Below are 230,686 nucleotides of genomic sequence, written 5' to 3' on the forward strand. Positions count from 1 at the left end.
CGGTAATGAGCCCAGAATTTGAAGGTAAGGCCGATATGATGCGTAATCAATTTTTAGAATCTGGAGCCATTATAAATATGTCCACCTCTAGCAGTCCAGCGACCCAGGTCTGGTCCAATAGAAGTGGTTATACCTGGGAAGGTAAGCAGGAAGGTTTTCAGGAAGATTTGGCCTATACATCGGTGTCCTATGAATTCGTGGAGACCATGGATGTGGAACTCATAGCTGGTCGTGGATTTTCTAGAGAATTCGCAACAGATAGTACTGCTGTTATACTTAATGAAACCGCTGTGGAATATATGGGGTTAAAAGACCCCATAGGTATGCTAATTAGGGATTCTGATACTGAAGACCCTGCACCGCCTTTAAAGGTTGTAGGAGTCATTAAAGACATGATTGTACAATCGGCCTATGAACCTGTTAAGCAAGCGATGTATGTTTTTGATAGCTATGAAAATGCCAGCTACTATAATCTGCGATTAAATCCTGACAAAAGTGTCAACGAGAGTTTAAACCTTATTGAAATGACGTTTAAAAATAACTTTCCGGGAATTCCATTTGAGTATCAGTTCGTCGATGAAGAATATGGTAAGAAGTTTAGAGCAGAAGAACGTATTGCGAGCTTAGCCAGAGTATTTACGCTACTAGCTATATTTATAAGTTGTTTGGGTCTGTTTGGATTAGCCTCTTTTGTCGCAGAGCAACGCACTAAGGAAATTGGTATTAGAAAGGTCTTAGGGGCCTCCATTAGTCAACTATGGGTGTTACTTTCAAAGGATTTCATCACACTCGTTATTATTTCAATTTTAGTAGCATCCCCGTTGGCCTACTATATTATGGGTCAATGGTTACAAAAATTTAGCTATCGCACCTCAATTACTTGGGATGTATTTGCAATTGCCTGTTTTGGGGCATTGATTATCACGCTGATCACGGTTAGCTTTCAAGCCATTAAAGCGGCAACAGCAAATCCCGTAAAGTCGTTGAGTACAGAGTAACAATCAATCATCAATCAAAAAATGAATAATCATGTTTAAAAATTATTTCAAAATAGCCTTTAGAAATCTCCTTAAGAATAAGGTGTATTCATTTATTAATATTTCCGGTTTAGCTATAGGCATGGCGGCAACCATACTTATCGGTTTATGGATTTATGACGAATTGAATTACGATAGTCATTTTAAAGAAAAAGCAACGATTGCCCAAGTGTTTCAGCATGAATCTGCTAATGATGTTGTCGGTACAGGACCTGCCATACCAAGACCCTTGGAATTTGCAATGCGAGAGGAGTTCAGTGATAACTTCAAACATCTCATCATGTCTACATGGAACTTTACAAGATACATCAGCTATGGTGATAAGAACATAAACGTTTCGGGGAATTACATGCAGGAAGGTGCTGTAGAGTTGTTAGAGCTTAATATTATAAAAGGCGATAAGGAAAGTTTAAAAGGTACAAATTCTGTTTTGCTTTCTCAAGAGACGGCCAAAGCCTTATTCGGCTCCGAGGATCCCATTGGTAAGATGGTAAAAATTAACAATCAACATCCTGGAGAGGTCACGGCTATTTATGAAGATTTGCCAGAGAATAATTCGTTTAATGGTTTAAAGTATTTAATGCCATGGGAGTTTTATTTAGCCACTGAAGAATGGGTAAGAAACTCAAAGGATCACTGGGGAAATAATTCATTTCAGATGTACGCCCAAATCAATGACAACACGACAATGGAAGCTGTTACGGCTAAAATTCTCGATATCAAAAAGAGAAACTCGGCTGAAGAGGCAGAGTTTAATCCAGAAATCTTCTTGTTCCCTATGAAGGATTGGTATCTCCGTGGAGATTGGGACAATGGGGTACAAACAGGAGGACGCATTGAAAATGTATGGTTATTCGGTATTATAGGCGTATTTATTTTATTATTAGCATGTATCAACTTTATTAATTTAAGCACGGCACGCTCCGAAAAGCGGGCTACAGAAGTCGGTATACGTAAGTCTATTGGGTCACAAAGAGGCCAGTTGATTTTTCAATTTTTAACCGAATCTTTCCTTATAGTTGTACTGGCTTTTGTGTTAGCTGTTGGTATCGTTCTCATATCTCTCAACGGATTTAATAACTTGGCAAGTAAGACTATAGAATTTCCATGGGCTAATATAGCATTTTGGGCGGTGGCGCTTATCTTTATTTTCCTCACGGCTATTTTAGCCGGTAGTTATCCAGCCTTATACTTGTCATCCTTTAATCCAGTTTCCGTCTTAAAAGGCACATTTAAGGCCGGGCGTTATTCTTCATTACCTCGAAAAATTTTGGTTGTTGCCCAATTTACTATTTCAGTCGCTTTAATAATCGGGACTTTGGTGGTTATGGATCAAATTCAGTTTAGCAAAGATCGCCCCACGGGATATAACAATGAGGGATTGATTCAAATTCCTGTGATGAGTTCGGAGTTTTATGGAAAGCAGGATGTTATGCGTCAACAATTTGTTTCATCTGGTGGTGCTACCTATATGACCGCCATGAGCAGCCCGACAACCGAAGTTTGGTCTAATCGCAGTGGCTATGATTGGGAAGGAAAACCGGAAGGGTTTCAAGAGGATTTGGCGCATACTTCAGTACATTATGATTTTGTAGAAACCTTAGGACTAAACCTTATTGAAGGGCGAGGTTTTTCAAGAGAGTTTGCTACCGATTCTAATGCCGTTATATTAAATAAAACAGCGGTTAAATATATGGGATTACAAAACCCCATAGGGAAATACATTAGAGACTCTGATGAGGATAGTCCCTTTGAACCACTCAAGATTATCGGAGTCATCGATGATATGGTTGTGCAGTCGCCATATACACCAGTAAAGCAGGCTATGTATGTTTTTGAAAAGTACGGTAATATCAATTATTACAAGTTGCGATTGAATCCACAGAATAGTGTGCGGAAAAATTTGGAACTCATTGAGACCACCTTTAAGGCTAATTTTCCGAATATACCTTTTGCCTACCAATTTGTGGATGAAGAGTACGGGAAAAAATTCCGCTCAGAGGAACGTGTGGCGAGTTTAGCAAGAGTGTTTACGGCCTTGGCCATATTTATTAGCTGTTTAGGCTTATTCGGTTTGGCTTCATTTGTAGCCGAGCAACGTACTAAAGAGATCGGTGTGCGTAAAGTGTTAGGGGCTTCTATCAGCCAGTTATGGTTATTGCTTTCTAAGGATTTTATCACTTTAGTCGTAATAGCATTGGTTATAGCGACACCTTTAGCCTATTATATAATGAGCGGTTGGTTGCAGAAGTTTCCATATAGAACGGTATTGGGGTGGGATGTATTTGTCTTAGCCTGCATTGGCGCCTTAATCATTACACTTATCACGGTAAGCTTTCAAGCCATCAAGGCGGCCACTGCAAATCCGGTAAATTCATTGCGGTCAGAATAGAGTATCACCAGTCAAAAACAAGAAATTATGATTAAAAATTATTTCAAAATAGCATGGAGAAATCTAACAAAGCATAAGACATATACTTTAATCAATTTATCTGGTTTGACTTTAGGAATGACCTGTGTAGTTTTAATAGCTATTTATGTTCATTTTGAGTTTAGTTATGACAAGCATAATGAAAACATCGATAGGATTTTTAGAATCGTGGAACAAGAAGAGAATGATGAAAGTGGGGAGACTGAATTTTATCCCCTTTCACCTTTACCTCTTACGACGGCTCTTGTAAATGACATTCCTGAAATTGAGGCGATAACTAATTTAGATCTAAGAGAAACCTTATTAGTAAACGGGGAAAACTCTTATAGTGAAAATGGGCTATTCACGGATTCCAATATATTCGAAGTTTTTACAATAGATCTTTTACATGGTCAATATGACCAAGTACTCAATGATCCAACATCTATTATTTTAACGGAGTCTTTAGCACTAAAGATGTTTAATAAAACTGAAGTGGTTGGGGAAACTATTTTATTGGCGAATAAGGTCGCAATGACTATTAAGGGCATCGTGGCTGATCCTCCAAAAAATCAACATTTTCACTATGACTTCATTTGCCCAAGTAAAATTAGACCTCAATTTAAACAGGATCTTTTGGATTGGGCAAGTAACAATTATACCGCTTATATGTTGTTGCGAGAGGGCTATGATTATAAGGCCGTAGAAGATAAAATGGTCGCATATGAAGCGATTACTAAGGAGGTGTACCAAAATATGGATCTCCCCTTTTATCCTAAATTTTCACTACAACCCGTTAAAGATATTCATCTCTATTCTAATATGTATGATGAGCTTGAAGAGAATGGAAGTATTAACTACATCTACTTCTTCTTACTGTTAGCATTTATAATTCTTTTTTTAGCTTCTGTCAATTATATCAATTTGGCGACGGCCAAATCGCGATCGCGTTCTAAAGAGGTTGGGGTATTGAGAACAATGGGAGCCAACCGACAAAATATAGTTTTCCAATACCTGAGTGAGTCCATTGTTTTAAGTGTATTCGGCGCCTTAGTAGCTTTAGTCCTATCCTTTGTGTTGCTGCCTTATTTTTCGGAATTATTAAACAAGGAACTTCCTTTTGAATTATTCTTTAGTCCTTACTTTCTGTTTGGCACATTCTGTTTTGCCCTATTAATTGCATGCCTTTCGGGACTCTTCCCTTCCTTGTTATTATCGAGACTTTCACCAGTCAAGGCGCTTAAAGGCCATTTTGTAAAAGTCTCCAATGGTCAAATTAATTTTAGAAATGTACTTGTTGTTATTCAGTTTGTTTTTGCCATTGCTCTTGTTGCTGGTAGTATCATTATTTATCAGCAGATAGCATTTTTTCAAGATAAAGAACTGGGTTATAAAAAGGAAAATATGCTCCATGTTAACTACAGCAGTAGTGTAGTGGCCAAAAACGAGGAGATCATTAAAGAAGCCCTGTTGACGCATCCCAATATTAAGAACGTATCTATAAGCAGCCATTTACCAATGGAGATGAAGAGTAACGGTCTTGTTGATCATTGGGAAGGAAACACCAATAATGATCAAGTGAATTTATACAGAACTTTTGTTGATTACGATTTCATTGACTTGTTTGACATAGAAATTATTGAAGGGAGAGGGTTTTCTCGAGATTTTTATTCTGATTCACTTGGCGCATATGTTTTGAACGAATCGGCGGTTAAAAAACTAGGCTGGACAACTGCCGTTGGGAAACGTTTTAATAGGGGAGTTGTGGTTGGAGTTGCTAAGGATTTTCATGCACAACCATTACATATGCGGATTGAGCCCCTTTATATGAAATTGAGAACGAGCTTTCCCAATAAGCGAAGAGGAGAGATAGTTCTGAGTATCGAGAATATAGAGTTGCATGAAATTAAGGATTTTGTAATGCATACGCTAAAGTCAATTTCACCAATTGATATTTTTGAATTAAAGGTTTTGGAGAATACTTACGATGAGTTATACGGTCAAGAACGACGACTGGGGCAGGCATTTAATGTCTTTGCTTTTATCGCCATGTTTCTGGCAGGACTCGGTTTGTTTGGTTTAGTGTCTTTTCAAGTTTTTGAACGCACAAAAGAAATAGGTATTAGAAAAGTATTGGGCTCTTCGGTTTACAATGTGGTCATTCTTTTATCAAGAACATTTTTGAGCCTTCTTTTAGTCTCATTTTTAATAGCAACACCTTTAGGCTATTATCTCATGGACAAGTGGCTTCAGAACTATGCTTATCACATTAACCTTGACGGTTGGACATTTGTAATAGCAGGTATGTTTACGATTTTAATTGCGTTTTTAACCGTAAGTGTACAGGCTATTAAGGCAGCTACGGCGAATCCCGTAAAATCTTTAAGGGCAGAGTAGGCATGATTAATTAAAAAAACGAACTACCATGGTTAAAAATTATTTCAAAATCGCCTGGAGAAATCTATTGAAGCACAAGATGGTTTCATTATTGAATATTTTGGGACTTTCTACTGGGCTTGCCTGTGCCTTCTTGATTACGCTTTGGATAATGGATGAAACTCAGGTAAACGGTTTTCATCAAAACGATGAGCGCTTATTTCAAATCCTAAATAACATTCCGCTTGCCGATGAGATAGAGACAAGCGAGCATACTCCAGGAATGCTAGCGAATTCTTTGATGCAAGACATACCAGAAGTGGCATATGCAACTGCCGTTATACCTGCTTCTTGGTTCGATAGTGGCGATGGTATCATTTCTATAGATGACAAGCAATTTAAAGGTCAGGGACAATTTGTAGATGAAAACTATTTTAATGTGTTTTCTTGGAAAATTCTTGAAGGACAAAAGGATAAGCCAATTTCAGATAAGCAAAGTGTTATGATTTCAAGGGAGTTGGCCACCAAGCTTTTTGATACAAAAACATCTATCATTGGGGAAACCATTACTTGGTCACATGACTCATTCAGTGGTGTTTATACGATTTCGGGTGTTTTTGAAAAACCACCTAAGAATTCGACCATTCAATTCGATCTATTATTCAACTATGATCTATTCGAAACGAAATATCTAAAAAATCTTGAAAACTGGGGGAACGCTGACCCATACACTTATGTGCTACTCAAAGAAAATACCAATCCCAAAACATTTGACGCCCAAATCAAAAATTTAATAGCCAAAAAACTTGGGGCAACCACTAATATTAAAAAAGCTAATATTCCTACATTGTTTTCCCAAAAGGTTTCCGATAGGTACCTCTACAATCAATTTGAAAATGGAAAACAAGCTGGTGGTAGAATGTCTTATGTAAAACTATTTGGTCTTATCGGGCTATTCCTCATTATCATCGCTTCTATAAATTTCATGAACTTGTCAACAGCAATCTCTACGAAACGAGTTAAAGAGATCGGTGTTAAGAAAGTCGTTGGGGCAAACAGGTCGGATATTTTTTGGCAGTTTATGATAGAATCTATCTTAACGGCTTTAGTATCATTGGTTATAGCCTTGTTTGTGGTTATTTTGGTCATTCCAGAATTCAATGCAATAACGGGTAAGGCTATTGAGTTGCAGTGGTCTTTTAACCTGTTTTTTATAGTTCTTGCCATAACACTAGGAACCGGACTACTGGCTGGTAGTTACCCAGCACAATATTTATCTGGTTTTATGCCCATTAAAGTATTGAACAGTGTACTCAAGTCTTCAAAAAGTGAAATTGGGATTAGGAAAGGTTTGGTCGTTTTTCAATTTTCTCTATCTATAATTCTTATAGTGTCAGTAATAATTGTTTACAATCAGATTGAATTTTCACAGTCCAAAAATTTAGGTTATACCAAAGAGAATATCATTTCCTTTAAAAAAGAAGGTCGTTTAAACGAAGAACACCAGCCCTTGATCAACGAGCTTAAACAGATTCTTGGTGTTAGGGCCGTTTCTACTTTTGCACATGATTTTGTAGGTGATCATGGCGGTACAACAGGCGTACGCTGGGAGGGTAAGATACCTGGGCAAGAAATCAGATTTGAGAATTTTGAAGTGGATTACGGTCTCATTGAGCTCTTGGATATCAAATTATTAGAAGGGCGCTTATTTTCTGAAGAATTTAGTACTGACGAAGCAGATGATAACATCATTTTTAACAAGACCGCCATAGAACTTATGGGGCTAGAAAATCCAATTGGTAAAACCGTTAACCTATGGGGCAAAGAACGAAATATCGTAGGTGTTGTAGAAGACTTTCATTTTGAATCACTTTATGAAGAAATTGGTCCATGCATGATACGATATGATGGCTATGGACAGAACATTTTGGTAAAAGTTAATGGAGATAAAAGAACGCTTGATCAAATTAAAACCACCTACAAAAGCTATATGGGTGGTCTTGAACTCGACTTTACGTTTTTGGATGAAGATTACCAAAAATTGTATGATGCCGAAAAAAGGGTGTCCATTTTAGCCAAATACTTTTCTGGCTTGGCCATCTTAATTTCCTGTTTAGGCATATTTGGCTTGTCCGCCTTCACTGTTGAGCGTCGGAGAAAAGAAATTGGTATTCGCAAAGTATTAGGGCAAAAAACCACACAAGCCATCGTTATGCTATCTGGCGAGTTTTCGAAACTGGTTGTCATCGCTATACTTATTGGTCTGCCCTTAGCATATATATTGGTAAACAATTGGCTTTCTGACTTTGCCTATCGCATTCCTTTGAAGGTCTGGTATTTTGGGGGAGCTGGACTTTTAGCCTTATTAATCACACTGCTTACGGTGAGCTTCCATTCCGTAAAAGCAGCCACTGCGAACCCCGTTAAATCCTTAAGAATGGAGTAGTAATAGTTCATCCATAAAACGAATAGTCATGATTAAAAATTATTTCAAAATTGCCCTAAGGAACTTAAAAAAGAATAGGCTCTACACGACGATTAATATTTTTGGTTTGTCTATTGGTTTGGCGGCTTGTTTGTTAATATTACTCTATATATCTAGTGAGTTGACCTATGATTCGTTTCATAAAAAATCAAATCATATCGTCCGAGCTACTATGGAGTATAAACTCTCCAATGAGATAAATTATGCAGCGGTAACAGGCACTAAAGTTGGGCCAGAACTGACTAGGAGACTACCAAGTGTTGAAGATTATGTAAGAACTTATATCAGTAGCGGAACTATAAAATATGAGAACAAATCTTTTACAGAAAATCGTATCCTGTTTGCAGATCCATCACTTTTCAACATATTTTCCTTTGAGCTAGTCCAGGGGGACGCTGTTGATGTCTTGGATGCTTCAAACAAAATTGTTCTTACTGAATCAATGGCAAAGAAGTACTTTGGTTCAACAGACCCTATAAATCAAGTTATCAATGCTTTTGGTAGAGATTTGATAGTCTCTGGTATCTGCAAAAATCCTCCTAAGAATTCACAAATAAAATTTGATTTCGTCACTCAATTTTTAAACCTCAATAATAATGTTAAGCGCGAACAATGGTGGTCTGCCAATTGGATTACGTACTTATTGCTTAATGATTCTGCCGAAATCGTCAATGTAGAGCAGCAGATTAACGCATATATGTCTACAGACTTGGTAAAAAAAGAAGCGAGATTGGATGAAGGAGATTACCTAAAATATAATCTAGAGCCACTTTTAGATGTACACTTAAAGTCGGACTTGGCAGGTTTTGAGCCCAATGGGAGCTTGACATACATTTATGTATTTGTATTAATTACGATACTCATATTAATGATTGCCATTGCCAATTATACCAATTTGGCTACAGCACAATCAACGACACGAAGTGCTGAAATTGGTGTAAGAAAAGTGATGGGCGCTAGTAAAAAGCAGGTGTTTTTTCAGTTCATTAGCGAAGCGACTACTGTTACTGTAATTTCCACAATTATAGCTTTGGGCGTCAGTGTTTTATGCGTTCCCTATTTCAATGACATAACTGGGCAATCGTTCTCAAGAATGGAGCTCATTCAGCCGCTTCCGCTGTCTATGTTACTCATATTCAGTGTGGTGGTGAGTGCTCTAGCAGGTTTATATCCTGCCCTGATACTCTCTAATTCTAAAGTTATCTCAATTTTAAAACAAGGATTCAGATCAACAGGCGGAAACGGTTTGCTAAAAAAATCGTTAATCGTAGGCCAGTTTGCCATATCCGTGTTCCTTATCATTTTTACCTTAATCATAATTCAACAAATGAATTATGTACAGAGCAAAGATTTGGGTTATGATAAAGACCATGTTGTAGTAATGCCTATTCGAGGTCATATGCTAAATAATTTTGGTTCAATTAAGGAGGCTTTCGAACAAGTTAATGGCGTAAAATCTGTGACGGCGTCTTATGAAACGCCCGAATTTGTAGAATGGTCAGATGGTATTAATGCCGTGGATGAAAATGGAGAACACGACATTTCTGTGAGTGCCATGCCAGTAGATTTGGATTTTGTAAAGACCATGGGTATGGAATTGGTGGCTGGCCGTGATTTTATCACCTCGGATTTTGCTTTGATGGACACCATTAATACTGATAACAGAGATTACAGAGAACCTTATTTAATTAATGAGACTTTGGCAAAGCGTTTAGGGTGGTCGCCAGAGGAAGCCATAGGGCGAACAATTTCAAAACGTGTTGATGGCCCTATTTTAGGTGTGGTAAAAGATTTTCATTTTAGCAGCTTACACGATCCTATCGGACCATTACTTATGTTCTTGGGTCGCAACTATTCCAGAAATTATATGGTCAGAATCTCAGGTACGGATGTAAAAAACACTTTGGCAGGTCTTGAAAGTACCTGGTCAGCGCGCATTTCTGATCAACCGTTTGATTATCACTTTTTAGATCAAGATTATGACGCGCTATACGAATCAGAAGAACGGAGCTCCCTTCTTTTTAGTGTCGCGGCAGGGTTGTCAGTCTTGCTAGCTTGTTTAGGACTTTTTGGTCTAGTGGCATTTAGTATTGTGCAGCGTACTAAAGAAATTGGTATACGAAAGGTCTTAGGAGCTAATTTGGGTAATATTATGATGCTTGTGAGCAAGAATTTTTTAATTCTAGTGGCCATAGCAGTGGTAATCGCTTCTCCATTTGCGTATTGGGCTGCCAAAAATTGGCTTCAGGATTTTACCTATAGAATCGAACCACAACTGCAAATTTTTGTTATTGCAGGATTAGTTACGCTAGTAGTTACCATGATTACTATTAGCTACCATTCCTTAAAAGCAGCTACTGCAAACCCAGTAGAATCTTTGAGGACAGAATAATCATCAATAATCTGTACTGAACAAGTTTCGGTATCAAAAAACGAATAGTCATGATTAAAAATTATTTCAAAATAGCATGGAGAAATATCATGAATAACAAGGTATTTTCTCTAATCAATATAGTTAGCCTAACTATTGGGCTGAGTGCTTCATTAGTAATTGGTTTAATGATTTACTATAACTATACCTACGATAATTTTCATACGGATGGCGATAGAATCTATAGAATAGTTACAGAATCCAAACGACCCGATGGCAGACTTAGTTACAACTCAGGTGTTACCACGGCTTTAAAAGATGCCATTATTCAAAATTCGAATTTCGAAACGGTAAGCGACTTTCACATCTTTAATGCTGCTAAAATCGAAAATAGAGATGCTAATCTCGAGTTTAGAAATCCCGAATTTATAATATTTACTAATAGTCAGTATTTTGACTTGTTCGATTATGAATTTTTGGCAGGGAATGAGCAAGACATTTTATCAAATCCCAATGAGGTCATACTTTCAGAGGAAAGGGCTTCGCTTTACTTTCCGAATGCGAAACCATCCGAGATTATTGGGAAATCTTTGACCTATAACGATTCAATTAATACGGTAGTAACAGGTGTGGTTAAAGGTTTTAAATCACACTCAGATATCGTATTTCAAGAATTTGTGTCATTAGGTACGGCATTGCAAACTAATATGCGCAATAACTTAGTTTATAAGAGTTGGCATCTAACAAATTGGACGTCACAATTATTTGTTAAGCTTAATGGTTTGGCAGATGTAAAAGATGTTGAAAAATATATAGAGGATGTTGCATTTCAAAATCAAAATGAAGCGTCCGTAAAGAAAGGTTATAGCCGTACTTTTAGACTACAACCCTTAAATGATCTCCATTTCAATCCCAATTATGCTATTTATGATATAGAGAGCTCTCGAGCCAGCAAGTCAATGTTAAAGAATTTGGCACTTGTTGCTATTTTTCTGCTTATTCTGGGCTGCGCCAATTTTATCAATCTTAATACTGCTCATGCTTCAAATAGAGCTAAAGAAATTGGTATTAGAAAAACTTTGGGTGGTTCAAAACGTCAGTTGATAAAGCAGTTTATGGGAGAGACATTTTTGTTGACCTTATGTTCTACTTTGATTTCACTAGTTGCTGTCTATTGGTTAGTCCATGTGTTTTCGAATTTCATGCCCAAAGGATTAAGTTTTGGACTTCTTAAAGATCCAATTATTCTGTTGTCAATAGTAATTGGTATTGCTCTAGTTACATTTTTGTCCGGTTTTTATCCCGCAATAGTTTTATCTCGTTTTAATACGATCAAAGTGTTAAAGAACCAAGTTGAAGTGGATGATAAAAAGTTTCCTATGCGAAAATTTTTGACAGTTTTTCAGTTCACAATTGCTCAAGTATTTATTATCGGGACCTTGTTGTTAACCAAACAGATCAACTACTTGCTAAATAAAGATTTAGGCTTTCAAACAGAGGCCATCATTTCTTTTGGCTATCCGCAAGGTCAAGAATCTATTTCCAAGAGAATCACTTTAGGAGAACATTTACAGACACTTCCCGAAGTAAAAAAGGTAAGTTTAGGAGGTTCGCCACCAGCAGCTGTAGGCTTTAATAGTATGAGTATATTTCATATGAATGGCGCAGATGAAATTGATGTAGAAACGCAGTTCTTGTTTGGTGATACTGAGTTTTTTAAGCTTTATGAATTAGAACTTTTAGCCGGACGGGTCTATAGAAATGATACCATTAGGGAATTGGTCATCAACGATGTATTTAGGGAGCGCTTAGGTTATAAAACCCCTCAAGAAGCGATTGGGCAACATCTAAAAGTCAGTGATGAAAATGTACCCATAGTAGGTGTTATGAACAATTTTAACCAGCAATCCTTAAAATCTGATATAAAACCACTGGCATTAGTAGGTGATTGGAACCGATCTAGCTATACACAATTTTATCGAATGCATGTCGCATTGCAACGTAACGATGCCAATAACTGGATGACTACAATCGATAAAATTAAGAACATCTATCAGTCTACATACCCTGGAGCAGAGTTTAGCCCTAAGTTTTTCGATGAAACCATCAATACCTTTTACGAAAAAGAAATTCGAATGTCAAAACTTCTGAATTGGGCTACGGGATTATCGATACTCATCAGTTGTTTGGGACTATTGGGTCTCGTTACATATACCACTAATAGAAGAATAAAGGAGATCGGTGTTCGAAAGGTTTTAGGAGCTACGGTACTCCAAATTAATACACTTTTATGTAAGGAATTTGTCATTCTCGTAGGGATAGCCTTTTTAGTTGCCGTACCCATTGCGTATTATGGAGTTTATGAATGGCTTCAGGACTTTGCCTTTAGAACATCTATCAGTTTTTGGGTGTTTTTATTAGGCGGCTTAGCAATGATTGTTTTTGCATTGGCTGTGATAAGTGTTAAAACCGTAAGGGCGGCTACGGCAAATCCGGTAAATTCTTTAAGAACAGAATAATCAGTATCAAAAAATCGAATAGTCATGATTAAAAATTATTTCAAAATAGCTTTAAGAAATCTCTGGAAGAACAAAATCTTTACGTCGCTGAATGTTATCGGGCTTACCATTGCCTTTGGCGTTGCTATATTATTGGCTATGTACGCCGTATATGAACTTTCTTATGATCGCTTTCATGAACATGGTGATCATCTGTATATGGTATACTCAGAAGATAGTACGCCAAATGGTATAGAGGCCAATACTACGAAGTCCGAACCTTTTGCTGCGGCACTAAGGGATGAAACTACAGGAGTTGAAAAAATAACGCGCTACAGCGGCGGTGGTTTATTATTGAGCTATAAAGACAAGCAACTCCGCATGAGTAGTGCTTATGTGGACCCTGATTTCTTTGATATGTTCAGCTTTCCCATTATTGAAGGCGATGTAGAGAATCCCATTACTTCCGAATCGTCTATTGCTATAACAGAATTTGCGGCAAAGCGAATATTTGGCGATGACAATGCTATTGGGCAAACGGTTACCATTCTAAGAGACGAACAAGAAGTACCGTTTACAGTGAATGCCATAATAGAGGATTTTCCTGAAACAAGTTCCAAAGGTTTTGATATTGTACTAAACTTTAAAAGCCAAGGTTACCATGCTTATGAGCGAACCATAGGTCGTTGGGATGTCGAGAATCATGAAGTCTATATGCAACTTTCTAAAGGTATCACATCAGTTCAGTTCGAAAAAAGTACTACTGATTTCACAAAACTTCATTATCAAGAAGAAATTGATAACGCTAAGCGGGACGGTGCTCAACCTAATAAGGAAGGGGTCTATAGACAAATAAAGCTATTGCCATTTGCAGATTTGAAATTTGCTAATTTTAATCAAGGACCGGTAACTGTAAATCGCACTATGCCCTATTTAGTTTTAGGTATCGCGGCCTTAATTTTGTTTATCGCTTGTGTGAATTTTGTTAATATGAGCATTGCTAAAAGTGGTCAAAGACTGCGAGAAATTGGAATGCGTAAGACCTTAGGAGCAAATAAGAGACAATTGTTCTTTCAATTCTGGGGCGAAAGTATCTTAGTATTTGTAATGTCCACAGGTTTCGGAATTTTAGTAGCTAAGCTTTTGTTGCCACAATTTCAGCTATTATTTAAGACAAGAGCCACGTTCGAAGCGTTCCTAGATCCCGCTTTAATAAGTGTACTCATAGGCACTGTTATTGGTATTACGTTAATAGCGGGAGGCTATCCTGCCGTATTGATGAGTCGTCTCAAAACATTACAAAGTCTCAAGGGGAAACTCAATAATAGCGGAAAAAACCACTTGCGTAATGGTTTAATCGTACTGCAGTTTAGTATTGCCATACTGCTTATAAGTGGAACACTTGTACTGAGGGACCAAGTGGACTATATGCGTACCAAGGACTTGGGTTTCAATAAAGATCAGGTGATTGCTTTTCCACTTAATGGTAAACGCAACGATCAACAGGCTATGCAATTGCTTAGAGATGCTTTGGAAGATAAAACCAATATTTTGAGTGTGTCCGCTTCCAACAATATTTTGGGACTTGGTAAGGATGGTTCCCGTTCCACTAGTGTTCTGGGATTTGAACATCAAGGACGTGGTGTAGAAACTCATATGCTTGTTGTTGATGCAGATTATGTTGAAACCTTGGATTTAAAGCTTGTTAAAGGTCGGTCTTTTAGAAAACACTTGGCAAGTGACAGTTTATCGGTGATTATTAATGAGTCCATGGCTAGGCAACTGAATGAGGAGGACATATTGAATTCAAAGTTAAATATTGATGAAAAGGCATTTTCAATTGTAGGTGTGGTCAAGGATTTTAATTTTCAGGAACTAGACCGCCATGTTGCACCAATGTCACTTTTTGCCTTGCCTAACTGGAATTTGCGAAACGTTTATGTAAAAGTTGCACCTCAAGATTTGGAGCAATCTTACCTTAATGTTAAAGCGGCTTGGGCAGCAATTGAACCAAACGCAGAATTTCAAGGCTCATTTTTAAATGAAAATATAGAAAGAACATTACGCAACGAACGAAATATGATTACCATGATAGGAAGTGGTTCTATTTTGGCCATTGCCCTAAGCTGTATTGGTTTGTTTGCGATGTCATTACTTATTGTTGCCCAACGCCGAAAGGAAATAGGCATTCGTAAAATTGTTGGGGCAAGTGTTTCTGGCATTACTATTCTCTTAACTAAGGACTTTTTCAAACTAGTGGCTGTTGCTTTTTTTATAGCGACACCAATAGCTTGGATGATTATGAGCAAATGGTTACAAAATTATGCCTACCGCACAGATCTCAATATTTTAATTTTTCTCGCGGCTGGCGGCATTGCATTGGTCATAGCGGCGCTAACGATTGCAGGAAAAACAATTAAGGCCGCCACAGCGAATCCTGTAAAATCATTGCGAGCCGAATGATTAAAACCAATGAAAATGTCAACGTATAATTTAAAATAGCGATGAGAAGATTTAATAACAGTTCCAATAGAACGATAAGCAATGAAGTTATCACCCGATGTGATAGCCCATCGTGTTAGCTGAGGAAACAACCAGTGCGTTTGATGCTATGACAAATCCCATGAATACGCTTAAAACAGAATACATCAATTAAAAAACAAATAATTATGATTTTCACACATTTAAAAATAGGGTTTAGAAATATTCTAAAACATAGAGGGTTTTTAGCCTTAAATGCAGGAGGATTAGTTATAGGGCTAACGGCGGTATTACTCATAAGCTTATGGGTATATAGTGAGTTAAGTTTTAATAAATCATTTAAAAATTACGATAATATCGCCGCTGTAATGCAAAATATTACTGAAGGCGAAGCGATTAGAACCTATTCGGGGCAACCGATGCAATTAGCTCCTGTATTGAGAGATGCCTATGGAAATCATTTTAAATATGTTGCAACAAGTACAAGAGATAATACATTTGATATTGATTATAATGAGCAAGTACTATCCATTAGAGGAAGATTTGCCGAACCGGACTTGCCTCGGCTTCTGGACATGACTATGGTAGCGGGTGATAGAAATGCCCTAGAAGATATGTCATCGGTTTTAATATCTAAAAGTACAGCTGAAAATTTATTTGGCTCAGAAAACCCTATAGGAAAAGCGTTTGATTTTAGCCCTAAAATGAAGGTTAAAGTGGCTGGAGTTTATGAGGATTTATCTCATAACTCAAGTTTTGCTGACACAGGGTTTATGGCCTCTTTTGACTTATTGAAAACTACCCAAGGCTATGAAGAACGATTGGGATGGGGGAATTTTTGGTTTCTAGTGTATGCACAATTGCAAGATGGGCGTTCACTGCAGGAAGTAGCTTCACTTATCAAGGATGTTAGGAATGATAATTATGTTGAAAGCACAAGAGACGCTGCGCTATTTTTACATCCCATGTCTAAATGGCATTTGTATTCTGAATTTGAAAATGGAGTTAATGTCGGTGGAGATATTACTGGTGTTGCAGTTTTTGGTATTATCGGTTTATTTATACTCTTTTTGGCTTGTATTAATTTCATGAATTTAAGTACAGCAAATGCACTAAAAAGAGGTAAAGAGGTAGGCGTTAGAAAGACCTTAGGTTCTTCAAGAAAGCAATTAGTCTTTCAGTTTTTTACAGAGTCGTTTGTAATTATCTTCTTTTCATTTTGTATCGCTTTGGGATTGACCTACATCGTATTACCTCAATTTAACATCATAACGCTTAAAGCGCTCACAATTCCCTTTGATGATCTTTCATTCTGGGGCATTAGTGCATTGATAATAGTCGTTACGGCCATTTTGAGTAGCTTATATCCCTCAATATATATATCAGGATTTAAACCCGTTAAAGTTTTAAGAGGTTTAATAAGTGGTAATAAAAGTGCTGTGGCCGTAAGAAAAACACTTATAGTTACTCAATTTGTTATTTCTGGAGTCCTCATCATAGCTACATTAACGGTTATGGGTCAAATTAATCATGCCAAAAATAGACCTATTGGATTTAATAAAGATTTACTAGTAAGTGTTCCGATTAATACGAATAAAGTACGCCAAAGCTTTGATCTTATCAAAAGGGAACTCGAAGAATCACCACATATTAGTCAAGTGACAGCATCTGATGTCACCATAACTAGTACAACGACAACAAATGGTGGTTTTGAATGGAGAGGAAAAGATCCTAGCCTAGAAGAAGAATTTCATACGATTCGCGCAACTGATGGTTTCGGTGAAATGATAGAATGGGAAATTATACAAGGTAGAGATTTCTCAAGGCAATTCGCTAGTGATTCTTTAGCATTTATAGTTAATGAAACTGCTGTAAGCTATATGGGCCTTGAAAATCCTATAGGTGAATATGTCGATTGGGGAAATGACAAAACTTATGAAATTATTGGGGTAGTAAAAGATATGGTAGGTTTATCGCCTTTTGATGCTATTGTACCTACAATATACATATGGCATCAAGGTGATTTTTTAGCATATGTCAACATTAAGATAGCCTCCGGAGATAACGCGGTACAAGGTGCCCTTGCTAAAATGGAAACGGTGTTTCAAAAACATAACCCAGAGAATTTGTTCTACTACAGATTTATGGATGATGAATACCAACGCAATTTTGATGCCGAAAAACGCGTTGCAAAACTTATCGGGTTATTTGCATTGGTTGCTATTTTTATAAGTTGTTTGGGGGTATTAGGCTTATCTACTTATATGGCAATACAACGAAAAAAGGAAATCGGTATTCGAAAAGTCTTAGGTGCCTCGGTACAATCGATATGGCAATTGTTGTCTAAGCAGTTTATGGTATTGGTGGTTATTTCTTTAATCATTGCCATCCCTATAGGTTATTTGCTTTCATCATTATGGTTAGAAGAATATAGCTATCGCATCAATGTTAGTTTCGGAATTATAGCATCAGCAGGAGTTATTGTATTAGGTATTGCACTACTTACTGTAAGTTTTCAAGTCATTAAAGCCGCTATGGCAAATCCCGTAAATAGTTTGCGAACCGAATAATTAATAACAAATTTTAAATCAATTAATTATGAAAATATCATCCATCTTAATTCTATTAGTAATTCTTAATAGCCTTTCTATTCATTCTCAAGAATTTGATTATTCGTTCAAAGAAGCATTTAAAACATCGGAGCCAGTAAAACTGAACATTGCCTCTAGTGATAGTAACATTGAAGTTGTATCTCATGACAAGAATGTCGTTGAAGTATACTTTGTTGTAAAAAAAGGAAAAAAATTACTCGATATTAATAAATCGCAATTATATGACGCCATAAAGGGACAATCTCAACTAAATATTGAGAACTCAACCTCTCAATTAAACATTGAATTAAAGAACATTGCAAAGGGCTATCTCAATCATAAAAACGCTATACTTATAGATTTTATAGTTCGTGTTCCAAAGCAAACTAGCGCTCATCTTCAGTCTTCTGATGGAAGCATTTTATTGCAAGGATTAATAGCAAATCAGAGTTGTTTCACAAGTGATGGAGGTATTGAGTTGATTGACTTAAATGGAGATATTACGGCTAAAACTTCGGATGGACCCATTATAGCAACCAACATAATTGGAGATTTGACAGCTATAACTTCAGATGGCAATATAAAACTAAAAGATGTAGATGGCGGGGGAAAGGCTATCACTTCAGATGGGGATATTTATTTAAGTAATGTCAATGGAAACATTTATTGTAAAGCTAAAGAGGGTGAGGTTGTTAGAGTCAACGATTAGAATGAAAGATCTCCAATGACATTGAGGGCACACCAATCGTTTTTCGAGTGTGCGATTACGAACAACAAGTGTATCAAAACCGAACACTTTTGTTTTTGAATGTAAATAGTAAAGTGTTGGTTTCTAAGTGTTTGTATTTTTGGCATAATCTTACTATTACTAATAGTAAATACAATACGTGATGATTAAAAATTATTTCAAAATAGCATGGAGAAACATTATGAAGCACAAAGTGTTTTCTTTTATTAATGTTATTGGTTTGACTATTGGTTTAAGCGCTTCTTTTGTCATCGGTTTAATGATTTATTACGATTATACCTTTGATAATTTTCATAAAGACGGTGATCGTATTTACAGGGTAGTTACAGATTTCTCTAGCCCAGAAGGCCAATTTTATAATCCAGGAGTTACGACCGCATTAGAAGAAGCGATTAAAGGCAATGCAAATTTTGAAATCGTCAATGGGTTTTATATGGAGCGGCCTTTCAAAGTTGAAAACAGGGTCGATAATGTAGAACAAAAATGGCCAAGTTTTGTCATTTTTGCTAATCAGGATTACTTCGAGATGTTTCAATATAAGGTCTTAGCGGGAAACATTGATAAGGCCTTGTCAAATCCAAACGAAGTTGTACTCACAGAGAATAGGGCCAAGGACTACTTCCCTAATTTAGAACCTTCTCAGATTGTAGGCCGAACCTTGGTCTACAACGATTCATTAAATGTCAAGGTAACTGGAATAGTCGAAAACTTTAAAGACAGAACGGATTTTGTGTTTGAAGAGTTTGTATCACATCCAACATTACTTCAAACCCGCATGAGGAGCACTTTGCTAGAGAATAACTGGAATAGTACCAACTCAAGTTCACAGTTATATGTTAAGGTGAAGGAAAATGCGAACTTTGATCAGATTCGAAAGGATCTTGATGCTCTTGCAGAGGCCAATACGGATGAAGAAACCAAAAGATATGGACAGAAGAGACAATTCACGCTACAACCACTGAGGGATATACATTTTAATGATAAGTATGGGGTTTATGATTGGCAACGTGGAATGGCCAGCAAAGCGCTATTGAGAAATTTAGCTTTGGTAGCTATTTTTCTATTAATTCTGGGTTGCATTAATTTTATTAATCTTAACACGGCACAGGCGACACAGCGCGCTAAGGAAATAGGTATACGAAAAACCCTAGGAAGTTCTCGCAGACAACTTATTTGGCAATTTATGGGCGAAACTTTTATGCTCGTGCTACTTTCTGCCATACTTTCAATTGCACTTACGAATTGGCTTATTAAAGTGTTTTCGGATTTTGTACCTTCGGATTTAGAGTTCCAGCTTTTAGGTGCGCCAATGATTCTATTCGGAATTGCAATGTTGCTGGTATTGGTCACTTTTTTATCTGGGTTCTATCCCGCATTAGTCCTTTCAAAGTTTAATACGGTCTCAGTATTAAAAAATCACTTGGGAGCGGGTGATAAGAAGGTAGGGTTGAGAAAGTTCTTAACGGTCTTTCAGTTTACCATTGCGCAAATATTTATAATAGGAACCCTTTTGGTCGGTAAGCAAATCAACTATTTATTAAGTAAGGATATGGGCTTTAAAACGGAGGCCGTTGTTTCTGTTTTCAGTCCAAGATCGGAGAGTGAACTCTCAAAGAAGGAACTATACGCTCAGAAGTTAAAAGCCATTCCGAAAATTAAAAGTTTGAGCCTTGGGGGTATGCCTCCTGCATCGTTTAGTACAAATACATCAACGACGACAGTAAATAATGGTCAAAGTGAGGTACAGTCCGACTTACAATTCATTTTTGGTGATACGCAATATCTGGACCTTTTCGAGTTGGAATTGCTCGCCGGACGTTTGTTCAGAAATGATACTATCCAAGAGCTTGTCATAAATGAAGCGGCTCAAAAAGTCTATGGTTTTGAGACACCAGAAGAGGCCCTAAATGCCCTTGTGGATTTTGGAGACAGAAAAGTACCCATCGTCGGCGTTATGGCAGATTTTCATCAGCGTTCTTTAAAATCGGATATTAGACCTATGGCTTTGGTAGGGGATTGGTATAGGCCCAGTTTTAGTAGATTCCAAGCCGTGCATATTGCATTTCAAAATACCGATGCGGCAGACTTAAAAACAACGCTATCAAAAATAGAGGAGGCTTATAAAACAGTGTATACCGAAGTTGATGATTACCGTATTGAGTTTATGGACGAGACCATAGCCAAATTCTACAATCGCGAAAAGAAGATTTCAAAATTACTAAACTGGGCTACTGGACTATCTATTTTAATAAGCTGTTTAGGATTGTTAGGCTTGGTGATTTACACCACAAATAGACGCGTAAAAGAAATTGGAGTGCGTAAGGTATTAGGGGCCACATTATTGCAAATAAATACATTGTTATGCAAAGAGTTCTTAATACTCGTTGCGGTAGCATTTGTTATTGCTGCACCCATTGCATGGTATGGCATTAATACTTGGCTACAGGATTTTGCCTATAAAACGACTATGAGTTTTTGGGTCTTTTTGGTGGGTGGCTTAGCAATGATTGTTTTTGCGCTTGTTGTCATTAGCATTAAGACCTTAAAGGCAGCCAGTGTTAATCCGGTAAACTCCCTAAGATCAGAGTAGCATGCATTAAAATTAGTGAAGCACTATGCTAAAAAGTTATATAAAAATCGCTGTAAGAAGTCTAATGACAAATCGCTTGTTTTCAGCAGTTAATATTTTTGGACTGTCTGTTGGCTTAGCAACGACTTTGATACTTTTTTTGTTTATATTACATGAGCGTAGTTTTGATAGTATGTATGCCAATAAAGACCGGATTTACAGGGTGATATTGCATACAACCGAAGAAGGTTTGGAAACATGGGCGAATGTACCTTCAGCACTTAGTCCAGAACTTACGAATCATATTCCAGATATTGAAAAATCTGGCAGATTGTTTAGGCATGATTATGGAGAGAAGGCATTTATAAAAACAGATAATGCTGTCTTTTCTGAAGATAGGCTTTTTTGGGCAGAGGCTTCACTGATAGAAATGCTTAATATAGAAGCCATAAAGGGTATAGGCTCAGAGGCACTTAAGCATCCAAACAACATATTGCTTTCCGAGAGTACGGCCAAACGTTATTTTGGTGAAGAAAATCCATTAGGGAAGACCCTATCCGTAGACAATAGAAATACGTTTGAAGTTAAAGGTATCTTTAAAGATTTTCCAGAAAACAGTTCGTTTAACTTCAATGCTGTAGTCCCTTTTTTAATGCAGAGATGGGCACAACAACCCACATGGGGCAATGCCAGTTTTGAAACGTTTGTAAAGTTTAATACGGATAAGCCTAATATTACCAATGTTGAAAACCAAATCCAGGATATTTTAAATACTAATGTTAAGAAAGAAGACCAATGGTATCGCTTTTCACTTCAGCCTTTAGAACGCGTTCATTTGTATTCATCTTCTATTTCTAGTAGTTATATAGATAATAATGGTGATATTAATCAGATAAAGAATCTTACAGTATTAGCCGTTTTGATATTGATTATTGCTTGCATTAATTACATGAATTTAATGACGGCACGCTCACAAAAACGCGCAAAAGATGTCGGAGTCAATAAAACCTTAGGAGCCTCTAATAGACAACTTATTTTTAGGTTTTATATCGAAACAGGACTTATCACAGCTATTGCTATGGTCTTAGGTACTTTACTTGCTATTGTAGTGTTACCTATGTGTAATGATATTATTGATAGGGAGTTAAGTGTTACATCACTTTTCTCTTTTAATATTTTATTGTTTCTAGCAGTCATTTGGTTATTGACTACGATTATATCAGGCTCTTACCCTGCGTTATACTTATCACGTTTTTCTCCACAGGAGGCCATGAAGCCATCAGCAAATAAAAGGGCCACAGTTACGGGTATTCGTAAAAGTCTGGTCGTAGTCCAGTTTTCGGCATCAGTAGTCCTTATTATTGCTGTATTGGTTATTTATGAGCAGCTGCAATTCATGCAAAACAAAGATTTGGGCTTTAATCCCGAAAATGTTATTGCCATATCAACATCGGGTGTACCTAATGCAGGTACAAATAGTGCACTGGTCAATGCGTTTGAGAAGCTGCCCAATGTTTCTGCAGTTACCAGAGCCCAAGGTTATCCTAGCTTAGAGGTTAGTGTCAATAGTATCTTTAAACCTAACAGTGATGAGGGAATGAGTATTAGTACTAACATGTCAGAACATGATATTACAGATGCATTGCAATTAAAACTGTTGGCGGGTCGACCATTACCAAAAAATAAGCTAGTCGGTGATACCTTAATCGATGTTGTAATTAACAAAACAGCTATAGATTTTTTAGGGTTTTCGCCCGAAGAAGCTATAGGAAGGAAAATTAATGTTGAGGGATTTGGTAGAGAAGCTTATATCAGAGGTGTTGTAAGCGATTTTAATTTTACATCACTACATAAACCCATAGGAGCATATGCATTTTATACCGTATCTGGTACAAGGTCTTACAACTATTTATTAGTTAGATTTACGAATGAAAAGCTCAAAGGGACCCTTTCTACTTTTGAAAGTACGTTCAATACAATAGCACCCAATTCCGCATTTGAATACACATTCCTTGATAAAAAATTGGAGACCTTATACAAAAAGGAGCAACAAATGGCTAATGTCAGTTTATTATTTTCAGTCTTGGCCATTGTGGTTGCCTGTCTTGGATTGTTTGCTCTGGCCGCTTTTATGGCAGAGCAGCGCCAAAAGGAAATAGGTATTCGTAAAGTGTTTGGCGCAAGTGTTTCAAAAATAGTACGGTTATTATCCCATGATTTTCTGAAGTTGGTTCTTATTTCCTTTGTTATTAGTTTTCCATTGGCCTTATATGCCATGAACAATTGGCTACAGAATTTTGCTTACAGAATTCATGTGAGTTGGACCGTATTTTTAATTGCTGGTGTCTTGGCATTAGCTATAGCCCTATTTGCCGTGGGTTATCAGGCAATTAAGGCAGCTATTGCCACCCCAATAAGCGCATTACGATCGGAATAGAAAGTCATCAACCTGTGCTGAATTTCTGTCTGTCGGCAGATAGGAGTTTCAGTATCAAAAACCGACAATTATGATTAACAATCATTTAAAAATAGCTTGGAGGAACATCTTTAAAAACAAGCTAACGTCTTCAATAAATATTATAGGTCTGGCTATTGGATTAACCTCTTGTCTTATCATTCTATTGTTTGTTAAATACGAATTAAGCTTTGATAAAAATCATTCTAAATCAGAATTGACCTATAGAGTAGTACAACACAAAGCATTTCCTGAAGAAACATTCTACTTTAATACGACACCTTACCCTCTTGCTGAAGCCCTCAGAAATGATTTATCAGAGTTGAATGCCGTAACACAGGTTGTGGGTTTAACCACTAGAACATTTGGTGTTAAAAATAATCAAGGAGCAACCACTTTGTATGAAGAGCCAAATGTTCTTTTTGTCGATGCATTTTACACGCAAATTTTTGATAATATCGACTGGCTCGCAGGAGATAAATACGGTGCTTTTAGCGATGCAAATGCCGTTATTCTTACTGAAACGGTGGCCAAAAAATACTTTAAAATACAAGGTCAAGACTATAATGCTCTAATTGATAGGCAAGTTTTACTCAGTAACGATATACCCTTACTAGTTAAAGGTGTAGTCAAAGATCAGCCGGGAAATAGCAATTATAAATTTGAGGTATTACTTCCTTATGAGATTTTTAAAAGTAACAATGAACGTCATGCAAAAGACTGGTCAGGGAATCATCAAGGTACGACCTTCGTGGTTTTAAACAACAAAAGTCAGAAAAAGGATCTAGAATCGAAAATAGCACTTTGGAAGAAAAAATATTTGAGCCCTAAAGAAGATGCTTTGACGACCTATGTCTTACAGCCTGTTAGTGAAATTCATACCGATACAACATATGGCAGCAGTCCTGGCGGTTACATAATGCCGACTAAAGTGATTTCAGTAGCATCAATTGTCGCCATTTTTATTCTTCTCATAGCTATTATAAACTTTATAAACCTAGTTACGGCACAGTCTACACTAAGGTCGAAGGAAGTAGGTGTATTAAAAGTATTAGGGAGTAACAGGTTGGGTTTAATCTTTAGATTTATGGTTGAAAATAGTCTACTTATACTTTTAGCCCTCGGCTTTACTATTCTTGCGACCTACCTGTCTGTTGAAGAATTGAATAAAAGCCTGTCTATTATTAATTTGGATTTAAAGTTAGATTGGTCACATTTCTATTTAATTCTTGGGATCAGTATCGCCACTATTTTATTGGCAACCATTTATCCGGCCGTGGTGCTGTCATCATTTAATCCTGTGGAAGCTCTAAAGAATAAGATTACGGCAAGGAATTCCAAAGGATTAATGCTCCGAAAGGTACTTATAACGTTTCAATTTGTTATTGTTCAAGTTTTTGTTATTGCTGTGGTCGTGATAACACTTCAGATGCGTTTTTTTAAAACTAAAGATATAGGCTTTACAACAGATGCTGTGGTAATTACACCTGCGCCTGAATTTGATAAAACAGAGGTCTTTAAAAACGCACTGCTGAGTCGTAGCGATATTGTTGACGTATCTTTTGGTTCGGGCCCGCCAATGGGAATAGATGGTCTGTCTTTAGGCACCTCGTTTCGTTTACCGAATAAGGCGGCTCAAGAGGGCATCTATTCTGAAATAAAAGTGGGGGATGCCCATTATCTCGATTTTTATGACCTGGAATTACTAGCAGGGAAAAACTTTACGACAACTAAAGACAAATTTGACCAATTTATAGTTAACGAAACACTTTTAAAATCCTATAATTGGACACCTGAGGAAGCCATAGGAAAGCGATTAGCCATAAACGAGGGGGAAGCCACTATAGTTGGGGTCGTTAAAGATTACCACAATAATGCCTTGCAATATGATATTACACCCTGCATTATTGTGAACTGGAATATACTACAGAATAGTGCCTTCATAAAAATAAAGGAAACGGAAGCATCAACATTGAGCGGTATTGCCTCGATTTGGAAGCATAGTTTTACATCCTCAGTTTATGATTATAGTTTTCTAGATGATGCAATAGAACGTGAATACGTTGTAGAGCGACTCATTTATAATGGATTCTCTATCCTTGCCATTTTAGCTATAAGTATAGGATGCTTAGGGCTTTTTGGCTTAATGGCATTTATTTTATTAGCCAAATCCAAGGAAATGGCCATTCGTAAAGTTTTAGGTTCTAATGCGCTTCAAATTGCTACACTGTTATCTAAAGAATTTGTCGTATTAATTGTAATTGCGTTTCTTATTGCGGCGCCATTAACCTATTACGCACTTAATTTATGGTTGCAGGACTTTACCTATAGAATTGCCTTATCCATTGATATGTTCCTCCTAGGAGGAGTTTTAACCTTAATAATTGCTGTGATAACATGTAGCTATCAATCCATTAAAATGGCGATAACGAATCCCATTGCGGCTTTGCGGTCAGAATAGAGCATTACATTAATCAAAAACCGAATAATTATGATCAGAAATTATTTAAAGCAAGTGTATCGACAACTGCTAAAGTATCGGTTGAATTCGATAATTAATCTTTTTGGACTTTCGGTGGGAATCGCTTGCTGCTTTGTGATATTCCTATTTGTTGATAATGAATTTAAGTACGACAAGTATCATGCACATTCAGAAAACATTTACCGTATTACTACGACTGAGACTTCAGAGAATGCCGTTCGGAATTTTGCACATTCGTATCTGCCTTATGCACCGTTGATAGCGTCTCAAATTTCCGAAGTAGATAAGTCAGTGCGTATGTTACAACAAAGTGTTAGTGTAGCTAACAAATCTAAGGGTGTTATATTGCAGGAGGAACAGTTTTTTTATGTGGATTCTACTTTTTTTGATGTCTTTTCTATTCCCTTAAAATTCGGTAATAGCGCTACGGCACTTTCAGAACCAAGGAGCATTATAATTTCAGAAAAAATTGCGAAAAAGTACTTTGGAAGATCTGATGTACTGGGTGAAACCCTGACTCTAGAACAAAATGTCTTATTAACCATTTCTGGAGTTTTTTCAGAGTTACCTTCACAGTCTAGTATTCAATTTGAGATGATTGCACCTATGGGTGTTACAAAAGAAACTTTCGGTCCTTGGATAGCAGATCTTGGGAAAACATGGTACTATCCACAAGTCTATACCTTTGTAAAACTTTCCTCCGATACTGGATTGACAAACCTTAATAAAAGACTGGGCGATTTTGATAAAGAATTTCTGCCCGAACATATCCAAAAGACACGTTCACACGAACTCTTACCTCTAGAAAATGTGCATTTCTCAAAATTAGAAAATGAAATGCACTCAACTATTGATAAAAAAATTCTCTACACCTTTATTGCTGCCGGTATCGTCATATTGCTTATTGCAACATTTAATTTTATTAATCTTTTTTTAGCCAGAATCGTATTGCGATTAAAGGAAGTTGGTATAAAAAGAGTGTTAGGAGCATCGAGTTTGAGTATTTGGAAACAAACTTTAGTAGAGAGCTTGGTATATTTAGTGTTGTCGTTTATTCTGGCCTTAGGATGGGTCTTTATGTTTTTGCCATCATTTAATACTTTAATGGAGACCCAATTAGAATTATTCAATGCGGAGACCATTGTAGTTTGGTTAATTATTTTGACGCTACTCATCATTTTAAGCCTACTAATTTCTGTGGTACCCACTGTATTTATATCCCGTTTTAATGTCAATATGACACTCAATGGGCTGGGAAACAAACTTTTTAAAAAGAAAAGAACTTCAGTGTCATTACAATCTGTGCTGGTGACATTTCAATTTGCAATCGCTGTGATATTGATCGTCGCAACCATTGTTATGCAATCCCAGATGAGCTACATTAAGAATAAAAATTTAGGCTTGGGTAAAGAGCAGGTTGTGGTATTACCTGTGCGTGATGAAAATATTCAGAAAAATTTTAGTGTCTTAAAGAATAAATTAGAACAGGTGAGTTCGATCCAGAGTGTTTCTGCCATCTCAAATTTTCCATGGTCCAAGGGGTATTATGATTTTGAAACAGTTATAACCCATAGTGGCAGGGACATAAAAGCCAATGCTTATACCTTATTGGTCGATGAGGATTTTATTCCAACTATGGATATGGTTATGTCGAAAGGTCGTGGGTTTTCAAGAGGGTTTAGAACGGATTCTACAGCGTTTATAATGAATGAAACGGCAGCCAATCTGTATGGTATCAAGGATCAAACCGAGGTCGTCATTGAAATGTCTCAAATAGGTTCTAGACTACCCAAAAAGGGCAAACTTATTGGAATTGTCAAGGATTTTCACCTTCAGTCTTTACATAAAACGGTAGAACCTCTAATCTTAACTTTGGCAAGTGCCACATACTTTACGGATAATATTATTATCAAATTTACAGGAACGGATGTGGAACGAACGCTGCAGGCTACCGAATCGGAAGTTCAAAATATGTCACCAAACAGACCATTTGAATATTTTTTCTTAGATGATGCCTTTGAAAAACTGTATAAAAAAGAAGCACGGGTAAGTGCGTTATTCAATTACTTTTCAATTTTGTCAATTATAATTGCCTGTTTAGGGCTGATGGGCATCGTCGCCTTTACAACCTCGCAGCGGATTAAGGAGATAGGCATACGAAAGGTCCTAGGAGCTAGTGTAGCGAGTATCGTTAAGCTCATTACAACCAGTTTTTTAAAATTAGTCTTCATTGCCATTATCATTGCTATTCCTTTGGCCTATCTATTGATGTCTAATTGGTTGGAACGCTTTTCCTATAAAATCAATTTAGGCTGGTGGATTTTTACACTCGCAGGTTGTTGTGCCCTCACTATTGCTATACTTACCATCGGATATCAATCCATACGATCTGCAATTGCAAACCCTGTCAACTCCTTAAGGTCAGAATAAAGTAGTTACACATTGAGGTGTTCGGTTTTGAACAAAAGGTGTATCAAAACCGAACACTTTTATTTTGAGCTTTTATTTTAATTCGTTGATATTTAGTTAGTTGTGTTTTTGGCATTATCTTCACTATAGTTTAGTAGAGATAAATTAAATCGTCAACTAAACAAACGAACATGATTTTAAATTATATTAAAATAGCATTGCGAACATTATTGAAAAACAAAGGCTATAGCTTTCTCAATATTTTTGGATTAGCTATTGGTATGACTTGTGCAAGTCTCATTTTTCTTTGGGTGGAGGATGAGATGAGTTTTAATACCAATTTTAGCAAGCAAGATTTAGTTTATTATGTTCCAACTAATCAACAATACGAAGGCGAATGGCGAACGTTTTATTCTACACCGGGCCCCTTAGCTCAGGATATGAAGAATGAAATTCCTGGAATTGTAAGATCGACACGCTCTAGTCAACAAGAATGCTTGTTTACCGTCGGTGATAACGCCATAACCAAAAGAGGCCGTTATGCTGATGCTGACTTCCTCGAAATTTTCGATTTACATTTTATAGAGGGAAATAGGGCTGAAGCGTTCAATAATCCAGAAGCCATTGTCTTGACCCAAGACCTTGCAGAGCAACTTTTTGGCCAGGGAGAAAAGGCACTTGGAAAGGTGGTTAGGGTGAGTGATAAGGACAATTATTTAGTCACAGGGGTTATTGAGAATTTACCTAAAAATATAACCTTTAAGTTCGATTGGGTAGCACCTTTTGAGCGTTATGCAGAAGGGGAAGATTGGATGACCTATTACGGTAATAATTTTTCTGACACCTTTGTAGAATTGGCTCCAGGGGCAGACTTTGCTTCTGTAGATGCTAAAGTGCGCCAAATTATTCAACAAAAGGAAGAAGACAGTGATACCTATGCATTTTTGCATTCAGTTAAAGATTGGCATTTAAGATCAAAATTTGAAGGTGGTAAAATTGTAGGAGGTCGTATCACTTATGTGCGATTGTTTACAATTATAGCTTTCATAATTTTATTGATTGCCTGCATTAATTTTATGAATTTGTCTACAGCACGTAGCGAAAAAAGGGCCAATGAAGTCGGGGTGAGAAAGGCTATGGGGTCTAGTAGGTCTAGCTTAATGGCACAATTTATGTCAGAGGCTTTGGTCTTAGCTTTGGCTGCCACGTTTCTTAGTGTTTTATTTTTGGCGATTCTACTTCCGCAATTCAACCTAATTATAGATAAGAACCTGGTATTAGATTTTACAAACCCTATACATTCATTAGGCTTATTGAGTATAGCTATACTTTGTGGACTGTTAGCAGGGTTGTATCCAGCATTTTATTTATCGTCTTTTAAACCTGTCGAAGTTTTAAAGGGATTAAAGGTAACAGAGGGTTCTGCGACCATGATTAGAAAAGGATTAGTAGTCGGGCAATTTACGATTTCAATAGTTTTTATAATTGTCACTATTTTGGTATATCAACAGATTCAACATGCTAAGAATAGAGAACTTGGCCTAGACATGGATCAATTATTGTCTATGCGAATAGACGAAGATTTTATTCCAAGGTTTAACCTAGTACAACAAGAATTAATGAGAACGGGCTCGGTAAAAAATGCGACACTATGTAATTCCGAACTCTTATCCGGAGGAGATAATGGTTCTGGATTTCGCTGGAAAGGAGGCAGAGATACCGAAGATGTTTTATTATCCTTTAGAAATGTAACGCCGAGTTTTTTTGAAACTACTGGTATGGAAATCATAAAAGGACGAGGCTTTAGTAATAGTGTTGAGTTGGATAGTGCCAATGTGATGATTTCAGAGTCTTTGGCGAAATTGATGGGGGATATCGATCCTTTAGGGAATACGATTATTCGTGGTAATGAAGAAATGAAGGTTATTGGAGTGGTTAAGGATTACGTATATGGAAATATGTACGAATCAAGTGATCCCGTACTATTCCTGCATTATCCAGATTACGCAAGGCATATGTTTATCAAAACAAAAGCAGGAGTGCCTATCAACAAAGCCTTGGCTGATATTGAGGCTGTAATGAAGACACACAATCCAGCGTATCCGTTTGAATATACTTTTGTCGATGAAGCCTTTGACGCCAAGTTTAAAAGTGAGCAACTTATTGGTGAACTTTCCCGGATTTTCGCAATTCTTGCGATCTTAATTTCGTGCTTAGGTCTTTTTGGATTAGCGGCCTACACAGCAGAGCAGCGCAAAAAAGAGATCGGTGTTCGAAAAGTTCTCGGGGCCAATGTTTCTGGCATTGTGAAATTATTGTCGAAAGACTTTTTAAAACTCGTCATCATTTCTATAGTTATTGCTATTCCTACGGCATGGTATTTTATGCAAGATTGGCTTCAGGATTATGCCTATCGCATAGAAATTAGTGCACTAGTTTTTGTCGTTGCAGGGCTATCTGCAATACTTATAGCTATGGTCACCGTGAGTTTTCAGGCTATTAAGGCCGCCATTGCAAATCCGGTAGACGCATTACGATCAGAATAAACAATTATTAACCTGTGCTGAACAGATTTCAGTATCAAAAACATATACAATCATGAAAAATTTAAGAAACAGTATAATTCTAGGAATAATTTTGGTAAGTCAAATGACTTTTGCACAGACCAAAGAATTGGTAAAATCTTTTAATAAGGTTATCATTAGCCCCCATATAGAGACTACCTTTGTTCAAGGTAATGAAGATTCTGTTACTATTTTGGAGAATACTCTATCAGATGATGAAGTCAATATAGAAGTTAATGGCGGGACTTTACATGTCTATCTCGATGATGCCAAGACAACCACAAAACACAAAAAAGTCGTAAAGAATGGTATGAAAATGAAGGTGCCCGTTTACAAGGGTAAGGTGTTGACTATTCTAGTCACTTATAAGCACATTGACAAGTTATCTTTACGTGGGGAGGAAAATACCGTTTGTGAAAGTCGTATTGATGTTGAGCATTTTAAGCTGAAAATGTATGGTGACGGTGAAGTCACTTTTAATGAGGTGAATTTTCAGGAATTTGACGTTGATATTTTCGGAGAAGGCCTTTTAGTGATAAAGACAGGTAAAACAGGCCATCAGCATATCACATCTTACGGCGCAAGTGAAGTTAATCTTCTTGAGGTGAATAATAAAACCTCTAAGTTAAAAGCTTATGGAGAAGCCGAATTTAGGGTTAATGCCTCAGACCGTATCAAATTTACGGCTTATGGAGAAGCCGAATTGTACTATAAAGGAACCGCTGAAGTCAACCAAGGGTTAAGCTTTGGCGAAACACAAATTAATAGAATCGACTAAAAAATAAAGAGAAATGACACATACATTGTTAAGTCTAAACGAAGCCACTAGAACCGTTAATTCGGGTAGCAACAAGGTAACCTTACTAGATAATATTGATCTTCAAGTTAAAGAAGGCGAGTTTATTTCGCTTATGGGGCCATCAGGTTCAGGCAAGTCTACCTTGCTCAATTGCATAGGAATGCTCGATAGCTTTACAGGTGGTGGTTATACCTTTTTGGGAGAGCCAGTTCATGCCATGAAAGAAAAAAACAGGTCCAAACTGTATAAAGAATATATCGGCTTCGTATTCCAAGCCTATCATCTTATTGATGAGCTAACCGTCTGGGAAAATATTGAAACACCCTTATTGTATAAAAATATAAAATCGTCTGAGCGGAAAGGGTTGGTTGCGGACATGCTAGACCGCTTCAATATCGTAGGTAAGAAAGACCTCTTTCCTATTCAGTTAAGTGGCGGACAACAACAATTAGTTGGCATAGCAAGAGCACTCATTGGGGAACCCAAGCTTATTTTGGCAGACGAGCCAACGGGTAATCTTAATTCTAAACAAAGCACTGAGATTATGGAGCTGTTCTCTCAGTTGAATAAGGAAGGCGTTACGATTATTCAAGCCACACACTCTGAAAAGAACGCCTCATATGGTTCTAGGATTATTAATCTTTTGGACGGAAAAATAGTACCAGAATAACAACAAAATCATGAAACATCGTCACATTGTATTTGCCATCATTTTTTTGATGGGTCGGGCAGTGTATGCTCAAAATCAAACTCAAGAAAGTTATTCTTTGGAGGAATGTATTTCTATTGCCTTGGAGAATAATCTCGATTTAAAATCGGCCAATTTAAGAGCAAACTCTGCAAAAGTAAACCATCAACAATCCAAGGCAAATTTATTACCCAGCATCAATGGCAGTTTTAATTTGGGGGTCAATGATGGACGGAGTATCGATCCATTTACCAACGATTTTATCAATCAGGAATTAACCTTTTCCAATATGGGATTGAATGCCGATATGACGATTTTCAACGGATTTCGATTATTGAACGCCGCCAAGCAAAATCGTTTAAATAGAAAAGCTGCTGAGCTAGAGGTTGAGGCCGCCAAGCAAGATTTAGTGTTGAATGTAACATTGACCTATCTGCAAGTTCTCAATAACAAAGCGGTTTTGGATTTGACCAAACAGCGTTATGAGACCACCAAAAAACAGCTTAAAATTCAGGAGGATTTTTATAATAACGAATCTGGGAATCCTGCCGATTATGCTGATTTGTTGGGTCAAATTGCCAATGATGAAACCAGTATTTTAGTTTCAGAATCTAACCTTAATAATGCTCAGCAAAACCTTGTTAGACTATTGAATTTACCCGGTAATGTCACTATTAATCCAGAAGATCTAATGCTAGATATCGAGACTTATGGGCTTTCGGCGGAGGAGGTCTATACCGAAGCTTTAGAGAATTTGTTAACATTTCAAGCTAATGAAGCACGCATAGAAGCTGCCAAAAAAGGGGTTAGTGTCGCCAAATCTCAATTTACACCAGAAATATCAGTTTTTGCCGGTATTAATACCAACTACTCGAGTGCGGCAGAATTATTTACAGCCGCAGGTACTGAAATTGTCGATACTGGTGATTTTGTCACCGTTGATGGGCAGGATTTACCCGTACGTACCGAACAAACCAATTTTGATGCCAATAGTATTAGTTATGAAGACCAACTTGATAATAACCTAAATACTGTGATTGGCCTTTCGGTGAGCGTTCCATTGTTTAATGGTTTTAGGGCAAAGAATAATGTGGCTTTGCAGAAGATACAGGTAGAGGAATCTATTTTAGAGCTAGAACGTACCCATCTAGATATAAAAAACACCATAGCCCAAGTGCATTTTGATATGGACGCAGCCTACAACCGTTATCAAAGCCTATTAAAGCAAGTTGACGCCTATGAAGAATCCTACCGTATTAATGAAATTCGGTTTAACAATGGAGTGTCTAACTTCTTAAACTATGTCACGAGTAAAAACAATTTGGACAATGCCAGAGTTAATTTAGCAAATGCCAAGTTCGAGTACTTATTGCGTGTAAAGGTTCTGGATTATTATAGAGGTTTAAACTAAGTTAGAGGTTCAACTTTCAAACTTTAATAGATATTTATTTGAGGTCTTAGTTTTCGAGTTTATTTTTGTAATCTAAGATTTAAAATGAAAAGAGCCTTAGCACTGTTTTTCACAATACTTTATGTATTGGCGATGGTCAAACCAGCGGTTCCAGTCATTGAGTTTTACCTCAATCAAGATTTTATTGCGGAGTTTCTGTGCATAAATAAGGACAAGCCCAAGTTACAATGTAATGGTAAATGTCAATTATCTAAAATGATTGAAGACGCCAATACTGAAACAGACAAGGTTCCGACCATAGATCTTAGAGAATATCCCATAGCACTTATTGATAGAGGTAGGGCAGAAACTGTTACAAGAAAACAATTCTCAAAACGAGACCTGCCTTTATATGCTTCACACTACAAATATTTGTATAAATCTTCACTTCTAAAACCTCCAAGGGTTTAATGCACTTGCACTTGCCGTGCATTAATATTGATTTTTAAGTTAAGTCTTTGACATCACAGAGACTTCAATTTTTAACCTTAAATAGTATTAATATTTGGTACTGAATGCCTTGTTGGTTACTTGTAACATAATAAGCGTTCAGTGTCCATTTTAACTACACAATGAAAAACTATATACTTATTATAGTCTCATTTTGTGCGTCTTTTTGTGCTGCTCAAATAAAAGTACAAGGAACTGTTACCAACGACAAAGGAGACTACATAGGAGATGCTAATATTTCAGTGCTTAACTCAGAAATAGGAACATCGACGAATACAAAAGGAAACTATGCTTTAAATCTGGCAGAAGGACGATATACGCTGCGAATTTCTGCATTGGGATATGCAGTTCAATTACAGAATATTATAGTTTCCGAAACAGAAAACGACTTTGACTTTAAACTAAAGTCAAAAGATACGTCATTAGACGAAGTGGTACTAACGGCGAGTAAAAAAGAAGCTAATGCAATGGATGTGCCCATTTCGGTCAGTGCATTGTCTTCTCAAAAAATTGAGGATACCAGAACTTGGGATTTATCTGGACTTTCGGGATTGGTACCCAATTATTTATATCAGGAATCTGGAGTGAGTTTTCAGCAGATACAATCCATAAGGGGTATTCAGGTGTTTAGTGAAAATCCTGCTGTTGCTACCTATATCGATGGTGTTAATAATCTCGATATTATTTCGAACAATTTTGCGCTTACAGATATTGAACGCATAGAAGTATTGCGTGGTCCTCAAGGTACACTCTTTGGAAGAAATGCTATGGGAGGTGTGGTCAATATCATCACAAAACAACCCACCAACAAAACGGAAGGCTATATAGGGATGGGTTTTGGCAACCTAAACCTTCACCGTCATAGTCTCGGAATAAAAACACCTCTGGTCAAGGACAAACTGTTCTTTGGGTTCAATGGCTTATTCCAGAATAGAGATGGTTATTGGGAGAATGATTCGTCATTAGCGGCTATTCCAAATCCAGAAGTGGATGGGGAAACAGTTGGCGATCAAAGACAATTATATGGTAATTTGTTTTTAAAATGGTTGGTCAGCGATAGATTTTCGGCAACATTAAATGTAAAGGGACAAAAGGATTGGTCCGATGCTACAGGCTTTTTCGTGTCGCAACCAAATGAGACTATAGCGTTTGAGAATCCTGACAAGATTTACCTAAGTCGCATAGGTGAGCATGATCAAAGCGTGGTAAATACGGCACTTACGCTAAAATATGAAGCTTCGGATTATATTTTAACATCCATATCAACATATCAAAGTGTTGGCTTATCGTTCAGGGATATTGACTTCCCAGGCTTTTACCATTCATTTTATGATTCTGAAATTGGCGAAAAGTTACCGCCACAAGAGGTTTGGAGTCAAGAGCTTAGGGTCAATTCTAAGAGAGAGAACTCAAAATGGAACTACACTGCAGGTCTGTACGGTTTTACACAAGATGCCTTTGAGCCATCAACGAATTTAGCCTTTGAATTGGATGCATCGACTTATGCCATCTTTAAAAATAAAGGCAGAAATTCGGGTCTGGCTGCTTTTGGGGAATTGAGCTATGAAGCTACCAAAGAGCTAATCTTAACTGCTGGTTTGCGCTACGATTACGAAAAAAGAGAAGCCACATTTAATGGCTTTGGCGATTTAATATTTGATGGTCTTTCTCTTAACGAAAATGTTGCGCCCGTAACTGAAGAAGGCGAATATAATGCCTTGTCTCCAAAATTAGCCTTAAGCTATGCGCTTACAGAAGATTCAAACCTTTATGTCTCATACACGAGAGGATTCAGGGCAGGAGGTATTAATGCACAACGCTTACCAGATGGTGTTGATCAGACCTTTGATCCAGAATATTCCAATAATTATGAAATTGGCTATAAGTTGAATACCAAGACAAATCATTTAAGTGTTGGTGCCTCTATATTTTATATTGATTGGTCAGCCATTCAGTTTTTCAATTTAGTGGCGCCCTCTACTTTCGCTAGAGAAAATCTTGGAGATGCAGTTTCCAAAGGATTTGAGATTGAAAGTTCTTATTTACCTATCAAAGGATTACAGTTGGATGCTGCTGTTGGTTTTACCAGCACTGAGTACAAAGATTTTGATTTAGAGCGTGTAGATTTTGGTTCGGGAGAAGCAGTTATAGTTCCTATTTCAGGAAATAGTTTAGCTAATGCACCAAGTCATACCTTATTTTTTGGAGTGCAATACGGAACAAATATCTCAAAAGCCATTAAAGCAACACTGCGAGGTGAGTTTCGTAATATTGGTTCGTATTTTACAGATGTGCAAAACACATTGGAACAACCAAATTATACCTTGTTAAATGCAAGATTTGCTCTCGATTTTGGAAACTATAATTTATCATTTTGGGTGCAAAATTTAACAGATGAGACCTATTTAGCCTTTGGAAATCCCGATACGAGCTTCGGTAGCCGAAGTGTAAGAACAGCGGCTCCAAGAACTTTTGGGGGCGCATTGCGCATAAAATTTTAAGCAGATGAAATGAGCCATAATAACTAAAAAAAGTACTTGCTTATATGTTTAATGGCGAATGACATCGGATCTATGTAAATAAATAAATTTGAAAAGATGAAATATATACTTTTAATTTTTAGCATTATACTTTGTGTGTCTTGTAATAAGACCATAAAAGCAAACGACGGTTCTGAACAAACTTCAGATAAAACGATTCAGATCGATTCAGATACTCTGGCTATGAGTCATGATGAGATCATGAAATCGGTTAATATTCAATCCAATACCATAAAAACGATTGGTATATTGGTGTACGATGGGGTAAACAGTCTTGATGTATTTGGTCCAAAATATGTACTCAATCAAATCATGGGTGTGGACTTAAAACTCATTGCTGTAGACTCTGGTCATGTAAAAACGGTCATGGGATTAGAGTTTGTACCTAATACAACTATAGCACAAGTGGATAGTTTAGATATATTGGTTATCCCAGGAGGCTTTAGAGGGACCATTGAGGCGACCAAAAATGAAAATATCCTGAATTGGATAAAGTCTATCGATAAAACCACTACCTACACGGCAAGCGTCTGTACTGGGGGTTGGATTTTGGGAAGCACAGGTTTGTTAGAGGGTAAAAAGGCAACGACGAATTGGTTCAAGGCCGAGGAGATGTTGGCGTCTTTTGGAGCAGAATTTACGAATGAACGTTTTACAAGAGATGGTAAGTATTGGACATCTGCCGGCGTTACTGCAGGTATGGATATGGCCTTAGCGATGTTGGTGGAAATTGCTGGTGAAGATTATGCACAAGGCGTGATGTTAGATATGGAATATGATCCTTATCCACCGATTGAAGGCGGTAGTCCTGAAAAAACCAAGCCTGAAGTTCTGGAATTTATGACCAGCATGTATGAAGCTGGTTTTAATGACATTATGAGTGAATTATAAGCCTTATAAAAGGGTTGGTCATAATGACTAACCCTTTTTAAAAAGACTATAAATCTTCTCACCAAGCCAATAGCCAAAGCCTAATGTAAGAGGGTAGCCAATAAACAGCCATAAATAATCAATAATAGATAACTTGGAGAAGGCGTTAGAACCACTTTTACTCAACAGGGAAATAAAGTCATACCAGGAGATCATACCGAACTTCAGAATTAAGCCATTTGCTAAAATAGCAATGATGAGTATCGTTAAGCCGATGATATAAAGTCGCATCATAAGGAATCAATTCCACACTAAGTTACTTCTTTCGTTCCAATAGTCTTGGGGTGAAGTAGTAAATGATTTTAATTGAGATATGTCTGAGGTATTCAGTTCAAAATCCAAAACTTTTAAATTTTGTTTTAACTGCTGTATATTCGAAGCGCCGCTGAGGATGAGCTCAGGTTCTAAATCATCCATGATAAAACGCATGGCAATGGCATCAATGCCGACACCATATCTTGTTGAAAGGCTTTCAAAATAATTATAAGCGGTTTGGTAATTTTTAAAATCGGTATTTCCAAAAACACGACCATTAGCCAGTGCTTCCTTAATAATCACAGTTTTGTTATCAGCTATTAGTTCTTTTAAAATGGTATAGGTAGACTGTTCAAAAATAGTATAGGTCACTTGGTAGCTATCGAATAATCCAATACCGTCGAAGGTCACTTTTTGTGATTCCCTAATGATGTTTTCTTGCTGAGTTCCGCTAGAACTCAATCCAATTTTTAAGCCGTGTTCTTGCTTTATTTCATGTAATCTTGACAGAACTTTCATATTGGTCAGAACACCACTATCTAATGTCGCTGAATGGATTTGGTAAATATTAAGGTTGGGAAGGAACGCTTTAGAAATTTCCCACTGTTCATTCAATTTTGCCAGGGAATGTTCCTTAATTTCATGTTTGCCTTTAAAACCTACTTCCCAATTAGCCACATAGGTATAACCAAATTTTGTGGAAAGATGTACATCTTTATGTGCTCTGCTGTGCTGCCATTCCAGTAAAAATTGTTCACCCAAACCATAGGAGGGAGCCACATCAAAATCTCTAATACCTAAATGATAGGCCTCGTCTAATACTCTAAATGCGTTTGTTTTAAAAGCATTGACGGATTTATCAATTTTAGTAGTGGATCTAATGTTGATATAATCCGGCCTGCCTAATGCCGCTAAACCTAAACCAATTCTAGTTTGATGCATTTAGTGTGGTTTTACAGTTATATTGAAATGATAAAGTCCCTATTAACATGATTAGAATATTGATTAAGCAAAAGCTCCAATTTAGGGTTAATAAAGCGTTCGCAAAATGGTTTTTTAGGATTTTTTTGATAATAATTCTGAATGGCTTCTCGAGAGGCCTTAAATTCTGAAAATGTGTATACTTTGGTAATAAGTTGCCCTTCAAATTCATTTTGAAATACATCTAAAAGATGCTTTGCTTCAGCAAGTTGTTCTTCAGAATAGGTGTAGATCGCAGAACGATATTTAGCTCGCATGGTATGATCGGATGTACTGTTATGCGTATGTAAATGAATCTCTATCAAAGTGTTTAGCGAAATGACATCAGCATTAAAATGCACAATAACCGCCTCAGAAAATGTGTTATGCTCACCCGTTGAAGCCACATAACCCTGTTCGACCTTTTCAACACCAATTAAGGCCTGAAAAACCGCTTCCGTACACCAATGGCATCCGCCACCCAAAGCTATTTTAGTGTGTTGCGCCATGTTATACAACCTTCTTGTTTAAGTCAACCCAAAGCAGCTTTTAAACTACTTTGGGTTAATATGATTACGCACTCTTGAGTTTATCCGCATGAAGCTTGCGAAGTTTCATCAGTTTTGGTGTAATGACAAAACTACAATAGCCTTGTTGTTGATTGTTTCTATAATAATCCTGATGCTCCTGTTCAGCGTCATAAAAAGTCTGTGCTTCAGAGACTTCAGTAACTATAGGATTCTCAAAATACTTACTGAGTTCATTAATAACGGCTTCAGCAATTTTCTTTTGGATCTCGTTGTGATAGTAGATGACCGAACGGTATTGTGTGCCACGATCAGCGCCTTGCCTGTTTAGGGTCGTAGGGTCGTGGGTCGTCATAAAAATAACCAAGATATCTTCGTAACTAATGATGTTGGCGTCAAAAGTGATTTGGACCACTTCGGCATGACCTGTTAACCCTGAGCATACTTCTCGATATGTCGGTTTGCCCGGTACATTGCCGCCAGAATATCCAGAAACGACTTGTTCCACACCTTTTACTTCCTGAAAAACAGCTTCCGTACACCAAAAGCATCCACCACCAAGGGTAGCCATTTGTATATTTTTAGTCGTCATTAGGCCATCTCCTTTTCTAAAGTCATGGATTCAGAATTAATGCAGTATCGCAATCCGCTGGGTTCTGGCCCATCAGGAAACACGTGCCCTAAATGGGCATCGCAAGTATTACACATCACCTCGACGCGGACCATACCATATGAAGTATCTCTTTCATATTTAATAGCGTTAGTCTTAATTGGTTGCGTAAAACTTGGCCATCCTGTACCCGAACTGAATTTAATCGTCGAATCGAACAGCGGCGTACCACAACATACACAGCTGTACTTGCCTGCGTCATATATACTACAGAGTTCACCACTGTGTGGTCGTTCCGTCCCTTTTAGCCTTGTAATTCTAAATTGTTCTGGCGTTAATTGTGCATGCCATCCTGCTTCGGTTTTTTCAACGCGTCGATCCGGTGTTGGGTTTCCGTTAACGGAAAAATTAATAACATCTTTCCAAGTTAGCATAGCTTATGAGTCCTTTCTTTTCTAGTTAATAAATAAGCTTTTTAAGATGTAAAGATAGTCGAAGAATTTGAGATTTCCTTTCGGGCACATCACAGTTTATGGAGACATTTCATATATAGAAATTGAATAGCGTATATGTGGAAATTGAGCTGTTATGAATAAAATACATTTTTACTACATTTGAAAGAGACAGAAATAAGGGGCCAAATCGTGTTGACAGATTTTAGATATGACCCTTTACTCAAGTTATAACCCTTATTTAATGAAGCGAGTACTAGTAGTTTTATGCTGCCTTTTATTTTATCCATTCCATAGCTATGGGCAATTTTCACCAGGAATACATAATTATTCATTGGCAGAATACAATGCGGGTAACCAAAATTGGGATGTAACTCGTGCCGAAAACGGAAAGGTTTATGTTGCTAACAATAGCGGATTATTAGAGTATAATGGCATAGATTGGAAATTTCATCAGTTACCGAATAAAACGACCATTCGTTCTGTATTAGCGTATAAGGACCTCATATTCACGGGTTCTTTTGAGGAGTTTGGTTATTGGAAAAACAACGAGTATGGTCAACTCACATACGTTTCATTAAGCGATACCATTCTAGAAAAAATTTCTTCCAATGAGGAGATATGGCAAATCAATAGCTATAAAGACCAGATTGTTTTTAGGTCATTTCAAAATATCTATGTCTACGATTTTAATAATATTATACAAATCACACCGAGATCAACCATTATCTCAACGAATGTCGTTAATGGCCACTTGCTTTTAGCAACCCTAAATGATGGAATATTTTCATTAAAGGATGGTCAATTAGAACAATTTTATAGTGATGATTTGTTGGTGGGCACAAAAATATTGGCCATTAAACAATTCGATGGTCAGTTGTTACTAGCGACTGCTTTGAAGGGGTGCTTTTATCTAAATAACAATGATTTAATCCCTTCAAACTTTGATATAGATAAAAATCTAAAACAACATCAGCTCAACGAATTTTCGATATTAGATAATGGCGACATGGTTTTTGGAACCATAAAAAATGGTGTTTATCTTACAGACGCTAATGGAGAAATGAAATTTCACATTAGTAAAGAGAATGGGCTTATTAATAATACGGTACTGGGGCAATATGTCTCTGATGAAGGGAGCTTATGGTTAGGGCTAGATAACGGTATTTCGAAAGTCGATTTAAATAACCATAATTACTTCTTTAATGATCTTTCTGGAAAACTCGGAGCCGTCTATGATATCATTAAATATAAAGGTACCGTTTACATTGGTAGCAATACAGGACTATTTCGGTTAGATGAGGCAGACCAACCGGTCTTTATAGAAGGTTCACAAGGTCAAGTATGGAATCTAAAGGAGATTGGCGGAACGCTTTTTTGTGGCCATAATGAAGGCACCTTTTTAGTGGAGGGTGATAAGCTTAAGCAAATTTCAAGTTTTACGGGAGGCTGGACTATTAAGAAAGTGCCGGAGCGTTTAAATACTTACATACAAGGTACTTATTCTGGGCTTGTGAAGTTCGAAAATACAAATGGTAAATGGCAGGTATCGCATTTAGGCAAAACAACAATACCATCTCGGTTTTTAGTATTCGAAAATCAATATACGGCTTGGGTGGCCCATGCTTACAAGGGACTCTATAAGGTTAGATTTGATAAAAACTACGATTCTATAATAAGTATTAAAAATTATTTGGATCATACATTTAATGTTAGAGTCTATGATATAAAAAACAACATCAGCTTTAAGACAAATAAAGAGTGGTTAAAATACGAACCGTTGTTGGACTCTATAATACCTTATGATTTGTTAAATGAAAAGCTTGGTCCTGATAGTTACATCATTTCTGAGGAATATACCGACCGCATAGCGTTGCGGAACAGTGAGGGTATTATCAGCTTTCAGTCATTCTCTAATAATTATGAAGATTTTACATTAACCGATAATTTCTTTAAAGATAGATATATAGTGGGGTATGAAAACGTCTCCAAATTTAATGATTCCACCTACTCACTTAATTTAGACAATGGCTTTATGCTTATTAATACGAGTTATAATGCTAGTAGTCAATTATTCAAACCAAACATAGAATCTATTTCTCTAGATAACCATCATATCAATATCAATAATATTGTTGATAATCAGCTGAGCTTTAAGCACAATAAAAATGTGATTTTAGAAGTGGCCTCACCAAAATCTACGCATTACTTTTTAGAGTATAAGCTTTCTCATAGCGATGACAACTGGTATAGAATGGAGAATGGAAAGATAGAATTGTCAAATCTTAGGGATGGTAACTATGAACTGTCTTGCAGGGCTGCGGATAATTCAGGAAAGACCTCTCCAGTGATGGAACTAAATGTTATGGTTTTGCCACCTTGGTATAAAGACACCTTGGGATATTTACTCTATATATGTCTCGGTATATTAACAGTGGTCCTAATCAATATATTACAGCGAAAAAAGGTAGAAAGAGAACAAAGGCATCTGAGAATAAAGCTCCAGAAAGAACAACAAAAACTATTACGCGAGAAAACATTTGAGAATGAAAAGCGCATCGTACAGTTGAAAAACGAAAGTCTTGAGAACGAAATAAAGATCAAAAGCAAACAATTAGCTAACAATGCCATGGCCTTGGTAAAGAAGAACGAAACCCTTCTAGACATAAAGAAAGAACTGGCTTTAAATAGAGATGATTTCAAGAATTACTACGCTTACAAAAAACTTATAAAAAAGTTAGACCATTCCATAGAACATAAGGATGAGTGGAAAGTATTTGAAGAAAACTTTAATCAAGTACACGATGAGTTTTTTGAAAACCTCACGAGTCGCCATCCTAAACTTACCCCCAAGGACTTAAAGATTTGTGCCTATATCAAAATGAGTTTATCCAATAAGGAAATTGCACCACTGATGAACATATCCGTTAGAGGTGTGGAGACACATAGGTACAGATTAAAAAGGAAGTTAGATTTAGAAAATCATATTTCTTTGACGGATTATTTGTTAGATATTAAATAATCTCCCCTCTTAATTGTTAAAATAGCATTATTTCACTACGTCATTACTACGTCATGATGTTAAAATGCATCCATTTTACAACGTTTTCGTTTAATTTTAGACTACGTCAATTTCTTAGTTTTATTAGTTTTCTAGGCTTTATTGAATTATGGTGTAATTAAAGCGTAAAATCATGTTAGGCCTATCTAGAGCGAAGATTATATATTTAGACTTAAATCTAAAACTGAAATCAATCTAACTAATTATTAATCTATGAAAACTAAACTTATATTACTACTTCTATTTTTTAGCCTCGTGACTTGGGGTCAGCAAATAGAAGTGAATGGAGTTGTAACTACCGCAAGTGATGGTTTGCCATTGCCTGGAGTAAGTGTAATAGTAAAAGGGACATCTCGGGGCGAATCTACCGATTTGGACGGAAAGTATACTATAACTGTCAACCAGGGAGAGGAGTTGGTCTTTAGTTATCTCGGATTTAAGTCGCAATCTGTGATTATAACGAATCAAATCGTTGTTAATATCGCTCTAGAAGAGGACGCGGAATCATTAAATGAAGTCGTAGTTGTCGGTTATGGTACGCAGAAAAAGGAAGACCTCACGAGTGCTATTGCAACCATTAAACCTGAAACTTTGAAAAGAACACCTGCAGCACAGATTGGTCAGGCGTTCCAGGGTCAAGTGGCTGGTGTGCAGGTGAGTAGTCAAGGGTCTCCGGGTGAGACTCCCGATATTAGAATAAGGGGAACAAACTCTTTATCAGGGGATTCTAGACCCTTATTTGTTGTAGATGGCAATTTCTTCAGCGATATTGACTTTTTGAACCCCAGTGAAATAGAATCCGTATCTATTCTTAAAGATGCATCGGCTGCTGCCATTTATGGAGTTAGAGCAGCCAATGGTGTTGTTTTGATTACAACCAAGGGCGGACGCTTTAATAAAAAGCCAGAAATAACAATTACATCCTTTTATGGTGTTCAGCGCGCACAGGACATTCTTAAAATGGCCAATGCCGAGCAGTTTACGACCTTTGCATTAGAGTCAGGTTCTGAGTCTGAAATTGCCAGTATCGACCTGGCTTTGCAACGGTTTGGACGAAGTCGTGTTAACCCAAATATTCCAGACGTTAATACGGATTGGTATGATGAGGTATTGAGAGATGCTCCGATGGAGAATCACGATATCCAAATCAGCGGTGGTTCTGATGATATTTCCTATTCCCTTGGTGGAAATTTTTTCGCACAAGAAGGTATTTTGGATATGCGGAATAGTTATACACGTTACAACCTTAGAGCAAAAGTAGATGCCAAAGCCACAGAATGGCTTAAAGTGGGCGGTAATGTCCTTTATAGTAATGCCGTGCAATATGCGGATGAAGGATCAGCATGGCAGCTGACCTATTTTGCAGTTCCAATTTTACCTGTATTTGATAACAATTTTACAGAAGCAGACCCACTGCCTTATGCCGATGCGAGAGAGATAGGCTACAGAGGTTCCCAAAATCCATTTCCCCTAATGGATAATTCTGACTTACGCGGCGAAAGACGTCGTATTGTAACAAATTTTTATGCGGACGTTACTATTCTTCCTAAGAAGCTGAACTTTAGAAGTAGTCTATCCTACAATTATCTAGGGATCAATGAAAGGCTAGTTCGACTGCCTTATTTTGTGACTAATGATTTCCAAAGAACAGTAGAACAGTCTTCAATTACGCGTAATAACGCAGTTAATGAAACCTATATTTGGGATAATGTATTGACTTATAAAAATAATTTTGGCGATGATCATGATTTAACAGTTCTGGCAGGAACATCGTTTAGGGATGAATACGGTAGAAACTTTGGCGCTAGTGGAAATTTTGATCCCAATGGGTCATTCATAAGAAATAATGACAATACTTGGTACATTGAGAATACGGATGAAGCAAGCCGAATAGCTTATGATGGTGGATTTAGGGATTTTGGATTTGCATACTTTGGTCGGGCAGAATATAAGTTTCAGAATAAATACTTGGCCTATGCGACGTTCAGAGCGGAAGGCACCAACAAATACGATGAAACCTATGTATATCTTCCAGCATTCGGTTTAGGATGGGAGATTTCAAAGGAATCGTTTATGGAAAATATCGAATTCCTAAATTATTTAAAATTACGCGCTGGTTGGGGTAGATTGGCGAATGACGCTGTACCAAGAAGCAGGCCCTTAGCCGCAAATACCATTGCAACAGTTTTTGATGATACCTTTATTAATGGCTTAGAATTCGAAACAGTGTCGGACGATATTTCGTGGGAGTTTACAGAAGAGTTGAATATCGGTCTTTCGGCTTATATGTTTGATAATAGATTATCCTTAGAAGTAGATTATTTTACTAAGGATACCGATAATATGGTTTTTGCAGTTCCTCAATTTATTGGAACTGGATCGAGTCGTAGAAATGCTGGTGCGGTAAGGAACAGGGGAATTGAATTGGCAGCATCTTGGCGCGGTGAGATATCAGAGAATTGGAGCTATACCATCTCAGGAAATTTCAGTACTTTGGATAATGAGGTGACGAGTTTGTCAGGGCAACCCGCAATTGAGAGGGGTACAGCCGAAGCAAGACAACGCGTTGTTGTGGGGCAGCCTATCGATGTGTTTTACGGATGGGAGATTGATGGAGTCTATCAAAACGAAGCCGAGATTGCAGCAGATCCCGTTGCTCAAGCAGCCATCGCCGATGGTACAGATATTAGACCAGGTTACTTTAGATACAGGGATAATAATGGTGATGGCGTACTAGATGCCAATGATAGAGACTATTTGGGATCTCCAATACCTACATTTTATTATGGCGGTAATATTGGTGTCAACTATAAAGACTTCGATTTAAATGTCGCTTTTTATGGACAAGGAGGGAACGTTATTTTAAATACCAACCGACAAGAGGTGGTACGTACCCAAGGAAGAAATATCGATGCAGATTTGGCCATTAACAGATGGCGTGGTGATGGAACCACAAATTCATATCCGTCTTCAGAAGGCTATCGCCAAGTCTGGAACCAAAGGCTTTCCGAGTTCTTTTTACAAGATGGTGATTTCTTTAGAATCCAAAATATTCAGCTAGGCTACACCTTAAGACAGGAAAACTTTCCTGAAGTAAGGATATCTCTAACTGCGGATAGACCATTTTTATGGACTAAAAGTTTCAATGGTTTTAATCCAGAAGTTGGTTTTGATGGTAGGGATACCCAAACCTATCCTACACCATCGGTTTATTCATTGGGCGTATCGGTTAATTTTTAAAAATTTAGAGCTATGAAGTATATATTTAATTTTAAAATGGTGGTTTGCATCCTATCTGTTTTCCTATTCACTTGTGAAGGCAAATTGGACGAAGCCCCAGAAAACGAAACACTTACTGGTGATATTGATTACACCAGTGAAGAAGGAGCTTTTGGAACATTGATTGGAGCATACCAAAGCTTTCAAAGCGTCGGCTGGGAACAAATCCCTTTAATCTCAGTAAGAGGTGATGATGTCAACGCAGGAGGTCTCGGAGACCAGCAAGGTTTTGCAGACACGGACAATTACATCTATGATAACAACTATTGGATGTACAACGTTTTTTTCGAAAACTGGGCCGAGGATATTGTACAAGTAACGGCACAGATCCAAGCCTTAGAAAATTTTAGGGATGGAGGTGTAAATTCTACCTTAATAGACCAGTACATTGCCGAGTGTAAAGTATTGAGAGGATTCATAACCTTACAGTTGTCGCGCTTATTCGGGGACGTTTACAAGATTGATACCCTAGATTTTACGCAGATAAATGTTGCCACAAAAGACGAATTGATGGAGTGGATTTCTGAACAAATGGATGAGGCTACCCCATTTTTATTGGACGTTGCACCAAACCAAAGAGAGGACCTACCGGGAGGAATTACTCTGTATACGGCACTAAGTGTTAAAGCCATAGCAAATCTTGAACTTGAAAATTACCAAGAAGTGGCTGCTGCCACAGGAGAAATTATTAGTTCAGGAAGATTCCAATTATTCAATGATTATTACGAATTATTCAATATTCCTGGAAAATTAGCTAACGAGAATATTTGGGAAATACAGTATTCGGATTTCGGACAATCTTCTGGTGAAAACGTTCGTCATTTATGGAATTTCTATGCGCCCCAGAACTTTACAGCAGCGAATGATGTGGCGGCAACTAACGGTTGGGGATTCTATGAGCCAAGCTTAAAATACATCAAGTTTATGCTAGACAGAAATGAAACTGTTCGTTTAGAAACGAGTGTTTTATTTACAGATAGAGGTATTCAAGAAATTCAATCAGATCCCAATTATCAAAATCTACCAGCTTTTGTCTCCAATACAACGCGCGATGGTGATATCATCAACGATTATGCGCGAGCTATGTTTGCAAGCGGGAAACACTTCTTACCAACAAATCAATTAACAGAAGGTCGTTCCGATTTAGGTAGTAATAATAATTTCACGGTAATTCGTTATGCTGAAATTTTGTTAATGTATGCAGAGGCCTTAACAAGAGGAGCAACAGGTTCGGCCGGTAGTGCCGATGAAGCTGTAAATATGGTGAGAGTTAGAGCCGGAATGCCTACTATAAGTAATGTGACAAGTGATGACGTTATGGATGAGAAGTATGCTGAACTTGGTATGGAGTGGGGTATAAGACTCTATGATATGCTCAGATTGGGTCGTACAGACGAGTTGAGCTATGATGGTAGAACGTTTACTATAGACAAACGATTTTTACCCTATCCGCTCGAACAATTAGACTTAAGTTTCATTCTCCGTGAATATGCAAATAATAATAACTAATGATCATGAAAAAAATAATATACGTACTATGTCTAGCGCTCTTATTCATGGGGTGTGAAGAAGGTATTGATCCAATTACAGAAGTAGATCCTGGTCCAGATGCCGGAGCACCATTAGTGACCATAATAAAGCCAGTTGATGGTTTTGAAATTCAGGTGGCTGAGCCAGTAACATCAACGACAATTGAGTTCAGGGCAGAAGATGATATTGAGCTTGGGTCCGTTACTGTAGCCTTAGATGGACTACAGATTGCCTCTTTTGATACCTTTTTAGACTATAGAATATTCATTAACGAATTTGAATACGATAATATCACTACGGGTGACCATGTACTTGAAGTCACAGCAACAGATTTAGTAGGTAATGTTACAACGGCTGTGTCAAACTTCAGCAAGGAACCGCCCTATACGCCATTGTTTCCAGGTGAGACGTTTTATATGAACTTTGATGGGAGCTACAGTGAATTGGTGACGGTTACAGACGCCACCGAGGTGGGTAATCCAGGGTTTGCTCCAGAGGCAAGAGTAGGTTCAGGCGCTTATTCAGGAGCTCCGGATTCGTATCTTACATTTCCAACGGACGGCCTCTTAGCCAATGAGTTTAGTGCGTCATTTTGGTTAAAAGTTAATGCAACACCAGACCGAGCAGGCATTTTGGTCATAGGTCCTGAGGATACAGCAAACCCAGATTCGCAGAACCTTAGAACCAGCGGATTTAGGTTCTTTAGAGAAAATGCAGGTGGTATGCAACGCTTTAAGCTAAATGTTGGTAGAGGAGATGGCGAGTCTTGGTTTGATGGCGGTGCAGCTGCAGATGTAGACCCAAGTTTAGACGAATGGGTACACTTTGCATTTACGATATCTGGTACCGAATGTGTCGTCTACAAAAACGGTGAAGTTGTTAGTCAAAATTCGTTTACAGGAATTGACTGGACGGGATGTGATATTCTATCCATTATGTCTGGTGCACCGAGATTTACGGGTTGGAATCATAGATCGGATGAAAGTTTTATGGATGAACTGCGATTGTTCAACATGGCTTTAACGCAACAAGAAGTTATAGAGCTCATCGCGCAGGCTGACGAAATTTTTAAATTGAATTTTAATGGTAGTTTTACAGAGAGCTATAGTGATATCGACTGCACAGAGGTAGGTAGTCCAGGCTTCACTTCAGATGCCTCTGAGGGAAATAGTGCCTATGCCGGTGCTGTAGACTCTTACTTGACCTTCCCAACAGATGGTCTATTATCCAACGAATTTACCGCAGTATTTAACTATAAGGTTAATGCTGCTCCAGATAGAGCGGGAATTTTAGTCATAGGTCCTGAGGATACTGCGAATCCTGATTCACAAAACCTGAGGACAAATGGATTTAGGTTCTTTAGAGAAAATGCAGGAGGCATGCAACGTTTCAAATTAAATGTCGGTCGAGGAGACGGAGATTCATGGTTCGATGGCGGTGCAGCAGCAGATTTAGATCCTAGCAACCCACAATGGGTGCAGATGGCATTTACAATATCAGATACCGAATGTGTGGTTTATATAGATGGGCAAGTCGTTAGTCAAAACACATTTACGGGCGTCGACTGGACAGGTTGTGATATTATATCTATTATGTCCGGAGCACCAAGATTTACAGGATGGAATCATTTATCAGATGAAAGCTTTATGGATAATTTAAGAATCTATAAAAAAGCATTGTCACAAGCCGAAGTTCAGGCCGTGCAATAGTCTGATTTTTAGATGAGTTGTTATATTTTGAGTTAGTTAGTCTTCAAAAAGTTTTAGCTGCATTTATGATGATGTAAGTGCAGCTAAATTTTGTTTAATTTATTTCTATGATACAGTCAAAACACAATAAACGTTTCGTTTTGATCATCTTGTCTTTCCTTTTTATGGGTTGTAATGAGACAAAAAAACAGGGAAAGGCAGTAGGAGAGGCAGTAAATAAGACCTATGTATTAAACACTCAAGATTTACTGGATACTATCCAACGGCAGACCATTAATTATTTTTGGGACGGTGCGGAGCCAAATTCGGGTTTGGCACGAGAACGCCTTCATATGGATAATATATACCCTACGTCTCCTAAAAATACGGTGACTACAGGAGGGAGTGGCTTTGGACTTATGGCAATTCTTGTAGGCATAGAAAGAGGTTTTATTCCAAAGGAAGATGCTTTAGATCGGTACTTAAAGATTGTAGATTTTTTAGCTAAGGCGGATCGTTTTCATGGCGCTTGGCCACATTGGATAGATGGAGAAACAGGAAAAGTTTATCCATTTAGCAAAAAAGACAATGGGGGTGATTTAGTGGAAACGGCATTTTTGGTCCAAGGTCTATTAACGGTTTCGGAGTATTTTGATGGAGACAGCGAAAAAGAAAAACAATTAAGATCAAAAATCGATACGCTTTGGCGAGAGGTAGAGTGGAACTGGTACACCAAGAATGGAGAAGACGTATTGTATTGGCACTGGTCACCGCAATATGGTTGGGACATGAATTTCCCTGTTGGTGGCTATAATGAGTGCTTAATAATGTATGTATTGGCCGCGTCATCGCCAAGCTATCCAATCAATAAAGATGTTTACGAAAAAGGCTGGGCAAGAAGCGGTAAAATAGTCTCAGAAGAACGCTATTATGATGAGGCATTAGTATTGGATTATTACGAGCATGACGATGCCCCTATTGGACCACTATTTTGGGCTCATTATTCCTATTTAGGGATGAACCCTAAGGGACTTTCCGATCAGTATGCAGATTATTGGACATTAACGCAAAACCATGCAAAAATTCATTACAAATATGCCTTGGATAATCCGAAGAATTTTAAAGGCTATGGAGATAGTCTTTGGGGCTTAACTTCGAGCTATTCCATGAAGGGTTATGCGGGTCATAGACCGGGTCGCGATTTAGGGGTGGTAGCACCAACGGCGGCCTTGTCATCCTTTCCATATACTCCAGAGGAAAGTATGAAAGTCTTGGTCAATCTTTATAAAAATCACGATAGTTTAATTGGTAAATATGGGCCTTATGATGCCTTTAGTTTTGAGCATAACTGGTATAATCCGAGATATTTAGCTATAGATCAAGGGCCCATACCAGTAATGATAGAAAATTATAGAACAGGATTGTTATGGAACCTTTTTATGAAAAATGAGGACGTACAAAGTGGTCTAAAAAACTTAGGGTTTAGCTATGAATAATTATTTAAAAAGAACATATTGGATTATTGCTGTGTTATTGGCACTCATGGTATCCAATTGCGGTAATGACAATGGACCAGGGTATCAAGAACCATACAGCCCAAATGACGATGACGATCCTGTTGTGACGATTACTGATGATGAGTTAATGGATTTGGTACAGCGAGAAACCTTTAAATATTTTTGGGATTTTGCGGAGGCCAATTCTGGTGCTGCGAGGGAACGGTATCATCCCAATAATACAGCCGATAGTCAGAGTGTGGTTGCTACTGGAGGCAGTGGTTTTGGTCTAATGGCCATTATTGTAGGTATTGAGAGAAATTATATTACAAGAACTGAAGGCGTGGCAAGATTGGAACAAATCCTCAATTTTTTTGAAGGAGCCGACAGGTTCCATGGTGTTTGGCCACATTGGATAAATGGAGGTACAGGACGAGTCATCCCATTTAGTGCATTAGATAATGGAGGTGATATTGTAGAAACAGCCTTCTTGGTACAAGGGTTGATTTGTGTTAAAGAATACTTTAAAAACGGTTCAGTCGAAGAGCAAGCCTTGGCTGCGCAAGCCGATAATCTTTGGAAGGGTGTAGAATGGAATTGGTATACCCAAGGCCAGAATGCTTTGTATTGGCATTGGAGCCCGGATAATGGTTTCGCCATCAATTTAGAATTAAGGGGCTATAATGAAACATTAATAGCATTTATTCTAGGAGCCGCTTCACCAGATTATGCGATACCGGCCGAAGCTTACCATGAAGGTTGGGCCAATAATGGAGGCATTGTTTCATCCTCGAGCCAATATAATATTCCTTTGATCTTAGATCATGCAGGTGCTGGTAGTGGACCTCTATTTTGGGCACATTATTCGTATTTAGGCTTAGATCCACGTAACCTTTCAGATCAGTACGCCAACTATTGGACGCTTAATGTTAACCACACTGACATTAATTATGCACACTGTGTCAATAATCCAAATAACTACGCGGCCTATGGTGAAGATTGCTGGGGCCTAACGGCAAGTTATACCAGAAATTCGGATGGTTCTGTTGGTTATACAGCACACGATCCCGAAAATGACACAGGCGTCATATCACCAACAGCAGCCGTAAGTTCTATACCGTATACACCAGAAAAATCTTTAGCTGCTATGCATTACTTTTATGAAAGGGAAGATCTATTAGGTCCTGCGGGATTTTATGATGCGTTTAGTCCACATTATAACGATTGGGTAACGCAACGTTATTTAGCTATTGATCAAGGGCCGCAAATTATTATGATCGAAAACCATAGAACGCAGTTGTTTTGGAATTTGTTTATGCAAAATGAAGATGTTCAAAATGGTTTGAATGCTTTAGGGTTTAATTATTAATCGACACTTTAGACTATGAAAACTATTTTTTCGATAGCGATCCTGAGTTTTTATTTGGGAATGTCTTGCCCTGTATGGGCACAGCAAGCAGATGCTTCTAAAGATTTATTTTCTCACGAAAGTCATATCCTAGGTACTGATACCTTAAAATACAGGTTGCTTTTACCTAAGACTTTTCTGAAAATAAAAGCTACCCTCTCGTGTTGTTCTTGCATGGCGCTGGAGAGCGTGGAGATGACAATGAGAAACAGCTTGTTCATGGAAGTAATTTGTTCCTCAATGAAAAGCATCGCGATTCATTCCCTGCCATAATTATTTTTCCCCAATGTACTAAGGACGATTATTGGTCTAAATTAGAGGCAGATCGCTCAACGCGACCAATAAGCTTTAAATATAAGTACAATGAAGCGCCAACAAAAGCCATGGGCTTAGTCATGGATTTAATGGACCGTATGGTTAAAAAGCCCTTTGTAAAAACCGATCAGGTCTACGTTGTGGGGCTATCTATGGGCGGTATGGGAACGTTCGAAATTATCTACCGAAAACCGAGTATGTTTGCGGCAGCCATACCCATCTGTGGAGGAGGTGATCCTGAATCGGCGAGCGCATATGCAAAAGACATAGCCTTATGGATTTTTCATGGGGCTAAGGATGATGTGGTAGATCCATTATTATCTATAAATATGGCCTCGGCTATTTTAAAGGAGGGCGGATTTCCAGGTTTAACCATCTTTGACCATGCTAATCATAATAGTTGGGACCCAACATTTGCTGAACCCGAATTATTACCCTGGCTATTTTCCAAAACAAAATCAAAACAATGAACAGATCAATTTCGTTTAATATACTTTCATCAATTGTTTTAGCACTCCTTATAGCGAGTTGCAATTCTACCGGCAAATCAAAAGTAAATACACCTCATGAAAATCCTTTCGAAGAACAGGTAGATTCCATTTTGGCATTAATGACCATAGATGAAAAGTTGGGCCAACTCAATTTGCCGTCTTCAGGAGATATAACGACGGGTTCTTCAAAAAGCTCAAACGTTGCTAAAAAGATTGAAGAGGGAAAAGTTGGAGGGCTTTTCAACATCAAAGGTGTCGATAAAATTGAGGAAGTCCAAAGAATAGCCGTAGAAAAAAGTAGGCTGGGCATTCCTTTAATTTTTGGGATGGATGTTATCCATGGCTATAAAACGACCTTTCCTATTCCCTTAGGACTATCAACCTCATGGAATATGGAACTGATAAAAGAATCAGCACGTATGGCAGCACAAGAAGCCAGTGCAGATGGTATTAACTGGACATTTTCTCCTATGGTCGATATTTCGCGGGATCCTAGATGGGGAAGAGTATCAGAAGGTAATGGCGAAGATCCCTATTTGGCCAGTGAGATTGCTAAAGCTATGGTATATGGTTATCAGGATGAAGATTTAACGGCCAACAATACCTTAATGTCTTGTGTAAAACATTTTGCATTGTACGGTGCACCAGAAGCAGGAAGGGATTACAATACTGTGGATATGAGTCGCTTAAGAATGTACAATGAATATTTTCCACCATACAAGGCAGCGGTAGACGCTGGCGTGGGTTCTGTAATGTCTTCTTTCAATGAAGTTGATGGTATTCCGGCAACGGGAAATAAGTGGTTGTTAACCGATGTTTTAAGAGAAGAATGGGGATTCAATGGATTTTTAGTAACCGATTATACAGGTATTGAAGAAATGCAATATCATGGTGTAGGGAATTTTCAGGAAGTTTCAGCCCAAGCCTTAAAAGCAGGTACCGATATGGATATGGTCTCGGAAGGGTTTTTAACGACCTTGAAAAAGTCCTTAGAAGATGGTTTGGTCTCTATGAACGACATAGACACTGCCGTTAAACGTATTTTAACGGCTAAGTATAAACTGGGCTTGTTTGATGATCCATATAAGTATTGTGATAAAAACAGGGCAAAAACTGAGGTTTTCACATCAGAACATAGGGATTTTGCACGTAAGGTAGCGACAGAGTCTATGGTTTTGTTAAAAAATGACAATCAATTACTACCACTTAAAAAATCGGGGACTATAGCATTAATTGGCCCTTTGGCCCATACCGCTGTTAATATGGCAGGGACTTGGAGTGTGGCTACAGATCAGGATAAATCCATTTCGGTTTTAGATGGATTAAAATCGGAAGTGGGTGACAAGGTTAATATTCTTTATGCAAAGGGAAGTAATGTCGATTATGATTTAGAACTCGAGAAAAGAACGACCATGTTTGGTAAAACTATTCCGAGGGACGGACGCTCAGACCAACAATTATTGGACGAAGCCCTTGCTATTGCAAAACGATCGGATGTTATTGTTGCGACTATAGGCGAGTCATCCGAGTTCAGTGGTGAGTCTAGCAGTAGAACCGATATTGGTATTCCACAAGTTCAAAAAGATCTGTTAGATGCTTTGCTCAAAACCGGTAAACCCGTAGTACTTGTTCTATTTGCAGGTCGTCCGTTAACTTTGGTTAAAGAGCATGAGACCGTTCCAGCCATTCTAAATGTTTGGTTTCCAGGCAGTGAAGCAGGTTTAGCGATATCGGATGTGTTATTTGGGGATGCTAATCCATCGGGGAAATTAACGATGACATTCCCACGACATGTCGGACAAGTACCGATGCACTACAATCATAAAAATACAGGTCGGCCACTTGGTAATTCAGAAGGTAGATTTGAGAAGTTCAAAACCAATTACCTAGATATACGCAATGAGCCCTTATATCATTTTGGCTATGGCTTAAGCTATACCAGGTTTGCCTATTCCGATATAAAGCTGTCTTCAAATGAAATGACTACTTCTACATCCATTAAGGCCAGTGTAGTACTGTCTAATGAAGGCGATTATGACGGTTACGAGATTGTGCAACTTTATATCCGAGATAAGGTGGGAAGCATTACGAGACCCGTAAAAGAGCTCAAAGGATTTCAAAAAGTGTTTTTAAAAAAAGGAGAACGTAAAGACGTGTCTTTTACCATCACCATAGACGATTTAAAATTTTACAACTCTGAAAAGCAATATATAGCAGAGCTAGGTGCGTTTGAAATTGCTATAGCACCTAGCTCTGATTTTAAATTTAAACATTCATTTACCTTACACGATTAATAGCTAATCATGCCATACATAACTCGAAAATATAGCTTTAAGATAGTGGTGTTGTGTATGGCTTTCCCCTTTATTACAGGGGCGCAAAACAAGGTTATTAATTCGGGTTGGCAATTCTCTGAGGATAGAGTCGCTTGGACAGCTGTGAACGTTCCACATACTTGGAACACCGATGATGCCTTTGATGATGAACCGGGCTATAGACGTGGGTTGGGCTATTACAAAAAACAGGTATTTGTGCCCTCAGAAGAAAAGGATAAAATACACTACTTAAAGTTTAATGCCGTAAACCAAGAAGCTAAGATATTTGTTAATGGTAAAAACGTTGGCAGTCACAAAGGAGGCTATACGGCTTTCAATTTTAACGTCTCCCAGTTTCTTAATTATGATGCTTACAATTTAATTGAAGTCACGGTGGATAATGCGCACAATGCGGATATCCCTCCGCTCGATGCTGATTTCACCTTTTACGGAGGGATCTATCGCGATGTGGAATGGATCTCTAAGCAGAAACAGCACTTTAGTATAGCGGATTTTGCCTCAGAAGGGTTTTATGTGAATTATTACAAGGTTTCGGAGGAAAGCGCTGGTGTTGAAGTAAAGGTACTCGTAGATAATTTTGAAGATGTAAAGGCCAGAAATCAATTACGCCTCAAGATTTTGGATGCAGATGGTCATTTGGTAATGGCCGAAGACAAAACCTTGTCCCTAAATAAGAATTCTTCAGACAGTTTAACCATTAAGTTTCCGGAAATTAAGGCTCCAAAATTATGGTCGCCAGATTGTCCCTATCTCTACAAATTAGAGATGGCTTTATCAGATGAGAATGGAACGATTCTCGATTCAAAAGTGTCAAACCTTGGCTTTCGTTGGGTTTCCGTAGATGCCGAAAAAGGGTTTTTTCTAAATGGAAAACCGATAAAACTTATTGGTGTTAATAGGCACCAAGATTACGAAGGCTATGGCAATGCGGTGCCCTTGGCACTACAAAAAGAAGATATCTATCTTATTAAAAACATGGGGGCCAACGTTATTCGCTTTGCCCATTATCCCCATGCTCGAGCATTGTACGATTTGTGTGATAGGCTGGGTATTTTGGTTTGGACGGAAATCCCGGTTATTAATTTAGTAACCGATTCTGAGGCCTACTTTGAGACGAGCATGAATATGCAAAAGGCGCATATTAAGCAGTATTACAACCATCCATCAGTCGTCATGTTTGGGTATATGAATGAAATTTTTATTCGCTTGGCCTTTAATCGAAAACTGACTGACTCTGAAAAAGAAAACCTGAAAACAAAATCTGTTAGCTTGGCCACACAGCTCGAAGACTTAACCAGGGAGTTGGTACCAAATCACATTACGGTAATGGCTTGCCATCTTAACGAAGTGTATAATGAAACAGGTATTGCCGACCTGCCAATGCTCTTGGGTTGGAACCTGTATTTTGGCTGGTACGATGCACAAATTGAAAACTTAGGACCGTTTTTGGACGAACAACATCAGCGTTTCCCCAACCGCATTATGTTTTTGTCCGAATATGGTCCAGGTGCAGATATCCGTAATTTCACGAAACACCCAAAAAAATTCGATTTTACAACCAATTACCAAGCTCTGTTGCATCAATCCTATTACCAACAAATTATGGAACGACCATTTATGGCGGGTATGACGGCGTGGAATTTTGCTGATTTTGGCTCGGAGTTTAGAGGTGATGCCATACCACATGTGAATCAGAAAGGTCTGGTGCAATACGATAGGACACCCAAAGCCATTTATTATTGGTACAAGGCGATTTTAAATGACGCAGTACCTTTTGTTCATATGGCGACAGAGACTTTAAAGGGTTTAACCTTGTTTAATGAGGAGACCTATCCTATTCAGGTATTTTCAAATCAAGAGCAAGCTAGTGTCATCTTGAATGGTGAAACTTTCAAAACCGTTCAGTTTAAAAATGGTGTTGCCGTTATTGATATGCCCTTCAAAAATGGAACTAATACGATAAAACTAATTACTGACAAGGCCTCCGAAGAAAAATCAGTTGAAGTATTGAGAATAGAACAGTTGGATTTTAAAAGCTTTAACCGATTTGCAATTAATATCGGTTCACACTTCTATTTCAATGATACAGAAAGAAGCATCACCTTCGTTCCGGATCAGGCTTATAAAAAGGGCTGGTTTGGCTTTTTGGATGGCGAGGCTTTTGGGATGACCAAAGACAAAAACCAAGGTATACCGCATAATATTAAGAATTCAGACTCAGAGCCTTTGTTTCAAACCATGTTAGAAGGTTGTACACATTATAAGGTTGATATTCCTAAAGGAAGATATAAAGTAGACTTGTTTTTTGTGGAACCACAAATAAAGCCAACTGAGAATATCTACAATCTAACCGAGAGTAAGGAGAATCAACCAAAAAGACAACGCATTTTTGATGTATTTCTTAATAACATTTTAATCGAAAAACAATTGGATTTGGCCAAGAACTATCCCGAAAAATATGCGGTAACTGTAGCATCCGAGCTCACAGTAAATGACCAAGATGGCCTCAATATTTTACTCAAACCTATTAAAGGACAGCCTGTAATTAGTGGGGTTTTAATTGATAAAATAGATTAAAGAATGTTTTTTCAACCTTAATAAACTTGACATAAACCATAATAAATGAAACACATCATTAGAATTTTAATCATCACAGTCACGTTTAGTCTTACTGCCCAAGATATGGCGACATACACTTATGCCGTTAAGGCAGGTGATTCTTTAAAAATGGATGTTTTTACTCCAGAAAATATAAAAGAAACGGATACACTTCCGGTGTTGCTTTGGATGCATGGAGGTGGATTTCAAGGCAGTCATCGCGCCTATCCCGATGATAATAAATTGGTGAAATATGTAGCCAAAGAAAAAAATTATATCGGTATTTCTATCGATTACCGTTTGTTGAGAAAAGATACAGAAACGGGTTTTGGTTGTAATTGTACCAAGGATGAAAAACTAGAAACATTTAAGCAGGCTGTTATTGATTATTTGGATGCTGCAACATATATCATTGCGCATGCCGAAGTCCTTCAAATCGATACCACAAAAATTATCGCAGGCGGAAGCAGTGCTGGTGCGGAAGGAAGTTTAAACGCTGTTTTTATGCGTGATTATTTTGTAAGTGATAAAGACGCTTATAAAGACCTCGCTTTTGCAGGGGTATTTTCTTGTGCAGGTGCCGTGGTTGATGCCAGTTATATTACAAAGGAGAATGCGATTCCGTCCGTTTTGTATCATGGTACTGATGATAATTTAGTGCCATTTGGCAATGCACCACACCATTATTGCGATCCTCAAAACGCTGGATACATTATCCTTGATGGCTCGGAAGTTATAGCAAAGAAACTCGAAGACTATGATGCTGCTTACTATTTTAATATTGTAAGAGGGGCGAGGCATGAAATTGCTGCAATACCTTTTGAAGACCTCGATAAGATTTTTGGTTTTTTTGAGCAGACGGTTTTAAATGATGAAGTGATTCAGACCAAACATATAAAAACGAAACAGCCATGAGATTTGTCATTGTTCTACTCTTAGCAATAGCCTCTTTGAGTTCTTGCAAGCAGAATGAAAAATCAACTTCTGAAACTTCTGATGCTGTTGAGAAGAAACGGCGTCCAAACATTGTCTATATTATGGCAGATGACCATGCAGAACAAGCTATAAGCGCCTATGGACATCCTATTAGTCAATTGGCACCAACACCAAATATTGATCGTATTTCAAAAGAAGGGGCGCGTTTTGAAAATAACTTTTGTACCAATTCAATTTGTGGACCGAGCAGAGCGGTGGTGCTTACGGGTAAATTCAGCCATCAAAATGGTTTCAGAATGAATGGCGATCGTTTTGACGGCAGTCAGCAAACCTTTCCAAAGTTATTGCAAGAGGCAGGCTACAACACTGCCATGATAGGAAAGTGGCACCTCCACGGCTTACCTCAAGGATTTGATTACTGGAATATCTTAAAAGATCAAGGTAATTATTACAATCCGGATTTTATTTCTATTAATGAGCAGACCAAGCGCGTAGATACGCTTCAGGTCGAAGGCTATGCCACAGATTTAATCACTCAGGACGGTTTGGCTTACCTCGAATCTGTTAAGGATAGCGACCAACCGTTTATGCTGATGCTACAACACAAAGCGCCTCATCGAAACTGGATGCCAGCATTGCGCCATGCCAATTTATATGATGATGTAGAATTTCCATTACCAGATACCTATTTCACAAGTCATGAAGGCTCTTTAGGTTCAAAAGCGCAACAGCAGACCATTTACAAAGATATGTACGAAGGTCACGATTTAAAATTGACCAGAAAAAAAGGAAGTCCAGAACTGGCTTGGAATCCTTGGAAAACAGATTTTGAACGTATGACAACAAGGCAACGCGAAGCTTGGAATAAAGCTTACCAAGTTAAAAACGATGAGTTTCACGACGCAAACCTTTCGGGAAAAACCCTAGCCATTTACAAAGGACAGCGTTATTTGCAAGATTATTTGGCCACGATAGCATCTGTAGATGAAGGGGTTGGACAGATACTGGATTTTTTAGAAAAGCATGGACTAGCAGAACATACGATTGTTGTTTATACTACGGACCAAGGATTTTATTTAGGCGAAAAAGGCTGGTTCGATAAGCGCTACATGTATGAAGAATCCTTGGCAATGCCTTTTATGGTAAAATACCCTGGTGCCATAAAATCGGGCACTGTCATAGACGCCATGACTCAAAATCTTGATTTTGCCGAGACGTTTTTAGATTATGCACAGGTCGAAATTCCGAAGGATATGCAGGGCAAATCATTACGTCCTTTGTTGGAAAACAGCTTTGAAGGTGATGCATTTAGAGATGCTGTGTACTACCATTACTATGATTACCCGGCTTTCCATATGGTGAAAAAGCATTATGGTGTGCGCACTAAGCGCTATAAACTGATGCATTTTTATGATGATATAGATACATGGGAATTATACGATCTGGAAGAAGACCCAAAAGAGATCCAAAATCAAATTGATAATCCTAAATACGATGAGGTTAAGGCAAAACTCATCGCTAAACTTGCTGAACTTCAAACACAATATGAAGTGACACCGACAGATTTTGAACGGGCGTCGGAAGAAAGAGTGAAACGTGCCTACAAGCAATTTGAAAGGTTGCGAGGACAAACAGGTACATCGTATGACCCAATCACGGATAAGGATGTGATAACGGGTCATCCGAAAATTTCAAACCAATAAAAACAGATGAAAAAACTAACCGTCATTATAATCGCATTGTGCTTTTTTTCCTGTGAAACTGTTGAGAAGAAGGATATAGAAACTACAGATAAAGTTGATGTAAAAAGAGATTATAAAACCTATTGTAATCCAATTGATATTGACTATTCTTATATGTCCCATTACCGTGCAAAGAATAAGGTGTCCTATCGTTCAGGAGCAGATCCAGCACTCGTTAATTTCAAAGGGAAATATTACATGTTTGTGACGCGTTCTCATGGTTATTGGGTGAGTGATGACATGAGCAATTGGACGTTCATAAGACCACAAAGTTGGTATTTTAAAGGTAGTAATGCACCAGCTGCTGCCGTTCGTGATGGAAAGATAATAGTCTATGGTGACCCTTCCGGTAGAGGTCCTGTTATTGAGACGGACAACCCAGAACTGGGCGATTGGAAAACTAACTTCGCCGTTTTAAACCCACCAGGAGGTATCCAAGACCCGAATCTTTTTGTTGACGATGATGGTAAAGTGTATCTGTACGAAGAATCATCTAACAAGTGGCCCATTCGCGTTGTAGAGTTAGATCCGGACAATTATTATGTACCAAAAGGAAAGCAGAAAGATCTGTTCAATTTAGAACCGGAAAAACACGGCTGGGAGCGCTTTGGTCAAGATCATAAATCGGACTTAAAACCATATTTAGAAGGACCTTGGATGATGAAACACGGCGACACCTATTATCTGGAATATGGCGCACCAGGAACCCAATGGAATGTCTATGCAGATGGAGTTCGCACCAGCAAAAGTCCTTTTGGACCTTTTGAGTATGCGCCATACAATCCTATCTCATACAAACCTGGCGGATTTTTAAAAGGTTCTGGGCATGGAAGTACAGTAAAGGATAATAACGGTAATTACTGGCACTATGCCACTATGGCCATTTCTGTGAATTATAAGTTTGAACGAAGAATTGGCATGTATCCCGCTGGTTTTGAAGACAACGGGCAAATGTATGTCAACACAGCTTATGGGGACTATCCGCATTATTTGCCCGAAACTGAAGTAGAACGTCACAAAGAACGTTTTACAGGCTGGATGCTATTGTCTTATAAAAAGCCTGTAAAGACCAATTCTGGTTTGGTCACCAAAGACATTAACGTGGTCGATGAAAGTGACAGCGGTTACATGTTAGGACAGATTAGAGAGTTTGATATTGCAAAGATTAATGATGAGGAAATACGATCCTATTGGGTGTCTGAGGCCAACAACGATTCTATTTACGTAGAAATTGATTTGGAGAAAAAGCGAAATGTCAAGGCGATTCAGATTAACTTTCAAGATTTTAATAGTGATATCTATGGCCGACCAACAGACCTGAAACAACAGTTTGTTATTGAGGCATCCTCAGATGGAAAACACTGGGAGATTATTGCTGACTATTCAAAAAACATAAAAGACATGCCGCATGCTTATATTGAATTTAAAGAAGCAGTAGATGCGCGATATATTCGGTACAATCATGTGTATTGTACCAATAATTATTTGTCTATTTCAGAGTTTAGGGTTTTTGGTAAGGGTTATGAAGCTCAACCCGAAAAGCCATCAAACTTTAAAGTGCTTCGGCAGGATGATCGCCGAAATGCCGATTTAACCTGGGATAAAGTGGAAGGTGCTACAGGCTATGTGATTTATTGGGGAATTTCAAAGGACAAGCTAAATCTTTCTGCTTTAATGTACGATAAACCGAACTATGAGTTGCGTGCATTGACCACAGATCAAAGTTACTATTATCAGGTCGAGGCGTTTAATGAAAATGGTGTTTCAGAAAAGAGTGAAATTCTATATACGAATTAGTATGAAGCATATCGTTATAATGGTTCTTCTATGTTCTGGTATGGTCAATGCCCAGAGTTTTTCGGTAATGACCTATAACATTAAGCTCGATTATCCAAAGGAAGGGCAGAACAGTTGGGACAACCGCAAAGCCTTCTTAACTGATCAAATTAGATTTCAAGAGCCTGATGTATTGGGAGTACAAGAGGCCTTACCCAACCAAATGAAAGACATGGATAGTCTCTTGGTAGCCTATAGTTATATAGGGGTTGGCCGTGATGATGGCAAAGATGAAGGCGAATATTCGGCAATATTTTATAAAAAAGAGAGGTTTGAAGTTTTGAAATCTGGTACATTTTGGTTGTCCGAGACACCGGAAAAAGTCTCAATGGGTTGGGATGCCGTTTGTAATAGAATATGTACCTATGCCTTAATGGAAGATAAGGTGTCAAAGTCAAAATTTTGGACATTCAATACCCACTTTGATCATGTCGGTAAAGAAGCTAGAAAAAAAAGTACTGTATTGATTGTTGAGAAAATAAAAGAGCACAACCAAAATAATCGTGCTGTACTATTGATGGGCGATTTTAATATGGAACCCAACCACGAAAGCATAAGCTATATTAAAACAACACTAAAAGATTCTAAACAGGTTTCAGAGTTACAATTTGGACCACAAGGGACATTCAATGGTTTTCATTTTGATAGGCCGGTAACACGACGTATCGACTATATTTTTGTGAGTGAAAAGATTAAGGTTAATAAATATGCGGTTTTGAGCGATTCTTGGAATTTACAATACCCTTCAGATCATCTACCAGTATATATAGAACTTGAACTCACTAAATAATCAAAACTCAATAGTCACACACCAATATCTTCATTCCATAATTTGGGATTATTCTCTATAAAATCTTCCATCATAGCGATACATTCGTTATCATTTAAAACCTCCACTTCAACACCGTTGGCCCTTAGATGCGCTTCAGCTCCCATAAATGTTTTGTTTTCGCCTACGATGACTTTAGGTATGCCATATAATAAAATGGCACCACTGCACATAGGGCAAGGAGAAAGGGTCGTATAAATTACAGATTCTCTATACACGTTAGCGGGTTGTCTCCCCGCATTTTCGAAAGCATCCATTTCACCATGAAGTACAACACTTCCTTGTTGTATTCTCTTATTATGGCCTTTGCCCAAAATTTTTCCTTTGTGTACAATGACACTACCAATTGGTATTCCGCCTTCAGCTAGCCCTTTTTTAGCTTCAGCTATAGCTATTTCTAAAAATTTGTCTTTCATAAGATTGTACTAGTATATTATAGATGGCATAGCATGTGGTTTAATTTCTCAGCATTACCAACAATAAATTTATAGGGGATTTGTAGTCTGTTGTAAGCAGAACTGCAGTAGCAATTTAACCATTTTTGTTTATAAAGAACGTATTTTGCACATATAAAAAGAATAAACTTTAGAATAAGATATAAGCTTATTTTTCAATATCTTTCAACATGCATCATTTGTGTTATCAATTGCTTAATTTTTGGCATTTGTAATACTTTATAGCATTACATTTATTTTACTAACTATTCTAAAACAATCACAATCATGTCGAGACGCTCTTTTTTATTGTTAATTACTGCCATTTCAGCTTTAGGAGGCTTACTATTTGGTTATGATACAGGGGTGATTAATGGTGCTCAATTTTATCTAAGCAAATATTTTGAACTCGATGCTGCCTTGAAAGGCTGGGTGGTTGGCAGTGCATTACTGGGTTGTTTCGTAGGCGCTATTGTGGCTGGACCGTTGAGTATTAAGCTCGGAAGAAAAAATTCACTGATTATTTCGGCTGTTTTATTCACACTGTCGGCTTGGGGCTCAGGACTACCATCATTATTTGAGGAGTCCGTAAGTCTCCTTGTTGCATTTAGAATTATTGGTGGCCTGGGAATAGGTATTGCTTCTATGAATGCCCCGATGTATATAGCGGAAATTGCTCCGAGCGATATACGAGGTAAAATGGTCACCTATTATCAGTTAGCCATAGTTATTGGATTTTTCGTGGTGTTTTTGGCGACTTATTTTATTGGGAATAATTTAACCGAAGCACAGAATATTCAATTTGGATGGAGACGTATGTTTTGGTCCGAGCTTATTCCGAGTTGCTTATTCTTGATATTGTTGTTTTTTGTGCCTAAGAGTCCACGTTGGCTGGCCTTAAAAGGTAAGGAGGAGGTTGCACTTTCAGTCTTGAGTAAAGTTCATGGTTCAGAATATGCGCAAAAAGAAATTGAGGAGATTAAGGCATCACTTGAAGAAAATGAAAACAAAGTGAAGGTTAATTACTTTTCAAAGGCGATTTTAGTCATTATTGTTATTGGTACGGCACTTTCAATATTACAGCAATTTACAGGGATTAATGCCGTCTTATACTATGGCGCGGATATTTTTGAAAAAGCCTTAGGCTTTGGTAAAGAAGATGTATTGGCACAACAAATATTATTGGCTTTCGTGAACCTGGTATTTACGTTTGTAGCTATGTTTACCGTTGACAAATATGGTAGAAAACCACTATTGTATATTGGTTCTGTGGGAATGATTATTGGATTTTTATTATTGGGTGTATCGCTTCAACAAAATGCGGTTGGACTCATTTCCTTAATAGGCGTCCTTGTTTTTATAGGTTCTTTTGCCTTGTCTATGGGGCCAGTGGTGTGGGTCATTTTATCAGAGATGTTTCCGAATAAAATACGCAGTGTGGCCATGTCAGTGGCTGTTGCGGCACAATGGGCGGCTAATTATGTGGTATCCCAATCCTTTCCAATAGTTATGGAAAGTGAAACCAATAACAGCGCACCATGGAATGGCTCAATGCCTTACTTTATCTTTATCGTATTTATAGTAGTGATTATTTTTATAACCTATAAGTTCATTCCTGAAACCAAAGGGAAGTCACTTGAAGAGATTGAGGCCTTTTGGGAGTAAAATCATTGATTCCGATGAGATCAATTGAAGTAGCATATTGTAACAGTTCTTTCTAATTAGCAGTATACCCTATGAAAAGCGGATATAGACTTTTTTTTACACTTTTTGTCATAATAAGTTTGAGCTCTTGGTCGCAGAACAATGTTCCGACTTATGATTTTGCGAGCATAAAAGAAGGAATATCTAAGGTTGGTATTTATACCATTATTCAGGACGATTCTGGATTTATTTGGTTAGGGACTAATGGTGCTGGTTTATATCGCTATGATGGTATTAGTTATGAATCCTATAAAAACATCATTGACGATTCAACATCCATAAGTAGTAGTTTGGTTCTAAGTGCTTATTTAGACAGTAAAAAGCGCTTGTGGTTTGGTACTGAGGATGGATTGAACTTATACGATAGAGCGAATAATCGGTTTGTTCGTATTTCCAAAAGCGGTTTTGATGTCGAAAACGACGAGAATGTCTCAATTAGTAGTCTAAAAGAAGACAGTAACGGAAATCTTTTTATTGGAACTTATGATTTAGGCATTTATAAAATGAGCCTAGATGATTTTTCTATAGAAAGCATCATAAGTAACGAATCTTTAGAATCCATAACCTTAAATGGTAACGCCATTGATATTGATCACTTAGGGCATGCCTATGTCGCAACAGACAGAGGCATTAAGCTTTATGATAGCAAGTCTAATACCCTGCGTACAGCACTATTTAAAACTGAGAAAGGCGCAATAGATATTGATGTCCCGGTTGAGTCCTTATATATTGATTCTAAAAACAATATATGGTTAGGAACCGTGTCTGACGGTTTGATAAAAATCAGTAAGCCTGATCTCAATGAAAAAGAACAACGCCGTAAAATAGATTACTTTTTCTTTTCCAAAAACAAATTCTTATCAATTCTTGAACTCAATGATGGTACTTTACTATGTGGTACAGAAAATGATGGCCTATTTCATATCGATAAAAATGGGATAGTCTTAAATCGATATGATGCCAACGATAATACCAATGGTAATATTTTGTCTAATTCTATATGGTCCATGTTTTTAGATAAAGACGAAAGAATTTGGATAGGATATTACAATAAAGGAGTTTCGGTATACGACGAGTTATATGATAAATTTGGGGAGATAAGAAGTATGCCCAGAAATCCCAACTCTCTAACGCATCCATCAGTATCAGCAATAGTAGAAGATGAAAAAGGTAGGTTATGGATTGCGATGGATGGTGGTGGCATAGATATTTATGATAAAAAAACGCATGAAATTACGCATATCAATCCATCGCATTCTACACCGTATTCTGGATTGACCAGTAATTATATTGAAGCCATGCGCTTTGATCATAATGGAAATCTTTGGGTGGGGAGCTGGGACAATGGTTTGTACCTTTTAGAAAAAGGTTCTAAAACATTTATCAATTTTACCGAAAACAATGCCAAAGGGGAGTTAGTACCAGACAATATATTATCCCTAGATGAAGATTCGGAAGGAACTATTTGGATAGGAACCTATAATAGGGGACTCTTATCATTTAATCCCAAAACGAGCCTGTTTACCCATTATAATAGAGCGTCATTCGCAGATAATAGGTTAACAGAAGTAGAATTAAGAAGAGTTTTAGTCGATAATTATAATGATATATGGCTAGGCACAGAGGTTGGTCTTTATAAAGTAAAGAAACAGGTAGACGGTAATTATGTTGTGGTATCCATGCGAGATAAAATGCCTGAAAGATTCAATAATCATAATGGTTCTGATATGATTCTTTCTTTATATGAAGCCTCGGATAATTCCATATGGGTCGGCACCAGAGGTGCGGGTCTTTGTCAATACAGTAACGAAGCAGATATCTTTATTTGGTATAATAAGTCAAATGGCTTAGACGAGGAAAACGTCAATGGTATTGTTGAAGATAAAGACGGTGATATCTGGCTAGCGGGTAATTCAGGAATCACAAAGTTGGATGTGATTAATGGCACATTTATTAATTACACCAGCAATGACGGTCTCTTATCTAATGATTATAATATAAATTCTGGTTTTAGGGATAGTGAAGGCCTGTTGTATTTTGGTAACTTTCAAGGCGTCGATTATTTTAATCCTTCAGATATTAAGACCAATACAACGATTCCCTCTTTATACTTAACGTCTTTTAAACTGTTTAATGAGGATGTACATCCAAGCCAAGACGCATCTCCCTTAAAAAGAGTGATATCAAAAACAGATAGCCTCACATTAAATAGTAGGCAGTCGGTTTTTACCATTGAGTACTCAAGTATAAATTACACAAGACCCGAGGAAATTGAATATGCGTATTATCTTGAAGGTTATGAATCAGCTTGGAATTATGTAGGTAAAAAACGGAGCGCTACCTATACCAATCTAGATGCCGGTGATTATACCTTTAAATTAAAAGCGGCAAATAACGATGGTATCTGGAATGAAGATCCTTTATTGCTAAATATTACCATATTACCACCATGGTGGAAAACCAATTGGGCTATAGCCTCTTATATTCTATTAGTTTTATTGGGCGTTTATCTTCTAAATAAAATAACACAAACTAGGATTAGAGATAAGCAATTAGTAGCCAATGAACGCAATAACCGCATTCTTGAAAAAGATCTCAACGAAAAGAAATTACAATTCTTTACCAATATATCGCACGAATTTAGGACGCCACTTTCACTTATCATTGGCCCATTAGAAGATATTATTAAGAATTATAGTTCTGAATTACCGGATAGAATAAAAGAGAAGCACAATACCATTCATAAAAATACGAGTAGATTATACCGTTTAATCAATGAATTGCTAGATTTCAGAAAGCTAGAATTAGACAAAGTACGCATTAAAGTACAAAAGCTCAATTTGGTGTCATTTACTAAGAATGTCGCAGGCCATTTTAAGGAAGAAGCATTTATCAAGAATATTCATTTGAGCGTGGATACAGATATTCAGGATATTGAAGTTTGGGCAGATACAAGTATGCTAGAGAAGATTATCTTCAACGTACTTTCTAACGCCTTTAAAGTGACTTCTGAAGGAGGCGCAATAACCATAGATTTATCTGCAAAGGAAGATTTGGTCGACTTACCCTTGGCCAATGAAAACGAGAAAATACCAGCTGTCGAAATAGCAATTTCCGATACAGGGCCGGGACTTAGTCAAGATCAAATTGACAATATTTTTAAGCGATTTTATCAGGTCGATAACTTAAATAAGACATACTACGGTAGTACAGGTATTGGTTTAGAGGTCGTGCAGAATTTTGTTAAACTCCATAAAGGAAAAATTAAAGTAAATAGTGAAATTGGTAAAGGCACAACATTTACTATAGTATTGCCATCTGGTATAGACTATTTTAGTGAAGAAGAACGTTTAACGGAGAAGGTTGAAAATCAAGTCAGAACAGGAGAAAATTTCCTAGTTCCTTCTTCAAGCTCTGAAACAGAAGTATCCAAAAATGAAGAAGTTAATGTAGCATCACATACCTTATTGATTGTAGAAGATAATACAGAACTGCGGAATTATTTAAAGAATGAGCTCAAAACACAATATAAAATCTTATTGGCAAAAAATGGAAAAGAAGGCTTACAACTGGCAAAAGAATTCTTACCAGATATTATTATGACTGATGTTATAATGCCCGAAATGGACGGTTTTATGTTCTGCAAACATATTAAAAGTGATATTAAAACCAGTCATATCCCTTTGTTGATGTTAACAGCAAAAACTCAAATTGAAAATAGAATGGAGGGTATAGAAAAAGGTGCGGATGCTTACATGGTGAAACCTTTTGATGTCGGGTTGTTAAAATTGAGACTGTCGCAGTTAATTACTAGCAGACAACTAATATTTAATAAGTATTTCAGTGTCATAAGTGATGTTGATAATAAGTCGACAACCTCACTCGATAAGGAATTTATCGAAAAGGTGATGAGTTATATTAATGAGAGCATTGGTGATCCAAACCTAAATGTGGAGACATTAGCTTCACAACTTCATTTAAGCAGAAGTCAATTCTATCGAAAAATAAAAGCACTTACCAATCAGACGGCAAACGAGTTTATCCGAAATATTAGATTAATTAGAGCTAAGCAACTGATTGAATCCGGGAATAATAATATAAGCGAAGTGTGTTATAAAGTTGGTTTTTCTTCTCCATCCTATTTTACGAAGTGTTTTAAAAGTCACTTTGGTATACTGCCAAAAGAGATCGAAAACATGTCTTCTTAAGACCTTTTATCCTCCCTTAGATGAGGCTAAATCATCATATGTTTTTGGCACTGCATACCTTTTAGCCTTCAAGGAATAGTACCGTTTTAAGAAAATCTTATGACAATAATACAAATGTTGCATAAGCCCGTGCTCATAGGGCTACAACGTTGTAGTAGAGGCTAAACGCGTCAAAAGTTGCATCATATGCTACAATTTTCACAGTCCTTATTTAATAATTTTTTAACATTTGTTTCATGAAGTTAAAAGGTGTTAAATGGAAAGCAGTGAACGAATTGTTCTTAATCGTAGCAATCATTGCTTTATTGATTTTTATCGTCCTTTTTATTTTCTAGCTCAAATAACTAACTAACAAAAATTAACTTAAATCAATTTGTATGAAAATTAGCATGTTAAAGACAATATTTTTTGGCATAAGCATTTTACTTGGTGTAGGCGCGCAGGCTCAGACCGTCACAGGAAAAGTTACGGACGCCGATTTGCCTCTCCCTGGAGCAAGTATCATTGTAAAAGGTACAACGAATGGTACATCATCAGATTTTGATGGCAACTATACACTTAATGATGTACCATCAGATGCTATAATAGTTGTAAGTTATATCGGGTTTGTGACGCAGGAAATACCTGTAGAAGGCAGATCGGTAATTGATGTAGCTATGGTGGAGGACAAGAATTCTTTAGATGAAGTTGTTGTTGTGGGGTATGGGACTAAGAAAAAGAGTTTACTCACGGGAGCTATTTCTAGTGTCGATGAAAAACAAATTAAAAATACCTCCAATCAACGCGTAGAGCAAGTGCTACAGGGTAGAACTTCTGGGGTCTTTGTAACTACGTCTTCAGGATCGCCTGGCCAAGGTGCGCAAATACGTGTTCGTGGTGCTGGTTCAAGCGGAAATTCAGAGCCTCTATATATTGTAGATGGTATGAAATCGTCATCGATTGCGACATTAGCACCAAGTGATATTGAGAGTATTGAAGTTTTAAAAGACGCGGCTTCGGCGGCCATTTATGGAACGGAAGGTGCTAACGGCGTTATTTTAATTACAACGAAGCGCGGGCGCAGTGGTGATATTAAGGTAAACTTTAGTACACAGTTAGGGACGCAATTTGTCAATACCGATATGGAATTGATGAATGCCTCACAGTTCGTTCAATACATGAACGAAGCTGGTGTTACTTCAGTTGTCGATAATGGATATGACACCAATTGGATCGATGAAACATTCGAAAGTGCACCAATAACGCGTTATGATTTAAGTGTATCAGGCGGCATCGATAAAACCTCATTTTACGCATCTATGGGGCATGTAGAACAAGAGGGTATTGTCGGCGGTGATAACTCTTCGTTTACAAGAAAGACTTTTAGAATTAATATAAAGAGTGAGATAACCAATTGGTTGGAAGTGGGCTTTAACGGCACTTATACTTTGTCGGATCGATTTGGTATACAAGAAAATAATGACACCAGAGGTGTTATTCAGAATATGCTGATTATTGACCCACTAACACCTGTTATTTATCCAAGTTTTGCAGATGTTCCTCAAAGCGTTATAGATAATTCGGCAGCTAATGGCGTTCCTTTATTAACAGATGGTAATGGTAACGTCTATGGGTATCCTAGTTATTCTACGGGAGAAGTGATCAATCCAGTGGCTTATGCCAATGCCATTGACCGCACATTCACAGATGAAAGACAATCGCTCTATACAGCTTATTTGAAGTTAAAACCAATAGATGGCCTAGAGATTACGACCAGATATGGTAGGGAAAGTGGCGATATTGATATTATGCAGACTATTAACCCTTATTTTGTGTCATCCGAGGCTTCAAATACTGAGCTTACAACCATACAGAATGTTTTTGATAATCGACGATGGCTATGGGAAAACTTTGTGACCTATGGGAAGTCCATTGGAAAGCACAATGTTAAGGCTTTATTAGGGTATTCTGCCGAAGATCGGGATAATTTTACTCCGGTCTCTAGAAACGGAACACAATTCAATAATATAGCGCCATTCTTTGATAATATGACATCGGTCTTTGGAAGATTGTCATACGACTATGATGGGAAATACTTATTTGAGGCTTCATTGAGATCGGATACTTCAGACAAATTTCCAACAGATAATAAAACAGGAACTTTTCCAGCATTTTCTGCAGGTTGGGTTGTCTCGAATGAAGACTTTTGGAATGGAGATGGCTTCTTGGACTACCTTAAGGTTAGAGCGAGCTGGGGTGAAAATGGAAGTAGAGCTAACTTAAGCGGTAACTCAGATTTAACCTTTATCACAACCGTTTTAAATGGTTTAGATATTAATTATTTAGGTAATGTAGGTGCTCAGATTACGGGCTTTGCTAATCCTAACTTGGTTTGGGAAACCTCAGAACAATTAAACTTTGGAGTAGACCTAAGAGCGTTTAACAACAAGTTAAGCTTTACGACCGAATACTACAAAAAAACAACAAGAGACGCCATCGTTTCTGATGGTAGCCTCATTACACCAGGTTCAGCAGGTTTTGTCTCTAATGAGTTTAATGCGGGTACAATTGTAAATCAAGGTTTCGAATTCGAGCTGGGTTATACAGATACGACGGAAGGCGGTTTTAGATATAGCATAAATGCGAATCTATCGACATTAGATAATGAAGTGACTGAGATTCTTTTTGTGCCAGAAGGAACATCGCTGGTCGGCGCGAGTGCACCCCAAAATCCTGATGGTGTAACGCGATTTGCAGAGGGGCAGCCATCTTGGTTTTTCTTTGGATATCAAACTAATGGTATAGACCCTGCTACAGGAGATGTTATTAGAGTGGACACGAACAATGACGGTACTATAAATAATCTAGATAAGACCTTTATAGGTTCACCGCATCCCGATGTATTATTTGGTGGTAATGTGAATTTGGCTTACAAAGGATTTGATTTGAATGTACAATTTCAAGGGACTTTAGGTAACGATATTATGTCTACCTATCATCAGCCATCACGACCAATTACAAACAAGCCTATACATTTCTTTAATGATCGTTGGACAGGGCCAGGGGATAATGCAAGTTACCCAGGCGCAGGAAGTGTCATTCAATCCTATGATACAGATTTAGTTGTTGAAGATGGGTCGTATATGCGGATAAAGCAATTGCAGCTAGGATACACCTTACCAGTGTCTTTTGCCAATAAATTGAAATTAGAGAGTTTAAGAATTTATGTATCTTTAGATGATTACTTTACATTCACAAAATATAGAGGACTAGATCCTGAAATTGGAAACTTTAACTTCAATTCAATTGGAGTAGACAGAGGGTTTTACCCCACAGCAGCCAGAGCACTATTTGGATTATCATTAGATTTTTAACAAAAAAAAGTAGAAATTATGAAAAGAATATTTTTAACATTTTTAGGAGTGGCGCTTATAGGAGTGGTAGCCTGTGAAGATGAATTTACAGAAAATCCACCACCACCGGGCACACAAGACCTAGAGACCTTCTTTTTGGAGGAAGCCAATGTAGAAACTGCGGTCATCGGTGTTTATGATTTAATGCAACTTAACTACGGCAGGGATTGGCACAGTGCATTTTTAGTAAAATTATTACCTGGAGATGATGCCAATGCAGCAGGAGGTAATTCTGGGGATCAACAGCAATTACAGGATATTGATGACTATACGAATGTGGTGTCTTCTAATGCTTCAATTGCGAGTATTTGGGATATTTATTATAGAACAATAGCCTTATCTAATTTAATCATAGAGAATGTCCAAGACTCAAGCTTGAGTAATCGAGACCGCGTTTTGGCCGAAGTGAAGTTTATGAGAGCATGGTGCTACTTTGAGTTAACAACGATGTTTGGAGATATTCCATTGCGCCTATCAGTGCCTCAAGGAGCTGCAGATTTTGGTATCGTTAAGTCGCCGAGAGCAGATATTTATGCACAAATAGAGAGTGATCTTGCAGATGCTATTGCCGGATTACCTAATAGAGCTGGAACAGCAGATAACTTTAGGGTTTCTAAAGGTACCGCTGAAGCCTTAATGGGTAAAGTTTTGGTCTTCCAGGAAAAATATTCAGAGTCCTTACCGTTCTTTCAAAATGTTATTACAGGTTCTGACTATGATTTAGAGCCAAATCCAGAAGATGTATGGAGTGTGGATAAGGAATTTGGAATAGAGTCCTTATTTGAAATTGGCTACGTATCCACATCGGGCCGAGACTGGGGAAATATTGCCTGGGGCGGTAGAAATGAAAGTAACTTGCACATCCAATTGATGGGCCCACGTGGTGACGGTATCTTTGGTTTAGATGGAACAGGTTTAATCAATGGTTGGGGCTTTAATTTGCCCACCAGTAAATTATTGACAGCTTTTGAGGATGCCGGAGATGTAGTTAGAAAGGCAGCCACAGTAATGACTGAAGCAGAATTACTTGCAGCAGGTGGTTCAGTAGATCCATCAGCCGCAACTGGAGGTGTTATTTGGGATTATGAAGGAGGTATTCGAATTAAATACGCTACTAAAGAAGAAGATACGAGCCCTGATGGGGTTAGAGAACTTAATTACACCACTAACTTTAGGCTATTTCGCTACGCTGAGGTCTTACTATTAGCAGCAGAAGCCTATAATAAAACAGGGCAAGATGCCAATGCTAGGACGGAGTTAAACAAGGTTCGAAATAGAGCAGGACTGGCCGATATTGATGGTGCCTTATCAGGTGATAATTTATTTGAGGCTATAGTCGACGAAAAGTTCTTAGAATTAGCGCACGAAGGGCAACGTTTCTGGGATTTGGTAAGATGGGGTAGAGCAGCCACAGAATTATCAGGTACGGGCTATAGTGCTAAAAACGATCTATTCCCAATTCCTATCACTGAGATTGAGAAAAATACAGAAATGACAATGGATGATCAAAATCCAGGGTATTAATTTTAAATTTTAGTTAATTAATTTTTGAGATTGGTTTCAGTTAAAACAACGTAGTGTCAGCTGCGTTGTTTTTCGTTTATTTATAGTCTAATTAGAATGAAAACATGCAAAAGATAATTCTCTTATTTGCTATAACGTTTTTAACAGTAAGTTGTACAGAAGATACCTCAAGTGACTCCGAAAACGCTAAGGTGTTCAATGCTTTAACATCAGAGATAACAGGTATAGATTTTAAAAACACACTTACCGAAAATGAGACGATGAATTATTTTAATTATACGTCGATCTACATGGGAGGTGGTGTGTCTGTAGGTGATATCAATAATGATGGCCTTGTCGATGTTTTTTTTACGGGCAATCAGGTGAAGAATAAACTGTATTTAAATAAAGGAAATTTAAAATTCGAAGATATTACTGATAACGCTGGAGTCGCTGGGGATGCCAGGTGGTATACAGGTTCTGCAATGGCCGATGTTAATGGTGATGGCTATTTGGATATTTACTGTGCTGTTGCTGGTCTTTCTGATGAGCGGAGAAACGAGCTCTACATCAATAATCAAGACGGCACCTTCACTGAAATGGGTGCGGTGTTTGGTATAGATGATGCAGCAAATTCTACCCAAGGGACATTTTTTGATTATGATAATGACGGTGATTTAGACTTATATGTAGCCAATTACCCTATTGCCAATGTTAATACTCCAAATTATATTTATAAGAATAGAATGCAAAACCCATCTGATGCGGAGTCCGATAAGCTCTATAGAAATGATGGGGATAGATTTACCGATGTCTCTGAATTGTCGGGTGTTAAGAGCTATGGTTTTTCTCTAGGTGCCACCGCAGGTGATCTGAATAATGATGGCTTTCAGGATCTTTATGTGTCTTGCGATTATAGCATTCCGGATTATATCTATATGAATAATGGTGATGGGACATTTAGAAATGTGTTTAAAGAGGCGACCAGTCATACATCGTTTTATGGAATGGGTGTTGATATTGCGGATATTAATAATGATGGTTTGTTGGATATTTTTCAGGCGGATATGGACTCTAATAGCAGTAGACGACAAAAAGCGAATATGAGCAGTATGAATCCTCAAGTCTTTAATGAAATCGTATTCATGGGATTCCACTATCAATACATGCACAACTGTTTACAGCTCAATACAGGAGTGTTTCAGGATAATGTACCACAATTTTCGAATATATCTCGACTCACGGGGACTTCATCTACCGATTGGAGCTGGGGCCCTGTCTTTGCGGATTTTGATAATGATGGTCACAAGGACTTATTTGTAACCAATGGTGTACGTCGCGAAATCAATAATACCGACTTTTTTAATACCTATTCAAAAAATGACACGTCTAATTTATCGGATCTTGAAAAAAGCTTAAAAATCCCGTCGGAGAAGACCGATAATTTTATGTTTAAAAATAATGGGGCATTGGATTTTAAAAACGTGAATGAGGAATGGGGTACAGTATATGAAGGTTTTTCTAATGGGGTCGCTTATGCCGATTTGGATAATGATGGGGATTTAGAATTGATTACCAATAATGTAGACGACTATGCCTCCGTTTTTGAAAATAATAGCTCCGATCGAAGTAATTATTTAGCAATGACCTTTAAAGGTGCATCTAAAAACACCTTTGGACTAGGAGTTCGTGTTTATCTTACTACTGGAGAGGAAATACAAATGCAAGAATTAACACAGACCAGAGGTTTTCAGTCTTCTATAGCGCCTAGATTACATTTTGGATTGAGCAATTATAATACCATTGATGAACTAAAAGTGGTTTGGCCCAACGCTAAAGTTGAAATTTTGCAAAATGTAAAGGCCAATCAATTTTTGGAGTTTTCCTTTACCGATGCAAAGACTATTAACGAAGACCTTGAGGGTCGCTCAGCGTTATTTAGCACAGTAGATTCAGGAGATATATTAAATCATAAGCACGTGGAAAATGATTATGACGATTACCTAAAACAGGTACTATTACCTCATAAAATGTCAGCATTTGGACCTGCAATTGCCGTTGGGGATGTAAATGGTGATGATATGGAAGACCTTTTTGTGGGCGGTTCTCATGGAAATTCAGGAGTTATCTATATACAAACCTCACAGGGATTTTTAGAAATGACATCTCAAGATGTAAAGTTAGATCGTTTGAGTGAAGATGTCGGCGCTATGTTATTTGACGCCGATGGCGATGGCGATAATGATTTGTATGTGGTAAGTGGTGGCTATGAGTTAGCAAGAACATCACAGTTTTATCAAGATAGATTATATATCAATGATGGTCGAGGTCATTTTACCAAGTCCGATTTACCGGAAATCAATAGTAGTGGATCTAGAGTGTATCACGCCGATTTTAATAAGGATGGTAAAGAAGATATTTTAGCATTAGGTCGTCAAATTCCAGGGCATTATCCCTTACCTGCAAGTAGTCACCTGCTAATCAATCAAAGTACAGAGGGTCATATTGTATTTACCGATGCCACAGAGCAAATGGCAAGCGCTTTTACAAATTTGGGCATGGCAACAAGTGCTGTGATTGTTGATTATGATAATGACAGCTGGGAGGATATCATTATTGTTGGTGAATGGATGCCTATTCGCGTATTTAAAAACAAGCAGACCCACTTTGAAGAGGTCTCTTCAGCTTTGGGATTAACTGAGGATTCTACAGGTTGGTGGTGGAGTATAAAGTCGGGGGATTTTGATAATGATGGTGATCAGGATTTTATTGTTGGGAATAATGGACTAAACTATAAGTATAAGGCAACTGCAGACGAAACCTTTGATATTTATGTTAAAGATTTTGATAACAATAAAAGCGATGATATTGTACTAAGTTATTACAGTGAAGGACAACAAGTGCCTTTAAGAGGACGTTCGTGTTCCTCGCAACAAATTCCGGCCATAAAACAAAAATTCAAAGATTATAATAGCTTCTCTGAAGCGACTTTAATAGATGTCTACTCCAAGGAGCAATTGGATGAAGCTTTACACTATCAGGTAAAATCTTTTGCAAGTGTGTATCTCGAGAACAAGGGAAATAGTTTTATGATGCATCAACTTCCGGTTGAAGCGCAATTTTCTAGTATCAATCAAATTTTGGTAGACGATTATAATAAAGATAGTCATCTTGATATGGTCATAGCGGGCAATCTATACGTTTCAGAAGTTGAGACCCCTCGCAATGATGCCAGCTTCGGATATTTTTTAGAAGGTAAAGGTGATGGTGATTTTAAGGCTATTCCTCCAGCAGAAAGTGGTGTTTTTATTAAAGGCGACACCAAGGATTTAGCTGAGATTACTATCAATAATGAAGATTATATTATAGCGGCAAAGAACAATGATTATTTGCAGTTTATTAAGGTGAATTAGAAAATAAGAGAAAGTACGCTTACCGAAATAAAACCGACTAGTGCAAGAAGCGTTGTCATTAGAGTCCAACTTTTAAAAGTTTGTGTTTCGTTGAGTCCCAGATACTTGCTCACCAGCCAAAACCCGCTGTCATTGACATGGGAAGCAATTGACGCTCCAGAAGCTATACTAATGACTAATAATGATTTGTCAATAGCAGAAATATCTACAGATAGTAATGGGGCCGTAAGCCCTGCTGCAGTAATCATGGCCACTGTAGCCGAACCTTGCAATAAACGTACGAGTACAGCTGCTAAAAATGAGAATAGAAGTAGACTTACCCCTTTGTCGGCAAAATAATTAGCCAGCATTTCACCCGTACCGGTATTGACTAAAACTTGCTTAAAAACACCTCCGGCACCTGTCAATAATATAATGATACCCGCTGGTCCCATTGAGGCTGTAGTGATGTCTAAGAGTTTGTTTTTAGTGAAGTTTCGCTTAATGCCTAAGAGGTACCAAGCCACGAGATTAGCAATAATTAACGCCGTAAAAGGATGGCCAATCATAGCAAGCCAAGCTTTTAAACCTTCTGGAATAGTTTCCGCTTCAAAAAGTGCACTATTCAATAAGGTGTTACTAACAATTAATACAATCGGAATACCAATGATTGCTATAATCATCTTTACAGGAGGATGATTAATGGTGTGGACATTTTCTAGGCCTTGTTGCGGAGCTTCAACAAAGATTTTATTAGAAATGTATGCTCCAAATAGAGGACCACATACAATGGCCGTCGGGATTCCGACGATAAAGCCAAAGAGAATCACCCAGCCCAAATCTGCTTTTAAAATATCTGCAACCGCTACCGGTCCTGGTGTTGGAGGGATAAAAGCATGTGTTATTGCAAGTCCTGCCAGTAATGGAATGGCATATAGCAATAATGACTTTTTTGTTTTTCGCTGTAAAGAATAGAGTAGGGGTATCAGAATAATAAAAGCAACATCAAAAAAAACTGGAATAGCGATGAAAAAACCTGTAATCACCATGGCCCACGACGCATTTTTTTCACCAAAAGTTTTGAGCAAGTAGACGGCTAAGGCTTTCGCACCACCAGAATGTTCTAAGATAGCACCAAACATAGCTCCTAAACCGACGACTACGGCGACAAACCCTAGAGTGTTGCCCATGCCTTCCTTCATCGTGGAAATAATAGTAAGCGGCGGCATTCCGGATAATATCCCTACAATAATACTGGCAATTAAAAGCGCAATGAATGCTTGAATTTTAAAACGCAGGATGAGGACTAATAAGACCACAATACCTATAATTACAGCTGATATTAAAGAAAAATCGATCATGCTTATTGCCAATTTGTATGAAAAAACTCAGAACTATCCTTATCATTGCGTTGATACCTATGGGCACCAAAATAGTCACGCAAAGCCTGTATCATATTTGCAGATGAGTTCCCAGTTGTTGCGCCAACCCAGTAATTATAGGCTGAACTAAACGTGTCTAGTGCAACCCTATTGGACATACCGTGCCGTAATATTTTTGTAACATCGCTTTCAGAATTGTGAAGTCTTTCAAATACCGTCTTATTGTCAAAATAACTTGAATTACCTTTTAGAATAACGATAGAATCTTCCATCAATTTTGATCTAATGATGCAACCGTTTGTCCAAATGCGTGCTATTTCAGAAAGGTTTAAAGCCCAATTGTAGTGTTTTGATGCGTGTTGAATAAGCTCAAATCCTTGTTGATGATTAATAATTCTAGCAAAACCATAAGCATATTCTAGACTTTTATAATTAACGCGTTTTAAACTGTTTTTTTTCTTTATGGATTTAGAAAACCGAACACGTTGGTCCTTAAAGGTAGATATATACCTCGCAAAGACAGCGGACGAAATCATGGTGGCTGGTATACCCAACTCCAAAGCCGCCTTACTCGACCAGGAGCCGGTTCCTTTGCTTAAGGCTTTATCTAGTATGTGATCAATGATATAGGTGTCATCTTCTTTCTTTCGGAGAATAGCAATTGTAATTTCCAATAAATAACTGGCTTCATGACGCGTATGCCAATCACTTAAAATTTGCGCGATGTCTTCGTTGCTATGATTTACAATAAGTAGTGCGTAGATTTCAGCCAACAATTGCATTTCGGCATATTCTATCCCATTGTGTATCATTTTTACAAAATGACCGGAGCCATTAGGTCCTATATGGGTACAACAAGCTTGGTTGTTTTTATCTTTTGCTGCAATTTTTTCTAAAATCGGAGCAATATGTGCGTAGGCTTTTGCACTCCCTCCTGGCATTATAGAAGGGCCTTTTCTCGCGCCTTCCTCACCACCAGATATACCGCACCCTACGAAATAAATGTTTTTATAGGCTAAGCATTTAGACCGTCGAATAGTATCGGAATACAACGAGTTTCCACCGTCGATGATAATGTCGTTTTTATCAAGATGAGGCAATAATTTTTCAATGACAGAGCCAACGGCGTCTCCGGCCTTAACCATCAACATGATTTTACGAGGTCGCTCGATTGAAGCTACAAACTCGGAAAGACTGGTAAACCCTTGAATATTATGGTAGGTATTGTTCTTCTCAATAAAAGTTTTAACCACGTGTGCTTCACCATCTTCCGTTCGATTGTAGACAGAAATAGAAAAGCCGTTATCAGCAATATTTAGGCTGATACTCTTTCCCATGACTCCTAAACCTATTAGGCCAAAATCAGTCTTTTTCATTTAAACTAAGTTTTTCAATGATTTCAGAAATCGTGTTTTCATAACCTTGTTCAATATCAATATGAAATCCGTAAGATGGAATCTCGAGCGTGTCAAACTGGGATTGAAGTAAGGATGATTTCATAAAATGCTCTTGCCGCTGTTCTATACGTTCCATAATGGTTTTGAAACTTCCGGATAAGAAAATCCAATCGATAGCTTTTGTATAGGTAGCAAGTATTTCTCTATAAGACTCTTTTAATGCAGAACAAGCCAATACGGCACCATTAGAAGTCGACCATTCTTTAATTAAGATGGCCAAGGCATCTAACCAAGGTCTGCGATCGGTGTCGTCTAGGGCCATATTTTGTTTCATCTTTTCAATGTTTGTTTTAGGATGAAAATGATCTGCATCGAAAAAGGGGAGTTGCAAATGATTAGCGAGATGTTTGCCAATCGTAGTTTTTCCGCTTCCGCTAACCCCCATAATGATGATGATCCGAGCCATTATTGTTTTAGATAAAATGATGAACGCAAACCGGAGGAAGCGTTAGGGCCAATCCAAACATTGAATCTACCTTCTTCTGCAGCATCCACCATTTTAGAATTTACAAATTTTAAATCTTCTGATGAAATCGTAAAAGTTACGGTCTTGGTTTCTCCAGGTTTTAGTTCGACATGTTCAAAACCTTTCAATTCTCGTATGGGTCTTGTAATGCTTCCAACGACATCCTGTACGTACAATTGCACGAGTTCTGTTCCATATCGCTGTCCCGTATTGGTTATGCTTGCAGAAATTTTTACATGTTCGTCAAAACCAATGGTGTCCTTAGAAACACTTATGTTTTCGTAGTTAAAATACGTATATGTTAGACCATAACCAAACGGAAATTGAGGGGTATATCCAATGTCTAAATAATGGGAATCATTGCCCAAGGAGCTTTGCCAGGCGCCAATAGGAATACTATCCATTTGCACAAACTGATCGACTTCTGCAGGTCGCCCCGTATTTTTATGATTGTAGAAATAAGGTAATTGCCCTGCATTTTTAGGCCAAGATACCGGAAGTCGTCCTCCAGGTTCACTGAAACCAAAAATGATATCGTGTAAAGCTTCGCCTCCCATGGTTCCTGGATGCCAAGCCATTAAAACAGCATCGACATCATCAATAATATTCGTCATGGTGATTGGTCTTCCGGCCATAATCACTAAAACAATTGGTTTGCCGGTCTTTGCAAGTTCTTTTAGCAGTTCTTCTTGCGCTCCAGGTAAGTTGAGTTGAGATCTACTATGGGCTTCACCAGATAGGATGGCTTCCTCACCTCCAAAAAACAAAATGACATCAGCGCTTTTTGCAGCATTAATTGCCGCGTTGAAATTTTCTTTTGATTGATCCCTACTGTACGATAAACCTTCAACAAAATTGAACGTTATATTTGCTTTTTTAAAGGCGTCAATAGGAGTTATTGTATGCGCTTTTTCACCATCAAAGGTCCAAGTGCCAAGTTGCTCATGAGGTTGATGGGCTAATGGCCCCATAACCGCTACTTTTGTGGTGTTTGATAAAGGAAGGATATCATCATTCTTTAACAATACCGTACTTTTTATTGCTGCTCTTTTGGATTCAGCCAAGTGGGGTTCGGCATACAGATTTCCATTATGGTTTTCTGGGATATAGGGCTTCTCAAATAAATTCAATCTGAATTTAACTCGAAGAATATGTTTTACCATCTCATTTAGCTGTGATTCACTAACTTTTCCTTCCTTGATCAGATCTTTTAAATGCTGCTCATAGGCTTTACTATTCATTTCCATATCCAAACCAGCATTGGCGGCTAGCTCGGCCACATGTTTTTCATCTTTTGCAAAACCATGTGCTATCATCTCTACCGTCGAATCCCAGTCACTTACAGTGAATCCACTAAAGTCTAGTTCATCTCTTAATACATCTTTTAGTAAGAATGTATTACCGGTAACAGGTATACCATTGACCTCATTAAAAGAGGTCATTACGGTTGCAGCTCCACTATGAATAGCCGCCTGAAAGGGTGGTAAATATACATTTCTAAGTAAAGGCTCAGACATGTTCACCGTATTGTAATCGCGACCGCCAATGGCTGCACCATATCCAATAAAATGTTTAGCACAAGCTGCCATACGTGTTGGGCTACTCAAATCCTCACCTTGAAAGCCTTCAATATAAGCTTTCCCCAAAATAGATGCTAGATATGGGTCTTCACCAGGTGATTCTGCGATGCGCCCCCAGCGACTATCTCTTGAGATATCTAGCATAGGTGCAAATGTCCATCTTATACCTGCTGAGCTCGCTTCGAACGCTGCAATTTCAGATGATGTTTTTGCTATATTTTCATCAAAAGAAGCGGCGAGTCCTAGTGGAATAGGGAAGATGGTTTTAAACCCATGGATGACGTCACGTGCAAAGATTAATGGAATGCCATTTGGACTTTCTTCAACGGCAATTTTTTGAAGCTCCTTGACATAGTCGAGGTTCATGACATTGAGAAACGCCCCTATTTCTCCATTTCTAACCGCAGTTTTCAGTGTTTCAGGAAGGCTGCCCTTCACCCTACTAGATGTTCCTCTTAAATTGGTCTGTCCAATTTTTTCTTCAAGGGTCATCTTGGATAAGATGGAGTCAATTTTGAACTCCGTGTTCTGATCTTGAGTTGACGACACTTCAGTTGACCTTGTGTCTTTTTTACAAGCCAAGCAAAACAATAGGGTAAGGCTTATAAGACTATATGTAATAGAGTTTTTTATCATGATGGGTTTAGTATATAATTAATACGTTTTAAAAGCGTTACTTTTTACCCCTTTTACCCCAGGCTTTACTTTAAAAATTGAGCCTGCTAGAGGATATTTTTTTAATTCTTCATCGGTCATGTCCAATTTGGCTGTTGTGATATATAGGGTTTCTAAATGATCCCCGCCAAATGCACAAGAGGTCACATTATGGGCCGGTACATCTATTTTTTCTAATAATGCTCCTGTTTTTGGGTTAAATCTTATGACGGCATTACCATTCCACATGCCGACCCAAACCATATCTTCAGCATCAATGGTCATGCCATCTGGAAATCCCAAATCTTCTGATATTTCAACGGCTACACGTTCGTTGGATATATGACCCGTTTCGTCATTATAGTCATAAGCTTTTATTTGAGAGGTTGGTGTATCTATATAGTACATCGTTTTTTTATCCTTAGTCCAAACAATGCCGTTTGAAATGGTGACACTATCCATCTTAGTGGTGACTGTGCTATCATTTTGGATCATAAATAGCTTCGCTTTTCCTTTGTCTTGTTGCCAGTTCATGGAGCCTACCCATAGTCGCCCTTTAGGATCGCATTTCCCATCATTAAGCCTACTATTAACTAAGCTTTCACCCATATCAACAAATGGAGTGGTGTTTCCAGTTTTTAGGTTTAGTGTATAAATACCATCTACCAATGCTACTAGGACTTCATCGTTTTGCTTCGGGACAACAGTACCGATTTGTGTAGCTGTTGGGAACGATTGATTCTGATTGGCTTTTGGATCGAACACATTAAAGGTCTTCCCTTCAATATCTACCCAATACAATTGTTTGGTATCATCGTTCCAAATAGCACCTTCACCAAGAGCAGCTTCAGTTTTATAGGCTATGGTGACTTCCTTCGAAGAGGCTACACTAGTTTTGTCCTGTTGTTCTTCATTTGACTTGCAGCTGGTTACAATTAATGCTATTAAAATCGCAATAGATTTATTCATTTTGAATGTTTGTCTTTTAAATATTAGGGCAGAAGTCAACTATTTAATTACAGTCTTTATCTAAATTTTAATGGCAACCTCATTACCAGAAGTAATGAGGCCTGCCAAAGCTATTAATACAAAGATTTTTAGTGTTCTCGTTTTTTAGTCAAGAGCGCGGTTTAGTTAATTCGGATATTTAATTTTTTTGAAATGTTATTGGAGGCATTGCCTACATAAACCTCGTAATCGCCTTTTTCTAAGTTCCAATCCGAAATAGATTCATCATAAAATGCAAGATCTGCCTTATCTATAGTAATTGAAACGGATTGCTTCTCTCCTTTATTGACTTTAACTTTTGAGAACCCTTTGAGCTCCTTTAAAGCGCGTTGCACCTTAGAATCCGTTTTCCCGACATAGACTTGTACAACTTCTGCGCCATCCATATCTCCCGTGTTTGCGACTCCACAAGTCACGGTGAAGCTATCATCTTGATGATCTACACGGATGTCGCTCAGTTCAAAACTGGTATAAGATAAACCATAGCCAAATGCAAATTGTGGTTCAATATTTTTAGTGTCATGCCAACGGTAACCTACAAGAATCCCTTCTTTATATTCTTGTGTCGGACTTACAGGAGGATTGGATTCTAAATTAAGTGTTGCATTATCATTAATTCTTGTTAAATCAACACCGGGATAGGATTCAGGACCAAAGGATATAGCAGCGTTATCTTCTAGTTTTTTAGGAAATGAAAAGGGAAGTTTTCCTGAAGGATTTACATTACCGCTGATGACATCAGCAATGGCATGTCCGGCCATGGATCCCAAGTACCAGCTTTGCAGTAAACCCTCTACGGAGTCTAACCATGGCATTTCCACAGCATTTCCTGTGAGCATCACAAAACCTACATTTTTATTAACATTTTTAATGTCTCGAAGAAGTTCTTCTTGTCCAAAAGGTAATTGGTATTGTCTGCGGTCATCACCTTCACTGTCTTGCAAATGACTTTTTGTTAAACCACCCACAAATAGAATAATATCCGCTTGTTTTGCGACTTCAATGGCTTTTGTTCTTAGGGAGTCGGCATCATAGGGAGAAGGTAATACATTGTCGTAGACAGAGGCACCAGAAGCATAACCCATCGAATGGATTATTTTAGCATTCTTATAGCGCTCTTGTAGCCCTTGAAGCGGAGAAACTTCGAATTTTGGCTTTAGTTCCGAAGAACCACCACCTTTAGTCATAGAACGGGTCGCGTTTTCACCAATAACAGCAATGGTGATACCAGTTTCATCTTTAATAGGAAAGAAATTATTATCATTTTTAAGAAGTACAATACCTTCGGTAGCTACTTGCCGTGCCACGTCATGGTGCTCTTTGTTATTTGCTCGACCCAAACTACGATTATTACTCATATTGGTTCTATAACGTAATCTCAATACACGTCTTACTTTGTCATCGACTATGCTTTCCGGAATTTCCCCGTTTTTAAGTGCTTTTAGAAATGGATTGGCGAGAAAGTAATTGCTATAATGATTTGCTGTCGTGGTACCAAGACCATCCGTACCCGTCCCCATTTCAATATCTAGGCCGTTTAATGCAGCTTCCATGGTGTTGTGCGTCGAACTCCAATCACTAACGACTACGCCATCAAAACCCCAATCCCCTTTTAGAATTTGTTTAGTCAGCAGTTCATGATGTGTTGTGTACTGTCCGCGAAACTTATTATAGGCTCCCATAATAGACCAGACATTAGCTTCGGTGACAGCGGCTTTAAAAGCAGGTAAATAGATCTCATGAAGCGCTCGGTCACTGACCTCGACATTGACTTCATCTCTCCAACGTTCTTGATTGTTTAGCGCAAAGTGCTTTACACAGGCTGCAACACCATTACGCTGTACACCTTGTATATAGGGGACGACCATCTTTGATGCAAGGAAGGGATCTTCGCCCATATACTCAAAGTTACGACCATTCATAGGGGTTCTGTAAATATTAACTCCAGGCCCTAGAAGCACATCTTTTTTACGGTATTTGGCTTCTTCGCCTAAGGCCACTCCAAATTGTTCAGCCAGACTGGGGTTGAAGGTAGAGGCCAAACAAGTAAGTGCAGGAAATGCTGTGATAGAGTCATTGGTCCAGCCCGCATAGGCCCAATCATCCCAGCTGATCTCGGCTCTCACGCCATGCGGTCCGTCGGCCATCCATATTTCAGGAATACCTAGCCGCTCTACACCTTTGGTGCTGAATTTGGATTGTGCGTGGCATAAGGCCACTTTTTCTTCAAGCGTTAACAGTGAAATTATGGAATCAATTTTCGCCTCTACAATTTCTGAAGATGAAGTATTGGTATTTAAAGCTACTTCTTTGTCATTTTTACATCCAGTGATGGCTAAAATTGTGAGAACAAAGCAAAGGAATTTTGAGACTTTGATCATTATGATATGATTTGATTTAAATGATTTATTTAGTGAAGTAAAACTACCTTAAAAGACAAAATTTGAATAGTATTATTGACGCAAACATTAAAACATTTGTTGTATCATAAACTATCTAGTACCTGTAAACACTGGGTTTTTAACACTACATGTACAGGATAGGGCATTTCTCTAATAGAATAATTATCTTAGTGACATGACTAGGGACATTATAGATATCAATGATTTTACCATTTTGGTGGAAACAGCGAATTCAGATAAAACCATAGAAGATGCCTGCTGTTTTGATGAACCCGTCATTGCCGTGGCGTTTTACGGATCGGGCAATGTGGATTTGGAATTCGAATACCCTACAACATCAAAGTGTTATAATTATACCAAAGGCTTGGCCTTGTCCTTTTACTCAGATGAAAAGGTTTTATGTAAACATACCGTTTCCAAAGATTGTCCTTTAGAGTGCATCGTTATTGCTACGGCGACAAGAAACCTGCACAAATTACCTAACCAAGAAGGGGAGTTGTTCTCAGAACTTTTGGAACAATTGGTACATCCAAAAGATCATTATGTTGAAGGCCCTAGCTTTTTTATGACTCCCGAGATGCAGCGCATTGTCGATAGCATCTTTAATATTAAATACGAAGGTAAAGCCCGAATGATGTTTTTTAGAAGTCAGATTACGGCTTTATTATCCCATTTTTTTGGTCAACTGGCCATGCACAAAACCAAAACCTTTAAAACTCAGGATCGGAAACGTTTGGATGAAGTAAAAACCATTTTGGCAGGTAATCTAGACAATCCGCCTTCCTTATCAGAGCTTTCAAAAATTATTGGCTTAAACACCACGAAACTCAAAAAAGAATTTAAAGAAGTCTTTGGTGTTCCTGTATTTAAGTATTTACAAAACCAACGACTATCGACTGCCCATGAGATGATCAGTAATCAAAAAGCAACGGTTCAAGAAGCAGCATGGCATGTTGGTTACGATAGTTTAAGTTCCTTCTCAAATGCTTTTGCTAAGAAATTTGGTTATAGACCCAGTCAAATTCGGTAGTCGTCTTTCCAAATACATCAAAAACTGCCTCAGATGAGTGGGTGCTTTAAAGTACAGCCTCTTTGTATGTGGCTATATTTCTAATAACAATCTACCCAGTAGATTCTCTAATGATTAAATGCGTATCTATGACCACAGTTTTATTTAGTCTAGGATGCCCCTCTTTTTTATTGTTGATCTCTTCAAATAGTAAATTAATTGCGGCTTCACCAATTTTAGAGCCATCCTGATTTACAGTGGACAATTGAGGGGATATTACAGAAGACATAAACCAGTTACTAAATCCTATAACAGCGATGTCATTAGGTACGTTTATGTTGTTGTTCTTTAAATAGTGCATAGCTCCTATAGCAACCAGATCACTTACTGCAAAAATGGCATCAACGGAGTTACCGTGGTCATTTATGAGTTTTTCCGCATTGATTTGACCATCCTCAAAATCTTTATTATTGTCGCATATATAAACCAAGCTTTTGTCGAATAAAATATTGTGGTCTTCTAAAGCCATTTTATAACCAAGGTACCGGTCTATAGAGTTCTGTGGGGTCAATCCCGCTCTAAAATGAGCAATTCTTTTATGTCCTTTTTTTATGAGGTATTCGACGGCCTCATAAGCAGCCTTTCTGTCATCAATAATGACTTTCGAGCTTTCAACGATCTTGGAAATTTTATCCATTTGAACAAATGGAACGTCAAAATCACGTAATTTTTTCAAATGTGTATAAGTTCGGGTATGATTTGAAAGCGAAATTATTAGACCATCGATTCCTTTACTCAGGAGGAGATTAACCTGCTTTTCTTCCAGCTCGAAACTTTCATCGCTCTGCAAGAGTATGACCAAATAACCCCGTTCGTCTGCAATTTTTATAATCGCATCAATGACACTTGAAAAAAAGTAGTGAACTACCGCTGGTATGATGACACCGATAGTTTTTGTGTGTTGCTTTCTAAGATTTATGGCAGCCGTATTGGGGGAATAGTTTAAGGCTTTCGCTAATGCTTCGACTTTTTTTCGTGTCTTTGGGTTGACATCAGGATACCCCTTTAAAGCTTTAGAGACCGTGGCCACAGAAATTTCTAATTCTTTAGCTATTTCTTTTAAGGTAACAGGTCTCATAGATAGGTCTTGAATTTAAGTTGAATGTCTAAGATACTAAATCATTTTTTTGTATGCTCCAAAAGCGCTTCTAGTTATTTTGATCGTAAAATCGAAAAGTTTTTCAGTATTTAAGCCCTTTTTTCAATTGTAAATAATGCTGCTTAAACCTTATTTAAAATTTAAGTATTTAGGCTATAGGCCAATTCAAATTCGGTAGTCGTCTTTTCAAACAAATCAAAATTCTTTTCAAATAAGTCAATGCTCTAAGGCACGGATACCTTTGTCGTGTAATTAAAAATTATTAAGACATGAAAACAATTAGAGTAATTTTAATCGGTGTGGCCATCTGGATACTAGCAGTATCTGCCTACACCATCTCATTTTATCTGCCCATATTGGAAGATGTAGAACTACAAGCCAACTTGGTATTACTACTATCGGTGATTCCCCTGGTTTGGTATGGAAGTGCCATGTACTACAAGAAAGAAAAAGGAACTCATGGCTTTTTAGTAGGGCTTACGTTCTTATTGGTTAGTGCCATTTTAGATGCCCTAATTACAGTACCCGTATTTATGATGCCCAATGGCATAGATCATTATATGTTTTTTACCGCTCCAGGCTTCTGGTTAATCGCTTTGGTGTTTATCAGTATCGTGGTATTGTATTACTACTTCAGAGTCACTAATAGCACCGTAACCGTAAAAAAGTAAAGCCATGGAATTCTCATTACAACACATTGTTTTCTTGCTATTAGTCCTATGTACTGGGCTTAGTGCAGGCCTTTGTTTTACTTGGGGAAATGCTGTAACACCAGGTATTGGACGGCTAGACGATTTTGGATTCTTAATGGCTTTTCAACAAATGAATCGCGTCATTTTAAACCCGACATTTTTTGCAGTGTTTTTGGGGCCCTTCTTTTTAGGACTTGGTAATCTATTTCTATTCAAAAACGTGCCAACAACTATTTGGTGGATGCTTTTAGTAGCTGTGTTAGTGTATGTCTCAGGAGTAGTTTTAGTCACTGTTTTTGGAAATGTACCACTTAACGACATGATTGACAAGCACAATCTAGAAACTTTAAATCAGGTTGAATTAAAAGATTTACGCAAGACCTTTGAAACCAAATGGAATCGGTTTCATTTGGTGAGAACCATCACCGCAATAGGATCATTTATCACCTTAATTATCATAACCACACAAATCACAAAATAAAAATTTAATAATTATGACAACAGAACATTTTTTAATCACAGGAGGAACAGGAAAAACAGGTCGGCGAATAGTAGACCGTTTACAACAACTAGGCCATAAGGTACGTGTTGGCTCAAGATCGGCACAACCATCATTTGATTGGAATCAACCCAATAACTGGAACGCCGTTTTAGAAGGCATTGATAAGGTGTATATCACTTATCAACCAGATTTGGCCGTGCCTGGAGCCAAAGAAGCTATTACAGAATTAGTAAAACAAGCTAAAATAGCTGGAGTAAAGAAATTAGTCTTATTATCTGGTAAAGGGGAACGTGAAGCTGAGCTCTGTGAGGAGATCGTTATTAACTCTGGAATTGACTATACCATTGTAAGAGCCAGTTGGTTTAATCAGAATTTTAGTGAGAATTTCTTGCTAGAACCGGTATTAGAAGGTGTGGTCGCCTTACCACAAGCCCATGTCAAAATCCCATTTGTAGATGCCAATGACATTGCTGATGTGGCTGTTGAGGTATTCTTAAATGACGTCCATAATGGTAAGATTTATGAGCTTACAGGATCACAATTATTGACCTTTAAAGAGGCTATTGATACCATAGCAGCAGCTACAAAACGAGATATTGCATTCGTGCCATTAAGTTTGGAGGAGTATAGTAATGCCATGCGCGAGATGCAATTACCTGATGACTTCGTTTGGTTAATTGACTATCTATTTACTGTTGTACTCGGTAATCCAAATAATTCTATTGTAACGCAGGATATTGAAAAGCTATTGGGCAGAGCACCTGTTAGATTCGAGGACTTTACCAAAGAGGTCGCCAATACTGGTATTTGGAATAAAGCAGAAATTAAAGTTTAGCCAATCAGATTTTCATCAATCAAAACTAAAAACCCTTGCAGTTTTAGCAAGGGTTTTTTGGGTTGAATACAGGGAATAATTTCAAAAGTTGTCTTTTAAGATAATAGATTTAGCTTCAAAATAGCTTGCTATTAATGCTGTTAGAAGTGTAAGAATTAAAAAAAGGAACATGTTGTAATTAGTGCCTTTAAGAAAAGAGTATTTAAAAGAATCAGAAAAGAGCCATTCCAAGCCTTTTAAAGTTCCATAGCTTGCGGCTATAATATGACTTGAAAGTTGCCAAAATGTTATGGTTTTTAGGTGCTGATTATTTTTTGTTTGTCTAACGCTATAAACAAACAAACTGCCCATGACAATACCTTGACTAATTAAGACAATTGGTGTTATTAGAACAAAGGACATATAATAAAAAGCAATGGATTTTATCAAAATTAAAGGGAAAATACAAGTAATGGCTTTTAACAAAGATGATTCATTGATGGCTTTTCGCAACGGACTAAAAAAAGGAGAAGTATTTAATTGATCAAGCTTTTTAGTGTATATATGCTCTCCTAATTTAGCGATAAAAATGAATCGATGAGATAACCATTTCCCGAATCTAAGACTAGCATAAAAGATACCTAAGTATATAAGGACGACAAGAATCATGGAGACAATTTGTTCTAATACCTATGACGTTAGTTTTAAGGAAAGGTTCAAATTATGAGGTGGAATTTTATTTATAATTAAAAAAATAATTACGGTTAAGAATAAAAAAGCGCTCTTTCGCACAAGGCTTCAGAGAGCGCAGGTGGAGCCTGCCTGCCGTCAGGCAGGTCGGAGGGACTAATTGCGTTTTTCCCACCTTGCAAAATTATACCTTTAGTTTTTTAAATCAGTCTTTTGTTTCTAAAGGCGATTCCAGACCCTGTTTTTAGGTAGCGTTCAAAATCATAAGCTTTTAGTTTGTTTTCGAATTGAAATAGGTTAACCAATTTAACAGGTAATCTGCTTTTCGTATAGTGCACTTCTTTGTTTTGATGAGCTTTTAATCGTTTTTCAATATTCGTTGTAAAGCCTGTATAATAGGTTTGATCAGCACATTTTAAAATATAAACAGTGTAGAGTAATTTCATAATGTTGTATTTATCTAAAGTTATGAAATTTGTGGACGAGTCCACCGAAGCTCTTAAGATAGAGCTTAATAAAAAAATGATTACGATTAAAAATAAAAAAGCTCTCTGTCGCACAAGGCTTCAGAGAGCGTAGGTGGAGTCGGAGGGATTCGAACCCTCGTCCAAACAAGTAACCAAAGGGCTTTCTACACGTTTAGTTTTTATTTAATTTTAGACTGTAAACTGACTAAAAACGATCCATTTACAGCTTAGCTTCTAAATCTCGAAAGAGCATCAAAGCGCTACCCCATCTTGGTTAATTTTTACGATGCCTCTAAATAAAACGCCACTAACCAAGGCTTTTTGGAGACATTTAGCTTTCCCGCCTTGCGGGACGTGGCTTGAACTTACTATAATTCAGTTATTAAGCAGCTAAAGCGTAGTTATTTTCGCCGTTTAAAATTTGGTCTAGCCTTTTACGTGTTTCAAAACCATTACACGACGTGCTTACCATTTCATTAATCTCGCTGTCAAAACCAGTCGACCCCTTAATGAGATAACAAAACTTTGTTTTGTATTATCGAATTAACCCTGAACTTGTTTCAGGGTCTTATCAATAAATGACTCAATTTATGCGTTTATCCACTAGGTAAAAACTTTGTGGACTTGGGCTTTTCACCATATCTTTTAGACCTGTTCTCGATACATTTTGCTCATAACTTCGCAAAACACTCGAACTGACATATAACAAGGATAGCGTTGCAATCCCTAACGCGAGCGTGCAAACTTACAAAAAAAGTTGTGCAAGCTCTTAAATCCAGTTATTTTCGTGCAAAAATTATTCCATAGTCAGCAAACAGTACATAGTGGCAGTTTGCAGTAACAAATAAATGAATCATCAAACCAACATGAGTATAAAATTCGCCATCATCAAAGAACGCAAAAACCCACCAGACCGACGTGTCGTGTTTTCACCTGAAACTTTAGCGGAAGCTAGAAAACGATTTCCCGAAGCGGAATTTGTGGTTGAGTCCTCCGATATCAGGGTTTTTCCGGATGAGGCTTATACCAAATTGGGTTTTGAAGTAACCGAGGATGTCTCTGACGCCGACGTGATGATAGGCGTAAAAGAAGTACCTATAGATTACCTAATTCCCAATAAAAAGTACTTCTACTTTTCTCATACCATTAAAAAACAACCTTATAATAGAAAGTTGTTATTAGCCATGCTCGAGAAAAATATCGAGATGTACGATCATGAAACTATAGTAGATACTAATGGTTATAGACTCATCGGTTTTGGTCGCTATGCAGGCTTAGTTGGCGCCTATAATGGCTTTAGAGCTCTGGGATTACGAGATGGTCTTTTTAATTTACCAAAATGTGAGAGCTTAGCTGATTTATATGCCGTTAAATTGGAGTTGGATAAAATCACGATTCCAAATATTAAGATTTTGCTTTCTGGAACAGGAAAAGTGGCCAACGGTGCCGCAGAGATTTTAGACCATCTTGGTATTAAGGAAGTTAGTGATGCGCTCTATTTAACGTCTGAGTTTACAGAGCCCGTTTATTGTAGAATCGATGTTATGGAATATGCCAAACGTATCGATGGAAAAGTTGGGGATCGCTTAGAGTTCTATAAAGACCCAACGGGCTATGAAAGTAATTTTATGCCCTATGCAAAAGTATCTGATATGTTTATAGCAGGTCATTTTTATGGCAATAATGCCCCTTATCTGTTTACTCGAGAAGATGCCAAGCATCCTGATTTTAGAATCAATTTAGTAGCGGATATATCTTGTGATATCGATGGTCCGGTGGCGAGCACCATACGCCCCTCAACTATTGAGGAACCTTTTTATGGTTACAATCCACAGACCGAAAGGGAAGTTGCCTACGATGATAAGGACGCTATAACGGTTATGGCTGTAGATAATTTACCTTGCGAACTGCCAAAAGATGCCAGCGAAGGCTTTGGTGAAACCTTTGTTGAACATGTGATACCAGCCTTTTTTAATAGTGATCAAGAAGGCATCCTAGAGCGCGCACAAATCACAACCTCTGAAGGCAAGCTCACAGAACGGTTTTATTATCTTCAGGACTATGTGGATGGCCATGAATAAGTGATTATTGGGCCAATGTTTTTTGAAATTACAACAGTTTAATACCTTTTCTTTTTATTAGAATAAACATTCCGATTAAGATTAGTAAGATGAACAGACTTGGTTCGGACATACGCTGGGTATCTTCATTGAGATCAAATGATTTCTTGCCCGAAAGGACTTCTTTTTGTTTCTTTAGAAGGATGGCCTTTTGTGCCTCATTTTCTAAAGCAATATAAGAGGTAAGTGGTGTCATGATTTGAGACATAAAACTATACTTGACTTGTTGGTTCCATTCATCCTCGGCAATTTTAGGATACAGTGTATGTGATATCCATTTACCTTGAAGTAATAAACCCGAATTCCAATTTTTAGACTGTATGTCTTTTTCGATAATGTCGAATATTGGTGATTTTAGAACGATACTTGGCGCGTTATTGTCTGTTAAATAGGCTAAGGGTTCTTTTGTATTTGGCCATGCAAGTACTGCATGGTGAACATCAACAATGGCATGGCCATCAATGGCTCGTTTTGGTGTATGGGTTAAGCTATGCGAAGCGAGTTGGCCCGAAGTATTTAGGTGATAGAATATATCACTTTCCGGAAATGCCATTTTAAAGTCTTTAAAATCTTTTTCTATTATGGAATTTTGAATGTCGTCAGAGACTACGATGATTACAGGATAGCTGTTAGAAGGCTCTGTATGAGCATTGAATAAAATCTTTTTTACGGCGCGTTCTAAATAAAAGCCCCCTTCGAATGCCATGCCATTTAATGTGTTTTTCCATACATTATCAAGAGGGATGGTGTTAGTAAAACTATTTGTAAAACTGATTTTAGGTTGTGATGCTAATGGCTGTTTTTCTAGAAATTGAGTAATAAGGTCCTCATAATGAGATCTCAAACTATCTTTATCTTGAGACATGTCAATGACAAAATGATAGTAAGGGTTCCTTTTTGTATGCTCTAAACGTTCCTTGTCGGAGACCGAGACATAAGCGATATGGTCTGATTGTATAGTCTCCGATTCTATTTGCGAATTGGCATTTCCCAAAATGACTTCATGTGCATCTATATCTAGCGTTACGGGTTCTTTGTGTACCAACTGAATACCCGTTTTTCGAACTTCGTTCTTTGCAAAAGGAAATACCCTAAAGGACACTTTGTTACCTGTTAAATAGTGCAGTAATCCTGGGTCTCTTCTCACATTTCGTATTTGGCTAAACACCCACATTGCAGATTTTTTTTCAGCCAAAATGCCCATTTCTTTTCGGTCACCGATGTTGAGATAGTAATCACTGATCCAACAGCCTTCAGGTAAATCGATAGTTGTCGCATATTCGGATTGAAACCTATCACTATTGGCATTGGTAATTTCGATGTCTATCCAGCTTGTCCAATAATTTGCTTCTTTATTGTAAGTACTATTGGAGGATATATTTGAAATACCAACACCTTCATTGACAAGGTTTTCAGAGCGACGGATTCCAAAAGATGGCGTGTTAAAGAAAATACGTTCAATGGTATTGATTTTGGCATCCGACAAGGTGAGATTGTCTAAAACGATCCAATTGAAAAGCGGAGATAGATAAGGTGTTTGATTTCCAAAAATAAAATCATTACGCCGATCTTTGTTACTCGTTATAACATGAAGTGTTTTTTGTAAGGATTTTTTATCAATATTGTAGTCTTTTGAATAATCTGGATGGTAGATATAGTCTAAGGTCTCATGTAAAACATGCCTGTCTTTTTGATAGGCCCCTATGATACTCAGAGGAATTATAAGGAAACCGAATATTGAAATTCCGAATAATAAGGGTTTGGAAAAATGCTGTTTCAAAAATGAAAAATCGGAGGTTAATTCTTGAAGATGAATGACAAAAAGTACCAAAGGTGTCAGCATTAGAAATCCGGTTCCTACAGCAATTATCGCAATGATAGAAAAGGGCAAAAAGGGGAGAAAGACCATAAAAAAGTATAGGGTGTAGGTCAAAGTAATCGATCTTCCAGCGTAGAGTAGTATCCTGTAGCGTTTGTGCTTTGTGTTGGGCAGACAAATTAGAATACCATTAATACATGCCAAAACAAAGAACCATGGGGAACTAAAATCTCCGAAAATACCTGTGTCATTTCCAGTAAACCCACGAAAAAGATACCCTCTGTTGACCACTAATCCCAAAAGAGGAAAAATTATGGCGATTGGGATTTTCCAAAAAAGTTGATATTTTTTCCATTTGCCATCCTTTTGAAGAGATAAAATATAAATACCCCTTATTAAAAAAAACAGAAAGATGATCACACCTATAATCATTAAGATTATAAAGGCGTGCTCGCTAAATCTAGAATCTACGGTCTGCCAAAGCGGGGCAATGACTTGAAAGAAAATATACCAAACGATTGGCACGGCCACGGCTGATAAGAAGTTTTTCCAGGCTTTGTGATTTTTGTTTGCTGAGGTTAGTTTTATAACAATAATAAATAGGGCGTGTATTAAAGTTGGCATTAAAAATGTGCCAACATATAGTAATAAATCACCTGATAGCATCCACCTAGGAATATCTGAAGGTATAATATGACGTGAGTGAACGTTATATAGAAAAATGAATATGGTATAAACAATTAAGCTGATTATAGCATAGTAAATGGAGACTTTTAGAGCTTTAATAATACAGAGCAAGGTGTAACCAAAGTTTAAAATTGAGAGCGCAAAAAGTATGAGCCCAAACCCTTTCCAATAGGCTAAGTTATCTTCAGTTAAAAGTGTTTTAATAATGCTGTAATCACCCCAAAACAATAAAAACAATAAAAGAATTGGTAATGTGTTGATGGCTAAAAGCCATTTTGGATTAAGTAAGTTCCTCATGGTAATTATTGAATTTAAAGCTTAGGTGATTGATGATGGTATAGGCTATAACTAGCAGTGATAAATAAATAAAAACGCCTTGGGCTTGATGTAGCCAAGGATAGTCAAAAGCTGTCTGCCGTGATATGAGTATTGAAATTAAAATTCGTGATGTATTGGCAAAAAGTGTAAAGGCCAATGTTGCAAGAAGCAATACCGGAATTGACAATAACCTTTGAAAGTTTGATCGGGTGACTTTGACAAAAGAAAATGAGAATACCACAAAGCTGATGATCCAAAAATTAACGCCTGAGCAGGATTTATCTATAGTGATATTTAAACTTTCAAAATAAAAACCAGAGTCGCTTAAGTAGATGAACGGGCTATTCGTCAGAAATGAAATAATGGAGCTTAAGGGCTTTAGAATAAAGACAAGCGCATCGTTTGTTGCTTGCGTGTATGCTATTTTTCCAATTATGGTCAACGAAAAAATAATGCCGTAAAATAGATATGATTTAATCTTCATGGGTCCTAATATGGTTTAAATTTTTAAACATCCAATAACCAACAATTAAAAATCCCCCGAAAGCAAGTGTAAATAACCAAACTTCGGAATTTTGGGACGGTGAAATTAAAATCCTAATCACATCAGTAATTAAAACCTGTGGATTACTAACAATTTCCCAAGAATTATATCGTAGAAATCGACCGAGATAGACGCCAAAGGCAGAAAGGAGTATGACACAGATAGTTAATTTACCGATCGAGATTTGCCTGAACTTTGAAGCCATTAGCTTTTGCATATCTAATACGGAAAGATAGAAGAGGAGCAGACCTGTCAAGGCAAAGGAAAGCACAACTAAAATGTCTAACCATAATAAAGCTTCATTACCCATTCTGATATGCATTAAATCTGTAACGATATAAGGTGCATTGGGTAAAAATAACAACCAAACCAAAAACCAAAATATGAGCTTGTATTTACCAATATTAGCTTTAGTGTTTAGGTACATGGTTATGGTATAGGGAATTATAGCCAAAAAGACATTCCAAACTAAAAATAGGTAGAAGAAGGATTTATTGAGTTTTATTCGAGCCATTAAAGCAACAATGCTAAAAGTCAAAGCGACTGTAACTAATGACAATGTTTTAAACTTTGACTGTATAAGTGTTTTTATGGTTTCCATAATAATGTTCAAAAATTAAAACTGTTAGAATTCCAAGAGAATAAGCGATGAGGTCACCTACTTGAAACGTACTTCCAAGAATTAGTTTGGCGGCCATACTATCCTGTAAATTAAAGTAGGCTAAGAGCGGAGTCAGTTGAAGCAACTCTATGCCATAAGCAATAAAGAGGACCGCTAAAGCCGAGGCCCTCACACTCAGGTTAGTGCATCCTCTAAATATTGCATACAGTAAAATAACTACGAGATAATCGCCAAAAGTGTAGCGGATAAATCCTGTTTTTATAATAAAGGCGATGGCTAATTCTATTAAGAATAGGGAATGTGCCAATGCTAAATAGTATTTGTTGAATTGTAACTTCATTGTATAGTGATTTTTTTTCCTAGAAATTTGGGTTGCACATTAAAAACTAAGTCTAAACTCGCTTTAGAGCGTGCCAAATATTCTCTAAAATGAGATTTGTAAACATCTTTGGCGTTAAAACCCACAGCTTTGATTTCATAGTGATCGGCGATATAGATAGCACGTTGATTATGAAACTTTTGAGAAATAAAAGTGATGGAAGTTTGTCCAAATATTTCTTTAGCGCGTACCACTGAGTCCAATGTTCTAAAGCCCGCATAGTCCAAAAAGATTTTTTCTTTCGGAATCCCTTTGGCAATTAAGTCGTTTTTAAAGTCCGAAGGTTCGTCATAGTCCTTTTTACTGTTATCACCACTAACTAAGATATAATCGATCTTACCAGCCTTGTATAAACTAACTGCTGCTTCAATTCGGTAGGTATAGAAGAGATTAATAGTTCCGCCTGTGGTATATTTTCCTGTGCCCAATACCAAGCCTACCTTATTTTTTGGAATTGAATCGATATCGTCAAAGACGAGATGCCGCGTTTTAAAACTTATCCAATGGTAGGTTATGATCACACCTAAGCTTATGACGACCCCAATTAAGAGGATGATTTTAATTTTTTTCATGATGCTATAAGGTTGAGGTGATACAATTCTGACTTAGAAAAAATGGCCGTTCTAAAGTCTTTAATAGATACGTTCAAAAGCTTTCGATAGTCGAAATGATGAAATGGATTGGCACGTTTACCTATTTTATAAGATGTATAGTAGTAGCTGAAGTAATCTGGAAGTATGGTTACACCTAAAATGATTGCTCCGTATAAATAAGGACTGCGTTTGCCATTACCATAGCAAAGACATTGCAATGCTATTTCATCTTCAACCTTTGTGCTATATCCACAAAGTACATGGTAACAATCGTGACGTTCTACTTTCGGAATCAATTCAAAATTGTTTTTATCCAAGAATTCACCGAGATGCCTTCCAAAAGTAGATGGTTGTAGATTGCGTAAGTCAGCTTTGGTGATATTCCATGACTCATGATTTTTGAACAAGGCCGTATAGATGCGTTGGGAATGCTCAAACAGCCAAATGATAAGTTGTTTTCTAATAGCTCTAAAGTATTTAAATAGGTGGTTCATGGTAGTTGGGGTTGATTTGGTTCAACGGCAAAATTTTTGTTGTTCTTTTTAGATGATTTTAATTCACTTCTCCATATGAATAATGCTAATAGATAAACTGAAGAGGCATAATAAATGACTACGGGTTCTTTATCGAATTCTATAATGAGTGCAAGACCTATCAGAACTAGTGTGATTATGTAATACGGAAAACAAGTTTTGAAAACATGTCGTTTATCTGCAGGCTGATTGAATGACCAGAAGATACACGATATACTTATCCGTATAATCGCATAGGTCACTAGGACTATAAAAGCTAAACCAAAACACACCAATACAATCATCTTACTTGGTATTGAGTTTTAAGTTATCGTATTGCAGTTCTTGCCACGAATTGTTCGTTAATTCATAAACATATTTACGGTACTTCTCTTCAATGAGTTGAATTGAATCCTTACCCATAGGGGTAATATCTATATGTTCTTTTAACAAAAATGTGTTGTTATTGGATAACTCTATGAGATATTTAAAATCCATAGATTTGGCATAATAGAAGTTGTAATTGGTAATATGATAGTCCCAATTCACCGTACTGGCCATAATCAGAACTATAAAGGCAGCTTTAGTGTTTATTCTAAAGAGATACCATATGTTTTTTATGTTCTCGATTTTTAAAAGTGTTGTGATAAGACCGGTCAAGGCAAGTATGAGGTATACTAAAACGCCTATACGTTTGTAGGTTAAGCCAAAATAGTAGATATACTGACTGTTTTTTACCGCAATACTGAGCACTAAAATGGCATTGAGCACGATCCATGTAAAGGCTAATCGCTTTATGGTTCTATTCTCCTTGTAAAAATTAAGATCAGCTCTAAAGACATAAAGCAAAATAATTATGGCGATAACTATGGAAGCTATTAAGGCATTGATACCACTATGAACTTGTTCCGAAAAAACCGATGCCCTAATATCCGCATTGGTTAGTATAAATGTGATGTCCGTAATTAAAAAAATAACAATCAAAACATTTAATAAGGAGATAAGGATAACGCCAAGTTGATTCTCTTGTTTCAGTTTGGGAATCGAGAAATCTTTTGTTTTTACTAACTCATTATTTGTTTTTAGATCAATTTCGGTGGCGGGTTCAACTTCAATAGGTCGGTGAATATTGGAAAACAAATAGTAACCCAATACTGCAAAGAGTAGCCATTGGACATTAATGAAACTAAAATCTATACGGTCAATTAAGTCTTTGAAGATGGGATTTCCATTCTGATAAAGCCCAATAAATATGATCACTATAATGGCAGGAACAAGAATAATTTTGGCCAAATGGACATAATCGATATGCTTTTTAGACGCTACGTTTTGGGTAGCTTCGTCAGCGGAAAAGTTGCGATGAAACCAACCGGCAATCGTGGTATAGATGCCGTTGAGCCAGTTAATGTAAATGGATGATCTATGCTCAGATAATAGCCCTATTAGGGTAAAGAAGGAGACGATATTTGCCAAGATGGCTAGAGATGAGTCATGATAGAATACTGCTATACCAGTAACTAAATAAATAACGGAATGGATCAATGTTTTTCTACTTTTAAAATCGTCTTTATGATGTGCAAAAAGTATAAGAAGTGTTAACATGCTAAATAGAAAAAGATTTAGACCAATGCTTTTGCCATAGAACAATGTGCTGAATAAAATAGCTCCAATAAATAATAATAGTTGTTTCATCTTGAAATATTAAAGTACTTTGAATTTCAAAGTAAAAGATTAAAAAAATAGTTTATGTAATGTTCATACGTTTTATATCTTCTTTATAAGCTGGTGGTAATAAGAGCTCTTTTAACAGCCAATCCATACGCAAACTTCTAAAAACTTTGTAAACGATCATGAACGGTTTTAATAGCGATAGGCGTCTTAAGTTCAATAGTGCTCTCACTTTATTTGGTACTAGAAGGATTTGTGCTTCTAGCAATAAATAATATCTAAAAAAGCCTAAATGCTTTCTGTACTGTTTGTAAAGGTCTTTCGACAGTTTGCCATTTTCAAGGTCCTCTTCTAAGTGTTTGTATCTTAGTTTCTCAAATTCGGAGTAGGTGAGTGGCAAGTTTTTTAATCCCATGCGTTGTCCTACATTTCCAAAAACATCTAGTACCTCTTGTTTTTCATTTACGCTCAAAGATCTTTGTAAAAGCTCATAGGATCTTATGGAATAGTCAATAAGCATAAACAAGACATCTTTATAGGCCCAATCTGGAATGTGTTGTCCGCGTTTTTTTTCTACTGTATGATGTATTGCAGCAATTTGATCAATGGCTTTGAGGGCTGTATTTTTTTTAGAAAAGACAATCATTTTGGCGTATTGAACGGTTGAGAACAAACGTCCCAAAGGATCTTTAGGTAGTTTGCCAGTAAAATACAACCAATCTACAGCTTTGTTGAGGGCAAATTCGGCTGAGGTACCTGCAAATACGAGCAAGATGGTATCACTTTTACCCCAAATCTCCCTTACAATCGATGTGTCTTTTACAAAATTGCTCATTGCGTTTAGGTCTTTTTAATTAATTTTTCAAGGGCTTCAATATGTTTTTTAAATTCCTTTCTGCCCAGCTTGGTCGCACTATATCGCGTGTTTGGTTTACGTCCAATAAACTGTTTCTCTACTAAAATATAGTCTGCTTTTTCCAAAGCTTTAGTATGGCTTGCTAAGTTGCCGTCCGTAGCTCCTAACAATTCCTTTAAAGTATTAAAATCGGCATACTCATTCACCATGAGCACAGACATAATACCCAGTCGTATTCTGTGATCAAATAATTTATTTATGTCGGTGATGATGCTCAATTTTCAGTAATCAGTAATCAGTAATCAGTATTCAGTAATCAGTATTCAGTGTTCAGTGTTCAGTGTTCAGTTTCTATGGTATTAAAAGTTTAAAGTTTAAAAAAATTATCCATTATACCACACATTCTTTTTTATTGCGATTTTTAAATTTAAGACTCATGGCACATTATTTAATTCCTCTAGACATATTTCAAGTGATTTCCCTTGTTTATGAATACAGTCGCAAAAGGTATAACAGCCTTTGTCATTTTCAGTTGTACATTGTGTTATACAATCGGAGTATGAATTTCTCGGCATGATATCATAAAACAATCTCGTATGGAATACAACGAAGAGTACAACTGCAAAAACGCCAGTAAAGAACTTAAGGGGGAACCTTTTTGTCAGTTCTTCTTTTTTTGGCAATACACTATTTACTTGCAAATAATTAAAAGGAAATATGTGTTTTATGCTGTGATAATTCCAACATAACAAAAACAAAACGGCACAAAGCATAAGAGGTGATGTTATTTGGGAACCATCAAATCTTACAGCTAACGATAGAATACAAATGTTTAATATTATTGGTAAATATATTAGGGCTCCAAGGACAACTGTTCTGGGAATGAGCAAAAGTAGTGCTGCTAATACTTGCATTATACCAACAAAAGTATAGTAATAACCCGTATGATAGAATGCGTCCAAAAAGTTACCCATAGGATGATTAACAGCCAAGACCGTAAACCTTTCTCCAAGTACCTTTTGCATACCTGACGGTATAAAGCCGAGCGCAAGTACAATACGGCAAAAAATGGAGAAATAATTTAACCATTTGTTACGTCTGGCTTCAAAATGCCAAACATCGAATCTTTGAGCTAAATCCATTTATAATCCGTGCCTATTTTAATTTCATTTTCTGTCATACTTAAAATGCATCCAAGTACCGTATACAATATGCATAATCCCGAATCCTACAACCCAAAGCCAGAACCCATAACCTGGATAATAACTCGCTATAAGTCCTAGAATAATTTCGATATAGCCTAAATATTTAATATCCCCTAAGCTGTATTTTGAAGCACTGACTAAGGCCAAGCCATAAAAAATAAGCATTAATCCACCTGTTTGACCATACCTTCCTTGGCTCAAAATTATCAGGCAATAAATACCTCCAACTACAAGGGGTACTAAGAAGTTAAAAAGCAACCGCTTTGATGAATTATCCCATATCTTTTCTTCATTTTTCTTGGCTTTTCTGGTCGTTAGTATGATGCCAGTGACAGCACTGAGAAAAGCGACCATAAGAAGAACAGACATACAGGTCCAAAATACCCAACCATGAAATATATATAGGGTACCATAGCTATAAGAAATGACCAACCAATAGGCAATAGCTGCTCCAATTAGTGCATAGATGCCAGCTAAGATTCCTGATAAACCACTTAAGGAGATAAACCGAGAGGATTTATTCATTAAATCTTTAATCTCGCTAATGTCTTTTAGATAATCTTCGTTGCTCATAATTAAAAGTACTTTGAAATACAAAGTAAATAAAATTATTTAGTTCTCACAAAATAATTTTAGGGGATATTAACTAAATTTATCATCTAATACCTAAACTCATTGTCATTATGATTGGATTACTTTTAACAATAGCTAACCTCTCTGGCGGGGTCTTACTTGGCCTAGCTACTTTAGATAAATGGGATGGTGAGAGTAACTTTTTTAATAAAATTGCTGGTGTTTTGGCACCATTTCAGACGGTTATAGGTGGCGCTTTAGTGGTATTGCCCCTATTTAGATTTAGTTTGCTGGGAATTGTAAGTATTTTGGGCGGTATTTTGTTATTGACCCATGTATTTGGAAAAGTGCCCGCCTTAGAAACGAGCTTGAGGAAATTATCGGCCACACTCATGCCTTTTAAGGCGATTATTGGTATTGCCTTAATTGTCATTGGGGTTTTGGGATTATTCTAGATTTTGAATCCAGCTGAAGCATATATACTAAAACAGGTCGAGCCCTACAAATCCATATTGCTACAACTTCAAACCATTGTCGAAGCTGTAGCACCTAATGCAGAATTGTTGTATAAATACCGGATTCCATTTTATTATCACAACGGTTTTCCGCTCTGTTATCTCAACCAGTCCAAAGATTATGTGGACTTGGCCTTTTGGCATGGAGATCAGCTAAAAAAATACAGGAAACACTTTGTAACGACTAATAGAAAGATCGTGACGTCATTGCGCTATAGAAGCGTAGATGATATTAATGACGAGGTCGTGGTTTATGTCATTGAGCAACAGTTGGCGATAAATAGCAACCCATTTAAATTAGTTTTGAAGCCAAGAAAAAAAGGCTAATTGTTGGTCTGTAAAATTAAAGTTTGGCATTTGTTAGCTTAACTTTAATAAGTATATTGCGTTATAGTCCCTTAGACCCAAATAAACTGTGAAAATTAATTGGCATTCAGACACGAAATTGTCTAGTAATGAATTAGATAATAGGATTCAATTTGAATTTGATTTTCGTCAAAAAATGACGCGGTTTTTAGTTCGTAATTCTATTTTTGATGGTTGCGAAGATTTTGCATGTTATGTTTTCGATTATTTTGTGGACGATAAAACAATCGTCATTTCCGCAGACACTCCAGAGCCTTTCTATTCTAATCTAAAAAATAAGTGGCATTTATTTAATGCAGAATAAGTCTGAACTAATAGGACTGAACGACTTTTCTAATAGCTACCAAGCGCTCTAGCAAACCTTCCAATTTCTCGAGATGAAGCATATTGGCACCATCACTCTTGGCATTTGCAGGATCAAAATGTGTTTCAATAAACAAGCCATCTACATGATTAACCACTCCAGCTCTGGCAATGGTTTCAATCATATCTGGTCGTCCACCGGTTACCCCAGCACTTTGGTTAGGTTGTTGCAGCGAATGGGTAACATCTAATACCGTTGGTGCAAACTGTCGCATGGTAGGAATGCCCCTAAAATCCACAATCATATCTTGGTAGCCAAACATAGTACCCCTATCGGTAATCCATGCCTTATCATTGCCAGCATCTTTTACCTTTTGTACGGCGTGCTTCATCGCTTCGGGGCTCATAAACTGCCCCTTTTTTAAATTAACAACCTTACCGGTTTTAGCCGCTGCAACGACCAAATCCGTTTGTCTCACCAAGAAAGCAGGAATTTGAAGCACATCGACATAGGCTGCTGCCATTTCGGCATCAGAAACTTCATGGATGTCAGTGATGGTCGGGATATCGAAAGCTTTAGAGACTTTTTCTAGAATTTTTAAGGCCTTTTCATCTCCAATTCCTGTAAAACTATCAATTCTACTACGATTTGCTTTTTTAAAACTCCCTTTAAAGACATAAGGGATTTGTAATCTATCCGTAATGGAAACGACCTGTTCTGCAATGCGTAAGGCCATGTCTTCTCCTTCAATGGCACAAGGACCACATAGCAAAAAGAAATTATCTGAATTGGTGTGTTTTAATTTTGGAATAGTTATCACAGCAAAAGCATTAAAATTTAGCTGCAAAGATAAGATTTTAAAAAAGCTTTTTAATACTATTTCTAATAATCCAAAGCGACATCACAAAGTTGCCTAGCACTAAAGCACCGCCATAAAACAAGAAACGTTGCGCCGATTCTGACCAATTTATGATGTTAAGTACATTAAATAAGTAAGCCAGGACCATATAAGATGAAAGACAAACAAAAACGATACCCAATGAAAAATTAAGTTCCCGGTTTGGTTTTATTAATTGCCATAAAAACGGAATACAAAATAACAAAATTGGATAGGCGGAAAGGCCTTCACTTTTATTAATGTCAGTAAACCAGTAGGTGATTACAGACAAAAAGTATAGATAGGGGATAAACTTTGCATACTTGCTAATTGTATTCATCTGGGTTATTTTTTAAGGTTCAGACGTAAACAGCCCAATTAGCGGTTGATATGAAAAAGGCTATTACTATTAATCAATTTCTAGAACGTCAAGATACAAATTGAAATTGTTTGATTTTTAAAATATAACATATAATTAACGAATTGAGGATAATAAGGCGTACCTTTGCACGCTTAAAATCAGCATCGGTATGACGAAGATTAAAAACATAGCTATTATAGCGCACGTTGATCATGGTAAAACGACACTGGTAGACAAAATTATGTACCATTGCCAGTTGTTTCGCGACAATGAAAATACAGGAGATTTAATTCTAGATAATAATGATTTAGAGCGCGAACGTGGCATTACCATTACCTCAAAGAACGTTTCTGTAGTCTATAAAGACACTAAAATTAATATTATAGATACGCCTGGTCACGCGGATTTTGGTGGTGAAGTTGAACGCGTATTAAATATGGCTGATGGGGTGTTATTATTGGTCGATGCTTTTGAGGGTCCTATGCCACAAACGCGTTTTGTACTTCAAAAAGCTATCGATTTAGGCTTGAAGCCTTGTGTCGTTATCAATAAAGTTGACAAGGAAAACTGTACACCAGATGAGGTACACGAAAAAGTGTTTGATCTTATGTTTGAGCTGGGTGCCGAGGAGTGGCAATTGGATTTTCCGACAGTTTATGGCTCTGCAAAGCATAATTGGATGAGCGAAGATTGGCAAAAACCTACGGAAAACATAGAGCCATTATTGGACATGGTGATTGCACATATTCCAGAACCAAAAATTGAAGAGGGTACAACCCAAATGTTAATTACATCATTGGACTTTTCATCGTTTACGGGAAGAATTGCCATAGGACGATTAACGCGTGGTATTTTGAAAGCCAACCAACAGGTTTCGTTAGTGAAACGCGATGGTTCTATTGTAAAAAGCAAAATCAAGGAATTACATACGTTTGAAGGCTTAGGCCGTAAAAAAGTTGATGAAGTCCAAGCTGGTGATATTTGTGCTATCGTAGGTTTAGAAGGTTTCGAAATTGGAGATACCATTGCAGATTTAGAACATCCAGAAGGTTTAAAAACCATCGCTATAGATGAACCTACGATGAGTATGTTGTTTACGATTAACGATTCGCCGTTCTTTGGTAAAGACGGAAAATATGTGACATCTCGCCATATAAAAGAACGTTTGACAAAGGAATTGGAAAAGAATTTGGCACTTAGAGTCGAAGATACGGATAGTGCCGATAAGTTTATGGTGTTTGGTCGAGGCGTACTGCATTTATCGGTTTTAATTGAGACGATGCGGAGAGAAGGTTATGAACTTCAAATTGGTCAACCTCAGGTCATTATTAAAGAGATTGATGGCGTAAAGTGTGAGCCTTTTGAAGAAATGACTATTGATTTACCCGAAGTGGTATCAGGTAAAGCCATAGAGATGGTGACCATGCGTAAAGGGGAGATGTTAAGTATGGAAGCTAAGGGAGACCGAATGGTGTGTGAGTTTATTGTTCCATCACGTGGTATTATTGGCTTGCGTAATCAATTACTAACCGCAACTGCGGGCGAAGCCATCATGGCACACCGATTTAAAGAATACCAGCCTTTAAAAGGTGGTATTCCGGAGCGTCAAAACGGGTCATTGGTATCTATGGAGAACGGCACGGCAATTCCCTATTCAATTGATAAATTGCAAGAACGCGGAAAGTTTTTTATAGATCCAGGTGAAGACATTTATGAAGGCCAGGTTATAGGCGAAAATTCTCGTGGTGATGATATGGTCGTTAATGTCACTAAGACCAAAAAGTTAAGCAATGTCCGTTCTGCCGGTGCTGATGATAAAGCCAAGATTGTACCTGCAATTAAATTCTCATTGGAAGAAGCTTTAGAATACATTCAAAAAGATGAGTATGTTGAAGTCACCCCAAATCATTTGAGATTGCGTAAAATTTTATTGAAGGAGGTGGATCGCAAGCGTGCTAAAACACTATAGTTTTTATGGAACTTTTTGGAATCACAGGGACCGAATATGTTGGCTATTTGGCGTCGTTAATGGTATTGGTTTCTTTTACCATGAAAGATGTAAAGACCTTACGATTGGTTAATATGACAGGCTGTATTTTGTTTATTGTTTATGGATTTTTAATGCCAACCTTGCGAATAGGGTTGCCTATAATTATTGCCAATTTGGCCATATTTAGCGTGAATCTTTTCTATTTAACTAAAAGAAAGCAATAACAACTTATCAGAGATTACTCTAATCCACCTTTTCGAAATCTGTAATATCTCTAATTTTATAAGGACGTGTGTTTTGTGTTTCGTAATAGGTACGCATCTGCAAATCAATGGCGATACCAGTTGTAAATAATTGAACTCCAACGAGTACTAATAATACACCAAGGATAAGTAAAGGCCTATCGCCAATTTCATTACCGAGTATTTTTTCAATCAATAAATAGACATTGATGATAGCTCCTATTACAAAGAATAGGATTCCTAAATTACCGAGTAGATATAGAGGTTTTTGAAGGTAATTTCGTTGAAATAAAATAAGTAATATATCATTAAGGACCTTAAAGGTTCTTCCTAAGCCGTATTTAGATTTTCCATAAACTCTTGGATGATGCTTTACATTGATTTCTCCGACACGAGCTCCATTTAAAAAGGCGAGGAGCCCTATAAAACGATGCATTTCGCCATAAAGATTAAGCTCTTTAGCAAATTGTCTTTTGAAAATTTTTAAAGCGCAACCATGATCTTTGATATTCAGTTTTGTAGCTTTTCTAATTAATCCATTAGCGATTTTTGAGGGGAGCTTTTTAAAGAAACTATCTTTTCTTTTAGTTCTAATGCCTACTACTACATCCCAATGTTCATCGTGAAGTTTTCTCAACATAGGTATAATATCTTCTGGATCATTTTGTAAGTCACCATCTAATGTGATTATGAAATCTCCTTTAGCATTATCAAATCCGGCAGCTAAGGCAGAACTTTGGCCATAGTTTTTGCGAAGTTCAATAAGCTTAACTTTTGGATGCCTTACTTTTTTTATTTCGCTAACGGTTTTATCAGTAGAAAAATCATCAACTAGTATAATCTCATAGGTATGCCCTTTCAGTGCTACGTCAATATTAGCAAGAAGGGGATGTATATTGTCTTGTTCATTGAAAAGGGGGATTACTAAGGAAAGAAATGTATCTTTTATATTCATGATTATACTTGTCTTACAAAGCTATTACTTTTTTTGATTTTGGGTTCGCCAACCAAAATAAGAATTGAATGTTTAATAATTCTTATGAAGATTAAAAAAAACCAATTAAAATTAATAGATTGACCGTGAAATAACTTAGAAGTTTTTTACAGCTTATATCAGTATGGTTTCCTTAAATTCTATTGAGCACTTTTTTAATTCAGTTTCATATAAATCAGCATTATATTTTGCTCTAAGTTTTATAACAATTGTTGGGGTATCCTTATCCTTTCAAGGATTTGATGTCTGTGATGAAGGTTTGGCTTTAACAGTATATCAGCAAGTTTTTAATTGCCCTAGTTGTGTAGAATTTAATTTTTACAGATGGTTTTCAGCAATAGTTGGCGGGATATGGTATTTACTCTTTCCGAATGGGGGTATATGGTCTTTTAGAATTTTAACCGTGCTTATATTTCTATTGTCGAGCTTCTTGGTTTTTAAAATTTTCAAAGATTATCTAAAACCCTACCAAATTGCTCTGGCTGTAATTCTATCTGCATTTATTAGTGATTTTGGCTTTTTGGTATTTTATCATAACCACTTAACTATTTTGCTTTATCTAGCAATAGTATACCTATTGCATAGAGGAATTATTCAAAGAAGCTTTTGGAAACTAATTATTGCAGGTTTTTTAACGATATTTTGTGTGTTGAGTAGGGTTCCAAACTTGACCATACTGATATTGACACTCACATTTTTTTATCCTTTTTTTAGCGAAGAACACTATTGGGAAAGAAAGCAATTAACATTAAAATATGTTTTGAGTTATGGTTTAGGTTTAGTGATTGGGGTCGTTTTCTTTTTAATTCTTGCTAATGCTCTTAATCATCAAGAGGCATTAATCAATTCTTTTTACAGTACTATTGGTCATGGCACAGGAAGTAGTGGCAATCATAGTCTAACTAATCTTATAGAAGTGTATATTTCGAGTTTAGCGATTATAGGAATTGTTGGTTTAAAGTATACATTGATAGGAAGCTTATTCTTACTTAGTTATAATTTAAAATATAAATTGCTAAGGGTAATAACTGTGGTTGTTTTTGCTTTCTTCTTTTTGCGTTTTTTTAAAGGAGAAGATATTTACGAAGTTTATTTTTTTATACTGTTAAGTGCTGCTATTTTCTTACTAAAAAAGAAGATTAAATTATCGACAAAGTTATTATCTGTAATGGCTATAATGATCGCGCTAGTTTTACCTTTGGGAAGTGATGGTGCCATTCGTAATATGGGATATGCATCAATATGGCTCGGTTTTCCTTTCTTTAGTGGTGTGTTGTTTAGTATGAACTCTGAAACCATAGGGACATTTTATTTTAAAAATAAACATCCCAGATGGGGAATTAAAAGGCAAAGCGTTTTAGTATTATTTATATTGACGATTTCAACATACTCGATAAATAAAGTTTATAAGATAACTAATGAAGCTTATTTTGATAAAGGAAATCGTTTTCATAAAACTTATGAAATAAATAATCCACTTGCCAATAACATTTATACAAAGCAAAATAGGGCTGAAATTATCAATGAACTTCTAGAAGCTCTAGATGTTTATGTAAAACCCAACGATTATATGTTGGTTTATGATAAGATGCCTATGCTTCATTTTTTAACCAAGACGCGCCCCTATATGTATACACCTTGGGTATGGGTTTATCATGGGGAGATGTTCGAAAATCAAATTAAAAGAGCAGAACGTGATATTGATATACTACCAGTAGTTGTACAACAAAAATTTGAGACTATTTCTAAATTTTCATCTCCAGATAACACTTATATGTCTGAGGGAAAGGAAAATAATAATTTGTACGATCGCAAACGAGTTAAGGAGATGAACGCATTTTTAAAGCGAAACAACTATGAAGTAGCATGGTTTAACGACTATTTTAATATTTACGTCCCCAAGAATTGAAGAATAGTTAATTTGTTTTAGAATAGGAAACTAAATATGTTTACATAAAATTAAAAAGGATCATAAAAAAATAAGGATTAAAATAGCTGTTACTTTTTTAAAACTGCTTGTGTACGCGCAAGCAGTTTTCATTTAATTAAGGCACATAGATTAAAAAAAGCGAAGCCAAATAGCCTAATGAATAATAAAAGCTATTTTTGAGGCATGCAAAACTTTAAAGTTTTACGATATCAATCATCAGATAGAGTCCAATGGAATAAGTTTGTCTTAGACAGTAACCAAAAGACTTTTTTGTTCCTAAGGGATTTTATGGACTATCATAGCGATAGATTTGAGGATTATTCATTGATGATTTATAATGGTGATGAACTTATAGGATTACTACCTGCAAATAAGATGGGCGATTCCATCTATTCACACCAAGGTCTTACCTATGGAGGCTTTGTTTACAATGCCTCCGCAAAATCAGAATTGATGATAGATATGTTTAAGGCAACCTTAAGCTTCCTCAACCAAAATGGTATAGAGGCTATAAGCATAAAAGAATTGCCTTATATTTTTCTCAATAATCCAACAAATAACCCTTTTTCGTATATATGCTTTAAAACAAATGCTAAACTATATCGAATGGATATGCATTCCGTACTGGATCTAAGATATTTGAATTATTCCAGAAGTAGAAAAAATGGGTATAAGAGAGGAAAGAAAAATAACCTTGTTGTAGAAGAGACCAATGATTTTAAAGCATTTTGGGATGATATCCTTATTCCTAATTTGGATAAAAAGCACGATGTAAAGCCTGTGCATACACTTGAAGAGATTCAACTTTTAAAATTGAGATTCCCAAAGCAGATAAGACAGTTTAATGTCTTTAATGATAATACGATTGTTGCTGGCACTACAATTTTCGAAACCGAAAATGTGGCCCATAGTCAATACATCTCGGGTAATGCCGATAAAAACACCTTGGGAAGTTTAGATTTTTTGCATCATTATCTTTTAGAAGAGGTATTTGCCGATAAACCTTATTTTAATTTTGGGATTTCTAATATCCAAGAAGGTCAGAAAGTTAATGAAGGGCTTTTATATTGGAAAGAAGGTTTTGGCGCACGCTCGATTACACAAGGGTTTTATAGGATAAATACCGAAAATTATAGGCTTTTAGAAGCGGTTTTTGTATGATTAAATTTTTAGATCTTCATAAAATCAATAACAGATTTAGGGAAGCTTTTGAAGTGTCATTCAGCAATTCCTTAGAGGCGTCACATTTCATTTTAGGTTCTAATGTTTCTAGATTTGAAAATGAATTTGCGCAATATTGCGGATCTAAGTATTGCGTCGGTACGGCTAATGGTTTAGATGCCTTAACCTTAATTTTAAAAGGCTATATAGAATTAGGAAGGCTGCAAAAAGGGGACAAAGTTATTGTTCCGGCAAATACATTTATTGCCACCGCATTATCCATATCACATGCTGGCTTAGAACCTGTTTTAGTTGAGCCTAACCCTAAGACGTATAACCTCTCATTAGAGCATACCGAAGAGGCACTTACTGAAGATGTTAAGGCAATCGTAATGGTTCATCTTTATGGACAATTGGCCGATGTTGAAGGCTTCAAAAATCTAAAAAATAAGTACGATTTACTTTTAATAGAAGACGCAGCTCAAGCTCACGGTGCAGCATTAAATACGAATAATTTAAGAGCTGGGAATTTAGCGGATGCAGCGGCCTTTAGTTTTTACCCAAGTAAAAACCTTGGAGCGCTCGGCGATGGAGGTGCTATAACCACAAATGATACAGAGTTACACAATGCGGTTTCTTTGTTGAGAAATTACGGAAGTAGGGAAAAGTACAAAAATGAGATCATTGGTTATAACAGTCGACTCGATGATATGCAGGCTGCCTTTCTAAGGATTAAACTAAAAGCTCTGGATGTTGATAATGAACAAAGACGCATTATTGCAAAGCAGTATCTTAATGGGATTCAAAATGCCAAGCTTAAATTGCCATATTACAATGGTACCAACAATCATGTATTCTATGCTTTTGTGGTTGAAGTCGAGGATAGGGACGACTTTGTAAACTTCTTAGACCAAAATCATATAGGATGGTTAATTCATTATCCGATTCCTCCCCATAAGCAAAGGGCATTTTATAGATTTTCGCATTTAAAACTACCTGTAACTGAGCAAATTCACAAAAGAGTCATAAGTTTGCCTATAAGTCCTGTAATGACAGACCAAGACGTACAATATGTGATTGAAATTCTAAAAAAGTATTAATTGAAAAAATTTTTTCATTACATAAATAATGAAGTTCTAGTTAAAGCAGCGAATTTAAATTCTGCTAATATCAGTGTCAAAATCATTGCAGGTATTCTTATTTCAAAATTTATTGCTGTATTTATTGGTCCCGAAGGGATGGCGCTCATAGGGAACTTACGGAACTTCCTTAGTACGGTGCAATCAATTGCCATTGCAGGTCTTTACAACGGTTTCGTGAAGCTAATAGGAAAATGTAAAAACAACCTTTCAGAGCTTACTAATACACTTTCTACAGTATTTTACCTCGGTTTTTTCTCTTCGGTATTGTTGGCTTTTATATGTTATTATAATGCCGAATTTATAAATGGACTCATATTCTTAAACAATAACTATACCTATGTCATAGAGACTTTGGCTATTGTATTACCATTCTATGCCCTGAACATGTTCGCATTTTCAATCATGAATGGGTTTTCAAAGTACCGAATCTTATTGGTCATAAACATGACTGGTCAGATTTTAGGGTTGCTGGTTACCTTACTTTTAATTAAACAAGAAAATATCGATGGCGCTTTAATTGCAGTGGTTATAACACCAGCACTAAATCTTTTGATTACCATTGTTGGTATTGCCTTTAGGAAGAATTTAATGTCTCACATCAGAATTACACATATTAATATATCAGTGTTAAGAAATTTGAGTCCTTACATGGTAATGGCTTTGGTATCTTCAATTGCATTGCCCATTGTATACATCATTATTAGAAACTATATCATTTCAGAAATTGGCATAAAGGAAGCAGGTTATTGGACGGCAGTTACAAGAGTATCCGACTATTATTTAATGTTTATCAATTCGTTAATGGCCCTTTACATTTTACCTCGATTTGCTGAGTTAAAGTCACGTAAGGAATTTAGAAAAGAAGTGTTTAGTTTCTATAAAACCGTCTTACCTATTTTTGCACTCATTTTAGGGATTGTCTACTTAAGTAGAGGCTTATTGGTTAATCTTTTATTTACCGAAGAATTCAGACCTATCGAGGATTTATTCGGCTATCAAATATTGGGTGATTTTATACGTGTGATGTCCATGGTTATTGCTTATAAGTTCTTGGCCAAAAAAATGTTTACGCATTTTATTATCATAGAAGTATTTTTATTTGTAATCATGTACGTCTCCAGTGTTTATTTAATTGATGTTTTTGGGTTAAAAGGTGCTGTTATGGGACACTGCCTGAGCTATTTTATGTACTTTGGAATAGTTTTATTGATTTTTGGTAGCTCTTTATTTGGAGTTTTAAATGACCAAGGTCTAGACGATTATTAAATAGCCAAAAGTGAAAATCCCTAAATTTCTAAGAGAAAATATTGTTCTTAAGATTACATCTCTTAACGCTATAGTTATTACCATTAGGCTTATTGTCTCTGTATTTATACAGAGGCTTTTGGCAATTACTGTAGGAGAGGCTGGTATAGCAAGTATTGGTCAAATTAGAAATGTTATGGTTATGCTCACAAGTACTTCAACACTTGGGGCTTTTAATGGAATAGTAAAATATGTAGCTCAGTTTAAGGAAGTAAAATCAGAACTGGCTAAACTGTTTTCTTCTGTGGCAGTTTTTGTAATGTTTGGATCCCTTATCTCGGGATTAGTACTGTTTTTTGGGTCTACTTATATTTGCAACTATCTCTTTCAGACAGAAGAATTTGTTTATGCCTTTAAATTATTAGCCGTTATTATTCCATTTATCGGTATAAATAGAGTAGTATATGCTGTAGTTAGCGGGCTCTCAGACTATAAAAAGTACGCTAAAATAGAATTGATAAGTTACCTGTTAGCAACTGTAGTTTTGCTAGTTGGATTATATACTTCATCTTTAGACGGTGTTATTGTAGCGATTGCTTTTGCACCTATAATTCAACTTATAGTCCTAAGTTTTGTATTTGGAAAAACATTACGTCGATATGTAGATTTAAGTCGTATTAGATTCTCACTCAGTTATAAGAATCAACTTTTTGCATTTACGATAATGTCATTCGTGTCTTCCTTTTTACTTAATTATATTGAAATATATATCAGAACAATGGTAGCTGATAGTATAAGTATTGAAGAAGCTGGATATTGGACAGCGGTCACTTTTATCTCTAAAAACTACATGGTATTTGTTACTGCTTTATTTACACTTTATGTAATTCCGAGATTTGCAAATATTTATAGTGAATCGGATTTCAAAAAAGAGGTTCTCAATATTTACAAAACCATTCTGCCTATTTTTGGGCTAGGCATTCTTTTAGTATATCTCTTAAGACATCTAATTATCCAAATTGTTTATCCTAATTTTTTGGGTATGGAACCGTTGTTTAAGTGGCAGCTTTTGGGTGATTTTGTAAGATTTGGTTCTCTAGTCTTATCGCATCAGTTTTTGGCGAAGCGAATGGTTAAGAGCTTTATAATTACAGAAATTTTCTCTTTGGGATTGTTTTTCGTACTGTCTAAGGTATTCATTCAACATTATGGCACAGAAGGTGTAGTTATGGCGCATTTAATGAGGTATATTGTTTATTTCTTCGTGGTGGTAGTTGTAATTAAGCTTTATTTTAAAAATGCAAAAAACAATAAGCATGCATAGCGTTTAATTTTTATCGAATTTTAAAAAACCATATTTTGAATTGTACTTTAAATAGAAGTATGGCATATCGAATAGAAATGGCAAAGTTTGCTAGCTTTACATTTATTCTTAACTCATGCATTAATCGATTTTTTAAACTGATAAATTCATCTAAAGTTTTATTTAAATAATAGATTTTTTTACAAACCAGTAGTGTAGATTTATTCAGTTTTTTTCCACTATTTTTTTTGAATTGCTTTCCTAGAGAGTTTTTTAAAATGCGCTTTTTCACCAATGCCTCATCAACATAATCGTAATTAAAATAGCGGGAAGATCGTATCCAAAAGTCAAAATCTTCATAAGATAAATTTTCATCGTATCCATTTAGCTTTTCAAAAACCTCTTTTTTTACAAGCATTGAAGTGGCGTTTATAAAATAATGGTTAACTAAAGCACTATAAATATTACCTACCTTAGGAACCCTATTTGGGTAGTTTATTTTTGTTTTTTCTGAAAAATGATATTCAATATGATCCCCATTTTCATTTATAGTTTCTACGTTAGAATATACGACTCCTAAATTCTCAATTTTTGAAGTTAAAAATTTATTTAATCTCAACGCTATCGAGTTTTTCATTAGTATATCATCTGTAGCAAGGTCAACTATAAATTCTCCTTTAGATAGTTTTAGGGCATTGTTGAAAGATTTTGTGTTACCTATATTTTGTTTGTTTTTAATAAAGGGATAATTATAGTTCTTGTTCCAAGAATCAATAACTGTTACCGATTGATCTTGACTTGCATCATCAACAATAATAAGTTCAATACTATTATAGGTTTGATTAATTACTGATTCAAGAGCAGAAACAACATACTTTTCATGATTATAACAGAGGCATATTATTGTTACTAAAGGACGATTAATCATTACTGTTTATTTGTTCTATATTTGTGTAAAATTAGAAAACCTAAGAAGAAACTTTCCATATTATAGCTTAAAATGTCTTATAAACTTCAGATTTTAATTTCTACAATGTATAAGACGAATTTATCGTTTTTAGAGCCAATATTTAAGAAAAACAACCATTATTCTAGTTATAATATTTTAATTGTAAATCAGACGGATAAAGGAAGATTATTGATTTCGGAATATGAGAATATCAAGGTTATTAATTCTTTCGAAAGAGGTTCGCCTGCTAGTCGTAACTTAGCCATAACTAAATCAACAGGTGATATTTGCTTGATGGCTGATGACGATTTTGTTTACGAAGCCAATTTTGATCAAAAAATAATTGACGCTCACAAAAATAATCCCAATGCCGATTTTATTTCTTTTGAAGCTATTGATGAAAATGGTGAATTATATGCAAAGTATCATAATGTGAGTGTGCACAATAAAAAATCCTTAAAAAGGATTTATACTTGTGTAATTACTTTTAAAAGAGAGCCTTTTGTTAGAAGTAGAACATTCTTTAATCATTATTTTGGCGTAGGTTCTCTTTTTCAAGGTGTCACAGAGTATGTTTTTTTAAGAAATGCATATGATAATGGTATGAGCATGTATCACGAGCATAAAATTATTGTAATACATCTTGATAAAAGCTCTGGCAGAAGACAAGGAAGTGATAATGCTTTTTTTGCAAGATCTGCAGCGGCGTATAGATTCATGGGTAATTTAAGTTACCTTTGGCTTTTGAAATATACGCTTTTTACAATAAGACATAAGTATATTAAAATTAATGATGCTTTGGCAAAATTTAGGATCGGTCTTAATGGTATATCAAAATATAAAGATTTAGAAAGGTCTGGTGATATAGATAAAATATATGAATATTAGATTAATAGATATTCCAAAAGTACATGATAAACGCGGTTCCCTTGCTGTTATAGAAAGAGATATAATACCATTTTCGTTAAAGCGTGTATATTATCTTTTTGATGTACCAAGTGATAGTTATAGGGGTGGACATGCACACAAAGAACAAGAGTCCGTTATAATCGCGTTAAGCGGTAGTTTTGAAGTTATTGTCGATGATGGTAAAGTCAAAGAGCGTATTATGCTTAACAAACCAACACAAGGTTTGTATATTCCTACCAACATGTGGAGAGAGATAGATAATTTTTCTTCTGGTGCGGTTTGTTTGGTTTTGGCTTCTACAGATTATAATGAAAAAGAGTATGTCAGAGATTATAAAACTTTTAAATCTCAATTTGTAGGGTAATAAAGTTTTTTCCCATTTAAAGATTTAAGCTTCAATAATAACTTCAAACACCATTTTGGCAATTTTAAGAATACCCGTTGTCTCAAAGGTAAGTTTTTGGGGTCAATACTTTTTTTGTAATAGCAAAAACGCTCTTTGTTGTTTTGTAGTTTGCTCAATATTGCTAAAGGAAATCGATTTCTGTCGATATAGATTTTTAAGGATTTGTTCTTTGTTTCTTCCTCCAAATAGTTATCAAATTTGGGTTTTTTACTAATGTCAAAAGTTGTGTTACTCAAACTTCCTGAGACATAGTTGTAATATGCTAAGATTTTATTGATGAACACAATATCATAGTGCATTCCGATTCTAATCCATAAGTCTGTATCTTGTCCTGAAACAATAGAAGGGTTAAAATATCCTGTAGTATTTAAGATTTCTCTTTTAAAAACAATACTTGAACCGGTTAAAATAGTATGGTTTAAACTCGATTCAAAAAAATTATGAACTTTAGTTAACTCTTGTTGCTTAAAACTATATATTGCTGAAACAGTTTTATTTTGATGTTTATGAGCTATTGCCGTAGAAAAAACCATTTTATTAGGATACTGTAAAATACTTCTTTGAATATATTCTAAGAATTCCTCATCCCATAAATCGTCTCCGTCTAACAAGGCGATATAATTTTTTGAAGCACCTTTTATTCCTGTATTTCTGCATTCTGATGCACCTTGATTTTTCGTACTTATAACTTTGATGCGATCGTCTTTTATACTGTTTATAACTTCTAGACTATTATCTGTTGAACCGTCATTTACTAGAATAATTTCAAAATTATCATAAGTCTGATTCAAAACACTATCTATGGTTTTTTTGATGTGTTCTTCTTTATTGTATACAGATATGACTACGGAAAAAGAAGGATTCATTTTTTTTTAAGACTTAAAGCGCAAAGGTAGCCCAATTTATAAAACTGCAATAGCTTAATATTCGGGGAACTGCTTAACAATTGTCTTTTTATAGGCGTTTTAAACCACTTATAAATCAGATAGATGATTTTTGAAAGACCAAACTTTTTGATGGACTTATAGGTTTCTAAGAGACTATTCTCGGTGGTGCTTATTCTTTTTTCAGAAAGCAATCTGTAATTGGTTTCAACGGCGCGTTCAACTTTGTTCAAAAAAACAGAACTTTCTTCAAGACCTTTATGTATTACAGGATTATCAATGTGATAGACTTTAGTTTTATCTAGCTTCATCAGGACTCCCAAAAAGAGATCATAGCCGTATCCATCGCTATCGATTTTAGAAATTAGATTTTGAAATACGTCCTTCTTTATTAGAAAGTTTACAGAAACAATGTGTTTGTAAGGGGTCTTGTTTCTAATATTTGATTCGATTTCCTCATAAGCTTTTCCGTATTTCCATCTTAACACTTTCGATGCATTCGGTTCGCGTAATTCATAAGAACAGCCTCCATAAACGGCATCAAAGCCCTTGCTAAAAAACTTTGAATACGCTATAATGAAATTGTCATTTGTTAATTCTACATCAGCATCTAGAAAAAGCAACCAATCGTATTTCGCTTTTTCGGTAAGAAGCCTACGGGATGTAATCCGCCCTTTATTCTTATTAGAGACTATATAAAACGTATTATGGTACGTGTCACATATGGCTTTATTTTCCTCTAAGTACATTGTAGAGCCATCTTCTAGGCATAGTATTTCATAGTCAAAATCTAGACGTAGCGCTATCTTATTTAGAGAAATAATAAGGTCGCTGATGTCATAGTTATATGTTGGTATCAGAATAGAGAGCATATGTTTTTAAGCACTATGAATTATGTATAATGCTTACTCATTTTTTCGCTGTACAACTTCAAAGACTTTGTTGCTATCGCATTTTAGAGTCTTACTCGGATATTTTAAAAGTAATGCGTAGTCATGTGTAGCCATTAAAATAGTATTTCCATTTTTATTGATGTCTTGAAGAACTTCCATAACTTCAATACTGGTCTGAGGATCTAAATTTCCGGTTGGCTCATCAGCCAGAATTAATTCTGGATCATTAAGAAGAGCTCTAGCTATGGCGATACGCTGTTGTTCGCCACCAGACAGTTCATGGGGATATTTAAAACCTTTAGTTTTCATAGAGACTTTATCTAAAACAGCTTCAATACGCTCATTGATTTCGTCTTTATCTTTCCAGCCTGTCGCTTTGAGCACAAATTCCAAGTTCCCGTTTACGGTTCGGTCCGGTAATAATTTGAAATCCTGAAAAACAATGCCTAGTTTTCTCCTTAAAAACGGAATGTCATTCTCTTTCATGGTTCTCAGATTAAAATCAACAACCTGGCCTTCACCTTCTGTCAATTCTAAATCACCATAAAGTGTTTTCATAAAGCTGCTTTTTCCACTTCCCGTTTTACCGATAAGATAGACAAATTCACCCTTTTGCATCTCAAAATTCACTTTTGACAGTACCATATTTCCTCCTTGGTATATGGTAGCTTGGTCTAGTTTTAGAATAGGTTTGGACATGTTTATTTACTTATTTGATTTAATCTTTGGCTTATAGATTCCAAATATAAAGTCACTTTTATGATTTTTCAAGTAGGCATCTTCAAAATCGAATAAACGATCTAAAATGTCTTTCTTTTCCTTATTCAAATCAATGAAGTGATGGGAGATGTCTTTCAACACTAATTGCAAGATATTTCCTCCATAATTAGACTCATAAATTGTATCATAGTTTTGATGAATCGAAGGTGTTATATTTGCTGAATCAATACATTCCGATGGATCGGCCAATACCATGCGTAGCCATCCAGGGCCATAAACTTTGTTTTTATAAATATTAAGCTTGTAACGTTTTCTGTAGGACTTTGGTATAAGCTTGAGTGCTTTGTTGATTGCTTTAATTTGATACTTTGGGAATTGTAGTCTTGATGGCCCTACGTATTCATTGATGATGAGAAGTCCATTAGGCTTTAGAATTCGCATCAAAGTTTTGGATACTAATTTTTCGACATTCTTGAAGTGATGTAAGGAGGCCTTGAAATACACAACATCGTATGTACCAGCTTCGGGGTTCAAGTCGTTAACATTCTGTATCTTAAATTCCATATTTTTTAGTCCAGCCAAATTAGCATTTTCTTTACCTTGTTCAAGACGTTTTTCCGCAATATCGGTACAAACCACAAGTTCGAAATTACAATGTTTGGCAAATGCAATTTCGGACGTACAACTGCCACTTCCTAAAGAAAGCATTTTAAGGTTTTTACGATTGCTTAAAAATTGATTTACTGTAAAGTCTTCTATGGCTGTTTCATCATTCGATGTAATCATTTTTTGCCAACGTGCTTTAACTTCTGGTATAATGGACCAATTTGATGCAGAAATGTTAAAATGATTAAAGGCTGTTTTTGCGCGTTCCGTATCATTGAAAGTGAACTTAGACAAAATAAATCCTGTACCTCTTTGGCGCAACTTAGTATAAGTTTCTATAACATCATCTAAGGTAATTATACGTTTCATAAAATTGGTCGGTGGTATGAGCGTTGTTTTACAATCCTATAGGTGTTTTGACTAGAGAGGTCAGCTATTGGCCTCGTGATTGTAAATGATGTTACTGATTGTACTTTTTTATGCATTCCTTATGTGGAAAATAAAAATACCTTTTTTCTATGTTTAGAGTTGAAATATACTCAGGTCTTTAGCACAGTTTCAGATATTATTTTATGTGACTTTGACGTCTGTAAATGTATGGCGTAAAATTTCAAATCCCAAATGCTATTGATACCTTGGCATAGTAATTGAAAACCTCTTTTTATGAAGTATTTAAATGGCTTATTAATTTTTTTGTGTGCAACCATTTCCGTGGCCCAAAATGAATTCCATGTATTTCCTATAGATGGTAACAGCATCAAAGGGTCACCTAATGGGGATGGGAGTATTGATAGACCTTGGGATTTACAAACGGCATTATCGCAACCGTCGAAACGTATTAATGGAGGTGATATTATTTGGTTGCATGAAGGAATTTATAATGGGAATTATAAAAGTACGCTTCAATCTACAGATAAGGATAGATTTATAACAGTCTCAGCTTTCGGAGAGGACAAGGTTTTATTAAATGGTAATATTGACAATAAAGCACATTACGTTCTAGAGGTTAGTGGTGGCAAGGTTATCTTTAAGAATTTTGAGATTACTTATTTAGGAAAGTTTTCGCGTAGAAAGATGGATAAGAACTTTAAAGCTGTTACGGGGGTGAACCATATTGATGGGGAGGACTGCAAGTTTCAGAATTTGGTGATCCATAACATACCGGGCAATGGGTTTGGTTCTTGGAAAGCTACAGGTGGAACGGTTATCGAAGAATGTATTATTTATAACAACGGTTATCAAGGACAGCGAGGACAAGGAGTAGGCGTGTATGTTCAGAATCAAAGTGAAAAGATAAGGCTACTAAGGAATAATATCGTTTTTAACAATTATTATAAAGGCATTGAAGTATGGTCGGCATCATCAGGAACCAATAAGGAATTTGTTAAGAACGTGCATTTGGAAGATAATATAGTATTCAATAACGGTTCTCCATCTGGAAGGCCTTGGGCGAATCTCATTGTAGCATCTGGCGATCGTAATGGTGTTAATGTGGCAAAAAATGTCACCATAAAGAATAATGTTTTTTATCATAATGTTGATTTTAATGACTTTAAGAATTATGGCCATGGCAATTCTTTAACTCTAGGGTTTTCGGTGAAAGCGCCTATTGAAAATATTGTAGTCGATTCAAACTTTATTATTGGTAGAAACAATGCTTTAAATATTGTACACGCCAAGTCTTTAGAATTCAAGAACAATACGATTTATACGGGATACACTCATTTTGAAAAATCAACTCTGGCCAGTTTAAAACATGGTAGACTAAAGTTTGATAATAATAAATATCACAGTCGGAAAGTAAAAGGGCTTCGAATTTTGAAGCATAAGGATTTTAAACTTGCCGATTGGAAAAAAGAATTTATGATTGATGCTAATAGTCGATGGAAACCGCTTAAGGGTTTTAACGTTGATCCGCTTTTAAAAATTGAAAGGTTAGAATCAGATTCACATCAGTTTAATGTAGTTTTATTAGAAAAGGAAGGTCAGGACGTAACGGTAGATTTTAGTGCGTTAGGAATCCAAGAAGGTACTCCGTATAAGATATATGATATCGAAAATAGAAAAGATATTTTAGAATCTGGTAAATTGTCCAAAGACAAGAAGCTCAAGTTTCCTATGGCACTTTCAGAATTCGAAAAACCATTGCATAATACAATAGCCACAAAATCGGTCAGTAATTTTGGTGTATACAGGGTTGAATTTGAAGGCACTAAAAAGAATTAAAGATTTTTTGAGTGCTTTTTCGGGGCTATTTTAACATTTAATAAGTAAGTTTATAATTATACAGAATTTCTGCCGTTATAGATTTTATATTCAATTAAATTTGAAGTGTACTTATATCATCAATATTAATTAATCAAAAAACGATACTAATGCTACTTTTAAAAAGACAATTAATCCTCGTTTTTCTATGTCTTGCAACTCTAGGATTTGCTCAGAAATCTGCGGTATATACAAGTGATTTAAGAGACTACCAAAAAGCATTAACCCTATATAACAATAAGCAATACAAGGCAGCACAATCTTTGTTCGATGACATTAAATACAACACGGATGATGCTGTGCTAAAGTCAGATTGCTCGTATTATATAGCGAATTGTGCCGTGCGATTAAACCAAAGAAATGCGGACGACTTAATTACTGAGTTTGTGGAAGAATACCCAACGAGTACCAAGCGGAATACGGCGTTCTTGGATGTTGCTGATTATTATTTTGAAAATTCTAAATATGCCTATGCGCGTAAATGGTATCAAAAGGTAGATGAGGTAAGCATAGCACGGTCTGAGCGTGATCGTTTTAATTTTAATTATGGCTACAGCCTCTATGCCACTAAAAGTAAGACCCAAGCCACGAAATATTTAAATCGTGTTGTGGACTCTAAAGAATATGGTTCACAGGCCAAATATTATATCGGTTATATGGCCTACGAAGGGGATGATTATGATACGGCAAATGTTTACTTCGAACAGGTAAGTGATAACGAAAAGTATAAAGAGAAGTTGTCTTATTATCAGGCAGATTTAAACTTTAAGCTAGGAAAGTTTGAAAAAGCTATAGAATTGGCTTTAGAGCAATTGCCCAATAGTAGAGGTGTTGAAAAGTCAGAATTGTCTAAAATAATTGGGGAAAGCTATTTTAATCTCGAAAAATATACAGAAGCAATTCCTTACCTACAAGATTACGAAGGCAAACGTGGTAAATGGAGCAATACGGATTATTATCAGTTGGGCTATGCTTATTATAAGCAAAATGATTTTGAAAAGGCAATTTCGGAGTTCAATAAAATCATAGATGGTAATAATGCTGTAGCCCAGAATGCCTACTATCATCTTGGGGAGAGTTATATCAACCTCGAAAAAAAACAAGAAGCCCTAAATGCATTTAGAAACGCATCCGAAATGGACTATGATCTTAAAATTCAAGAAGATGCTTGGTTAAATTATGCAAAGATAAGTTATGAAATAGGTAATCCATATCAATCTGTACCTCAGGTCTTGGCAGGTTATTTGGATAAATATCCTGAAACCAGTTATAGAGAGGAAATAGAAACACTGCTTATTGATTCTTACATCACTTCAAAAAACTATAAAGAAGCATTAGAGCTTTTAAAAGGCAAAAATAGCTTTGAGAACAAAGTGGCGTATCAAAAAGTAGCATTTTTTAGAGGTATTGAATTGTATAACGAAACGCGGTATAGCGAAGCTTTAGAAATGTTTAATAATTCTCTCAAAGAGCCGAGAGATCCTATTTTTGTTACCAAGGCCACATTCTGGAAAGCGGAAACAGAATACAATTTAACAAACTACAATGATGCGCTCATTGGGTTTAAACAATTTTCGGGTATGGCTGAGGCTTCTAGTTTACCAGAAAATGATAATCTCGATTATAACTTGGCCTATACCTATTTTAAGTTAAAAGACTATAAAAACGCCTCTAAATATTTTCAAAAGTTTATAGATGAAAATACGCTTGATAGACCACGGCGCAACGATGCCTATCTAAGGTTAGCAGATGGCCATTTTGTGTCTAGTAAATACGAAGCCGCCATAAGTGCTTACGATAAGGCGATTCAAATTAATGAAATTGAAACAGATTATGCTAGTTTTCAGAAAGCCATGAGTCACGGTTATTTAGGTAAAGTCTCTACCAAGGTTTCCGAATTAAATACCTTTATAGAAGGCTATCCAAAATCAGCATTACGAGATGATGCTATGTATGAGTTGGCCAATTCTTACGTTAAGAATGGCGAAACAGATAAAGCCATGCAAATGTATGATCGTCTAAATTCCGAATACAGACGTAGTGCTTTTACTTCTAAAGCATTACTTCGTCAAGGATTAGTGTATTACAATAGCAATGATAATGAACGTGCATTAACAAAATTCAAAAAAGTTGCAAGGGATTTTCCTGGTTCAGGAGAAGCAGTTCAAGCGGTTTCTACTGCACGCTTAATCTATATTGATTTAGGACGTGTAGACGAATATGCGTCTTGGGTAAGATCTTTAGATTATGTAGAGGTGACTGATGTAGAGTTGGATAATACGATGTATCAAGCTGCTGAAAAACCTTATTTAGAGAACGATACCGACAAAGCCATCCGTCAATTTAACAAGTACCTTAATCAATTTACAAATGGTATACATGCCTTAAAATCACATTTCTATTTGGCACAGTTGTATTATAAGAAAGACTTGTTTGAAAACGCCCAGCCGCATTATAAATATGTTGTTGAAGCTTCAAAAAGTGAATATACCGAACAGGCCATGGTACGGTTGTGCGAAATCTATTTAACAGATTCTAATTGGTCGCAAGCAATTCCTGTTTTAAGGACTTTGGAAACAGATGCCGATTACCCACAGAATGTGCTGTATGCACAATCTAATTTGATGAATGCCTATTATCAAACCGAGGATTATTCGGCAGCCGAAAGTTATGCCGAAAAAGTTCTGGGCAGCTCTAACTTAGATAATAAAGTAAAAAGTGATGCTAAGATTATTATTGCACGCTCGGCAATTAAGACAGGTAACGAAGATAAAGCTAAAACTGCTTATGCCGATGTTGAGAAAATAGCAACAGGTCGCGTCGCGGCGGAGGCTTTATATTACAATGGATATTTTAAAAATAAAGAAGGCAAATACGAAGCGTCCAATACGACTATTCAGCGATTGGCAAAGGACTACAGCAGTTATAAATATTACAGTGCCAAGGGACTGGTTGTTATGGCCAAGAATTTTTATGCTCTGGGTGATGCCTTTCAGGCGAATTACATTTTAGAAAGTGTCATTTCAAATTTCCCGGATTTTGACGACGTCGTCGAAGAAGCAAGGTTCGAACTCAATAAAATCAAAGCTGAAGAAGCCAAAACAAATTCATCAATCGAAACAGACAAAAACTAGTAGGTGACAGACTAGTTGTCACACTGAGCACTTAGATAAACTCAGTGTAATACTTGTCGAAATGCAATCAAAACATTCCTTATGAAAATCAAGTTTTTAATTTTTATCATCGCTTTATCAGGTTGTTTATCCTTCGCGTTTGCCCAAGAGCGCAAAAAAGATACAATTGACGATCAGGTGGTCAATGTCATAAAACCCTATACACCTACAATTTCCGATGCTTTTAAAATAAAGGATACGCCAAAATTGAACGATTCTAACATGGTAAAGAAAAAACAGGTGAAGTATAACATCTTTTCCATTCCTGTAGCCTCTACCTTTACTCCCGCAAAGGGAAAAGCGGCCAACGTCGATAAAGCTAAACCTGTAAAACTTTATGATAACTATGCCTCTTTAGGGGTTGGTACCTTCACCACGCTGGTAGGAGAGGTGTATCTTAACCATGAGATCAATAATACAGAAAATGTCGGGGGCTATTTTAGCCACCATTCATCACAAGGAGGTATTCAAGGTTTGCTTTTAGATGATGATTTTTCGAGTACACATGTCAATGCCCATTACTCGCAAAAACTAAGAGATTTTTCTTGGAAAATTGATGGTGGCTTCGATACTATGGCTTATAACTGGTATGGTTTGCCACAAAATTTCTTTGGGCAGGCAGAAGCCAATACCATCGATCCCATACATACCTTTAGTAGTTTTTATTTGGGAGGAAAATTAAAGTTCGATGATGCCATTATCAATGATGGTAGCGTTCGTTTTAGACGCTTTGGGGACGATCGTGATTCTGGGGAAAATCGATTTGTGGCCAAAGCAGGCTTTGATGTTCAGGTACAGGATGAAGTTATTACTACGGATTTTTATATCGATTATATCGGGGGTAATTTTGACATGGATTTTAATAATACAGGAGGCATCGATTACGGCAATGTTACGCTTGGCTTATCACCGTCCTATCAGTTAAAACAAGATGACTTAACCGTTAATCTAGGGGTGAGCTTTGTATATCTCAACGATACAGAGTTTAGCGATAATAAGTTCTTTATTTACCCTAATATAAGTGCCACCTACCGTTTGGTGGACGAGATTTTGATTGCTTATGGTGGTATTACGGGACAATTGCAACAAAACTCCTATTTTGATTTCGCCAATGAAAATCCATTTGTATCTCCCACCTTATTTATAACTCCTACCGATCAGCGTTATAACGGCTATGTAGGGCTAAAAGGGAAGCTGTCTAATAATGTGAGCTATAACATAAAGGGTAATTACTTTGCCGAAGAAAATAAACCCTTATTTAGAGCCAATGATGCCGTAGTGGGTGCTACAGAAGATTATCAATTCGGAAATTCATTTAATGTGGTCTATGATGACGTCACAACATTTTCTGTCGCTGGTGAATTGAGTATAGATGTGAACCGAAACTTCACTTTAGGTATCAAGGGAGAATATTTTAATTATGACACAGAAGATGAAGCAGAAGCTTGGAATTTACCCGATATTACAGGATCCATATTTATGGATGTGCAGATTTCAGAACATTGGTTTGCTGGTGCTAGTGCCGTTTATGTTGGTGAACGAAAGGATAGATTACTACAAGTCGGGACATTGATATTACCAGATCCAACACCAATTACCCTAGATAGCTTTTTTGATGCCAATGCGCATTTGGGTTATAAAATCAATGACCAGCTATCTGTGTTTGCCAAGGTAAACAATATCTTAGACCAAGATTACCAACGCTATTTAAATTTCCCAGTACAGGGCATTCAAGCTTTGGTTGGTGCTACCTATCAATTTGACTTTTAACAATTGGTATCATCCTTAACTGGTTTCAGGATATCATTCTAGAGCGTAATCGAAGTGAGTTGGATTGACGTTTCAGGACCATATAATTTTTGTAATCCTTTTCCTCTTAAAACAAATATTTTTTATTTTAGGGGAAATAAGACGACCATGAAAAAAAATAGTTACCTAATAATTGCTCTGCTATGTGCTATTAATTATTCTTTTGCGCAATATGGTATGACCAAGGCGAGCATTTATTTCAAGAGTGGAGAAGTTAAATCAGGTTTTGCATCAATTCCCATGGAAAATGGCGATTTGTCACCCATAAATCCATTTGGAAAGCCTAATGAAAAAGTGAGATATAAGGCCACTAAAAAGTCAAAGCGAAAGAAGTTTGAAGCGCGTCTTATAGATAGTATTGTATTTACCGTAACTTATACAGAGCGGATAGATGAGAAGAGAGTAAAGAAAACGAGAGATGCTAAATATATTCCCGTTTTTCTCGATAAAAAGAAGAAGAAACAAGGATTTGCAGAATTGATCGTTGATGGTAAAGTGAAACTAGTAGGAAGAACAGTCTCTTACACGGATAAAACAATGACTCATCATGGGACGTCGGTTGATGCTGGGGGGACTACTATAACATGTCCACCTGAATACAGCTGTCTTATGCAGGAACATAACGATTTATTGGTTGTGAGAGAGGGGCATAAAGCCATAAAAATTAATCAACTAAGTCTTTCTAAGGCATTTAAGCAAAGAGCCTCGGAGTTTTTTAGTGATTGCTCCTCACTTGTGAGTAAAATAGAAAATAAAGAATTTAAAAAGAAGGACCTAATCGCTATCGTAGAGTATTACAATAGCAATTGTGCCAAATAATCGTAATGCGTTCCATCCCTTAGTTTTTTACATTCTAAGCCAACAGCTTGGCAAGCCATGCTTAAGGTTTCAAAATCGAGATACAGCCATGTCATAGGGGTTTCCTCTTCTCCCTCGTAGCTGAGGTAATAATCGAGTTCACCATAATAGTTGCCATGGTTTAATGCGTTAAGTCGCTCAACGTCGATTTCAGTTTCGAGCTCATCTTCAGAAAAGTACATATAGGAAATATCCGAAGAGTCTATTAGAATTTGGCCATTTGGTCGTAATAAGGATTTTAGATGGATTAAATGTTTAGATACTTGGGATAACGTTTGAAAAATTCCGGTGCCATTCATCAACAATAAAACAGTGTCAAACGACCCGGTTTCTTCTAAAAGAGACCGGAGTTCAACCTCTAAAACTCCGCGCTTTTTGGCAACTTCTACAGCGCCTTTAGAGCTGTCGATCGCCTTAACCTTAAAGCCATTGTTTTGTAACCACAAGGCATGGCTACCAGCACCACAGCCTACATCGAGAATTTTGCCTTTACATAAGCTTAAAGCCCGTTGTTCGAGTTGAGGCATCTCAGAATAAGATCTAAACAAATAGGGGAGTGGCAGCACATCTTTATCCGAAATATTGGTCCAAGTCACAATATCTTCAGAATAGTTACCATTCTGATAGTCTAATAAGGCTTTTCCGAAAATATCTTTATTCATTATTGTCATGCTGAACTTGATTCAGCATCTCATTCTGTTTATATTTACATTATGCAAGACCAAATCAATAATTTGCCTAAACGCGCTAAAGACAAACATAAGGAAAACAAAGCCTTTTTTGCAAAGCTCAGAAAAAAACCTCCTAAACAATTGGATTATATCATGCAAGGCCTGCACGATGATGAATTTAATCGTACTGATTGTCTAGAATGTGCCAATTGTTGCAAAACTACTGGGCCATTATTTACGGATAAGGATATTGAGCGCATAGCTAAGTTTTTTAAAATGAAAGCACAAAAATTCATTGACATGTATTTGAGGATAGATGAAGATCAGGATTACGTATTGCAGTCCGTACCTTGTGCTTTTTTGGGTGCGGATAATTATTGTTCTATTTACGAGGTACGGCCAAAAGCCTGTAAGGAGTTTCCGCATACAGATCGAAAAAAGTTTCAACAAATTTCTAATTTAACACTGAAGAATGTGGCGATTTGTCCTGCGGCTTACAACATCGTTGAAGAAATGAAAAGACAGATTCCCCTTTAGCAATTTAGCTTCGGAATAATTTTTGATATGGTATTGAAAAAATAATTACTATGAAACAGCCTCTCTTAAAATTCTTGTTCGTTCTTTTTGCGGTCAACATGTCTTCGGCACAAGCTTGGATGACCAATTTGGAGATTGCACAGCGACTAGCCATGGTTCAAAATAAAATGGTACTTATGGTGTGGGAAGAAACAACGAGTTATCAATATCCAGTATTAGTTAGAGATGAAAAGGGAAGAACCATTTTTATAAATAATTTATTTGAGGATGAGTACATAAGTCCATTGATTTGGGAGCACTTTGTACCGGTCATTGTAAGTGAACATAAATATGCTGAGCTCTATGGAAAGATTAAAGGAAGACGAAGCCAAAGGTACATAGACAAGTTTAATGACGATTCCATAAAGATTATGGACGTCAATGGCAATATCATCAACACAGATTATTTAACACAAGATTTTCAGAACATTACCACCATCATTAAGCGTTATTCGCTTAACACCACTTTTATAAATGAAGAACTCACCAACTACAGCAACGATAAGAACTTTTATTCTGCATATTATTTAGCATCGAAGTATTTGGACTTTGGGCTTTATGCGGATAAAAATATAAGGGCTAATATTGTCAATTTGGCGAATATTTATCTCAATGAAGCTAAAGCCTTGGTTTTGGGTGAGGACAGCAATGAAAGGGAAGGTTTAAGGCAGCGATGTGAGTTATTGAAAATGCAAGAGTATCTCATTCTAAAACGCCCTAAAAAAGTGATAAGAGCGCTAAAAAAAATAGAAGAAGATGCCATAGAAGAAAGTAACAAGTCCTTTGTTGCGTTTTTGTACTATACGGCTTATATGAGTATGGACAAGGCAAAGGATGCAGAGCCATGGAAATCTGAAATTTCTTCATTAAATTTGAAAAAAGCACAAAAGATTATAAATCTTAACTCTTAAAGCTATTGGAAAGCCTTATTAATTATTTTGAAAATATTCCGTCATCACATCGCAGTTTGATTCTGGTTGGAGGACTGACATTTTTTTGGTTGTTAGAAAGTGGTTTGCCCTTGTTTAAATTCAAGTATAATAAATGGAGGCATGCCTTACCTAACTTATTTTTTACCCTAACAACCGTCATCATTAATTTTGCATTGGCGTTTTTATTAGTGGGCACAGCAGATTGGGTAGCAGCAAGTGATTTCGGAATCATTAATTGGTTATTTCCAGATGAGCAGCCCTTATGGCTGTATGTACTTCTCGGTGTTTTGTTTCTTGACTTTTTTGGCGCCTACTTGGCACATTATGTAGAGCATAGGGTTAAACCCCTATGGATGGTACATCTTGTTCATCATACTGACCATAAGGTAGATACGACTACGGCAAATAGACACCATCCTATAGAAAGTTTAATACGGTTCACGTTCACGTTGTTCGGAGTTTTTGTTGTTGGAACTCCGATTGCTATCGTCATGTTGTATCAAGCCATGTCGTTGATTTTTACCCAGTTTACACATGCTAATCTTAAGATGTCTAAAGCACTAGACAAGTTTTTGAGTTATGTCATAGTGTCTCCAGATATGCACAAAATCCATCACCACTACCGCTTGCCATATACAGATTCTAATTATGGTAATATTTTTAGTATTTGGGATCGGATTTTTGGAACCTACATGTATATGGATCGCGAAAAGTTGGTGTATGGTGTCGATGTGTTTCCGGATGAAAAAAAGAATACCCATATAGGTGAATTGCTTAAGCAACCTTTCCAGAAGTATGAAAAGCCTACATTTTCGCCAGATATTGAAAAATAGTATCTTACTATTGCTAATCAGCATTTTAATGAGTTGTAATCCCAAAAAACAAGTCGATGTTCAGGGACATCGTGGCTGTAGAGGTTTATTACCAGAAAATTCATTGCCTGCATTTGAAAAAGCTATTGAACTTGGGGTACAAACCTTAGAACTTGATATTGCCATAACAAAAGATAGAGAGGTTGTCGTCTCTCATGAGCCTTTTATGAGCGGAGTCATTTGTTTTGATCCAGAAAATGGAGAAATTTCAGAAGAGAGGAATAGGGCGTATAACCTCTTTGAAATGACCCATGAGGAGATTAAGCGGTTTGATTGTGGATCTAAATTCCATCCGACCTATCCAAAACAGGAAAAACTAAAAACCTATAAGCCGCTTTTATCCGAAGTTTTTGAATTGGCAAAAACTAAAAACCCTAATGTTAGATTCAATATTGAAATTAAATCGAAGCCCGAGTACTATGGTAAGTATACGCCTCATCCTGAGGCTTATGTAAAAATCGTCTTAAATGAGATAGAACAGCATGAGGTGTTTAAGCTCGTGAACCTACAGTCTTTTGATTTAGCGATACTCGAGGAGGTTAAGAAACAATCCCCTAAGATGCCAGTGGCTTTGTTAATTGATGAAGACGAAACCATAAAGGGTAAACTCCAGGCGCTTTCCTATAAACCGGAAATTATAAGCCCGTATTTTAAGCTATTGTCGCAAGACCAAATTAAAGACTATCAGTCACAGGGTTATCTTATAATTCCTTGGACTATCAATGAAGAAGAAGATATGAAAACCATGTTAGAATGGTGTGTAGATGGCATCATAACAGATTATCCAGATAGGCTCATCAACCTGCTTTCCGAATAGACTTTTCAACAGGTTATTAACAAAAAAGTGTTTTTCCTCCGATTTTTATGTAGTTGGTGGGGTTTTTTTATTCCAGAAACGCTAATCCCTTTATGTTTGCAACGGATTAATTAATTGTTGTTGAGCTGAGCATCCTTACGTTTAATGTAAAGCCTTACCCTATTGAAAAATTTAATCCGAATTTTCCTTATCCTAATCCTTATTTTTTTGTTGAGCTTTACACTTAGGGCTCAAGAGCAGTATGCAAAACTTGAAAAGAACAGGAATATCCAAGCTAAAGGCTTAATTCATAAATTAAACGCTACCAAAGACACCTTAATTCTTCACAGTGATAAGAAAATAAACTATCTCTATTCCATCAATAAAGCATATGGAAGGGATTTTGATATTTATATAGATACCACGCACTTTGAACTTCCATTACACAAATTATCTAAAGGGAAGCATGTTTTGGTTGCAGTACAATCACCAAAGCGCATTGTGTTTGTTGTGAAAATTTTAAAGGAAATTCCTGAACCTGGCTCTACAAAATTAGCTGCAAAAGAAATCGTGGCAACGGAATCAAAGAAAGTGGCGATTACAGAAAGTAACTAATCGTAAATCAGATATTTCATTCGCATCGTTTTGTATGCACTTAATTCGTCTTGCCAACTTGCCTTAATTTCATTTTCACTCATACCAGATTCAATCTGTTGCTGTAACGTTTCAGTACCTGCATGCGCGGTGAAATTAGAGGTCACAAAAACTTTAGTTTTATCTGTAGCATTGCTGTAGGCATCCATGATGTATTTCAAAGTAAAGCGTCTTTCAGCTATTGTGTTGGATAGATCTACGCCATAGCAGAGCGTCCCCTTATGCTTTGGGTATTTTGAGCCAAAGTTGGGAACAGGGGTATAGCTAAATTTATAGTGGTTCTTATCGAGGAAAGGGGCACCGTAACGTTGAAATTGAAATTCAGTACCTCTACCGGCGTTGATATTTGTGCCCTCAAATAGACCCAAACTTGGGTATAATTTTATAGCTTGGTCATTAGGTAGATTTGGTGAAGGTCTTATAGATAAACTGTAGGTGCTGTTGTGATTATAATGTTTTAGTTCGACAATAGTAATATCGCAAGTCACACTATCTTTCAACCAACCTTCACCATTGACCATTTGCGCATATTCTCCAATCGTCATTCCATGAACAAGGGGAATAGGGTGCATCCCCAAAAAACTACTATGCGCTTTTTCTAAGACAGGACCATCCACATAATTGCCATTCGGGTTTGGACGATCTAAAATTAGTAATGGCACCTCAAGTTCTGCACAAGCCTCCATAACATAATGCAAAGTAGAAATATAAGTGTAAAAACGCACGCCGACATCTTGTATATCAAAAACGACGATATCTAAATCTTCTAATTGCTGTTCAGTAGGTTTTTTATGTTTTCCATGTAGTGAAAAAATAGGTAAGCCCGTTTTCGTGTCTACACCGTCTTTTATAGTTTCGCCAGCATCAGCCTTACCTCGAAATCCATGTTCTGGGGCGAACACTTTTTTTATGTCTATTTGATGTTTTAAAAGAGAATCAACGATATGCGTAAATGGGCTGTCATTACCAGACTTCTCTGAAGTTGTACTTGTAGTTCTGAAAATGACGCTTGTCTGATTAGCTACTATCCCAACGCGCTTCCCTTCGAGTAGTGGTAGATAGGTTTCGGTCTGATTGGCACCAACAATAATAGCTTTGTCATCCTGAACTCCTGTACTGAGCGTTGTCGAAGTATGTTTCAGGATCTCATTATTTGATAAAGTATCATTTTTAGTTTTAGAAGCACAAGCAATAACTACTATGATCATCCCGAAAATTATCGAGAATAAAACTGTATTTTTGAAAACCTTAAAACGCATATCTAGGCTTTGAATTTTGAGTTGTTTATAGCTAAACGCATTATTGGCAATAAAGCGTATAAAAGTAGTGTTTCGGCACCAATAATTAAAATTGGTATTGCCGCTATTGCCATTGGCATTATTGTTATGTTAGTGGCTATTGCTACTGGACTGGGACTACAGCAAAAAATTAGGGACAAAGTTGTGGCTTTTAATGGCCATATTGAAATTTCAAAGTATGGAACTAATGCCTCTGACGAGTCGCAAGCACCTATTTCCATGAACCAAAAGTTTTATCCAAATTTTGATACGGTCGAAGGTGTAAAGCACATCCAAGGTATTGCTACTAAGTTTGCCGTGATAAGAACAGAAACGGATTTTGAGGGTGTTGTTATAAAAGGGGTCGGTGCAGATTACAAATGGGATTACTTTGAAGAATTTTTAGTGGAAGGGCGTGTGCCAAACTTTTCAGGAAAGCGTAACGAGGAAATTCTGATTTCTAGTTACCTAGCGAACCGATTGGGGTTTAAGCTCGGGGATAAATTTCAAACCTTATTCGGAGATAATCTCAATGCCAGACCACGAATAATGAGCTATGAAATCGTAGGGATTTATAATTCGGGTTTTCAAGAGTTGGATGAAAAATTCTGTATTGCAGATTTGAGACATATCCAGCGACTAAATAAATGGGAAGCCAATCAAATAGGAAGTTTTGAGGTATTTGTAGACGACTTTTCAGAGCTAGGTAAGACTGTGATTGAAGTTGATAAGGAAGTAGGATCTTTCCTTGATGCAACTCCTGTTAATCAAAAGTTTTACACAGTTTTTGAATGGATAAAGATTTTTGATAATAATACTTATGGTATCATTGCGATTATGATTATAGTGGCCGGAATCAATATGATTACAGCCCTATTGGTGCTTATATTAGAGCGCACGAGTATGATAGGGATTTTAAAGGCTTTGGGGAGTTCGGACTGGACCATTAGAAAAGTATTTCTCTACAATGCGTCTTATTTGATTGGCTTGGGTTTGCTTTGGGGAAACATTATAGGTCTAGGCTTGTTATTCGCTCAGAAGTACTTTAAACTGTTTCCTTTAAATCCAGATACCTATTACGTGAGCGAAGCACCTGTGTATATAAGTCTAGATTATATTTTAATGCTAAATATCGGAACCTTTATCGCTTGTTTGTTGATGCTTTTAATTCCTTCGGTAATTATTGCTAAGATTTCTCCAGTAAAGGCTATTCGTTTCGACTAATGCTCAGCTTTAATATTTCTAAAACATAACTAACTTTTAACGTTGTACTTGTTAGTTTTAACTTAAATTTGCACGTTTTATTCACTGAAGCGAAGTGGACTGCGAAGGTGAACAAATTTGATTTATGGAATACGCAGATAATATACTTGGTACGATTGGCAATACACCCTTGGTGAAAATGAACAAATTGGTAGAAGATTTACCTTGCCTTGTACTGGCTAAGTATGAAACCTTTAATCCTGGGAACTCGGTAAAGGATAGAATGGCATTGCAAATGGTAGAAGATGCTGAAGCCGACGGCAGATTAAAGCCGGGAGGTACTATTGTAGAGGGAACATCAGGCAATACGGGTATGGGATTGGCATTGGCAGGTGTGGTGAAAGGTTATAAATGTATTTTCGTCACCACGGATAAACAATCTAAAGAAAAAATTGATATTCTAAAGGCGCTCGGGGCAAGGGTAGAAGTGTGCCCAACCGATGTAGCACCAGATGATCCACGCAGTTATTATTCGGTTTCTAAGCGTTTAGGTGAGGAAACTCCAAATGCCTGGTATGTCAATCAATATGATAATCCGAGCAATACCAAGGGGCATTACAAAACTACAGGGCCCGAAATTTGGAAACAAACCGATGGCAAAGTGACTCACTTTGTGGTTGGAGTCGGCACCGGAGGAACCATTTCTGGGGTAGGTAAATACCTAAAGGAGCAAAATCCTAATGTTAAAGTTTGGGGAGTAGATACCTATGGTTCCGTATTCAAAAAGTATCATGAGACCGGAGTTTTTGATGAAAACGAAATCTATCCCTATGTCACGGAAGGTATCGGCGAAGATATTCTTCCTGAGAATGTAAATTTCGAGATCATTGATGGTTTTACTAAAGTGACCGATAAAGATGCCGCAGTATACACACAGCGATTGGCAAAAGAGGAAGGTATGTTTTTAGGGAATTCTGCTGGTGCTGCCATAAAAGGCGTGCTTCAACTTAAAGAACATTTCGCTCCAGAGGATGTGGTTGTTGTCTTATTTCACGATCACGGAAGTCGTTATGTAGGCAAAATGTTTAATGATGATTGGATGCGTAAAATGGGATATATCGATTAGTATCCAATCGCTTTATGAATTACGCAGCTCTTATAAAATGAAAATTCTGAGAATATATCAGAATTTTCCTATTTTAGGAGAATGCAAGAAGACTTTCTTCATTACGTCTGGAAACACAAAGCATTTTCCACCACTTCCCTTAAAACAACTAAAGGGGAAGCTATTGCTATAATACAATTAGGCCAACATAACCATAACTCTGGTCCTGACTTTTTTAATGCGCAAATACGTATCGCTAATCAGCTTTGGGCCGGAAATGTAGAAATTCATATACAATCTTCGGATTGGTACCTTCACAATCATGAAAAAGATAAGGCCTATGATAATGTGATCTTGCATGTGGTCTGGGAACATGATACTGAGATTTTCAGAAAGAACAACGTTGAAATTCCAACCTTAGAATTAAAACATTATGTGGGTGATATGCTGTTTTCCAACTATCAGAAGTTAATGCAATCAAAATCCTGGATAAATTGCGAAGTCGATTTTTATAACGTTGAAGACTTTTTGATGACCAATTGGTTAGAGCGCTTGTTTGTGGAGCGCTTAGAGCGAAAATCCGATGATATTTCAAAATTATTACAGCAATCGCATAATGATTGGGAAGCAGTTTTATTTAAAATGTTATTGAAAAATTTCGGACTCAATGTAAATGGGGAGGCTTTTTTAAGTCTGGCCAAATCGGTAGATTATGCAGTGGTTAGAAAACTTCAACATAGCATTTTAGATATGGAAGCACTACTGTTTGGTCAGGCCGGTTTTCTAGAAGACACTATTGAGGGTGCTTATTATTCAGAGTTAAAACGATGTTATCAATTCCTAAGTCGAAAGTTCAGCCTTGATAATCAAGGCGTGTTACCTGTGCAATTTTTTAGATTACGGCCGCCCAATTTCCCAACGATTCGTTTATCCCAATTTGCTAATCTATACAGTATTGAGCACCAGCTTTTTTCTAAGCTCATGACACTAAACACAAGTGAGCAGTTTTATGAACTTTTAAGTAAAGGGGTTTCAGATTTTTGGATGACCCATTATACCTTCACAAGTCCTTCAAAAAGGTCAAAAAAAAGACTTACTAAGTCATTTATAGATTTGTTAATTATAAATACCATAGTGCCTCTAAAATTTTGCTATGCCAAATCTAAAGGTCAGAATAGTGAGGAACAATTAATAGAACTTGTCAGGGAAATAAAGCTCGAAAATAACAGTACTGTTAAAAAGTTTCTAGAATTAAAACCTATCGAAAAAAACGCATTAACCTCTCAAGCATTGTTACAATTAAAACAACAGTATTGTGATAAGAATAAATGTCTGCAATGTGCCATTGGTAATCGTCTAATCGTTAAAAATTAAGTAAATTGCGATTATAAAATAGGCCTTTGTAGATTAAGTCGATGCCAACCCAAATATTGATTGGTGAATCTCATCTAACAAAGGGAAAACAATAAATACTAACAGATGAATTTGTTCTATACCTTATTACATTTTTTTCAAAAAAGAGGGTATTATGTTTGTCAACGTATTGCCGACCGATTGGGCATTAGGGCAAAAATAGTAAGGACATCATTCATGTATTTAACATTTGTAACATTGGGATTTGGTTTCGCCTTATATTTGTTTTTGGCCTTTTGGATACGCATAAAGGACATCATTTATACTAAACGCTCGTCAGTATTCGATTTATAGATCTATGAATAATCGTCTTATAAAGCTTTTTAGATCAAAGATTTACACAGCACTTATTTTGCTTTTGTTTGTGCTGTTTATAGGTGTTTTAGGATATCGTTTTATCTCTAATTATAATTGGATAGATGCCATTTACATGACGGTAATTACGGTGACAACTGTGGGCTTTGCAGAGGTCAATCCATTAGATACACCATCCAAAATATTCACTGTGTTTTTGATTCTGGCAAGCGTAGTCATAGTGGGTTATGCCATTTCTATCATCACCGAATATATTTTGAGCAGAAATAATTTTGAAGACATAAAACAACGTAAAATGCAAAAGGAAATTGAGGCCATGTCTAACCATATTATTATATGTGGTTTTGGACGCAATGGTAAACAAGCAGCGAAAAAGTTACAGGATTATGGAAAACCCTATGTGATTGTAGAGCGTGATAAAGAAATTATAGAAAGGCTACAAGATGAGAGCATTCCCCATGTTTTTGGCAATGCAAATGAAGACGAAACCCTATTGGAAGCCGGGATAGAAAGAGCAAGTACCTTAATAACGGCACTGCCTAGCGATGCCGATAATCTGTTTGTGGTATTGTCTGCGCGACAGATCAATAAAACTATGAGTATTATAAGCAGGGCCTCGCAAGAAACCTCATATAATAAACTTAAGTTGGCAGGAGCGAACAACGTTATTTTACCCGATAAGATTGGAGGTGATCATATGGCTTCATTGGTTGTTATCCCAGATCTGGTTGAGTTTATAGATAACTTAGGAATAGTTGGGGAGCGGAATATAAATATCGAAGAGGTGAAAGTAGAGCAACTCTATAATGTCAATAGAGAAAAAACGATCAGAGAACTTGACCTCAGAAAAAAAACAGGTTGTACTGTAATCGGTTTTAAGGACGAAAATGGAGAATATATTGTTAATCCAGAAGCCGATACCAAACTCGTTATAGGTTCTAAAATTATCGTTTTGGGCCGTCCCGAACAAATAGAGAAGCTAAACTCCGAATATAATATTGAGCAAGACGCCTAACCTTTTTAACGTCTCTAGCTTTAAAAACTCATTTTTTTTTAGCATCTTGTCAGCCCTATATAATTATAACTAACTAATAACTACTCTTATGAAGAAATATCTTCTATCATTTTTTGCACTAGTATTACCATTATTGAATTTTGCCCAGGAAGCTACGGATGAAGTAGGTTTGGACCAGAGAATTGATGAAGGTTTTAAGCCTATTTCAGATTTTTTTAATGACGTTATTTTCTTCTTGGTTTGGGAAGATCCAGATATACCCTTCGTTCTGGTACTTTTGGTGGGAAGTGCGTTGTTTTTTACGTTATACTTTAAATTTCCAAATATCAGACACTTCTTTACCGCAATTAATGTAGTAAGAGGTAAATATGATGAAGTAGATCACCCAGTTGTTGAACCCGCTTATGGAGATTCCACACCTGGTGGTGATGCAATCGAAACCATTAGGGATGAGAGTGAAGAAGGAGAGGTTAGTCATTTTCAGGCCCTGGCAACTGCGGTATCAGGAACCGTCGGAAATGGAAATATAGCGGGGGTTGCATTAGCTATTGCTTTAGGTGGTCCGGGTGCCACATTTTGGATGATAATTTGCGGTCTTTTAGGAATGTCCACAAAATTTGTGGAGTGTACACTCGGTGTTCAATATAGAGATGTTGGTGAAGACGGAACGGTTTATGGAGGTCCAATGTATTATATAAGTAAGGGGTTAAGGGAGCGCGGTTTTGCTATGTTGGGTAAAATAGCTGCAGTCTTTTTTGCCATTTTTTGTATCGGTGGTTCTTTTGGTGGAGGAAATGCTGCGCAGTCAAATCAGGCAACTATAGTTCTGAAAGAGCTTCTCGGATTAGAAAGTACTGGCGCTGGTTTTTGGATAGGGGTTGTCCTTGCAATTTTAGTTGGAGTTATAATTATTGGAGGTATAAAACGTATTGCTTCCGTTACAGAAAAAATAGTTCCATTTATGGCTGTATTGTATGTAGTGGCATGCCTCTATATCATCTTTTCTAATTTTTCGTTAATTGATGACGCCATATCATTAATAGTAACTCAAGCTTTCAACCCTAAGTCTATGGCGGTCGGAGGCGTTATAGGTGTTCTTTTGGTAGGATTTAAACGGGCTGCCTTTTCTAACGAAGCAGGTGCAGGTTCGGCTTCAATAGCCCACTCGGCAGTAAAGACTAAGTATTCAGCCTCGGAGGGACTTGTTGCCCTATTAGAGCCATTTATTGATACCGTAGTCATTTGTACTATGACAGCATTAGTGATAGTGATTTTCAATTTCGGTGGCTTTTTTGAATACGGAGCCGATGTAAGTACCGATGGTAGTGGTGCTGTGATGATTGGTGACGAAATAGTACAAGGAGCCGGAATTACGTCTAAGGCTTTCGCAAAATATATACCATACTCTAATGTATTTCTAACAATTGCAGTTGTGCTATTTGCAGTTTCTACTATGATTTCTTGGTCCTATTATGGATTACAATCTTGGAAATTCTTGTTTGGTCGCGGAAAAACAGCCGATTTAGTTTACAAGCTTTTATTCTTGGTATTCGTGATTATCGGCGCAGCCGCAAGTATGGGTTCAATTTGGTCATTCTCAGATGCTATGATTTTTGCTATGGTTTTCCCTAATATGATAGGATTGTATTTCTTATTCCCGGTGGTTAAGAAACAGTTGGCACGTTATGTTGATGCCATAAAAGGTAATTCTAAAGAATAAATATTTAATTTTATATATGAAATCCCATTTCCAGTTTACGAATCAACAGCGGAATGGGATTTTTTTATTGCTGGCCATTATTATTGGTTTACAGTGCGTTTATACCTTTGTAGATGCTTCCAATAAGGAAATACCAAGTCATAACGAAATGGTCGATGCATTCAGACTAGAGTTGGATTCGCTGCGCTTAGTTGCGATTGAGGAGCGCAAGCCTAAGATGTATCCGTTTAATCCAAATTACATTACAGACTATAAAGGCTACACTTTGGGAATGTCTAATGTCGAAATCGATCGACTTCATAGATTTAGGGAACGCGATCAATGGGTTAACTCGGCAAAACAATTTCAAGAAGTCACCAAGGTCTCGGATTCACTTTTAGCTAAGATATCGCCATATTTTAAATTTCCAGATTGGGTCACTAACCCTAAACCGCGTCGATCGTTCAACAATTATATAGTGGATAATTTTAGTGAAGAAGCTGATCCGCGCGATGGCAATACCTTAAGTTATGATCAAAAGATAGATTTAAATAAGGCCACCACATACCAGTTACAAAAAGTTTATGGAGTCGGAGAGAAGCTTTCCGATCGTATCATGACCTATAGAAATAAGCATAAGGGAGGTTTTATTGCCGATGTAGAACTGTTGGAAGTTTATGGATTAGCCCCCGAAGTCATAGAGCGTATCAAGAATCAGTTCACTGTAAAAACACCTAGAGTCATAAAAAGACACAACCTTAACACAGCAACGAGAGACCAACTGGTCACGATTCCATATATAGATTATGAGGTTGCCCATCATATTATTGAAGAACGCACATTGAGGGATGGATTTAAGTCTTTGGAAGAATTAACAAAAGTTGAAGATTTTCCTATAAATAAGATCGAGATAATTAAGTTATATTTGCATCTGTAAAAAAAAGAGCTAAATGTCAGGTATGTATTTTACAGAAGAACATCATTTATTTAGGGAAAGTCTAAGAGAGTTTTTGCAGAAGGAAGTGGTTCCTCATATCGAAAAATGGGAAGAAACAGGAAGTATTGAACGCTTTATCTGGAAAAAATTTGGTGATATGGGTTATTTCGGTTTGGCCTATCCCGAAGCTTATGGTGGATTAGATTTAGATTTATTCTATACAGTGATCCTTTTGGAGGAATTGCAACGCATTAATTCAGGTGGTTTTGCTGCGGCGATATGGGCACATGCCTATTTAGCGATGACGCATCTCAATAAGGAAGGTGATGATTATATTAAGGAGACCTATCTAGCTCCAAGTATAGCTGGTGATAGTATTGGTTGTCTATGTATTACAGAACCTTTTGGCGGTAGCGATGTGGCTGGTATGCGAACAATAGCTGTCAAACAAGGTGATAGCTACATTATTAATGGTTCAAAAACCTTTATCACCAATGGTGTTTACAGTGATTACTTGGTGGTCTCAGCTAAGACAAATCCGGAGTTGGGAAACAAGGGCATAAGTATGTTTGTCATAGATAGGGATGCAAAAGGTGTTTCGGCTACAAAACTAGATAAGTTAGGATGGAGAGCATCGGACACTGGCGAAATAGCTTTTGACAATGTAGAGATACCTGCAAAAAATCTAATGGGAGAAGAAAATCAAGGCTTTGCGTACTTAATGCAGCATTTGGCCCTAGAACGATTGATTATGGGGGTCAATGCGCATGCGAGAGCAGAATATGCCTTAGACTACACAAGGCAATACATGTCAGAACGTACAGCGTTTGGCAAAACAATAGATAGATTTCAGGCATTGCGGCATACGTTTGCAGATTGCCAGACTCAAATGGAAATTTGTAAACAATTTAATTACTATGTAACCAAACGTTTAGATATGGGAGATTATGTAGTAAAAGAGGCTACTATGTCTAAGTTGCAGTCTACAAAAATGGCAGATGATGTTATTTATCAGTGTCTTCAATTTTTAGGCGGTTATGGTTATATGGAAGAATATCCATTGGCAAGGCTCTTAAGGGATAGCCGTCTTGGACCAATAGGTGGTGGTACCTCTGAAATTCTTAGGGAAATTATCGCTAAAATCGTAATCGATGGTAAGGACTACAAGCCTGCAACATAAATTGAATTTCAGAAAGTTTATTGAATCATTTTGAAATCCTGCTTTAAGCAGGTTTTTTTGTTTTCCATTATATAATTCAATCTAAAGCCTTATATTTAATATGTAAAGATAGATATGAGTTTACAGGCCTTTTCAGATTACTTGTTGTTAGAAAAGAATTATTCTAAGCATACGGTTTTGGCCTATATTAGAGATTTAGAGATGTTTCAGGAGTTTCTCAAAGAACAGCACGATTCAGAGCCTATATCTCATATCAACTATTCCGAAATTAGGCAATGGATTGTTGAACTAGTAAACAGCGGTATTTCTAATAGAACGATAAACAGGAAAATATCCTCGCTCAATTCTTATTATAAGTTCTTACAGAAGACACAACAAATAGAAGTTAATCCGTTAAGACGCCATAAAGCCCTTAAAATGGGTAAGAAAGTGCAACTCCCTTTTTCCGAGCAAGAACTAAAACAGGTCCTGGAAAATGCTATTGAAGTCAATGATTTTGAAAGTGCAAGAGACCAACTCATTATTGAGTTGTTCTATGCGACTGGAGTAAGACGAATCGAGCTGGTGAACATAAAAATTTCTGATCTCGATCTCAATAGCAAACAGATTAAAGTTCTCGGCAAGCGAAATAAAGAACGTTATTTACCACTTATCGATACATTAATTACCGCTCTAGGCAGCTATCTAGACTACAGGAAGCAGTTACCAATAATTAAGGACGAAGAATTTTTATTTTTAACAAAAAAGGGTTTAAAAATTTACGAAATGCTTGTTTACCGAATAATAAATAAGTATTTTAGTGAAGCATCTTCAAAGGCAAAATGTAGTCCACATGTATTGAGGCACTCATTTGCGACTCATCTATTAAATGAAGGGGCCGACTTAAATGCAGTAAAAGAACTTCTTGGACATACCAGTTTAGCAGCAACTCAAGTATACACACACAATAGTATAGCGGAATTAAAAAAGGTGTATGCTAAATCACATCCGAGAAATAGAGGTTAAGAACTAGCCTTAACAACCAAATTAGAGTACTGAAGTTTTTTCAGTACAATTGTTTAACCTAAAAAGCAACGTATGAAAGTAAACACCCAATCCGTTAATTTCACAGCAGACAGAAAGTTGATAGATTTCATTCAAAAGAGAATGGATAAATTAGATTTGTTTTACGATAAGATAATTCAGTCTAATGTTTATTTGAAAGTTGAAAACACCAGCGATAAAGAAAACAAAGTTTTTGAAGCCAAAGTGCTTGTGCCAGGCGATAGTTTTGTGGTAAAAAAACAGTGTAAAACATTCGAAGAAGGAGCCGATATTGCTATAGCATCTTTAGAAAGGCAAATTAAAAAACGAAAACAAAAATTAAGAGCACGAGCTAAGGCTTAAAAATTTTTCAAAAATGTTTTGAATAAAAAAATAAAACACTACATTTGCAGTCCGTTAGAAATAGCGGGCTTTTTTATGGTCAAAATTTGGCATAAAAAAGGAACAAAAAAGCCGATATAGCTCAGCTGGCTAGAGCAGCTGATTTGTAATCAGCAGGTCGTGGGTTCGAGTCCCTCTATCGGCTCTTGAAATTTTGAAAAGTGCATCAGGAAAACCCCTAAGATTTCTAATAAAAATCTAACGGGTTTTGGGACGAGAAGTTTATCCTGAGCTTGGTCGAAGGGAGTCCCTCTATCGGCTCTAAATTCCTGTGAAGGCAGGAATCTCAGACTAGTAGTTTGAGTATGTTATTTGAAAATTTTTGGGGAGATACTCAAGCGGCCAACGAGGACAGACTGTAACTCTGTTGTTTTTTAACTTCGCAGGTTCGAATCCTGCTCTCCCCACATAAAATTTCAAACAAGCAGTTGTCAAAAGCTCGCTTTTGTGAAAATGCGTTTTGAAATTTTATTTGAAGGGTCTCCCTTCAAGGATCACTGAACGTAGTGAGGTAATCCTCATTTATCAGAAATATGAGGACTTGGCGTAGTGAGGTAATCCAAAACTTTGAAATATTGAAAACCATTAATTAAGAAGACTTAATTACAAATGCGGGAGTAGCTCAGTTGGTAGAGCGTCAGCCTTCCAAGCTGAATGTCGCCGGTTCGAACCCGGTCTCCCGCTCCAAGAAGTTCATTGATATGACAAGTTACTGTTAAAAGTGATTTGTTTAAAGGTCAATAAGGGCAGGGTGAGAAGTTTATGCTGAGCGTAGTCGAAGCAAACCCGGTCTCCCGCTCGAAATTTACGAGTTACGATATGCGATTTTCGAATCGTGAATCATTAAATCGGCAATCGTAAATGAACTGCCGGCGTAGCTCAGGGGTAGAGCGTTTCCTTGGTAAGGAAGAGGTCACGAGTTCAAATCTCGTCGTTGGCTCTTTGTTCTAAGGACATTAGAATAAAATTGAACACTAATATTAAATAAGATTAAATAAATTAAACATGGCAAAGGCAACTTTTGATCGTTCAAAACCACACTTAAATATTGGTACTATTGGACACGTAGATCACGGTAAAACAACTTTAACTGCTGCTATTACTAAAGTATTAGCTGATGCAGGTTTATCTGAAGCTAAGGATTTCGATCAAATCGATAATGCACCAGAAGAAAAAGAAAGAGGTATTACAATTAATACATCTCACGTAGAATATCAAACAGCAAACCGTCACTATGCACACGTTGACTGTCCAGGTCACGCGGATTATGTAAAGAACATGGTAACTGGTGCTGCTCAAATGGATGGTGCTATCTTAGTTGTTGCTGCAACGGATGGTCCTATGCCACAAACTCGTGAGCACATCTTATTAGGTCGTCAGGTAGGTATTCCACGTATCGTTGTATTCATGAACAAAGTGGATATGGTTGATGATGAAGAGCTTTTAGAATTAGTTGAGATGGAAATAAGAGATTTATTATCATTCTACGAGTACGATGGTGATAATGGTCCTGTTATTGCTGGTTCAGCTTTAGGAGCACTTAATGGTGAGCAAAAATGGGTAGATACCGTATTAGAATTAATGAAGAATGTTGACGAATGGATTGAAGAGCCAGTGCGTGATATGGATAAGCCTTTCTTAATGCCTATCGAAGACGTATTCTCAATTACTGGTCGTGGTACAGTGGCAACTGGTCGTATTGAGACTGGTGTAGCTAACACAGGTGATCCTGTTGAGATTATTGGTATGGGTGCTGAGAAATTAACATCTACTATTACTGGTATCGAAATGTTCCGTCAAATCTTGGATAGAGGTGAAGCCGGTGATAACGCTGGTATCTTATTAAGAGGTATTGAGAAAACTCAAATCTCTAGAGGTATGGTAATCACTAAGCCAGGTTCGGTAACTCCTCATCAAAAATTCAAAGCTGAGGTTTATATCCTTAAGAAAGAAGAAGGTGGTCGTCACACACCATTCCACAACAACTACCGTCCACAGTTCTATGTACGTACAACTGATGTAACTGGAAATATTTCTCTTCCAGATGGTGTTGAAATGGTAATGCCAGGTGATAACTTGACAATTACTGTAGACTTGATTCAGCCAATTGCAATGAACGTAGGTTTACGTTTCGCTATCCGTGAAGGTGGTAGAACAGTTGGTGCAGGTCAGGTAACTGAAATTTTAGACTAAACAAAACAATTAAATAAGCAATTGAAGGTGTCCCGATATTTCGGGATGCCTTGATTGTTGTTTACGGGTTTACCTGTCACGCTGCAGGCGTGAGCTCAGAACTGAGCGTAAAATATATGGTAAAGTCGATTTGAAAAGTGATTCCTTTGATTAAGGTAGATTTTTCAAAGAATACGGGTTTAGCTCAGTTGGTAGAGCACTGGTCTCCAAAACCAGGTGTCGTGAGTTCGAGTCTCGCAACCCGTGCAAAGCAAAGAATTGCTAAACGAGAAGTTTATCCCGAGCGCCGCGCCTTCCAAAGACTTGTTCGGCGGACAGGCAGTCGAGGGGAGTCTCGCAACCCGTGCAATAATTAGAACAGGTTGATAAAGGACCTAAAAATTAGAATCAAATGGCAGGATTAATAACATATATTAAAGAATCGTTCGAAGAGTTAAAAAACCATGTGTCTTGGACACCTTGGCCAGAAGCTCAACGATTAACTGTTCTCGTAGCAGTGTTTTCAATTATTTTTTCTCTTGCTATTTGGGGAGTGGACACTGTATTTAGTAGAGCAGTGAAGGTGTATTTTGATTTATTAAGCTAACAAATATTCAGAAAAGAAGATGTCAGATAAAAAGTGGTATGTTGTTAGAGCGGTAAGTGGTCAGGAAAATAAAATCAAGACCTATATAGAAAATGAAATCTCTAGATTAGGTCTAGAAGATTATGTAGATCAGGTTTTAGTACCTACAGAAAAAGTAATTCAAATACGTAATGGAAAGAAAATAAACAAAGAGAAAGTTTATTTTCCAGGCTACATTATGATACAAGCCAATTTGAGCGGTGAAATCCCTCATATTATAAAATCTATTACCAACGTAATTGGATTTTTAGGCGAAACGAAAGGAGGAGATCCCGTACCTTTAAGACCATCTGAAGTCAACAGAATGTTAGGTAAAGTAGATGAATTGGCTATAGAAGCAGATGCTAACATTGCTATTCCATTTACCAAAGGAGAAACCGTAAAAGTGATCGATGGACCGTTCAACGGTTTTGATGGGACTATCGAAAAAATATTTGAAGAAAAGCGTAAGCTAGAGGTAATGGTTAAGATTTTCGGAAGAAAGACGCCATTGGAGCTCAGCTATATGCAAGTTGAAAAATTATAATAATTGTTACAATTAAGATAGCGTTAATCTAAGCTTCCAAAATAGAAAAACGCACTAAATTTTGAAAAATGGCAAAAGAACTAGACAAAGTAGTTAAGTTACAAGTTCGGGGAGGTGCTGCGAATCCATCGCCACCGGTTGGACCCGCTTTAGGTGCCGCTGGAGTTAATATCATGGAGTTCTGTAAGCAGTTTAATGCGAGAACCCAAGATAAAGCAGGTAAGGTTTTACCTGTTGTGATCTCTGTTTACAAAGACAAATCTTTTGAATTTGTAATCAAAACACCACCAGCAGCAGTGCAATTATTAGAAGCGGCCAAAGTAAAGAAAGGATCAGGAGAACCTAACCGACGTAAAGTAGCAAAAGTAACTTGGGATCAAGTTAGAGCAATTGCTGAAGACAAAATGCAAGATTTAAATGCATTTGAAATCGGTTCAGCTATGAAAATGGTAGCTGGAACAGCAAGATCGATGGGTATCACTGTTAAAGGAGGTGAAGCTCCAAACTAAATTTTTAGAAATGGCAAGATTAACAAAGAAGCAAAAAGAAGCAAGAGCTAAAGTTGACAGAAATAAACTTTACTCTTTAGAAGAAGCTTCAGCTTTACTAAAAGAAATCACATACACTAAGTTTGATGCTTCAGTAGATTTAGCAGTAAGATTAGGTGTAGATCCACGTAAAGCCAATCAAATGGTTCGTGGTGTAGTTTCCTTACCACACGGTACAGGTAAAGATATGAAGGTTCTTGCATTAGTAACTCCGGATAAAGAAGCAGAAGCTAAAGAAGCTGGTGCAGATTATGTGGGATTAGATGAATACTTACAGAAAATTAAAGACGGTTGGACAGATGTTGACGTTATCGTCACCATGCCAAGCGTTATGGGTAAGTTGGGACCATTAGGTAGGATTTTAGGACCAAGAGGTCTTATGCCAAACCCTAAAACAGGAACAGTGACTATGGATATAGGTAAAGCTGTAAGTGAAGTAAAAGCAGGTAAAATAGATTTTAAAGTAGATAAAACAGGTATTGTTCATGCACCAATTGGTAAAGCGTCATTTAGCGCTGAAAAATTGGTAGGTAACGCAAACGAACTGTTAACAACTTTAATGAAACTAAAGCCTACAGCAGCTAAAGGTACGTACATGAAGAGTATTTACATGTCGAGTACCATGAGTCCAAGTATTGCAATAGACACTAAAATAGGATAGTAGTTAAACTTAGAACATTATGACAAGAGAAGAAAAATCCGTAGTAATTGAAGAGTTGACTGCTCAGTTAGCAGATAATACCAATATCTATTTAACAGATATTTCTGGATTAGATGCAGCGACAACTTCAAATTTAAGAAGAGCGTGTTTCAAGTCTAACATTAAGTTAGCAGTTGTAAAGAATACTCTTTTAGAGAAAGCGATGGAAGCATCGGATAAGGATTTCGGTGATTTACCAACAACTTTAAAGGGTAATACATCAGTTATGTATTCTGAAACAGGTAACGCGCCGGCCAAAGTCATCAAAGAGTTTCGTAAAAAATCTGAAAGACCTTTATTAAAAGGAGCTTTCATTGAAGAGGCAATTTACATTGGCGATGATTTATTAGACACCTTAGTAGATATTAAGTCTAAGGAAGAACTTCTTGGAGAGATAATTACATTGTTACAATCTCCTGCTAAGAATGTTATTTCTGCACTTAAGTCTGGTGGAGGAACCATAGCTGGTATCGTAAAAACATTATCTGAAAGAGAAGGATAATCAACAAATTACACACTTAGAAAATTATATAAAAACACACACATTAAAACAATAGAAAAATGGCAGATTTAAAAGATTTCGCAGAACAATTAGTTAACTTAACTGTAAAGGAAGTTAACGAATTAGCAACTATATTAAAAGACGAGTACGGTATTGAGCCTGCTGCTGCAGCTGTAGCTGTTGCTGCTGGTGGAGCTGCTGCTGGTGGAGACGCTGCAGAAGAGCAAACTGAATTCGACGTAATCCTAAAAGCTGCAGGTGCTTCTAAGCTAGCAGTTGTAAAATTAGTTAAGGAATTAACTGGTTTAGGATTAAAAGATGCTAAAGGTTTAGTAGATGATGCACCAAGTGCTATTAAAGAGGGTGTATCTAAAGATGAGGCTGAAGGCTTAAAATCTTCTTTAGAAGAAGCTGGAGCTGAGGTTGAGCTTAAGTAAGCTCAGCTTAACCTACAACATATGGTTTAGGTCTGGAGTAGTTCTCTGAGACCTAAACCCTTTTGTGTATATAAACGTTATATACATATTTTAGTTTTTTTAATAAAAATCTCGTTCATCAATGCAAGCAAATAAGGCTGAAAGAATTAATTTCTCTTCTATTGTAAATAGAACAGATTACCCAGACTTTTTGGATATCCAAATAAAATCCTTCCAGGATTTTTTCCAATTAGAAACAAAATCAGAAGAAAGAGGAAACGAAGGTTTATATAACACCTTCATGGAGAATTTTCCAATTACAGATACACGAAATCAATTCGTGTTAGAATTTTTAGACTATTTCATCGATCCACCAAGATATACTATTGAAGAATGTATTGAAAGAGGATTGACTTATAGCGTACCCTTAAAAGCAAGATTAAAATTATACTGTACCGATCCAGAGCACGAAGATTTTGAAACTATCGTTCAGGATGTATATTTAGGTACAATCCCATATATGACACCTAGTGGAACGTTTTGTATCAATGGTGCAGAGCGTGTTGTAGTATCACAGTTACACAGATCACCTGGTGTATTCTTTAGCCAGTCTTTCCATGCTAATGGAACCAAATTATACTCAGCAAGAGTTATTCCTTTCAAAGGTTCTTGGATAGAATTTGCTACAGATATCAATAGCGTTATGTACGCTTACATTGATAGAAAGAAAAAGTTACCAGTGACGACATTGTTCCGTGCCATTGGTTTCGAACGTGATAAGGACATTTTAGAGATTTTCGACCTTGCAGAAGAGGTAAAAGTTTCTAAAACCGGATTAAAGAAAGTTATCGGTCGTAAGTTAGCAGCACGTGTACTTAACACATGGCATGAAGATTTCGTGGATGAAGATACAGGTGAAGTAGTATCTATTGAGCGTAATGAGATTGTTTTAGATCGTGATACGATTGTTGATAAAGACAATATCGAAGAAATCCTTGAAGCTGAAGTAAAAACCATTCTTTTACACAAAGAAAGTGCACAGCAAGGCGATTATGCGATTATTCATAATACATTACAAAAAGATCCAACAAACTCTGAAAAGGAAGCTGTTGAACATATCTATCGTCAATTGCGTAATGCTGAACCACCTGATGAGGAAACAGCACGTGGTATTATTGACAAGTTATTCTTCTCAGACCAACGTTACTCTCTAGGTGAAGTAGGTCGATACAGAATGAATAAAAAATTAGGGTTGGATATCGGAATGGATAAGCAAGTACTTACCAAAGAAGATATCATAACCATCATTAAATATTTAATTGAGTTAATCAATTCTAAGGCAGAGATTGATGATATCGATCACTTATCTAACCGTCGTGTACGTACAGTTGGTGAACAATTATCATCTCAGTTTGGTGTTGGTTTAGCGCGTATGGCTCGTACCATTCGTGAGCGTATGAACGTTCGTGACAATGAGGTATTCACGCCAATCGATTTGATTAATGCTAAGACCTTGTCTTCAGTAATCAATTCATTCTTTGGAACCAACCAGCTATCTCAATTTATGGATCAAACCAATCCATTAGCAGAGATTACGCATAAACGTCGTTTATCGGCCTTAGGACCTGGTGGTTTATCGAGAGAAAGAGCAGGTTTCGAAGTTCGTGATGTTCACTATACGCATTATGGCCGTCTATGTCCAATCGAAACACCAGAAGGACCGAATATTGGATTAATTTCTTCACTTTCAGTCTATGCTAAGGTCAATTCAATGGGATTCATTGAAACACCATATAGAAAAGTTGAAGAAGGTGTTGTTGATATTAAAAATGCACCGACGTACCTGAGTGCAGAAGAAGAAGAGGAGCAAATGATTGCTCAAGCTACTGTTGAAGTTGATGATGCTGGTAAGATAACTCATGACAAGGTCATTGCACGTCAAGAAGGCGATTTCCCTGTGATTGAACCAATAAACGTCAACTATACGGATGTGGCACCTAATCAGATTGCATCGATTTCTGCATCATTAATTCCTTTCTTGGAGCATGATGATGCGAACCGTGCATTGATGGGATCTAACATGATGCGTCAGGCTGTTCCATTGTTAAGACCAGAAGCACCAATAGTTGGTACAGGTCTAGAAAGACAAGTAGCGTCAGATTCAAGAGTATTGATCAATGCAGAAGGTGAAGGTATTGTAGAGTATGTAGATGCGGATAAAATCGTGATTAAATACGAGCGTACCGAGGAAGAAGCTATGGTAAGCTTTGATAGCGATGTGAAGGAATATCCATTAGTGAAATTTAGAAAGACCAATCAAGGTACGTCTATCAACCTAAAACCAATCGTTCAAAAAGGTGATAAGGTAATCAAAGGACAAGTACTTTGTGAAGGTTATGCAACACAAAATGGTGAGTTGGCCTTAGGTAGAAATATGAAAGTAGCCTTTATGCCTTGGAAAGGTTACAACTTCGAGGATGCTATTGTAATCTCAGAAAAAGTTGTAAGAGATGATATCTTTACATCTATTCATATTGATGAGTATTCATTAGAAGTAAGAGATACAAAACTTGGTAATGAAGAATTGACAAATGACATACCAAATGTTTCTGAAGAGGCGACTAAAGACCTTGATGAAAACGGTATGATCCGAATTGGTGCTGAAATCAAACCAGGAGATATCTTAATAGGTAAGATTACACCAAAAGGTGAATCGGACCCAACACCAGAAGAAAAGCTTTTACGTGCGATCTTCGGTGATAAGGCTGGAGATGTAAAAGATGCATCATTAAAGGCTTCGCCATCGTTAAACGGTGTTGTTATCGATAAAAAATTATTCGCAAGAGCCGTAAAAGATAAGCGTAAGAGAGCTCAAGATAAGGAAGATATCGAAGCATTAGAAAATGCTTATGACAACCGTTTTGATGATCTTAAGAATATCTTGGTTGAAAAACTATTTGCTATCGTAAATGGTAAAACTGCTCAAGGTATTTACAATGATTTAGGTGAAGAGATTATCCCAAGAGGTAAGAAATACACCTTGAAGATGTTAAATGCTGTAGATGATTATACACATTTAACTTCAGGTAAATGGACAACAGATGATCATACAAATGAGCTTGTTGCCGATTTAATTCACAACTATAAGATTAAAGAAAATGATCTTCAAGGGTCTTTAAGACGCGAGAAGTTTACGATTTCTGTTGGTGACGAATTACCAGCGGGAATTATCAAACTGGCTAAGGTTTACATCGCTAAGAAACGTAAGCTGAAAGTTGGGGATAAGATGGCAGGTCGTCACGGTAACAAAGGTATTGTGGCACGTATTGTTCGTCAAGAGGATATGCCATTCCTAGAGGATGGAACACCTGTAGATATCGTATTGAACCCACTTGGTGTACCTTCTCGTATGAACATCGGACAGATTTACGAAACCGTATTAGGTTGGGCTGGAAAAGATTTAGGAAAGACTTATGCAACACCAATTTTTGACGGTGCGACATTAGATCAAATTAATGCTTACACTGATGAAGCAGGCATTCCTAGATTTGGTCATACCTATTTGTATGATGGTGGAACCGGTGATCGCTTTGACCAACCAGCAACAGTTGGTGTGATCTATATGATTAAGCTTGGTCATATGATCGATGATAAGATGCACGCGCGTTCTATCGGACCTTACTCACTGATTACACAACAACCATTAGGTGGTAAAGCACAGTTTGGTGGTCAGCGTTTTGGTGAGATGGAGGTTTGGGCACTCGAGGCTTATGGAGCGTCAAGTACACTGCGTGAAATCTTAACTGTAAAATCAGATGATGTTATTGGTAGAGCTAAGACTTACGAAGCAATCGTTAAGGGTGAGCCAATGCCAGAACCAGGACTACCAGAATCGTTCAACGTACTTATGCACGAATTGAAAGGTTTAGGATTAGATATTAGATTAGAAGAATAATAAAATAGTTACCAGTAAACAGTTGGCAGTAGGCACTGCGCACTGAACACTGAACATCGAATACTATAAAAAGAAATGGCAAGAAAACAAGATAAGAATACAGTACTGAAGTTTAATAAAATTTCAATCGGTTTAGCGTCACCTGAGTCTGTTTTAGCAGCGTCAAGAGGCGAAGTATTAAAGCCAGAAACTATTAATTATCGAACCCACAAACCAGAGCGGGATGGTTTGTTCTGTGAGCGTATTTTTGGACCTGTTAAGGATTACGAATGTGCTTGTGGTAAATATAAAAGAATACGTTACAAAGGTATTGTTTGTGACCGTTGTGGTGTTGAAGTTACAGAAAAGAAAGTACGTAGAGATCGCGTAGGGCACATTAATCTAGTAGTGCCTGTAGCACATATTTGGTATTTCCGTTCATTACCAAATAAAATAGGTTACTTGCTCGGATTACCATCTAAGAAATTAGATATGATCATTTACTATGAGCGTTATGTGGTGATTCAACCAGGTAATGCCTTAAATGCCGAAGGTGAGCCCGTTCAAAAAATGGATTTCTTAACAGAAGAAGAATACCTAAATATTTTAGAATCGCTTCCACAAGAAAACCAATATTTAGAAGATACTGATCCAAATAAGTTCATCGCTAAGATGGGTGCTGAGTGTCTTATCGATTTGTTAGCCAGAATCGATTTAGATCAGTTGTCATACGATTTAAGACACAGTGCTAACAATGAAACGTCTAAGCAGCGTAAAACAGAGGCTTTAAAGCGTTTACAAGTAGTTGAAGCCTTTAGAGAATCGAACGAAAACAGAGAGAATAAGCCAGAATGGATGATCATGAAGGCGATTCCTGTAATTCCACCAGAATTGAGACCATTAGTGCCGTTAGATGGTGGACGTTTCGCTACTTCAGATTTAAATGATCTATACCGTCGTGTAATTATCCGTAATAACCGTTTAAAGCGATTGGTGGAGATCAAAGCTCCTGAAGTGATTCTACGTAATGAAAAACGTATGTTACAAGAATCTGTTGATTCCTTGTTTGATAATACACGTAAGTCATCGGCAGTAAAAACGGATTCTAATAGACCATTAAAATCACTTTCAGATTCGCTTAAAGGTAAGCAAGGTCGTTTCCGTCAAAACTTACTAGGTAAGCGTGTGGATTATTCAGCACGTTCAGTAATTGTCGTTGGACCAGAATTAAAGCTATTCGAATGTGGATTGCCAAAGAATATGGCAGCAGAACTTTACAAGCCTTTCATCATTAGAAAATTAATTGAAAGAGGTATTGTTAAGACTGTAAAATCCGCCAAGAAAATTATTGATAGAAAAGAGCCTGTAGTTTGGGATATCTTAGAGAATGTTCTAAAAGGACATCCAGTATTACTCAACCGTGCTCCTACGTTACACCGACTTGGTATTCAGGCGTTCCAACCTAAATTGATTGAAGGTAAAGCGATACAGTTACACCCATTAGTGTGTACGGCCTTTAATGCCGATTTCGACGGTGACCAAATGGCGGTGCATTTACCATTAGGACCAGAAGCTATATTAGAAGCACAACTATTAATGTTGGCATCTCATAATATTCTGAACCCTGCCAATGGATCTCCAGTAACCGTTCCTTCTCAAGATATGGTACTCGGTCTATATTATATGACCAAGTTGCGTAAAACAGATAATGAGTATACCGTTAAAGGTGAGGGTCTTACTTTCTATTCCCCTGAAGAAGTTACCATTGCTTACAATGAGAAGAAAGTTGACCTTAATGCGGGTATAAAAGTAAGAACCAAGGACTTTAATGAAGCAGGTGAGTTAACGACTCAAATTATAGAAACGACCGTTGGACGTGTACTTTTCAATGAAAAAGTACCAGAACGAGCAGGTTACGTCAATGAGGTATTGACCAAAAAATCCTTGAGAGATATTATTGGTAAGATACTTAAAGTAACCTCAGTTCCTGAAACAGCAGAGTTTTTAGATGAGATCAAGACTTTAGGTTATAAGTTCGCATTCCAAGGTGGCTTGTCATTTAGTTTGGGTGATATCATTATCCCTGAAGAAAAACACGGAATGATAGACGCTGCCAATAAAAAGGTAGATGGTATTATGGGTAACTATAATATGGGACTTATTACGAATAATGAGCGTTACAACCAAGTCATTGATATCTGGACATCGACCAATGCAGAATTGACAGAATTATCTATGAAGCGTATTCGTGAAGACCAGCAAGGATTTAACTCGGTATTTATGATGTTAGATTCTGGTGCTCGTGGATCTAAAGAACAGATTCGTCAGTTAACTGGTATGCGTGGTTTGATGGCTAAGCCTAAAAAATCTAATGCAGGTGGTGGTGAGATTATTGAAAACCCAATTTTATCAAACTTTAAGGAGGGACTTTCAATTTTAGAATACTTTATTTCAACGCACGGTGCACGTAAGGGTCTTGCGGATACGGCTCTTAAAACGGCCGATGCGGGTTACTTAACTCGTCGTTTGGTAGATGTGTCACAAGATGTTATTGTTTACGAAGAAGATTGTGGTACATTACGAGGAATAGAAGTTTCTGCACTTAAGAAGAATGAAGAGATTGTAGAAAAATTAGAGTCTAGAATTGTGGGTAGAACTTCACTAAATGATGTTTATGATCCACATACAGAAGAGTTGATTGTTGAAGCAGGCGGACATATTGATGATGCTATTGCAAAACAAATTGGCGATTCTGCGATCGAATCTATAGAAGTGCGTTCCCCACTAACTTGTGAGGCCAAAAAGGGTATCTGTGTGAAGTGTTATGGACGTAATCTAGCGACCGGTAAAATGGTTCAAAGAGGTGAAGCTGTAGGTGTAGTTGCTGCCCAATCTATTGGAGAGCCTGGAACACAGCTAACCTTACGTACATTCCACGTAGGAGGTATTGCAGGTAACATTTCCGAAGAGAACAAATTGACGGTTAAGTTTGACGGTATTGCTGAAATTGAAGATCTTAAAACGGTTAAATCTACGGATAACGAAGGTAATGAAGTAGATGTTGTGATTTCGAGAACTTCAGAATTAAAATTAGTTGATGCTAAAACAGGTATCGTTTTAAGTACGAACAATATTCCTTATGGCTCTCATGTCTTTGTAAAGCCAGGAGCTAAGGTTAAGAAAGGTGATGTTATTTGTCAATGGGATCCATATAATGGTGTCATTATTTCAGAATTTGCTGGTAAAGTAAAGTATGAAAATATTGAACAAGGGGTGACCTACCAAGTAGAAATAGATGAACAAACAGGTTTCCAAGAAAAAGTAATTTCAGAATCAAGAAACAAGAAGTTAATTCCAACATTATTGATTGAAGATTCTAAAGGAGAAACCATTCGTTCTTACAATTTACCAGTAGGTGCTCACATCATGATTGACGATGGAGAGAAAATCGAAATCGGCAAGATCTTAGTGAAGATTCCTCGTAAATCAGCTAAAGCTGGTGATATTACAGGTGGTCTTCCACGTGTAACTGAGCTGTTTGAAGCACGTAATCCTTCCAATCCAGCTGTCGTTAGTGAGATTGATGGTGTGGTATCATTCGGTAAGATTAAGCGTGGTAACCGTGAAATTATCATCGAGTCCAAATTAGGTGAGGTTAAGAAATACCTAGTGAAGCTATCTAATCAGATTCTTGTACAAGAAAACGATTATGTAAAAGCGGGTATGCCATTATCTGATGGTTCAATAACACCTAATGATATTCTTAATATCAAAGGGCCTTCTGCAGTACAACAATATTTAGTAAATGAAGTACAAGAAGTTTATCGTTTACAAGGTGTGAAGATTAACGATAAACACTTTGAAGTTGTTGTGAGACAGATGATGCGTAAGGTTAAGATTATGGATTCTGGTGATACGATTTTCTTAGAAAACCAATTGGTTCACAAGTCGGACTTCATAGAGGAGAATGATAAAATTTTCGGAATGAAAGTCGTAGAAGATGCTGGTGATTCAGAGAATTTACAGTCAGGACAAATTGTTTCCGTGAGACAACTAAGAGATGAGAACTCAGTACTAAGAAGAGAAGACAAAAATTTGGTGACAGCTAGAGATGCAAAACCAGCAACGGCAACACCAATCTTGCAAGGTATTACAAGAGCGTCGTTACAAACGAAGTCATTTATCTCAGCAGCATCGTTCCAAGAGACAACGAAAGTGCTTAATGAAGCTGCCGTAAATGGTAAAGTGGATACACTTGAAGGACTTAAAGAAAATGTTATTGTAGGACATAGAATACCAGCAGGTACTGGTGTGAGAGAATATGATAACATCATTGTAGGTTCTAAGGAAGAGTTTGATGAAATGATGAAAGCTAAGGAAGAAATGAACTTCAACTAGAATTTTTGTCATTCCTGCGAAGGCAGGAATCTAATAAACAAAGCCTTCATACAAACTAATGTATGGAGGCTTTTAAACTTTTAATAATAACATTATTTATATTATGGCAGACGAAAAAAACACTCCAAAAAAAGGACAGATTAATATAGAGTTAGATGAAAAAGTAGCCGAAGGCATATACTCTAATTTGGCAATTATAAATCATTCGGTCTCAGAATTTGTGGTAGACTTTGTGAGCATTATGCCTGGTACCCCAAAAAGTAAGGTCAAATCCAGAATTATATTAACACCGCAACATGCTAAACGCTTACTAAAGGCTTTAGGCGACAATGTGCATCGTTTTGAAAAAGCACATGGGGAAATCAAGGATTACGAGCAACCTCCAATACCTCTGAATTTCGGTCCTACCGGACAGGCTTAAGATAAAATGGTTGTTAGATGTAACTATTTGCAAAAGGTTGCTCGACATGTTTATATGCAGCAACCTCCAATACCTCTTATCCGATCGTAGCTTTAGCGAAGTCGGATTAAATTTCGGTCCTACCGGACAAGCATAAAACAAGAAACCCTTTGATTGATCTCAAAGGGTTTTTATTTTTAAAGGTTCAGAGCCTAATCATTAGGCGACATCCTTTTGGTTAAGGTGAAACTTCAATGCACCCGAAGGGCATTTTTTGATTTGATTTATAATGGCGTCAGTATTAGCACCATCTAAATCAATCCATGGAATTACAGAATTTCTGAAAACATCTGAGAGCTGTTTGGCGCAAATACCAGCATTTACGCAACAACGAGGTTCGTAGGTTACAGTAATATCTTCATTACTGAAAACGTTTGCATTTACATCCATAATAAGTAGATTAGTTTGGGGTTAATCTCTAAATTAAGTTAGATATTACACGATCAAGAATACATAAAATATCGATAAAAATCAAATATCATCGACAAAATACACTATTTTTAGTCCCTATTCGATGAAATGCACACAGATTTTATTCAAATTCAGAGGTCATATGGAAGGTTATACTAGGATATTTTTGTTGGGACATTTGAAGTGAAAACAATGAATCAGCTAGAAAAACTAGTTGATTTTGTTTGTCTCTCGCTAAATAGCGCTGTTTTACCCTTAAGAACTCTTTAAATTCATCACTTTTTTCGTCATCGGTCTGTATCCAGCATGCTTTGTGGACATTGAGATTTTCATAAGTACACTTAGCACCATATTCGTGTTCAAGTCGATATTGAATCACTTCATACTGAAGCGCACCAACAGTTCCGATCACTTTTCTTCCATTATAATCTAAGGTAAAAAGTTGTGCCACACCCTCATCCATTAATTGGTCAATACCTTTATACAATTGTTTGGCTTTCATTGGATCGGCATTATTGATATATCTAAAATGCTCAGGTGAAAAGCTCGGAATACCCCTATAATTAAGGATTTCTCCTTCGGTTAAAGTATCACCAATCTTAAAGTTTCCCGTATCCTGTAGTCCAACAATGTCACCAGGATATGAAACATCCACAATTTCCTTTTTTTCAGCGAAAAAAGCATTTGGACTAGAGAATTTAAATTTTTTATTATGCCTTACATGGAGGTAAGGAGTATTTCTCTTAAATTCTCCGGATACTATTTTAACAAAAGCCAATCGGTTGCGATGATTGGGATCCATATTAGCATGGATTTTAAATACAAACCCTGTAAACTTTTCTTCCTCAGGGTCTACTAGGCGTTCATCACTTTGTTTAGGCCTTGGTTTAGGCGCAATTTCAATGAAACAGTCCAGAAGTTCCCTTACCCCAAAGTTATTCAAAGCCGAACCAAAGAATACAGGTTGCAACTCACCCTGTAGGTATGCTTCCTTATTAAATTCAGGATATATACCATCCACCAATTCAATTTCATCTCTAAGAGTTTGTGCTGAATGCTCTCCTACTAATTCATCAAGTTCTTTTGAATTTAAATCAGAAATTTCGACCGTATCATCTATATGTTGCTTGCTGTCTCCTTGAAACAAGTTGACATTCTTTTCCCAAATATTATAGATGCCCTTAAAGTCATAGCCCATGCCTATAGGAAAACTAAGAGGGGTTACTTTTAAGCCCAACTTTTGTTCAACTTCATCCAAAAGATCAAAAGCATCTTTACCCTCACGATCTAATTTATTAATGAAAACAATCATTGGGATATGTCGCATACGGCAAACTTCAACTAGCTTTTCGGTTTGCTCCTCAACACCCTTGGCAACATCAATGACCACAATAACGCTATCTACCGCAGTTAAGGTCCTAAAGGTATCTTCAGCAAAGTCTTTGTGGCCAGGAGTATCGAGAATGTTTATCTTAATACCATTGTATTCAAAAGCCAAAACAGAAGTGGCAACAGATATACCACGCTGGCGCTCAATCTCCATAAAGTCACTGGTAGCACCCTTTTTTATCTTGTTACTTTTAACGGCACCAGCTTCTTGAATAGCACCACCAAACAGCAACAATTTTTCGGTTAACGTAGTCTTACCAGCATCAGGATGAGAGATAATTCCAAACGTTCGACGCCTATTAATTTCTGATTTAAAAGTCATTAGTATTCTTTAAAGAAATGCAAAATTAAAATAATCGAAAGTATTTTAATTCATTATTAAAAATATATTCATATAATCCAGTTATTTTAATATTGGTAGGATAATTTGTCAATTCATCGATTTTTTAATTTTTTTAAAATTTCTCTCATTACTTTACACCGCATTTTAAATTAGTAATAGTATTAATATTAAATTACTGTGTTTAGTTGTCCCAAATCAATAGTTTACTTTCACAAATTGAAGCTGATTTATAGCTGGTCTCTTCTTTTATATTATCGATAAGTATTTACATTAAGTATTTGGTGACTTTTTTAGACTAGTGATCTTTAAGAGGAACACTAAGGTTTTTTAGTATTAGACTTTTACTTAAAAGTTTGTTTATAGGCTAACGAATGCATTTGATTTTAACAGATAAATCTATTCGTTAGGCCTAGTGTGAAAATTAAATTATACACCAACTATATAATAATATGAAAATCTTTAGCCGATTCTCGATGACGTACTTTATCAAGTATTTTTTCACTGTTTTATTCGTCTTAATAATTTCTTCTTTAGAGTTGCATGCCCAATGCGCTGATACAACGGCAACAGGTGACTGTGATTCTGATTTAGTTTTAAATGCCGCAGATATCGATGATGACAACGATGGTATTTTAGATAGTATTGAAGATGCCAATCTAGATCTGGATAATGACCCTTCGACAAATCCCACAGATACCGACAGTGATTTAATTCCAGATTATTTGGACTTGGATAGTGATAACGATGGTATTTATGATGTTGATGAGGCTGGTTACGGAGCCCAAGACACAAATAGTGATGGCCGAATAGATATAAATGATGCGGGTTTCGCAGATATAAATAGCAATGGTGCAGACGATGCAGCAGAATTGTTAACGCCTATTGATACATTCAATAATGGAAGTTTCAATTTCCAAAATTTGGATAGTGATGAAGAAGGTTGTTCAGATGCTAATGAAGCCTACTCAAGTGACACTGCAGATGGTGGCGATGGTGGTCAGTTTGGTGCTGTGGATCCTGCGACGGTAGATGGTAACGGTTTAGTTACAGAAGCAGGTATTAACTATGCATTAGGCACAAATTCAGCCGTAACCGATTTAACTGATTTTTCAGCCTGTACGACCTGTTTAATTACGGATATAAGTGAATCTAATATCGATGCGTGTAATGATAATGGCACACCTAGTAATTTTAACGATGATACATTTACTGCAGATATTACGGTTACCTTTACAGATGCACCTGCAACAGGAACATTAGATTTATCAGGTGATGGTACAGCCTCTGTTTCGGTAGTAGGTCTAACGTCTCCACATACCTTTGTCGATGTCGTTCTTAGTTCTGATGGCTCGTCAGTAGACTTAGTGGCGTCTTTTTCAGATTTGCCTGTTTGTAGGCTTCAGAATCCAACTGTATTTCAAGCCCCGTTTGAATGTAGTGATGATGCCTGTCCAGACGTTCTAGCTCCTAGTAATCCATCGGCTCCCATAACTCCAGCTCAGGTTAATATAGGTGTTTCGAATCCAACAGATCCAACACTTCCTGCAACTTTAGATTTTGTCGACATATTTTTTCAGCCGAATTTGTTCACAGGTATCATTAGACCATCAGCAACAAACTATCAATTTGCCAATCCTGCTGCTGCTAATCAATTTATTGTTGACCAAACAGTAACTATAAACGACATTACAGATGGTCCAGCCATTTTTGACCCTGCACTTATTGAAGCAAATGCAAATAGAGATCTTAGACATTATTTATCATTGGATAATGGGATTGATCCAACAGATTTTGTGGAATTTATTTATAATTCCCCAATTACATCTTCATCCAATAAATACGTTGTAATAACAGAAAGAAACGGTAATAATCAGTTGACTGTTCAAGCTTTGGATGGCTCTCAAAATTTAATTGGCAGTGCAGTTACCGTGACATCCGCGGATTATCTATTTACAACCGCGGTTGCAGATTTTGGTCAGAATATTTTTATGGCGATTTATCCGTTGACGGCCTTTTCTCCTAGAGGTACAACCATACAAGGTATAAGAATTACACAAAGTGGTTCTTCTGGTGTTGATGGTGGAGATGGAAAAGCATTTATTCTATACGATCCTTTATCTTATACACCGCCTCCTTCAATTGAGGTAACTACGGCTGCAGTTCAACCATCGTGCCCTACTAATTTAGGATCAATTACCGTTGATGCTACAGATAATGGTGGGGGTACTATTGAGTATAGTTTAACGAGCCTTAGCGGTACAAATGACCAGACATGGCAAACATCTAATGTATTTAACAATTTACCTCCAGATACGTATACACCAAGTGTAAGATATCAATCTACTCCTGCATGTTTTGAGGTGTCAAATACGCCATTGGTTTTAAACTTTGCTAGCTGTCCAAGCATAGAAGCGGTGAAGACTGTGGCGATCACCAACGACGTAGCTCCCGTGGGTGCCAGTTTGGGCGATACGGTGACCTATACCATAGAAGTAACGAACACGGGCAATGTGATCCTTGACGGCGTGGGTATCGTCGATACCTTCGAGGATGCCAACGGAAATCCGTTGACCCTGACCACTGGTCCAACCTTCGACCCATTAAATTCAGACAATATAGAGGGTATCTTGGGCGTTGGCGAGCTAGCGACCTATACGGCGACCTATGTTATCGCACAGGATGCCGTAGATGCAGGTGGCTTTAGCAATAGTGTATTAGCTGATGGCGATAGTCCAGCAGATGTAAATGTAACCGACACGAGCGACGACGGCGACGACCTTGACGGCAACACGGTGGACGACCCGACGGTGGTTAGCATCGCGCAGAACCCTGCGATGGAACTGACCAAGACGGCATTGATCACGACGGACGTCGGTCCGGCCGGGGCCAGCCTCGGAGATGAGATCACCTATACCTTCAGCGTTGAGAACACCGGGGACGTGACGCTCAGCGACATCGGGATCGACGATACGCTTACGGGCAGTGTGGACCTTGCGATCAGCCCATCGACCCTTGCTCCTGGAGCAACGGGCACGGTAACGGCGACCTATACGATCACCCAGGCCAACGTGGATGCTGGCAACGTAACGAACAGTGCGACTGCTACTGGCGACAGCCCTAGCGGTACCGATGACGTAACGGACACCAGTGACGACGGCGACGACCTCGACGGCAACACGGTGGACGACCCGACGGTGGTAACCATCGCGCAGAACCCTGCGATGGAACTTACCAAGACGGCACTGATCACGACGGACGTCGGTCCGGCCGGTGCGAGTGTGGGGGACGAGATCACCTATACCTTCAGCGTGGAGAACACCGGGGACGTGACGCTCAGCGACATCGGGATCGACGATACGCTTACGGGCAGTGTGGACCTTGCGATCAGCCCATCGACCCTTGCTCCTGGAGCAACGGGTACCGTAACGGCGACCTATATTATTACACAGGCCAATGTGGACGCGGGCAACGTAACCAACAGTGCTACGGCCACGGGCGATAGTCCATTGGGCGGCCCTGACGATATAACGGACACCAGTGACGACGGCGACGACCTCGACGGCAACACGGTGGACGACCCGACGGTGGTTAGCATCGCGCAGAACCCTGCGATGGAACTTACCAAGACGGCATTGATCACGACGGACGTTGGTCCGGCCGGTGCGAGTGTGGGGGACGAGATCACCTATACCTTCAGCGTTGAGAACACCGGGGACGTGACGCTCAGCGACATCGGGATCGACGATACGCTTACGGGCAGTGTGGACCTTGCGATCAGCCCATCGACCCTTGCTCCTGGAGCAACGGGCACGGTAACGGCGACCTATACGATCACCCAGGCCAACGTGGATGCTGGCAACGTAACGAACAGTGCGACTGCTACTGGCGACAGCCCTAGCGGTACCGATGACGTAACGGACACCAGTGACGACGGCGACGACCTCGACGGCAACACGGTGGACGACCCGACGGTGGTAACCATCGCGCAGAACCCTGCGATGGAACTTACCAAGACGGCATTGATCACGACGGACGTTGGTCCGGCCGGTGCGAGTGTGGGGGACGAGATCACCTATACCTTCAGCGTGGAGAACACCGGGGACGTGACGCTCAGCGACATCGGGATCGACGATACGCTTACGGGCAGTGTGGACCTTGCGATCAGCCCATCGACCCTTGCTCCTGGAGCAACGGGTACCGTAACGGCGACCTATATTATTACACAGGCCAATGTGGACGCGGGCAACGTAACGAACAGTGCTACGGCCACGGGCGACAGCCCATTGGGCGGCCCTGACGATATAACGGACACCAGTGACGACGGCGACGACCTCGACGGGAACACGGTGGACGACCCGACGGTGGTTAGCATCGCGCAGAACCCTGCGATGGAGCTTACCAAGACGGCATTGATCACGACGGACGTTGGTCCGGCCGGTGCGAGTGTGGGGGACGAGATCACCTATACCTTCAGCGTGGAGAACACGGGGGACGTGACGCTCAGCGACATCGGTATCGACGATACGCTTACGGGCAGTGTGGACCTGGCGATCAGCCCATCGACCCTTGCTCCTGGAGCAACGGGTACCGTAACGGCGACCTATACCATTACACAGGCCAACGTGGACGCGGGCAACGTGACCAACAGTGCAATGGCCACGGGCGACAGCCCATTGGGCGGCCCTGACGATATAACGGATACCAGTGACGACGGCGACGACCTTGACGGCAACACGGTGGACGACCCGACGGTGGTTAGCATCGCACAGAACCCTGCGATGGAACTGACCAAGACGGCATTGATCACGACGGACGTCGGTCCGGCCGGGGCCAGCCTCGGAGATGAGATCACCTATACCTTCAGCGTTGAGAACACCGGGGACGTGACGCTCAGCGACATCGGGATCGACGATACGCTTACGGGCAGTGTGGACCTTGCGATCAGCCCATCGACCCTTGCTCCTGGAGCAACGGGCACGGTAACGGCGACCTATACGATCACCCAGGCCAACGTGGATGCTGGCAACGTAACGAACAGTGCTACGGTGACTGGCGATAGTCCATTGGGCGGCCCTGACGATATAACGGACACCAGTGACGACGGCGACGACCTCGACGGCAACACGGTGGACGACCCGACGGTGGTTAGCATCGCGCAGAACCCTGCGATGGAACTTACCAAGACGGCATTGATCACGACGGACGTTGGTCCGGCCGGTGCGAGTGTGGGGGACGAGATCACCTATACCTTCAGCGTGGAGAACACCGGGGACGTGACGCTCAGCGACATCGGGATCGACGATACGCTTACGGGCAGTGTGGACCTTGCGATCAGCCCATCGACCCTTGCTCCTGGAGCAACGGGTACCGTAACGGCGACCTATATTATTACACAGGCCAATGTGGACGCGGGCAACGTAACGAACAGTGCTACGGCCACGGGCGACAGCCCATTGGGCGGCCCTGACGATATAACGGACACCAGTGACGATGGCGATGACCTTGACGGCAATACGGTAGATGACCCAACGGTGGTCATTATACCACAGAACCCGGCTATGGAACTGACCAAGACGGCACTCATTACCAACGACGTGGCACCTGCGGGTGCTAGCTTGGGCGATGAGATCACATATACGTTCACTGTAGAGAACACAGGTGATGTGACCATCAGCGACATTGCGATTGACGATGCGCTTACGGGCAGTGTCGACCTTGCGATCAGCCCATCGACCCTTGCTCCTGGAGCAACGGGTACCGTAACGGCGACCTATACCATTACGCAGGCCAACGTGGATGCGGGCAACGTGACCAACAGTGCGACTGCCACGGGCGACAGCCCATTGGGCGGTCCTGACGATATAACGGACACCAGTGACGACGGCGACGACCTCGACGGCAACACGGTGGACGACCCGACGGTGGTAACCATCGCGCAGAACCCTGCGATGGAACTTACCAAGACGGCACTGATCACGACGGACGTCGGTCCGGCCGGTGCGAGTGTGGGGGACGAGATCACCTATACCTTCAGCGTGGAGAACACCGGGGACGTGACGCTCAGCGACATCGGGATCGACGATACGCTTACGGGCAGTGTGGACCTTGCGATCAGCCCATCGACCCTTGCTCCTGGAGCAACGGGTACCGTAACGGCGACCTATATTATTACACAGGCCAATGTGGACGCGGGCAACGTAACCAACAGTGCTACGGCCACGGGCGATAGTCCATTGGGCGGCCCTGACGATATAACGGACACCAGTGACGACGGCGACGACCTCGACGGCAACACGGTGGACGACCCGACGGTGGTTAGCATCGCGCAGAACCCTGCGATGGAACTTACCAAGACGGCATTGATCACGACGGACGTTGGTCCGGCCGGTGCGAGTGTGGGGGACGAGATCACCTATACCTTCAGCGTTGAGAACACCGGGGACGTGACGCTCAGCGACATCGGGATCGACGATACGCTTACGGGCAGTGTGGACCTTGCGATCAGCCCATCGACCCTTGCTCCTGGAGCAACGGGCACGGTAACGGCGACCTATACGATCACCCAGGCCAACGTGGATGCTGGCAACGTAACGAACAGTGCGACTGCTACTGGCGACAGCCCTAGCGGTACCGATGACGTAACGGACACCAGTGACGACGGCGACGACCTCGACGGCAACACGGTGGACGACCCGACGGTGGTAACCATCGCGCAGAACCCTGCGATGGAACTTACCAAGACGGCATTGATCACGACGGACGTTGGTCCGGCCGGTGCGAGTGTGGGGGACGAGATCACCTATACCTTCAGCGTGGAGAACACCGGGGACGTGACGCTCAGCGACATCGGGATCGACGATACGCTTACGGGCAGTGTGGACCTTGCGATCAGCCCATCGACCCTTGCTCCTGGAGCAACGGGTACCGTAACGGCGACCTATATTATTACACAGGCCAATGTGGACGCGGGCAACGTAACGAACAGTGCTACGGCCACGGGCGACAGCCCATTGGGCGGCCCTGACGATATAACGGACACCAGTGACGACGGCGACGACCTCGACGGGAACACGGTGGACGACCCGACGGTGGTTAGCATCGCGCAGAACCCTGCGATGGAGCTTACCAAGACGGCATTGATCACGACGGACGTTGGTCCGGCCGGTGCGAGTGTGGGGGACGAGATCACCTATACCTTCAGCGTGGAGAACACGGGGGACGTGACGCTCAGCGACATCGGTATCGACGATACGCTTACGGGCAGTGTGGACCTGGCGATCAGCCCATCGACCCTTGCTCCTGGAGCAACGGGTACCGTAACGGCGACCTATACCATTACACAGGCCAACGTGGACGCGGGCAACGTGACCAACAGTGCAATGGCCACGGGCGACAGCCCATTGGGCGGCCCTGACGATATAACGGATACCAGTGACGACGGCGACGACCTTGACGGCAACACGGTGGACGACCCGACGGTGGTTAGCATCGCACAGAACCCTGCGATGGAACTGACCAAGACGGCATTGATCACGACGGACGTCGGTCCGGCCGGGGCCAGCCTCGGAGATGAGATCACCTATACCTTCAGCGTTGAGAACACCGGGGACGTGACGCTCAGCGACATCGGGATCGACGATACGCTTACGGGCAGTGTGGACCTTGCGATCAGCCCATCGACCCTTGCTCCTGGAGCAACGGGCACGGTAACGGCGACCTATACGATCACCCAGGCCAACGTGGATGCTGGCAACGTAACGAACAGTGCTACGGTGACTGGCGATAGTCCATTGGGCGGCCCTGACGATATAACGGACACCAGTGACGACGGCGACGACCTCGACGGCAACACGGTGGACGACCCGACGGTGGTTAGCATCGCGCAGAACCCTGCGATGGAACTTACCAAGACGGCATTGATCACGACGGACGTTGGTCCGGCCGGTGCGAGTGTGGGGGACGAGATCACCTATACCTTCAGCGTGGAGAACACCGGGGACGTGACGCTCAGCGACATCGGGATCGACGATACGCTTACGGGCAGTGTCGACCTTGCGATCAGCCCATCGACCCTTGCTCCTGGAGCAACGGGTACCGTAACGGCGACCTATATTATTACACAGGCCAATGTGGACGCGGGCAACGTAACCAACAGTGCTACGGCCACGGGCGATAGCCCATTGGGCGGTCCTGACGATATAACGGATACCAGTGACGACGGCGACGACCTTGACGGCAACACGGTGGACGACCCGACCGTGGTAAGCATCGCGCAGAACCCTGCGATGGAACTGACCAAGACGGCATTGATCACGACGGACGTCGGTCCGGCCGGGGCCAGCCTCGGAGATGAGATCACCTATACCTTCAGCGTTGAGAACACCGGGGACGTGACGCTCAGCGACATCGGGATCGACGATACGCTTACGGGCAGTGTGGACCTTGCGATCAGCCCATCGACCCTTGCTCCTGGAGCAACGGGCACGGTAACGGCGACCTATACGATCACCCAGGCCAACGTGGATGCTGGCAACGTAACGAACAGTGCTACGGTGACTGGCGATAGTCCATTGGGCGGCCCTGACGATATAACGGACACCAGTGACGACGGCGACGACCTCGACGGCAACACGGTGGACGACCCGACGGTGGTTAGCATCGCGCAGAACCCTGCGATGGAACTGACCAAGACGGCATTGATCACGACGGACGTCGGTCCGGCCGGTGCGAGTGTGGGGGATGAGATCACCTATACCTTCAGCGTTGAGAACACCGGGGACGTGACGCTCAGCGACATCGGGATCGACGATACGCTTACGGGCAGTGTGGACCTTGCGATCAGCCCATCGACCCTTGCTCCTGGAGCAACGGGCACGGTAACGGCGACCTATACGATCACCCAGGCCAACGTGGATGCTGGCAACGTAACGAACAGTGCGACTGCTACTGGCGACAGCCCTAGCGGTACCGATGACGTAACGGACACCAGTGACGACGGCGACGACCTCGACGGCAACACGGTGGACGACCCGACGGTGGTAACCATCGCGCAGAACCCTGCGATGGAACTTACCAAGACGGCACTGATCACGACGGACGTCGGTCCGGCCGGTGCGAGTGTGGGGGACGAGATCACCTATACCTTCAGCGTGGAGAACACCGGGGACGTGACGCTCAGCGACATCGGGATCGACGATACGCTTACGGGCAGTGTGGACCTTGCGATCAGCCCATCGACCCTTGCTCCTGGAGCAACGGGTACCGTAACGGCGACCTATATTATTACACAGGCCAATGTGGACGCGGGCAACGTAACCAACAGTGCTACGGCCACGGGCGATAGCCCATTGGGCGGCCCTGACGATATAACGGATACCAGTGACGACGGCGATGACCTTGACGGCAACACGGTGGACGACCCGACCGTGGTAAGCATCGCGCAGAACCCTGCGATGGAACTTACCAAGACGGCATTGATCACGACGGACGTCGGTCCGGCCGGGGCCAGCCTCGGAGATGAGATCACCTATACCTTCAGCGTTGAGAACACCGGGGACGTGACGCTCAGCGACATCGGGATCGACGATACGCTTACGGGCAGTGTGGACCTTGCGATCAGCCCATCGACCCTTGCTCCTGGAGCAACGGGCACGGTAACGGCGACCTATACGATCACCCAGGCCAACGTGGATGCTGGCAACGTAACGAACAGTGCGACTGCTACTGGCGACAGCCCTAGCGGTACCGATGACGTAACGGACACCAGTGACGACGGCGACGACCTCGACGGCAACACGGTGGACGACCCGACGGTGGTAACCATCGCGCAGAACCCTGCGATGGAACTTACCAAGACGGCATTGATCACGACGGACGTTGGTCCGGCCGGTGCGAGTGTGGGGGACGAGATCACCTATACCTTCAGCGTGGAGAACACCGGGGACGTGACGCTCAGCGACATCGGGATCGACGATACGCTTACGGGCAGTGTGGACCTTGCGATCAGCCCATCGACCCTTGCTCCTGGAGCAACGGGTACCGTAACGGCGACCTATATTATTACACAGGCCAATGTGGACGCGGGCAACGTAACGAACAGTGCTACGGCCACGGGCGACAGCCCATTGGGCGGCCCTGACGATATAACGGACACCAGTGACGATGGCGATGACCTTGACGGCAATACGGTAGATGACCCAACGGTGGTCATTATACCACAGAACCCGGCTATGGAACTGACCAAGACGGCACTCATTACCAACGACGTGGCACCTGCGGGTGCTAGCTTGGGCGATGAGATCACATATACGTTCACTGTAGAGAACACAGGTGATGTGACCATCAGCGACATTGCGATTGACGATGCGCTTACGGGCAGTGTCGACCTTGCGATCAGCCCATCGACCCTTGCTCCTGGAGCAACGGGTACCGTAACGGCGACCTATACCATTACGCAGGCCAACGTGGATGCGGGCAACGTGACCAACAGTGCGACTGCCACGGGCGACAGCCCATTGGGCGGTCCTGACGATATAACGGACACCAGTGACGACGGCGACGACCTTGACGGCAACACGGTGGACGACCCTACGGTGGTAACCATCGCACAGAACCCTGCGATGGAACTTACCAAGACGGCATTGATCACGACGGACGTTGGTCCGGCGGGAGCTAGCTTGGGCGATGAGATTACTTACACATTTACCGTAGAGAATACGGGTGATGTGACCATCAGTAATATTACGATCGACGATGCCCTAACGGGTAGCACGGGTGTATCGATAGTACCTGGCACTTTGGCGCCTGGCGCGGTAGGTACGGTAACGGCGACCTATATTATTACGCAGACCGATGTGGATGCGGGCAACGTGACCAACAGTGCGACTGCTACTGGCGACAGCCCTAGCGGTACCGATGACGTAACGGACACCAGTGACGATGGCGACGACCTCGACGGCAATACGGTAGATGACCCAACGGTTGTCGTTATACCTCAGAACCCTGCGATGGAACTGACCAAGACGGCATTGATCACGACGGACGTTGGTCCGGCGGGAGCTAGCTTGGGCGATGAGATTACTTACACATTTACCGTAGAGAATACGGGTGATGTGACCATCAGTAATATTACGATCGACGATGCCCTAACGGGTAGCACGGGCGTATCGATAGTACCGGGCACACTTGCACCGGGCGCGGTAGGTACCGTAACGGCGACCTATATTATTACGCAGACCGATGTGGACGCGGGCAACGTGACCAACAGTGCGACTGCGACGGGCGACAGCCCATTGGGCGGTCCTGACGATATAACGGACACCAGTGACGACGGCGATGACCTTGACGGGAACACGGTGGACGACCCAACCGTTGTAACCATCGCACAGAGCCCTGCGATGGAACTGACCAAGACGGCGCTGATTACCAATGACGTGGCACCTGCGGGGGCCAGCCTCGGGGACGAGATCACCTATACGTTCAGCGTTGAGAACACTGGGAACGTGACGATAAGCGACATTACGATCGACGATGCCCTAACGGGTAGCACGGGCGTATCGATAGTACCAGGCACACTTGCACCGGGCGCAGTAGGTACGGTAACGGCGACCTATATTATTACACAGACTGATGTGGACGCGGGCAACGTTACCAACAGTGCGACTGCTACTGGCGACAGCCCTAGCGGTACCGATGACGTAACGGACACCAGTGACGACGGGGACGACTTGGACGGCAATACGGTAGATGACCCAACGGTGGTTATTATACCACAGAACCCTGCGATGGAACTGACCAAGACGGCGCTGATTACCAATGACGTGGCACCTGCGGGAGCTAGTTTGGGCGATGAGATTACTTACACATTTACCGTAGAGAATACGGGTGATGTGACCATCAGCGACATTGCGATTGACGATGCGCTTACGGGTAGTGTCGACCTTGCGATCAGCCCATCGACCCTTGCTCCTGGAGCAACGGGTACCGTAACGGCGACCTATACCATTACGCAGGCCAACGTGGATGCGGGCAACGTGACCAACAGTGCGACTGCCACGGGCGACAGCCCATTGGGCGGTCCTGACGATATAACGGACACCAGTGACGACGGTGACGACCTTGACGGGAACACGGTTGACGATCCAACGGTGGTTATTATACCACAGAACCCGGCCATGGAACTGACCAAGACGGCATTCATTACCAATGATGTAGGACCGACGGGAGCTAGTTTGGGTGATGAGATTACTTACACGTTTACCGTAGAGAATACAGGCGATGTGACCATCAGCAATATCACGATCGACGATGCCCTAACGGGTAGCACGGGCGTATCGATAGTACCGGGCACACTTGCACCGGGCGCAGTAGGTACGGTAACGGCGACCTATATTATTACACAGACTGATGTGGACGCGGGTAACGTGACCAACAGTGCGACGGCCACGGGCGACAGCCCATTGGGCGGTCCTGACGATATCACGGACACCAGTGACGATGGCGATGACCTTGACGGGAACACGGTAGATGACCCAACGGTGGTCATTATACCACAGAACCCGGCCATGGAACTGACCAAGACGGCACTCATTACCAATGATGTTGGACCGGCGGGTGCTAGCTTGGGCGATGAGATCACATATACGTTCACTGTAGAGAACACAGGTGATGTGACCATCAGCGACATTGCGATTGACGATGCGCTTACGGGAAGTGTTGACTTGGCGATTAGCCCATCGACTTTGGCACCGGGCGCGACCGGTACGGTAACGGCGACCTATACCATTACCCAGACGGACGTGGACGCGGGCAATGTGACCAACAGTGCGACGGCCACGGGCGACAGCCCATTGGACGGCCCTGACGATATAACGGATACCAGTGACGATGGCGACGACCTTGACGGGAACACGGTGGATGATCCAACGGTGGTCGTTATACCACAGAACCCGGCCATGGAACTGACCAAGACGGCATTAATCACAACTGATGTTGGTCCGGCAGGAGCTAGCTTGGGCGATGAGATTACTTACACATTTACCGTAGAGAATACAGGCGATGTGACCATCAGTAATATTACGATCGACGATGCTCTTACGGGCAGTGTTGACTTGGCGATCAGTCCATCGACTTTGGCACCGGGCGGAATAGGAGCTGTGACGGCGACCTATATCATTACGCAGGCCGATGTAGATGCAGGTAATGTGACCAACAGTGCAACGGCGACGGGCGACAGCCCATTGGGCGGCCCTGATGATATAACTGATACCAGTGATGATGGGGACGACCTTGACGGGAACACGGTGGATGACCCAACAGTGGTCGTTATACCACAGAATCCAGCGATGGAACTGACCAAGACGGCACTCATTACCAATGATGTAGGACCGGCGGGTGCTAGTCTCGGTGATGAGATTACTTACACGTTCACTGTAGAGAATACAGGTGATGTGACTATCAGCAATATCACGATCGACGATGCTCTTACGGGCAGTGTTGACTTGGCGATCAGTCCATCGATTTTGGCACCGGGCGGAATAGGAGCTGTGACAGCAACCTATATCATTACGCAGGCCGATGTGGATGCAGGTAATGTGACCAACAGTGCAACGGCCACAGGCGACAGCCCATTGGGCGGTCCTGACGATATCGTTGACATTAGTGACGATGGCGACGATATGGATGGCAATACGGTGGATGACCCGACGGTGGTCGTTATACCGCAAGATCCAATTTTAGCCATAGAAAAAACAAGCAGTTTAGACCTAGGCGTTGATGGCATTGCGAGTGTTGGAGATATCATTACTTATACTTATACAGTCACTAATGAAGGAAATGTAACAGTTTTCGATGTGAGTGTTACAGAAGATGCTGCAGACTTTACAGGAACAGGAATCTTACCAGTACCTGTTTATCAGAGTGGAGGAAGTGATGAAGATGGAGAGGCCGACTTAGAAGATATGGTTGTGGGTTCAGGAACGATCGTTTACACAGCGACTTATGCCATAACTCAGGCTGATATTGATGCCGGTGTAGTAACAAATCAAGCCACTACAAATGGTACAGGCCCACTTGGGGATCCTGTTAGTGATGATAGTGATGATCCAAGTGACCCAACGGGAACTGACGATCCAACCGATACAAGTATACCGCAGTTACCAAGTTTAGCTGTAGAAAAGACGAGTAATTTAGACCTGGGTGCTGATGGTATAGCAAGTGTAGGGGATATCATTACCTATACCTATACAGTGACGAATACAGGAAATGTGACGGTCTTTGATGTGAGTGTTACAGAAGATGCTGCCGACTTTACGGGAACAGGTACTTTACCGACGCCGGTTTATGTGAGTGGCGGAAGTGATGAAGATGGAGAGGCTGACTTAGAAGATATGGTTGTGGGTACAGGAACGATTGTTTACACAGCGACTTATGCCATAACTCAGGCTGATATCGATGCTGGAATTGTTACAAACCAGGCCATTGCTAGTGGAACAGATCCATTAGGAGGCAGTGTTACTGATGATAGTGATGATCCAAGCGATCCAACAGGAACTGATGATCCAACAGATACAAGTATACCACAGTTACCAAGTATTGCGATAGAAAAGACGAGTAATTTAGACTTGGGTGCTGATGGTGTAGCAAATGTAGGAGATATGATTACTTATACCTATACGGTGACGAACACTGGAAATGTAACGGTCTTTGATGTGAGTGTTACTGAAGATGCTGCGGACTTTACAGGAACGGGTACTTTACCAACGCCGGTTTATGTCAGTGGCGGAAGTGATGAAGACGGTGAGGCTGACTTAGAAGATATGGTTGTTGGTACAGGAACCATTGTTTACACAGCGACTTATGCCTTAACTCAGGCTGATATTGATACCGGAATTGTAACAAATCAAGCCATAGCTAGCGGTATAGCACCATTGGGTGATCCTGTAGACGATGATAGTGATGATCCTACTGATCCAACAGGTACAGATGATCCTACCGATACGGAAATCATTCAAGTGCCTATGATAAGTCTCATTAAGACGACACTTCCATTAGCTGATACCAATGGTGACGGCATTGAAGGAAGTTTGGGTGACCTTATTTCATATGTATTCATTGTCGAAAATACAGGTAATGTCACTTTAACTAATATTGTGGTCGAAGATATATTACCTGGGTTAAACCTAGTTGGAGGTCCAATAGCGCAGTTGCTACCGGGAGAAGTTGATAATACAACCTATACGGCGACTTATGAGATTACACAAATTGATTTAGATATTGGATCTGTTACGAATTCTGCAAATGTCAGTGCTGAAGCACCTGGGGGTGATTTAGCAAATCCTACAGATGATATTGTAGATACCAGTGATGATCCTGATGATTCAAGTGATAATGATGATAATGGCGACGGTGACCCAGATGATCCGACAGTAACTGAAGTTAATTCAATTTTTGATTTAGAGGTGACCAAAGAAGTCAATGAAATACGACCGGTAGTAGGTGATGAAATTGTATTTACAATTGAAGTGGCTAATATCGGAAATGTCACCGCGACCAATGTGGTGATTAGCGAACAAATCCCGAGTGGCTATGTCTTTGTGTCTGCAATTACAACGGCAGGAACCTATTCTGAATTTGATGGTGAATGGACTGTAGGTCAGTTAAATCCTGATCAGGTTGAAATTCTTGAAATTACCGTCGAAGTTCTTGGAATTGGGGATTATTTAAACACGGCTTTCGTGAGTATTGCAGATGGTGGAACAGACGTGAATCCAGCAAATGATGAAGGCAGTGCATCGGTTGATCCTATATGCTTGACCATTTATAATGAGTTCTCGCCAAATGGGGATGGTGTTAATGAAACTTTCGTTATTGATTGCTTAGAACGTTTCCCTAACAATAAATTGGAAGTCTATAACAGATGGGGTAACATCGTTTATTCTAAGAATGGTTACCTGAACGATTGGGATGGTACTTCTAACGGAAGAGCCGTAATCAACCAGTCGGGTGAATTACCAGTTGGAACATATTATTATGTTCTAGACTTAGGGGATGGATCAGAACCTAGAGTAGGATGGTTATACATTAATAGATAAAACTAATTAACACTGAATTTATAAAATACGTTAAAATGATACATAAATCATCAAAAATAAAAGGATTAGTAGTTTTAGTATTTATAATGCTACTTAGTGCTAATAGTTTTGCACAGCAAGATCCTCAGTTTACACATTATATGTACAATACATTGAGTGTTAATCCAGCTTATGCAGGTCAAAGAGAAACCTTAAGCGTTGTTGGTTTACATCGATCACAATGGGTTGGTATTGACGGAGCACCGCAAACACAGTCTTTAGGTATTCATTCACCCTTGCGCAATGAGCGTATAGGTTTGGGCTTGAATATTGTTAGTGATGCTTTGGGACCAGCTAGGGAAACTTACGTCGATGCCAATTTTTCGTATACTATTCCATTAAACGCTAATGATTTAAAGTTGTCATTTGGTGCTAAAGGGGGCTTACATATGTTAGATACGGATTGGAGTAAGGGACGTTTTCAAGATCCAGATGTTGTGTTTAATAACAACCTTAACTTAATATCACCCATGGTTGGTGCCGGTCTATACATGCACACTAGAAAATGGTATTTAGGTTTTGCCGTTCCGAATTTTTTAGAGACTGAACATTATGACGATTTTCAGGAATCTGTGGCTACGGAACGTATGCATTTTTATGCTATTGGAGGTTATGTATTTAACCTCAGTGAAACCTTAGAAATGAAACCTGCTTTCCTGGTGAAAGGTGTTTCTGGAACGCCACTTATAGCAGATGTATCGGCTAATTTTTGGTACAAAAAGAACTTAACAGCAGGCTTAGCTTGGCGTTGGGACGATTCGGTAAGTGCCCTTGTCGGATTTCAAATAACACCAGGTATGTTTGTTGGATATGGATATGATTTAACAACCACAGGACTAAATAATTATAATAGCGGCACCCACGAAATAACTTTAAGATTCGAAGTGAAGCGATTAGGTAGAATTTTATCACCACGTTTCTTCTAAAAAAATAACTATGAGAACAATTTCAAGGTATATCAGTGTTGTATTTGCAGGCATATTCGCCTTGTCTACATATGCACAAAATGGAAAAATTAAAAGCGTTGAAAACGACTATAGAGATTTTGCTTATGTCAAAACAAGCGAAGTGCTGCTCGAAGTTGCAAATAAGGGTTATAGGTCGGCTGAACTTTTCCAGAAATTGGCTAACTCCTATTATTTCCTTAATGATATGGAGAATGCGGCTAAATGGTATGGGGAGTTAATGACGATGAACGAAGTCATAGATCCGGAGTACTACTTTAGATATGCATTGGCACTTAAGGGTATTGAGAATTATGAAGAATCGGATAAGTGGATGAAAAAATTCAATGAACTAAAACCCGATGATTTAAGGGGAAGGGCTTTTCTATCTAAGGTCGATTATAAGTCTAATATCGATGCCTTGGGCTTCGATAATGTGCAACCTGAAAACTTAGATATTAATACAGAGTTTTCAGACTTCGGAGTTACCGAGTATGAAAACAGTATCGTTTTTGCTTCCGCTCGAGGCGGTGGGCGAAAGTATCGCTGGAACGAAGAACCTTATCTAGACTTATATGCCGCAGAAAAGACAGAAAATGGTTTTGGTGAGGCTAAAGAAATTGAGGGTAAGGTCAATACAAAGTATCATGAATCTAGTGCTGTTTTTTCTCCAAATGGTCGATATATGTTCTTTACCAGAAATAACTTTTTTAGACTTAAATATAAGGAAGACGAAACAGGTGTTAATCGATTACAGCTATATAGAGCAAAATTAGGTGATGATGGAACTTGGGGCGATATTCATAAAGTACATTTTAATAGTGAAGATTATAGTGTAGCGCATCCTACTTTGAATCTTACTGGATCTAGAATGTACTTTGCATCCGATATGCCAGGAACTTTTGGTCAGTCGGATATTTTTGTTGTAGATGTTAATAATGATGGGACATTAGGCCAACCGGAAAATTTGGGACCTTCAATAAATACGGAAGGACAAGAGTCTTTTCCTTTCATTGATACTAGCGGGAATCTGTTCTTTTCTTCAACAGGATTCCCTGGTTTAGGTGGATTTGATGTCTTTAAGTCCGAAGGATTAGACCAAAAAGTAGAAGGTGGCTCAAACAGAAACTTTCCTATAGAAAATGTCGGTAAGCCCGTCAATAGCTCGGCCGATGATTTTGGATACTATGAAAATTTGGTGACTAAACGTGTTTACTTTAGTTCCAATAGAGAAGGAGGAAAGGGAAGTGATGATATTTATACCTTCGAAATTCCAGAATGCGAACAATTAGTTGTTGGAATCGTAAAGGACAAGAATACAGATGAACTCATACCTAATGCTACGGTAATTTTATTTGATGGTGAAGGTAATCTAATAGAGCGTAAGACAGCTGATGCTAATGCCGCTTTTGAATTTGACCTTGATTGCGAAAAAGAGTACCTGTTAAGAGGAGAAATGGACACATACATTGCGGATGAAAAACGATTTACAACCCCTAAGAGAAATCAAGAGTTACGATTACAGTTGTTGCTAGAAAAAGATGTCCAGGAAATTGCGCCTTGTGATGATCTGGCCAAAGTTCTTGATATTCCGATTATCTATTTTGACTTTAATAAGTCTAATATTAGATATGATGCTGAAATAGAATTGCAAAAAGTCTTAGCGGTATTGAATAAATACCCAACCATGACTATCGATATTCGCTCACATACAGATTGTAGGGGGCTTGCAGATTATAATGAGAGATTATCCGAACGACGAGCTCAGGCGACGCGTCAATACTTAATCGATAAAGGTGTAAGCGCAGACCGTTTGACCGCTAAAGGTTATGGCGAATCGCAATTGGTTAACGATTGTGGATGTGAACCTACAAATGATTCCACTTGCTCTGAAGAAGAACATCAGTTGAACAGACGAAGTGAATTCATTATTACCAGTATTAATGGTCAGTCTTGTGATGATAAAGAATAAGCTAAATAGTTAATAAATTGAATAAAAGGCCGTTTAAAATTAAACGGCTTTTTTTATGAATTCCTTTACTTTTTTTACAGGTTTAGGTGTTAATTTTGCTTTATGATAGAAGAACAAGTTATCCTAGTTGATGAAAATGATAATCAAATAGGTTTAATGCCAAAAATGGAAGCGCATGAAAAAGCAGTTTTACATCGCGCTTTCTCAGTTTTTATTTTTAATGCTAAGAATGAACTAATGCTCCAGCAGCGTGCTATGCACAAATACCATTCCCCAGGTTTATGGACCAATACCTGTTGCAGTCATCAGAGAGATGGTGAGACTAATATAGAAGCAGGTAAACGACGTTTACAAGAGGAAATGGGATTTGTTACTGACTTGGAGGAATCGACATCTTTCATTTATAAAGCACCCTTTGATAATGGATTAACCGAGCATGAGTACGACCATATTATGATAGGTTACTTCAGCAAAGCCCCAACTATTAATGAAGAAGAAGTTGCTGATTGGAAGTGGATGTCTTTGGAAGATGTAAAAGTAGATATGGCCCTTCATCCAGAAAATTATACGGCGTGGTTTAAGATTATATTTGAAAAGTTTTACGAATTCATAAACGTTAATAAGTCATGAAGGTAACCGTACACAGAAAGGCACATTTCAACGCCGCTCATAGACTCTACAGAAAAGATTGGAGTTTCGAGAAGAATAATGAAGTTTTTGGCTTGTGTAATAACCCTAACTTTCATGGCCATAATTACGAGTTGATTGCCAGTGTAACTGGCGACATTGATCCAGAAACGGGTTATGTTATTGATGCCAAGATTTTAAAGGATATTATTAGGTCTGAAGTTGAAGATGCTTTTGACCATAAGAATCTTAATGTTGAAGTGCCAGAATTTCAAGACTTGAACCCAACGGCCGAAAACATTGCTGTTGTGATCTATAACAAGATCAAAACAAAAATAGATTCTAAATTTCACTTAGAAATTACACTTTATGAAACTCCTCGTAACTTTGTGACCTATTCAGGTGAATAACTTATGAAAGAGGCATTACATCCGCTTAAATTTCGACCCATTTTGAAACCTAGAATCTGGGGAGGTGAGAAGCTCAAAACGCAATTTAATAAACCCTCGGAGTCTGACCAAGTTGGTGAAAGTTGGGAGGTAAGTACGGTCCCCGGAGATATTTCTGTTGTTGAAAATGGCGCTTTAAAAGGAAAGACCTTACAAGAACTTTTAGAAGCTTATACTTTCGATGTTTTAGGGCAAAAGAATTATGAACGTTTTGGCAATGACTTTCCTTTGTTGATTAAGTTTATTGATGCTAAGCAAGATTTGAGTATCCAGTTACACCCTGATGACGCCTTAGCTAAGGAACGTCACAATTCATTTGGTAAAACCGAGATGTGGTATGTGATGCAAGCTGATAACGATGCGAATCTTATTGTAGGCTTTAACCAAAAAATGGATAGGGAAACCTATTTAAAGCATCTTGAAGCGAAGACCCTCACGGAGATTCTAAATTTTGATAAGGTAAAGGAAGGTGATACTTATTTTATTGAAGCCGGTCGAGTACATGCCATAGGTGCAGGGGTTTTATTGGCCGAAATTCAACAGACCAGTGATATTACCTATAGGGTCTATGACTGGGATCGGGTTGATGCTCAGGGAAACTCACGCGAACTGCATAATGATATCGCGATTGATGCGTTTAAGTTTGATATGGAGGACGATTTTAGAGTCGATTATAAGACACAAAAGAATAGCTCTAATAACATGGTGAGCTGCCCATTTTTTACGACTAATTATTTAGAATTGGATTCCGAAGTCGAAACGATAAATGATAAAGATTCATTTTTAATATACATGTGTGTTGATGGCCATGTTGAAGTGTCGACAGCTATTACAAGGGATGTTATCACCAAAGGGGAAACCATATTAATCCCTGCAGCAATAAAGCGCTTTAGCTTAAAAACGAATAGCGCCAAACTTCTTGAAGTTTATGTTTAAAACTTCGTGAACTCAATAGATAAAAAGGACATAGATTTACTACATTTGCACCAACAAATTTTATGAATTATGGCGAATAAAAGAGATTTAAAAAAGAATATCAATTATGTTTTAGGAGAAATCATGGGTTATGTCGAAGATTGGGAAAAGGCAAATTCCAATCAATCTACCAAAGAAAGTGATGCGATCCTTGATGATGTTTATGATACATTTTTTGAGCTTATAGCTCGTGTTAATGACAGAAGTGTGGAGGATAAAAAGGCACATTTTAAAGCAATTAATAATGATCTTGACGCTAAAGGAAAAGCTTTTGTTGAACGAGTTAACAAATTGAAATAACTATAACTTATACCTAAGGAAAAAAAGCCAATCATTTTTATGATTGGCTTTTTTGTTTAATTTTCCACGTTTCTACTTTCAATAAACGCTTTTAACTTTTCACCATAAAAAGACTGCTTTATATCTTCATTTAAGCCATTATATACAGAATCTATATAGATTGGATTAGCCGACGGCATTTCATATAGTGCCAAGTACGGTGCTATAATATTGTCTTTATGGTTTAGGGCAAATTGTATGGTATAAGAGTACTTCCGCTTTACTAAAGTTTCTGAAGCTTTGTTTAAGGAATCTACCGCAATACTATCATTGGCTTTCTGTGCCAAAAAGCTAGCTTCAATGATATCTAGATTCTGATTGTTGAATTTAGACATCACTTTGGTATATTCATTGAGTAACTCTTGTTGTGCTGAGCCTTTGATATCTGCATCAAAACTAAAATTCTTTAAAGTCGTTTTAATTTCAGTCACGCCTTTATCCGCAAAAAAAGGAATGTAGTGTTCCTCATCATCATTTTTAAAGAGTTTTAAATACAGTAGAATAGGCTCTTCAAGATTGGTTTTTAAAGTAAAATCGGGTTGACCGTTTATAACCATCGAATCTAAATCTACTATAGAAGAATCACCATCTTTTTGAAGATATACGACTCCTTTTTTAAGTCCTTTTATCGCACCTTTCAGGGTAAAGTTTGCGTCTTTTTCTTTTTCACAAGAAACACTGATAAGTATTAAAATTATTAAGCTTAGAGACTTAGAGAATTTGATCATGTTTTTTTAATTATTGTTAAGTTACAGGTGCAATCATTCGCATCAATTCAGCCGTAAGCATAGCGCCATAAGTTCCTACCACATATCCAAAAACAGCTAATAAGACCCCGACGGTTGCTAACGATGGATGAAAAGCTGCAGCGACAACAGGGGCAGAGGCTGCGCCTCCAATATTTGCCTTACTTCCAACAGCTAAAAAGAAATATGGAGCTTTAATGAGTTTAGCTACTAAAAACAATAAACCTACATGAATTGCCATCCATACTAATCCAACAATAATTAATCCTGGATTATCCGCAATTTTTGTTAAGTCCATTTTCATGCCAATAGATGCTACAAGAACATAGATGAATACACTACCTATTTTACTCGCACCAGCGCCTTCATATTTTTTCAATCTGGTAAACGACAATATAATGCCCAAAATAGTTGCAATTGATATCATCCAGAAGAACTGAGATCCAAACGAAGACCAAGCAGATTTTTTGTCACTTACTGCCTCAACGTTAGATTTTAAAAAATCAGAAATTTCATTTGCACCAAAATGAGAAACACCAACAATAGTAAACGCAATGCCTAGAATAACCATAAAATCAGCTAGTGTCGGATTTCTAGATATACTAGCAGCATAGCTAGAGACTTTTTCTTTTAAGGTTTCAATGGCACTATTATCTGCTTTAAGCCATTTGTCGATCTTCTTTTGTTTTCCTATGCCAAGTAGAAGAATGGCCATCCAAATATTTGCAACCACTATATCAACGATAACCATCCCGGCATAATTTGCCGTATTGTATTCATAAATTTCTAACATTGCAGCTTGATTGGCCCCACCACCGATCCAACTTCCAGCAAGTGTTGCTAACCCTCTCCAAACCGCATCAACTCCAGCGCCTCCAACAGTTTCTGGAGATACTAAAGCAATTAAAAAAACAGCTAGGGGTCCACCAATTATGATTCCCAAAGTTCCTGTACCAAACATGGCTAGGGCTTTCCAACCTAGATTAAAAACAGCTTTTAGGTCAATGCTAATAGTCATAAGTACTAAGGCTGCCGGAAGCATAAACCTACTTGCTATATAGTATACTTGCGATTTGTGTTTAACAACTTCTCCTGTAGCTTCTGTGGTTTCCCATTCTGGTGCTATTAATCCAAAAGTGGTTAAGGCTGCAGGCATCATATACGCCATTAAAAGCGCCGGAATGTATTTATAGAATTTTTTCCAAAAACTGTTCTCGCTTGTAGATGTATAAAAAACAAACCCTAACATTAACATTAATAGTCCGAAAACAATGGTGTCTTGAGTGAATATAGGTGCAGAGTTCATGTTTCATAAATTAAAGCCGCAAAATACCAAAATAAAGTGCATAAAAAAAGCGACCATTTCAGATCACTTTTTATCTTCATCCGTTCTTTTCTTTTTGGGTTCTCTTTTGTGCGCTTTTAGGTATTGCATCAACATCCATTCTATTTGCCCATTGGTACTACGAAACTCGTCAGCAGCCCATTTTTCAATGGCTTTGAGCATATCTTCATTAATCCGTAATGCAAAGGCTTTTTTCTTAGACATCTTATTGTTGCGTTATAAATTCTGTAATCACGGTTATTAATTCTTTAGACAGCGGAAAATTGACATTACTGTAGGATGTTAAATTATCACTATCGTTTTCTATGACCTTAAGGACATGGTTCATCTTTTCTATAATAGCCAATTTAGAACTTGGATTGGCCTTATGAAGCGCCTCAGCATCTTTAACTGTTACCTGAATATCTTTTGTGCCATTAATAATTAGTGTTGGTATCTTTAATTTGGAGATTTCGTCAGTGGGACGATACTTCATGTAGGACTTTAAGAAATCTAAGTTGGCTTTGGCAAAGATGGATAATAGCATGGGATTGACTTCCTTTATGGCACCTGTATCATTGAGTTCTTCGAAATGATCTTTTGTGCTTTGTCCCAAGGACTCGTTTTGTGCACTAATTTGTCTTGTTATAGCCATATCTACAGATGTCCCAAGTCCCGCCAAAGAAATGTATTTGTCTATATCATTCGATACGGCTAACAAGGCTACCAATGCGCCCTGACTATGACCTAAAAGTGTAATGTGATTAAATCGCTTTTCTGACTTAAAATGATGGATTGCTGTACTCACGTCCTCTACTAAGTCTTCAAAAACAAAATGTTTCATCAGTGCAGGCATATTGGCTTGAGTTACATTGCGCTTATCATAACTGTAAAAGGCTATGTTGTTCTTATTTAAACTATCTCTTAAAACTTTTATATAATTGGCATTAACGCCTAATGCCGGTTGGTTACCATTTCGGTCTGGATTACCTGAACCTTGAACGAAAATGATAAGGGGCTGCCGATCTAGGTTTTTGTTATAAGTGAGTGTGCCAGGTAATTGAATGCTATCGTTCATTAGTAATAACTCCTCTGAAATAATTTGGGTTTGTGCTATACCTGCTAAAGAGACTAATAGTATAGCGCATAGTAACACTATGTTAATACTGATTTTTTTCATTGAGTTTATCGATTTTTGATTTATAAGTTTCAAGGATTTTTTCGGCATCATGTTTTTTTTGGGTACCGATCAAGAGTTTTTTCCCGTCCTTCAATTCTAGTTGAATGCCGATATTACCAGAAACGTTTATAGCTGTTCCACTGGATTTTTTCCAAAGTGCGCCACCTTTCAATCCCCATCCTCCATATTCTGTTATGGCATCGTAAGTTCTTACATAGGCTGCGTTGATGTCATGCCATTTGATCAGTCTATACTTTAGATGAAAAGGGAAAAATTTATAGTGGATTCCTAGTTCGTCTATTCTTGATGAAAGCTTGAATATAAAAACAATGCAAGGTGCCAAAACAACAACACCAATGATGGCAATGAGCTCTATAGCAGAATGGCTTTCAGGATTTTTTATATAGCTGCCTAAAATGATTCCAAGGGGTATTAGTAAGCTAAGCACCAAGAGCATAATTAGCCAAAATTGGGTAAATCGTTGTTCTTCCTTAAAAATTCGCATTATCTATTTTTATCACGTTCCAATACCACACTTGCCCAACCCTGACCAATAAATTTTACGGTCCAACCTTCTCGAGCATGTTGATTCAATAGATCTTCAAATTGCTGAAATCGGTTTCTGAACCCCAATTTGGGTTGTATAACTTTATATTCTTTCATGGTCTTATTCCTTTTTATGGTCTTTAAATATAACTAATGCTAATAGGACTCCTATAATAAGTCCAATCATTGAGCCATAGACAATGCCCATAGCCACATCGCCTGTTACAGCACCAATTGTGGTGCCAATGCTCGTACCAAAGGCACTTCCTAGGGCTACGCTATAGATTTGACGCTTATTCATTATTAATGACTTAATGTTCCTGTATTTACTACTGGCGCTGCTTCTTTATCGCCGCAGAGTACGACCATGAGATTGCTCACCATGGCAGCTTTACGTTCCTCATCGAGTTCTACAATGTCATTTTTGTTGAGTTCTTCTATAGCCATTTCTACCATACTCACCGCGCCTTCAACAATTTTGTGCCGCGCAGCAACGATGGCCGTGGCTTGTTGACGTTTTAGCATGGCATTGGCTATTTCTTGCGCATAGGCTAAATAACCAATTCTAGCTTCTAAGACTTCTATACCAGCAATAGATAGGCGCTCATCGATTTCACGTTCCAAAGCCTCACTAACTTCATTAACGCTAGAGCGTAAGGTAATATCTTCATCATGACCCTCATCGGCAAAGTTGTCGTAGGGATACATGCTCGCTAACTTACGAACGGCGGCATCGGTTTGTACGCGCACAAAGTTCTCGTAATTATCAACATCAAAAGCGGCTTTATAAGTATTCTGTACACGCCATACTAAAATGGTACTGATCATGACGGGATTTCCTAATTTATCATTCACTTTTAAGCGTTCGCTATCAAAGTTACTCGCTCGAAGTGAGATTTTCTTTTTGGTGTAAAAGGGGTTCACCCAATAAAAGCCGTTCTTTTTAATGGTGCCCACATATTTTCCAAATAGCAATAATACGCGAGATCCGTTAGGTTGGACCATCACAAAACCAAAAGACATGACGATGGATAGAAAAATGGTAATGCCTGGCCAAGGTGTTTCATAGATGATAATGGTAGCGATACTTCCAAAAAACAATACCAAAAACACAAATAGCATAAAATAACCATTTGCAGGGACGATGATCTTTTCTTCTTTCATAATTTAATATTTAATCGGTTAATCATTTGTAATTTCAATATGATATTAAAATGATATCATAAAGATATAATTTATTTCATTAGTATGCAAATGGATTATTTTGTTACAGTGTTGTAAAAAAGATTAAAAAAACAAAGTTTGGCACGCGGTTTGCTATTAATAAAGTGTAATGGTTACAGCGATAGTTACAAGCGTAACAACACTACAACATCGCGACATTACAATTTGGTTGGTTAGTTAGTAAAAAAGCATCTCATTCGAGATGCTTTTTTAATTTCTGTGCTTTTCTAAATATCTAAGAATCGATAAAGCCTATTATGCTTTCCGTGAGTTCAGTAGCGATAGGTCGAAACGCTTCATTGTAGGATTTTGAATTTTCCAAATCATCACCTTTTATTTCAAAAAGGACATGGTTCATATTTTCTATAATCATGAGTTCGGCATTGTCATTGGATGCCTTCAACAATTGAGCCTCCTGTTCTGTAACCTGAAGATCTTTAGTGCCATTTACAATAAGGATGGGCATATTTAGGTCTTTTAGTACCTCTGCTGGATCGTATTGCATCCAATTCATCATAAAGGCTTGTATATCTATATTGAAGACCGACGCTAAGGCTTGCGGATAATCGGTTGTTCTTTCTCCTTTCTTAAGTCGATCAACAACTCCTTGAGCTTCTTTACCTAACTTTGGGTCCATTGTTGCCACTTGTTCAACGATAACATCACCTATGTTCTGTCCTGCCCCTGCTATGGAAATAAATCCGTCGGCTTGTTTTTTGGCGGCTAGCATACCTACCAAACTGCCTTGACTATGACCTATGACGTAGATCTTTTTGAAGCTATCGTTTGCTTTAAAATAGCTAATGACATCCTCGGCGTCATTTACAAAATCATCGAACATGATGTTGGGATCGACCTTACCTTTACGAATTTGTTTTACAATGCGTTTATCGTACCTAAATGTTGCAATGCCCATATTGCTGAGACTTTCTGCCAACTTTTTTAAGGCATCATTTTTTAGAAAATTCTGATTTCCATCTCTATCGGTTGGTCCTGAGCCCGCGATAATAATGGCCAATATGGATTTTTGGTCTTCAGAAGGCTTTAGGAGCGTACCATCTATAAATTTTGACACTGAAATTTCTTCTGCGGTATAGCTGTTTTCCTGGCAAACCCCATAAGTGGAAACTAAGAATGTAACGATGACTATAAATGGTCTCATGGTAGGATGTTGTTTTAAAGTATGTAAAGTTAGGTGATAATGCAATGACTTCATATGACTTAAACAATTTTTAGAGGTCTTTATTATGTCTGAAAATTTAAAATTTTGAATGGACTAGAAAATGCATTTTATCGACGAAATGCATTATTTCATCTTTAAATGTTAAAATTAATTGTATTTCATCGATTAATGATGTTTTTGAGCGATGAAATTGAAACCTAATTATATATTTGAAGTGTACTAAAATTTAGTTTTTAGTTCAATGGATTAATTAATTAATATTTGCATTATGTTATGTTGACTTAGAGACCCTAAATCTACTTACATAATAAAAAAGCAAATTAGAAAAACTGGGTTTGAGGGAACCCAGTTTTTTGTTTAAAGGGGTATCAAATTCCTAAAAGTTAGATTGATTCTAGGTTCTATGTTTTTTTTAGTTTTTGCAATTTGATGTAGCCAATAGTGCTGCATTTCGCCTTTCATTAATAATAGACTGCCATGTCCTAAGTTGAGTTTATAGCGATGGTCTTTTAGCGTTCTATGCTTAAAATGAAAGGGGCGTATTTGGCCAAAACTAACTGATGCAATTATAGGGTTCTTACCCAGCTCTTTTTCATTATCGGCATGCCAACCATTACTATCATTACCATTGCGGTATAAATTAATGAGTAAGGTGTTAAATTTCGCTTCTGAAACTTTTTCGACCTCCTTTTTAATGGATTGTAATACCGGTGTAAATGATTTTGGATATATGACCAAATTAGAGTAGCCATAGGGTTGGCCTGTGCTCCCAAATAATGCTGTTAATCTTGGTTCTTTATAGGTTTTTCCAAAAACGGTAATAGTGTTATGTTGCCAGTCAGTTTGGGTGTTTATTGTTTTGAAGAAACCATCGGATTGTTGCTTATTAAAGAAGTTGGGAATGTAAATTAATTCGGCATTCGGAAGAAATAAATGTTGTTTTTCTTGTGAAAACAAGTCCATAGCATAATTTTTATCTAAATTAGTATATCGTTATGAACCCAGCAAGTCATTAATTTAATGGATTACAAATTGATGATTGGCTAACATTATCTTACCCGTAAAAGAAATATAATCACATGAATTATAAAACACTCATATATGCCATTGTCTTCGGATTGATCGTTTTGGGATTCAATCAGAAAAAAGCGTTGCCAGAAGGCTTCGTATATGTGCAATCTGAAATACCGGATTTGGATGTGGAACTTCGCTATTATGGAACCAATAATTTTATTGGTGATACCATAGATGGTTATAAGTCCAATAATCTGATTTTAACCAAAGCGGCTACTGAGAAATTAAAATTAATTCATGGTGAATTACAAGAACAAAACCTATGTTTAAAGGTATTCGATGGTTATCGTCCGCAACGTGCCGTAAATCATTTTGTGCGATGGGCAAGGGATCTAAGTGATACTATCAACAAAGTTCAGTTCTATCCAAGCGTTAAGAAGCGAAATTTGTTTAAAGAGGGATATATTGCTTCTCAATCTGGTCATAGTAGAGGAAGTACAATAGATTTAACCATTATTAACGGCAATACTGGAGTCCCTTTGGATATGGGCAGTCCTTTTGATTTTTTTGGTCAACAATCTTGGGTGAATTATGAAGGTATTTCTGAGGTTCAAAAAAAGAATAGACAATTATTACAAACGGTAATGCTAAAACATAACTTTAGGAATTATCCCAAGGAGTGGTGGCATTTTACCTTGCGCGGAGAGCCCTTTCCTGACACTTATTTTGACTTTGAGATCGAATAGATCATCTATCCAAATCGTTCTTTGATAGCTTTAGGGTCCAAATAATAAATAATTAAGCCTATAATTGCCCCAGATATTAAGCCACCGATATGAGCAGCATTATCAATGCCATCTGCTAAACCGGATATAAGGCTTATAGCAACGTAGATACCTAGCATATATAATATTCCCTTTTTATTTTCTTTGGACATAGCATTTGTAAGAAGCAGACCTAAGAGGGCACCATAGACTCCAAAAATTGCTCCTGAAGCTCCAATACTCACCGTATTTTCGTGCCACCATATACTACTTAGACTAGCGCAAATTCCAGATAATATATAAACCATCAAGAATTTTAGTCTACCAAAGACAGGTTCAATAAATAGGGAACCCAGGACCAAACCAAAAATATTCAGTGCAATATGCATAAAACCTGCATGTAAAAACATAGCTGTAAATAATCTCCACCATTCTCCATTCAGCACTTCTGTTCTTCTGTTGCCCCCAAAATTTAAAAGCTCTAATGCTGTAGGAGATATGGCACTTACGCCCGAAATCAACATTATTATAAAGACCAGAAGATTTAGATTAACGATTATGGAGGTGACGTAATGATTTCCTCTTGGGATAAGAAACTTTAGCATATCTACCAATTCATCAGACTTTGGTTTTAAACCCTTGAGTTGTCTTTGATGTACTAATCTGTTATAACCAGGAAAGATTAAGGCTATGAGAAATATCGCAAAGCCAATTCCAAATGCGCCAAAAATCCATGCAAAGGTTTTACTATGGTCATTAGAGTAGCTCCCTTTTTTTGCTTCAATGATTACCAATTCGTCTGGAATATAGACATCGACCTTCTCCACGGCTTCTATAAACGCATCTTTATCGTCCGAAATTTGAAGTACTTCATAGTAAGAAGGTTCATAGTGTCTGTGGGTTTCGAAGCTTTTTATTGACCTTTCATAAAATGTTCTAAAGCGTTTTTCTTTTTCAAAATCATTAAGTTTATTGCTCACTTGTAAGTGGTATTTCTTCCCGTACCAGTATTTGAAAACACCATTTGTTTTAAATGGATGAACAAAATAGAGATTCATGTTAAAGTACTGATTGTATTTTCCGCTAACACGAAATTTGGCCTGGGCCCCTATATAATCCTTATCTAGTGCGACGTATTCAATAGAAATATATCTACCATCATTTAAATGTTCTATTGTTGTTAAGGTTTCAAATTTTGCTGTTTTTTCGGTTAAATAATTGTTTCCTATAACTAACATTGCGCCCATAGTCATCCAAACAATAAATTGATGGCCTACACTATCTCTGTTTTGTTTTTTAAATTTTAAAATTCTCAGTTTTGGTCTTAGCCATATGGTAATTGGTATCCAAGGTAAGAGCATCGGTATCCATAACTCATAATATTCTTCGTCGATGGTTAATATGCCAGATTGGATTGAAAGTAACCATCTAAAAGCTAAGGCAGCTAGTAGCGTACCAAACACAACCATAGCATAGGTAGGTACGATATGTTTGAGCTTAACAAGATATTTTTTAAATAAACCTTTGGCCATATAGCACTTAATCTAGATAAATATATGCCCAATATATCAATCCAAACTGAAGCGGAATGCGTAAAACCAAGATCCATTTCGGGATACCTGCAGCGGCTTTTTTACTCGATAGCATATACGAGTGAATAGTGACTAGAAATACAATGAGCATAACAATAATTAAATAGATTGCTAAGTTTTTCAGGCTGGGTATGCACAAGCCAATTCCCAATAGGACCTCTGCAATACCACTGATATAAACCAGGACTTTATGATAAGGCAAGTAGGCTGGCATCACGCGCATATACATTTTAGGGATTATAAAGTGCATCATACCTGCAACAATATACAGACCAGCCATAAGATATAATCCCAGAGGTTCATCCATCCTTAAAGGTTTTAAAACTTATGCCTATACCGTAATTGTAAAGGTCTTGATCCAAAAGGCTGGATTTAAAACCATTACCTTTATCAAACTTTACCCAATTATTACCATTGATGAATACGCGCTTTATATAGGTGTTTTTAGCTTCAATACCGTCCGTAAAGGGTAGGAGTGGTCTAAAGTTGGTCGGAATCTTTACAATACCATTTTTGGTTTTTATTTCTTTATACTTTTTGTTGGGTAGGAGTTTCCCTGTGTTGTCTGTATAGCCCATGACTTGCAGTGATACGAAAAAGCCCTCTTTTGGTATATAAATATTATGCGCTTCAACATTTAAGGTATAGGCGTCTCCATCTTTTTCGGTAGCTCTAAAGACCATAGTCTCATAGCTTAGGACTTTACCCGGTGTTCCCTTGTTATTTGCGTAAAACTGAACCTTGAATAAGGTTGAGAAGGCCTTCTTATCGCTATTGGCGCGTTTGCGTTTTTTCCAGTCTTTAGACTCCAAGGCCATAGGAAATGTTACCGAAGTCAGCTTTTGATCTTTGGTTGAGGTCTTCGGAAAGTATACCGCGATCTCGGACTCAATAGTGGGCAACCAACAATGGTAATAGTCATCGTCTAAATAAGGCTTAAGTGTTTCTGCCTTAAACTTTCGATTGCGCTTCACATTAACAATAACTTGGTCTAATGCATCGGCTTGGGGTTGCATTAATAATTCTCTAGGTAGATTTGCAGTAGCGATATTTAAGTTTTTAAACCCCAATGCAGAGATAAAAAGCGAGTCGATATCTGGGTATAATTTTTTAGTAAAGACAAACTTTCCTTCATCATCCGCAAAAATGCCATTGCCGTTACCAAATGATATGGTGGCATAACTCACAGGATGTTTTGTAAGACTATCTAAAACAGTAATTTGGGCTAAAGACAGCTGACTTAATGTTAGGACAAGGAATAAGATTCTGGGCATAACAATACTTTAGCCTAAATATACATTAATTAAGTGCATAAAAAAACGCCTCATTAATATGAAGCGTTATCTTATTGATTGATGAGCTGTGCTTTTTAATCTTCCAAAGCTTTTTTGGTCTGGGTATAGCCTACATATAGTCCTGCGCCAGCCAAAAGAAATATCATGGCAGGATAGACGGCATCTTCATCTAGACCAGTATAAGTGTCTAATATATTGCCAATAAATACACCCAATCCAATGCCCATTAAAAGAAAGGCTAAATTGATAACAACGACTTTCCACGATGCTCCTGTGCGTTTACCGATGTTAAAGATGCTTGCGTCTGCGCCTTTTTCAATTAAAGCTAAACGCTCTTTATTGCGGGTTGAAAAATAAAGGTAGAATATACCAAATATAGATCCGAAAATTATTGCTAATACTGCTACTTCCATAATGTATTTTTTTAATTGATTATTTTTAATTGTTCAAAGCTTATGACGACGGTCTTTGAATTTAGGTTACAATTTTTTCAAAAAAATATTTTTTAACGGATTTATGTAACCTTATATGTAAAGTCATCGTCTTAACAATAACATGACCACCAACGACGATATTATATTGATAAATGCCATCAATAATGGTGATACTAAAGCTTATGCGCAATTAGTAGATCGCTATAAGGATTTAGTGTATACCTTGGCATTGCGTATGCTAAAGCATCGGGAAGAAGCAGAAGAGGTGGCACAAGATACGTTCATTAAGGTATTTAAGTCTTTACATAAGTTTAAGGGAGATTCAAAATTTTCTACCTGGATCTATAGAGTGGCTTATAATACCTGTTTGGATAATATTAAAAAGAATAAGAAGCATTTAAACAATGTGGCCATTGATGAATATACATTTAACAAATTGGATACGATAGACAATGCTTTGGATCATATAATCAGTGAGGAAAGAAGTGCTTTGATTAAAGCGTGTATCAACAAATTACCTGAGGATAGCAGTGCTTTGTTAACATTGTTTTACTTCGAAGAGTTATCTTTAGAAGAAATATCCAAGATTATAAATGTTGAAGCCAATACCGTTAAGGTTAAGCTCTTTAGGGCTAGAAAAAAATTAGCTGTAATTTTAGAACAGTACTTACAACCACAAAAAAAGTTGAATTATGGAAAAGGATGATAAGAGAATAGAAGATTTGGTAAATAAATTAATGCGTGCGGATCGTCTAGAAAAAGCACCATTCGATTTTACCGATAAAGTCATGGCTAAAGTAGAAGCTTTATCCAATTCTGAGATGACGGTATATAAACCTTTAATCCCAAAATATATCTGGTGGCTTATTGCCATTGGTCTAGCAACTTTGGTGGGTTATGTGTTATTTAAAGAACCTGCTAACGGGCAGAGCCTTAGTGAACGTTATAATTTGCCAGAGCTCTCATTTAATCTGTTTGAAAATATATCTCTTGATTTTTCTAACACATTGATATATGCCGTGGTGCTATTTGCGGTAATGGTCAGTATTCAAATCCCATTATTGAAACAGTACTTTAATAACAGATTGTCATACTAATTTGGGTAATACCAAAAGGGAATGTTAGCATATCTTACAAGCTGCGTGTCTTTTTTTCTAATACGTTTTCTAAGTACTTTAAGTAAATGCTTGCCTTCAGTTAGGTCTTTCAAACTTACATAAGTTTCAAAACCTTTTTGTTTTTTGAAATTTTCTCCCAGTATAAACTCACTGTCGTAATCCACGGAATCGATTCGAACGGTGAAAATCTCGTTTAAGGTTTTTATATAAACCCTTCTCAGGCTATCTCGTTTACTGCGTGATAGCGTATTTAAAATCACAATATCCGAATCTAAGCCTCTGATATCGTTTTCTGGTTTCAAGCCCTCATTAAACCTAAAGACATAATCGTCAAAGTTGTCGTTTAGCGCCATGAAAACTTTTACATAATTTTGGTCTATGACTTTTGAACTAATGGCCACTCTTTCGATAAAGTCATCTTCGTCCAAACTATCCTCATAATTTATACTATTCGCAATGATGCTACTAGACGCATTATCTCCGTTAAAGTAATTAGAGACCTTATAATTTAGGCTTGTTCCGATTAAAATAATAATATAGATAGGAACCAAGGCATAGCTAATTCTACGTCCGAATTTATTATCTAAAAAATTGTAAACGAGAGGACGATAAAGAAATGATAAGGTGATTTTACTAAATACCCAATAAATAGGAAAGTAAATACGGCTCAACCACTTCTTTTTCTTCAACCACCCTAAAGTCAGGAAATCTAAAAAGGTAATTAGCATTCCTGTAGATAAAAAGATAATCAAAGGGACACCAAGCCATAACTTTAAGGTATCATCGAGACTGTCATTGTCTAAGGTGAGCTTTACTACGACTACAATAGCGATAATAGTGAAAATAAAGGCTAAAACATAAAAGATCAATAAGAACGAGATTGCAAAAATAATACTGCAATAATTCTCCAGTCTTGCGATATATCGATCAAAAGAACCTACTTTTTTCTTTAAATATTTTGTAAACTTTTCGCTATAGTTAAGTTCTTCATAGTCAATATCACCTGAGACATAGCGCAAACCTAAAGCGCCTATCCAAAGCCCTCTTAAGATGACATGCAGCAAGAGATTAAAAATGAGAATGGCGCATGATATACCAGCAACGATAAGAACAATGAAACTATAAATTTTCTCGTCATTTTCTGCGGCCATGGCAGCCACTTTAATATGAGGGAATGCCGTAAACAAACCAAAGATGGCAAAACCCGAAATGAGCAGCTCTAGTTGCCAGCTTTCTTCCTGTAGTTTTTGGAGCAGTTTTTTAAACGCAGGATTATTATAATCTTGACTCATTTTTTAGCTGGTTGGTTTTATTTTAGTCTAAAGGTAGTCATATTCAATTAATTTCAACTTTTTTGTTCAAATTTTGAAACCCTTAGAGATTTCTTTCGTTTTTAAGTATAAAGACACTAACCGATAAAATGCAGAATCAACTTAGTAGTTTAATCAAAGCCTGTAAAAAGGGGAATCAAGTAGCTCAAATGCAGCTTTATGATCAGTATGCTCAGGCTATGTTTACTATTGTATATCGTTACCTAAATGATGAAGAAGAGGCCAAGGATGTGATGCAAGAAGGGTTTTTAAAGGCGTTTACAAATATGAATACGTATCAACCGACATCAACTTTCGGCTCATGGTTAAAACGAATTATTATCAATCAGGCATTAGATACATTAAAGAAGCGAAAACTTGAATTTAGCAATGATGAGGTGGAGGCACTCGGAATAATAGATGACGATGATTGGAGTTTTGATAGCTCGATTTCTAAGAAAGCGATTTTAGCAGCAATAGAAAAACTCAATGAAAAACATAAAATAGTTGTAAAACTGTATCTCATTGAAGGTTATGATCATCAAGAGATTTCAGACATATTAAAGATACCAGTTAAAACCTCAAGAACACATTTAAGTAGAGGTAGAGCAAAATTAAGAGACTTATTAAAATCAAAATATAATGAAGCAAGATATTAGAGATTTATTTAAGGGGAATGAAGAACTAAAATCACTTCCAGAGAATCATAGAGTGGAGTTTTTAGACAAGCTAAAGAAACAATCAAGAGGAAGCACTAATGCCAAGTTTTGGTTGCAAATAGCCGCCTCAATAATACTTGTTGCTACGATTGGTTATGGATTATACAACAGCGGCTTGGAGAGACAAGAGACCTCTCCAATTTTTGCAGAAGTAAAGGCCATGGAAATTGAATATTTAGAGGATATCAACACAGAATGGGAAAAATTTGTAGCTACGACCAAGGATAAAGCCTTAGTAGAAAGGTTCAGAAAGAAATTAGGTGATTTAGATAGAGACTATAAAACGTTATCAGAACAATTTAAAAATGGATCAGAAAATATATTAATCCTAGAATCATTGATTGAGAATTTACAGACAAGACTTCAAATACTAAAAGATATACAAGAACATCTAAAAATATTAAATCAAAAAAACGAACATGAAATCACAAATTAAGACAGTTGTACTGATGCTGATTACATCAGTATTAAGCCATGGACAAGAGTTTTCTAAAATAGAAATGGATGAAAAGTATACCATCTATAAAGAAAGTTTTGCTACGGACAACAATACAACATTAGTATTAAATCTAGAAAGTACTGGAGTTAAAATAATAGGGTCGCCAGATGATAAGGTGCATATTGAGTATACTATGGAGTTTAATAACTATAGAAAAAAGCGCATGAAGGAAGCTATTGATAGATTAAAAATTTCAGGAAAAAAAGAAGGAAATAAAATAACCTATACAGCAAAAAGTAAAAATATGTTTCATAGGTACGATAGGCATTATTATTTCGAAGATTTGTTAATTGGTCGTTTGGCAAAAAAAGATTCTATGAGATTTGAAAAACCCAAAGTGGTTAGAAAATCTTTAGATTCTGTAGTAGAGGAAATTAAGCAATCCGATTTTTTACATCGAAAACGAATGCTTAGAGCCATAAACAGGGAGCCAAGACCAGTTAAGCGGAAAAAGAATACTAAACTGATTATTTCTAAAATGGTGATTATGATACCTAGCCATATACATGTGAGAGCTACCGCAGAAAACTCAAGCATGTATTTTGATGATGACTTTCAAAATAGATTAACGTTGAATGCTAGAAACTCTAAGCTTAAGTTTAAATCTGTTGGTAACCCTTTGAATATTTTAGATGTTGATAATGGTAACTTTTGGGCTCAAGAAATAACTGATGGCAGCTATAGTTTTGCTAATTCTCGTAGTGTTACCATAGCTAAGCTTAGTAATGCAGAAATTAACTCGGAATTTACTAAAGTTCAAGTTGGGGAAATAGGAAAGAATGTCAAGTTAGTGGATTTCAATAGTGAGTATTTTCTTTACAATTGGGCAAAAGATTTTGAACATTTTGAGTTGACGTCCGAGTATTCCAAGGTTCACTTATTTTCGCCTAAACTAGATTACCATTTTATAGCGTTCGGAAACAATACGAAGAGTTTTACAGGGGCACACCAAGTAAATATGAGCGCTACAAAAAAGAATGAAAAAGAAAAAATGATAGAACGGAACCCTAAAGGTAATAATCACTTTTCTGGTGAGATCTACTTTGATATCATGAATGGTATAATCTATTCATATTTAGACGAATTGTAAAATCTAAATTTGGGCCTCATAAAAGTAGGTTGAAACACGAAGTGTTTTATTTATTGGCTTATATTTTAGACTATGAAAGAAAAGACGGTTCAAAATCTTGGTGTGACGTTGGATCTTCCAGTGAAGCTGAAACATGTCAGTCGCCTACAATGATATACAAATAATCACCAAAATCATTGTCATAAGATTTAATAATGGCATGGATTTCACCAGAATCTATGTCATTTTTTAATGTCGCGAGCCCTTTTTCCACCTCTTCTTTATTGGCTAAGGCACTAAAAGACGAAATGCCATGTCTAATACTTTCATCAAAATACAATTCAGGATTTTGCTTGCCACAATACAAAAACTGGTCTTTTAAATCGGGCTTGATGTCATAGTTTTCTGTTGTTATTACTTTTAAACCAGATGACATCATCGCCTCTTCAACCGCTTCGAAAGATGGCATTTGTAATATGGAGTCCTCTAACATTTTCGGAAAGTAATGATTGAGCCAATAGCCTTTCATCTGTTTAGGCGTTGAGGTAAAGACAATAATTTTACCACCGGGTTTTAAGACATACTTTAACTCGGAGAAGGCTCTAGATAAGTTGGTCCAATGATGAATGGTTAAAGTGGCCACAATACCATCAATACTGTTTTCGGGTAATCCTGTTTTTTCTGCAGTACCGATTTGCCAGTTGATGCTTTGGTTGTTAAGTCGCGCTTTTTGAAGCATCTCTATGGAGGGGTCGATCCCAATAAATTGAAACCCTCTTTCATTTAAAGCATTTGTGTAATTTCCCGTACCGCAACCAATATCTAAGTATAGTCCTTTTTTGTTTGGATTTAAGTGTTTTAGGAGCTGATCGGTTAAGTAAGGGTCTGCCTTACGCGTTTGATTATAGTTGACGCCTATTTTGTTGTACTTCGTTGACATAAAAACTTATTATTATCTAGAGAAGAATCGCAATCGTTTTTTATGTCTTTCCGGTACGTTCTCGCTTTGTAGTAAGACATTAATATGTGACATGTTTTTATCTTTAGCGAATAGTAATCCGAAGAAATCAAATATTGAGATATCCTCTTTGGATTTTTCTATTAACTGAAACGTATCTCCAACTTTAACCTCACCTTCTTGTAGAACCCTAACATAAGTACCAGAGTGGCCCCGCTCAATAAATTGTTGTATGACGTCATCAGATTTAAATTTATGAGCAAATTTAAAGCAAGGTTCTCTAGGAATTGTGATCTGAACGATGGCTTCACCAATCTTAAAAATATCACCAACGCAAATTGATTTTTCATCTAAATCTTCTACAGTGAGGTTTTCACCTAGCATACCGTAGGTCCAATCTAGGTTAGGATACAAATGACGCCAATAAGGATATTGGTTAAAAGAAAATAGATAGCAGGCTTTAAACTCACCACCATGTACACGTCTGTCCGCAACAATATCTCCTTTGACATCTTCTTTATCGAGATAGATGGGAACATCGGTAGGTGTTTTGTAAATACCTGTTGTGACTTCTTTTCCTTGCCAAGTAAATGTCTTTGGCTTAGCAATATTGGTAGAAATGATTTTCATTTAAGGCTGTCTATATATTACGCATTTTGTTTTTTCCACTCTGTTATCATCTTTTTTTCTTTTGATAAGATCGCTTCCAGATGAGCATTGAATTTTGTCTTTCTTTCACTATCGACCTTATCAGAATTCCACCACTTGAGTGTATCCGTAACTGTAGTTCTTAAAGGTCTGAAGGTTAAACCTGCTGCAATAGATGCGTCATTAGACACCTTGGCAGAACCAAAATGTAATTGGTCAGGCATGACCCAAGGAATAGAGTAGAGCATATCATGCTTTTTTAAAAAATCATAGTCATCGACTAACACAAAAGAAGATGACACATCAAAAGACTGAGCGGCTTCTTTAATAAACTGTTCCATAGTTTGTGGTGCTTGGGGACCAACGCCATTGTAGGTACCATACTGTTTATTTTCGGCCAATCGGATAAACCATTCTGCCATATCCCTAACGTCAATATACTGAATCGCATCTTCAGCATTACCGGGAATTAAATGCTCACCTCCTTTGGCCAACCTTACTGGCCAGTGCATAAATCGATCGGTTCTATCCGCCGGGCCAAGCATATAAGTGGGTCTAATCACGACGGTTCGTTCTTTACCGAAAGCTTTTAGTGCTTCTAGTTCAGAATTGGCTTTCATTATACCATATTCCTGCTCGTACTTTTCATCTTCAGTAAGACCCTCGGGCATACTTAAGACCAATTCGGTTTCTGTGGAGATATCATCGGTTAAATAGGGATAATATACACCTGTCGATGAGGTATACATATACATACCGACATGATCTTTTAGTAACTCCGCTGTGGCCTTAGTCCAAGCCACCTTGCGTCCCGAATTATCAATAACTACGTCCCAAGTTCTGTTTTCTAAAGCTTCGAGATTATTTTCTCGGTCTCCTACAAGTTGTTCTACCTTATCAAATAGTTCGGCATGGACACTTGGTTTCGTTTTACCTCTGGTAAATGTGGTTACCGAATGCCCTCTAGAAAGTGCATAGGCAATTTGATGTGGTCCTAAAAAACTCGTGCCGCCAAGTATTAAAATACGCAATTGCTTATCCGTTTTCTCTTCTGTATGAGGCGCTGTTTTAGTGTCGGACTTACAGCTTAAAAGGCTATTGCCTAGCAAAGGGATAGCAATACCGGCAAGTGCACTTTTTTTAATAAAGGATCGTCTGGAGTTTAACTTTTTCATCTTAACGGCTTGAGATTCTAAAGTTATAAAAAAAGCGCAAGTTTATCCAACTTGCGCTTTTTGGCTATTAATCCTAAAGGGACTTAAATTAATCATGTTAGGGTAGGCAAACTTATAATTATTATGGCATCCAAAAATTGATGTATGTTAAGAAATTCAATTGGCTGAAAGTTCTTTTCGTATTCTGCTCAAGCTTTCGGTAGTAATTCCTAAATATGAAGCGATGTGGTAATTCTTTAAGTACTTTTCGGTTTCGGGATAGGTATTTATAAAATGGAGGTAGCGCTCTGTTGCCGTTTGTGAGATACCAGCGAGTATTCGTTTTTGAAAAGCGGCGAAGGCACGTTCTAATTTAATTCTAAAAAAGCGATCGATGCGAGGAATCTGATCGTATAAGTATTCCTTGTCCTTTCTGTTAATTCTATACAGTATAGCGTCATCAAGGGCTTCGACCGTCATAATCGCTTTTTCGTTAGTGAAAAATGCAGTATAATCACTAACCCACCAATCTTTGATACCGAATTGCACGGTATACTCTTTGCCTTGACTGTCTATATGAAAGGTCCTTAAACAACCATCCAAGATGTAATAATGTGAATCGACATTATCACCAGGACTAAATAAAATGTCTCCCTTTTTTACAACGACTTTATGAAAAACAGATTCAATAATTTTAATCTCATCGTCAGTAAAAACAAGAGTTTTAAATATCTCTTTGATTTTAGAATTATCGGAACGCACGGTTGTTCAGTTAATAGCGTGCTGAAATTACTCAAAACCCTTTGAGGATAAAAGTTAAAATCGATATGGGTAATTAAAAGCAGTTAATCAACCATTTTATATAAGAAAAAGTTGCGTAGATCGTTCTAAGTGGTTTTTGATCGATTAGCTTATTCGATTTTTTTAGCGACAGTTTCGGCGCCACCTTGATATAGTGTAAAACTTTCAACTTGGCCTGATGCATTTGTATTCATTTTTAATGTTATCGGCGCTACTTTGGCAAAAAAAGTGACCTGATCTTCAGCGAAAATTTCAAATTGTCCCTGACCTGTAGCTTGGGCGTAAACCTGACTACCGTTAACCGAAATTTCAACGATAAAGTTTGGCCCCAATTCATATTTGCCTATATAGCTTTGTAGAACGTCATTCGGCAATGTTATTTCTTGACGCGCTTTGGGCATAGCTTTATTAATTTCTTTACCCGTACTCTCAGTGTCTGTAATGAATATGACTTGACGTGTGCCATCGGCTGATTTTGAAAACTGATATTCAATGTTTCCCTCTTCAAACATAAAACGATCTTCGGCAAGCGGAAAGATATCGAAAGCTGTATTTGTGTCAGATTCGCGCATACTTCGCAACTGCCCATCTTTTAAGAAGATGTGTCTTATGGCGCCATCGCCAAACTCATAGGCGCCTACCCATTGTGTTAGTTGCTCTTCTGAAAGCTTTATGACGTCTTTCATGGTTGGGAATGGTTTCCCGATGGCTATGGCAGCCAGCTCTCTCGTAAGATCACCAATATCATTGCAGTTACAATTGCTAAGTCCAATAACATAAACATCTTCATCAATGAGATAAATACCATTAGTTGTAAAACCAAAAATACCTCCGCTATGCGTATAGCCTTTAGAGCCTTTTAAACTAGTTTCTCCTAGGCCATAACCATAATCAATGTGCTCTCCGTTATTAAGTTCTGAGCCATTAATGGCTTTTTGGAATGTAGAGGCCTTGATTAGTGTATTATTGGATAAAGCATTTTGCCATTTTAACATGTCGTCAATCGTAGAGGTTAAAGATCCTGCAGCATGTGGCAAGGTCATACTGATATAATTGGCATTGGCATAACCATTTTCATTTTGTTCATAACCTTGAGCTCGATTTTTTACCAACTCTTTGTTATTGCCGTATCTCGAATTTGTCATCCCTAAACGTTCAAAGATGTTTTTCTCAATAAAATTCTCATAAGAATCTTTAGCGATTATTTCGATGATATAACCTAGTAATACATACCCAGAATTATTATATCTGTAGGCATCACCAGGGTCGAAATCCATAGGCTCATTCTTAAAATAATCGACCAACTCTTCTGTGGTTTTATCGGTGCGGGCCACTTCGACCAAGTTGCCCATAGACGTATAACTTTTAATTCCAGAGGTGTGATTGAGCAAGTGATGGACGGTTATGGTTTTTCCTTGAGTGGGATAATCTGGTATAAACTTAGTGATGGGATCGTCTAAACCTAGCTTCCCTTGTTCTTCGAGCATTAGGATAGCAACCGCTGTAAACTGTTTGGTGATGGATGCCAATCTGAATACATTTTCTGGAATCATATCCACATCCAATTCTAGATTCGATTTTCCCACCGCATTTCTATAAATGGCCTTACCATCTTTGGCAACCAAAATGGTCGCTCCTGGCATATCGGTCTGATAGTATTTAGAAACGACATCATCGAATTGTTGGGTTAGGTCTTGGGCTTGAATGGTGGTTGTGAGAAGGAAACCGAGTGCTATAACTAGAAGTGAAAATTTTGTTTGCATGTTTTTTTGATGGATTGTTTATAGTGAGACGACCTTAGAGATATAAAGTTACAAAAAAGTCAATTGCAATAAGCTGGCCAGTCTCTGTATGTCTACCTAAGACACCAAATCACATACTAATCTTCCTGTTGAGATATGTCTATGAGTTGTCCCGCTACAGCACTGATGTCTCTACTAGCACCAGAAGTGTTAGATATGGCCACTGTAACAGTTTTTAAACTTGGAATAACAAAAAATTGCGTTGAAGATCCAGTTTGCGCACCACTATGCCCATAAATACTGCCTTCGTTAGGTTGCTTACCATAAAGGAAAAATCCAAATCCATAACCATTGTTTACCTTTTCTAGGCTGTGATGTTCAATCATCAATTCTAGAGTCGCTTTGGTTACAAGGGTATGGTTAAGCAAGGCATTACCGAATTTGATGAGATCGCCAATTGTAGAATAGAAACCACCGCCAGGAATGCGATTACTCAGATTATTGACCTTAGATTTTTTTATGTTTCCTTTTCTATCTCTTCGGTATAAAATGGATGCATTTTCTCGTTTTACTTCAGGATTTTCAATACCCGTATGTTCCATATTGACTTTGTCCCAAATATGCTTTTGCATATAGTCTTCATAGGATAAGCCAGAGACTTTTTCTATTAGAAGACCTAATACAACGTAACCATAAGTCGTATAATAAAACTCAGTTCCAGGTTCAAAGCGAAGCTTTCGATTTTTAAAGACCTCGTAGGCGTCTTGTAATGTTGGGTAATTAATTTTGTTTTCGGTCTCTTTGCTGTTTTTATAAGCATCTATTCCCGAAGTGTGAGATAACAAGTGCGCAGTGGTGATTTTGGCCTTTCCTTTTTGCACAAACTCTGGAAGGTAATGATCAACTGGTAAGTTGATATCAATCAATCCCTGTTCTACCAATTGCATTATGGCAACAGCTGTCATAGATTTAGCAATGGAAGCCGTTCTTACTTCTGTATCAATCGTAAACACCTTAGTGTCGTCTGAAAAACCTACGGCAGATTCCCAAACGATATCTCCATTAACGGAAAAAGCTGCGGCTGCTCCCATAACTTTTTCGTCTTTAATTAGACTGTGGAGCAAGGCATAAGCAGCATCAGATGTATTCTGGGCAAAACAGAATAGTGTTTGGCTTATAAAAAGGATGAATAAGAAGTCTGTTTTTTTCATGATGAACTAAAATGGATTTGAATCAAAAGTACATATCCGTTTGCTCTAAGGTAGCAATTTAATTGACTTTGGGATAAACTATTTGTTTTTAGGGACGACTAATTCAGCTCTAGTATTGCCGCTTTATAATTTTTGGATACGGGGACTTCCATTTCAGTCAGCTTAATACGATTTGAACCATTCCATTCTTTAAAATGAGAGGGATTGATAAGATGGGAGCGATGTACTTTTAAGAGTTCAGGGATATCATTTTGAATGCCTTTAAGGGTATTACGAAGTAATTTTTTATGTAATGTTCCTTTTATTAAATAATGCACTTCTACATAATTATCGGCACTCGATACACAAATGAGATCGTCGTATAAGATTTTTAGAATATCTAGTTTATTATCGCCCTTTATCGTTATGGTGTTTTTGGAATTGTTAGGTGCTTTTTTATTCAAAAACCATCTCATAAAAATGACGATTGAAAGCAAAATTAAGCTAATAGGGATGTAAACGTAAAGTAGAAATGTTTCAAAATTATAGTCTCCATTGACCAATTCTGTGCGATAATAGGCATAAGAGGCTATAATCTGAATAAGATTGAAAACAATAATAAAAAGAACTTCAAAAGCCAGCGTCCATATCCCAAGCCTTTTAAAAATGGCGTTCTGAGCTAAAATCAAAAGCATATAGTTTAAGAAACAAATAATTCCATAAGGTGGAAGCAGCTGCAGTCGCTCTGAGAAATCTAGATCCGAGATATCAAAAGGCGCAATAAGAATAAGGAATAATACCAACCATAAGCTTATAAGTAAACCAACAATGCTATGATGCTTTATGGAGGTGTTCAGTGGTAATTTCAAGATGAATCAATTAAAGTACCCAAGTTAACTAATAGCTAACAAAAAACCGATTCAATCCTTATTAGGGGGCATAAAAAGTCGTTTTAATAATGACCATCGTAAGTATCGGCTTTATAATACTCAATAAGATCAAACTTTCTATCCGTAAAGGTTTCTGGTAGAATTTTAAAATGCTGAATGCGATCTATGCGAAAGGCACGATAGGCATCTCTAAGGTAACACCAGGCAATTAAAATCCACTTTTGATTGGTAGAGATGAGCGTATAGGGTTCTATTTTTCTGAACGTCATATTTGGGTCATCCGCCTTACGGTAGTTGATTTCTATATAATTAAAGTTGGTGATTGCGAGCTGAATTTCAGAAAGCGCGGCACTGGATATATCTTCTTGCTGTGGTTCAAATACAAAGATTTTGCTTTCCAATAATTCACTTTTTTCTTGAATAGACGTTCTGAAGACGGATTTAATCTTTATTAAGGCGTCGTTAAAATCTTTGGCAAAAGAAGAGTCTTGGGTTTTATTGACTAAATGTTGGGCAGTGACAATGGCATTGGCTTCTTTTTCTGTAAACTGCACTGGGGCAATCGTATAACCTTCCATTAAGGAGTAGCCCCGACCTTCAATGGTCGTTACGGGAATACCAGCTTCCTCAAGCTTTCTAATATCACGGTAGATCGTTCGGATACTTACGTTATATCTATCGGAAAGCTCAGTCGCTGTTAAAAGCCGTTTGGATTTTAAGAGTGTTAATATGGATATAAGCCTTGCTAATTGAGACATCATAACAAATATAGCGAACTGGATACCAATTCGCTATGTGATGTTTTTTGATTGAAGCTCTTTTTATTCATTTTCCATTGATGAAAGAAACGAATTCAAAATAAGCTTAGTTCCAAGAGTGCAAGGCGATTCTATTGCCTTCGGTATCTAAGAACTGTGCCATATATCCATTTTCGCCAATATCGGTCTTTGGCATAAGCACCTTACCACCTGAAGTTTCAACTTTCTCTAAGGGTATCTGTAAATCTTCACCACCATTGATGTACAGTGTTGGACCATCAGAAGTCGGCTTTTGTTCCTCGCCTTCAACTAAACCGCCACCAACGCCGTTGTTGTCATCATCGTAAGGAAACATACCATATTTTATGTTTTGTTCTGGCATATGGTGATCCTTAATTTCAATATCTAAGACCGTTCCGTAAAATTGCTTGGCGCGTTCGTAATTTTTTACTGGGATTTCAAACCAGCTGATTGCATTTTTCATTTTTAAATTGATTTTTTAATTAAACTTAATGCAAAGGTATGGGCCTTAGTGTCAGAACATGTCAGAGGTGTAACTGGATAACAAAAAAACCACTTAGAATAGTCCAAGTGGTTTTAAAAAGCCAATTAATTACTTAGGGGATTGGCTTATTGCTTTATGAATTTTAAAACGGTTTCTTCATTGTACGTTTTGACTTTAATAAAATAAATACCACTGTTTATACCCGTAACATCAATGGTTTTCTGATTTGAAGTCAACACTAATTGACCATTTGTGGCGTAAAATTCAATACACCGAATCGTGTGAACATCGAGATGCTTTAAATGAACCAAAGATGTACTGGGGTTGGGGAATAACACTAAGTTGTTTAAAGAAAAATCATTTATAGACAGACTCGAGGTATTTTCAAAGGCACCAATATCTATGGCATCAATTATTTGTTTTGCCGTTCCATTGCTATGAAGCACATATTCATTGGCAAGATCATTATTGGGAAGATGGATTGCTGGAATGGCATCTCCGGAATTGACTAGGGGAGAGGTATCCTGTAAACTATAATTTTCATTATTAAAATCGACAAACAATGGGTCAGCGCCTCCTATATTATTGCCTTGATCTGTTATTGTGCCTGATGGTCCGCCGCTATGCGAATTTACCCACCCCGTTTTTATCCAATTGTGATGTATATTTAGAGTTCCTGTATTATCAATCATGGCCAATCTATTTCCATTTTCGGTGATATAAATGACATTATTGAACGCGTTCATTGTTTCGTCCGAAGTCGAAAGCCTTGCCAAAGTCGTATTTGAATTTCGAGTTGATATGACGGTATTATTATAGAAGTAGAGATTCCCCTTTCTATAATTCGATGTCGTTCCATTGTCACCTCCATAATGCAAGATTTGCGAATTTCCTGCGCCGTCGGGCTCTATAAGAATATTACCATAAACGTAAGTTGTGGCATAGGAAGGGTCGTTATACAACGCGGATGTTCCAGATTCGACAAGATCCAGTTGACGGTTCCCGCTTTCAATCCAGTTATATCTGACGACTAGCCCTGCAGACCTATCTTTAAGATTATTACCTAAGGCACCAGCTCTCAGAGGTCCAAACCTATTGTATTCATAGGTTATTCCCAAGGCTTCCGTATAGGTGTTATGTTCAAAAATCCGTCCGACGATGCCATTATCGTAGATATAATTATTAGTAATCAAAATAGCTTTGGTCTGACCTCCATTGGCTCCAATAAAGATGCCATTCCCCGAGTCATGTATCGTACAATTTCTAATAATAATGTGTTCTCCCTTTTCGATGTATATGGAAGCTGCATTATTAGAATAGGTATCCGCCTGTCCATTATCATCTGTAAAGTTATATGCTGGTCTTGCAGATCGTATTTCTAAATTTTCAATAGTAATATAGCTTGGTAGGGCATCCGAAGGTACACTAGACCCACCTATTTTAATAATTCCCCTAGCGTCATTCCAATAGTTAAGATTAGTTGGGGTAACAGCGCCATTACCGTCTATAATGGGTTGTTCGCCACTTGGGCTGCTTACACCAATGATTTCGATTCTGTTGAGCTCAGTGCCTTGGGCATTAATAACCCATTTTTCATAATACGGCGTGCTTCGCCAATGAATATAAACTTTATCACCGGCTTGTAATGATGCCCAAGGGACATCCGAGATATTTGCAAGTGCATGCCCAGGACCTACGTGATAGTCTGTGCAATACATGAAATTAAATGTGAATAGGATAATGAAAAAGCTGGGGTAGAGACATTTCATGATATCTTGATTTAGGCTATATCAATATCTAAATTAAATGGCTTAAATCGGCTTAAAAGCAATATAAATCGATTAAATCAACCAGCTTTTAACATGTTTATATAAAATTCTTACAATTCAGTGGTCATACATCGGATGACTTCGACTAGGATTAGGATGTAATAAAAAACCACTTAGAGTTTTCTAAGTGGTTTTTGGTATTTAAATGAGATGCTGAAATACTGAAACAGGTTCAGCACAGGCAAGTTCAGCATGACAAAAAATTATTTTATCATATCGTAGCTACGCTTGATAAAGTTGGTGAGTTCTTCACCCTTGAGCAAGCCTTGCGATAAACGTGCTAAGTCCAAACTCTGATTAATTAAACGTTCTTGTTTTTTACGCGTTTTGGTATTTAGGATTTCATTGACCAATTCGTGGTTGGTATTCACCACCAAGTTGTACATTTCTGGCATATGACCCATACCAAACATACCACCGCCGGTTTGTTGCATCTCTTTCATACGACGCATGAATTCGGGTTGGGTGATCATAAATGGAGACGCATTGCTGTCCATAGCTTCCAATTGTACCATGAATTTCTCTGATGGTACAACCTCTTTCAACAATTCATCCAATTTGGTTTTTTCCTCGTCGGATAATTTTGAAATAGTCGTATCGTCTTTTTTGATGAGGTTATCGATATGGTCCGCATCTACACGTGCAAAAGAAATATTCTCTTTAGTGGTTTCTAATTTTTGCATCAAATGACTTACGATTGGTGAATCTAACAACAAGACTTCGTAATCTTTCTCCTTAGCCGCTTGAATGTAGCTGTGTTGTTCGTCCTTATTGGCCGCATAAAGAATCACCATTTTATCATCTTTATCGGTTTGCTTAGCTTTAATGGCATTGGTCAACTCCTCAAAGGTGTAGAATTTACCATCAACCGTTGGATATAGTGCAAAAGCATCCGCTTTTTCGAAGAATTTGTCTTCGGATAACATACCGTATTCAATAACGATTTTGATATCGTCCCATTTCTTTTCAAAATCCTCACGATTGCTGTTGAATAAAGACTTCAATTTATCAGCTACTTTACGTGTAATATAGGATGAAATCTTTTTGACATTGCCATCCGCTTGCAGATACGAACGCGATACATTTAATGGAATGTCTGGCGAATCGATAACGCCTCTTAACATCGTTAGGAATTCAGGGACAATACCCTCTACATTATCGGTAACGAAGACCTGATTTTGGTATAACTGAATTCTGTCCTTTTGAATATTGAGGTCGTTCGTCATCTTAGGGAAATATAAAATTCCCGTAAGGTTGAACGGATAATCGACATTCAAATGGATATTGAACAAAGGCTCTTCAAACTGCATAGGGTACAGCTCTCTGTAGAAGTTCTTATAATCGTCTTCTTCTAAGTCTGAAGGCTGCTTGGTCCAAGCCGGATTTGGATTATTGATGATATCATCAACAGTAATTTGACGATGAGGCTCTGTGGTCTCTTTACCGTCTTCATCGGTGATGGTTTGTGGTTCATGCTCAGGATCGTTGATGTCCTTGGTACCGAATTTAATCGGAATCGGCATAAACTTATTATACTTAGTCAGTAATTCACGGATTCTGGAGTCTTCTAGGAATTCCTCTTCACCTTCAGAAATATGTAATATAATTTCTGTACCTCTCTCGGTTTTATCAGCTTCTTCAAGCGTAAATTCTGGTGAACCGTCACAGGTCCAATGGGCCGCAGGGGCATCGGTATGTGATTTAGTGATAATTTCTACTTTATCAGCCACCATAAATGACGAATAGAACCCTAAACCAAAGTGACCAATGATGCCTGCATCTTTGGCTGAGTCTTCATACTTGTTTAAGAACTCTTCGGCACCAGAAAAAGCAACTTCATTGATATATTTCTGAACTTCTTCAGCCGTCATTCCAAGACCTTGGTCAATGATATGGAGTTTTTTACCGTCTTTATCAATCTTTACCTCAATTTTTGGCGCACCGTATTCCACTTTAGATTCGCCAATACTTGTTAAGTGCTTAAGTTTTAAGGTGGCGTCTGTAGCGTTACTGATTAACTCACGTAAGAATATTTCGTGATCACTGTACAAGAATTTTTTAATTAATGGAAAGATATTTTCTACCGATACATTAATACTTCCTTTTGTCATGATTATAATTGTTAGATGTCACTTCGAGTGTTTTGAACTTGTTCAAAATGTATCGAGAAGTTCTCGATACTTCGACTTCGTCTCAACTCGAACTGACGAAAGTTGATGTTTTATTTCTGCCTATTCCTATTCAAATAAAATACCAAGACCATAATTGTGACAAGATGGCATAAAAAAGAGGCTGTCTGAAAAATATAGAAATCTGTCATTCTGAATTAATTTCAGAATCTCATCGATTTGATTTCTAGTAGGTTTTAGAATCTGAAACGAGTTCAGATTGACAAAACCATGATTTTTCAGACAGTCTCTTTAATTTAGATAAAAAAACTAATTCTTAAGCATTTCCTTGTTTTCGATCTTTTCTTCTTTTTTAGTTTTGTTTTTCACATGCTTATCTAACCATTGATCTTGTTCCCAAAGCATATGCATAATCGATTCTTTGGCTCTATAACCATGGCTTTCCTTTGGTAACATCACCAATCGTACAGGCGCCCCTAAACCTTTTAAGGCATTAAAATAGCGCTCACTTTGTAATGGATAGGTTCCAGAATTATTATCGGCCACACCATGAATTAAAAGTAGTGGTGTTTTCATTTTATCGGCATGCATAAAAGGTGACATGTTATAATAGATTTCTGGAGCTTCCCAATAGCTGCGCTCTTCACTTTGGAAACCAAAAGGTGTTAATGTTCTATTGTAGGCACCACTTCGGGCAATACCCGCCGCAAAGAGATCAGAGTGTGACAATAAGTTAGCGGTCATAAAGGCGCCGTAACTATGACCACCAACAGCTACCTTTTCTCTATCGATATAGCCTAAGTTATCTACAGCATCAATAGCGGCCTTTCCATTAGCCACTAACTGTGTTCTAAAGGAGTCGTTGGGTTCTTCGTCACCTTCACCGACAATAGGGAATGCGGCATCGTCTAAAACGACGTAGCCTTTAGTCACCCAATAAATAGGTGAGCCCCAATAGGGATAAACAAATTCGTTGGGATTTGATGTACTTTGCGAAGCACTCGCTTTATCCTTAAACTCGCGTGGGTAGGCCCAAAGGATCATCGGGTATTTTTTACCTTCTTTATAATCTAAGGGTAAGTAGAGTGTCCCATCCAAGTCCAAACCGTCGTCGCGCTTATAGCTTATAACACGTTTATCGACTTCCTCAAGACTTTTAAACGGATTTTCGAAATCCGTAATGGCTCTAAGGTCGTTCTTCTTAATATTTCTGATATAATAATTGGGATAGTCTTTTTTAGATTCGATTCGGACTAAGATTTCCCCTTTTTTCATATCAATGGCATCATACAGATTCTCGAGCTTATCGGTATATTCTGATCGGTAAAGACGCTTACTCTTTCCAGATTTTATGTTGTACTCATCTATAAAAGGAAATTGTCCTTCTTTGGAATAACCATCCCCCATTAAATACAATTTACTTCCATTCATCGTTAAGGTGTAACGACCAAATTCATTCTTTGAAGTCACAAAATTTCCAGGATCGCTATAGACATCCTGGTAGTTTCTATCATACATCACTTTGGCTTTACCATTGGATGGATTAAAGAGGTAGGTCTTTAAATTTCTCGTGTTCCACCAGTAGTCATAGGCTACCGCATTGTTATCATCTCCCCATTGTATCCCGGAGAAGCGTTGTTTGGTCTTTAGGATTTCTTTGGGTTGGCCACTAAATGGTGCATTCAACTCATAAACCACATCTCTGTAATCCACTTCTACTTCGGGATCACCTTTGTCCAAAGCTTCGGCCCAAACTAAAGTCGCAGGCTTATCACCTCTCCAGGTCATATTGCGCTTGCCCATTCTTGTAGACATAAAACCTTTAGGTCTAACTTCGTCTAGAGGGACATCGTTAACGGTTTTTATCTTTTTTCCGTTTGAGGCGTACATGACACTCTCGTTAGGGAACCTTGTAAATGGCACTAAATAAGAGAATGGACGCTTTACTTTGGTAATCATCACATAATTGCCATCAGGTGAAAAACTGATACCGCGATACATGTCTGCACCTAAGTAATCCTGAATGTTGCCGTTAATGGACACTTTTTTAATTTCAGAACGTGCTAATTGCTCAAAGTTAAACTCGTCATTCGGGGTTTTTAATAAATCCTGATAGGTTCTATTTTGTGCCTTAGCACCATCACTAACGGAGACTGTTGGTCCTGTGGGTACGGCAATATCTGTATTGATGAGTTCCTTTCTGTCGCTGGGTAGCATTTTTACCAAAAGGTTTTTATTGTCTTTAAACCAGTTAATGGTACTTCCCATATTGGCGTTAACGCTAGCATCTGTAAGTTTGGTCACCTTAGCTTCTGCAATGTTGAGTACCCAAACTTCAACCCCTTTCGGTGTCGTATTCAGACAGGCAATCATGGTTTCGTCAGGAGACCATCTAAAGCCAGAAAGTCGCGCATTTTCGGGTAAACCTTTAACCTGTGTGGCGGCTGCGTCATCGATTTGCTTCACTTTAATATTGGTGTAGTAATTGGTTCTACTACCAATATTGGTCACTGGATTGATACGCAAACCTGCCAAACGCATTTCCGTTTCGGATAGCTCTTGGATGGATTTGTATTGGTTGCGATAGAGCAGTACCATATGCTCACCTTTACTGTCAATTTGAACTCCAGGAGCCAGTTCAACATCGGCGAGTTCTAAGATCTCGTCAGAAGGTACTTGGTACTTAAGACTTTGTTGCGCATAACTATTTAATACAAATAGCAATGCAAATAATTTGATTAATGATTTCATATATATAAAGGTAATTAATTAGTGGCCTGAAGATACTTAAAATTATAAGTGGAAAATGTGATACTATTGTTAAAATTCTGTTGAGATTATGCCGTGTTTTGTTTGTTATGCGCGCATAACGAATTGATTTAGGAATCCATGGAAATGGGTTAAATTTGTTGTCCTAACTATTTTTTTTAGCGCATGTACAATTCAAGAATTACCGGTCTGGGGAAGTACGTCCCAGAAAACGTTGTGACTAACGATGATTTAAAGGAGTGGATGGACACCAGTGACGAATGGATACAGGAACGCACAGGAATCAAAGAGCGTCGTTGGATAGACCCAGAAACGAGTGATGATACCACATCGATAATGGGAGCAAAGGCCGCCAAGATTGCCATTGAACGTGCCGGTTTAACAAAGGATGATATTGATTTTATTGTTTTTGCGACTCTGAGTCCCGATATGTATTTTCCGGGTGGTGGTGTACGTGTGCAAGAACTTCTCGAAATGGATACCATTGGTGCTATTGATGTACGCAATCAATGTTCCGGTTTTATCTATGGCTTATCGGTTGCCGATCAGTTCATCAAAACGGGGATGTACAAACACGTATTGGTGATTGGAAGCGAAAATCACTCTGGTGGTTTGGAGCGTTCTACACGTGGTCGTGCCGTGACGGTAATTTTTGGTGATGGTGCCGGTGCTGCAGTGTTGAGTCGCGAAGAAGATAATACAAAGGGTGTGTTATCGACACATTTACATTCTGAGGGCAAACACGCCAAGGAATTATCATTAGAAGGGCCGAGTACGGGCCGTTGGGTCGATGCCATAATGGAAGATAATGATCCCGACGATGTGTCCTACTATCCCTATATGAATGGCCAGTTTGTATTTAAACATGCGGTGGTACGTTTTAGTGAGGCTATTATTGAAGGCTTAACAAAAAATAATCTACAAAAGGACGATATTGATATGTTGATTCCCCATCAGGCCAATTTACGTATCTCACAATTTATCCAAAAGAAATTCGGCTTGGGCAATGATCAGGTCTATAACAACATTATGCGCTATGGCAATACTACGGCAGCATCGATTCCGATTGCTTTGACCGAAGCCTGGGAAGAAGGCAAAATCAAGGAAGGCGACAATGTAGTCTTGGCCGCTTTTGGTAGTGGCTTTACTTGGGGTAGTGCTATTATAAAGTGGTAACCTTTACAAATGCTTATAAACGTTTATAAGTATTTGTAATTATTTAAAACCGTTAATGCATCGCGCTTCTTGGCTTTGGCTTATTTTTCCGCTAGTTTTAGAGAAATGCATATATAAACTAGTTGTGTGTCATTGAACGCGAAACTGATAAAATGCATCAAGAAAAAAAGAATCTCACTTTTTGTAGTTCTACCGAAGAAAATACAAATTCTAAAACGGGTGAATTTTTGCATGATTATTATTGGAGTTTGGAAAAATATTCAGGACAAAGCAGAAAACTTACTAAAAGAATAAAGACAATTCTACCTCAAGAGAACTTAGGTAATGGAATTACAATTGGAAATGTGCTAGTACAATTAAACTCGAATACTGAAAATTTTGATTTTGAGTATAAACCAAGTGAAATGGATTGTTTGAAAATATACACCTACCATTCATCAGAAAGAATTCAGTACTTCAAAGTAAAGTATATTAACAATAAATGGATTAAAGGAGGTAATGTAATTACTGCGATTATGGAGAGAATTGCTAGAGGAAAAATAAAATAACGAACACACAACAATGGCTATAATTCATTGTGGTTTTGTGCCACATCAAAGTAAAAAACATAAATAAAACGGCTGGATTTCGACGGAATAATCCTGCGGATGATTCTACAACGAAATCATAGCCTGGACTGCTGGTAGTGATACTATCAAAACTCAAAAAACTCAGAGAGGGAAACGTTCAGCGCATTACAAATTTCTGAAATCGTAAAAATCGTGGGATTGACTTTACCATTCTCCAGTTTTTCAATAGCCTGCCGATCTTTATCACAAGCACGGGCCAAATCGGACTGGCTCCAGCCTTTTTGACTTCTTAAGGCGACAATACGCCTACCGACTTTCTGTTTAAGTTGTTCCTTATCCACAACACAAATGTCAATTAATTATACGACAATTTTGTCATATTAAAATTTGACAATTCGATTTTATTTCATAAGTTTGTCATATAATAGTATGACAATTGAAAAAGCTAAGAAAGCGAAAAGTATATCAAAAGCACCAAGCTCGAGAACTGAGATATATTGCAGTTCCTGAAATTCGATTGGAGGGCAAGTGGTTAAAAAAACTTGGGTTCGATATCGGTAATGAAATCGACATCGAGGAACAACGACATAAACTCGTCATTACACTGGCAGGCAAAAAGAAAGGAAAGAATTAAAGCCAGTTTTATTTACTAAATTAGTTGCTGAAAGGCAAGTCGAAATCATAACCGAGACCCTTAGGCACAATTAAAACCAATACAATGAACCTTAAATTACTTATAGTATTACTGTTGATTCCTATATCGACTTATTGTCAGATAAATGACTACTTTGTAAGATATAATGAATTTACGTTTGGTGTTGAAAAAATGAAATCAGCATCTATTAATTATGGAGATATCGATAGCGATGGAGATATAGATATTGCAATTGGAAATGGTAGACACTCAACTCAACAAAATAAAATTTTCTTAAACTCAGGAAATGGAATGTTTCGCGTTGCTTTTGATTTGGGTAAATATCAATCAACGACTTATGCCGTAAAATTTGCGGACTTCGATAATGATGGAGATATAGATATTGCAACTGCAAATGACAGAGCGCCTAATCGATTATATACTAATGATGGTCAAGGAAATTTTGAAGAATACGGAACATATGGTGGTTTATATACAAATACCAGAAACATAACTTTAGGTGATATTGACAATGATGGAGATATTGATATCATAATCTGCAACAGATTCTTTGAAAACGAAATTGCTTTAAATAATGGGAAAGGAGATTTTAATGAAATCATTTATTTTGGTGAAAAAGATGATGCTACGCTTCAAGTTCAACTTTTTGATATAGATGGAGATAAAGACAACGATTTAGTAGTCGCAAATAGAAACGGTCAACAAAATTACATCTACATTAATGAGGACCTGAAATTTGAAAAGAAAATTGAGATTGGTCATGGAAAAGACGACACGCGTTCTATTGCCTTGGCTGATTTAAACGGTGACGGTTTTATTGATATTGTAACTGGAAATTTAGAACAAAGTAATCAGATTTGTTTTGGTAACTCTAAAGGAAATTTCAAAGATTGTTTTGATTTCACTACCTATGAAAACGAATCTTATGCCATAGATGTTGGGGATTTTGATAAGGATGGAGATATAGACATTGTTGTTGCCAATTCAGAACAAGAAAACCGTTTGTATATCAATTCTGGAAATGGACGAAATTTTGAAAGTTTAAAACTTAACAAAAATCCTTTTGATACCTACGACATCAAGTTTGTTGATATTAATAACGATGGCTACTTAGATATTGTTGAATCAAACAATGATGAATTAAATCTATATTACATTAATATAGTTGGTAAGTCTAAAAAAGAATGAAACTAAATCACAAAATAAAAATTGATCTTTTTGAAGTTTTCAAATCTGGGAAATTTGATTTTATCAGAATAGGCAAAGACAAAAATTGGATTTTGAAAAATTTCCCTGAACCTGATGAATACGAAGCTGGAAAAACTTTGGAATCATCAAGAGTATGGAGGTATGGAAATATTGAGTTTCATTTTGAGAATAATCTCTTAACTCAAATTTTTACCGATTATATTGACTCACTTGATGGAGGAGAAAATATTGAATTGGGCAAGTGGATTTTTAAAGAACCTGAAAAACTAACTGCTGAATATGTAATTAGACATTTGACTGAATGTCGAATTGACTTTTGGGCTAAAAGTAAAATGACTGAATTTATTTGTCAAACATCTATTTGGTTGACAAATTCAAACGTTTATTTAAACTTTCAACCAATCCAAAAGGAAGATATAGATTTTGACGAATGGTATAATAAAATAATGAAAAGTATAAACCCAAATGAATATAAACTTTGTTCCTTTACAATAGCAGAGGGAGATAGAATAAAAACGGCTTACAACGATATATAACCTCAATTTGCTTCGCCAGTCCGCTTTAGCCTGTCTTGAGCGACAGTCGAAAGGCTCGTGTCGCAACGAACCATTCGTAAAACCATTTTAGATAATTATCATAAAATCTCAAGAGCATAAGATGTTTCCAAGAAACACTATATTGTCTAATAGATAAACGCCTTCAACTAAAAATTTTGACAAACGACCCTTATGAATTACAGAATTTCAGCATTCATCTTCATCCTCACGAGCTTTATTTGCTCAAATTTATGGTCACAAACTGGAGATTTTAAATCATACGCTCAAAAGGAGCACGAATTACTACTAGAAACAACGACTGGAGTACAACTAAAACTACAATTTTATAATGCACGGACCATTCGTTTTCAGTGGGTCAATAAAAACGAAGATTTCTTTCCGGATAATCACTATGAAATGGTTGAAAATCACAACAGAACTGGCGCGTATACTCTTGAAGAAGATAATGAGTTCATAACCGTTTTTACTGAGAATGAACAGAAAACAAAAATCAAAATACAGAAATCACCTTTAAAATACCAAGTGATTTCAGGAAGTAAGAATGACGTATTGTTGCGTCAAAAAGAAGGCATAAAATGGACTGGTGATTTGATTATAAATGACTTACAACTAGATAATAATGAACATTTTTGTGGCGTAGGACACCAAACTTACGGTTGGGTAGAGTCAATTGATTTAAAAGGTAAAAAAGTGAATAGTAATTATGGCGAAGGTGTGAAATCGCATTACCAAAAACAGGCCGTTTTAACCGTTCCTTTTTTTATGTCAAATAAAGGGTATGGTATTTTTCTGAACAGCACTTTTGATCATGACTTTGATTTTGGAAGCCAAGGACAATATCAATTTAGTATAGATACTAAAGGATTTGAAGGTAGAATGGATTACTTCATAATTATTGGACCAAAATTTGAAACTATTCTAGATAAATATACGCAATTGACTGGAAGACCTAGATTTTTACAAAAATCAATATTCGGACTTCAGCTTTCTGACAAGGAAGCGCCAGACAACAATGGCGCAGAATGGTGGAAGAAAAAAATTACAGCCCACCGAAATGCCGGATATGCTTTTGATCATATTGTAAACGATAATAGATGGAGAGCTGGTAGTGGTGCATGGTCAGGCTCATGGTTTGAGTGGGATTCAATTCGTTATCCAGATCCTTCTGCTTACCTCAAATGGTGTAAAGAAAACCATTTAACAGTTACTCTAGATTTAAACCGAAATATTGGCGCTGACAGTTGGGGTTGGAAACCAGAATATAATCTACCGTACGCAGAACAATTCGTAAAAGAAGGTAACAGCGCCCCAGACTATTCCAATCCTGAAACCAGAAAATGGGTATGGAAACTATTTTGGAAAAAATCGCTCGACCCAAAACTGAATTATGGAGGAGATGCGTTGTGGATTGATGAAACAGACGAGATGTATACCTTACCAGATAGTATTATTTGTGCTAATGGGAGACGTTGGGCTGAGAATAAAAACTACTACCCTTTTCTAATTGCTAAAGCAATAGTTCAAGAAGGTTGGGACAGTACAGATCCTAATCATCCTGGAATTGGAGAGGCTAAAAGACCTTTCGTTTGGGTTAGAAGTATGACTGCTGGTGCACAGCGTTATGCGTCTCATTGGAATGGAGACATTTACAGTGATTGCGAATGGATGAAAACCAGTATACGAGCAATGCAAGCTTCTGGTTTGTCAGGCTTTCCTTATTTCAATCATGATGCAGGCGGATTTATTGAACCTGGTCCAGAAGATTTTTTATACAATCAATGGGCGATGGCATTTGGAAGTTTTTCACCTATTTGGAGACCACATGGAATGGGTGAACACAAACGTTGGCCTCTTGACAGGTCAGAAGCCAGTCAAAAAGTTGCAATGCAATATATAAAAGAACGGTATGAGCTTATGCCATACATCTACACCTACGCTTTTAAAGCTCACGAGACGGGAATACCAATGGCAAAAGCCATGGTAATTGATTATCAAAATGACCCAAACGCCTGGAAGTTTGATTTGCAATACATATGGGGAAATGAAATGTTAATTGCACCTACTTGCTCAAAAAATGAAAGTACTATCGATATTTGGTTACCAAAAGGACAAAATTGGTATAACTACTGGACGAATGAACTAGTTAACCAAGATCAAATCATAAAACACCAAGTTACAAACCAAAACATGCCTATTTTCGTCAAAGAGGGATCCATTATACCGAAGCAAGATTACGCTTTAAGTACATTTACACTCAATCCAAAAAAACTCAATCTTCATATTTATACTGGAAAAGATGCCCAATTTGAATTACATGAAGATGATGGTGTTACGGAAAAGTTTCATACAAGAAATGAAAGAAGAAGTACAAAATTAAATTACACTGAAAATGATAAAAAACTTGTCATTCATGCTTCCGTAGGTAATTACGATGGAGCCGTTTCAAAAAAAAGCTATAAGATATATTTCTATGGATTCGAGAAGTTTCAAAATTTCAAATTAAATGGGAAAAAAATTAATTCTGTCAAATCAGAATCAAAAGAATTAAATCAGAGACCATTAACATATTGGGATGAAAAAACGAAAACTCAAGTTGTAGAATTAAGTGCGTTGCATGTTAATGAAGATATCGTCCTAATGAGATAACTATCTACAACAATGGTTATAGCTCACCAGCCCGACAGAGTCGTTCTGGCGGGTTACGGCTGAAATTAACACCTACTGAAAAGCTTCGGTGTTCGCAGTCGGAATTTCAAGCCTTTTTCCTAAATTTATGGAATTGATGCTGATACAAGAAAACCTGCAGGTTCAGATAACTTAATTGATATTTTGGATAAAGAAGGCTTCGAATATATATTAATGAATTAAAAATACTAAGGGTAACAATTACTTATAGCCAAGACTGTTGTCCAATATTAACTAACGTCGTGAACTTTCTAAAAAACATATTTAAATCAAAGAAAAAAGAAACGTCTAGAGACGCTTTTTTCAGTTCGACTGAATATGAAATTAAAAACCTATTATGTGGTATTGGAGAATCAAAAATTACTGAAAATGGAATAGAGATTTCTGAATATCCATTTGAACCTTCAATTGCTTATCCCAATAAAACTATTCAAACAAACGAAATTGACGCTATAAGTGCAGATTTTGGAATATGTAGATTATATGTTGCTGACGATATTATTTTTATTTCAGAAGAAAGAAAAGAAGAATTAAAAAAATTTGCGGAAAATAATAGTATAAGACTGTTTAAACATAGTTGGAACTGGGATTGGATTTTGGAACCCTATTTAGATACTGAATTTACTAAAGAAAATGATCAACATGCTTTAGAAAGACTTATAGAAAACGGAATAAAAGAAAATGAAGTTGACCAAATAAGAGCTGAAGTTGGGGTACAGATGTATAAATATAATTTTGATACAATGCTATGGGATTGGTGTAGCTTAGGATTAACAGATGTTCTTTCAGCAATGAGAGCGAAATACGACAGGAATGAATTTAGAGATTTTTATAAGAGAGCAATAGAAATTGACAAACGAAATAAAAATACGTAGCGCGACAATGTATAATCGTAACTGATGGTTATACGAGACCGCCGCCTATAATATGAGAAAAACTTTCTTTATTTTAATAATTGGAATTCTAAATTGGAATTGCAACTCTGACAAAAGGAGAAGCGGATCGGATTTAGTAATGATTAATCAAAAACCACAACAAAGCGAATCATTTGAAAAGGGAAAAGCACTCTTCGAAAAAAACTGTGTTGCTTGCCATTATATTGGTATGGACAAAATTGCTACTGCACCAGCCTTAGGTGGAATAACAAAAAGACGTGATAAGGAATGGCTTTATGACTATACAAGAAACTCAATCGGAATGTTTAAAAATGGAGACAGCATTGCGATTGAATTACGAAATCAGGGTTGGGCTTTAATGAATTCCTTTCCGAATTTGACTGACAAAAATTTGGACAACATCTATCATTTTGTAGAAATGCAATTTGAATTAACTGAAAATGAAAAGACAGTAACCAACAATGACTTAACCTTCGGCGACTTTGTTGACCTTGAAAAATTAGATAGTGCAGAAATGATTAATAATTCAGGAAGGTTTAAGCTCAGCAATAAGCAAATCGAAAAACTTAAAGATGAACTATCTGAGATGGCTTATGTACCAAATTTTTCTGCAAAAGTAGGCGCTATCAGTATGACGCTTTTAATCGATGGGAAAAAGAATTACATTTCATCTGCTACACACGGCGATTATATTGAAGTGCATCGAAGTATTGTTACACAGAATACCAGTTTATTAGAAACATCCGATTGGCTCTATTTTAAAACCGGTGAAGTCAATTTTGATAATTATAAAAAGGAAAACGAGTAGCTAACACGGTCCATATGTCACTGAATACAGTTCAGTAAATCTGTTGCGTTATTTGGTTAAAATGAAAAATATAGTTTTACTTACGTTAACGTTCTTGGTTTTTGGGTGTTCAAACCCTAATCGATCAGTATTAACCAAGGAAATTGAACTTAATTGGTCTATAGTTGATAAAACTTCGGATTATGAAGTTAGATATGTGCAATTAAACTTTGACCCCTTTGTGAATGAAACTATAATGGGCAAAGGAATTGAAGAATTAATGGATAAAGATAATACTTACATATTAGACACATCCGATAAATCAAGATTGATGGATATTATTTCGGATAGTTTGAATTTTCGTCGTGGTGAATGCGGAACTTTTGCATTAAACGCAGGGTTGATATTTACTAAAAACGACACGATTAAGGGAATTATAGAAATGGGGTGTGGTTACAGGCAATGGATGTTTCAACCTTGGAATGAAAATGTGATGGACGGCCTACTATCAGATTCAGGATTTGATAAAATGGAAAAAATGTTGGACAGCATTAATTTAAAAATGAATAAGAATTAGGTATGATGAAAAAACTGTTAATCATTTTTAGCTGCGTGACTCTATTGGTTGCTCTAACGTCATGCGGAGTCATTGTAAAATCTAAGGCCAATAAATATTTAACCGAAGACATGGGGGCCATCCCACCAGACTTTGGAAAAAACGCTTCAACTATCCTTTTTATAACACATCACGACAGTTATAACCGTTATATGAAACGAAATGTAGAAAAGATTTACCAAGGGGCTTATGAGTTTGCAACGACAGAACAATATTTGAGTGATGAAAGGTTTCAAGATATTGATAAGTACCGCTTTGTCTTTGATTTCAACTATATTCCAAGAGTTGCCATGGGTAGTGTCGTAGAAACGCCACTTGGTCCTGAACAAAACACCTGGATTGGAAAAGTGAAAAAGTTTAGGATTCTGGACAGAAAAGAAAATAAAGAATACATTAGTAAGATGACCTCAGGTTACTGGAGTAAATTACAAAAGGTATATCTAAAAAAATTGAATGAAAAAATACAGAGAGAACAAGTTAATCCCTAAATAGTTTGTGGACCGTAAGTTTATGAGAGTTTATACCGTCATCTTAATTCTACTACTTGTTTCTTGTCAAAATTCAAAAGATAAGGGTCAAAATAAAGCATCGGACGGTTCTGAGGTGTTAAGCTCTGTAGACTTAACAGACTGCGATTATCGGAATGAATTTAAAGCCTTTGGAAACAAGGTTTTGGATACTATTAGAATTGACGGTAGACTTATTGATCCTTTAGATGATCTAAAGCGTTTCGACCTTGCAAATTTTGGTTTCTTCACAAAAGAAGGTAGGATTTTTAAAAAATCTGGGGCCATTCGACCCTGCGGTGAGTTGACCTTCGGCGTTGAGTTTTTGAAAGAATTTACAGATCAGATTGATTTGACGTCTTATTTTGAATATGATGACCGCTTTTTCTCAACAAAAGGTACCGTAAATTTTTGGTGGGTCAATTCCGATGGTCATTTTATAATACCCGTTGCAGATGTCGACCCAAAGTCTTTTGAACCCTTCAACACTATTTGTGGTGGTACGGATAAGAATGGTGTTTATTATGGAAGCCCTAATTTTGATGTCCATAAATTGGATATTCCTGCAAATGCTAAATACACGTTTATCGCTAAGAAAAATAACTTTTGGAATGCACCAGAACATTTCGTGGTTGTAGATGACAAGGTATATGATATTTTGCACGATATTAACAAGGGCTATTTTTTAAAGCGCAATGATTCGGTTTTAAAGCATGATATTTTAAAACAAACAGACTTACCACAACTACCACCAGTAGGAAAGAAAACGGTTCTTACCGCTAAGAAAGATGACTTAGCCATTGCTTTAACCATCGAGAGCATAAATCAAACAACAATCCAATATAAAATTGAAATGGTTGAGTTTGGAAAAGCCAGTTACACAGTTGAAGGAGAAGCAGGCTTCCATCCTGAGTTTTATTTAGGCACGAAAGACATGAGCAGTTTTTCAGGAAAAACATATCACTCTATTGAATTTAGAGATACCAAAGACTCTTGCTATACCTATATAAGACTTGGTATAGAAGCAGATAGAGCATCTCTTTTACTAGGAAAAATTATAAAGAATTGTAACGGCGACATACAAAGTATAGGACTCGATGATTTCCCAACACTAATCGAAAAGTAAAAAAGTGCCGTATGATAAGGGCTGTTGTTCATTAGGTTTTTGCGTGACCAAATTAATCAATAGATCATTATGACTAACTGAACAAAAATAACAACAAACATCAAGTTTAGTTGTATCTTTCGAAATGCCAGTCAATCATATTTCAAAACAATAGCAACATGACAACCTTAAATAATACGGTTATAAAAGTAGTCTTACCCGTAGTTTTCCTTTTTACCTTTTGTGTCTTCTCTTGCTCCGATAGAAAAGATAAGACTACTGATTCTAGCGCCTCGGTAGACATTCAGATTCCCTTTCCGGCAGATCATTATGAAGATACTTTGGATGGGAGATTAGTTCTATTGATTTCAAAACATATGGAAACCGAACCCCGATTTCAGTTGCGAGATGACTCCAAAACCTGCCAAGGCTTTGGTATGGATGTCGAAGACTGGAAACCCGATACACCTCTACAATTCGATGGGGAAGCCTTTGGATATCCCGTCCGTAGTTTTTTAGAGTTACCATCCGGTGAGTTCTTCGTGCAAGTGGTATTTCACAAGTATGAAACCTTTCATCGGGCGGATGGGCACGTCGTTAAATTGCCTATGGATAGAGGAGAAGGGCAGCAGTGGAACCGTGCTCCAGGCAATCTTTATTCGACGCCCCAAAAGGTCACGATAAGTAATGGACAGCTCCCTGAGCTTAGCATAAAATTGGATCAGAAAATACCCCCAATTACTGAACCTGAGGATACAAAGTATGTGAAGCACATAAAAATCAAAAGTGAGCTATTGAGTAAATTTTGGGGAAGAGATATGTATTTGGGCGCGCATGTATTGTTACCTGAAGGCTGGGAAACGCATCCCAATGTAAAGTATCCACTTGCGATTATGCATGGGCATTTTCCTAATGATTTTGGTGGATTTAGAACGAGTCCACCCGATCCAAATCTAGAACCTGAATACAGTGAGCGATTTGATGTTGAGGGCTATAATTTGATTGTCCAGCAAGAGGCTTATGACTTTTATAAAACTTGGACAGGCCCCAATTTCCCTAGAGTTATTGCTATCAAAATCCAACACCCTACGCCGTATTATGACGATTCTTATGCGGTTAATAGTGCAGCTCAAGGCCCTTATGGCGATGCCATTACTTACGAACTCATTCCCTATATCGAGCAACAATTTAGAGGCATAGGAGAAGGTTGGTCCCGCTTTGTTTACGGTGGAAGCACTGGAGGTTGGGAGGCGCTTGCCGTTCAGGTCAAATACCCTAACGAATATGGGATGTGTTTTGCGGCTTGTCCCGATCCTATTGATTTTAGAGCCTATTGTTTGGTCAATATCTACGAAGACGAGAATGCCTATTATCAAGAAGGTACATTTAGAAAAACCCTGGTTGCCGGTCATCGTGATTATTTAGGTAATGTAGATGCGACCTTAAGAGATATGAATTACCGGGAATTGGTATTGGGCACAAAAGCGCGGTCAGGACAGCAATGGGATATTTGGGAGGCCACCTATTCGCCTATAAACGAAGAGGGCTATCCTAAAAGAATCTGGGACCGCCTTACTGGAGAGATTGATAAAGAGGTAGCTGCCTACTGGAAAGAAAATTATGACCTCGCTTATATTTTAAAAAGAGATTGGCCAAAACACGGTAAGGATTGGGAGCATAAAATCCATTTGTATTGTGGGGATATGGACAATTATTACCTCAATAACGCGGTATATCTCACGGAGAACATCTTATCAGAAACCACAGCTCCACATTACAATGGTGAAGTGGATTATGGGGATCGGGCAGAACACTGTTGGAATGGCGATCACGATAATGGCAATCATATAAGTCGTTTGCGATATCACCGTATGTTTATCAAAAAGTATTTGGAAAAGGTTGATAAGGTTGCCCCAAAAGGAGCAGATTTAAAAAGTTGGCGCTATTGATTTTGCTTACTTCGTTATTTTCTCGGAGGATAACAGTTTTAAGCGGTTTTCTATTCAAATGTAGTAAGTGCATTAAGGCTTCATGAATTCTCTAATTGGAAGTTCAAATGAATTAATTAACTTTAAATCCTAGTGGAAAAGGACCTAAGTTATTACCATAGTCGATACTCTTGGCATTCATGATAAGCTCTTAAACAATGAAAGAAGATAATATATTAAAAAATCTTAGAATCAATAAAAGCCTAACGCAGCAGGAGCTTTCTGAGCAATCGGGAATCTCGATTCGTACCATACAGCGTATTGAAAAAGGATTGGCCTCGGGTAGTCCGCACACCATAAAAGCATTGGCTAAAGTCCTTAATGTCCAAGATCAAGATTTACTTGTTTTAAAAGAAAGTCAAGACTCGAAAGCAGAAAGTGACTTAAACAAAGTAAAACTTTTGAACTTTAGTGTTTTAAGCGTATTACTTGTCCCGTTTGGCAATATTATCTTGCCAACCTTAATATGTCTTTATCATAAGGCCAATAAAAATGTAAGTCGTATAGGTCGAAAGATTATCGGTTTTCAAATTGTAACTACGTTGATTTTATTTTTTTTAACCGTTATTATTTTCTTAACTACGGGAAGAGGAAATGGAGCAATCCCTTTGCCTGTATTTATTTGCTATAGTATGATTGCCATAGTAAATATCATTATTGTTATTCGCACAGCCATTGATATCGTCAAAAAAAGAGAAGTGCTAAAATTCTTTCCGGATATCCTATAATAGAGCGTTTGTCATAAAAATGTCGTAAATATTGCATGTGACTTTTCGGAATTCTAGCGTTTTGTAGTCCTACTTTTGAGTGATTTAAAACCCGCTCATATGACATCAAAGGTTCTTTTATTAGCCCTACTCTTTTTAACGTACCATCCTTCATTTTCCCAAAAGCTAAACACTGATAAACTAGATAAGTACTTTGACACACTCGAGAAACGCCATGAAGCTATGGGAAGCATTACAATTTCAAAAGATGGAGTTGTAGTGTATTCAAAAGCAATTGGCTATCGCTATATAAAAGGTGAGCAAAAAATCGAAGCCGATATAAAAACTAATTATAGAGTGTGGTCTGTAACCAAGCTGTATACGGCAACCATGATTATGCAATTGATTGAAGAAGGACAACTGTCATTAGATACAAGGTTAATTGATTTTTATCCTCAAATTCCCAATGCAGACAGCATTACCATAAAAGATAT

177 protein-coding genes, 5 tRNA genes and 1 other RNA gene (2 of these 183 only partly in view) are annotated in these 230,686 nt (G+C 37.9%); 116 read left to right on the forward strand and 67 right to left on the reverse strand.

Features of this window, described 5'->3' with window-relative positions; all coding sequences use genetic code 11:
* The 20 genes from ACO052_RS08690 to ACO052_RS08785 form a co-directional block, all read left to right on the forward strand.
* Positions 1-998, forward strand: partial view of an FtsX-like permease family protein gene (locus tag ACO052_RS08690; protein WP_422107620.1) — the 3' portion only. It extends 1,405 nt beyond the left edge of the window; the window shows 998 of its 2,403 coding nt (coding positions 1,406-2,403); its start codon lies beyond the left edge, outside the window; its stop codon occupies positions 996-998.
* Positions 999-1,029: 31 nt separating this feature from the next.
* Positions 1,030-3,429, forward strand: a complete 2,400-nt coding sequence (locus tag ACO052_RS08695) for an ABC transporter permease (RefSeq protein ID WP_422107621.1) — start codon at positions 1,030-1,032, stop codon at positions 3,427-3,429.
* Positions 3,430-3,456: 27 nt separating this feature from the next.
* A complete protein-coding gene (locus tag ACO052_RS08700; RefSeq protein ID WP_422107622.1) occupies positions 3,457-5,844 on the forward strand; it encodes an ABC transporter permease in 2,388 nt (795 codons plus the stop codon).
* A gap of 28 nt (positions 5,845-5,872) precedes the next feature.
* Positions 5,873-8,269, forward strand: coding sequence for an ABC transporter permease (locus ACO052_RS08705; protein ID WP_422107623.1), 2,397 nt, complete (start codon positions 5,873-5,875; stop codon positions 8,267-8,269).
* A 28-nt stretch (positions 8,270-8,297) separates the two neighbouring features.
* A complete protein-coding gene (locus ACO052_RS08710) occupies positions 8,298-10,700 on the forward strand; it encodes an ABC transporter permease (protein ID WP_422107624.1) in 2,403 nt (800 codons plus the stop codon).
* A gap of 50 nt (positions 10,701-10,750) precedes the next feature.
* Positions 10,751-13,198, forward strand: coding sequence for an ABC transporter permease (locus ACO052_RS08715; RefSeq protein WP_422107625.1), 2,448 nt, complete (start codon positions 10,751-10,753; stop codon positions 13,196-13,198).
* Between the two features lie 24 nt (positions 13,199-13,222).
* The gene (locus ACO052_RS08720; RefSeq protein WP_422107626.1) at positions 13,223-15,640 is read left to right on the forward strand and encodes an ABC transporter permease; all 2,418 of its coding nucleotides are present in this window, start codon (positions 13,223-13,225) and stop codon (positions 15,638-15,640) included.
* A 206-nt stretch (positions 15,641-15,846) separates the two neighbouring features.
* Positions 15,847-18,228, forward strand: coding sequence for an ABC transporter permease (locus tag ACO052_RS08725; RefSeq protein WP_422107627.1), 2,382 nt, complete (start codon positions 15,847-15,849; stop codon positions 18,226-18,228).
* Between the two features lie 28 nt (positions 18,229-18,256).
* The gene (locus ACO052_RS08730; protein ID WP_422107628.1) at positions 18,257-18,958 is read left to right on the forward strand and encodes a hypothetical protein; all 702 of its coding nucleotides are present in this window, start codon (positions 18,257-18,259) and stop codon (positions 18,956-18,958) included.
* A gap of 181 nt (positions 18,959-19,139) precedes the next feature.
* A complete protein-coding gene (locus tag ACO052_RS08735) occupies positions 19,140-21,587 on the forward strand; it encodes an FtsX-like permease family protein (RefSeq protein WP_422107629.1) in 2,448 nt (815 codons plus the stop codon).
* Positions 21,588-21,612: 25 nt separating this feature from the next.
* Positions 21,613-24,003 carry an FtsX-like permease family protein gene (locus tag ACO052_RS08740; protein WP_422107630.1) on the forward strand — a complete coding sequence of 797 codons (2,391 nt, stop codon included), beginning with the start codon at positions 21,613-21,615 and terminating at the stop codon, positions 24,001-24,003.
* Between the two features lie 70 nt (positions 24,004-24,073).
* Positions 24,074-26,482, forward strand: a complete 2,409-nt coding sequence (locus ACO052_RS08745) for an ABC transporter permease (protein WP_422107631.1) — start codon at positions 24,074-24,076, stop codon at positions 26,480-26,482.
* Between the two features lie 30 nt (positions 26,483-26,512).
* The gene (locus ACO052_RS08750) at positions 26,513-28,933 is read left to right on the forward strand and encodes an ABC transporter permease (RefSeq protein WP_422107632.1); all 2,421 of its coding nucleotides are present in this window, start codon (positions 26,513-26,515) and stop codon (positions 28,931-28,933) included.
* 170 nt (positions 28,934-29,103) lie between these two features.
* Positions 29,104-31,458, forward strand: coding sequence for an ABC transporter permease (locus tag ACO052_RS08755; protein WP_422107633.1), 2,355 nt, complete (start codon positions 29,104-29,106; stop codon positions 31,456-31,458).
* 52 nt (positions 31,459-31,510) lie between these two features.
* On the forward strand, positions 31,511-32,254 hold the full coding sequence (locus ACO052_RS08760) for a head GIN domain-containing protein (RefSeq protein ID WP_422107634.1): 744 nt from the start codon (positions 31,511-31,513) through the stop codon (positions 32,252-32,254).
* A 13-nt stretch (positions 32,255-32,267) separates the two neighbouring features.
* Positions 32,268-32,945, forward strand: a complete 678-nt coding sequence (locus ACO052_RS08765; RefSeq protein WP_422107635.1) for an ABC transporter ATP-binding protein — start codon at positions 32,268-32,270, stop codon at positions 32,943-32,945.
* Positions 32,946-32,955: 10 nt separating this feature from the next.
* Complete coding sequence (locus tag ACO052_RS08770) at positions 32,956-34,374, forward strand: TolC family protein (protein WP_422107636.1); 1,419 nt, start codon at positions 32,956-32,958, stop codon at positions 34,372-34,374.
* A gap of 84 nt (positions 34,375-34,458) precedes the next feature.
* Positions 34,459-34,824 (forward strand): hypothetical protein, encoded by a 366-nt coding sequence (locus ACO052_RS08775; protein WP_422107637.1) that lies wholly within the window; start codon positions 34,459-34,461, stop codon positions 34,822-34,824.
* A 161-nt stretch (positions 34,825-34,985) separates the two neighbouring features.
* On the forward strand, positions 34,986-37,364 hold the full coding sequence (locus ACO052_RS08780; RefSeq protein WP_422107638.1) for a TonB-dependent receptor: 2,379 nt from the start codon (positions 34,986-34,988) through the stop codon (positions 37,362-37,364).
* 96 nt (positions 37,365-37,460) lie between these two features.
* Positions 37,461-38,294: a DJ-1/PfpI family protein gene (locus ACO052_RS08785; protein WP_422107639.1), complete on the forward strand. Its 834-nt coding sequence runs from the start codon at positions 37,461-37,463 to the stop codon at positions 38,292-38,294.
* A gap of 27 nt (positions 38,295-38,321) precedes the next feature.
* Here ACO052_RS08785 and ACO052_RS08790 read toward each other — a convergent pair whose 3' ends face one another.
* From ACO052_RS08790 to msrB, 5 genes are all read right to left on the reverse strand, one after another.
* A complete protein-coding gene (locus ACO052_RS08790) occupies positions 38,322-38,567 on the reverse strand; it encodes a DUF7672 family protein (RefSeq protein WP_422107640.1) in 246 nt (81 codons plus the stop codon).
* A 6-nt stretch (positions 38,568-38,573) separates the two neighbouring features.
* Entirely contained in the window at positions 38,574-39,530 is a 957-nt protein-coding gene (locus tag ACO052_RS08795; RefSeq protein ID WP_422107641.1) for an aldo/keto reductase, read from the reverse strand.
* A 17-nt stretch (positions 39,531-39,547) separates the two neighbouring features.
* Positions 39,548-40,057: a peptide-methionine (S)-S-oxide reductase gene (locus ACO052_RS08800; protein ID WP_422107642.1), complete on the reverse strand. Its 510-nt coding sequence runs from the start codon at positions 40,055-40,057 to the stop codon at positions 39,548-39,550.
* A 64-nt stretch (positions 40,058-40,121) separates the two neighbouring features.
* Complete coding sequence (gene msrA / locus ACO052_RS08805; RefSeq protein WP_422107643.1) at positions 40,122-40,667, reverse strand: peptide-methionine (S)-S-oxide reductase MsrA; 546 nt, start codon at positions 40,665-40,667, stop codon at positions 40,122-40,124.
* Positions 40,667-41,119, reverse strand: a complete 453-nt coding sequence (gene msrB / locus ACO052_RS08810; protein ID WP_422107644.1) for a peptide-methionine (R)-S-oxide reductase MsrB — start codon at positions 41,117-41,119, stop codon at positions 40,667-40,669. The genes msrA and msrB overlap by 1 nt, the downstream gene beginning before the upstream one ends.
* A 262-nt stretch (positions 41,120-41,381) precedes the next feature.
* Between msrB and ACO052_RS08815 the strand changes: the two genes are divergently transcribed.
* The 13 genes from ACO052_RS08815 (at position 41,382) to ACO052_RS08875 (ending at position 64,643) form a co-directional block, all read left to right on the forward strand.
* The gene (locus ACO052_RS08815) at positions 41,382-44,159 is read left to right on the forward strand and encodes a LuxR C-terminal-related transcriptional regulator (RefSeq protein ID WP_422107645.1); all 2,778 of its coding nucleotides are present in this window, start codon (positions 41,382-41,384) and stop codon (positions 44,157-44,159) included.
* 252 nt (positions 44,160-44,411) lie between these two features.
* Entirely contained in the window at positions 44,412-47,438 is a 3,027-nt protein-coding gene (locus tag ACO052_RS08820; protein ID WP_422107646.1) for a SusC/RagA family TonB-linked outer membrane protein, read from the forward strand.
* 12 nt (positions 47,439-47,450) lie between these two features.
* Positions 47,451-48,986, forward strand: a complete 1,536-nt coding sequence (locus ACO052_RS08825; RefSeq protein WP_422107647.1) for a RagB/SusD family nutrient uptake outer membrane protein — start codon at positions 47,451-47,453, stop codon at positions 48,984-48,986.
* 5 nt (positions 48,987-48,991) lie between these two features.
* Positions 48,992-50,716, forward strand: a complete 1,725-nt coding sequence (locus tag ACO052_RS08830) for a LamG-like jellyroll fold domain-containing protein (RefSeq protein ID WP_422107648.1) — start codon at positions 48,992-48,994, stop codon at positions 50,714-50,716.
* Positions 50,717-50,823: 107 nt separating this feature from the next.
* Positions 50,824-52,191: a glucoamylase family protein gene (locus ACO052_RS08835; protein ID WP_422107649.1), complete on the forward strand. Its 1,368-nt coding sequence runs from the start codon at positions 50,824-50,826 to the stop codon at positions 52,189-52,191.
* The gene (locus tag ACO052_RS08840; protein ID WP_422107650.1) at positions 52,184-53,560 is read left to right on the forward strand and encodes a glucoamylase family protein; all 1,377 of its coding nucleotides are present in this window, start codon (positions 52,184-52,186) and stop codon (positions 53,558-53,560) included. The genes ACO052_RS08835 and ACO052_RS08840 overlap by 8 nt, the downstream gene beginning before the upstream one ends.
* Positions 53,561-53,760: 200 nt before the next feature.
* A complete protein-coding gene (locus ACO052_RS08845) occupies positions 53,761-54,384 on the forward strand; it encodes a dienelactone hydrolase family protein (protein WP_422107651.1) in 624 nt (207 codons plus the stop codon).
* Entirely contained in the window at positions 54,381-56,699 is a 2,319-nt protein-coding gene (gene bglX, locus ACO052_RS08850; protein WP_422107652.1) for a beta-glucosidase BglX, read from the forward strand. Before ACO052_RS08845 ends, bglX begins: the two co-directional genes overlap by 4 nt.
* A 9-nt stretch (positions 56,700-56,708) precedes the next feature.
* Positions 56,709-59,318, forward strand: coding sequence for a glycoside hydrolase family 2 TIM barrel-domain containing protein (locus tag ACO052_RS08855; RefSeq protein ID WP_422107653.1), 2,610 nt, complete (start codon positions 56,709-56,711; stop codon positions 59,316-59,318).
* Positions 59,319-59,363: 45 nt separating this feature from the next.
* Positions 59,364-60,254 (forward strand): alpha/beta hydrolase, encoded by an 891-nt coding sequence (locus ACO052_RS08860; protein WP_422107654.1) that lies wholly within the window; start codon positions 59,364-59,366, stop codon positions 60,252-60,254.
* Positions 60,251-61,978: a sulfatase gene (locus tag ACO052_RS08865; protein WP_422107655.1), complete on the forward strand. Its 1,728-nt coding sequence runs from the start codon at positions 60,251-60,253 to the stop codon at positions 61,976-61,978. The genes ACO052_RS08860 and ACO052_RS08865 overlap by 4 nt, the downstream gene beginning before the upstream one ends.
* A gap of 6 nt (positions 61,979-61,984) precedes the next feature.
* On the forward strand, positions 61,985-63,814 hold the full coding sequence (locus ACO052_RS08870) for a family 43 glycosylhydrolase (RefSeq protein ID WP_422107656.1): 1,830 nt from the start codon (positions 61,985-61,987) through the stop codon (positions 63,812-63,814).
* A gap of 1 nt (position 63,815) precedes the next feature.
* Positions 63,816-64,643: an endonuclease/exonuclease/phosphatase family protein gene (locus ACO052_RS08875; RefSeq protein WP_422107657.1), complete on the forward strand. Its 828-nt coding sequence runs from the start codon at positions 63,816-63,818 to the stop codon at positions 64,641-64,643.
* 14 nt (positions 64,644-64,657) lie between these two features.
* On the opposite strand, the gene ACO052_RS08880 is transcribed toward ACO052_RS08875, so the two are convergent.
* A complete protein-coding gene (locus ACO052_RS08880) occupies positions 64,658-65,098 on the reverse strand; it encodes a nucleoside deaminase (RefSeq protein WP_422107658.1) in 441 nt (146 codons plus the stop codon).
* 306 nt (positions 65,099-65,404) lie between these two features.
* Between ACO052_RS08880 and ACO052_RS08885 the strand changes: the two genes are divergently transcribed.
* From ACO052_RS08885 to ACO052_RS08905, 5 genes are all read left to right on the forward strand, one after another.
* Positions 65,405-66,781 (forward strand): sugar porter family MFS transporter, encoded by a 1,377-nt coding sequence (locus ACO052_RS08885; RefSeq protein WP_422107659.1) that lies wholly within the window; start codon positions 65,405-65,407, stop codon positions 66,779-66,781.
* Between the two features lie 71 nt (positions 66,782-66,852).
* Positions 66,853-71,028: a hybrid sensor histidine kinase/response regulator transcription factor gene (locus tag ACO052_RS08890; protein WP_422107660.1), complete on the forward strand. Its 4,176-nt coding sequence runs from the start codon at positions 66,853-66,855 to the stop codon at positions 71,026-71,028.
* Positions 71,029-71,405: 377 nt separating this feature from the next.
* A complete protein-coding gene (locus ACO052_RS08895; RefSeq protein WP_422107661.1) occupies positions 71,406-74,381 on the forward strand; it encodes a SusC/RagA family TonB-linked outer membrane protein in 2,976 nt (991 codons plus the stop codon).
* A gap of 18 nt (positions 74,382-74,399) precedes the next feature.
* Positions 74,400-75,944: a RagB/SusD family nutrient uptake outer membrane protein gene (locus tag ACO052_RS08900; protein WP_422107662.1), complete on the forward strand. Its 1,545-nt coding sequence runs from the start codon at positions 74,400-74,402 to the stop codon at positions 75,942-75,944.
* 104 nt (positions 75,945-76,048) lie between these two features.
* Positions 76,049-79,336, forward strand: a complete 3,288-nt coding sequence (locus tag ACO052_RS08905) for a VCBS repeat-containing protein (RefSeq protein WP_422107663.1) — start codon at positions 76,049-76,051, stop codon at positions 79,334-79,336.
* Here ACO052_RS08905 and ACO052_RS08910 read toward each other — a convergent pair.
* From ACO052_RS08910 to ACO052_RS08935, 6 genes are all read right to left on the reverse strand, one after another.
* Entirely contained in the window at positions 79,333-80,676 is a 1,344-nt protein-coding gene (locus tag ACO052_RS08910) for a GntP family permease (RefSeq protein WP_422107664.1), read from the reverse strand. The genes ACO052_RS08905 and ACO052_RS08910 overlap by 4 nt on opposite strands.
* Positions 80,677-80,678: 2 nt before the next feature.
* Positions 80,679-82,073 carry an NADP-dependent phosphogluconate dehydrogenase gene (gene gndA / locus ACO052_RS08915; RefSeq protein WP_422107665.1) on the reverse strand — a complete coding sequence of 465 codons (1,395 nt, stop codon included), beginning with the start codon at positions 82,071-82,073 and terminating at the stop codon, positions 80,679-80,681.
* Positions 82,060-82,560, reverse strand: coding sequence for a gluconokinase (locus ACO052_RS08920; RefSeq protein ID WP_422107666.1), 501 nt, complete (start codon positions 82,558-82,560; stop codon positions 82,060-82,062). The genes gndA and ACO052_RS08920 overlap by 14 nt, the downstream gene beginning before the upstream one ends.
* Positions 82,560-84,836, reverse strand: coding sequence for a glycoside hydrolase family 3 N-terminal domain-containing protein (locus ACO052_RS08925; RefSeq protein WP_422107667.1), 2,277 nt, complete (start codon positions 84,834-84,836; stop codon positions 82,560-82,562). The genes ACO052_RS08920 and ACO052_RS08925 overlap by 1 nt, the downstream gene beginning before the upstream one ends.
* 18 nt (positions 84,837-84,854) lie before the next feature.
* The gene (locus ACO052_RS08930; RefSeq protein ID WP_422107668.1) at positions 84,855-85,823 is read right to left on the reverse strand and encodes an SMP-30/gluconolactonase/LRE family protein; all 969 of its coding nucleotides are present in this window, start codon (positions 85,821-85,823) and stop codon (positions 84,855-84,857) included.
* A 161-nt stretch (positions 85,824-85,984) separates the two neighbouring features.
* Complete coding sequence (locus ACO052_RS08935) at positions 85,985-88,243, reverse strand: beta-glucosidase family protein (RefSeq protein ID WP_422107669.1); 2,259 nt, start codon at positions 88,241-88,243, stop codon at positions 85,985-85,987.
* A 196-nt stretch (positions 88,244-88,439) separates the two neighbouring features.
* Here ACO052_RS08935 and ACO052_RS08940 point away from each other — a divergent pair, with 196 nt between their 5' ends.
* Positions 88,440-89,294 carry a helix-turn-helix domain-containing protein gene (locus ACO052_RS08940; protein WP_422107670.1) on the forward strand — a complete coding sequence of 285 codons (855 nt, stop codon included), beginning with the start codon at positions 88,440-88,442 and terminating at the stop codon, positions 89,292-89,294.
* A gap of 91 nt (positions 89,295-89,385) precedes the next feature.
* On the opposite strand, the gene ACO052_RS08945 is transcribed toward ACO052_RS08940, so the two are convergent.
* Complete coding sequence (locus ACO052_RS08945) at positions 89,386-90,411, reverse strand: LacI family DNA-binding transcriptional regulator (protein WP_422107671.1); 1,026 nt, start codon at positions 90,409-90,411, stop codon at positions 89,386-89,388.
* Positions 90,412-90,701: 290 nt separating this feature from the next.
* On the opposite strand from ACO052_RS08945, the gene ACO052_RS08950 reads away from it, so the two are divergent.
* The 3 genes from ACO052_RS08950 to ACO052_RS08960 are packed head-to-tail and all read left to right on the forward strand — an operon-like array spanning position 90,702 to position 92,461.
* Positions 90,702-91,103 (forward strand): DUF5367 family protein, encoded by a 402-nt coding sequence (locus ACO052_RS08950; protein WP_422107672.1) that lies wholly within the window; start codon positions 90,702-90,704, stop codon positions 91,101-91,103.
* A gap of 4 nt (positions 91,104-91,107) precedes the next feature.
* Entirely contained in the window at positions 91,108-91,605 is a 498-nt protein-coding gene (locus tag ACO052_RS08955) for a DUF1772 domain-containing protein (RefSeq protein WP_422107673.1), read from the forward strand.
* Positions 91,606-91,618: 13 nt separating this feature from the next.
* On the forward strand, positions 91,619-92,461 hold the full coding sequence (locus tag ACO052_RS08960; RefSeq protein ID WP_422107674.1) for an NAD(P)H-binding protein: 843 nt from the start codon (positions 91,619-91,621) through the stop codon (positions 92,459-92,461).
* 81 nt (positions 92,462-92,542) lie between these two features.
* Here ACO052_RS08960 and ACO052_RS08965 read toward each other — a convergent pair whose 3' ends face one another.
* From ACO052_RS08965 to ssrA, 3 genes are all read right to left on the reverse strand, one after another.
* Positions 92,543-93,109 (reverse strand): hypothetical protein, encoded by a 567-nt coding sequence (locus ACO052_RS08965; protein WP_422107675.1) that lies wholly within the window; start codon positions 93,107-93,109, stop codon positions 92,543-92,545.
* Positions 93,110-93,330: 221 nt separating this feature from the next.
* Positions 93,331-93,576 (reverse strand): GIY-YIG nuclease family protein, encoded by a 246-nt coding sequence (locus tag ACO052_RS08970; RefSeq protein WP_422107676.1) that lies wholly within the window; start codon positions 93,574-93,576, stop codon positions 93,331-93,333.
* A 131-nt stretch (positions 93,577-93,707) separates the two neighbouring features.
* Positions 93,708-94,103, reverse strand: a transfer-messenger RNA (tmRNA) gene (gene ssrA / locus ACO052_RS08975).
* Between the two features lie 366 nt (positions 94,104-94,469).
* Here ssrA and ACO052_RS08980 point away from each other — a divergent pair.
* The gene (locus ACO052_RS08980) at positions 94,470-95,678 is read left to right on the forward strand and encodes an NAD(P)-dependent oxidoreductase (RefSeq protein ID WP_422108059.1); all 1,209 of its coding nucleotides are present in this window, start codon (positions 94,470-94,472) and stop codon (positions 95,676-95,678) included.
* Between the two features lie 28 nt (positions 95,679-95,706).
* Here the strand turns inward: ACO052_RS08980 and ACO052_RS08985 are convergent, their stop codons facing one another.
* The 11 genes from ACO052_RS08985 to ACO052_RS09035 all read right to left on the reverse strand — a co-directional run bounded on the left by ACO052_RS08985 (position 95,707) and on the right by ACO052_RS09035 (position 105,493).
* Entirely contained in the window at positions 95,707-98,520 is a 2,814-nt protein-coding gene (locus tag ACO052_RS08985; RefSeq protein WP_422107677.1) for an MSEP-CTERM sorting domain-containing protein, read from the reverse strand.
* On the reverse strand, positions 98,504-99,025 hold the full coding sequence (gene xrtK / locus ACO052_RS08990; RefSeq protein WP_422107678.1) for an exosortase K: 522 nt from the start codon (positions 99,023-99,025) through the stop codon (positions 98,504-98,506). The genes ACO052_RS08985 and xrtK overlap by 17 nt, the downstream gene beginning before the upstream one ends.
* Positions 99,015-99,644 carry a DUF1361 domain-containing protein gene (locus ACO052_RS08995; protein WP_422107679.1) on the reverse strand — a complete coding sequence of 210 codons (630 nt, stop codon included), beginning with the start codon at positions 99,642-99,644 and terminating at the stop codon, positions 99,015-99,017. The genes xrtK and ACO052_RS08995 overlap by 11 nt, the downstream gene beginning before the upstream one ends.
* A gap of 4 nt (positions 99,645-99,648) precedes the next feature.
* Positions 99,649-100,047: a DUF2809 domain-containing protein gene (locus tag ACO052_RS09000; protein WP_422107680.1), complete on the reverse strand. Its 399-nt coding sequence runs from the start codon at positions 100,045-100,047 to the stop codon at positions 99,649-99,651.
* Entirely contained in the window at positions 100,044-100,658 is a 615-nt protein-coding gene (locus tag ACO052_RS09005; RefSeq protein WP_422107681.1) for a SanA/YdcF family protein, read from the reverse strand. Before ACO052_RS09005 ends, ACO052_RS09000 begins: the two co-directional genes overlap by 4 nt.
* Positions 100,655-101,173, reverse strand: a complete 519-nt coding sequence (locus ACO052_RS09010; protein ID WP_422107682.1) for a Coq4 family protein — start codon at positions 101,171-101,173, stop codon at positions 100,655-100,657. The genes ACO052_RS09005 and ACO052_RS09010 overlap by 4 nt, the downstream gene beginning before the upstream one ends.
* Positions 101,174-101,497: 324 nt before the next feature.
* Entirely contained in the window at positions 101,498-102,883 is a 1,386-nt protein-coding gene (locus ACO052_RS09015; RefSeq protein WP_422107683.1) for a DUF4153 domain-containing protein, read from the reverse strand.
* A 52-nt stretch (positions 102,884-102,935) separates the two neighbouring features.
* Positions 102,936-103,694: an oxygenase MpaB family protein gene (locus tag ACO052_RS09020; RefSeq protein WP_422107684.1), complete on the reverse strand. Its 759-nt coding sequence runs from the start codon at positions 103,692-103,694 to the stop codon at positions 102,936-102,938.
* 5 nt (positions 103,695-103,699) lie between these two features.
* A complete protein-coding gene (locus ACO052_RS09025; RefSeq protein ID WP_422107685.1) occupies positions 103,700-103,993 on the reverse strand; it encodes a winged helix-turn-helix domain-containing protein in 294 nt (97 codons plus the stop codon).
* A gap of 156 nt (positions 103,994-104,149) precedes the next feature.
* A complete protein-coding gene (locus ACO052_RS09030; protein WP_422107686.1) occupies positions 104,150-104,740 on the reverse strand; it encodes a DoxX family protein in 591 nt (196 codons plus the stop codon).
* Between the two features lie 141 nt (positions 104,741-104,881).
* Positions 104,882-105,493, reverse strand: a complete 612-nt coding sequence (locus ACO052_RS09035; protein WP_422107687.1) for a hypothetical protein — start codon at positions 105,491-105,493, stop codon at positions 104,882-104,884.
* Between the two features lie 110 nt (positions 105,494-105,603).
* Between ACO052_RS09035 and ACO052_RS09040 the strand changes: the two genes are divergently transcribed.
* From ACO052_RS09040 to ACO052_RS09050, 3 genes are all read left to right on the forward strand, one after another.
* Positions 105,604-105,948 (forward strand): hypothetical protein, encoded by a 345-nt coding sequence (locus tag ACO052_RS09040; protein ID WP_422107688.1) that lies wholly within the window; start codon positions 105,604-105,606, stop codon positions 105,946-105,948.
* A 3-nt stretch (positions 105,949-105,951) separates the two neighbouring features.
* A complete protein-coding gene (locus ACO052_RS09045) occupies positions 105,952-106,335 on the forward strand; it encodes a DUF1801 domain-containing protein (protein ID WP_422107689.1) in 384 nt (127 codons plus the stop codon).
* A gap of 88 nt (positions 106,336-106,423) precedes the next feature.
* Positions 106,424-106,678, forward strand: a complete 255-nt coding sequence (locus tag ACO052_RS09050) for a hypothetical protein (protein WP_422107690.1) — start codon at positions 106,424-106,426, stop codon at positions 106,676-106,678.
* A gap of 7 nt (positions 106,679-106,685) precedes the next feature.
* On the opposite strand, the gene kdsA is transcribed toward ACO052_RS09050, so the two are convergent.
* Positions 106,686-107,525: a 3-deoxy-8-phosphooctulonate synthase gene (gene kdsA / locus ACO052_RS09055; protein WP_422107691.1), complete on the reverse strand. Its 840-nt coding sequence runs from the start codon at positions 107,523-107,525 to the stop codon at positions 106,686-106,688.
* Between the two features lie 10 nt (positions 107,526-107,535).
* On the reverse strand, positions 107,536-107,895 hold the full coding sequence (locus tag ACO052_RS09060) for a hypothetical protein (RefSeq protein ID WP_422107692.1): 360 nt from the start codon (positions 107,893-107,895) through the stop codon (positions 107,536-107,538).
* Between the two features lie 190 nt (positions 107,896-108,085).
* Between ACO052_RS09060 and typA the strand changes: the two genes are divergently transcribed.
* Both typA and ACO052_RS09070 read left to right on the forward strand, forming a co-directional pair.
* Complete coding sequence (typA, locus tag ACO052_RS09065; RefSeq protein WP_422107693.1) at positions 108,086-109,885, forward strand: translational GTPase TypA; 1,800 nt, start codon at positions 108,086-108,088, stop codon at positions 109,883-109,885.
* A gap of 5 nt (positions 109,886-109,890) precedes the next feature.
* Positions 109,891-110,130 carry a uroporphyrinogen decarboxylase gene (locus tag ACO052_RS09070; protein WP_422107694.1) on the forward strand — a complete coding sequence of 80 codons (240 nt, stop codon included), beginning with the start codon at positions 109,891-109,893 and terminating at the stop codon, positions 110,128-110,130.
* Positions 110,131-110,149: 19 nt separating this feature from the next.
* Here the strand turns inward: ACO052_RS09070 and ACO052_RS09075 are convergent, their stop codons facing one another.
* Positions 110,150-111,103, reverse strand: a complete 954-nt coding sequence (locus tag ACO052_RS09075; protein ID WP_422107695.1) for a glycosyltransferase family 2 protein — start codon at positions 111,101-111,103, stop codon at positions 110,150-110,152.
* A gap of 163 nt (positions 111,104-111,266) precedes the next feature.
* Here ACO052_RS09075 and ACO052_RS09080 point away from each other — a divergent pair, with 163 nt between their 5' ends.
* From ACO052_RS09080 to ACO052_RS09100, 5 genes are all read left to right on the forward strand, one after another.
* Positions 111,267-113,051: a glycosyltransferase family 39 protein gene (locus ACO052_RS09080; RefSeq protein ID WP_422107696.1), complete on the forward strand. Its 1,785-nt coding sequence runs from the start codon at positions 111,267-111,269 to the stop codon at positions 113,049-113,051.
* A 204-nt stretch (positions 113,052-113,255) separates the two neighbouring features.
* A complete protein-coding gene (locus tag ACO052_RS09085) occupies positions 113,256-114,233 on the forward strand; it encodes a GNAT family N-acetyltransferase (protein WP_422107697.1) in 978 nt (325 codons plus the stop codon).
* Positions 114,230-115,333 carry a DegT/DnrJ/EryC1/StrS family aminotransferase gene (locus ACO052_RS09090; protein ID WP_422107698.1) on the forward strand — a complete coding sequence of 368 codons (1,104 nt, stop codon included), beginning with the start codon at positions 114,230-114,232 and terminating at the stop codon, positions 115,331-115,333. Before ACO052_RS09085 ends, ACO052_RS09090 begins: the two co-directional genes overlap by 4 nt.
* On the forward strand, positions 115,334-116,641 hold the full coding sequence (locus tag ACO052_RS09095; protein ID WP_422107699.1) for an O-antigen translocase: 1,308 nt from the start codon (positions 115,334-115,336) through the stop codon (positions 116,639-116,641).
* 10 nt (positions 116,642-116,651) lie between these two features.
* Positions 116,652-117,944, forward strand: coding sequence for an O-antigen translocase (locus ACO052_RS09100; protein ID WP_422107700.1), 1,293 nt, complete (start codon positions 116,652-116,654; stop codon positions 117,942-117,944).
* 10 nt (positions 117,945-117,954) lie between these two features.
* Here ACO052_RS09100 and ACO052_RS09105 read toward each other — a convergent pair whose 3' ends face one another.
* The gene (locus ACO052_RS09105) at positions 117,955-118,851 is read right to left on the reverse strand and encodes a glycosyltransferase (RefSeq protein WP_422107701.1); all 897 of its coding nucleotides are present in this window, start codon (positions 118,849-118,851) and stop codon (positions 117,955-117,957) included.
* 72 nt (positions 118,852-118,923) lie between these two features.
* On the opposite strand from ACO052_RS09105, the gene ACO052_RS09110 reads away from it, so the two are divergent.
* Positions 118,924-119,760: a glycosyltransferase family A protein gene (locus tag ACO052_RS09110; RefSeq protein ID WP_422107702.1), complete on the forward strand. Its 837-nt coding sequence runs from the start codon at positions 118,924-118,926 to the stop codon at positions 119,758-119,760.
* Positions 119,750-120,145 carry a sugar 3,4-ketoisomerase gene (locus ACO052_RS09115; RefSeq protein ID WP_422107703.1) on the forward strand — a complete coding sequence of 132 codons (396 nt, stop codon included), beginning with the start codon at positions 119,750-119,752 and terminating at the stop codon, positions 120,143-120,145. The genes ACO052_RS09110 and ACO052_RS09115 overlap by 11 nt, the downstream gene beginning before the upstream one ends.
* Here the strand turns inward: ACO052_RS09115 and ACO052_RS09120 are convergent.
* From ACO052_RS09120 to ACO052_RS09135, 4 genes are read right to left on the reverse strand one after another with little or no spacing between them, the layout of a single operon-like run.
* Positions 120,130-121,053: a glycosyltransferase family 2 protein gene (locus ACO052_RS09120; protein ID WP_422107704.1), complete on the reverse strand. Its 924-nt coding sequence runs from the start codon at positions 121,051-121,053 to the stop codon at positions 120,130-120,132. The two genes, ACO052_RS09115 and ACO052_RS09120, sit on opposite strands and share 16 nt — an antisense overlap.
* The gene (locus ACO052_RS09125; protein WP_422107705.1) at positions 121,050-121,943 is read right to left on the reverse strand and encodes a glycosyltransferase family 2 protein; all 894 of its coding nucleotides are present in this window, start codon (positions 121,941-121,943) and stop codon (positions 121,050-121,052) included. The genes ACO052_RS09120 and ACO052_RS09125 overlap by 4 nt, the downstream gene beginning before the upstream one ends.
* Positions 121,944-121,976: 33 nt before the next feature.
* Positions 121,977-122,663, reverse strand: coding sequence for a cell division ATP-binding protein FtsE (locus tag ACO052_RS09130; RefSeq protein WP_422107706.1), 687 nt, complete (start codon positions 122,661-122,663; stop codon positions 121,977-121,979).
* Positions 122,664-122,669: 6 nt separating this feature from the next.
* Positions 122,670-123,659, reverse strand: a complete 990-nt coding sequence (locus ACO052_RS09135; protein WP_422107707.1) for a class I SAM-dependent methyltransferase — start codon at positions 123,657-123,659, stop codon at positions 122,670-122,672.
* A 294-nt stretch (positions 123,660-123,953) separates the two neighbouring features.
* On the opposite strand from ACO052_RS09135, the gene ACO052_RS09140 reads away from it, so the two are divergent.
* The 4 genes from ACO052_RS09140 (at position 123,954) to ACO052_RS09155 (ending at position 131,356) form a co-directional block, all read left to right on the forward strand.
* Complete coding sequence (locus ACO052_RS09140) at positions 123,954-125,516, forward strand: hypothetical protein (protein ID WP_422107708.1); 1,563 nt, start codon at positions 123,954-123,956, stop codon at positions 125,514-125,516.
* Between the two features lie 149 nt (positions 125,517-125,665).
* Positions 125,666-128,689, forward strand: coding sequence for a tetratricopeptide repeat protein (locus ACO052_RS09145; RefSeq protein WP_422107709.1), 3,024 nt, complete (start codon positions 125,666-125,668; stop codon positions 128,687-128,689).
* 81 nt (positions 128,690-128,770) lie between these two features.
* Entirely contained in the window at positions 128,771-130,498 is a 1,728-nt protein-coding gene (locus tag ACO052_RS09150) for a TonB-dependent receptor (RefSeq protein WP_422107710.1), read from the forward strand.
* A 147-nt stretch (positions 130,499-130,645) separates the two neighbouring features.
* A complete protein-coding gene (locus ACO052_RS09155; RefSeq protein WP_422107711.1) occupies positions 130,646-131,356 on the forward strand; it encodes a hypothetical protein in 711 nt (236 codons plus the stop codon).
* Here ACO052_RS09155 and ACO052_RS09160 read toward each other — a convergent pair.
* Positions 131,332-132,057 carry a class I SAM-dependent methyltransferase gene (locus ACO052_RS09160; protein ID WP_422107712.1) on the reverse strand — a complete coding sequence of 242 codons (726 nt, stop codon included), beginning with the start codon at positions 132,055-132,057 and terminating at the stop codon, positions 131,332-131,334. The two genes, ACO052_RS09155 and ACO052_RS09160, sit on opposite strands and share 25 nt — an antisense overlap.
* A gap of 51 nt (positions 132,058-132,108) precedes the next feature.
* On the opposite strand from ACO052_RS09160, the gene ACO052_RS09165 reads away from it, so the two are divergent.
* The 5 genes from ACO052_RS09165 (at position 132,109) to ACO052_RS09185 (ending at position 135,857) form a co-directional block, all read left to right on the forward strand.
* Positions 132,109-132,603, forward strand: coding sequence for a YkgJ family cysteine cluster protein (locus ACO052_RS09165; protein WP_422107713.1), 495 nt, complete (start codon positions 132,109-132,111; stop codon positions 132,601-132,603).
* Positions 132,604-132,653: 50 nt separating this feature from the next.
* On the forward strand, positions 132,654-133,553 hold the full coding sequence (locus ACO052_RS09170) for a hypothetical protein (protein WP_422107714.1): 900 nt from the start codon (positions 132,654-132,656) through the stop codon (positions 133,551-133,553).
* 5 nt (positions 133,554-133,558) lie between these two features.
* The gene (locus ACO052_RS09175; protein WP_422107715.1) at positions 133,559-134,407 is read left to right on the forward strand and encodes a sterol desaturase family protein; all 849 of its coding nucleotides are present in this window, start codon (positions 133,559-133,561) and stop codon (positions 134,405-134,407) included.
* Positions 134,408-134,435: 28 nt separating this feature from the next.
* Entirely contained in the window at positions 134,436-135,263 is an 828-nt protein-coding gene (locus ACO052_RS09180) for a glycerophosphodiester phosphodiesterase family protein (protein ID WP_422107716.1), read from the forward strand.
* Between the two features lie 162 nt (positions 135,264-135,425).
* Positions 135,426-135,857 (forward strand): hypothetical protein, encoded by a 432-nt coding sequence (locus ACO052_RS09185; RefSeq protein WP_422107717.1) that lies wholly within the window; start codon positions 135,426-135,428, stop codon positions 135,855-135,857.
* Here the strand turns inward: ACO052_RS09185 and ACO052_RS09190 are convergent.
* Positions 135,854-137,104, reverse strand: a complete 1,251-nt coding sequence (locus ACO052_RS09190; RefSeq protein ID WP_422107718.1) for an exo-beta-N-acetylmuramidase NamZ family protein — start codon at positions 137,102-137,104, stop codon at positions 135,854-135,856. The genes ACO052_RS09185 and ACO052_RS09190 overlap by 4 nt on opposite strands.
* Before the next feature lie 60 nt (positions 137,105-137,164).
* On the opposite strand from ACO052_RS09190, the gene ACO052_RS09195 reads away from it, so the two are divergent.
* The 25 genes from ACO052_RS09195 to ACO052_RS09315 all read left to right on the forward strand — a co-directional run bounded on the left by ACO052_RS09195 (position 137,165) and on the right by ACO052_RS09315 (position 161,728).
* Positions 137,165-138,397 (forward strand): ABC transporter permease, encoded by a 1,233-nt coding sequence (locus ACO052_RS09195; RefSeq protein ID WP_422107719.1) that lies wholly within the window; start codon positions 137,165-137,167, stop codon positions 138,395-138,397.
* A gap of 124 nt (positions 138,398-138,521) precedes the next feature.
* Positions 138,522-139,502 carry a PLP-dependent cysteine synthase family protein gene (locus ACO052_RS09200; RefSeq protein ID WP_422107720.1) on the forward strand — a complete coding sequence of 327 codons (981 nt, stop codon included), beginning with the start codon at positions 138,522-138,524 and terminating at the stop codon, positions 139,500-139,502.
* 81 nt (positions 139,503-139,583) lie between these two features.
* Complete coding sequence (locus ACO052_RS09205) at positions 139,584-140,855, forward strand: DUF2851 family protein (protein WP_422107721.1); 1,272 nt, start codon at positions 139,584-139,586, stop codon at positions 140,853-140,855.
* A 105-nt stretch (positions 140,856-140,960) separates the two neighbouring features.
* Positions 140,961-141,188, forward strand: a complete 228-nt coding sequence (locus ACO052_RS09210; protein WP_299364631.1) for a PspC domain-containing protein — start codon at positions 140,961-140,963, stop codon at positions 141,186-141,188.
* Positions 141,189-141,192: 4 nt separating this feature from the next.
* Positions 141,193-142,224, forward strand: a complete 1,032-nt coding sequence (locus ACO052_RS09215; protein ID WP_422107722.1) for a potassium channel family protein — start codon at positions 141,193-141,195, stop codon at positions 142,222-142,224.
* Between the two features lie 88 nt (positions 142,225-142,312).
* A complete protein-coding gene (locus ACO052_RS09220) occupies positions 142,313-143,944 on the forward strand; it encodes an alanine/glycine:cation symporter family protein (protein WP_422107723.1) in 1,632 nt (543 codons plus the stop codon).
* Between the two features lie 16 nt (positions 143,945-143,960).
* Positions 143,961-144,860, forward strand: coding sequence for a ComEA family DNA-binding protein (locus tag ACO052_RS09225; RefSeq protein WP_422107724.1), 900 nt, complete (start codon positions 143,961-143,963; stop codon positions 144,858-144,860).
* 13 nt (positions 144,861-144,873) lie between these two features.
* The gene (locus tag ACO052_RS09230) at positions 144,874-146,040 is read left to right on the forward strand and encodes an acyl-CoA dehydrogenase family protein (RefSeq protein ID WP_422107725.1); all 1,167 of its coding nucleotides are present in this window, start codon (positions 144,874-144,876) and stop codon (positions 146,038-146,040) included.
* A 114-nt stretch (positions 146,041-146,154) separates the two neighbouring features.
* Complete coding sequence (locus ACO052_RS09235; protein WP_422107726.1) at positions 146,155-147,045, forward strand: tyrosine-type recombinase/integrase; 891 nt, start codon at positions 146,155-146,157, stop codon at positions 147,043-147,045.
* 72 nt (positions 147,046-147,117) lie between these two features.
* The gene (locus tag ACO052_RS09240; RefSeq protein ID WP_299364645.1) at positions 147,118-147,426 is read left to right on the forward strand and encodes an HPF/RaiA family ribosome-associated protein; all 309 of its coding nucleotides are present in this window, start codon (positions 147,118-147,120) and stop codon (positions 147,424-147,426) included.
* Positions 147,427-147,536: 110 nt separating this feature from the next.
* Positions 147,537-147,610, forward strand: a tRNA-Thr gene (locus tag ACO052_RS09245).
* A gap of 179 nt (positions 147,611-147,789) precedes the next feature.
* A tRNA-Tyr gene (locus ACO052_RS09250) sits at positions 147,790-147,872 on the forward strand.
* 204 nt (positions 147,873-148,076) lie between these two features.
* Positions 148,077-148,152: transfer RNA gene (locus tag ACO052_RS09255), tRNA-Gly, on the forward strand.
* 181 nt (positions 148,153-148,333) lie between these two features.
* Positions 148,334-148,405, forward strand: a tRNA-Thr gene (locus ACO052_RS09260).
* A gap of 65 nt (positions 148,406-148,470) precedes the next feature.
* Positions 148,471-149,658: an elongation factor Tu gene (gene tuf / locus ACO052_RS09265; RefSeq protein ID WP_422107727.1), complete on the forward strand. Its 1,188-nt coding sequence runs from the start codon at positions 148,471-148,473 to the stop codon at positions 149,656-149,658.
* A 173-nt stretch (positions 149,659-149,831) separates the two neighbouring features.
* Positions 149,832-149,904 (forward strand) — tRNA-Trp (locus ACO052_RS09270).
* Between the two features lie 145 nt (positions 149,905-150,049).
* A complete protein-coding gene (gene secE, locus ACO052_RS09275) occupies positions 150,050-150,244 on the forward strand; it encodes a preprotein translocase subunit SecE (RefSeq protein ID WP_422107728.1) in 195 nt (64 codons plus the stop codon).
* 19 nt (positions 150,245-150,263) lie between these two features.
* Positions 150,264-150,809, forward strand: a complete 546-nt coding sequence (nusG, locus tag ACO052_RS09280; protein WP_422107729.1) for a transcription termination/antitermination protein NusG — start codon at positions 150,264-150,266, stop codon at positions 150,807-150,809.
* Between the two features lie 68 nt (positions 150,810-150,877).
* A complete protein-coding gene (gene rplK, locus ACO052_RS09285) occupies positions 150,878-151,318 on the forward strand; it encodes a 50S ribosomal protein L11 (protein WP_422107730.1) in 441 nt (146 codons plus the stop codon).
* Between the two features lie 10 nt (positions 151,319-151,328).
* Positions 151,329-152,018, forward strand: coding sequence for a 50S ribosomal protein L1 (rplA, locus tag ACO052_RS09290; RefSeq protein WP_422107731.1), 690 nt, complete (start codon positions 151,329-151,331; stop codon positions 152,016-152,018).
* A gap of 19 nt (positions 152,019-152,037) precedes the next feature.
* On the forward strand, positions 152,038-152,559 hold the full coding sequence (gene rplJ, locus ACO052_RS09295; protein WP_422107732.1) for a 50S ribosomal protein L10: 522 nt from the start codon (positions 152,038-152,040) through the stop codon (positions 152,557-152,559).
* A 59-nt stretch (positions 152,560-152,618) separates the two neighbouring features.
* Positions 152,619-152,996, forward strand: coding sequence for a 50S ribosomal protein L7/L12 (rplL, locus tag ACO052_RS09300; protein WP_422107733.1), 378 nt, complete (start codon positions 152,619-152,621; stop codon positions 152,994-152,996).
* A 121-nt stretch (positions 152,997-153,117) separates the two neighbouring features.
* A complete protein-coding gene (rpoB, locus tag ACO052_RS09305; protein WP_422107734.1) occupies positions 153,118-156,930 on the forward strand; it encodes a DNA-directed RNA polymerase subunit beta in 3,813 nt (1,270 codons plus the stop codon).
* 75 nt (positions 156,931-157,005) lie between these two features.
* Positions 157,006-161,307, forward strand: a complete 4,302-nt coding sequence (rpoC, locus tag ACO052_RS09310; protein ID WP_422107735.1) for a DNA-directed RNA polymerase subunit beta' — start codon at positions 157,006-157,008, stop codon at positions 161,305-161,307.
* 103 nt (positions 161,308-161,410) lie between these two features.
* Positions 161,411-161,728 carry a DUF3467 domain-containing protein gene (locus tag ACO052_RS09315; RefSeq protein ID WP_422107736.1) on the forward strand — a complete coding sequence of 106 codons (318 nt, stop codon included), beginning with the start codon at positions 161,411-161,413 and terminating at the stop codon, positions 161,726-161,728.
* A 198-nt stretch (positions 161,729-161,926) separates the two neighbouring features.
* On the opposite strand, the gene ACO052_RS09320 is transcribed toward ACO052_RS09315, so the two are convergent.
* Together ACO052_RS09320 and ACO052_RS09325 are read right to left on the reverse strand one after the other, a co-directional pair.
* Positions 161,927-162,157 (reverse strand): (4Fe-4S)-binding protein, encoded by a 231-nt coding sequence (locus tag ACO052_RS09320; protein ID WP_422107737.1) that lies wholly within the window; start codon positions 162,155-162,157, stop codon positions 161,927-161,929.
* Positions 162,158-162,299: 142 nt separating this feature from the next.
* Entirely contained in the window at positions 162,300-163,889 is a 1,590-nt protein-coding gene (locus tag ACO052_RS09325) for a peptide chain release factor 3 (RefSeq protein WP_422107738.1), read from the reverse strand.
* A gap of 494 nt (positions 163,890-164,383) precedes the next feature.
* Between ACO052_RS09325 and ACO052_RS09330 the strand changes: the two genes are divergently transcribed.
* The 7 genes from ACO052_RS09330 (at position 164,384) to ACO052_RS09360 (ending at position 185,307) form a co-directional block, all read left to right on the forward strand.
* Positions 164,384-180,001: a DUF7507 domain-containing protein gene (locus ACO052_RS09330; RefSeq protein WP_422107739.1), complete on the forward strand. Its 15,618-nt coding sequence runs from the start codon at positions 164,384-164,386 to the stop codon at positions 179,999-180,001.
* A gap of 35 nt (positions 180,002-180,036) precedes the next feature.
* Positions 180,037-180,966, forward strand: coding sequence for a type IX secretion system membrane protein PorP/SprF (locus ACO052_RS09335; protein ID WP_422107740.1), 930 nt, complete (start codon positions 180,037-180,039; stop codon positions 180,964-180,966).
* Between the two features lie 10 nt (positions 180,967-180,976).
* Positions 180,977-182,956: an OmpA family protein gene (locus tag ACO052_RS09340; protein WP_422107741.1), complete on the forward strand. Its 1,980-nt coding sequence runs from the start codon at positions 180,977-180,979 to the stop codon at positions 182,954-182,956.
* A gap of 102 nt (positions 182,957-183,058) precedes the next feature.
* Positions 183,059-183,586 carry an isopentenyl-diphosphate Delta-isomerase gene (gene idi, locus ACO052_RS09345; protein WP_422107742.1) on the forward strand — a complete coding sequence of 176 codons (528 nt, stop codon included), beginning with the start codon at positions 183,059-183,061 and terminating at the stop codon, positions 183,584-183,586.
* Positions 183,583-183,993, forward strand: a complete 411-nt coding sequence (locus ACO052_RS09350) for a 6-pyruvoyl trahydropterin synthase family protein (protein WP_422107743.1) — start codon at positions 183,583-183,585, stop codon at positions 183,991-183,993. Before idi ends, ACO052_RS09350 begins: the two co-directional genes overlap by 4 nt.
* Before the next feature lie 3 nt (positions 183,994-183,996).
* Positions 183,997-184,968, forward strand: coding sequence for a type I phosphomannose isomerase catalytic subunit (locus tag ACO052_RS09355; protein ID WP_422107744.1), 972 nt, complete (start codon positions 183,997-183,999; stop codon positions 184,966-184,968).
* A 69-nt stretch (positions 184,969-185,037) separates the two neighbouring features.
* A complete protein-coding gene (locus tag ACO052_RS09360) occupies positions 185,038-185,307 on the forward strand; it encodes a hypothetical protein (RefSeq protein WP_422107745.1) in 270 nt (89 codons plus the stop codon).
* 56 nt (positions 185,308-185,363) lie between these two features.
* Here the strand turns inward: ACO052_RS09360 and ACO052_RS09365 are convergent, their stop codons facing one another.
* The 10 genes from ACO052_RS09365 to ACO052_RS09410 form a co-directional block, all read right to left on the reverse strand.
* Positions 185,364-186,074: a DUF4369 domain-containing protein gene (locus tag ACO052_RS09365; protein ID WP_422107746.1), complete on the reverse strand. Its 711-nt coding sequence runs from the start codon at positions 186,072-186,074 to the stop codon at positions 185,364-185,366.
* Between the two features lie 16 nt (positions 186,075-186,090).
* Entirely contained in the window at positions 186,091-187,398 is a 1,308-nt protein-coding gene (locus ACO052_RS09370) for a DUF819 domain-containing protein (protein ID WP_422107747.1), read from the reverse strand.
* A gap of 63 nt (positions 187,399-187,461) precedes the next feature.
* Positions 187,462-187,641, reverse strand: coding sequence for an Arc family DNA binding domain-containing protein (locus ACO052_RS09375; protein ID WP_422107748.1), 180 nt, complete (start codon positions 187,639-187,641; stop codon positions 187,462-187,464).
* A gap of 1 nt (position 187,642) precedes the next feature.
* Positions 187,643-188,596, reverse strand: coding sequence for an alpha/beta hydrolase family protein (locus tag ACO052_RS09380; RefSeq protein ID WP_422107749.1), 954 nt, complete (start codon positions 188,594-188,596; stop codon positions 187,643-187,645).
* Positions 188,577-189,101, reverse strand: a complete 525-nt coding sequence (locus ACO052_RS09385) for a hypothetical protein (protein ID WP_422107750.1) — start codon at positions 189,099-189,101, stop codon at positions 188,577-188,579. The genes ACO052_RS09380 and ACO052_RS09385 overlap by 20 nt, the downstream gene beginning before the upstream one ends.
* On the reverse strand, positions 189,101-189,259 hold the full coding sequence (locus tag ACO052_RS09390; protein ID WP_422107751.1) for a DUF4177 domain-containing protein: 159 nt from the start codon (positions 189,257-189,259) through the stop codon (positions 189,101-189,103). The genes ACO052_RS09385 and ACO052_RS09390 overlap by 1 nt, the downstream gene beginning before the upstream one ends.
* 4 nt (positions 189,260-189,263) lie before the next feature.
* The gene (locus ACO052_RS09395; RefSeq protein WP_422107752.1) at positions 189,264-189,443 is read right to left on the reverse strand and encodes a hypothetical protein; all 180 of its coding nucleotides are present in this window, start codon (positions 189,441-189,443) and stop codon (positions 189,264-189,266) included.
* Between the two features lie 2 nt (positions 189,444-189,445).
* Entirely contained in the window at positions 189,446-190,306 is an 861-nt protein-coding gene (locus tag ACO052_RS09400) for an SPFH domain-containing protein (protein WP_422107753.1), read from the reverse strand.
* Between the two features lie 295 nt (positions 190,307-190,601).
* Positions 190,602-191,528 (reverse strand): alpha/beta hydrolase family protein, encoded by a 927-nt coding sequence (locus ACO052_RS09405; protein WP_422107754.1) that lies wholly within the window; start codon positions 191,526-191,528, stop codon positions 190,602-190,604.
* 378 nt (positions 191,529-191,906) lie between these two features.
* Positions 191,907-192,512, reverse strand: coding sequence for an alpha-ketoglutarate-dependent dioxygenase AlkB family protein (locus ACO052_RS09410; protein WP_422107755.1), 606 nt, complete (start codon positions 192,510-192,512; stop codon positions 191,907-191,909).
* Between the two features lie 116 nt (positions 192,513-192,628).
* Between ACO052_RS09410 and ACO052_RS09415 the strand changes: the two genes are divergently transcribed.
* Positions 192,629-193,309 carry a M15 family metallopeptidase gene (locus ACO052_RS09415; protein ID WP_422107756.1) on the forward strand — a complete coding sequence of 227 codons (681 nt, stop codon included), beginning with the start codon at positions 192,629-192,631 and terminating at the stop codon, positions 193,307-193,309.
* A gap of 5 nt (positions 193,310-193,314) precedes the next feature.
* Here ACO052_RS09415 and ACO052_RS09420 read toward each other — a convergent pair whose 3' ends face one another.
* From ACO052_RS09420 to ACO052_RS09435, 4 genes are all read right to left on the reverse strand, one after another.
* Entirely contained in the window at positions 193,315-194,859 is a 1,545-nt protein-coding gene (locus tag ACO052_RS09420) for a rhomboid family intramembrane serine protease (protein WP_422107757.1), read from the reverse strand.
* A 7-nt stretch (positions 194,860-194,866) separates the two neighbouring features.
* A complete protein-coding gene (locus ACO052_RS09425; protein WP_422107758.1) occupies positions 194,867-195,226 on the reverse strand; it encodes a hypothetical protein in 360 nt (119 codons plus the stop codon).
* The gene (locus ACO052_RS09430; RefSeq protein ID WP_422107759.1) at positions 195,219-196,193 is read right to left on the reverse strand and encodes a hypothetical protein; all 975 of its coding nucleotides are present in this window, start codon (positions 196,191-196,193) and stop codon (positions 195,219-195,221) included. The genes ACO052_RS09425 and ACO052_RS09430 overlap by 8 nt, the downstream gene beginning before the upstream one ends.
* Positions 196,194-196,288: 95 nt before the next feature.
* Positions 196,289-196,627, reverse strand: coding sequence for a DUF6249 domain-containing protein (locus ACO052_RS09435; RefSeq protein WP_422107760.1), 339 nt, complete (start codon positions 196,625-196,627; stop codon positions 196,289-196,291).
* A gap of 142 nt (positions 196,628-196,769) precedes the next feature.
* On the opposite strand from ACO052_RS09435, the gene ACO052_RS09440 reads away from it, so the two are divergent.
* Positions 196,770-197,354, forward strand: coding sequence for an RNA polymerase sigma factor (locus ACO052_RS09440; RefSeq protein ID WP_422107761.1), 585 nt, complete (start codon positions 196,770-196,772; stop codon positions 197,352-197,354).
* A complete protein-coding gene (locus ACO052_RS09445; protein ID WP_422107762.1) occupies positions 197,341-197,745 on the forward strand; it encodes a hypothetical protein in 405 nt (134 codons plus the stop codon). Before ACO052_RS09440 ends, ACO052_RS09445 begins: the two co-directional genes overlap by 14 nt.
* On the opposite strand, the gene ACO052_RS09450 is transcribed toward ACO052_RS09445, so the two are convergent.
* A complete protein-coding gene (locus tag ACO052_RS09450; RefSeq protein WP_422107763.1) occupies positions 197,742-199,058 on the reverse strand; it encodes a hypothetical protein in 1,317 nt (438 codons plus the stop codon). The genes ACO052_RS09445 and ACO052_RS09450 overlap by 4 nt on opposite strands.
* A 128-nt stretch (positions 199,059-199,186) precedes the next feature.
* Here ACO052_RS09450 and ACO052_RS09455 point away from each other — a divergent pair, with 128 nt between their 5' ends.
* From ACO052_RS09455 to ACO052_RS09465, 3 genes are read left to right on the forward strand one after another with little or no spacing between them, the layout of a single operon-like run.
* The gene (locus ACO052_RS09455) at positions 199,187-199,735 is read left to right on the forward strand and encodes an RNA polymerase sigma factor (protein WP_422107764.1); all 549 of its coding nucleotides are present in this window, start codon (positions 199,187-199,189) and stop codon (positions 199,733-199,735) included.
* On the forward strand, positions 199,719-200,231 hold the full coding sequence (locus ACO052_RS09460; protein WP_422107765.1) for a hypothetical protein: 513 nt from the start codon (positions 199,719-199,721) through the stop codon (positions 200,229-200,231). The genes ACO052_RS09455 and ACO052_RS09460 overlap by 17 nt, the downstream gene beginning before the upstream one ends.
* Positions 200,215-201,384, forward strand: coding sequence for a hypothetical protein (locus ACO052_RS09465; protein ID WP_422107766.1), 1,170 nt, complete (start codon positions 200,215-200,217; stop codon positions 201,382-201,384). The genes ACO052_RS09460 and ACO052_RS09465 overlap by 17 nt, the downstream gene beginning before the upstream one ends.
* 136 nt (positions 201,385-201,520) lie before the next feature.
* Here ACO052_RS09465 and ACO052_RS09470 read toward each other — a convergent pair whose 3' ends face one another.
* The 12 genes from ACO052_RS09470 to ACO052_RS09525 form a co-directional block, all read right to left on the reverse strand.
* Complete coding sequence (locus tag ACO052_RS09470; protein WP_422107767.1) at positions 201,521-202,303, reverse strand: class I SAM-dependent methyltransferase; 783 nt, start codon at positions 202,301-202,303, stop codon at positions 201,521-201,523.
* A gap of 12 nt (positions 202,304-202,315) precedes the next feature.
* Positions 202,316-202,951 carry an MOSC domain-containing protein gene (locus ACO052_RS09475; protein ID WP_422107768.1) on the reverse strand — a complete coding sequence of 212 codons (636 nt, stop codon included), beginning with the start codon at positions 202,949-202,951 and terminating at the stop codon, positions 202,316-202,318.
* Between the two features lie 17 nt (positions 202,952-202,968).
* Positions 202,969-204,144, reverse strand: a complete 1,176-nt coding sequence (locus ACO052_RS09480) for an NAD-dependent epimerase/dehydratase family protein (RefSeq protein WP_422107769.1) — start codon at positions 204,142-204,144, stop codon at positions 202,969-202,971.
* 156 nt (positions 204,145-204,300) lie between these two features.
* Positions 204,301-204,885: a Crp/Fnr family transcriptional regulator gene (locus tag ACO052_RS09485; RefSeq protein WP_422107770.1), complete on the reverse strand. Its 585-nt coding sequence runs from the start codon at positions 204,883-204,885 to the stop codon at positions 204,301-204,303.
* 149 nt (positions 204,886-205,034) lie between these two features.
* A complete protein-coding gene (locus tag ACO052_RS09490; RefSeq protein ID WP_422107771.1) occupies positions 205,035-206,687 on the reverse strand; it encodes a serine hydrolase in 1,653 nt (550 codons plus the stop codon).
* Positions 206,688-206,803: 116 nt separating this feature from the next.
* The gene (locus tag ACO052_RS09495) at positions 206,804-207,877 is read right to left on the reverse strand and encodes a serine hydrolase domain-containing protein (protein WP_422107772.1); all 1,074 of its coding nucleotides are present in this window, start codon (positions 207,875-207,877) and stop codon (positions 206,804-206,806) included.
* A 98-nt stretch (positions 207,878-207,975) separates the two neighbouring features.
* On the reverse strand, positions 207,976-208,725 hold the full coding sequence (locus ACO052_RS09500; RefSeq protein WP_422107773.1) for a LytTR family transcriptional regulator DNA-binding domain-containing protein: 750 nt from the start codon (positions 208,723-208,725) through the stop codon (positions 207,976-207,978).
* 83 nt (positions 208,726-208,808) lie between these two features.
* Positions 208,809-209,507, reverse strand: coding sequence for a helix-turn-helix transcriptional regulator (locus ACO052_RS09505; RefSeq protein WP_422107774.1), 699 nt, complete (start codon positions 209,505-209,507; stop codon positions 208,809-208,811).
* A gap of 103 nt (positions 209,508-209,610) precedes the next feature.
* Positions 209,611-209,988, reverse strand: coding sequence for a VOC family protein (locus ACO052_RS09510; protein ID WP_422107775.1), 378 nt, complete (start codon positions 209,986-209,988; stop codon positions 209,611-209,613).
* Between the two features lie 146 nt (positions 209,989-210,134).
* A complete protein-coding gene (locus ACO052_RS09515) occupies positions 210,135-211,778 on the reverse strand; it encodes a T9SS type A sorting domain-containing protein (protein ID WP_422107776.1) in 1,644 nt (547 codons plus the stop codon).
* A gap of 263 nt (positions 211,779-212,041) precedes the next feature.
* Complete coding sequence (gene htpG, locus ACO052_RS09520) at positions 212,042-213,949, reverse strand: molecular chaperone HtpG (RefSeq protein WP_422107777.1); 1,908 nt, start codon at positions 213,947-213,949, stop codon at positions 212,042-212,044.
* A gap of 327 nt (positions 213,950-214,276) precedes the next feature.
* Complete coding sequence (locus ACO052_RS09525; RefSeq protein WP_422107778.1) at positions 214,277-216,718, reverse strand: alpha/beta hydrolase family protein; 2,442 nt, start codon at positions 216,716-216,718, stop codon at positions 214,277-214,279.
* 183 nt (positions 216,719-216,901) lie between these two features.
* Here ACO052_RS09525 and ACO052_RS09530 point away from each other — a divergent pair, with 183 nt between their 5' ends.
* Positions 216,902-217,912 carry a 3-oxoacyl-ACP synthase III family protein gene (locus ACO052_RS09530; protein WP_422107779.1) on the forward strand — a complete coding sequence of 337 codons (1,011 nt, stop codon included), beginning with the start codon at positions 216,902-216,904 and terminating at the stop codon, positions 217,910-217,912.
* Positions 217,913-218,064: 152 nt separating this feature from the next.
* On the forward strand, positions 218,065-218,460 hold the full coding sequence (locus ACO052_RS09535; RefSeq protein WP_422107780.1) for a hypothetical protein: 396 nt from the start codon (positions 218,065-218,067) through the stop codon (positions 218,458-218,460).
* Between the two features lie 146 nt (positions 218,461-218,606).
* Here ACO052_RS09535 and ACO052_RS09540 read toward each other — a convergent pair whose 3' ends face one another.
* A complete protein-coding gene (locus tag ACO052_RS09540) occupies positions 218,607-218,822 on the reverse strand; it encodes a helix-turn-helix domain-containing protein (RefSeq protein ID WP_422107781.1) in 216 nt (71 codons plus the stop codon).
* A 95-nt stretch (positions 218,823-218,917) separates the two neighbouring features.
* Between ACO052_RS09540 and ACO052_RS09545 the strand changes: the two genes are divergently transcribed.
* The 12 genes from ACO052_RS09545 to ACO052_RS09600 all read left to right on the forward strand — a co-directional run.
* Positions 218,918-219,115 (forward strand): SymE family type I addiction module toxin, encoded by a 198-nt coding sequence (locus ACO052_RS09545; protein WP_422107782.1) that lies wholly within the window; start codon positions 218,918-218,920, stop codon positions 219,113-219,115.
* 84 nt (positions 219,116-219,199) lie between these two features.
* Positions 219,200-220,324, forward strand: a complete 1,125-nt coding sequence (locus ACO052_RS09550; protein ID WP_422107783.1) for an FG-GAP repeat domain-containing protein — start codon at positions 219,200-219,202, stop codon at positions 220,322-220,324.
* The gene (locus tag ACO052_RS09555) at positions 220,321-220,881 is read left to right on the forward strand and encodes a hypothetical protein (RefSeq protein WP_422107784.1); all 561 of its coding nucleotides are present in this window, start codon (positions 220,321-220,323) and stop codon (positions 220,879-220,881) included. Before ACO052_RS09550 ends, ACO052_RS09555 begins: the two co-directional genes overlap by 4 nt.
* Positions 220,882-221,073: 192 nt before the next feature.
* Positions 221,074-223,548, forward strand: coding sequence for a TIM-barrel domain-containing protein (locus tag ACO052_RS09560; RefSeq protein ID WP_422107785.1), 2,475 nt, complete (start codon positions 221,074-221,076; stop codon positions 223,546-223,548).
* Between the two features lie 281 nt (positions 223,549-223,829).
* Positions 223,830-224,462, forward strand: a complete 633-nt coding sequence (locus tag ACO052_RS09565) for a hypothetical protein (protein WP_422107786.1) — start codon at positions 223,830-223,832, stop codon at positions 224,460-224,462.
* Between the two features lie 139 nt (positions 224,463-224,601).
* Positions 224,602-225,291, forward strand: a complete 690-nt coding sequence (locus ACO052_RS09570) for a c-type cytochrome (protein WP_422107787.1) — start codon at positions 224,602-224,604, stop codon at positions 225,289-225,291.
* A 61-nt stretch (positions 225,292-225,352) separates the two neighbouring features.
* Entirely contained in the window at positions 225,353-225,847 is a 495-nt protein-coding gene (locus tag ACO052_RS09575) for a hypothetical protein (protein ID WP_422107788.1), read from the forward strand.
* Positions 225,848-225,849: 2 nt separating this feature from the next.
* Entirely contained in the window at positions 225,850-226,374 is a 525-nt protein-coding gene (locus ACO052_RS09580) for a hypothetical protein (protein WP_422107789.1), read from the forward strand.
* A gap of 22 nt (positions 226,375-226,396) precedes the next feature.
* Positions 226,397-227,518, forward strand: a complete 1,122-nt coding sequence (locus ACO052_RS09585) for a hypothetical protein (protein ID WP_422107790.1) — start codon at positions 226,397-226,399, stop codon at positions 227,516-227,518.
* A 158-nt stretch (positions 227,519-227,676) separates the two neighbouring features.
* Complete coding sequence (locus ACO052_RS09590; RefSeq protein WP_422107791.1) at positions 227,677-229,446, forward strand: alpha/beta hydrolase-fold protein; 1,770 nt, start codon at positions 227,677-227,679, stop codon at positions 229,444-229,446.
* A gap of 197 nt (positions 229,447-229,643) precedes the next feature.
* Entirely contained in the window at positions 229,644-230,213 is a 570-nt protein-coding gene (locus ACO052_RS09595) for a helix-turn-helix domain-containing protein (RefSeq protein ID WP_422107792.1), read from the forward strand.
* A gap of 99 nt (positions 230,214-230,312) precedes the next feature.
* Positions 230,313-230,686 carry the 5' portion of a serine hydrolase gene (locus ACO052_RS09600; RefSeq protein WP_422107793.1) on the forward strand. 1,411 nt of this gene lie beyond the right edge of the window, so 374 of the gene's 1,785 nt are visible here — the first part of the coding sequence; its start codon is at positions 230,313-230,315; its stop codon lies beyond the right edge, outside the window.

It is taken from the genome of Winogradskyella sp. (assembly GCF_965228925.1).
Classification (GTDB): Bacteria; Bacteroidota; Bacteroidia; order Flavobacteriales; family Flavobacteriaceae; genus Winogradskyella.

What these genes read in the sequence shown, in the direction of transcription:
- ACO052_RS08970 (WP_422107676.1), bottom strand. Translation starts at nt 93,576, where the DNA reads ATGAAATTACTCTACACTGTTTATATTTTAAAATGTGCTGATCAAACC.
- ACO052_RS09435 (WP_422107760.1), bottom strand. Translation starts at nt 196,627, where the DNA reads ATGGAAGTAGCAGTATTAGCAATAATTTTCGGATCTATATTTGGTATA.
- ACO052_RS09170 (WP_422107714.1), top strand. Translation starts at nt 132,654, where the DNA reads ATGAAACAGCCTCTCTTAAAATTCTTGTTCGTTCTTTTTGCGGTCAAC.
- idi (WP_422107742.1), top strand. Translation starts at nt 183,059, where the DNA reads ATGATAGAAGAACAAGTTATCCTAGTTGATGAAAATGATAATCAAATA.
- ACO052_RS09210 (WP_299364631.1), top strand. Translation starts at nt 140,961, where the DNA reads ATGAATTTGTTCTATACCTTATTACATTTTTTTCAAAAAAGAGGGTAT.
- xrtK (WP_422107678.1), bottom strand. Translation starts at nt 99,025, where the DNA reads ATGAAGATTAAATCATATCTATTTTACGGCATTATTTTTTCGTTGACC.
- ACO052_RS09235 (WP_422107726.1), top strand. Translation starts at nt 146,155, where the DNA reads ATGAGTTTACAGGCCTTTTCAGATTACTTGTTGTTAGAAAAGAATTAT.
- ACO052_RS09390 (WP_422107751.1), bottom strand. Translation starts at nt 189,259, where the DNA reads ATGAAAGAATATAAAGTTATACAACCCAAATTGGGGTTCAGAAACCGA.
- ACO052_RS09010 (WP_422107682.1), bottom strand. Translation starts at nt 101,173, where the DNA reads ATGAACCACCTATTTAAATACTTTAGAGCTATTAGAAAACAACTTATC.
- ACO052_RS09325 (WP_422107738.1), bottom strand. Translation starts at nt 163,889, where the DNA reads ATGACTTTTAAATCAGAAATTAATAGGCGTCGAACGTTTGGAATTATC.
- ACO052_RS09395 (WP_422107752.1), bottom strand. Translation starts at nt 189,443, where the DNA reads ATGAATAAGCGTCAAATCTATAGCGTAGCCCTAGGAAGTGCCTTTGGT.
- ACO052_RS09445 (WP_422107762.1), top strand. Translation starts at nt 197,341, where the DNA reads ATGGAAAAGGATGATAAGAGAATAGAAGATTTGGTAAATAAATTAATG.
- ACO052_RS09005 (WP_422107681.1), bottom strand. Translation starts at nt 100,658, where the DNA reads ATGAAAAAAATTAAAATCATCCTCTTAATTGGGGTCGTCATAAGCTTA.
- ACO052_RS09590 (WP_422107791.1), top strand. Translation starts at nt 227,677, where the DNA reads ATGACAACCTTAAATAATACGGTTATAAAAGTAGTCTTACCCGTAGTT.
- ACO052_RS09340 (WP_422107741.1), top strand. Translation starts at nt 180,977, where the DNA reads ATGAGAACAATTTCAAGGTATATCAGTGTTGTATTTGCAGGCATATTC.
- ACO052_RS09030 (WP_422107686.1), bottom strand. Translation starts at nt 104,740, where the DNA reads ATGCAAAAGGTACTTGGAGAAAGGTTTACGGTCTTGGCTGTTAATCAT.
- rplA (WP_422107731.1), top strand. Translation starts at nt 151,329, where the DNA reads ATGGCAAGATTAACAAAGAAGCAAAAAGAAGCAAGAGCTAAAGTTGAC.
- ACO052_RS09075 (WP_422107695.1), bottom strand. Translation starts at nt 111,103, where the DNA reads ATGAATATAAAAGATACATTTCTTTCCTTAGTAATCCCCCTTTTCAAT.
- ACO052_RS09105 (WP_422107701.1), bottom strand. Translation starts at nt 118,851, where the DNA reads ATGATTAATCGTCCTTTAGTAACAATAATATGCCTCTGTTATAATCAT.
- ACO052_RS08855 (WP_422107653.1), top strand. Translation starts at nt 56,709, where the DNA reads ATGCCATACATAACTCGAAAATATAGCTTTAAGATAGTGGTGTTGTGT.
- ACO052_RS08815 (WP_422107645.1), top strand. Translation starts at nt 41,382, where the DNA reads ATGAAGCGAGTACTAGTAGTTTTATGCTGCCTTTTATTTTATCCATTC.
- tuf (WP_422107727.1), top strand. Translation starts at nt 148,471, where the DNA reads ATGGCAAAGGCAACTTTTGATCGTTCAAAACCACACTTAAATATTGGT.
- ACO052_RS09585 (WP_422107790.1), top strand. Translation starts at nt 226,397, where the DNA reads ATGAGAGTTTATACCGTCATCTTAATTCTACTACTTGTTTCTTGTCAA.
- ACO052_RS08695 (WP_422107621.1), top strand. Translation starts at nt 1,030, where the DNA reads ATGTTTAAAAATTATTTCAAAATAGCCTTTAGAAATCTCCTTAAGAAT.
- ACO052_RS08715 (WP_422107625.1), top strand. Translation starts at nt 10,751, where the DNA reads ATGATTAAAAATTATTTCAAAATAGCATGGAGAAATATCATGAATAAC.
- ACO052_RS08800 (WP_422107642.1), bottom strand. Translation starts at nt 40,057, where the DNA reads ATGGCGCAACACACTAAAATAGCTTTGGGTGGCGGATGCCATTGGTGT.
- secE (WP_422107728.1), top strand. Translation starts at nt 150,050, where the DNA reads ATGGCAGGATTAATAACATATATTAAAGAATCGTTCGAAGAGTTAAAA.
- ACO052_RS09220 (WP_422107723.1), top strand. Translation starts at nt 142,313, where the DNA reads ATGAAGAAATATCTTCTATCATTTTTTGCACTAGTATTACCATTATTG.
- ACO052_RS09465 (WP_422107766.1), top strand. Translation starts at nt 200,215, where the DNA reads ATGAAATCACAAATTAAGACAGTTGTACTGATGCTGATTACATCAGTA.
- ACO052_RS09410 (WP_422107755.1), bottom strand. Translation starts at nt 192,512, where the DNA reads ATGGACTTGTTTTCACAAGAAAAACAACATTTATTTCTTCCGAATGCC.
- ACO052_RS08950 (WP_422107672.1), top strand. Translation starts at nt 90,702, where the DNA reads ATGAAAACAATTAGAGTAATTTTAATCGGTGTGGCCATCTGGATACTA.
- ACO052_RS08985 (WP_422107677.1), bottom strand. Translation starts at nt 98,520, where the DNA reads ATGAGGAACTTACTTAATCCAAAATGGCTTTTAGCCATCAACACATTA.
- ACO052_RS08840 (WP_422107650.1), top strand. Translation starts at nt 52,184, where the DNA reads ATGAATAATTATTTAAAAAGAACATATTGGATTATTGCTGTGTTATTG.
- ACO052_RS09405 (WP_422107754.1), bottom strand. Translation starts at nt 191,528, where the DNA reads ATGAGACCATTTATAGTCATCGTTACATTCTTAGTTTCCACTTATGGG.
- ACO052_RS08920 (WP_422107666.1), bottom strand. Translation starts at nt 82,560, where the DNA reads ATGGCTCGGATCATCATCATTATGGGGGTTAGCGGAAGCGGAAAAACT.
- ACO052_RS09440 (WP_422107761.1), top strand. Translation starts at nt 196,770, where the DNA reads ATGACCACCAACGACGATATTATATTGATAAATGCCATCAATAATGGT.
- ACO052_RS09160 (WP_422107712.1), bottom strand. Translation starts at nt 132,057, where the DNA reads ATGAATAAAGATATTTTCGGAAAAGCCTTATTAGACTATCAGAATGGT.
- ACO052_RS09135 (WP_422107707.1), bottom strand. Translation starts at nt 123,659, where the DNA reads ATGAAACGTATAATTACCTTAGATGATGTTATAGAAACTTATACTAAG.
- ACO052_RS08865 (WP_422107655.1), top strand. Translation starts at nt 60,251, where the DNA reads ATGAGATTTGTCATTGTTCTACTCTTAGCAATAGCCTCTTTGAGTTCT.
- ACO052_RS09350 (WP_422107743.1), top strand. Translation starts at nt 183,583, where the DNA reads ATGAAGGTAACCGTACACAGAAAGGCACATTTCAACGCCGCTCATAGA.
- ACO052_RS08765 (WP_422107635.1), top strand. Translation starts at nt 32,268, where the DNA reads ATGACACATACATTGTTAAGTCTAAACGAAGCCACTAGAACCGTTAAT.
- ACO052_RS09550 (WP_422107783.1), top strand. Translation starts at nt 219,200, where the DNA reads ATGAACCTTAAATTACTTATAGTATTACTGTTGATTCCTATATCGACT.
- ACO052_RS09450 (WP_422107763.1), bottom strand. Translation starts at nt 199,058, where the DNA reads ATGAGTCAAGATTATAATAATCCTGCGTTTAAAAAACTGCTCCAAAAA.
- ACO052_RS09180 (WP_422107716.1), top strand. Translation starts at nt 134,436, where the DNA reads ATGAGTTGTAATCCCAAAAAACAAGTCGATGTTCAGGGACATCGTGGC.
- ACO052_RS09475 (WP_422107768.1), bottom strand. Translation starts at nt 202,951, where the DNA reads ATGAAAATCATTTCTACCAATATTGCTAAGCCAAAGACATTTACTTGG.
- ACO052_RS09060 (WP_422107692.1), bottom strand. Translation starts at nt 107,895, where the DNA reads ATGAATACAATTAGCAAGTATGCAAAGTTTATCCCCTATCTATACTTT.
- ACO052_RS08700 (WP_422107622.1), top strand. Translation starts at nt 3,457, where the DNA reads ATGATTAAAAATTATTTCAAAATAGCATGGAGAAATCTAACAAAGCAT.
- ACO052_RS09015 (WP_422107683.1), bottom strand. Translation starts at nt 102,883, where the DNA reads ATGAAACAACTATTATTATTTATTGGAGCTATTTTATTCAGCACATTG.
- ACO052_RS08730 (WP_422107628.1), top strand. Translation starts at nt 18,257, where the DNA reads ATGAAAATATCATCCATCTTAATTCTATTAGTAATTCTTAATAGCCTT.
- ACO052_RS09555 (WP_422107784.1), top strand. Translation starts at nt 220,321, where the DNA reads ATGAAACTAAATCACAAAATAAAAATTGATCTTTTTGAAGTTTTCAAA.
- ACO052_RS08895 (WP_422107661.1), top strand. Translation starts at nt 71,406, where the DNA reads ATGAAAATTAGCATGTTAAAGACAATATTTTTTGGCATAAGCATTTTA.
- ACO052_RS09420 (WP_422107757.1), bottom strand. Translation starts at nt 194,859, where the DNA reads ATGGCCAAAGGTTTATTTAAAAAATATCTTGTTAAGCTCAAACATATC.
- ACO052_RS08830 (WP_422107648.1), top strand. Translation starts at nt 48,992, where the DNA reads ATGAAAAAAATAATATACGTACTATGTCTAGCGCTCTTATTCATGGGG.
- ACO052_RS09130 (WP_422107706.1), bottom strand. Translation starts at nt 122,663, where the DNA reads ATGTCCAAACCTATTCTAAAACTAGACCAAGCTACCATATACCAAGGA.
- ACO052_RS09120 (WP_422107704.1), bottom strand. Translation starts at nt 121,053, where the DNA reads ATGAATCCTTCTTTTTCCGTAGTCATATCTGTATACAATAAAGAAGAA.
- ACO052_RS09460 (WP_422107765.1), top strand. Translation starts at nt 199,719, where the DNA reads ATGAAGCAAGATATTAGAGATTTATTTAAGGGGAATGAAGAACTAAAA.
- ACO052_RS08740 (WP_422107630.1), top strand. Translation starts at nt 21,613, where the DNA reads ATGCTAAAAAGTTATATAAAAATCGCTGTAAGAAGTCTAATGACAAAT.
- ACO052_RS09110 (WP_422107702.1), top strand. Translation starts at nt 118,924, where the DNA reads ATGTCTTATAAACTTCAGATTTTAATTTCTACAATGTATAAGACGAAT.
- ACO052_RS09215 (WP_422107722.1), top strand. Translation starts at nt 141,193, where the DNA reads ATGAATAATCGTCTTATAAAGCTTTTTAGATCAAAGATTTACACAGCA.
- ACO052_RS09535 (WP_422107780.1), top strand. Translation starts at nt 218,065, where the DNA reads ATGCATCAAGAAAAAAAGAATCTCACTTTTTGTAGTTCTACCGAAGAA.
- ACO052_RS09145 (WP_422107709.1), top strand. Translation starts at nt 125,666, where the DNA reads ATGCTACTTTTAAAAAGACAATTAATCCTCGTTTTTCTATGTCTTGCA.
- rplL (WP_422107733.1), top strand. Translation starts at nt 152,619, where the DNA reads ATGGCAGATTTAAAAGATTTCGCAGAACAATTAGTTAACTTAACTGTA.
- ACO052_RS09080 (WP_422107696.1), top strand. Translation starts at nt 111,267, where the DNA reads ATGGTTTCCTTAAATTCTATTGAGCACTTTTTTAATTCAGTTTCATAT.
- ACO052_RS09455 (WP_422107764.1), top strand. Translation starts at nt 199,187, where the DNA reads ATGCAGAATCAACTTAGTAGTTTAATCAAAGCCTGTAAAAAGGGGAAT.
- ACO052_RS09480 (WP_422107769.1), bottom strand. Translation starts at nt 204,144, where the DNA reads ATGAAAAAGTTAAACTCCAGACGATCCTTTATTAAAAAAAGTGCACTT.
- ACO052_RS08875 (WP_422107657.1), top strand. Translation starts at nt 63,816, where the DNA reads ATGAAGCATATCGTTATAATGGTTCTTCTATGTTCTGGTATGGTCAAT.
- ACO052_RS08795 (WP_422107641.1), bottom strand. Translation starts at nt 39,530, where the DNA reads ATGCATCAAACTAGAATTGGTTTAGGTTTAGCGGCATTAGGCAGGCCG.
- ACO052_RS09020 (WP_422107684.1), bottom strand. Translation starts at nt 103,694, where the DNA reads ATGAGCAATTTTGTAAAAGACACATCGATTGTAAGGGAGATTTGGGGT.
- ACO052_RS09190 (WP_422107718.1), bottom strand. Translation starts at nt 137,104, where the DNA reads ATGATCATAGTAGTTATTGCTTGTGCTTCTAAAACTAAAAATGATACT.
- ACO052_RS09415 (WP_422107756.1), top strand. Translation starts at nt 192,629, where the DNA reads ATGAATTATAAAACACTCATATATGCCATTGTCTTCGGATTGATCGTT.
- ACO052_RS09320 (WP_422107737.1), bottom strand. Translation starts at nt 162,157, where the DNA reads ATGGATGTAAATGCAAACGTTTTCAGTAATGAAGATATTACTGTAACC.
- ACO052_RS08945 (WP_422107671.1), bottom strand. Translation starts at nt 90,411, where the DNA reads ATGAGACCTGTTACCTTAAAAGAAATAGCTAAAGAATTAGAAATTTCT.
- bglX (WP_422107652.1), top strand. Translation starts at nt 54,381, where the DNA reads ATGAACAGATCAATTTCGTTTAATATACTTTCATCAATTGTTTTAGCA.
- ACO052_RS08785 (WP_422107639.1), top strand. Translation starts at nt 37,461, where the DNA reads ATGAAATATATACTTTTAATTTTTAGCATTATACTTTGTGTGTCTTGT.
- ACO052_RS09400 (WP_422107753.1), bottom strand. Translation starts at nt 190,306, where the DNA reads ATGAAAGAAGAAAAGATCATCGTCCCTGCAAATGGTTATTTTATGCTA.
- ACO052_RS09000 (WP_422107680.1), bottom strand. Translation starts at nt 100,047, where the DNA reads ATGAAGTTACAATTCAACAAATACTATTTAGCATTGGCACATTCCCTA.
- ACO052_RS08880 (WP_422107658.1), bottom strand. Translation starts at nt 65,098, where the DNA reads ATGAAAGACAAATTTTTAGAAATAGCTATAGCTGAAGCTAAAAAAGGG.
- ACO052_RS09070 (WP_422107694.1), top strand. Translation starts at nt 109,891, where the DNA reads ATGGAACTTTTTGGAATCACAGGGACCGAATATGTTGGCTATTTGGCG.
- ACO052_RS08750 (WP_422107632.1), top strand. Translation starts at nt 26,513, where the DNA reads ATGATCAGAAATTATTTAAAGCAAGTGTATCGACAACTGCTAAAGTAT.
- ACO052_RS08860 (WP_422107654.1), top strand. Translation starts at nt 59,364, where the DNA reads ATGAAACACATCATTAGAATTTTAATCATCACAGTCACGTTTAGTCTT.
- ACO052_RS09230 (WP_422107725.1), top strand. Translation starts at nt 144,874, where the DNA reads ATGTCAGGTATGTATTTTACAGAAGAACATCATTTATTTAGGGAAAGT.
- ACO052_RS08940 (WP_422107670.1), top strand. Translation starts at nt 88,440, where the DNA reads ATGACTAGGGACATTATAGATATCAATGATTTTACCATTTTGGTGGAA.
- ACO052_RS09240 (WP_299364645.1), top strand. Translation starts at nt 147,118, where the DNA reads ATGAAAGTAAACACCCAATCCGTTAATTTCACAGCAGACAGAAAGTTG.
- ACO052_RS08770 (WP_422107636.1), top strand. Translation starts at nt 32,956, where the DNA reads ATGAAACATCGTCACATTGTATTTGCCATCATTTTTTTGATGGGTCGG.
- rpoB (WP_422107734.1), top strand. Translation starts at nt 153,118, where the DNA reads ATGCAAGCAAATAAGGCTGAAAGAATTAATTTCTCTTCTATTGTAAAT.
- ACO052_RS09315 (WP_422107736.1), top strand. Translation starts at nt 161,411, where the DNA reads ATGGCAGACGAAAAAAACACTCCAAAAAAAGGACAGATTAATATAGAG.
- ACO052_RS09525 (WP_422107778.1), bottom strand. Translation starts at nt 216,718, where the DNA reads ATGAAATCATTAATCAAATTATTTGCATTGCTATTTGTATTAAATAGT.
- ACO052_RS08725 (WP_422107627.1), top strand. Translation starts at nt 15,847, where the DNA reads ATGATTTTCACACATTTAAAAATAGGGTTTAGAAATATTCTAAAACAT.
- ACO052_RS09335 (WP_422107740.1), top strand. Translation starts at nt 180,037, where the DNA reads ATGATACATAAATCATCAAAAATAAAAGGATTAGTAGTTTTAGTATTT.
- ACO052_RS09355 (WP_422107744.1), top strand. Translation starts at nt 183,997, where the DNA reads ATGAAAGAGGCATTACATCCGCTTAAATTTCGACCCATTTTGAAACCT.
- ACO052_RS08745 (WP_422107631.1), top strand. Translation starts at nt 24,074, where the DNA reads ATGATTAACAATCATTTAAAAATAGCTTGGAGGAACATCTTTAAAAAC.
- ACO052_RS09580 (WP_422107789.1), top strand. Translation starts at nt 225,850, where the DNA reads ATGATGAAAAAACTGTTAATCATTTTTAGCTGCGTGACTCTATTGGTT.
- msrA (WP_422107643.1), bottom strand. Translation starts at nt 40,667, where the DNA reads ATGACGACTAAAAATATACAAATGGCTACCCTTGGTGGTGGATGCTTT.
- ACO052_RS09430 (WP_422107759.1), bottom strand. Translation starts at nt 196,193, where the DNA reads ATGCCCAGAATCTTATTCCTTGTCCTAACATTAAGTCAGCTGTCTTTA.
- ACO052_RS08835 (WP_422107649.1), top strand. Translation starts at nt 50,824, where the DNA reads ATGATACAGTCAAAACACAATAAACGTTTCGTTTTGATCATCTTGTCT.
- ACO052_RS09425 (WP_422107758.1), bottom strand. Translation starts at nt 195,226, where the DNA reads ATGGATGAACCTCTGGGATTATATCTTATGGCTGGTCTGTATATTGTT.
- ACO052_RS09035 (WP_422107687.1), bottom strand. Translation starts at nt 105,493, where the DNA reads ATGAGCAACGAAGATTATCTAAAAGACATTAGCGAGATTAAAGATTTA.
- ACO052_RS09360 (WP_422107745.1), top strand. Translation starts at nt 185,038, where the DNA reads ATGGCGAATAAAAGAGATTTAAAAAAGAATATCAATTATGTTTTAGGA.
- typA (WP_422107693.1), top strand. Translation starts at nt 108,086, where the DNA reads ATGACGAAGATTAAAAACATAGCTATTATAGCGCACGTTGATCATGGT.
- ACO052_RS09140 (WP_422107708.1), top strand. Translation starts at nt 123,954, where the DNA reads ATGAAGTATTTAAATGGCTTATTAATTTTTTTGTGTGCAACCATTTCC.
- ACO052_RS08870 (WP_422107656.1), top strand. Translation starts at nt 61,985, where the DNA reads ATGAAAAAACTAACCGTCATTATAATCGCATTGTGCTTTTTTTCCTGT.
- ACO052_RS08935 (WP_422107669.1), bottom strand. Translation starts at nt 88,243, where the DNA reads ATGATCAAAGTCTCAAAATTCCTTTGCTTTGTTCTCACAATTTTAGCC.
- ACO052_RS09165 (WP_422107713.1), top strand. Translation starts at nt 132,109, where the DNA reads ATGCAAGACCAAATCAATAATTTGCCTAAACGCGCTAAAGACAAACAT.
- ACO052_RS08780 (WP_422107638.1), top strand. Translation starts at nt 34,986, where the DNA reads ATGAAAAACTATATACTTATTATAGTCTCATTTTGTGCGTCTTTTTGT.
- ACO052_RS09515 (WP_422107776.1), bottom strand. Translation starts at nt 211,778, where the DNA reads ATGAAATGTCTCTACCCCAGCTTTTTCATTATCCTATTCACATTTAAT.
- ACO052_RS08755 (WP_422107633.1), top strand. Translation starts at nt 29,104, where the DNA reads ATGATTTTAAATTATATTAAAATAGCATTGCGAACATTATTGAAAAAC.
- ACO052_RS08825 (WP_422107647.1), top strand. Translation starts at nt 47,451, where the DNA reads ATGAAGTATATATTTAATTTTAAAATGGTGGTTTGCATCCTATCTGTT.
- ACO052_RS08905 (WP_422107663.1), top strand. Translation starts at nt 76,049, where the DNA reads ATGCAAAAGATAATTCTCTTATTTGCTATAACGTTTTTAACAGTAAGT.
- ACO052_RS09490 (WP_422107771.1), bottom strand. Translation starts at nt 206,687, where the DNA reads ATGCAAACAAAATTTTCACTTCTAGTTATAGCACTCGGTTTCCTTCTC.
- ACO052_RS09040 (WP_422107688.1), top strand. Translation starts at nt 105,604, where the DNA reads ATGATTGGATTACTTTTAACAATAGCTAACCTCTCTGGCGGGGTCTTA.
- ACO052_RS09200 (WP_422107720.1), top strand. Translation starts at nt 138,522, where the DNA reads ATGGAATACGCAGATAATATACTTGGTACGATTGGCAATACACCCTTG.
- ACO052_RS09085 (WP_422107697.1), top strand. Translation starts at nt 113,256, where the DNA reads ATGCAAAACTTTAAAGTTTTACGATATCAATCATCAGATAGAGTCCAA.
- ACO052_RS09150 (WP_422107710.1), top strand. Translation starts at nt 128,771, where the DNA reads ATGAAAATCAAGTTTTTAATTTTTATCATCGCTTTATCAGGTTGTTTA.
- ACO052_RS08705 (WP_422107623.1), top strand. Translation starts at nt 5,873, where the DNA reads ATGGTTAAAAATTATTTCAAAATCGCCTGGAGAAATCTATTGAAGCAC.
- ACO052_RS09380 (WP_422107749.1), bottom strand. Translation starts at nt 188,596, where the DNA reads ATGAAAAAAATCAGTATTAACATAGTGTTACTATGCGCTATACTATTA.
- gndA (WP_422107665.1), bottom strand. Translation starts at nt 82,073, where the DNA reads ATGAAAAAGACTGATTTTGGCCTAATAGGTTTAGGAGTCATGGGAAAG.
- ACO052_RS09530 (WP_422107779.1), top strand. Translation starts at nt 216,902, where the DNA reads ATGTACAATTCAAGAATTACCGGTCTGGGGAAGTACGTCCCAGAAAAC.
- ACO052_RS09570 (WP_422107787.1), top strand. Translation starts at nt 224,602, where the DNA reads ATGATTAATCAAAAACCACAACAAAGCGAATCATTTGAAAAGGGAAAA.
- ACO052_RS09595 (WP_422107792.1), top strand. Translation starts at nt 229,644, where the DNA reads ATGAAAGAAGATAATATATTAAAAAATCTTAGAATCAATAAAAGCCTA.
- ACO052_RS09510 (WP_422107775.1), bottom strand. Translation starts at nt 209,988, where the DNA reads ATGAAAAATGCAATCAGCTGGTTTGAAATCCCAGTAAAAAATTACGAA.
- ACO052_RS09155 (WP_422107711.1), top strand. Translation starts at nt 130,646, where the DNA reads ATGAAAAAAAATAGTTACCTAATAATTGCTCTGCTATGTGCTATTAAT.
- nusG (WP_422107729.1), top strand. Translation starts at nt 150,264, where the DNA reads ATGTCAGATAAAAAGTGGTATGTTGTTAGAGCGGTAAGTGGTCAGGAA.
- ACO052_RS09205 (WP_422107721.1), top strand. Translation starts at nt 139,584, where the DNA reads ATGCAAGAAGACTTTCTTCATTACGTCTGGAAACACAAAGCATTTTCC.
- ACO052_RS08955 (WP_422107673.1), top strand. Translation starts at nt 91,108, where the DNA reads ATGGAATTCTCATTACAACACATTGTTTTCTTGCTATTAGTCCTATGT.
- ACO052_RS09575 (WP_422107788.1), top strand. Translation starts at nt 225,353, where the DNA reads ATGAAAAATATAGTTTTACTTACGTTAACGTTCTTGGTTTTTGGGTGT.
- msrB (WP_422107644.1), bottom strand. Translation starts at nt 41,119, where the DNA reads ATGCTAACTTGGAAAGATGTTATTAATTTTTCCGTTAACGGAAACCCA.
- ACO052_RS08760 (WP_422107634.1), top strand. Translation starts at nt 31,511, where the DNA reads ATGAAAAATTTAAGAAACAGTATAATTCTAGGAATAATTTTGGTAAGT.
- ACO052_RS08925 (WP_422107667.1), bottom strand. Translation starts at nt 84,836, where the DNA reads ATGATAAAAAACTCTATTACATATAGTCTTATAAGCCTTACCCTATTG.
- ACO052_RS09375 (WP_422107748.1), bottom strand. Translation starts at nt 187,641, where the DNA reads ATGTCTAAGAAAAAAGCCTTTGCATTACGGATTAATGAAGATATGCTC.
- ACO052_RS09115 (WP_422107703.1), top strand. Translation starts at nt 119,750, where the DNA reads ATGAATATTAGATTAATAGATATTCCAAAAGTACATGATAAACGCGGT.
- ACO052_RS09125 (WP_422107705.1), bottom strand. Translation starts at nt 121,943, where the DNA reads ATGCTCTCTATTCTGATACCAACATATAACTATGACATCAGCGACCTT.
- ACO052_RS09560 (WP_422107785.1), top strand. Translation starts at nt 221,074, where the DNA reads ATGAATTACAGAATTTCAGCATTCATCTTCATCCTCACGAGCTTTATT.
- ACO052_RS09370 (WP_422107747.1), bottom strand. Translation starts at nt 187,398, where the DNA reads ATGAACTCTGCACCTATATTCACTCAAGACACCATTGTTTTCGGACTA.
- ACO052_RS08790 (WP_422107640.1), bottom strand. Translation starts at nt 38,567, where the DNA reads ATGATGCGACTTTATATCATCGGCTTAACGATACTCATCATTGCTATT.
- ACO052_RS09090 (WP_422107698.1), top strand. Translation starts at nt 114,230, where the DNA reads ATGATTAAATTTTTAGATCTTCATAAAATCAATAACAGATTTAGGGAA.
- ACO052_RS08720 (WP_422107626.1), top strand. Translation starts at nt 13,223, where the DNA reads ATGATTAAAAATTATTTCAAAATAGCTTTAAGAAATCTCTGGAAGAAC.
- ACO052_RS08965 (WP_422107675.1), bottom strand. Translation starts at nt 93,109, where the DNA reads ATGATTCTTGTCGTCCTTATATACTTAGGTATCTTTTATGCTAGTCTT.
- ACO052_RS09470 (WP_422107767.1), bottom strand. Translation starts at nt 202,303, where the DNA reads ATGTCAACGAAGTACAACAAAATAGGCGTCAACTATAATCAAACGCGT.
- ACO052_RS08900 (WP_422107662.1), top strand. Translation starts at nt 74,400, where the DNA reads ATGAAAAGAATATTTTTAACATTTTTAGGAGTGGCGCTTATAGGAGTG.
- htpG (WP_422107777.1), bottom strand. Translation starts at nt 213,949, where the DNA reads ATGACAAAAGGAAGTATTAATGTATCGGTAGAAAATATCTTTCCATTA.
- ACO052_RS09495 (WP_422107772.1), bottom strand. Translation starts at nt 207,877, where the DNA reads ATGAAAAAAACAGACTTCTTATTCATCCTTTTTATAAGCCAAACACTA.
- ACO052_RS08960 (WP_422107674.1), top strand. Translation starts at nt 91,619, where the DNA reads ATGACAACAGAACATTTTTTAATCACAGGAGGAACAGGAAAAACAGGT.
- ACO052_RS09330 (WP_422107739.1), top strand. Translation starts at nt 164,384, where the DNA reads ATGACGTACTTTATCAAGTATTTTTTCACTGTTTTATTCGTCTTAATA.
- ACO052_RS08820 (WP_422107646.1), top strand. Translation starts at nt 44,412, where the DNA reads ATGAAAACTAAACTTATATTACTACTTCTATTTTTTAGCCTCGTGACT.
- ACO052_RS09225 (WP_422107724.1), top strand. Translation starts at nt 143,961, where the DNA reads ATGAAATCCCATTTCCAGTTTACGAATCAACAGCGGAATGGGATTTTT.
- ACO052_RS08735 (WP_422107629.1), top strand. Translation starts at nt 19,140, where the DNA reads ATGATTAAAAATTATTTCAAAATAGCATGGAGAAACATTATGAAGCAC.
- ACO052_RS08710 (WP_422107624.1), top strand. Translation starts at nt 8,298, where the DNA reads ATGATTAAAAATTATTTCAAAATTGCCCTAAGGAACTTAAAAAAGAAT.
- rplJ (WP_422107732.1), top strand. Translation starts at nt 152,038, where the DNA reads ATGACAAGAGAAGAAAAATCCGTAGTAATTGAAGAGTTGACTGCTCAG.
- ACO052_RS09365 (WP_422107746.1), bottom strand. Translation starts at nt 186,074, where the DNA reads ATGATCAAATTCTCTAAGTCTCTAAGCTTAATAATTTTAATACTTATC.
- ACO052_RS09505 (WP_422107774.1), bottom strand. Translation starts at nt 209,507, where the DNA reads ATGATGTCTCAATTAGCAAGGCTTATATCCATATTAACACTCTTAAAA.
- ACO052_RS08885 (WP_422107659.1), top strand. Translation starts at nt 65,405, where the DNA reads ATGTCGAGACGCTCTTTTTTATTGTTAATTACTGCCATTTCAGCTTTA.
- rpoC (WP_422107735.1), top strand. Translation starts at nt 157,006, where the DNA reads ATGGCAAGAAAACAAGATAAGAATACAGTACTGAAGTTTAATAAAATT.
- ACO052_RS08890 (WP_422107660.1), top strand. Translation starts at nt 66,853, where the DNA reads ATGAAAAGCGGATATAGACTTTTTTTTACACTTTTTGTCATAATAAGT.
- ACO052_RS08910 (WP_422107664.1), bottom strand. Translation starts at nt 80,676, where the DNA reads ATGATCGATTTTTCTTTAATATCAGCTGTAATTATAGGTATTGTGGTC.
- ACO052_RS08775 (WP_422107637.1), top strand. Translation starts at nt 34,459, where the DNA reads ATGAAAAGAGCCTTAGCACTGTTTTTCACAATACTTTATGTATTGGCG.
- ACO052_RS08930 (WP_422107668.1), bottom strand. Translation starts at nt 85,823, where the DNA reads ATGAATAAATCTATTGCGATTTTAATAGCATTAATTGTAACCAGCTGC.
- ACO052_RS09385 (WP_422107750.1), bottom strand. Translation starts at nt 189,101, where the DNA reads ATGCGAATTTTTAAGGAAGAACAACGATTTACCCAATTTTGGCTAATT.
- rplK (WP_422107730.1), top strand. Translation starts at nt 150,878, where the DNA reads ATGGCAAAAGAACTAGACAAAGTAGTTAAGTTACAAGTTCGGGGAGGT.